Annotated in this window: 211 protein-coding genes and 1 riboswitch (2 of these 212 cut by a window edge); of the genes, 109 read left to right on the forward strand and 102 right to left on the reverse strand. The window is 70.4% G+C overall.

The genetic code is table 11. The features are described from left to right. The 3 genes in view from AC1HFH_RS11190 to AC1HFH_RS11200 are tightly spaced (at most 8 nt apart) and all read left to right on the forward strand, a layout consistent with a single transcriptional unit that may run on beyond the window. Positions 1-865, forward strand: partial view of a hypothetical protein gene (locus AC1HFH_RS11190; RefSeq protein WP_480247365.1) — the 3' portion only. 299 nt of this gene lie to the left of the window's left edge; 865 of the gene's 1,164 nt are visible here — the last part of the coding sequence; the start codon falls outside the window, past its left edge; it ends in the stop codon at positions 863-865. Beyond that, positions 865-1,641, forward strand: coding sequence for an SDR family oxidoreductase (locus AC1HFH_RS11195; RefSeq protein WP_480247366.1), 777 nt, complete (start codon positions 865-867; stop codon positions 1,639-1,641). Before AC1HFH_RS11190 ends, AC1HFH_RS11195 begins: the two co-directional genes overlap by 1 nt. An 8-nt stretch (positions 1,642-1,649) precedes the next feature. After that, positions 1,650-2,813, forward strand: a complete 1,164-nt coding sequence (locus AC1HFH_RS11200) for a sulfotransferase family protein (protein ID WP_480247367.1) — start codon at positions 1,650-1,652, stop codon at positions 2,811-2,813. An 18-nt stretch (positions 2,814-2,831) separates the two neighbouring features. Here AC1HFH_RS11200 and ku read toward each other — a convergent pair whose 3' ends face one another. Continuing rightward, on the reverse strand, positions 2,832-3,758 hold the full coding sequence (ku, locus tag AC1HFH_RS11205; RefSeq protein ID WP_480247368.1) for a non-homologous end joining protein Ku: 927 nt from the start codon (positions 3,756-3,758) through the stop codon (positions 2,832-2,834). Positions 3,759-3,979: 221 nt separating this feature from the next. Here ku and AC1HFH_RS11210 point away from each other — a divergent pair, with 221 nt between their 5' ends. The 4 genes from AC1HFH_RS11210 (at position 3,980) to AC1HFH_RS11225 (ending at position 9,056) form a co-directional block, all read left to right on the forward strand. Then, positions 3,980-4,207, forward strand: coding sequence for a hypothetical protein (locus AC1HFH_RS11210; RefSeq protein ID WP_480247369.1), 228 nt, complete (start codon positions 3,980-3,982; stop codon positions 4,205-4,207). Beyond that, a complete protein-coding gene (locus AC1HFH_RS11215) occupies positions 4,200-5,480 on the forward strand; it encodes a hypothetical protein (protein ID WP_480247370.1) in 1,281 nt (426 codons plus the stop codon). Before AC1HFH_RS11210 ends, AC1HFH_RS11215 begins: the two co-directional genes overlap by 8 nt. A gap of 86 nt (positions 5,481-5,566) precedes the next feature. Beyond that, positions 5,567-6,703, forward strand: a complete 1,137-nt coding sequence (locus AC1HFH_RS11220) for a lycopene cyclase family protein (protein WP_480247371.1) — start codon at positions 5,567-5,569, stop codon at positions 6,701-6,703. Positions 6,704-6,836: 133 nt separating this feature from the next. Further along, positions 6,837-9,056, forward strand: coding sequence for an MMPL family transporter (locus AC1HFH_RS11225; RefSeq protein ID WP_480247372.1), 2,220 nt, complete (start codon positions 6,837-6,839; stop codon positions 9,054-9,056). A 122-nt stretch (positions 9,057-9,178) separates the two neighbouring features. On the opposite strand, the gene AC1HFH_RS11230 is transcribed toward AC1HFH_RS11225, so the two are convergent. After that, a complete protein-coding gene (locus AC1HFH_RS11230; RefSeq protein WP_480247373.1) occupies positions 9,179-9,943 on the reverse strand; it encodes an SDR family oxidoreductase in 765 nt (254 codons plus the stop codon). A gap of 262 nt (positions 9,944-10,205) precedes the next feature. Here AC1HFH_RS11230 and AC1HFH_RS11235 point away from each other — a divergent pair, with 262 nt between their 5' ends. Then, positions 10,206-11,837, forward strand: a complete 1,632-nt coding sequence (locus AC1HFH_RS11235) for an ABC-F family ATP-binding cassette domain-containing protein (RefSeq protein ID WP_480247374.1) — start codon at positions 10,206-10,208, stop codon at positions 11,835-11,837. Between the two features lie 164 nt (positions 11,838-12,001). Then, entirely contained in the window at positions 12,002-12,280 is a 279-nt protein-coding gene (locus tag AC1HFH_RS11240; RefSeq protein ID WP_480247375.1) for a helix-turn-helix domain-containing protein, read from the forward strand. A 24-nt stretch (positions 12,281-12,304) separates the two neighbouring features. Here the strand turns inward: AC1HFH_RS11240 and AC1HFH_RS11245 are convergent, their stop codons facing one another. From AC1HFH_RS11245 to acnA, 6 genes are all read right to left on the reverse strand, one after another. Continuing rightward, positions 12,305-13,267, reverse strand: a complete 963-nt coding sequence (locus AC1HFH_RS11245) for an MvdC/MvdD family ATP grasp protein (protein ID WP_480247376.1) — start codon at positions 13,265-13,267, stop codon at positions 12,305-12,307. A gap of 11 nt (positions 13,268-13,278) precedes the next feature. Then, the gene (locus AC1HFH_RS11250; protein ID WP_480247377.1) at positions 13,279-13,533 is read right to left on the reverse strand and encodes a hypothetical protein; all 255 of its coding nucleotides are present in this window, start codon (positions 13,531-13,533) and stop codon (positions 13,279-13,281) included. 611 nt (positions 13,534-14,144) lie between these two features. Next, entirely contained in the window at positions 14,145-14,564 is a 420-nt protein-coding gene (locus tag AC1HFH_RS11255; protein ID WP_480247378.1) for an acyl-CoA thioesterase, read from the reverse strand. 76 nt (positions 14,565-14,640) lie between these two features. After that, positions 14,641-15,144, reverse strand: coding sequence for a cupin domain-containing protein (locus AC1HFH_RS11260; protein WP_480247379.1), 504 nt, complete (start codon positions 15,142-15,144; stop codon positions 14,641-14,643). Positions 15,145-15,257: 113 nt separating this feature from the next. Further along, a complete protein-coding gene (locus AC1HFH_RS11265) occupies positions 15,258-15,824 on the reverse strand; it encodes a TetR/AcrR family transcriptional regulator (protein WP_480247380.1) in 567 nt (188 codons plus the stop codon). A gap of 318 nt (positions 15,825-16,142) precedes the next feature. Then, positions 16,143-18,947, reverse strand: coding sequence for an aconitate hydratase AcnA (gene acnA, locus AC1HFH_RS11270; RefSeq protein ID WP_480247381.1), 2,805 nt, complete (start codon positions 18,945-18,947; stop codon positions 16,143-16,145). 269 nt (positions 18,948-19,216) lie between these two features. Between acnA and AC1HFH_RS11275 the strand changes: the two genes are divergently transcribed. The 8 genes from AC1HFH_RS11275 (at position 19,217) to AC1HFH_RS11310 (ending at position 27,539) form a co-directional block, all read left to right on the forward strand. Next, a complete protein-coding gene (locus AC1HFH_RS11275) occupies positions 19,217-19,750 on the forward strand; it encodes an Rv1476 family membrane protein (protein ID WP_480247382.1) in 534 nt (177 codons plus the stop codon). Positions 19,751-20,031: 281 nt separating this feature from the next. Then, the gene (locus AC1HFH_RS11280; protein WP_480247383.1) at positions 20,032-21,447 is read left to right on the forward strand and encodes an NlpC/P60 family protein; all 1,416 of its coding nucleotides are present in this window, start codon (positions 20,032-20,034) and stop codon (positions 21,445-21,447) included. Positions 21,448-21,622: 175 nt separating this feature from the next. After that, the gene (moxR1, locus tag AC1HFH_RS11285; protein ID WP_480247384.1) at positions 21,623-22,759 is read left to right on the forward strand and encodes a chaperone MoxR1; all 1,137 of its coding nucleotides are present in this window, start codon (positions 21,623-21,625) and stop codon (positions 22,757-22,759) included. Next, positions 22,756-23,742 carry a DUF58 domain-containing protein gene (locus AC1HFH_RS11290; protein WP_480247385.1) on the forward strand — a complete coding sequence of 329 codons (987 nt, stop codon included), beginning with the start codon at positions 22,756-22,758 and terminating at the stop codon, positions 23,740-23,742. The genes moxR1 and AC1HFH_RS11290 overlap by 4 nt, the downstream gene beginning before the upstream one ends. Further along, positions 23,739-24,743 (forward strand): VWA domain-containing protein, encoded by a 1,005-nt coding sequence (locus AC1HFH_RS11295; protein WP_480247386.1) that lies wholly within the window; start codon positions 23,739-23,741, stop codon positions 24,741-24,743. Before AC1HFH_RS11290 ends, AC1HFH_RS11295 begins: the two co-directional genes overlap by 4 nt. 83 nt (positions 24,744-24,826) lie before the next feature. Then, positions 24,827-25,543 carry a 3-oxoacyl-ACP reductase FabG1 gene (fabG1, locus tag AC1HFH_RS11300; RefSeq protein ID WP_480247387.1) on the forward strand — a complete coding sequence of 239 codons (717 nt, stop codon included), beginning with the start codon at positions 24,827-24,829 and terminating at the stop codon, positions 25,541-25,543. 48 nt (positions 25,544-25,591) lie between these two features. Continuing rightward, positions 25,592-26,431 carry an NADH-dependent enoyl-ACP reductase InhA gene (gene inhA / locus AC1HFH_RS11305; protein WP_480247388.1) on the forward strand — a complete coding sequence of 280 codons (840 nt, stop codon included), beginning with the start codon at positions 25,592-25,594 and terminating at the stop codon, positions 26,429-26,431. Positions 26,432-26,483: 52 nt separating this feature from the next. Continuing rightward, the gene (locus tag AC1HFH_RS11310) at positions 26,484-27,539 is read left to right on the forward strand and encodes a ferrochelatase (protein WP_480247389.1); all 1,056 of its coding nucleotides are present in this window, start codon (positions 26,484-26,486) and stop codon (positions 27,537-27,539) included. A 49-nt stretch (positions 27,540-27,588) separates the two neighbouring features. Here AC1HFH_RS11310 and AC1HFH_RS11315 read toward each other — a convergent pair whose 3' ends face one another. Then, positions 27,589-28,410, reverse strand: coding sequence for a hypothetical protein (locus tag AC1HFH_RS11315; protein WP_480247390.1), 822 nt, complete (start codon positions 28,408-28,410; stop codon positions 27,589-27,591). Between the two features lie 45 nt (positions 28,411-28,455). Continuing rightward, complete coding sequence (locus AC1HFH_RS11320) at positions 28,456-29,271, reverse strand: DUF3097 domain-containing protein (protein WP_480247822.1); 816 nt, start codon at positions 29,269-29,271, stop codon at positions 28,456-28,458. 157 nt (positions 29,272-29,428) lie between these two features. On the opposite strand from AC1HFH_RS11320, the gene AC1HFH_RS11325 reads away from it, so the two are divergent. Then, the gene (locus AC1HFH_RS11325) at positions 29,429-29,860 is read left to right on the forward strand and encodes an NfeD family protein (protein ID WP_480247391.1); all 432 of its coding nucleotides are present in this window, start codon (positions 29,429-29,431) and stop codon (positions 29,858-29,860) included. Then, positions 29,860-31,158 carry an SPFH domain-containing protein gene (locus AC1HFH_RS11330; RefSeq protein WP_480247392.1) on the forward strand — a complete coding sequence of 433 codons (1,299 nt, stop codon included), beginning with the start codon at positions 29,860-29,862 and terminating at the stop codon, positions 31,156-31,158. Before AC1HFH_RS11325 ends, AC1HFH_RS11330 begins: the two co-directional genes overlap by 1 nt. Positions 31,159-31,234: 76 nt before the next feature. On the opposite strand, the gene AC1HFH_RS11335 is transcribed toward AC1HFH_RS11330, so the two are convergent. Then, positions 31,235-32,083, reverse strand: a complete 849-nt coding sequence (locus AC1HFH_RS11335) for an SDR family NAD(P)-dependent oxidoreductase (protein WP_480247393.1) — start codon at positions 32,081-32,083, stop codon at positions 31,235-31,237. A gap of 98 nt (positions 32,084-32,181) precedes the next feature. On the opposite strand from AC1HFH_RS11335, the gene AC1HFH_RS11340 reads away from it, so the two are divergent. Further along, positions 32,182-32,766 carry a CGNR zinc finger domain-containing protein gene (locus tag AC1HFH_RS11340; RefSeq protein WP_480247394.1) on the forward strand — a complete coding sequence of 195 codons (585 nt, stop codon included), beginning with the start codon at positions 32,182-32,184 and terminating at the stop codon, positions 32,764-32,766. A 45-nt stretch (positions 32,767-32,811) separates the two neighbouring features. On the opposite strand, the gene AC1HFH_RS11345 is transcribed toward AC1HFH_RS11340, so the two are convergent. The 4 genes from AC1HFH_RS11345 to AC1HFH_RS11360 all read right to left on the reverse strand — a co-directional run bounded on the left by AC1HFH_RS11345 (position 32,812) and on the right by AC1HFH_RS11360 (position 36,609). Then, the gene (locus AC1HFH_RS11345; protein WP_480247395.1) at positions 32,812-34,020 is read right to left on the reverse strand and encodes a molybdopterin-binding protein; all 1,209 of its coding nucleotides are present in this window, start codon (positions 34,018-34,020) and stop codon (positions 32,812-32,814) included. 170 nt (positions 34,021-34,190) lie between these two features. Continuing rightward, a complete protein-coding gene (locus AC1HFH_RS11350; RefSeq protein WP_480247396.1) occupies positions 34,191-34,574 on the reverse strand; it encodes an NYN domain-containing protein in 384 nt (127 codons plus the stop codon). A 118-nt stretch (positions 34,575-34,692) separates the two neighbouring features. After that, complete coding sequence (locus AC1HFH_RS11355; protein ID WP_480247397.1) at positions 34,693-35,655, reverse strand: metallophosphoesterase family protein; 963 nt, start codon at positions 35,653-35,655, stop codon at positions 34,693-34,695. A 72-nt stretch (positions 35,656-35,727) separates the two neighbouring features. Continuing rightward, on the reverse strand, positions 35,728-36,609 hold the full coding sequence (locus AC1HFH_RS11360) for a 3-methyladenine DNA glycosylase (RefSeq protein ID WP_480247823.1): 882 nt from the start codon (positions 36,607-36,609) through the stop codon (positions 35,728-35,730). Between the two features lie 482 nt (positions 36,610-37,091). Between AC1HFH_RS11360 and AC1HFH_RS11365 the strand changes: the two genes are divergently transcribed. Continuing rightward, positions 37,092-37,382 carry a hypothetical protein gene (locus AC1HFH_RS11365; RefSeq protein ID WP_480247398.1) on the forward strand — a complete coding sequence of 97 codons (291 nt, stop codon included), beginning with the start codon at positions 37,092-37,094 and terminating at the stop codon, positions 37,380-37,382. 55 nt (positions 37,383-37,437) lie between these two features. On the opposite strand, the gene AC1HFH_RS11370 is transcribed toward AC1HFH_RS11365, so the two are convergent. The 9 genes from AC1HFH_RS11370 to AC1HFH_RS11410 form a co-directional block, all read right to left on the reverse strand. Next, a complete protein-coding gene (locus tag AC1HFH_RS11370; protein ID WP_480247399.1) occupies positions 37,438-38,502 on the reverse strand; it encodes a hemolysin family protein in 1,065 nt (354 codons plus the stop codon). Further along, the gene (locus AC1HFH_RS11375) at positions 38,495-39,883 is read right to left on the reverse strand and encodes a hemolysin family protein (protein ID WP_480247400.1); all 1,389 of its coding nucleotides are present in this window, start codon (positions 39,881-39,883) and stop codon (positions 38,495-38,497) included. Before AC1HFH_RS11375 ends, AC1HFH_RS11370 begins: the two co-directional genes overlap by 8 nt. A 249-nt stretch (positions 39,884-40,132) precedes the next feature. Next, complete coding sequence (locus tag AC1HFH_RS11380; protein ID WP_480247401.1) at positions 40,133-41,572, reverse strand: GuaB1 family IMP dehydrogenase-related protein; 1,440 nt, start codon at positions 41,570-41,572, stop codon at positions 40,133-40,135. Between the two features lie 379 nt (positions 41,573-41,951). After that, positions 41,952-43,619, reverse strand: a complete 1,668-nt coding sequence (locus AC1HFH_RS11385; protein ID WP_480247402.1) for a DEAD/DEAH box helicase — start codon at positions 43,617-43,619, stop codon at positions 41,952-41,954. A gap of 232 nt (positions 43,620-43,851) precedes the next feature. Next, complete coding sequence (locus tag AC1HFH_RS11390; protein ID WP_480247403.1) at positions 43,852-44,790, reverse strand: M56 family metallopeptidase; 939 nt, start codon at positions 44,788-44,790, stop codon at positions 43,852-43,854. A gap of 63 nt (positions 44,791-44,853) precedes the next feature. Further along, positions 44,854-45,231: a BlaI/MecI/CopY family transcriptional regulator gene (locus tag AC1HFH_RS11395; RefSeq protein ID WP_480247404.1), complete on the reverse strand. Its 378-nt coding sequence runs from the start codon at positions 45,229-45,231 to the stop codon at positions 44,854-44,856. 70 nt (positions 45,232-45,301) lie between these two features. Further along, positions 45,302-46,126 carry an ABC transporter ATP-binding protein gene (locus AC1HFH_RS11400; protein WP_480247405.1) on the reverse strand — a complete coding sequence of 275 codons (825 nt, stop codon included), beginning with the start codon at positions 46,124-46,126 and terminating at the stop codon, positions 45,302-45,304. Next, entirely contained in the window at positions 46,123-47,154 is a 1,032-nt protein-coding gene (locus AC1HFH_RS11405) for a FecCD family ABC transporter permease (protein ID WP_480247824.1), read from the reverse strand. Before AC1HFH_RS11405 ends, AC1HFH_RS11400 begins: the two co-directional genes overlap by 4 nt. Before the next feature lie 77 nt (positions 47,155-47,231). Beyond that, the gene (locus tag AC1HFH_RS11410; RefSeq protein WP_480247406.1) at positions 47,232-48,344 is read right to left on the reverse strand and encodes a FecCD family ABC transporter permease; all 1,113 of its coding nucleotides are present in this window, start codon (positions 48,342-48,344) and stop codon (positions 47,232-47,234) included. Positions 48,345-48,471: 127 nt separating this feature from the next. Between AC1HFH_RS11410 and AC1HFH_RS11415 the strand changes: the two genes are divergently transcribed. The 4 genes from AC1HFH_RS11415 to AC1HFH_RS11430 all read left to right on the forward strand — a co-directional run bounded on the left by AC1HFH_RS11415 (position 48,472) and on the right by AC1HFH_RS11430 (position 52,163). After that, positions 48,472-49,179 (forward strand): hypothetical protein, encoded by a 708-nt coding sequence (locus tag AC1HFH_RS11415; RefSeq protein WP_480247407.1) that lies wholly within the window; start codon positions 48,472-48,474, stop codon positions 49,177-49,179. Positions 49,180-49,461: 282 nt separating this feature from the next. Next, entirely contained in the window at positions 49,462-49,974 is a 513-nt protein-coding gene (gene grpE / locus AC1HFH_RS11420) for a nucleotide exchange factor GrpE (protein WP_480247408.1), read from the forward strand. Beyond that, complete coding sequence (locus AC1HFH_RS11425) at positions 49,971-50,444, forward strand: hypothetical protein (protein WP_480247409.1); 474 nt, start codon at positions 49,971-49,973, stop codon at positions 50,442-50,444. The genes grpE and AC1HFH_RS11425 overlap by 4 nt, the downstream gene beginning before the upstream one ends. Before the next feature lie 303 nt (positions 50,445-50,747). Continuing rightward, positions 50,748-52,163, forward strand: coding sequence for an AAA family ATPase (locus AC1HFH_RS11430; protein ID WP_480247410.1), 1,416 nt, complete (start codon positions 50,748-50,750; stop codon positions 52,161-52,163). Positions 52,164-52,457: 294 nt separating this feature from the next. On the opposite strand, the gene AC1HFH_RS11435 is transcribed toward AC1HFH_RS11430, so the two are convergent. Further along, entirely contained in the window at positions 52,458-52,946 is a 489-nt protein-coding gene (locus AC1HFH_RS11435; RefSeq protein WP_480247411.1) for a hypothetical protein, read from the reverse strand. Positions 52,947-53,258: 312 nt separating this feature from the next. Here AC1HFH_RS11435 and AC1HFH_RS11440 point away from each other — a divergent pair, with 312 nt between their 5' ends. The 8 genes from AC1HFH_RS11440 to AC1HFH_RS11475 all read left to right on the forward strand — a co-directional run bounded on the left by AC1HFH_RS11440 (position 53,259) and on the right by AC1HFH_RS11475 (position 61,359). Further along, positions 53,259-53,852: a hypothetical protein gene (locus AC1HFH_RS11440; RefSeq protein ID WP_480247412.1), complete on the forward strand. Its 594-nt coding sequence runs from the start codon at positions 53,259-53,261 to the stop codon at positions 53,850-53,852. Between the two features lie 246 nt (positions 53,853-54,098). Beyond that, the gene (locus AC1HFH_RS11445) at positions 54,099-56,894 is read left to right on the forward strand and encodes an ATP-binding protein (protein WP_480247413.1); all 2,796 of its coding nucleotides are present in this window, start codon (positions 54,099-54,101) and stop codon (positions 56,892-56,894) included. Between the two features lie 183 nt (positions 56,895-57,077). Further along, a complete protein-coding gene (locus AC1HFH_RS11450) occupies positions 57,078-57,482 on the forward strand; it encodes a PaaI family thioesterase (protein ID WP_480247825.1) in 405 nt (134 codons plus the stop codon). A gap of 99 nt (positions 57,483-57,581) precedes the next feature. After that, positions 57,582-57,884 carry an urease subunit gamma gene (locus tag AC1HFH_RS11455; RefSeq protein ID WP_480247414.1) on the forward strand — a complete coding sequence of 101 codons (303 nt, stop codon included), beginning with the start codon at positions 57,582-57,584 and terminating at the stop codon, positions 57,882-57,884. Between the two features lie 7 nt (positions 57,885-57,891). Then, positions 57,892-58,206, forward strand: a complete 315-nt coding sequence (locus tag AC1HFH_RS11460) for an urease subunit beta (protein WP_480247415.1) — start codon at positions 57,892-57,894, stop codon at positions 58,204-58,206. A gap of 51 nt (positions 58,207-58,257) precedes the next feature. Further along, entirely contained in the window at positions 58,258-59,979 is a 1,722-nt protein-coding gene (locus tag AC1HFH_RS11465) for an urease subunit alpha (RefSeq protein WP_480247416.1), read from the forward strand. Positions 59,980-60,088: 109 nt separating this feature from the next. After that, on the forward strand, positions 60,089-60,424 hold the full coding sequence (locus AC1HFH_RS11470; RefSeq protein ID WP_480247417.1) for a type VII secretion target: 336 nt from the start codon (positions 60,089-60,091) through the stop codon (positions 60,422-60,424). Continuing rightward, a complete protein-coding gene (locus AC1HFH_RS11475) occupies positions 60,424-61,359 on the forward strand; it encodes a hypothetical protein (RefSeq protein WP_480247418.1) in 936 nt (311 codons plus the stop codon). The genes AC1HFH_RS11470 and AC1HFH_RS11475 overlap by 1 nt, the downstream gene beginning before the upstream one ends. 482 nt (positions 61,360-61,841) lie before the next feature. Here the strand turns inward: AC1HFH_RS11475 and AC1HFH_RS11480 are convergent, their stop codons facing one another. Then, positions 61,842-62,828, reverse strand: coding sequence for a zinc-binding dehydrogenase (locus tag AC1HFH_RS11480; RefSeq protein ID WP_480247419.1), 987 nt, complete (start codon positions 62,826-62,828; stop codon positions 61,842-61,844). Between the two features lie 150 nt (positions 62,829-62,978). Here AC1HFH_RS11480 and AC1HFH_RS11485 point away from each other — a divergent pair, with 150 nt between their 5' ends. Beyond that, positions 62,979-63,638, forward strand: coding sequence for an O-methyltransferase (locus AC1HFH_RS11485; RefSeq protein WP_480247420.1), 660 nt, complete (start codon positions 62,979-62,981; stop codon positions 63,636-63,638). A gap of 7 nt (positions 63,639-63,645) precedes the next feature. Here the strand turns inward: AC1HFH_RS11485 and AC1HFH_RS11490 are convergent, their stop codons facing one another. From AC1HFH_RS11490 to AC1HFH_RS11535, 10 genes are read right to left on the reverse strand one after another with little or no spacing between them, the layout of a single operon-like run. Continuing rightward, positions 63,646-64,614 (reverse strand): ABC transporter substrate-binding protein, encoded by a 969-nt coding sequence (locus tag AC1HFH_RS11490; protein WP_480247421.1) that lies wholly within the window; start codon positions 64,612-64,614, stop codon positions 63,646-63,648. Between the two features lie 21 nt (positions 64,615-64,635). Next, positions 64,636-65,730 carry a FecCD family ABC transporter permease gene (locus tag AC1HFH_RS11495; RefSeq protein WP_480247422.1) on the reverse strand — a complete coding sequence of 365 codons (1,095 nt, stop codon included), beginning with the start codon at positions 65,728-65,730 and terminating at the stop codon, positions 64,636-64,638. Beyond that, positions 65,727-66,527, reverse strand: a complete 801-nt coding sequence (locus AC1HFH_RS11500) for an ABC transporter ATP-binding protein (RefSeq protein ID WP_480247423.1) — start codon at positions 66,525-66,527, stop codon at positions 65,727-65,729. The genes AC1HFH_RS11495 and AC1HFH_RS11500 overlap by 4 nt, the downstream gene beginning before the upstream one ends. Next, positions 66,524-67,624 (reverse strand): GHMP family kinase ATP-binding protein, encoded by a 1,101-nt coding sequence (locus AC1HFH_RS11505; RefSeq protein WP_480247424.1) that lies wholly within the window; start codon positions 67,622-67,624, stop codon positions 66,524-66,526. The genes AC1HFH_RS11500 and AC1HFH_RS11505 overlap by 4 nt, the downstream gene beginning before the upstream one ends. Then, positions 67,621-68,913: an MFS transporter gene (locus AC1HFH_RS11510; protein ID WP_480247425.1), complete on the reverse strand. Its 1,293-nt coding sequence runs from the start codon at positions 68,911-68,913 to the stop codon at positions 67,621-67,623. Before AC1HFH_RS11510 ends, AC1HFH_RS11505 begins: the two co-directional genes overlap by 4 nt. Next, complete coding sequence (locus tag AC1HFH_RS11515; protein WP_480247426.1) at positions 68,901-69,959, reverse strand: PLP-dependent cysteine synthase family protein; 1,059 nt, start codon at positions 69,957-69,959, stop codon at positions 68,901-68,903. Before AC1HFH_RS11515 ends, AC1HFH_RS11510 begins: the two co-directional genes overlap by 13 nt. Then, on the reverse strand, positions 69,956-70,861 hold the full coding sequence (locus AC1HFH_RS11520) for a Rossmann-like domain-containing protein (RefSeq protein WP_480247427.1): 906 nt from the start codon (positions 70,859-70,861) through the stop codon (positions 69,956-69,958). The genes AC1HFH_RS11515 and AC1HFH_RS11520 overlap by 4 nt, the downstream gene beginning before the upstream one ends. Continuing rightward, positions 70,858-72,117: an ATP-grasp domain-containing protein gene (locus tag AC1HFH_RS11525; protein ID WP_480247428.1), complete on the reverse strand. Its 1,260-nt coding sequence runs from the start codon at positions 72,115-72,117 to the stop codon at positions 70,858-70,860. The genes AC1HFH_RS11520 and AC1HFH_RS11525 overlap by 4 nt, the downstream gene beginning before the upstream one ends. 48 nt (positions 72,118-72,165) lie before the next feature. Beyond that, positions 72,166-72,813, reverse strand: a complete 648-nt coding sequence (locus AC1HFH_RS11530) for an MspA family porin (protein WP_480247429.1) — start codon at positions 72,811-72,813, stop codon at positions 72,166-72,168. A 53-nt stretch (positions 72,814-72,866) separates the two neighbouring features. After that, positions 72,867-73,523: an MspA family porin gene (locus AC1HFH_RS11535; RefSeq protein ID WP_480247430.1), complete on the reverse strand. Its 657-nt coding sequence runs from the start codon at positions 73,521-73,523 to the stop codon at positions 72,867-72,869. Positions 73,524-73,692: 169 nt separating this feature from the next. On the opposite strand from AC1HFH_RS11535, the gene AC1HFH_RS11540 reads away from it, so the two are divergent. Next, positions 73,693-74,262, forward strand: a complete 570-nt coding sequence (locus tag AC1HFH_RS11540; RefSeq protein WP_480247431.1) for a 3'-5' exonuclease — start codon at positions 73,693-73,695, stop codon at positions 74,260-74,262. A 47-nt stretch (positions 74,263-74,309) separates the two neighbouring features. Here the strand turns inward: AC1HFH_RS11540 and AC1HFH_RS11545 are convergent, their stop codons facing one another. Further along, the gene (locus AC1HFH_RS11545; RefSeq protein WP_480247432.1) at positions 74,310-74,999 is read right to left on the reverse strand and encodes a TetR/AcrR family transcriptional regulator; all 690 of its coding nucleotides are present in this window, start codon (positions 74,997-74,999) and stop codon (positions 74,310-74,312) included. A gap of 94 nt (positions 75,000-75,093) precedes the next feature. Between AC1HFH_RS11545 and AC1HFH_RS11550 the strand changes: the two genes are divergently transcribed. The 4 genes from AC1HFH_RS11550 to AC1HFH_RS11565 all read left to right on the forward strand — a co-directional run bounded on the left by AC1HFH_RS11550 (position 75,094) and on the right by AC1HFH_RS11565 (position 79,315). Beyond that, positions 75,094-76,614, forward strand: a complete 1,521-nt coding sequence (locus AC1HFH_RS11550) for an MFS transporter (protein ID WP_480247433.1) — start codon at positions 75,094-75,096, stop codon at positions 76,612-76,614. Positions 76,615-77,255: 641 nt separating this feature from the next. Next, positions 77,256-77,906 (forward strand): urease accessory protein UreF, encoded by a 651-nt coding sequence (locus AC1HFH_RS11555; protein WP_480247434.1) that lies wholly within the window; start codon positions 77,256-77,258, stop codon positions 77,904-77,906. 16 nt (positions 77,907-77,922) lie between these two features. Next, a complete protein-coding gene (ureG, locus tag AC1HFH_RS11560) occupies positions 77,923-78,648 on the forward strand; it encodes an urease accessory protein UreG (RefSeq protein WP_480247435.1) in 726 nt (241 codons plus the stop codon). Positions 78,649-78,658: 10 nt separating this feature from the next. Further along, positions 78,659-79,315 carry an urease accessory protein UreD gene (locus AC1HFH_RS11565; RefSeq protein ID WP_480247437.1) on the forward strand — a complete coding sequence of 219 codons (657 nt, stop codon included), beginning with the start codon at positions 78,659-78,661 and terminating at the stop codon, positions 79,313-79,315. A gap of 202 nt (positions 79,316-79,517) precedes the next feature. Here AC1HFH_RS11565 and AC1HFH_RS11570 read toward each other — a convergent pair whose 3' ends face one another. The 4 genes from AC1HFH_RS11570 to AC1HFH_RS11585 form a co-directional block, all read right to left on the reverse strand. After that, a complete protein-coding gene (locus AC1HFH_RS11570; protein WP_480247438.1) occupies positions 79,518-80,198 on the reverse strand; it encodes a hypothetical protein in 681 nt (226 codons plus the stop codon). Positions 80,199-80,326: 128 nt separating this feature from the next. After that, positions 80,327-81,751: an NAD(P)/FAD-dependent oxidoreductase gene (locus tag AC1HFH_RS11575; protein WP_480247439.1), complete on the reverse strand. Its 1,425-nt coding sequence runs from the start codon at positions 81,749-81,751 to the stop codon at positions 80,327-80,329. A 246-nt stretch (positions 81,752-81,997) separates the two neighbouring features. Then, on the reverse strand, positions 81,998-82,879 hold the full coding sequence (locus tag AC1HFH_RS11580) for a serine hydrolase (protein WP_480247440.1): 882 nt from the start codon (positions 82,877-82,879) through the stop codon (positions 81,998-82,000). A gap of 109 nt (positions 82,880-82,988) precedes the next feature. Then, positions 82,989-83,213: a hypothetical protein gene (locus AC1HFH_RS11585; protein WP_480247441.1), complete on the reverse strand. Its 225-nt coding sequence runs from the start codon at positions 83,211-83,213 to the stop codon at positions 82,989-82,991. 191 nt (positions 83,214-83,404) lie between these two features. Between AC1HFH_RS11585 and recC the strand changes: the two genes are divergently transcribed. From recC to AC1HFH_RS11605, 4 genes are all read left to right on the forward strand, one after another. Continuing rightward, positions 83,405-86,707 (forward strand): exodeoxyribonuclease V subunit gamma, encoded by a 3,303-nt coding sequence (recC, locus tag AC1HFH_RS11590; protein WP_480247442.1) that lies wholly within the window; start codon positions 83,405-83,407, stop codon positions 86,705-86,707. Continuing rightward, entirely contained in the window at positions 86,704-90,039 is a 3,336-nt protein-coding gene (locus tag AC1HFH_RS11595; protein WP_480247443.1) for a UvrD-helicase domain-containing protein, read from the forward strand. The genes recC and AC1HFH_RS11595 overlap by 4 nt, the downstream gene beginning before the upstream one ends. Next, positions 90,036-91,931 (forward strand): exodeoxyribonuclease V subunit alpha, encoded by a 1,896-nt coding sequence (recD, locus tag AC1HFH_RS11600; RefSeq protein WP_480247444.1) that lies wholly within the window; start codon positions 90,036-90,038, stop codon positions 91,929-91,931. Before AC1HFH_RS11595 ends, recD begins: the two co-directional genes overlap by 4 nt. A gap of 101 nt (positions 91,932-92,032) precedes the next feature. Beyond that, entirely contained in the window at positions 92,033-92,857 is an 825-nt protein-coding gene (locus tag AC1HFH_RS11605) for an Rv0361 family membrane protein (protein WP_480247445.1), read from the forward strand. Positions 92,858-92,900: 43 nt separating this feature from the next. Here the strand turns inward: AC1HFH_RS11605 and AC1HFH_RS11610 are convergent, their stop codons facing one another. After that, entirely contained in the window at positions 92,901-93,581 is a 681-nt protein-coding gene (locus AC1HFH_RS11610; RefSeq protein ID WP_480247446.1) for a TetR/AcrR family transcriptional regulator, read from the reverse strand. 177 nt (positions 93,582-93,758) lie between these two features. Here AC1HFH_RS11610 and AC1HFH_RS11615 point away from each other — a divergent pair, with 177 nt between their 5' ends. The 4 genes from AC1HFH_RS11615 (at position 93,759) to AC1HFH_RS11630 (ending at position 98,676) form a co-directional block, all read left to right on the forward strand. Then, complete coding sequence (locus tag AC1HFH_RS11615; RefSeq protein WP_480247447.1) at positions 93,759-95,333, forward strand: succinic semialdehyde dehydrogenase; 1,575 nt, start codon at positions 93,759-93,761, stop codon at positions 95,331-95,333. A 31-nt stretch (positions 95,334-95,364) separates the two neighbouring features. Next, positions 95,365-96,192, forward strand: a complete 828-nt coding sequence (locus AC1HFH_RS11620) for an SDR family NAD(P)-dependent oxidoreductase (RefSeq protein WP_480247448.1) — start codon at positions 95,365-95,367, stop codon at positions 96,190-96,192. A gap of 289 nt (positions 96,193-96,481) precedes the next feature. Beyond that, positions 96,482-97,234: a L,D-transpeptidase gene (locus AC1HFH_RS11625; protein WP_480247449.1), complete on the forward strand. Its 753-nt coding sequence runs from the start codon at positions 96,482-96,484 to the stop codon at positions 97,232-97,234. A gap of 620 nt (positions 97,235-97,854) precedes the next feature. Further along, complete coding sequence (locus tag AC1HFH_RS11630; protein ID WP_480247450.1) at positions 97,855-98,676, forward strand: DUF8176 domain-containing protein; 822 nt, start codon at positions 97,855-97,857, stop codon at positions 98,674-98,676. Between the two features lie 509 nt (positions 98,677-99,185). On the opposite strand, the gene AC1HFH_RS11635 is transcribed toward AC1HFH_RS11630, so the two are convergent. Further along, entirely contained in the window at positions 99,186-100,034 is an 849-nt protein-coding gene (locus tag AC1HFH_RS11635; protein ID WP_480247451.1) for a bifunctional 5,10-methylenetetrahydrofolate dehydrogenase/5,10-methenyltetrahydrofolate cyclohydrolase, read from the reverse strand. A gap of 163 nt (positions 100,035-100,197) precedes the next feature. On the opposite strand from AC1HFH_RS11635, the gene AC1HFH_RS11640 reads away from it, so the two are divergent. Together AC1HFH_RS11640 and AC1HFH_RS11645 are read left to right on the forward strand one after the other, a co-directional pair. Further along, the gene (locus tag AC1HFH_RS11640; protein ID WP_480247452.1) at positions 100,198-101,064 is read left to right on the forward strand and encodes an ElyC/SanA/YdcF family protein; all 867 of its coding nucleotides are present in this window, start codon (positions 100,198-100,200) and stop codon (positions 101,062-101,064) included. Positions 101,065-101,257: 193 nt separating this feature from the next. Then, positions 101,258-102,175 (forward strand): putative protein N(5)-glutamine methyltransferase, encoded by a 918-nt coding sequence (locus AC1HFH_RS11645; protein ID WP_480247453.1) that lies wholly within the window; start codon positions 101,258-101,260, stop codon positions 102,173-102,175. On the opposite strand, the gene AC1HFH_RS11650 is transcribed toward AC1HFH_RS11645, so the two are convergent. Then, on the reverse strand, positions 102,059-102,718 hold the full coding sequence (locus tag AC1HFH_RS11650) for a cyclodeaminase/cyclohydrolase family protein (RefSeq protein ID WP_480247454.1): 660 nt from the start codon (positions 102,716-102,718) through the stop codon (positions 102,059-102,061). The two genes, AC1HFH_RS11645 and AC1HFH_RS11650, sit on opposite strands and share 117 nt — an antisense overlap. A gap of 141 nt (positions 102,719-102,859) precedes the next feature. Here AC1HFH_RS11650 and AC1HFH_RS11655 point away from each other — a divergent pair, with 141 nt between their 5' ends. Next, positions 102,860-103,897 carry an LLM class F420-dependent oxidoreductase gene (locus AC1HFH_RS11655; RefSeq protein WP_480247455.1) on the forward strand — a complete coding sequence of 346 codons (1,038 nt, stop codon included), beginning with the start codon at positions 102,860-102,862 and terminating at the stop codon, positions 103,895-103,897. Between the two features lie 51 nt (positions 103,898-103,948). Here AC1HFH_RS11655 and AC1HFH_RS11660 read toward each other — a convergent pair whose 3' ends face one another. The 11 genes from AC1HFH_RS11660 to mftR all read right to left on the reverse strand — a co-directional run bounded on the left by AC1HFH_RS11660 (position 103,949) and on the right by mftR (position 115,197). Then, the gene (locus tag AC1HFH_RS11660; protein ID WP_480247826.1) at positions 103,949-104,287 is read right to left on the reverse strand and encodes an STAS domain-containing protein; all 339 of its coding nucleotides are present in this window, start codon (positions 104,285-104,287) and stop codon (positions 103,949-103,951) included. A gap of 281 nt (positions 104,288-104,568) precedes the next feature. Continuing rightward, positions 104,569-105,546: an SMP-30/gluconolactonase/LRE family protein gene (locus tag AC1HFH_RS11665; protein WP_480247456.1), complete on the reverse strand. Its 978-nt coding sequence runs from the start codon at positions 105,544-105,546 to the stop codon at positions 104,569-104,571. Positions 105,547-105,756: 210 nt separating this feature from the next. Next, positions 105,757-106,371: a YdcF family protein gene (locus AC1HFH_RS11670; protein ID WP_480247457.1), complete on the reverse strand. Its 615-nt coding sequence runs from the start codon at positions 106,369-106,371 to the stop codon at positions 105,757-105,759. A 245-nt stretch (positions 106,372-106,616) separates the two neighbouring features. Beyond that, positions 106,617-108,167 carry an ArnT family glycosyltransferase gene (locus tag AC1HFH_RS11675; protein ID WP_480247458.1) on the reverse strand — a complete coding sequence of 517 codons (1,551 nt, stop codon included), beginning with the start codon at positions 108,165-108,167 and terminating at the stop codon, positions 106,617-106,619. Between the two features lie 25 nt (positions 108,168-108,192). Continuing rightward, a complete protein-coding gene (locus AC1HFH_RS11680; protein WP_480247459.1) occupies positions 108,193-109,692 on the reverse strand; it encodes an ArnT family glycosyltransferase in 1,500 nt (499 codons plus the stop codon). Between the two features lie 196 nt (positions 109,693-109,888). Beyond that, positions 109,889-112,138 carry a SpoIIE family protein phosphatase gene (locus AC1HFH_RS11685; protein ID WP_480247460.1) on the reverse strand — a complete coding sequence of 750 codons (2,250 nt, stop codon included), beginning with the start codon at positions 112,136-112,138 and terminating at the stop codon, positions 109,889-109,891. Between the two features lie 2 nt (positions 112,139-112,140). Continuing rightward, positions 112,141-112,761, reverse strand: a complete 621-nt coding sequence (locus AC1HFH_RS11690; RefSeq protein ID WP_480247461.1) for a SpoIIE family protein phosphatase — start codon at positions 112,759-112,761, stop codon at positions 112,141-112,143. Then, positions 112,754-113,167: an ATP-binding protein gene (locus AC1HFH_RS11695; protein ID WP_480247462.1), complete on the reverse strand. Its 414-nt coding sequence runs from the start codon at positions 113,165-113,167 to the stop codon at positions 112,754-112,756. Before AC1HFH_RS11695 ends, AC1HFH_RS11690 begins: the two co-directional genes overlap by 8 nt. Continuing rightward, positions 113,157-113,555, reverse strand: a complete 399-nt coding sequence (locus AC1HFH_RS11700) for an STAS domain-containing protein (protein ID WP_480247463.1) — start codon at positions 113,553-113,555, stop codon at positions 113,157-113,159. The genes AC1HFH_RS11695 and AC1HFH_RS11700 overlap by 11 nt, the downstream gene beginning before the upstream one ends. A 13-nt stretch (positions 113,556-113,568) precedes the next feature. After that, a complete protein-coding gene (locus AC1HFH_RS11705; RefSeq protein WP_480247464.1) occupies positions 113,569-114,471 on the reverse strand; it encodes an STAS domain-containing protein in 903 nt (300 codons plus the stop codon). 84 nt (positions 114,472-114,555) lie between these two features. Continuing rightward, positions 114,556-115,197 (reverse strand): mycofactocin system transcriptional regulator, encoded by a 642-nt coding sequence (mftR, locus tag AC1HFH_RS11710; RefSeq protein ID WP_480247465.1) that lies wholly within the window; start codon positions 115,195-115,197, stop codon positions 114,556-114,558. A 103-nt stretch (positions 115,198-115,300) separates the two neighbouring features. On the opposite strand from mftR, the gene mftE reads away from it, so the two are divergent. Next, the gene (gene mftE, locus AC1HFH_RS11715; RefSeq protein ID WP_480247466.1) at positions 115,301-116,008 is read left to right on the forward strand and encodes a mycofactocin biosynthesis peptidyl-dipeptidase MftE; all 708 of its coding nucleotides are present in this window, start codon (positions 115,301-115,303) and stop codon (positions 116,006-116,008) included. Between the two features lie 178 nt (positions 116,009-116,186). Continuing rightward, the gene (mftD, locus tag AC1HFH_RS11720) at positions 116,187-117,401 is read left to right on the forward strand and encodes a pre-mycofactocin synthase MftD (RefSeq protein ID WP_480247467.1); all 1,215 of its coding nucleotides are present in this window, start codon (positions 116,187-116,189) and stop codon (positions 117,399-117,401) included. Between the two features lie 116 nt (positions 117,402-117,517). On the opposite strand, the gene AC1HFH_RS11725 is transcribed toward mftD, so the two are convergent. Next, on the reverse strand, positions 117,518-117,988 hold the full coding sequence (locus tag AC1HFH_RS11725; RefSeq protein ID WP_480247468.1) for a MarR family winged helix-turn-helix transcriptional regulator: 471 nt from the start codon (positions 117,986-117,988) through the stop codon (positions 117,518-117,520). A gap of 261 nt (positions 117,989-118,249) precedes the next feature. Between AC1HFH_RS11725 and AC1HFH_RS11730 the strand changes: the two genes are divergently transcribed. Together AC1HFH_RS11730 and AC1HFH_RS11735 are read left to right on the forward strand one after the other, a co-directional pair. Then, on the forward strand, positions 118,250-119,926 hold the full coding sequence (locus tag AC1HFH_RS11730) for a fumarate hydratase (RefSeq protein ID WP_480247469.1): 1,677 nt from the start codon (positions 118,250-118,252) through the stop codon (positions 119,924-119,926). Positions 119,927-120,195: 269 nt separating this feature from the next. Beyond that, positions 120,196-120,726: a M15 family metallopeptidase gene (locus AC1HFH_RS11735; RefSeq protein ID WP_480247470.1), complete on the forward strand. Its 531-nt coding sequence runs from the start codon at positions 120,196-120,198 to the stop codon at positions 120,724-120,726. A 336-nt stretch (positions 120,727-121,062) separates the two neighbouring features. On the opposite strand, the gene AC1HFH_RS11740 is transcribed toward AC1HFH_RS11735, so the two are convergent. From AC1HFH_RS11740 to AC1HFH_RS11755, 4 genes are all read right to left on the reverse strand, one after another. Further along, positions 121,063-121,746: a hypothetical protein gene (locus tag AC1HFH_RS11740; protein WP_480247471.1), complete on the reverse strand. Its 684-nt coding sequence runs from the start codon at positions 121,744-121,746 to the stop codon at positions 121,063-121,065. Positions 121,747-121,882: 136 nt separating this feature from the next. Further along, the gene (locus tag AC1HFH_RS11745; RefSeq protein ID WP_480247472.1) at positions 121,883-122,527 is read right to left on the reverse strand and encodes a GntR family transcriptional regulator; all 645 of its coding nucleotides are present in this window, start codon (positions 122,525-122,527) and stop codon (positions 121,883-121,885) included. Between the two features lie 67 nt (positions 122,528-122,594). Then, positions 122,595-123,365, reverse strand: coding sequence for an ABC transporter permease (locus AC1HFH_RS11750; RefSeq protein WP_480247827.1), 771 nt, complete (start codon positions 123,363-123,365; stop codon positions 122,595-122,597). A gap of 170 nt (positions 123,366-123,535) precedes the next feature. Continuing rightward, positions 123,536-124,318, reverse strand: coding sequence for an ABC transporter ATP-binding protein (locus tag AC1HFH_RS11755; RefSeq protein ID WP_480247473.1), 783 nt, complete (start codon positions 124,316-124,318; stop codon positions 123,536-123,538). Between the two features lie 281 nt (positions 124,319-124,599). Here AC1HFH_RS11755 and AC1HFH_RS11760 point away from each other — a divergent pair, with 281 nt between their 5' ends. The 5 genes from AC1HFH_RS11760 to AC1HFH_RS11780 all read left to right on the forward strand — a co-directional run bounded on the left by AC1HFH_RS11760 (position 124,600) and on the right by AC1HFH_RS11780 (position 129,655). Continuing rightward, positions 124,600-125,766, forward strand: coding sequence for a nitrate ABC transporter substrate-binding protein (locus AC1HFH_RS11760; RefSeq protein ID WP_480247474.1), 1,167 nt, complete (start codon positions 124,600-124,602; stop codon positions 125,764-125,766). Positions 125,767-125,801: 35 nt separating this feature from the next. Then, entirely contained in the window at positions 125,802-126,785 is a 984-nt protein-coding gene (locus AC1HFH_RS11765) for an isopenicillin N synthase family dioxygenase (RefSeq protein ID WP_480247475.1), read from the forward strand. A gap of 129 nt (positions 126,786-126,914) precedes the next feature. Beyond that, positions 126,915-128,243: an amidohydrolase family protein gene (locus tag AC1HFH_RS11770; RefSeq protein WP_480247476.1), complete on the forward strand. Its 1,329-nt coding sequence runs from the start codon at positions 126,915-126,917 to the stop codon at positions 128,241-128,243. Continuing rightward, positions 128,240-129,172, forward strand: a complete 933-nt coding sequence (gene pucL / locus AC1HFH_RS11775; RefSeq protein ID WP_480247477.1) for a factor-independent urate hydroxylase — start codon at positions 128,240-128,242, stop codon at positions 129,170-129,172. The genes AC1HFH_RS11770 and pucL overlap by 4 nt, the downstream gene beginning before the upstream one ends. A 63-nt stretch (positions 129,173-129,235) precedes the next feature. After that, positions 129,236-129,655, forward strand: coding sequence for a hypothetical protein (locus AC1HFH_RS11780; RefSeq protein WP_480247478.1), 420 nt, complete (start codon positions 129,236-129,238; stop codon positions 129,653-129,655). 98 nt (positions 129,656-129,753) lie between these two features. On the opposite strand, the gene AC1HFH_RS11785 is transcribed toward AC1HFH_RS11780, so the two are convergent. From AC1HFH_RS11785 to AC1HFH_RS11810, 6 genes are all read right to left on the reverse strand, one after another. Next, positions 129,754-130,167, reverse strand: a complete 414-nt coding sequence (locus AC1HFH_RS11785) for a PIN domain-containing protein (protein WP_480247479.1) — start codon at positions 130,165-130,167, stop codon at positions 129,754-129,756. Then, positions 130,160-130,411: a type II toxin-antitoxin system Phd/YefM family antitoxin gene (locus tag AC1HFH_RS11790; protein ID WP_480247480.1), complete on the reverse strand. Its 252-nt coding sequence runs from the start codon at positions 130,409-130,411 to the stop codon at positions 130,160-130,162. The genes AC1HFH_RS11785 and AC1HFH_RS11790 overlap by 8 nt, the downstream gene beginning before the upstream one ends. Before the next feature lie 72 nt (positions 130,412-130,483). Further along, positions 130,484-134,917, reverse strand: a complete 4,434-nt coding sequence (locus AC1HFH_RS11795; RefSeq protein ID WP_480247481.1) for an SbcC/MukB-like Walker B domain-containing protein — start codon at positions 134,915-134,917, stop codon at positions 130,484-130,486. A 5-nt stretch (positions 134,918-134,922) separates the two neighbouring features. Then, the gene (locus tag AC1HFH_RS11800; protein WP_480247482.1) at positions 134,923-136,341 is read right to left on the reverse strand and encodes a TIGR02678 family protein; all 1,419 of its coding nucleotides are present in this window, start codon (positions 136,339-136,341) and stop codon (positions 134,923-134,925) included. Next, positions 136,338-137,915: a TIGR02677 family protein gene (locus tag AC1HFH_RS11805; RefSeq protein WP_480247483.1), complete on the reverse strand. Its 1,578-nt coding sequence runs from the start codon at positions 137,913-137,915 to the stop codon at positions 136,338-136,340. Before AC1HFH_RS11805 ends, AC1HFH_RS11800 begins: the two co-directional genes overlap by 4 nt. A gap of 99 nt (positions 137,916-138,014) precedes the next feature. Continuing rightward, a complete protein-coding gene (locus AC1HFH_RS11810; RefSeq protein WP_480247484.1) occupies positions 138,015-139,154 on the reverse strand; it encodes an NsdA family TPR-like regulatory protein in 1,140 nt (379 codons plus the stop codon). Between the two features lie 302 nt (positions 139,155-139,456). On the opposite strand from AC1HFH_RS11810, the gene AC1HFH_RS11815 reads away from it, so the two are divergent. Continuing rightward, the gene (locus AC1HFH_RS11815) at positions 139,457-139,738 is read left to right on the forward strand and encodes a hypothetical protein (RefSeq protein ID WP_480247485.1); all 282 of its coding nucleotides are present in this window, start codon (positions 139,457-139,459) and stop codon (positions 139,736-139,738) included. Positions 139,739-139,806: 68 nt separating this feature from the next. Here the strand turns inward: AC1HFH_RS11815 and AC1HFH_RS11820 are convergent, their stop codons facing one another. After that, complete coding sequence (locus AC1HFH_RS11820; RefSeq protein WP_480247828.1) at positions 139,807-140,637, reverse strand: PAC2 family protein; 831 nt, start codon at positions 140,635-140,637, stop codon at positions 139,807-139,809. A gap of 274 nt (positions 140,638-140,911) precedes the next feature. Here AC1HFH_RS11820 and metH point away from each other — a divergent pair, with 274 nt between their 5' ends. The 8 genes from metH (at position 140,912) to AC1HFH_RS11860 (ending at position 152,255) form a co-directional block, all read left to right on the forward strand. Then, positions 140,912-144,508 carry a methionine synthase gene (metH, locus tag AC1HFH_RS11825; protein ID WP_480247486.1) on the forward strand — a complete coding sequence of 1,199 codons (3,597 nt, stop codon included), beginning with the start codon at positions 140,912-140,914 and terminating at the stop codon, positions 144,506-144,508. 493 nt (positions 144,509-145,001) lie between these two features. Next, positions 145,002-146,660, forward strand: a complete 1,659-nt coding sequence (locus AC1HFH_RS11830) for a serine/threonine-protein kinase (protein WP_480247487.1) — start codon at positions 145,002-145,004, stop codon at positions 146,658-146,660. A gap of 103 nt (positions 146,661-146,763) precedes the next feature. Next, positions 146,764-147,408 carry an HAD family hydrolase gene (locus AC1HFH_RS11835; RefSeq protein WP_480247829.1) on the forward strand — a complete coding sequence of 215 codons (645 nt, stop codon included), beginning with the start codon at positions 146,764-146,766 and terminating at the stop codon, positions 147,406-147,408. A 175-nt stretch (positions 147,409-147,583) separates the two neighbouring features. Next, the gene (locus tag AC1HFH_RS11840) at positions 147,584-148,447 is read left to right on the forward strand and encodes a HalD/BesD family halogenase (protein ID WP_480247488.1); all 864 of its coding nucleotides are present in this window, start codon (positions 147,584-147,586) and stop codon (positions 148,445-148,447) included. A gap of 114 nt (positions 148,448-148,561) precedes the next feature. Further along, positions 148,562-149,386, forward strand: coding sequence for a class I SAM-dependent methyltransferase (locus AC1HFH_RS11845; protein ID WP_480247489.1), 825 nt, complete (start codon positions 148,562-148,564; stop codon positions 149,384-149,386). Continuing rightward, positions 149,383-151,200, forward strand: a complete 1,818-nt coding sequence (locus AC1HFH_RS11850; RefSeq protein ID WP_480247490.1) for a choline/carnitine O-acyltransferase — start codon at positions 149,383-149,385, stop codon at positions 151,198-151,200. Before AC1HFH_RS11845 ends, AC1HFH_RS11850 begins: the two co-directional genes overlap by 4 nt. A gap of 159 nt (positions 151,201-151,359) precedes the next feature. Beyond that, positions 151,360-151,863, forward strand: a complete 504-nt coding sequence (locus tag AC1HFH_RS11855; protein WP_480247491.1) for a hypothetical protein — start codon at positions 151,360-151,362, stop codon at positions 151,861-151,863. Further along, positions 151,860-152,255, forward strand: a complete 396-nt coding sequence (locus AC1HFH_RS11860; protein ID WP_480247492.1) for a hypothetical protein — start codon at positions 151,860-151,862, stop codon at positions 152,253-152,255. The genes AC1HFH_RS11855 and AC1HFH_RS11860 overlap by 4 nt, the downstream gene beginning before the upstream one ends. A gap of 5 nt (positions 152,256-152,260) precedes the next feature. Here AC1HFH_RS11860 and AC1HFH_RS11865 read toward each other — a convergent pair whose 3' ends face one another. The 5 genes from AC1HFH_RS11865 to AC1HFH_RS11885 are packed head-to-tail and all read right to left on the reverse strand — an operon-like array spanning position 152,261 to position 155,316. Then, entirely contained in the window at positions 152,261-153,025 is a 765-nt protein-coding gene (locus tag AC1HFH_RS11865; RefSeq protein ID WP_480247493.1) for an ESX secretion-associated protein EspG, read from the reverse strand. A gap of 25 nt (positions 153,026-153,050) precedes the next feature. Next, on the reverse strand, positions 153,051-153,197 hold the full coding sequence (locus tag AC1HFH_RS11870) for a hypothetical protein (protein WP_480247494.1): 147 nt from the start codon (positions 153,195-153,197) through the stop codon (positions 153,051-153,053). Continuing rightward, positions 153,194-154,399, reverse strand: coding sequence for a hypothetical protein (locus tag AC1HFH_RS11875; protein ID WP_480247495.1), 1,206 nt, complete (start codon positions 154,397-154,399; stop codon positions 153,194-153,196). Before AC1HFH_RS11875 ends, AC1HFH_RS11870 begins: the two co-directional genes overlap by 4 nt. Positions 154,400-154,401: 2 nt before the next feature. Beyond that, complete coding sequence (locus AC1HFH_RS11880) at positions 154,402-154,776, reverse strand: hypothetical protein (protein ID WP_480247496.1); 375 nt, start codon at positions 154,774-154,776, stop codon at positions 154,402-154,404. 12 nt (positions 154,777-154,788) lie between these two features. After that, positions 154,789-155,316, reverse strand: a complete 528-nt coding sequence (locus tag AC1HFH_RS11885; RefSeq protein ID WP_480247497.1) for a DUF3558 domain-containing protein — start codon at positions 155,314-155,316, stop codon at positions 154,789-154,791. Positions 155,317-155,806: 490 nt separating this feature from the next. On the opposite strand from AC1HFH_RS11885, the gene AC1HFH_RS11890 reads away from it, so the two are divergent. After that, the gene (locus tag AC1HFH_RS11890; protein WP_480247498.1) at positions 155,807-156,490 is read left to right on the forward strand and encodes a hypothetical protein; all 684 of its coding nucleotides are present in this window, start codon (positions 155,807-155,809) and stop codon (positions 156,488-156,490) included. 331 nt (positions 156,491-156,821) lie between these two features. Here AC1HFH_RS11890 and AC1HFH_RS11895 read toward each other — a convergent pair whose 3' ends face one another. From AC1HFH_RS11895 to AC1HFH_RS11920, 6 genes are read right to left on the reverse strand one after another with little or no spacing between them, the layout of a single operon-like run. After that, positions 156,822-157,367: a hypothetical protein gene (locus AC1HFH_RS11895; RefSeq protein ID WP_480247499.1), complete on the reverse strand. Its 546-nt coding sequence runs from the start codon at positions 157,365-157,367 to the stop codon at positions 156,822-156,824. Then, the gene (locus tag AC1HFH_RS11900; protein WP_480247500.1) at positions 157,361-158,053 is read right to left on the reverse strand and encodes a chorismate--pyruvate lyase family protein; all 693 of its coding nucleotides are present in this window, start codon (positions 158,051-158,053) and stop codon (positions 157,361-157,363) included. The genes AC1HFH_RS11895 and AC1HFH_RS11900 overlap by 7 nt, the downstream gene beginning before the upstream one ends. Before the next feature lie 31 nt (positions 158,054-158,084). Continuing rightward, positions 158,085-159,290 carry an FAD-dependent monooxygenase gene (locus AC1HFH_RS11905; RefSeq protein ID WP_480247501.1) on the reverse strand — a complete coding sequence of 402 codons (1,206 nt, stop codon included), beginning with the start codon at positions 159,288-159,290 and terminating at the stop codon, positions 158,085-158,087. Then, on the reverse strand, positions 159,287-160,702 hold the full coding sequence (locus tag AC1HFH_RS11910) for a class I adenylate-forming enzyme family protein (RefSeq protein ID WP_480247502.1): 1,416 nt from the start codon (positions 160,700-160,702) through the stop codon (positions 159,287-159,289). Before AC1HFH_RS11910 ends, AC1HFH_RS11905 begins: the two co-directional genes overlap by 4 nt. A 46-nt stretch (positions 160,703-160,748) precedes the next feature. Continuing rightward, a complete protein-coding gene (locus AC1HFH_RS11915) occupies positions 160,749-162,017 on the reverse strand; it encodes a GNAT family N-acetyltransferase (protein WP_480247503.1) in 1,269 nt (422 codons plus the stop codon). Beyond that, complete coding sequence (locus AC1HFH_RS11920) at positions 162,014-163,204, reverse strand: type III PLP-dependent enzyme domain-containing protein (protein WP_480247504.1); 1,191 nt, start codon at positions 163,202-163,204, stop codon at positions 162,014-162,016. Before AC1HFH_RS11920 ends, AC1HFH_RS11915 begins: the two co-directional genes overlap by 4 nt. A gap of 536 nt (positions 163,205-163,740) precedes the next feature. Here AC1HFH_RS11920 and AC1HFH_RS11925 point away from each other — a divergent pair. The 3 genes from AC1HFH_RS11925 to hisG all read left to right on the forward strand — a co-directional run bounded on the left by AC1HFH_RS11925 (position 163,741) and on the right by hisG (position 165,420). Next, the gene (locus tag AC1HFH_RS11925) at positions 163,741-164,067 is read left to right on the forward strand and encodes a nuclear transport factor 2 family protein (protein ID WP_480247505.1); all 327 of its coding nucleotides are present in this window, start codon (positions 163,741-163,743) and stop codon (positions 164,065-164,067) included. Positions 164,068-164,254: 187 nt separating this feature from the next. Continuing rightward, on the forward strand, positions 164,255-164,518 hold the full coding sequence (locus AC1HFH_RS11930; RefSeq protein ID WP_480247506.1) for a phosphoribosyl-ATP diphosphatase: 264 nt from the start codon (positions 164,255-164,257) through the stop codon (positions 164,516-164,518). A gap of 50 nt (positions 164,519-164,568) precedes the next feature. Further along, positions 164,569-165,420, forward strand: coding sequence for an ATP phosphoribosyltransferase (gene hisG / locus AC1HFH_RS11935; RefSeq protein ID WP_480247507.1), 852 nt, complete (start codon positions 164,569-164,571; stop codon positions 165,418-165,420). Positions 165,421-165,974: 554 nt separating this feature from the next. Here hisG and eutC read toward each other — a convergent pair. From eutC to AC1HFH_RS11960, 5 genes are all read right to left on the reverse strand, one after another. Further along, on the reverse strand, positions 165,975-166,751 hold the full coding sequence (eutC, locus tag AC1HFH_RS11940) for an ethanolamine ammonia-lyase subunit EutC (protein WP_480247508.1): 777 nt from the start codon (positions 166,749-166,751) through the stop codon (positions 165,975-165,977). Then, positions 166,748-168,160, reverse strand: a complete 1,413-nt coding sequence (locus AC1HFH_RS11945; RefSeq protein ID WP_480247509.1) for an ethanolamine ammonia-lyase subunit EutB — start codon at positions 168,158-168,160, stop codon at positions 166,748-166,750. The genes eutC and AC1HFH_RS11945 overlap by 4 nt, the downstream gene beginning before the upstream one ends. Beyond that, positions 168,157-169,578 (reverse strand): ethanolamine permease, encoded by a 1,422-nt coding sequence (eat, locus tag AC1HFH_RS11950; protein WP_480247510.1) that lies wholly within the window; start codon positions 169,576-169,578, stop codon positions 168,157-168,159. The genes AC1HFH_RS11945 and eat overlap by 4 nt, the downstream gene beginning before the upstream one ends. Before the next feature lie 142 nt (positions 169,579-169,720). Next, positions 169,721-169,873 carry a type II toxin-antitoxin system antitoxin gene (locus AC1HFH_RS11955; RefSeq protein WP_480247511.1) on the reverse strand — a complete coding sequence of 51 codons (153 nt, stop codon included), beginning with the start codon at positions 169,871-169,873 and terminating at the stop codon, positions 169,721-169,723. Positions 169,874-169,885: 12 nt separating this feature from the next. Next, positions 169,886-170,770, reverse strand: a complete 885-nt coding sequence (locus AC1HFH_RS11960) for an SPFH domain-containing protein (RefSeq protein WP_480247512.1) — start codon at positions 170,768-170,770, stop codon at positions 169,886-169,888. A 152-nt stretch (positions 170,771-170,922) separates the two neighbouring features. Here AC1HFH_RS11960 and AC1HFH_RS11965 point away from each other — a divergent pair, with 152 nt between their 5' ends. Together AC1HFH_RS11965 and AC1HFH_RS11970 are read left to right on the forward strand one after the other, a co-directional pair. After that, positions 170,923-171,756 (forward strand): tRNA (adenine-N1)-methyltransferase, encoded by an 834-nt coding sequence (locus AC1HFH_RS11965; RefSeq protein ID WP_480247513.1) that lies wholly within the window; start codon positions 170,923-170,925, stop codon positions 171,754-171,756. A gap of 75 nt (positions 171,757-171,831) precedes the next feature. Further along, on the forward strand, positions 171,832-172,584 hold the full coding sequence (locus AC1HFH_RS11970; RefSeq protein WP_480247514.1) for a hypothetical protein: 753 nt from the start codon (positions 171,832-171,834) through the stop codon (positions 172,582-172,584). Positions 172,585-172,700: 116 nt separating this feature from the next. Here the strand turns inward: AC1HFH_RS11970 and AC1HFH_RS11975 are convergent, their stop codons facing one another. Next, positions 172,701-173,231, reverse strand: a complete 531-nt coding sequence (locus AC1HFH_RS11975) for a WKL family lipoprotein (RefSeq protein ID WP_480247515.1) — start codon at positions 173,229-173,231, stop codon at positions 172,701-172,703. A gap of 189 nt (positions 173,232-173,420) precedes the next feature. On the opposite strand from AC1HFH_RS11975, the gene arc reads away from it, so the two are divergent. From arc to AC1HFH_RS11990, 3 genes are all read left to right on the forward strand, one after another. Continuing rightward, positions 173,421-175,181: a proteasome ATPase gene (arc, locus tag AC1HFH_RS11980; protein WP_480247516.1), complete on the forward strand. Its 1,761-nt coding sequence runs from the start codon at positions 173,421-173,423 to the stop codon at positions 175,179-175,181. 368 nt (positions 175,182-175,549) lie between these two features. Beyond that, complete coding sequence (locus AC1HFH_RS11985; protein ID WP_480247517.1) at positions 175,550-175,915, forward strand: arsenate reductase family protein; 366 nt, start codon at positions 175,550-175,552, stop codon at positions 175,913-175,915. Positions 175,916-176,074: 159 nt separating this feature from the next. Beyond that, entirely contained in the window at positions 176,075-176,386 is a 312-nt protein-coding gene (locus tag AC1HFH_RS11990) for a hypothetical protein (protein ID WP_480247518.1), read from the forward strand. Here the strand turns inward: AC1HFH_RS11990 and AC1HFH_RS11995 are convergent. From AC1HFH_RS11995 to AC1HFH_RS12005, 3 genes are read right to left on the reverse strand one after another with little or no spacing between them, the layout of a single operon-like run. Beyond that, positions 176,380-176,913, reverse strand: a complete 534-nt coding sequence (locus AC1HFH_RS11995; protein ID WP_480247519.1) for an NUDIX hydrolase — start codon at positions 176,911-176,913, stop codon at positions 176,380-176,382. The genes AC1HFH_RS11990 and AC1HFH_RS11995 overlap by 7 nt on opposite strands. Beyond that, a complete protein-coding gene (locus AC1HFH_RS12000) occupies positions 176,910-177,959 on the reverse strand; it encodes a DUF4873 domain-containing protein (RefSeq protein ID WP_480247520.1) in 1,050 nt (349 codons plus the stop codon). The genes AC1HFH_RS11995 and AC1HFH_RS12000 overlap by 4 nt, the downstream gene beginning before the upstream one ends. Before the next feature lie 14 nt (positions 177,960-177,973). Next, the gene (locus AC1HFH_RS12005; RefSeq protein WP_480247521.1) at positions 177,974-178,867 is read right to left on the reverse strand and encodes an AurF N-oxygenase family protein; all 894 of its coding nucleotides are present in this window, start codon (positions 178,865-178,867) and stop codon (positions 177,974-177,976) included. Positions 178,868-178,961: 94 nt separating this feature from the next. Here AC1HFH_RS12005 and AC1HFH_RS12010 point away from each other — a divergent pair, with 94 nt between their 5' ends. The 6 genes from AC1HFH_RS12010 (at position 178,962) to pafA (ending at position 184,835) form a co-directional block, all read left to right on the forward strand. Further along, positions 178,962-179,723 carry a TetR/AcrR family transcriptional regulator gene (locus tag AC1HFH_RS12010; protein WP_480247522.1) on the forward strand — a complete coding sequence of 254 codons (762 nt, stop codon included), beginning with the start codon at positions 178,962-178,964 and terminating at the stop codon, positions 179,721-179,723. Positions 179,724-179,826: 103 nt separating this feature from the next. Continuing rightward, positions 179,827-181,326, forward strand: coding sequence for a depupylase/deamidase Dop (gene dop, locus AC1HFH_RS12015; protein WP_480247523.1), 1,500 nt, complete (start codon positions 179,827-179,829; stop codon positions 181,324-181,326). A gap of 125 nt (positions 181,327-181,451) precedes the next feature. Continuing rightward, entirely contained in the window at positions 181,452-181,646 is a 195-nt protein-coding gene (locus tag AC1HFH_RS12020; RefSeq protein WP_480247524.1) for a ubiquitin-like protein Pup, read from the forward strand. Next, the gene (prcB, locus tag AC1HFH_RS12025; RefSeq protein WP_480247525.1) at positions 181,643-182,488 is read left to right on the forward strand and encodes a proteasome subunit beta; all 846 of its coding nucleotides are present in this window, start codon (positions 181,643-181,645) and stop codon (positions 182,486-182,488) included. The genes AC1HFH_RS12020 and prcB overlap by 4 nt, the downstream gene beginning before the upstream one ends. Further along, positions 182,485-183,252 (forward strand): proteasome subunit alpha, encoded by a 768-nt coding sequence (gene prcA / locus AC1HFH_RS12030; protein ID WP_480247526.1) that lies wholly within the window; start codon positions 182,485-182,487, stop codon positions 183,250-183,252. The genes prcB and prcA overlap by 4 nt, the downstream gene beginning before the upstream one ends. A gap of 224 nt (positions 183,253-183,476) precedes the next feature. Continuing rightward, positions 183,477-184,835, forward strand: a complete 1,359-nt coding sequence (gene pafA / locus AC1HFH_RS12035) for a Pup--protein ligase (RefSeq protein WP_480247527.1) — start codon at positions 183,477-183,479, stop codon at positions 184,833-184,835. Positions 184,836-185,103: 268 nt separating this feature from the next. On the opposite strand, the gene AC1HFH_RS12040 is transcribed toward pafA, so the two are convergent. Continuing rightward, complete coding sequence (locus tag AC1HFH_RS12040) at positions 185,104-185,400, reverse strand: MTH1187 family thiamine-binding protein (RefSeq protein WP_480247528.1); 297 nt, start codon at positions 185,398-185,400, stop codon at positions 185,104-185,106. A 130-nt stretch (positions 185,401-185,530) separates the two neighbouring features. On the opposite strand from AC1HFH_RS12040, the gene AC1HFH_RS12045 reads away from it, so the two are divergent. The 7 genes from AC1HFH_RS12045 (at position 185,531) to AC1HFH_RS12075 (ending at position 193,502) form a co-directional block, all read left to right on the forward strand. Next, complete coding sequence (locus tag AC1HFH_RS12045) at positions 185,531-186,532, forward strand: helix-turn-helix transcriptional regulator (protein WP_480247529.1); 1,002 nt, start codon at positions 185,531-185,533, stop codon at positions 186,530-186,532. Beyond that, positions 186,529-187,485 (forward strand): helix-turn-helix transcriptional regulator, encoded by a 957-nt coding sequence (locus AC1HFH_RS12050; RefSeq protein ID WP_480247530.1) that lies wholly within the window; start codon positions 186,529-186,531, stop codon positions 187,483-187,485. Before AC1HFH_RS12045 ends, AC1HFH_RS12050 begins: the two co-directional genes overlap by 4 nt. Then, positions 187,482-188,540, forward strand: a complete 1,059-nt coding sequence (locus tag AC1HFH_RS12055) for a 2-dehydropantoate 2-reductase (RefSeq protein WP_480247531.1) — start codon at positions 187,482-187,484, stop codon at positions 188,538-188,540. Before AC1HFH_RS12050 ends, AC1HFH_RS12055 begins: the two co-directional genes overlap by 4 nt. 85 nt (positions 188,541-188,625) lie before the next feature. Beyond that, complete coding sequence (gene tatA, locus AC1HFH_RS12060) at positions 188,626-188,883, forward strand: Sec-independent protein translocase subunit TatA (protein ID WP_480247532.1); 258 nt, start codon at positions 188,626-188,628, stop codon at positions 188,881-188,883. Positions 188,884-188,974: 91 nt separating this feature from the next. Continuing rightward, the gene (gene tatC / locus AC1HFH_RS12065; protein WP_480247533.1) at positions 188,975-189,919 is read left to right on the forward strand and encodes a twin-arginine translocase subunit TatC; all 945 of its coding nucleotides are present in this window, start codon (positions 188,975-188,977) and stop codon (positions 189,917-189,919) included. A gap of 3 nt (positions 189,920-189,922) precedes the next feature. Next, on the forward strand, positions 189,923-192,628 hold the full coding sequence (locus AC1HFH_RS12070; protein WP_480247534.1) for a DEAD/DEAH box helicase: 2,706 nt from the start codon (positions 189,923-189,925) through the stop codon (positions 192,626-192,628). Between the two features lie 94 nt (positions 192,629-192,722). Then, complete coding sequence (locus AC1HFH_RS12075; RefSeq protein WP_480247535.1) at positions 192,723-193,502, forward strand: DUF4333 domain-containing protein; 780 nt, start codon at positions 192,723-192,725, stop codon at positions 193,500-193,502. Positions 193,503-193,621: 119 nt separating this feature from the next. On the opposite strand, the gene AC1HFH_RS12080 is transcribed toward AC1HFH_RS12075, so the two are convergent. Next, positions 193,622-194,629: a 5'-3' exonuclease gene (locus AC1HFH_RS12080; RefSeq protein WP_480247536.1), complete on the reverse strand. Its 1,008-nt coding sequence runs from the start codon at positions 194,627-194,629 to the stop codon at positions 193,622-193,624. 60 nt (positions 194,630-194,689) lie between these two features. Between AC1HFH_RS12080 and AC1HFH_RS12085 the strand changes: the two genes are divergently transcribed. Both AC1HFH_RS12085 and AC1HFH_RS12090 read left to right on the forward strand, forming a co-directional pair. Next, the gene (locus tag AC1HFH_RS12085) at positions 194,690-195,817 is read left to right on the forward strand and encodes a M24 family metallopeptidase (protein WP_480247537.1); all 1,128 of its coding nucleotides are present in this window, start codon (positions 194,690-194,692) and stop codon (positions 195,815-195,817) included. Between the two features lie 49 nt (positions 195,818-195,866). Then, a complete protein-coding gene (locus tag AC1HFH_RS12090; RefSeq protein ID WP_480247538.1) occupies positions 195,867-196,445 on the forward strand; it encodes an N-acetyltransferase family protein in 579 nt (192 codons plus the stop codon). Positions 196,446-196,466: 21 nt separating this feature from the next. Here AC1HFH_RS12090 and AC1HFH_RS12095 read toward each other — a convergent pair whose 3' ends face one another. Next, positions 196,467-196,850, reverse strand: coding sequence for a TIGR03618 family F420-dependent PPOX class oxidoreductase (locus AC1HFH_RS12095; RefSeq protein ID WP_480247830.1), 384 nt, complete (start codon positions 196,848-196,850; stop codon positions 196,467-196,469). Positions 196,851-196,946: 96 nt separating this feature from the next. Here AC1HFH_RS12095 and dprE2 point away from each other — a divergent pair, with 96 nt between their 5' ends. The 4 genes from dprE2 to AC1HFH_RS12115 all read left to right on the forward strand — a co-directional run bounded on the left by dprE2 (position 196,947) and on the right by AC1HFH_RS12115 (position 200,399). Then, entirely contained in the window at positions 196,947-197,702 is a 756-nt protein-coding gene (gene dprE2, locus AC1HFH_RS12100) for a decaprenylphospho-beta-D-erythro-pentofuranosid-2-ulose 2-reductase (RefSeq protein WP_480247539.1), read from the forward strand. Continuing rightward, the gene (cbiE, locus tag AC1HFH_RS12105; protein WP_480247540.1) at positions 197,699-198,958 is read left to right on the forward strand and encodes a precorrin-6y C5,15-methyltransferase (decarboxylating) subunit CbiE; all 1,260 of its coding nucleotides are present in this window, start codon (positions 197,699-197,701) and stop codon (positions 198,956-198,958) included. Before dprE2 ends, cbiE begins: the two co-directional genes overlap by 4 nt. A gap of 86 nt (positions 198,959-199,044) precedes the next feature. Continuing rightward, the gene (locus tag AC1HFH_RS12110; protein ID WP_480247541.1) at positions 199,045-199,647 is read left to right on the forward strand and encodes a DUF8020 domain-containing protein; all 603 of its coding nucleotides are present in this window, start codon (positions 199,045-199,047) and stop codon (positions 199,645-199,647) included. Further along, the gene (locus tag AC1HFH_RS12115; RefSeq protein WP_480247831.1) at positions 199,644-200,399 is read left to right on the forward strand and encodes a cobalt-precorrin-6A reductase; all 756 of its coding nucleotides are present in this window, start codon (positions 199,644-199,646) and stop codon (positions 200,397-200,399) included. Before AC1HFH_RS12110 ends, AC1HFH_RS12115 begins: the two co-directional genes overlap by 4 nt. On the opposite strand, the gene AC1HFH_RS12120 is transcribed toward AC1HFH_RS12115, so the two are convergent. The 4 genes from AC1HFH_RS12120 to cobG all read right to left on the reverse strand — a co-directional run bounded on the left by AC1HFH_RS12120 (position 200,387) and on the right by cobG (position 204,503). Next, complete coding sequence (locus AC1HFH_RS12120) at positions 200,387-200,917, reverse strand: PadR family transcriptional regulator (protein WP_480247542.1); 531 nt, start codon at positions 200,915-200,917, stop codon at positions 200,387-200,389. The two genes, AC1HFH_RS12115 and AC1HFH_RS12120, sit on opposite strands and share 13 nt — an antisense overlap. A gap of 59 nt (positions 200,918-200,976) precedes the next feature. Continuing rightward, positions 200,977-202,566: a precorrin-3B C(17)-methyltransferase gene (gene cobJ / locus AC1HFH_RS12125; protein WP_480247543.1), complete on the reverse strand. Its 1,590-nt coding sequence runs from the start codon at positions 202,564-202,566 to the stop codon at positions 200,977-200,979. Next, on the reverse strand, positions 202,563-203,195 hold the full coding sequence (locus AC1HFH_RS12130) for a precorrin-8X methylmutase (RefSeq protein ID WP_480247544.1): 633 nt from the start codon (positions 203,193-203,195) through the stop codon (positions 202,563-202,565). Before AC1HFH_RS12130 ends, cobJ begins: the two co-directional genes overlap by 4 nt. A gap of 63 nt (positions 203,196-203,258) precedes the next feature. Continuing rightward, positions 203,259-204,503, reverse strand: coding sequence for a precorrin-3B synthase (gene cobG / locus AC1HFH_RS12135; RefSeq protein WP_480247545.1), 1,245 nt, complete (start codon positions 204,501-204,503; stop codon positions 203,259-203,261). A 193-nt stretch (positions 204,504-204,696) separates the two neighbouring features. Here cobG and AC1HFH_RS12140 point away from each other — a divergent pair, with 193 nt between their 5' ends. From AC1HFH_RS12140 to AC1HFH_RS12150, 3 genes are all read left to right on the forward strand, one after another. Beyond that, the gene (locus AC1HFH_RS12140; RefSeq protein ID WP_480247546.1) at positions 204,697-205,371 is read left to right on the forward strand and encodes a hypothetical protein; all 675 of its coding nucleotides are present in this window, start codon (positions 204,697-204,699) and stop codon (positions 205,369-205,371) included. Positions 205,372-205,469: 98 nt separating this feature from the next. Then, a riboswitch (cobalamin riboswitch) is annotated at positions 205,470-205,592 on the forward strand. Positions 205,593-205,622: 30 nt separating this feature from the next. Beyond that, positions 205,623-209,306, forward strand: a complete 3,684-nt coding sequence (gene cobN / locus AC1HFH_RS12145; protein ID WP_480247547.1) for a cobaltochelatase subunit CobN — start codon at positions 205,623-205,625, stop codon at positions 209,304-209,306. 111 nt (positions 209,307-209,417) lie between these two features. Continuing rightward, the gene (locus AC1HFH_RS12150; protein WP_480247548.1) at positions 209,418-209,969 is read left to right on the forward strand and encodes a hypothetical protein; all 552 of its coding nucleotides are present in this window, start codon (positions 209,418-209,420) and stop codon (positions 209,967-209,969) included. Positions 209,970-210,118: 149 nt separating this feature from the next. On the opposite strand, the gene aztA is transcribed toward AC1HFH_RS12150, so the two are convergent. Then, positions 210,119-210,802, reverse strand: coding sequence for a zinc ABC transporter ATP-binding protein AztA (gene aztA, locus AC1HFH_RS12155; RefSeq protein ID WP_480247549.1), 684 nt, complete (start codon positions 210,800-210,802; stop codon positions 210,119-210,121). A gap of 51 nt (positions 210,803-210,853) precedes the next feature. Between aztA and aztB the strand changes: the two genes are divergently transcribed. The 4 genes from aztB (at position 210,854) to AC1HFH_RS12175 (ending at position 216,260) form a co-directional block, all read left to right on the forward strand. Next, positions 210,854-212,845, forward strand: coding sequence for a zinc ABC transporter permease AztB (aztB, locus tag AC1HFH_RS12160; RefSeq protein ID WP_480247550.1), 1,992 nt, complete (start codon positions 210,854-210,856; stop codon positions 212,843-212,845). After that, positions 212,842-213,747, forward strand: a complete 906-nt coding sequence (gene aztC, locus AC1HFH_RS12165) for a zinc ABC transporter substrate-binding protein AztC (RefSeq protein WP_480247551.1) — start codon at positions 212,842-212,844, stop codon at positions 213,745-213,747. The genes aztB and aztC overlap by 4 nt, the downstream gene beginning before the upstream one ends. A gap of 58 nt (positions 213,748-213,805) precedes the next feature. Further along, positions 213,806-214,963: a zinc metallochaperone AztD gene (gene aztD / locus AC1HFH_RS12170; protein ID WP_480247552.1), complete on the forward strand. Its 1,158-nt coding sequence runs from the start codon at positions 213,806-213,808 to the stop codon at positions 214,961-214,963. Between the two features lie 439 nt (positions 214,964-215,402). Further along, positions 215,403-216,260, forward strand: coding sequence for an NAD-dependent protein deacetylase (locus tag AC1HFH_RS12175; RefSeq protein ID WP_480247553.1), 858 nt, complete (start codon positions 215,403-215,405; stop codon positions 216,258-216,260). A gap of 132 nt (positions 216,261-216,392) precedes the next feature. Here the strand turns inward: AC1HFH_RS12175 and AC1HFH_RS12180 are convergent, their stop codons facing one another. From AC1HFH_RS12180 to AC1HFH_RS12190, 3 genes are all read right to left on the reverse strand, one after another. Then, entirely contained in the window at positions 216,393-216,695 is a 303-nt protein-coding gene (locus AC1HFH_RS12180) for a hypothetical protein (protein ID WP_480247554.1), read from the reverse strand. A gap of 84 nt (positions 216,696-216,779) precedes the next feature. Continuing rightward, a complete protein-coding gene (locus AC1HFH_RS12185) occupies positions 216,780-218,018 on the reverse strand; it encodes a TerD family protein (protein WP_480247832.1) in 1,239 nt (412 codons plus the stop codon). Between the two features lie 54 nt (positions 218,019-218,072). Then, positions 218,073-218,336: a helix-turn-helix domain-containing protein gene (locus AC1HFH_RS12190; RefSeq protein WP_480247555.1), complete on the reverse strand. Its 264-nt coding sequence runs from the start codon at positions 218,334-218,336 to the stop codon at positions 218,073-218,075. Positions 218,337-218,434: 98 nt separating this feature from the next. Here AC1HFH_RS12190 and map point away from each other — a divergent pair, with 98 nt between their 5' ends. Beyond that, complete coding sequence (gene map / locus AC1HFH_RS12195; RefSeq protein WP_480247556.1) at positions 218,435-219,256, forward strand: type I methionyl aminopeptidase; 822 nt, start codon at positions 218,435-218,437, stop codon at positions 219,254-219,256. 84 nt (positions 219,257-219,340) lie between these two features. Then, the gene (locus AC1HFH_RS12200; protein WP_480247557.1) at positions 219,341-219,859 is read left to right on the forward strand and encodes a DUF8020 domain-containing protein; all 519 of its coding nucleotides are present in this window, start codon (positions 219,341-219,343) and stop codon (positions 219,857-219,859) included. Positions 219,860-220,091: 232 nt separating this feature from the next. On the opposite strand, the gene AC1HFH_RS12205 is transcribed toward AC1HFH_RS12200, so the two are convergent. Further along, complete coding sequence (locus AC1HFH_RS12205; protein ID WP_480247558.1) at positions 220,092-222,326, reverse strand: ATP-binding cassette domain-containing protein; 2,235 nt, start codon at positions 222,324-222,326, stop codon at positions 220,092-220,094. Between the two features lie 61 nt (positions 222,327-222,387). Here AC1HFH_RS12205 and AC1HFH_RS12210 point away from each other — a divergent pair, with 61 nt between their 5' ends. Together AC1HFH_RS12210 and AC1HFH_RS12215 are read left to right on the forward strand one after the other, a co-directional pair. Continuing rightward, positions 222,388-223,359, forward strand: a complete 972-nt coding sequence (locus AC1HFH_RS12210; protein WP_480247559.1) for a helix-turn-helix transcriptional regulator — start codon at positions 222,388-222,390, stop codon at positions 223,357-223,359. After that, positions 223,356-223,739: a PPOX class F420-dependent oxidoreductase gene (locus AC1HFH_RS12215; protein WP_480247560.1), complete on the forward strand. Its 384-nt coding sequence runs from the start codon at positions 223,356-223,358 to the stop codon at positions 223,737-223,739. Before AC1HFH_RS12210 ends, AC1HFH_RS12215 begins: the two co-directional genes overlap by 4 nt. Positions 223,740-223,763: 24 nt before the next feature. On the opposite strand, the gene AC1HFH_RS12220 is transcribed toward AC1HFH_RS12215, so the two are convergent. Next, complete coding sequence (locus tag AC1HFH_RS12220) at positions 223,764-225,143, reverse strand: metallopeptidase TldD-related protein (RefSeq protein WP_480247833.1); 1,380 nt, start codon at positions 225,141-225,143, stop codon at positions 223,764-223,766. 11 nt (positions 225,144-225,154) lie between these two features. After that, a complete protein-coding gene (locus tag AC1HFH_RS12225) occupies positions 225,155-226,681 on the reverse strand; it encodes a TldD/PmbA family protein (RefSeq protein WP_480247561.1) in 1,527 nt (508 codons plus the stop codon). Between the two features lie 180 nt (positions 226,682-226,861). Here AC1HFH_RS12225 and AC1HFH_RS12230 point away from each other — a divergent pair, with 180 nt between their 5' ends. Continuing rightward, positions 226,862-227,500, forward strand: coding sequence for a TetR/AcrR family transcriptional regulator (locus tag AC1HFH_RS12230; protein ID WP_480247562.1), 639 nt, complete (start codon positions 226,862-226,864; stop codon positions 227,498-227,500). Positions 227,501-227,582: 82 nt separating this feature from the next. Here AC1HFH_RS12230 and AC1HFH_RS12235 read toward each other — a convergent pair whose 3' ends face one another. Continuing rightward, the gene (locus AC1HFH_RS12235) at positions 227,583-228,350 is read right to left on the reverse strand and encodes a TSUP family transporter (protein WP_480247563.1); all 768 of its coding nucleotides are present in this window, start codon (positions 228,348-228,350) and stop codon (positions 227,583-227,585) included. Positions 228,351-228,441: 91 nt separating this feature from the next. Between AC1HFH_RS12235 and AC1HFH_RS12240 the strand changes: the two genes are divergently transcribed. Further along, positions 228,442-229,165: the 5' portion of a sensor histidine kinase gene (locus AC1HFH_RS12240; RefSeq protein WP_480247564.1), read on the forward strand. It continues 440 nt past the right edge of the window; the window shows 724 of its 1,164 coding nt (coding positions 1-724); it begins with the start codon at positions 228,442-228,444; the stop codon falls past the right edge of the window.

Consider the following 229,165-nt stretch of genomic DNA (forward strand, 5'->3'; position numbering starts at 1 on the left):
TTTCCAGGTCCTCAATGGTGATTATTCGCCCGTCGATGTGCCGGACAGCCGCACCGCATTCGACGACCGGGCCATCGACATCGCCGCCGACGGGACGTTCGAGGTCCGGTTCGGTCCCGGACCGGCCGGCCCGGACTACATCACCCTGGCGCCCGATTCGGCGATGCTGGTGATCCGGGAAGTCTTCGGCGACTGGTCGGCCGAACAGCCCGGCACCCTGCGGATCCGCCGGGCCGACCGGGCCGGTGCGGCGCCACCGCGGCCGACGCTGGACCTGCTGACCAAGCGATACGGCGTGGCCGGAAAAATGCTGCTGTCCCGACTGCAGACCTTCCTGGCGTTTCCGCAGTGGTACTACCTGAACCTCCCGGTCAACACCATGACCGAACCGCGCAGCACCCCGGGTGGGCTCACCACCCAGTTCTCCTCGGCCGGTCACTACGAGCTCGCCGACGACCAGGCGATGATCATCACCGTGCCGAAGTCCGGCGCCCCCTACCAGGGTTTCCAGCTCGGCAGCATGTGGTACCTCTCGCTGGACTACGCCAATCATCAGACCAGCCTCACCGCCGATCAGGCACACGTCGATCCGGACGGGATGATCCGCCTGGTCGTCGCCGAACGGAACCCCGGGCTGGCCAACTGGATCGAATGCACCGGGCATGCACGCGGCTACCTGCAGTTCCGCTGGCAACGGCTCGACGGTGCGCTCACCGCCGCCGACGGGCCGGAGGTCGAGGTGGTGCCGTTCGCGGAGCTGCCGGACCGGCTGCCGTACCACGACGGCGCCACGGTGACCCCCGAACAATGGCGGGAGCGGATCGCCGCCCGGCAGGCGGCGACGGCGGAGAGGATGCTCGGCTGATGGTGTTGCAGGACAAGGTCGTTGTGGTGTCCGGGGTCGGTCCCGGCCTGGGCCGCAGCATTGCCGTGCAGTGCGCGAAGGCCGGGGCGGATCTGGTGCTGGCGGCCCGCACCGAACAGCGGCTGACCGAGGTGGCCGAGGAGATCACCGGGCTGGGCCGGCGCGCGGTCACGGTACCCACCGATATCGACGATCCGGAGGCGGCCGCGCACCTGGTCCGGCGGGCGCGCGACGAGTTCGGCCGGGTGGACACGCTGGTGCACAACGCCTTCGCGATCCCGCCGATCGTGGATCTGGCCGAGGTGGACCTCGATGCGGTGCGGGCCGGTTTCGAAACGAACGTCCTCGCGGCGCTGCGCCTGACCCGGCTGTTCGTTCCGGCGCTGGCCGAAACCGGCGGTTCGGTGGTGATGATCAATTCCGCGGTGCTGCACCACTCCCGGCGAACCTTCGGGCCGTACAAGATGGCCAAAGCGAGCCTGCTCGCGCTGGCGCAGAGCCTGGCCACCGAACTCGGCCCCCAGGGCATCCGGGTCAATTCGGTGGCGCCGGGCTATATCTGGGCGGACAACCTGAAGTGGTACTTCGGCTACCTCGCGAAACAACGCGGGGTCGAACCCGACGAGATCTACGCCGAGACCGCCGCCGGCATCGACCTGCGCCGGCTGCCCGAACCCGACGAGATCGCCGATGCGGTCGTGTTCTTCGCGTCCTCGCTGGCCCGGGCGATCACCGGGGCCTGCCTGGATGTCAACTGCGGCGAATACCACAACTGAGGAGAACGATGATCGGCAGAGACAGCGTCGGCACCGTCGACGACCTGCACAATTCGGCGACGAAGGTGGTCGGGCTCGACGACTTCGGCACCGACGAGTACCGGGAGGGTCTCGCGGTACTGCTCGACTCCTACGCCCGGGAAGCCGACCTCACCCCGTTCGGGAACAAGGTCAACCGGGCGTTCGTCCGCGGCGCGCTGATCGCCCGGTTGCTGAGCGAGGCGGCCTGGCGGCAGCATCCCGAATCCGCCGAGGTGCCGATCCGCCGGCCGATCTTCGTCACCGGACTGCCCCGGTCCGGGACCACGGCGGTACATCGGCTGCTGACCGCCGATCCCGCGCATCAGGGCCTCGAGATGTGGCTGACCGAGATGCCGCAGCCCCGCCCGCCCCGCGCGAGCTGGCCGGACAATCCGGTGTACCAGCGGATCCAGGCGGGCTTCGCCCAGCATCACATCGAACATCCGGAATTCATGGGCGTCCACCACATCTCGGCCGACCAGGTGGAGGAGTGCTGGCAGCTCACCCGGCAGTCGCTGATGTCGCATTCCTACGAATGCCTGGCCCACTTGCCGAGCTATTCCGCATGGCTGCGGAGCCGCGACTGGACACCGGCCTACCGGCGGCATCGCCGCAACCTGCAGTTGATCGGCCTGCCCGACGCCGATCGGCGCTGGGTGCTGAAGAACCCGAGCCATCTGTTCGGCCTGAACGCACTGCTCGAGGTGTATCCGGACGCCCTGGTGATCCAGATGCACCGGGCCCCGCGCACGGTCGTCGCCTCGGTGTGCAGCCTCAACGAGCAGGCCGCGGCCGGTTGGTCGGACACCTTCCGGGGGCCGGTACTGGGCCGAGCACAGCTGGACCTGTGGGCCCGTGGCGCCCAGCAGTTCCTGGACGACCGGGCCGGGCACGATCCGGCGCGGTTCTGCGATGTGCAGTACGACGACTTCGTCGCCGACCCGATCGGCACCGTCGAACAGATCTATCGCCGATTCGGCATCCCGCTCACCGAGGCCGCACGGGATGCGATGACCCGCCTGCACGGCGAATCGACCACGGGCGCGGCGCGGCCGGCGCACAAGTACACCCTCGACGACTTCGGCCTCACCGCCGCCGACGTCGACGCGCGTTTCGAGAACTACCTGCACGCGCACTTCCCGGCCGGATGAGCGGGCCCGGCCGGTCGCTCATGCGCCCTTGCGGCCGGCCGCCTTCTTCGCCGGGGATTTCTTCGCGGGCGCCTTCTTCGCAGCCGACTTCTTCCCGGCGGTCAACGCCTGGGCCGCCTTCTTCGGTTCCGGCTCGGCGTCCGGTTGTTCTCCGGTGCCCCGCCGGCCCCCGGCCGCCAGGCTGCGTTGCAGCGCGGCCACCAGATCGACCACATCGGCGTCGGGCTGTTCGACCGGTTCGGCGGCCCGGGCCTCGACCTTGCCGGTGCCGGCCGCGATCGCCTCGTCGAGCAGTTTGCGCAGTTCGATCTGGTATTCGTCGGTGTACTCGGCCGGATCGAAATCGCCCGACATCGAATCCACCAGGGTTTCGGCCATGGCCAGCTCCTGGGACCGCGGTGCGGCCGCATCGTCGAGCACCGGGAAATCGACGGTGCGTACCTCGTCCGGCCACAGCAGGGTCTGCAGCACCAGCACGCCGTCGTGCACCCGCAGCGCCGCCAGCCGGGTCTTCTGCCGCAGCGTGAAATGCACCAGCGCCACCTTGTCGATGCGCTCCAGGGTCGCCGCCAGCAGGACGTAGGCCTTCGGGGTCGTGGAATCCGGCTCCAGGTAGTAGCTGCGTTCGAACAGGAGCGGGTCGATCTGTTCGGCCGGTACGAACTCCAGGACCGGGATCTCGTGCTTCTCCGCCGCCGGCAGCCGTGCGAAATCCTCGTCGGTGAGCACCACCTGGTCACCGTCCGGGGAGATGTAGGCCTTGTCGATATCGGCGAACTGCACCGATTTGCCACAGACCTGGCAGACGCGGTCGTATTTGATCCGGCCACCGTCCACGCCGTGCACCTGGTGGAACCGGATGTCGTGGTCCTCGGTCGCGGTGTACACCTTGACCGGGACGTTCACCAGCCCGAATGCGATCGAGCCCTTCCAGATCGACCTCATGCGCCGAGGGTACTGTTCCGGCGTCCGTTCCGCTGGGAAGTATCCTCCGACCAGGGGTTCTGTGAGTGTCGGCAGCATGTCGCGGCCCGGATCCGTGCCGGTGTACCTGGAGGTCTGCACGAGCTGCGGCAGTGCCCGGTCGTCGCGCACCACAAAGATCGCCGGAACGCTGGACGGGCGGGGTGGGGTGCGCCAGGGTCGTGGTTTCGAAAGGAGGAGCCATGACGTCCCGTCGTGACCTGGTTCGCGAGCTCGGGGGACCGGTGGACGTCGTCGATCGGCTCACCGAGGCGGAGGCGCGGGATCTGCTGATGCTGTTCCGGGCCGTCCGGGTCCGGGAGGCCGCCACCCTGGACCGGTCGATCGACGTCACGCTCGGGGCCCTGCCGCGGCCGTTGCGCGCGGTGACACGCAAGATCATGTTCGGCGGCCGCGCCACCCATGGCTGAATCGGAGCTGATCACCCGTACCCAGCTGGTGGTGCTGGCCCGCACCCTGCAGGTGCCGCCCGCACAGCTGGAACCGCTCGCCCGGTTCGGCGCCGGTAGCCTGCGGCAGCTGCAGGACCGGATGACGCGGGTGCTGTTCGACCAGCACACCGAGACATTCCGCCGTGCCAGCATGCTGGTGCCGATCGTTCCGCTGAGCATCGGTATCCCCCTGGTCCAGCGGTTGATGCCGCCGATCGCCGCCGGGCGGCTGGCCGGTGCGCTGGGCGTGGATCATCCGGCGAAGGCGGCCGAAGCGCTGGCCATGCTCGATGTCCGCTACGCCGCCGATTGCGCGCCCTATCTCGACCCGGCCGTGATCGCGGAGCTGGCCGAGGTCGCCCCGCCCGAACCGCTGATGCGGATCCTGAACGAGATCTTGCGCCGCGGCGACCACGTCACCGCGGCCGGGTTCCTGTCCAGCGCCACCCCGGCGATGATCGAGGCCCTCGAACATCTCGTCTACGACGATGCGGGCCTGATCTTCACCGCCGCGTATGCCTATTCGGCCGACAAGCTCAGTGCCATCGTCCGGCAGTTGCTGGCCGGGCCCCGGCAGCGGGTGCCCCGGATGATGCAGACGGTGCTGGCGGGCTCACCGGCCCTGCAGCACGCCATGCTGGCCGTGTTCTGCCGATTCGAACCGGACATGGTGGAGGCGGTCGGTGACCTCTTCTTCGGGCACGGTCCGATGCCGGCGGTCGCCGGGTTCGTCGTCACCGCCGTCTCGGTGCAGGCGGTACCGGAACTACTGATCGTGCTCGGCCGGTTGTCGCCGTTCGCGCTGTGGGCGCTGGCCGGAAATCCGGTGTTCGCCGACCCCGGGATCCTGGCCGCACTCGTGCGGCCGCTGTCCGTTTCCGACGACCCGGACGCCTGGCGCGGCCTGTTCACCCTGTCCGTGCGGCTGACCGCGACCGCCCGGGCCGGGATCGCCCGAATGCTGGCCGATCTGCCCCGGAGTTCGGTGGCGTCGCTGCCCGCCTACGCCACCGACTCGGACTGCTGGCCCGCCCTGCTGCAGCTGATCGCCGAATCCGACGCCGAGATACAGGACCGGATCGCCGCCGTCTGGGCGGACCTGCCCCCCGAACGCCGCGCGGGCGTGCACCGCTACATCCACGGCCACCGCTACGACACCCGCCTGACCCGCCTCACCGAGGCCCTGGCCCCCGTCTCCCTGGAGGAAGTCTTCTACCGGCGCCGCCGCCACCAGCGCCACCGCGGCGAATGACCCGGCCGCCGCGGCGGGGTTGCACCGGAGATTGCGGCACGATTGCGCGACGATCGGTCGGCCCGTGCCCGGACCCGGGTCGCGGAATGCCGGGGTGGGTGGTGTCGGACGGGGGACGGGCCTGCTGGAATCGGTGGGTGGATGCCGATCTGATCGTATGCGGGCTGGGGCCGGCGGGGCGGGCGCTGGTGTGTCGGGCGCTGGCTCGGGGGCTGCGGGTCGCGGGGGTGGATCCGCGGCCGGATCGGCGGTGGGGCGCGACCTACGGGGGCTGGGCGGACGAGCTCCCCGACTGGCTGCCCGAGCGGGTGGTGGCGGCGACCGCCGACCGGCCGGCGGTGTGGGCGCTCACCCGGCACCGGATCGAACGGCGCTACCTGGTCTTCGACACCCCGGCGCTGCAGGAGACGCTGAGCCTGGACGGCGCTGTGGTGCACGCCGATCGGGTGCTGGCCATCGAGCATCGGGCCGGGCAGGTGCACTGCGCGTCCGGCCGGACCCTGTCGGCGCCGCGGATCGTCGATGCGCGCGGTGTGCCCCGGTCGTCCCGGTGGGCCGAACAGACCGCCTACGGTGTCGTCGTCGATCGCGAAGCCCTGGGCCCGGATCCGGAGACGCTGTTCATGGACTGGCGGCGTGACAACGGTGCCCCCACCGCGGCGCCCCCGTCGTTCCTGTACCGGATTCCGCTGGGGCCGGACACGATGCTGCTGGAGGAAACCTGTCTGGCCGGCCGACCGGCTCTCGGCCCGGATCTGCTGCGCACCCGACTCGAACACCGGTTGCGGGAACGCGGTATCGCATGCGCCGGCACCGAGCCGGTGGAGCGGGTCCGGTTCCCGGTCCAGGGCGGCCGCCCCGGCCGCCACCGGTTCGGCGCGGCAGCGGGTATGACCCATCCCGCCACCGGCTACAGCGTGGCAGCCGCACTGTCGGCTGCCGATGCCGCGGCGGCCGGTGACCGGACGGGGGCGGCGCGGGTGCGCGCCGTGCACGCGCTGCGGTCGGCCGGGCTGCGCACGCTGCTGGCGCTGCCACCGGAGCGGATACCGGAATTCTTCGAAGCCTTCTTCACCCTGCCGCCGGACCGGCAACGGGCCTACCTGTCCGGCCGATCCGATCCTGCGGGCACGGCCTTGGCCATGGCCGCAGTGTTCGCCGGACTGCCCGGGCGGTTACGTCCTGCGGTCGTCGCCGCCTCGGCCGGGATCGCCGGACGGTAGCCGGGGGATCGCCCGCTTCGCCGGGTACAGCGAAGCGGCCGCAATTGTTAGGATCGCCACGCGCCGGAGCCGGTGAAAATCGGTGCCGCGATGGATCATCCGGTGCGTTCGTGGTCGAGTGAGGGGAAAACTGGTGGTGGAATACACCAAGCGGCGCAGCCGCTGGGTGCTCGGGATCTTCGCGGTACTCACGCTGGCGTTCGCGGTGATGAGTTCCACGCTGTTCGACCGGGTCGACGGCGGCGGATACACCGATCCGGGCAGCGAATCGAGCCGGGCGATCGATGTGCTGCGGGAGGATTTCGGGCAGGCCCCGCCGAACCTGGTGCTGCTGGCCCGCACCGACGGATCGGTCGACGACGAGGACATCGTCACCGCGGGCACCGAACTCACCGAGGACCTCGCCGGCACCGACGGCGTCGCCGATGTGCAGTCCTACTGGACACACCAGCTGCCCGCGCTGCGCAGTGTCGACGGCAAGCAGGCGCTGATCATCGCCTCACTGCCGGGCAGCGAACGCGACGTCGACGAGCGGGTCGGCGAGATCTCCGAGGAGTTCGCCGGCACCCGCGGCCTCCTGGACATCCGGGTCGGCGGATACGCGATGCTGCTGCACGAAACCGTGGAACAGAGCGCGAAGGACGCGGTGCTGGGCGAATCCATCGCGTTCCCGATCACCCTGCTGGCGCTGCTGTTCGTCTTCGGCGGCCTGGTGGCGGCCAGCCTGCCGCTGGTGGTGGCGGCCTGCACCGTGCTGCTCACGATGGGCGTGCTGTGGCTGCTCACCCTGTTCGCGGATCTGGCGGCCACCGCCACGAACGTGGCCAGCCTGCTGGGTATCGGCCTGGCCATCGACTACAGCCTGCTGATCATCAACCGCTACCGCGATGAGCTGGTGGCCGGCTCGGCGCCCGCACGGGCGGTGGCGATCACCATGCAGACCGCCGGGCGCACCGTCGCGTTCTCCGCGGTCACGGTCGCCGTCGCGCTGTCGGGCCTGTTGTTCTTCCCGCTGCTCGCGGTTCGCTCGATGGGATATGCCGGACTCGCGGTCGCCGCGGTCGCCGCGCTGGTCTCGCTCACCGTGCTGCCGGCGACCTTGCTGCTGCTCGGCACCCGGATCGACAAGGGCAGGCTGGGCTGGTTCCTGCGGGCGCCCCGCCCGGCGCCCGGTGAAGGCTTCTGGCATCGGCTCGCCGTCGCGGTGATGCACCGGCCGGTGCCGATCGGCCTGGCCGTGACCGCCCTGCTGCTGGTCCTCGGCCTGCCGTTCCTCCGCCTGGAACTGGGTTTCCCGGATGAGCGGGCACTGCCGGAGTCGATGAACAACCGCCAGGTCACCGAGACCATCCAGCGCGACTTCGCGGACAGCGACCAGAACGTCCTGGTCGCGGTGCTGCCGGACAGCGCCTACAGCGCCGCCGCCCTGTCCGGCTACGCCCGCGATCTCTCCGATGTGCCGAATGTGCGGCGGGTGGACACGGCCACCGGCAGCTACGCGCAGGGCGGGCAAGTGTTGCCGGCGTCGCCGGCGCACGAGGGATTCCGCGCCACCGATGCCGCGTACCTGGCGATCGTTCCGGATACCGGGGATGCGGCCGCACTGGAACAGGTCGCCATGGATGTGCGGGCGGTACCGGCGCCGTCCGAGGTGCTCGTCGGCGGGGTCGCCGCGGCCAATGTCGATGCGATCGACGCGATCAGCGATGCACTGCCCTGGGCGCTGGGGTACGTGATCGTGGCCATGCTGGTGGTGCTGTTCCTGCTCACCGGCAGCGTGGTGCTGCCGTTGCTGGCGGTGGTCCTCAGTGCCCTGAGCCTGACCGCGACCTTCGGCGCCCTGGTGTGGATCTTCCAGGACGGCAACCTGTCCGGACTGCTCGGCTTCACCGTGACCGGCACCCTCCCGGCGACCGTTCCGGTGATGCTGTTCGGCGTCGCCTTCGGGCTCGCGATGGACTATCAGGTGTTCCTGCTGTCCCGGATCCGCGAGGAGTACGACCGGACCGGCAAGACCGAGACCGCGGTGGCGCTGGGCCTGGAGCGGATCGGCCGGATCGTCACCGCCGCCGCGGTGCTGATCTCGCTGGTGTTCCTCGGGTTCCTGGTGTCCGACATCAGCTTCATGAAGGCCTTCGGCATCGGCCTGCCGCTGGCCGTCCTGGTGGACGCCACCCTGGTCCGCGGCCTGCTGCTGCCGGCGGCGATGAAGGTGCTCGGCGACTGGAACTGGTACGCCCCCGAACCACTGCGCCGCCTGCACGACCGGTTCGGCCTCGACGAAGGCGGGTCGGGCGGCGGTGGTGTCGGCGCCGAACACGTCGAAGTACGAGACCCACTGGGCGTGCGTTAGATCCGACGGAGACCTGAACAGGGTCTACAGAGAACTGGCGAACCGGGGCCGCTCCGGGGATTTCTTCCCCGGAGAGGCCCCCTGGGGGCCGCGACTCGAGCAGCGGAGCTGCTCCATCCAACTCAGATCCCGCCGGTGGCGAGGAGGCCGCCGTCCACGCGGACGGTTTCGCCGGTGATCCAGGATGCCTGGTCGGATACCAGGAATCCGATCAGTGCTGCCACGTCCTCGGGGGTGCCGAGCCGCTTCATCGGGTAGGTGTTCGCGGTGGCCTCCTCGTCGGCGGAGTACAGCGCGTCGGCGAACTTGGTCTTCACCACGCCGGGGGCCACGGCGTTCACCCGGATGGCCGGGCCGAGCTGCCAGGCCAGTTCCTCGGTGAGCCGGATCAGCGCCGCTTTCGACGCACCGTATGCGGAGATCACCCCGGTGGACCGCAGTCCCGCGACGCTGGCCACGTTGACGATCGCGCCGCCGTGCTCGCGCATCCATACCCGGTGTGCCTGCTGTACGTAGCCGAGGGCGGCGACGACGTTGACGTCGAAGATCTTGCGTACGCCGTCGAGGTCGGCGTCCATCAGGGCCCCGAAGACCGGGTTGATTCCGGTGTTGTTGATCAGGATGTCGAGCGAACCGAATTCGGTGACGGCGCGTTCGGCGGCGGCCGAACGGGCGTCGGCGTCTCCGGCGTTGCCGGCCAGCGACCGCACCGTGCCGGGGTGTCCCAGGGCGTTGAGTTCCCGTTCCGCTTCGGCCAGCGGTTCCGGCTTCCGGGCGGTGATCAGGACGTTCGCGCCGTGGGCGGCCAGTTCCGCGGCGACGGCCTTGCCGATTCCCCGGCTGGCTCCGGTCACCAGCGCGGTCCGGCCCTTCAAATCGATGCTCATGTGACGAGGCTAACGGGACCGGGTGGTTTGTCGTGCAGAACCGGGAGGCCGGGGCGGGGCCGGAGTGAGTATGCCGGTCGGCGCGGCGGGCCCTGTGATGAGCACAACCGCTCCGATCTCCGCGCCCGGCGTCCGCCCGAGGGTGCCGGCCGGTAGACTGGGTGCTTCGTGCGCCCGCCCGGATCGGCCGCTGTCAGCGTGCCGTGGCGATGGCTTGCCGCGATCCGACGAACTCTAGCTGCCGAACTGCGAGGAGAGAGCTGTGATCACCGCGACCGACCTGGAGGTTCGGGCCGGAGTCCGCACCCTGCTGACCGCACCGGGTTCGGCGCTGCGGGTGCAGTCCGGCGACCGGATCGGCCTGGTCGGTCGCAACGGCGCCGGGAAGACCACCACGCTGCGCATCCTGGCCGGTGAGGGTGAGCCGTACGCGGGCAGGATCACCCGCTCGACCGAGATCGGCTATCTGCCGCAGGACCCGAAGGAAGGCGATCTGGATGTGATCGCCCGCGACCGGGTGCTGTCGGCGCGTGGCCTGGACACGTTGATCCGGGACATGGAGAAGCAGCAGGCGTTGATGGCGGAGGTCGCCGACGATGCCGAACGGGATCGTGCGGTCCGCAAGTACGGCCGGCTGGAGGATCGGTTCTCGGCCCTGGGCGGATATGTCGCCGAGAGTGAGGCGGCCCGGATCTGCCACAGCCTGGGGCTGCCGGACCGGGTGCTCGGTCAGTCGCTGCGCACCCTGTCGGGTGGCCAGCGCCGCCGGATCGAGCTGGCGCGGATTCTGTTCTCGGCGTCAGACGGCAGCGGTGGCCGTTCCGACCGGATCCTGCTGCTGGACGAACCGACGAACCACCTCGACGCCGATTCGATCACCTGGCTGCGTGGCTTCCTGCAGAACCACGACGGCGGCCTGATCGTGATCAGCCACGATGTCGAACTGCTGGACGCGGTGGTGAACAAGGTCTGGTTCCTGGACGCGGTCCGCGGTGAGGCCGACGTCTACAACATGGGCTGGACGAAGTATCTGGACGCCCGCGCTACCGATGAGCAGCGCCGCCGCCGGGAGCGCGCCAACGCCGAGAAGAAGGCGTCCGCCCTGCGTGCCCAGGCCGCGAAGCTCGGGGCGAAGGCCACCAAGGCGACTGCCGCACAGAACATGGCGAAGCGGGCCGACCGGTTGATGGCCGAACTCGACGAGGTGCGGGTGGCGGACAAGGCGGCCCGGATCAAGTTCCCGGAGCCCGCGCCGTGCGGCAAGACCCCGCTGATGGCGAAGAACCTCAGCAAGCTCTACGGCTCGCTGGAGATCTTCACCGGCGTGGATCTGGCCATCGACCGCGGCAGCCGGGTGGTGGTGCTCGGACTCAACGGTGCCGGTAAGACGACGCTGCTGCGGCTGCTGGCCGGAGCGGAACAGCCGACCGCTGGTGAGCTGGTGCCGGGGCACGGGCTGAAGGTCGGGTACTTCGCCCAGGAGCACGACACGCTCGACGACACCGCGAGTGTGTGGGAGAACATCCGGCATGCGGCGCCGGATGCCGGTGAGCAGGATCTGCGTGGGCTGCTCGGCGCGTTCATGTTCACCGGGCCGCAGCTGGAGCAGCCGGCGGGCACCCTGTCCGGTGGTGAGAAGACCCGGCTGGCGCTGGCGGGCCTGGTGTCCTCGGCGGCGAATGTGCTGCTGCTCGACGAGCCGACGAACAACCTGGATCCGGTGTCGCGGGAACAGGTTCTGGACGCGTTGCGCACCTATGCGGGTGCGGTGGTGCTGGTGACCCACGATCCGGGCGCGGCGGAGGCGCTGAACCCGGAACGGGTGATCCTGCTGCCCGACGGCACCGAGGATCATTGGTCGCAGGACTATCTGGATCTGATCCAGCTGGCTTGACGGGCTGATCGCTGCCGACGCGTTGATCACCGGGTGTGGAGTGTTTAGCCTGGAATGAGCTGCTCTCCCGACTCGGAGGACGCCATGAGCGAGCGAAGCGAGCGAACGATCGGCACAGTCGCCCCGGCGCACAGGCCGGAGCCGAGCGCCAGCGAGGTGCAGGCATGAGCGGACAGTCCAAGCAGGCCGGCAGGTCGGCCAAGGCCGCAGGCACGGCGGGGTCGGGAAAGACCACGCTGGGCAAGGGCACGCGGGTCACCGGAAAGACGCGGGACCGCCTGCAATCGCAGTTGAAGAAACAATACGAGGCCGGGGCCAGCATCCGTTCGCTGGCTCGTTCCACCGGCCGGTCCTACGGGTTCATCCACAACGTGCTGGTCGAGTCGCACGTCCAGTTACGCGGCCGTGGCGGCGCGAATCGCCGGAAGAATCCGGCGGACTGATCGGGTCCGCTGCCGGGGCCGTGCTCAATATCCGGGCACGGTTCCGTCGCCGTGGGCGAGCAGGTTACCCAGGCTGAGGAACAGCGGCAGTCCGGTCTTGATCTCCAGGTAGGCGAACTGGCCCTGTGGGTTGACTTCGAGGAAGTAGTACTCGCCGTCGCGCCCGAGCCGCAGGTCGATCACGCCGAACGCCAGGCCGAGTGCCCCCATCAGGGTGGTGAGCGCTTTGCTCACCGATGCGGGCAGCTGGTCGGCGGTGAAGTCGACCGAGGTGTCCAGCCGCGAATCGACCCGGCCGGCCCCGGCCTGCGAGTCGATCCGGACGGTCCACTCGACGCCGTTCACCCAGACCACCCGCAGATCGCATTCGGCGGACACGTAGTCCTGGAATGTGGTGGGCGCCGAACGGATCCCGGCCAGCTGAGGCAGCTCGGGCCGGGTGATGACCCGGGTCTCGGAGAATTCGGCGCGGCCGGTCCCGGTGCGTTTGTAGACGACCGGGCCGGTGCGCGATTCGATGAAGCTGCGCGCCTCGTCCGGGTCGTTGGTGATCAGGGTCTCCGGTACCGCGAATCCGGCCCGGAGCGCGGTGTCGAGCTGGACGATCTTGCGGGCGGCGGTGCGTTCGGCGGCCGGGTCGTTCACCCAGAACGCGGGAATCGACCAGAGCATCCCCTGTAGGAATCCGTCGCATTCGGCCTGCCGGAACTCGTCGTCGGCGGCCCGGACACCGGCGGGCACCCGGCAGGGATGCGGGCGGCGCCACCACACCGAGCCGACGTCGTCGAGGCCGTAGAGGTGGGACAGGGACCGGTTGGTACCACCGCGGTCGAGTCGGAAGCTGCCCGATTCGGTGGGGAAGTCCCGCAGGTCGAGGCGAATCGGGGTGAGCCCGTGCCATTCCCGCAGCGTGGCGGTCATCGCATCGCTGTGCAGATCGTCGGATTCGGAGATGATCAACACCGAACCGGTGGGCCCCGCCGTCATGGGTCCGCGGCTCAGTCGAGGCTGTCGCAGTTGATCCCGTCGTCGCTGCCGTTCAGCGACCGGGTGTGCGCGAAAGTGTAGGTGGCGCCGGTGGGGTTGTCCCGTTCGGCGATGCGCAGGCGTGCGGCCCAGGTCCGGGTCAGCTGCTGCAGCTGTTCGTCACCGAAGGCCGGCGACGGTGCGGCTGCCAGGGTGATCGGGCGGTCGACGAGATCGACGCGCAACCTCCGGGTGAAATCGGCGGTGGCGCCGGGCCGGATATCCACCAGCACTGTGTTGGATGGAGCAGTGTCGAATGGAGCAGCTCCGCTGCTCGAGTCGCGGCCCCCGGGGAGCCTCGATTCTTCACTCCGCCGCTCAGTCGCTGCGCTCCCTCGCTCTGTCGCTGCAGAATCGAGGCGGGGCCGCTCGGTGTCGGCTGGAGCACCTCCGCCGCTCGAGTCGGCATCGGTGACCCGCAGGACATCTCGGCGGTCGAAGGTCCACACGCCGTCGCCGACGCGCACCCGGATGGCTCGCTCGGATTCGGCGACGAGCTGGCCACGTAGGGCCGGACCGCGATCGTAGGTGGCCGCGGTGCCGGGGCGGTGGGTGGCATCGGTCATGGTGTTGCTGCCTCCGTCTCGTTTCGCTCGCAATTTGCCAGAACCCCCGAAACTGCAGAGGATCATAACGCGAATACGGCTGCTGCCGGTCCGGATCGGAAGATTTCCGGGCCGTCGGCAAACCACGGAGCGGGGCGGCAGCGTCCTCGCCGGTCGGTAATCGGCGGCCACCCGACGAGCAGGTATAGCAATCCATCAGCTAACTGCCGTCGGGTGGCCGGGCGGGCACTCGCGGCCGGATTGCCGGCCGGTACCTCGCGCGTGTCGCCGGATCAGAGGCCGAGTACCTCGGGGTTCTCGGCGAGGCCACGGAAGTGACCGGCGGGATCGGCGATCAGCTTGCGTTCGGTGAGGTCCATGGCACCCGCGGTCACCGAGATCTCGGCGGCGATCGTGCCGTCGAGTTTGACGATTCGATGGTGGAACCGGAATACCTTCGAGCCCTCCTCGAAGGACAACTCGCTGGTGACGGTCACCTCGTCGCCCCCACGCAGTTCTCGCTTGTACTTGATCGTGGACTCGAGGACGACGGCGCCGATACCACTGGCGAGGAACTTGTCCTGGCCGATTCCCGCTGCCCGCAGCAGCTCCCAGCGGGCATGCTCGCCGTACTGGTGGTACACGGCGTGGTTGAGATGGCCTTGGGTGTCGAGCTCGTATCCGCGGACGAGCACCGGAACGGAAAAGGTCATACAGCGTATAACCGCGGTGTCCGCCCACGATGTTCCCCGGCGGGATGCCAGATCGGCCACAGTCGCTGCCGGGCTGCTATGTCTCGGCCGGGGGTGTCGTTCGCTGGGCCTGCCGCTGCTGCCACCATTGCGGGGCGTCGACGAAATGGTTGTCGAATTCGTCCTGGCGGGCGGCGAGTTCGGCGAGATCGGCGGTGCCGTGGGCGAGCCGGTCCAGCAGCCGGAAGTATTCGAAGCGTTCGATGCCCGGCACCAGGGCGATGAACAGGCGTACGCCGGTATCGGGTCCGGCGCCGAAGGCGTGCGGCATCCGGCGGGGTATCACCACCGAGCCGCCCTGCGCGACGGTCCGGATCCGGTCGCCGGTGAGCACCTGCAGTTCTCCCTCGGCGATGTAGAACAGTTCCTCGGACCGGGTGTGATAGTGCGGTGCAGCGCCGTCTGCCCCAGCGGTGAGGGTGACCTCCAGGGTGCTCGCGGCCCCGGCGGTATCGCTCGCATCGGCGAGCAGCCGCACCGTGGCGGAGTCGGTGCCGAGGGTTTCGGCGGTGCGGGGGTCACGGATCAGGGCGCTGTCCATGGGCTGCCTCCTGGGGTTCACCGTTCGCCGGCCCGGGTAGCGCGCCGGACCGGGCACGCACACCCTGCTTGCAGCGTACGGTCCGGCCACCGGGTGTGCACCGGATTCGCGGCTCAGCCGGACGGCCGCACGGAGGATTCGACCAGGTCCAGGACGGCGGAGAGGTTGTCACCGGCGTGGCCGGACGCGATCCGGGCGATGAGCCCGTCCAACACCAGGTCCAGGTAGCCGAGAATGACATCGGTCGGCACATCGTCGCGCAGCGCCCCGGCGGCCTTACGTCGTTCCAGCCGCGCCAAGGTGGCGGCGGTGAGCTCGGCGGAACGCTGCGTCCAGCCGGCGCGGAAATCCGGGTCGGTCCGCAGCCGCCGGGCGATTTCGAGGCGGGTGCCGAGCCAGTTGAATTCGTCCGGGCGGGCGAGCATATCCCGCATCACCTGCACCAGACCCTGGGTGGCCGCGACATCGGCCATCCGCTCGGCGTCCTCCTGGGCGAGGGCGAGGAACAGGGCGTCCTTGTCCCGGAAGTGGTGGAAGATGGCGCCCCGGGACAGGCCGATGGCCTCCTCCAGGCGGCGCACGGTCGCGCCTTCGTAACCGTATTCGGCGAAGCACCGCCGCGCCCCGTCGAGGATCTGGCTGCGCCGGGCGGCGAGATGATCGTCGCTGACCTTGGGCATGTATTCCTCCACGGGGGAGATGAAAAGGGGAAGTTGTGGATAGGCCGAACCCGCCCCGGCCGAGGCCGGGGCGGGATATCCGGTGTGCGGACCCGAGGGACCGGGCCTCAGCCGTTCGGCTCACACCATGTAGCAGCCGCGGCCTCCGCGCCACCCGCAACCCCGCACGGAGCGAGTCTTACGAGCGACGACCGGGCCCGCCCCTCGAATCGGCCCTCGAAGCGCATGCGCCGCAGGCGCGAGTCTCGAGGGCCGATTCGAGGGGTTAATAGGGCCCGGTCCGCACGCCGACCGGAGGTCGGCCATCGGACACAGCCGTCAGGCCGAGATCATGTTGCGGAGGACGTACTGCAGGATGCCGCCGTTACGGTAGTAGTCCGCCTCACCGGGGGTGTCGATGCGGACGACCGCGTCGAAGGTGATCTTTTCGCCGTCTTCCTTGGTGGCGGTGACCTTCAGGGTCCGCGGGGTCACGCCCTCGTTGAGCTGCGTGATGCCCTCGATGTCGAAGGTCTCGGTGCCGGTCAGGCCCAGCGACTTCGCCGACTCGCCTTCGGGGAACTGCAGCGGGATGACGCCCATACCGATCAGGTTCGAGCGGTGGATGCGCTCGAAGGATTCGGTGATGACCGCCTTGACGCCGAGCAGGCGGGTGCCCTTGGCCGCCCAGTCACGCGAGGAGCCGGAGCCGTACTCCTTGCCGCCCAGCACGACCAGCGGGATGCCGGCCTTCTGGTAGTTCTGCGAGGCGTCGTAGATGAACGACTGCGGGCCGCCCTCCTGGGTGAAGTCGCGGGTGTAGCCGCCGGAGACGTCGTCGAGGAGCTGGTTGCGCAGGCGGATATTGGCGAAGGTGCCGCGGATCATCACCTCGTGGTTGCCGCGCCGCGACCCGAGCGAGTTGTAGTCCTTGCGGGCCACGCCGTGCGAGTCGAGGTACTGCGCGGCCGGGGTGCCGGGCTTGATCGGGCCGGCCGGGCTGATGTGGTCGGTGGTGACCGAATCGCCCAGCAGCGCCAGCACCCGGGCGCCCTTGATGTCCTCGACCGGGGCCGGCTCCATGGTCATGCCGTCGAAGTACGGGGCCTTGCGGACGTAGGTGGAGTTCTCGTCCCAGGCGAAGGTGTCACCCTCCGGGGTGTCCAGACCCTGCCAGCGCTCGTCGCCCTTGAAGACGTCGGCGTAGGACTTGCGGAACATGTCCTGGCTGATCGCGGACTTGATGGTGTCGTCGATCTCCTGGGGCGACGGCCAGATGTCGCGCAGGAACACGTCGTTGCCTTCGGTGTCCTGGCCGAGCGGGTCGGTCTCGAAGTCGAAGTCCATGGTGCCGGCCAGGGCGTAGGCGATCACCAGCGGCGGCGAGGCCAGGTAGTTCATCTTCACATCGGGGGAGATGCGGCCCTCGAAGTTACGGTTGCCGGAGAGCACCGCGGTGACGGTCAGGTCGTTGTCGTTGACCGCCTGGGAGATCTCCTCCGGCAGCGGACCGGTGTTGCCGATGCAGGTGGTGCAGCCGAAGCCACCCAGGTAGAACCCCAGCTTCTCCAGGTACGGCCACAGGCCGGCCTTCTCGTAGTAGTCGGAGACGACCTGCGAGCCGGGCGCCATGTTGGTCTTGACCCACGGCTTGGTGGACAGGCCCTTCTCGACGGCGTTGCGGGCGAGCAGGGCGGCGCCGAGCATCACGGACGGGTTGGAGGTGTTGGTGCAGGAGGTGATACCCGCCACCGCGACCGCACCGTGGTCGAGAATGAACTCGCCGCGCTCCTCGGAGACCACCTTGACCGGCTTGGACGGCCGGCCGTGGGCGCCGTTGGCGGCGGACTGGACCTCGACAGCACCGTCGTCGGCGAAGGACAGCTCGGCCGGATCGGAAGCCGGGAAGGACTCCTCGATCGCCTCGTCGAGCTGGGTGTGCGCCGTCGGCATCTGCTCTTCGACGTAGTTGTGGATGTCCTTGCGGAAGGCCACCTTCGACTCGCTGAGCAGGATGCGGTCCTGCGGGCGCTTCGGGCCGGCGATGGAGGGCACCACGGTGGACAGGTCCAGCTCGAGGTACTCGGAGTAGGCGGGCTCATGGGCCGGGTCGTGCCACATGCCCTGCTCCTTGGCGTACGCCTCGACTAGCGCGAGCTGCTCGTCGCTGCGGCCGGTGAGGCGCAGGTAGTTGATGGTCTCGCCGTCGATCGGGAAGATCGCGGCGGTGGAGCCGAACTCGGGGCTCATGTTGCCGAGGGTGGCGCGGTTGGCGAGCGGGACCTCGGCGACGCCGGCGCCGTAGAACTCGACGAACTTGCCGACCACACCGTGCTTGCGCAGCATGTCGGTGACGGTGAGCACGACGTCGGTGGCGGTGACGCCGGGCTGGATCTCACCGGTCAGCTTGAAGCCGACGACGCGCGGGATCAGCATGGAGACCGGCTGGCCCAGCATGGCGGCCTCCGCCTCGATACCGCCGACGCCCCAGCCCAGCACGCCCAGGCCGTTGACCATGGTGGTGTGCGAGTCGGTGCCGACGCAGGTGTCCGGGTAGGCCTGGCCGTTGCGGACCATCACGGTCGGGGCCAGGTACTCGATGTTGACCTGGTGCACGATGCCCATACCGGGCGGGACGACCTTGAAGTCGTCGAAGGCTCCCTGGCCCCAGCGCAGGAACTGGTAGCGCTCGCCGTTGCGCTGGTATTCGAGGTCGACGTTGCGCTCCAGGGCGTCGGCGCGGCCGAACACGTCGAGGATGACGGAGTGGTCGATGACCATATCGGCCGGCGACAGCGGGTTGACCTTGTTCGGGTCGCCGCCGAGGGTGGTGACGGCTTCGCGCATGGTGGCGAGGTCGACGACACAGGGCACACCGGTGAAGTCCTGCATGATCACGCGGGCCGGGGTGAACTGGATCTCCACGTTGGGCTGTGCGGAGGGATCCCAGTTCGCGATGGCGCGGATGTGGTCGGCGGTGATGTTGGCGCCGTCCTCGGTGCGGAGCAGGTTCTCCGCGAGGACCTTCAGTGCGTAGGGGAGTTTCTCGGTGCCGGGCACGGCCGAGAGCCGGAAGATCTCGTAGGAGTTGCTTCCGACGTCCAGGGTGCCCTTGGCGCCGAAGGTATCGATGCTTGTCGTCACGTCAGCTCCACTCGTCTGTGGTGGGTGGGCCGTCGGCGGGGCTGTGCCGGCGGCTCGAGTCTTCGGAGGGGCTCCGGTACCCTGCGGTACCGGCATCCTCGCCGCATGAGCCTAACAGTACGCTTGTCCTATGATAGGTGCGGGGCGGCGGCCGGATGATCGGCGTGCCGCCGCTGCCCACTGTGCCCGATCGTCGCGTACTGTGCCTGTCGAGCGTGTCGGGGTTCGTTGTGGCGCTCACCCAGCACAGTTGACTGCCCGGATGAAAGATGACTGGTTTGCTCTCTTTTGCGCCGATGGCCACCGAGTTGCCGCCGAATACCGATCTGGCCGGTATTCGCGCCGACCTCGCCGACAATCATGTCGCAGCGCCGGAGGGTGCGGACCAGTCCGAGCTGGCGGCGATCGTCGGGGAGGCGCGGTCGGAGGGAATTCCACTCGAAGTCGTCGTTGTTCCCGGCAACCCAGGCCATGAATCCAGCCTACGGGATCTGGCCACCGATCTCGGGAAACAATCGGGGGAGACCGTCGCCGTCCTCAGTGACGACTGGATCGGAACCTACAGTGACTCCATCAGTCGAGTGCACCTGGAGTGGGCCGAGGACGCTGCCAAATACCGGGGGAACCAGCCGGAGGTGGCGACGCAGGCGTTCGTCGATCGACTGGAACAGCCGGAGCCGTTTCCGTGGACGGCGATCGCGCTGGGGGTGCTGGTGTTGACGGTGGCGGTGATTGCCGGGCTGTACCTGGTGAAGGTGCGCCGGGGCTCGGAGGAGACGGCCACAGCGACCGCCGGCCGGTGATCGCGCGCACTGTGATCACACCGCGCCCCATGTAATCGAACGTTCGGTCTGTTTTGTTCGGTGGAAACCTGTCCGCTGATAGGCAAATGCTCGGCTATCGCCGAATTACCCGTATGTGATTCCGTGGCGGATGTTCCGTTGTGTGACTCATGTGTCGTACGGTTCCTGTGATCGCGTTCGGGGACAGCGGGGCGCAAGGGTCGTCTGTCGACCTCCGGTGCAGGTGTGGATGCGTCCGGCGCCGTGCGCGGCGACGAACGAATCGAGCCCGGGGAGGTGCGATGCGCGGGAACCGGATCGGACGCAGGGTGCGGTGGCTGCCGATCGCCACCGGTTTGCTGCTGTCGGCGGTGCTGGTGGCGGGGAGCGCCGGCGCCGTGCCGCCGCCACCGCCGAACCCGGACGACGCCGAGATCTCGCGTGCCGACGCGGAAGTCGATGCCCGAATCGGTGCCGTGGGCGCGCTGATCAACCGCATCGCCGAGGCCGACCAGCAGCTGCAGGTTCTCGACGGCGTCGTTGCGCGGAAACGTGAAGCGGTCAATCGAGCCCTGGTCGATCTTCAGGATGCCCGGGCCGCCGCCGATGCCGCCGCCGCGGCGGTCACCGGAACCGCGGAACAGCTGGCCGCGGCCGGCGAACAGGTGCGGCGGGCCCGGGACGATTCCGACTCGGTCGCCGTCCAGGCCTATGTGCAGCCGGTGACCAGTTCGGTGTTCACCTACCTGGCCTCCGGATCGCCCGGTCTCGCCCGGGACCGGGCGCAGGTGCTGACCATGGTGTCGAAACATCAGCGTGCCGTCCTCGACGAACTGCGACGGGCCCAGATCGAGCAGGCCAACCGGCACTCGGCCGCGCGGCAGGCCCGAGCCGAGGCCGAAGCCGCGGCGGAGGCGGCGCAACACCGCCGCGCGACCGCCGAGGAGGCGGTCAGGGCCGCCCGGGCCGCCTACGATGCCCAGGCCGGCGAGCGTGCGGCGCTGCACCGGGAACGGGCCGGCGCTCAGGCCGCGCTGGACGCCGCCCGGGCGAACGTCTCGGGGCTGGCCGGGCAGCGGGCCGCCTATATCGAATGGGAGCGCAGCGCCGAACGTGAGGCGCTGATCGCCGCGGCGCAGGCAGCGGCCGCCCGGGTCGCCGCCGACCAGGCCGCCCGCGACCGGGCCGCGGCGCTGGCCGAAGGGCAGCGCCCGCACACCCAGCTGGAGTCCGGGCCACGGTCGTCCCGGCCCCGGTCATCGCCGCCGCGCACGACGACTCCTCAGGTCACCGGCGCCGAGGCGATCGAGATCGTGGTGGACCGGGCGATGTCGCAGCTCGGTGTGGACTATGCCTGGGGCGGCGGCAACGAAGAGGGGCCGACCCTGGGGATCCGCGACGGCGGCGTCGCCGACCGGCACGGCGATTACGACAAGGTCGGCTACGACTGTTCCGGGCTGATGATGTACGCCTTCGCCGGCATCGGTGTCTCGCTGCCGCACTACAGCGGCTATCAGTACAACGCCGGAACCCGGGTGCCGGTCGCCGAGCGCCAGCGCGGCGACATGCTGTTCTGGGGCCCCGGCGGCAGTCAGCACGTGGCCCTCTACCTGGGCGACGGGACCATGATCGAGGCGCCGGAATCCGGTGATGTGGTGAAGGTTTCGCCGGTCCGGCTGGGTGGGATCATGCCCTATGCGGTCCGGATCGTCACCTGATCCGGCGCACCGCCCGCACCCGGTATCCGCCGGCCGCCGCCACGGGCCGGGATCGGCCACTACATTGGGCGACGAAGGCGATGATCGGCCGAGAAGGTCCCGGCCGGTTGCAGCGCGCCGGGCCGATACCTGGAATAGTTGTGGCCACACGCACAGGACCGAGGCGAAAGCGGGGATGTTGGTGACTTCGACGGACGGTGTGAGCGGGGCGGATCTGGCGAAGAACGCCGGACCTGCCGCGTCCGACACCCTGGAGCGAGACGTGCAGACCCTCGAGAAGGCGATCTACGAGGTCAAGCGGGTCATCGTCGGACAGGACCGGCTCGTCGAGCGGCTGCTGGTCGGAGTGCTCGCCAAGGGACACGTTCTGCTCGAAGGTGTGCCCGGCATCGCGAAGACCCTCGCGGTGGAGACCTTCGCCCAGGTGGTGGGCGGCTCGTTCTCTCGTGTCCAGTTCACCCCGGACCTGGTGCCGACCGACCTGATCGGTACCCGCATCTACCGGCAGGGCCGCGAAGAATTCGATACCGAACTGGGTCCCGTGGTCGCCAACTTCGTGCTCGCCGACGAGATCAACCGGGCGCCGGCCAAGGTCCAGTCCGCGCTGCTCGAGGTGATGGCCGAGCGGAAGGTGTCGATAGGCGGCAAGACCTATCCGATGCCCGATCCGTTCCTGGTGATGGCGACCCAGAACCCGATCGAGAGCGAAGGCGTGTACCCGTTGCCGGAGGCGCAGCGCGACCGCTTCCTGTTCAAGGTGGTCGTCGACTACCCGTCGGTGGAGGAGGAGCGCGAGATCATCTACCGGATGGGGGTCACCCCGCCGGAACCGAAACAGATCCTCGGCCCCGAGGACGTCATCCGGCTGCAGAAGCTGGCCGCGAACACCTTCGTGCACCATGCGCTCGTCGACTATGTCGTCCGGGTGATCGCCGCGACCCGGACGCCGCTGGAGTTCGGGATGAACGACGTCGCCGGCTGGATCTCCTATGGCGCATCGCCGCGCGCCAGCCTCGGCATCATCGCCGCCGCGCGCGCGGTCGCCCTGATCCGCGGCCGCGACTACGTGGTGCCCCAGGATGTGATCGAGGTGATGCCGGACGTGCTGCGGCACCGGCTGGTGCTGTCCTACGACGCACTCGCCGACGAGGTCACCCCCGAGGACGTGATCAAGCGGGTGCTGCAGACGGTCGGCATGCCGCAGGTCGCGCCGCAGGCGGTCGCCGCCGGTGGCCAGGCGCCGCCCCCGCCCGCGGCCCAGCCAGTGAACGGGCAGCAGTCCCAGCCCGCCGGCAACGTCGCACCCAAGTGAGCGGGCCCGCCGAACCGGCTGCCGGAACGCCCACCGCCCCGCACGCGCCGCCGTCGTTCCGGTCGGGCGACCTGTCCGATCCGCGGCTGGCGGCCGCGCTGAAGACCCTGGAACTGACCGTGCGCCGGCGGCTCGACGGTGTGCTGCACGGCGACCACCTGGGCCTGATTCCGGGCCCGGGGTCCGAACCCGGTGAGGCCCGGCTGTACCAGCCGGGTGACGACGTCCGGCAGATGGACTGGTCGGTCACCGCCCGCACCACTCACCCGCACGTGCGGCAGATGATCGCCGACCGGGAGCTGGAGACCTGGCTGGTGGTCGACCTGTCCGCCAGCCTGGACTTCGGCAGCGGCGGCTGCCGGAAACGCGATCTGGCGATCGCCGCGGCGGCCGCCATCACCCACCTGACCGCCGGCGGCGGCAACCGGATCGGCGCGGTCGTCGCCACCGGCCAGGATCTGATCCGGATTCCGGCCCGCAGCGGCCGTACCCACGCTCATGCGCTGTTGCGGGGTATCGCCACCACCCCGCATGCCCGCGACGGCGTCCGCGGCGACCTGCGCGCCGGAATCGAATCGCTGCGCCGCCCGCAGCGCAAACGCGGCCTGGCCGTCGTGATCAGCGACTTCCTCGGCGATATCGACTGGCAGCGTTCCCTGCGCGCGATCTCGGCGCGGCACGATCTGCTCGCCGTGGAGGTCCTCGACCCGCGCGACCTCACCCTGCCGGACGTCGGCGATGTGGTGCTGCACGATCCGGAGTCCGGCCGGACCCGGGAGTTCAGCGTGACCTCGACGCTGCGCAGCGACTATGCCGTCGCCGCACGGCAGCACCGGCAGGAAGTGGAGCAGGCGCTGCGCAGCTGCGGCGCGCCGGTGCTGAGCCTGCAGACCGACCGGGACTGGATCGCGGATGTGGTCCGGTTCGTGTCCACCCGGCGCCACAGCTTCGGCGCCCCGACCGGGCGGGTTCCTCGTCAGTGAGTATTTCGCATTTCACCGCAGCTGCCTGGCTCGCATTCCTGCTGGTCGTCGGCCTGATTCTGCTCGGATACATCCTGGTGCAGCGGGCCCGGCACCGGCAGATGCTGCGATTCAGCAATATGGCGGTGCTGGAGAAGGTGGCGCCGAGCGGGCCCCGTCCCACCCGGCACATCCCGATCGCCCTGATCCTGGTGGGTCTGGTGTTGCTCACCGTGGCGGCCGCCGGCCCGACCGCGGTGCAGAAGGTGCCGCGCAACCGGGCGACGGTGGTGCTGGTGATGGATGTGTCGCTGTCCATGGAGGCCACCGATGTGGCGCCGGGTCGGCTGCAGGTCGCGCAACAGGCCGGCAAGAACTTCGTCGACGGCCTCACGCCCGGGATCAACCTGGGTTTCGTGACCTTCGCGGGCACCGCGTCGGTGATGGTTTCGCCGACCACCAACCGGGAAGCGGTCAAGGCGGCGATCGGCAACATCCAGCTCGCCGAGCGCACCGCCACCGGTGAGGGCATCCTGACCGCACTGCAGTCCATCGAGACCCTGGGATCGGTACTCGGTGGCGGCGAGGCGCCGCCACCGGCGCGCATCGTGCTGATGTCGGACGGTAAGCAGACCGTTCCGGACGAGGACGACGTCGACAACCCCCGGCACGCCTACACCGCCGCCCGGCAGGCGAAGAACGAGGGCGTGCCGGTATCGACCATCTCGTTCGGTACCGACTGGGGCGCCGTCGAGATCGAGAATCCCGATACCGGCGAGAGCCAGCGGATTCCGGTGCCGGTGGACAACGAGTCGCTGCAGGAGATCGCCCGGCTCTCCGGTGGCGAGTTCTACACCGCGTCCTCGCTGGAGGAACTGACTCAGGTCTACGACACCCTCGAAGAGCAGATCGGCTACGAGACCACCCGTGGTGATGCCAGCCGGCCCTGGCTGCTGCTCGGCCTGCTGGCGGTGGCGGGCGGTGTGGTGGCGAGCCTGCTCTATCGTCAACGCCTGCCCTGACCCGCGGCCGCTGCCGGTCGACCCGTGCCCGGGGCGCGACCCCAGCGCACACGACCCGAATACGAACAGATAGGTTGAAACGTATGTCGAACATCACATCCCGGTCGGTTCTGGTGACCGGTGGTAACCGCGGTATCGGGCTCGCGGTCGCTCAGCGCCTGCTCGCGGACGGCCACAAGGTGGCGGTCACCCATCGCGGTTCGGGCGTGCCCGACGGCCTGTTCGGAGTGAAGTGCGATGTCACCGACAGCGAATCGGTGGACCGGGCCTTCAAAGAAGTCGAAGAGCACCAGGGGCCGGTCGAGGTGCTGGTCGCCAATGCCGGTATCACCGACGACACCCTGCTGATGCGGATGACCGAGGAGCAGTTCGAGCGGGTGCTCGATGCCAACCTCACCGGCGCGTTCCGATGCGCCAAGCGTGCGAATCGGGCGATGCTGCGCGCCCGCTGGGGCCGGATGATCTTCCTCGGCTCGGTGGTCGGCCTCGGGGGCGGACCGGGCCAGATCAACTACGCCGCATCCAAGGCCGGGGTGATCGGCATGGCTCGCTCCATCACCCGCGAGCTCGGCTCCCGTTCGATCACCGCCAACGTGGTGGCGCCCGGTTTCATCGAGACCGATATGACCGCCGAACTGCCCGAGGACATGCGCGACACCGCCAAGAAGTTCATCCCGCTGCAGCGGCTCGGCGCCCCGGAAGAGGTTGCCGCCGTGGTCAGTTTCCTCGCCTCCGAAGATTCCCGGTATGTTTCCGGCGCGGTCATCCCCGTCGACGGCGGCATGGGTATGGGGCACTGAGCCGCACCGGCTCGTCACGCGACTAGACATCAGGAGAACCGAGTACTCATGGGCGGACTGCTCGAAGGCAAGACCATTCTGGTCACCGGCATCATCACCGATGCGTCGATCGCGTTCAGCGCGGCCGCGGTCGCGCAGGAGCAGGGCGCGAAGGTGATCATCACCGGGATTCCGCAGCGACTGCGGCTGATCGACCGCATCGCCAAGCGGCTGCCGCAGGAGGTGCCGCCGGCCATCGGCCTCGACATCACCGACGAGGACGATCTGGGCGCCCTCGCCGACAAGATCCGGGAACTGGCTCCCGAGGGCGTCGACGGCGTGGTGCATTCGATCGCGTATGCGCCGCCGACCCTGATGGGCCCCGAGGCCAAGCCGTTCCTGGAGGGCCCGGGCGCGGACGCGTCGAAGGCGTTCGAGATCTCGGCGTGGAGCTACGCCGCGCTGGCGCGCGCCGTGCTGCCCGTGATGAACGAGGGCGGTTCGATCGTCGGGATGGACTTCGATCCGCGCACCGCGATGCCCTACTACAACTGGATGGGCGTCGCGAAGGCCGCACTCGAATCGGTGAATCGGTTCGTGGCCCGGGAAGCGGGCGAGGCCAAGAAGGTGCGGTCCAACCTGGTGGCGGCCGGTCCGATCAAGACCCTCGCCGCCAAGGCGATCGCCGGCACTGCCACCGACGATGCGAAGAAGCTCAACCAGCTCAACGAGTACTGGGACGGCGCGTCGCCGATCGGCTGGGACGTCGACAACCCGCGCGCGGTCGGCATGACCGTGGCGGCGGTGCTGTCCGACTTCCTGCCCGCCACCACCGGTTCGATCATCTACGCCGACGGCGGTGCCAGCCACAACATGTGGTTCCCGGAGAACTTCGCCGCGGTCGACTGACCCGGGTTACCGCTGTGCTGCAGCCGATTCCGTGACGAAGGAGGCATCCGCCGTGCCCGGTGGGACCGATGCGCTGTTGCTGCTGTCCTTCGGCGGCCCCGAAGGCCCCGACGACGTGCTCCCGTTTCTGGAGAACGTCACTCGGGGCCGCGGGGTGCCCCGGGAACGGCTGGCCGAGGTGGCGCAGCACTATCTGCATTTCGGCGGGGTCTCACCGATCAACGCGCTGAACCGGAAACTGATCGGCGCCATCGAAGCCGACCTGGCCGATGCCGGCCTCGACCTGCCGGTCTATTTCGGCAACCGGAACTGGCATCCGATGGTCGAGGACACCGTCGCCGGGATGGCCGCCGACGGGGTCCGGTCGGCGCTGGTGTTCCCCACCTCGGCCTGGGGCGGCTACTCCGGGTGCCGCCAATACGACGAGGACATCGCCCGCGCCCGGGCGGCAGTCGACGGAGCCCCGGAACTGACCAAACTGCGCCAGTACTTCGATCACCCGCTGCTGATCGAATCGTTCGCCGACGCGATCCGCGCCGCGCTGGCCCAGCTGCCCGCCGACCGGCGGGATCGGGCCCGCCTCGTCTGCACCGCGCATTCGATCCCGCTGGCCGCGGACACTGCCGCCGGCCCGCCCGCCGACGGTGGCCGGCTGTACAGCCGGCAGGTCGCCGAAGCGGCCCGATTGTGCGCCGCCGCCACCGGATTCACCGACTACGACGTGGTGTGGCAGTCTCGCTCCGGCCCGCCACAAGTGCCGTGGCTGGAGCCGGACATCGTCGACCATCTCGACGCGCTGGCCGAGGCCGGAACCGATGCGGTGGTGGTCTGCCCGGTCGGGTTCGTCTCCGACCACCTCGAGGTGATCTGGGATCTCGACAACGAGGCCCGGGCCCGCGCCGACGAACTCGGTATGGCCTTCGCCCGTGCCGCCACCCCCGGCACCGACCCCCGATTCGCGCGGATGGTGGTGGAACTGGTGCAGGAGCAGATCGGCGGCGGCCCGGTTCGTGAACTCGGCGAGGTGCCGGGCTACGGCTGCACCGTCGACGGTGCGATCTGCGCGCCGGAATGCTGTGCCCCGGCCCGGCGGCCCGCCCGCAGCTGAAACCTGATTCTCGGCGCACCGCGCCGGTCGGCCGACATCGGCACTGCCGTCAGCGGTCGTAGCTCGGCTGCGCGGCGGCGTGTATCGCGACGAGGCGGGCGGACCGGATGGCGTTCCACAGCGGGCGCAGCAGGGCTTCGTGGGCGCCCGCCGCCGAGGCCGAGGTGGGTGCGGCGGCCGGTTCGTGTTCGGCGACCGTGAGGATGGCCGCGACATGGTCGGCGGTGTCGAGGATTCGCTTGGCGCGCAACGGAGTCGACTCCGGGTACGCATGCCGGGAATACGCTGCCAGCTGGGCCTCGATCTGCTCCCGCGGATCGGAATCGGTCGCGCCCAGAGTGCTGGTGTGCAACTGCATCAGCGCGTCCGCGGCATCCCGGACCGCTTCGCGCATCGCGTATTCCGCCTCGCCGAGCGGCATATCGTCGGTGACCGGCACCGGGACGATCGTGCTGTAGACGGTCCACTGCAATGTCTCGTCGTCGGCCCACTGCGGGATCAGGCCGGTGCCCTCGGCGCCCGGTACCCCGATCAGCAACCCCTCCTCGGCGTCCACGGCATCGGCCGCGAAGGCGGTCCCGGTCGGCAGCCCTCGCACATCACCCGGCACCGGCAGTACCAGGCGCAACTGTGCTCCCTCGGGGGCCATCGCCTCCCGGATCAGCTTGAGCAACGGCATCACGCCGGTGCCCGGTTCCGGGGTGCGTGACGACCACGGCAGATCGGTGCGGGCGCCCGCCGCCGGATCACCCGCGGCGATGGTGTGCCGCGGCGCCCAGGCGTGCAAGGCCTCCAGCACGTCGTCGGGCGCGCTGGACCCGGTGAGCCAGGAGCCGGCCCACACCGTCAACGTGGCACTGGGGGAGCACATAATTACCAACTGTAAAGGCTGCACGGAGTTTGCGGGCAGCGGTTGCTACCCCTCGGGCTCGGTGACGAAATCGATCAGCCGTTCCACGGCGCCGATGAGCGGCGCCTCCAGATCGCGGAAACTGGTCACCGCCTCGTACACCCGGCGCCACCCGTCCTGCGGGGTGCCCCAGCCGAGCCGGCGGCAGATACCGGTTTTCCAGTCCTCGCCGCGCGGCACCTCCGGCCAGGCGTCGATCCCGACCGCGGCGGGGCGTACCGCCTGCCACACGTCGATATACGGGTGACCGGTGACGAGGACATGCTGCCCCAGCCCGGTGGTGAGCCGGTCCTCCTTCGACCCGGTGACGAGATGATCGACCAGCACCCCGACCCGGGCGCCCGGCCCGGGACCGAATTCGGTGAGCCGGGCCGCGAGATTGTCCAGGCCCTCCAGATGCTCCACCACCACACCCTCGACCCGAAGATCGTGCCCCCAGACCCGCTCCACCAGGGCGGCATCGTGGACGCCTTCGACCCAGATGCGGCTACTGCGCGCCACCCGGGCCCGCAGCCCCGCCACCCGGGTGGACCCGGAAGCAGATCGGACGGGGCGTTTCGCGGCCGGAGCCGCCGGGCGGGTGAGGGTGACCGGGCGGCCGTCGATGAGGAATGCGGCCTCCCGCATCGCGAACAAGCGCACCGCGCCGCGCGCATCCTCCAGCTTCACGAAGTCGCCGTCGTAACTACGGTCGAAACCCACGACCGCACCGCAGAACCCGCTCGCGGCGTCCTCGACGACCAGATCGCGGTCGGCGCTCACCCGGGGAACGGCCTTGCGCTGTTTCCGGGTGTGGCCGGAGAAGATGTCACCGCCGTACATGTCACGCGCACTCACCCGTGCGAGCATATCGGCGAGCACCGGCGTCGCGGGTGGGCGGCGCACCGCGCGTCGGACCCGGAATCGGTTCGTCCACGGCCTGCCTCGCCGAATTCCCGTGGTCCCGCGCGACCGGCCGGGGCCGACTAGAGTGGACGTCGTGGCCGCAATACTCTGGCTCGTCGCGGGTATCCTGCTCGCGGCCGCCGAAATGCTCGTCGGAGACCTCACGCTGCTGATGCTGGGGGCAGCGGCACTCGGCACGGCCGGGGTCAGCGCGTTGACCGACCTGTCGATCGCGGGGGATGCCATCGTGTTCGGGTTGATCTCGGTGGTGCTGCTGCTCGGGGTTCGGCCGGTGCTGCGCCGCCGCTTCGGCACGCCGCCCGCGGTCGCGACGAATGTCGATGCACTGCCGGGGAAATCGGCCCTGGTGCTGGAGCCGGTGTCCGAGCACGCCGGCCAGGTCAAGCTCGACGGTGAGGTCTGGACCGCACGCCCGCTGGACCCGACCGAGGTGTACGAACCGGGCGTCACCGTGTACGTGATGAAGATCGACGGCGCGACCGTCGTCGTATGGAAAGGACCCTGATGATCGCAGGGATCGTGGCCGCAGTTCTGATACTGCTGGTCGTGGTGGTGATGTTCAAATCCGTCGCCCTGATACCGCAGGCCGAGGCCGCGGTGATCGAGCGGCTCGGCCGCTATCAGCGGACGGTGTCGGGCCAGCTGACCTTCCTGGTGCCGTTCGCCGACACCATCCGGGCGAAGGTGGACCTGCGTGAGCGGGTGGTGTCCTTCCCGCCGCAGCCGGTGATCACCCAGGACAACCTGACGCTGCAGATCGACTCCGTGGTGTACTTCCAGGTCACCAACCCACAGGCGGCGGTGTACGAGATCAGCAACTACATCGCCGCGGTGGAGCAGCTCACCGTCACCACGCTGCGCAATGTGGTCGGCGGGATGACCCTGGAGGACACCCTCACCTCCCGGGACCAGATCAACAGCCAGCTGCGCGGCGTACTCGACGAGGCCACCGGCCGGTGGGGCCTGCGCGTGGCCCGCGTCGAGCTCAAGGCGATCGATCCGCCGCCGTCGATCCAGGAATCGATGGAGAAGCAGATGAAGGCCGACCGTGAGAAGCGGGCGATGATCCTCACGGCCGAGGGCAACCGCGAATCGCAGATCAAGACGGCCGAGGGTGCGAAGCAGTCGCAGATCCTGGCCGCCGAGGGTGGTAAGCAGTCGGCGATTCTGTCCGCAGAAGGTGAGCGGCAGAGCCGCATCCTGCGGGCGCAGGGTGAGCGGGCCGCCTCCTATCTGCAGGCGCAGGGCCAGGCGAAGGCGATCGAAAAGGTCTTCGCCGCAATCAAGTCCGGCAAGCCCACGCCGGAACTGCTGGCGTACCAGTACATGCAGACGCTGCCGATGGTGGCCCGTGGCGATGCCAACAAGGTGTGGCTGGTGCCCAGTGATTTCGGTAAGGCCCTCGAGGGGTTCGCGAAGAATTTCGGCACCCAGGGCGAGGACGGTGTGTTCCGGTACGAGCCGTCGACGGAGGACACCCCGCCGGCCGATGTGACCGACGATTCCGATGTCGCCGACTGGTTCGAGACGTCCTCGGACCCGGCGATCCAGGAGGCGGTCGCGGCCGCCGAGGCGACTGCCCGGAAACCGGTGGACAGCCCGCTGTCGGCTCCGAAGCCCGCGGCCGCACCCGAGCCCGCGGAGCAGCCGGCCGCGCCACCCGCCCCGCCGGCTCCGCAACCGCCGATGCCGCCGCAGCAGCTGTCGGCCCGTCCGCCGGTTCAGCCGCAGCACCCCGGGATGCCGCAGCAGCAGCCCGACCCGTACGGCCAGAACCCCTGGCAGCCGCCCGCCCGCGGCTGATCCGCCACCTCGACCGGCCCGGTACCCGTGTGGGTGCCGGGCCGTTCGCTGTTTTCGGGCGTGCCCGCGGTCGGGTTCAGGCGTCCACGCTCACGGTCACCTCCGCCCATCGGTCCAGGTCCTGCAGCCGGTCCGTCAGTGCGGCACGCAGCTCGGTCTCGGCTTGTTTGCCCAGTGCCAGGCGGCGCGGCGGAGTTGCCGAATCGACGGCGGTCAGGATTGCCCGCGCCGCGCGGGCCGGGTCACAGAACGCGTCCGCAGGAAGTTCACCCAGCGAATTCTGCACGGCCCGCACCGTGCCGTCGTAGTCCTCGGCCGGCTCGGCGAATTCGAGGTTGGCGAGGAATCGGGTGGCGGTGAAGCCGGGCTCGATGACGGTGACCGCGATGCCCAGCGGGGCGAGCTCCGCGAACAGTGCCTCGGACATTCCTTCGACGGCGTGCTTGGTGGCGGCCAGCAGCCCGACGCCCGGGACCGCGAGCTGTCCGTAGATGGATGAGCCCTGCAGGATGTGGCCGGACCCCTGTTTGCGCAGCACCGGCAGCGTGGCGCGCAGCACGTTGAGCACACCGAAGACGTTCGTATCGAAGACGGCCCGGGCCTGAGCGTCGGTGGCCTCTTCCACCGCGCCGAACAGTCCGTAGCCAGCGTTGTTGGCGACGATATCGATTCCGCCGAATCGGGCGACGGTCCGGTCGACCGCGGCGTTCACGGTGTCCGGGTCGCGGACGTCGACGGATAGGGCGAGGAGGTGGTCGGGGTATCGGTCGTGCAGATCGGCGAGATCGTCCATGCGCCGGGCGGTGACCGCGACGCGATCTCCGCGGCCGAGTGCGGCGAGCGTCACCTCGCGTCCGATGCCCGAGGATCCACCGGTGACGAACCAGGTGCGGGAGGTTTCAGGGGTAGTGCGACTCTCTGTCATGGTTGTGAGCGTAAACGGTTAGCACGCAACCTACAACTCAAATCAGCCTGTTCAGTTGTTGGCAAAAGGTGATTGCAAGGTGACGTACCGTATCTGGTATGGGTGTGACCACTGGCAGGGCATCGCGCAGTCCGCTCGACCCCACGCCGAGCGCGGAACTACTGCTCGACTTCGTCAACACGCGCCCGATCGACGGACGCCCGGAACGCCTCGCCGACCCACCCGCCATGGCCGGTTGGTTGACCGAGCGCGGCCTGGCCCCGGCCGGGACACCGATCACCGAGGCCGACGTGGCGAATTCCCGCGAGCTCAGGGACGCGCTGGTGACTGTGCTGCTCGCGCATGCGGGAGGTGTGCCGAATTCGGCTGATTCGGTCGCCGCGGCGGAACGGTCGCTCCGACGAGCCGGCGCGATCCATCCGCTGATCCCGGTGATCACCACGGCGGGCAGCAGTCTCGTCGCGACCCAGGACGGTGTCGCGGGTGTGCTGGGAACGCTGCTGGCGGCGGCGGACGAACTGGCTCGGCAGGACGGCTGGGCGCGGCTCAAAGCTTGCCGAAACCCGCCCTGCCACTTGGGTTTCTACGACCACACCCGAAACTCGTCGGCGGCCTACTGCAGTCCCGGCTGCGGTTCGCAGGTGTCCATGCGTGCCTACCGCAGTCGACAGAAGGCGCGTTGAGCGCAACAAGGGGTGCGATGCCGGTCCGGGTGACCGGCGGTGACGTCAGTGGGGGAGCGGGAGGATCTCGACCAGGGTGCCGCGCCCGGTGCCGGGCGGGAGTACCGCGAGGGCCTGGGCGCCGACGAGGGCGGCCAGATGCGGAGTGTGGGCGGGTCCGGTGCTGCGCCAGACCCCGCCGGGCAGTTGCCGGACCGGGATGATCCGGGTGGCCTCGGCGTCGAACGCCGCGGCGTCGGAGATGCGGCCCCAGAGGGTGTCCGCCGGGGTGCGGTCGGTGAGGGCGTCGACGACGGCGGGGCCCAGGGCCAGCAGAGCGGCGACCGCGGCGAACGGGTTGCCCGGCAGTCCGAGCAGGACCCGGCCGTCGCGGAGCCGGGCAACCAGGGTGGAACCGCCCGGGCGCAGGCTGGTGCGGTCGACGATGGTCTCCGCGTGCAACTCGGCGAGCAGAGTGCGCAGGTGGTCGGCCGCGCCCTTTCCGGTGGCGCCCACCATCACCACCAGTTCGGCCCGGGACTTCAGTTCGAGCCAGGAACGCATCAGATCGTGCCCGTCGTCCAGATGCCACACCCCGGCGCAGCGGATATCGCAGGACCGCAGGAACTCGCCCAGGACCGGGCCCAGCGAATCACGGGTCTCGCCGGCCCGCAGCGGGCCCACCGCCCGGATCTCGGTGCCGGTCATGACCACATCTGCCGACAGCGGTCCGCGCACCGCGATGGTTTCGGCCTCGGCGCTCATCGCCGCCGACAGCACCGCCGCCGACACCCGGGAACCGGCCGCGGCGAGTACGGCGCCGTCCGACCAGTGCTCCCCCCGGCGCCGGGTGTCGTCCCGGACCGGTGCACCGGCGGTGCGGGTCACCGTGGTGCGGCCGGAGACCAGCGCGGTGGTGACGTATTCGTCGCGCACCGTGGCCGTGGTGCCGGGCGGTACCGCGGCACCGGTGGTGATTCGCACCGCCTCTCCGGCCGCCAGCGCCGGAACGCTCCCGGAACCGGCCCGGTGCACCCTGGGATGCACCGTCCACCAGGGCCCGGGCCCGGCGACGGCATAGCCGTCCATGGCGGCGGTGTCCACCCGCGGCAGCGGCGTCCGGGTGGTGAGCGGTTCGGCCAGCGTGGCACCCAGCGCCTCGGTCGCGGCGCGTTCCGCCACCGGGAGCGGGTCCAGTCCGGCCCGGATCGCGGTGCGCGCGACTCCCATACCGCATGCCGCTCGCCCAGTCACCACGCCCGCTGCTGCGTTCACGCCATATCCCGTCCGTCACCGCTCACCGACAATCCGGTCCATCATGGGCAGCTCCGATTGCCCCGGATTTTCTGCCCAATTGCGCCGCGATCACGTTGTGCTCACCTGGTGTGCGCAACCCCGGTGCGGGAGTCGCAACAAAGTTCCATCGGTGCGCTGCCGGTGGTGTCTCAGCGGAGCAGCTGCCAGAGGTGGCCGGGACCGACGGAATCGGCGCCGAGTGCGGCGACCCTGGTCCGCAGCTCCCGGTCGGCGGTCACCACCGTCACGTCGTTCGCGTCGGTCTCGGCCGCCACCACGGCAACGATCGCATCATCACCGGAGCGTGGCGCCTCGACCACCCGGAGCCGATCTACCACGGCCGCTGCATCGCCGATCCGCATGGCGCCCTCGAGCACGACGATGACGGTGGTTCCGGGGAGCCGCGCGGGCAGCACCGTCAGTTCACCGAGCAACCGGCGCGCCGCACCGGCGCGGTCGCGCCACCAGCCGTCGGGACGGGACCCGATCACATTGGCCGCATCCACCACCAGCACCCGGTCCGAAACGTCCATGCAGTCAGTGTGCAGCAGCGAGCGTCCGGTGCCTGCTCCGAGCGCGGTGGGGCTGTCGCCGGCTCGAGCAGGGCGCCTGGTGGCCGTCGCCGCCACCGTGGCCTGGCCGACCTGCGGTTCAGTCGTTCGCAGCCGGTCCGGCGACGGCGAATCCGGGATAGGCGCGGGCGGCGTCGCGGGCGGCGGGCAGCAGGTCCGGTGGGCCGTCCAGCTGCCAGACGACCGTGCGGGCGGTGGTGCGGCATGCGGCGAAGCGGTCGGCGATCGTGGTGATGTCGTCGGCCCGGAGCGTCTCCCGGATCACCGGTGCCGTGTCGACCGGACGCACAGATATCGGGATGGAGAGGTCGAATTCCAGGTAGCCACGCGGTCCGATCTCGTCGATCCGGGCCGGATGCGGGCTGCCCGGATAGGCAGCTCGCACCTGCGGTAGCACCAGGCGGCGATGCACGTGCCCGAGCGCCCAGAAGTCGTAATCCCGGGCGGCCAGGGTGGCGTCGGTGGTGGGCGCGCAGGCGCGGCGGCTGTATCGGCCGGTGCCGCTGGTGTGTGCCATGCCGATGTTGACCGCACCGGCCACCGGCGGCGGATACCCGGCGATCAGGTCGGACCGTTCGTCCGGATCGCTGATGGATTGTGCGTGGATCGCCAATCCCGGCCACGGGGTCCAGGTCGTCGCGGCCTCGGGTGGCGCGACGAGCACGCTGCCCGGCAGGCGTAGCCGTCCGGGCAGCGGGGACTGCACGTCGTGGTTGCCCCACAGCAGGGCAACCCGGGTCCCCGCCGCGTGCAGCGCATCGAAGGCGTGTTGTGCGGACCGCCGGGCCCGCTCGGTGGGCACTTCGCGGTCGAACAGATCCCCGGCCAGGAGTACGAGGTCGTAGCGAGCGGCCAGCAGACGCGCACGCAAAGCCTCGAATGCCGCATACGCGGCCTCCGAGGCGTCTATCCGCGGACCGCCGGGATACTCCGGCAGCCCCTGTATCGGTGCCCCGAGATGAACATCGGCGACCAGCGCACAACGCATCACGCGTCCACCCACCGCGGCCCGCCCGCCGGCGTCGACGCGCGGGGAGTGCATCCGAATGCGCGGTAGTGCATCACCGGCGGTGCACTACCGCGCATCCAGATGCACTGTCGTATTCGGAACATGTCACCGGGCCCGTCCGGTACGGTGCGTTGCCAGCAGTGACCGACAGGCCAGCTGCAGAGCGGCCCGCAGTTCGGCGGCCCGGTCGGCCAGCTCGGCCTGCGCGCGTACATAGTCGGCACGGCCGGCCGGGGTTTCGATCGGTATCGGAAGGTACCCGTAATCCGCCAGGTCGTACGGACTGGCCCGCATATCGAGTTCACGCGCTGCAGTGGCGAGTTCGAAACAGTCCAGCAGCAACGTCGAGGACACCAGCGGGGACAGCTTGAACGCCCACTTGTACAAATCCATGTTGGCGTGCAGGCAGCCGGGCTGTTCACGGCGCATCTGATCGGCCCGGGTGAGCGGTTCGGCGTTGCGGCCGACGGCGTCCGGAGTGAAGAACCGAAAGGCGTCGAAGTGGGTGCAGCGCAGCGACATCGACTCCACCACCGCATCGGTGCCGGCACCGCCGAGCCGCAGCGGCACCTGTCGGTGCCGGACCTCGTCCGTGCGGTACACCATCGCCCATTCGTGCAGGCCGAAACAGGACAGCTGCGCCGGGCGGGCGGCGGTGGCGGCCAGCAGATCGGCCACGAAAGACAGGGTGTCGGCTCGCTTCGCCAGATACGCCGGATCCGCCGTGCACACCTCGTCATCGCCGGGCAGGCGCAGATAGCCGCGGGCTTCGGTGTACTCCCGTGCCCCGCGGAGTCCGATCCCGAACCCGGGATGCCACCGGCGTAGTTGCGCGGGCTTGTGGCCGTAGTAGGTGAACAGGAAGTCCACGACCGGATGCGTGGCCCCGGCCCGCCGCCGCGCCAGATACGGGCCGATCGATTCGTCGACCCGGTCGCGATGAGCCGCCGCCGCGGCCCGCCACTCGTCCTGCGGGAGTATCCGCAGGTCGATGGCATTGTCGAGGTCGTCTTGCGCGGGCACGGGGCCATTGTCCCGCACCCACGTTACGTCCTCGATCCTCCCCCGAACATCGTTCATGGCGAAAACGGTATCCGTCCCGGCCGGGCAGCGGCTTCCGGTCGTGTTGTCTACTCTCACCGCTGGACCGAGCGTTGGGGAGGTTGCACGGCGGGTGAAAGGTGTCCGAGTAGTCGGTCGGGAACTCGGAAACCGGGATGTTCGCGACGACAGCGGTTCGGCCTACCACGCAACTTCCGCTGTCACGGTGTGCCCACGCGCGCGAGGGACGGCCGAGTGCCTGAAGGCGCCACATCCGCCGAGTCGCACCCGAGTCGGGCGGTGGTTCAGTGTGCTGATCTGCGTAAAGGTGGGATACGCCACCGCAATTGATTGACCGGTGGGTGGTGGGTGCCGATTCTGAGACAACGGCTGATGACAGCCGGTATTCCGCCATCGGGAGGTTTTTCATGTTCGGGAAGAAGGCCCTGGCTACCGGATTGCTCTCCACTGTTGTTCTCGCGGGAGGTGCCGCGCTGGGGGCGGGAACCGCTGCGGCGGCATTCGTGCAGGGTTATCCCACTCAATCGCAATGCCACCACTACGGCTACAACTTCAACAGTTACTGGCCGCAGTATCGCGCCAACACATACAAATGCGTGTGGAATCCCAGGACCCGCCTGTGGGACCTGCATGTCTGGTACCGGTCGAACAACCCCTCACCCGGCCGGCCGTCGACCGGTTCGGCGGGGTCGTCGTAGGGACCGAAGTCGATTCCGGCCGGAATGACCCCAGTGCACCGTGCGGTGTCTCGGGTCATTCCGCGATCCGATGAGTTCCGTCGCGCACGGTCCCGACGAACTCTTCCACCAGGTCCTCGAGCGCGACGATCCCCACGGTGTTGCCGCGGTTGTCGACCACCCGGCCGAGATGGCTGCTGGTGCGGCGGAGCCGGGCGAGGGCCTCGTAGAGGGTGGTCCGGGTGCCGACGGTCGGCAGCGGGCGGATATCGGTGCGCGGGATGGGGGTGGCCGGGCCGGCCGTTTCGTCGGCGACCTTGTCCAGGACGTCCTTGACGTGCAGATATCCGACCAGGGAGCCGTCGTGGGCCCGGACCGGGTACCGGGAGTAGCCGGTCTCGGTCACGGCGGATTCGATATCGCCGAGGGTGGTGCCGTCCCCGCGCAGCGGCACCGATCGGGTGGCCGACAGCGGCACCATCACATCGGCGACGCTGCGTTCCGAGGTGCCCAGCGCCTGGGTGAGCCGGCGGTGTTCCTCCGCGTCGAGGAGGCCTTCGGAACGGGATTCGCCGATCATCTCGGCCAATTCCACCGTCGACACGGTGGCGTCGAGTTCGTCCTTGGGCTCGATCCGCAGCATCCGCAGGGTCAGGTTCGCGAGGGCGTTGTAGATCGCGATGAGCGGCCGGGCCATCCGCAGCCACACCAGATGCAGTGGCACCAACAGCAGCGCGGACCGTTCCGGGCCGGCCAGGGCGATGTTCTTCGGGACCATCTCGCCGAGCAGGATGTGCAGGATCACCACGATGGTCAGGGCGAGGGTGAAGGAGACCGGATGTAGTAGCTGCTCCGGCATCCCGACCTGCTCGAACGGCTTCTCCAGCAGATGCGCGATCGCGGGTTCACCGACCCGGCCGAGCAGAATCGAGCAGATCGTGATGCCGAGCTGGGCCGCCGCCAGCATCATCGACAGGTTCTCGCCGGCCCGGATCACGGTGTGCGCCTGCCGCTTGCCCTGTGCGGCGAGGGCCTCCAGGCGGTCGCGGCGGGCCGAGATCAACGCGAACTCGGCGCCGACGAAGAAGGCGTTACCGGCGAGCAGTGCGACGGTCAGCACGACCGCGAACAGATCACCCATGGTCGTGCTCCTTCTCGGCGCCGAGGTGCGCGGCCAGGACGTCGGGTTCCACCGGAACGAGGCGTACCCGGTCGATGCGGCGGCCGTCCATGCGTTCGATCCGGGCCAGCCAGCCGCCGGTGTGCTCACCGTGCGGCTGGAGGCCGCGCGAATCGGGCAGCACCACGGTCTCACCGGCCTGCGGGATCCGGCCGAGCCGGTTCAGCACCAGGCCGCCGAGCGTTTCGTACTCGCCTTCGGGTGCGTCGTAGCCGGTCGCCTGCGACACCTCGTCGATCCGCAGCAGTCCGGAGCAGTCCCAGCCGTCGGCGACGCGGCGGACGTCGCGTTCCTCCTCGTCGTGCTCGTCACGCACATCGCCGAGGATCTCCTCGATCAGGTCCTCCATGGAGAGCATGCCGGCGGTGCCGCCGTACTCGTCGACGACCAAGGCCACCTGCATGCCGTGTGCGCGGACTCGTTCGAGGACCTCGTCGCCGTCGAGGCTGGCGGGTACGATCGGGACCGGCCGGGCCAGCATGCTCAGCGGGGTCCGGCCACGGAACTGGGCCGGATGGGTGAAGGCCTGTTTGACGTGGACGACACCGAGGGCGTTGTCCAGATCGCCGTCCACCACCGGGAACCGGGAGTAGCCGGTGCGGGCGGCGGCGTCCAGCAGGTCGGTGATGGTGTCGTTCTTGTCCAGGGATTCGATGGTAACCCGCGGGGTCATCAGATCCTCGGCGCTGCGTTCACCGAAGCGCAGCGACCGGTCCATCACCTGGGCGGTCGGCTGATCCAGGGCGCCGCGCTGGGCGGAGGTGCGTACCAGCGAACCGAGCTCTTGCGGGGACCGGGCCGAACGCAGCTCCTCGGCGGGTTCGATTCCGAACCGGCGCACCAGCCAGTTGGCGGAGCCGTTGAGGAACCGGATCAGCCAGCGGAAGATTGCGGAGAAGGCCACCATCGGTCCTGCGGTGGCGCGGGCGGTGGCCATCGGGGTGGCGATGGCGATATTCTTCGGCACCAGCTCGCCGTAGACCATCGACAGTGAGGTGGCGAGTACCAGGGCCATCGCGAGCGACAGCCAGCGCGCGGCGCTGTCGCCGAGACCGACCGCCGAGAACAGCGGATCGAGCAGCCGGGCCAGCACCGGTTCGGCAATGAAACCGGTGATCAGCGTGGTGATGGTGATGCCCAACTGGGCGCCGGACAGCTGGAAGGACAGGGTTCGATGCGCCTGGCGAACCATGCGCGAACGCCGGTCACCGTCGCGGGCCTGCGCCTCGACGGTGCTGCGTTCGAGTGCGGTCAGGGAGAACTCGGCGGCGACGAACAGTGCGGTACCAGCGGTCAGCGCAACGAATCCGATCAGGCTGAGCACGGTGAACAGTACCGACATCGTCAGCACCACCTGCACAGAGCGGCAGCCGGGCCCGCGGAACAGCGGAACGGGGGCGATGGGGAGCGGCCGGGTCGATCACCCGGCTGAATAGAGGAGCCCTCCTGAACGGCGCCCTCGGACGCGGGTGACAACTGGATCCTTTCGCGGGGGAAAAATGCTGCCGACCGGGTCGGCGAACTTCATGCTACCCGAGCCCCCGCCGCACCGCGCCCGCCACGCCTGGGCGCGGTGCCGCTGGTCACAACGTCACCAGCCGCTGGGCAGCGGCCGCCCTTCGGCGAAGCCGGCCGCCGACTGCACGCCCAGAACGGCGTCGTCGTGGAACTGCGGCAGGGTGCGGGCGCCGGCATAGGTGCAGGCACTGCGCACCCCGGAGCAGATGTGGTCGATGAGGTCCTCGACACCGGGCCGCTCCGGATCCAGGCGCATCCGCGAGCTGGAGATCCCCTCCTCGAACAGGGCCTTGCGTGCCCGGTCGAAGCCGCGGTCGGCGGCGGTGCGCGCGGCGACTGCCCGCTTGGAGGCCATGCCGAAGCTCTCCTTGTATGCGTTGCCGTCGCGGTCGACGCGCAGATCACCCGGTGATTCGTAGGTGCCGGCGAACCAGGAACCGATCATCACGTTCGATGCACCGGCCGCCAGGGCCAGCGCCACGTCGCGGGGATGCCGCACCCCGCCGTCGGCCCATACATGGACACCGAGTTCCCGCGCGGCCGCGGCGCATTCGGCGACGGCGGAGAACTGCGGCCGACCGACTCCGGTCATCATCCGGGTGGTGCACATGGCGCCGGGGCCGACACCGACCTTGACGATGGTGGCACCGGCATCGACCAGGTCCCGGGTACCGGCGGCGGAGACGACGTTGCCGGCGGCCAGGGGTACTCCGAGGCCGAGGTCGGCGACGGCCCGCAGCGCCTCGAGCATCTTGGCCTGGTGTCCGTGCGCGGTGTCGATCACCAGGACGTCGGCGCCGGCGTCGGCGAGGGATTTCGCCTTGGCGGCCACATCACCGTTGATGCCGACGGCGGCGGCGACCCGGAGCCGGCCGGCGGTGTCGACGGCGGGGGAGTAGATACCGGCCCGGACGGCGCCGGTGCGGGTCATCACCCCGGCCAGACTGCCGTCGGGTGCGGTGAGCACGGCGAGCCCGGCATGCCGGCTCTCCAGCAGGTCGAATACCTCCCGCGGCGAGGTGTCCACCGGTGCCTGGACGAAGTCCTGGTCGGCGACATCCCGGACCCGGGCGAAGCGGTCCACATCGGCGCAGGCGGTTTCGGTCACCAGCCCGGCCGGCCGACCGGCGTCGTCGATCATCACCACGGCGCCGTGGGCGCGTTTGTGGATCAGCGCGAGGGCCTCCGACACCGACCGCTCCGGTGCCAGGGTGACCGGAGTGTCGGCTGTCAGGGATCGGCTCTTGACGAAGGAGATGGTCTCGGCCGCCGCATCGAGGGGCAGATCCTGCGGCAGCACCACGATCCCGCCGCGCCGCGCGACCGTTTCGGCCATCCGGCGGCCGGCCACCGCGGTCATGTTCGCCACCACGATCGGGATGGTGGTCCCGGAGCCGTCGACGGTGGACAGGTCCACGTCGAAACGGGAGGCGACATCGGTGTGGTTCGGGACCAGGAAGATGTCGTCGTAGGTGAGGTCGTAGGGCGGCTGATGTCCGGGAAGAAATCGCACTCCGGCCATGGTAGCGGCGCGGGCCCGGCTGTGCTGGAAGTCGCGGCCGATCCTGCGGGTGGGGCGGTCGGCGCCGCCGGCGTCCACGCGTGGGCCGGGGGCCGGCTGTCGCCGGGAGCGGTGCGCCGCCGGTCTCCTGCGGTGTGGGTGCCGGTAGCACGGGGCGGGTGCAGGGTGGTGCCGGTCACCGAGGGCCCATTCTCCCTGATGAGATCCGGCAGGTAGGCCCGTTCGCCGTTTCTCGGGCGGGCAGACCGCTCCGACCGGCGGCGTGCCGGTGTGCCGGCGCGCGGGTGGGTGCCGGTGGTGCGGGCGATGCCGGCGGCCGGCCAGGCGGAGGTTCGGTGTTCCCGTCCCGCCCGGCCGGATCCGGCCGGCGTCAGTTTGCCGAGCGGTTGCGTCGCTGTACGGGACCGGCCGGACGGCCCGATCTCCGTCGGAAATTCTTCGGTGTGTCGTGCGATGTACCGGCGTGTCGGGCTCGATTGGAGCCGGTGGTCGGCGTGCGGCCGCCGGTTTCGGCGGTGCGCGTCACCGGATCCGTGCCGTTCCGGCCGCCGTCGGAGCGGGCAGCGGACCGCGCCCCACCGTTGGTCCGGTCGGCGGTGGACTTGCGGCCGGACCGTCCCGCCGTCTGGCGGGTGCCCCCGGCTGCCGGCCTTCCTGTGCTACCGGCCCGGTCGTCGGCGCGGGTGGCCTGCCGCGACCGGCCACCGGTGCGCGTGCTGCCGCCGTCCCGGCTCGTCCCGGCGCCCCGGTTGCGTCCGCGGCCGGGGCCCTCCGAGGTGCGGCCGGCTCCGCTCGTCCGCCCCGTCGCGGTGGCCGGCTCCGGTGCACCCGGTGTCGGCACCGGTACGCCACTGGGCCGGCGGGCGCCGGTGATCTCGATCAGCCGGCGGTCACCCGGCCGCACCTCGATGCCGTCGGTACGGACACCCGCCTTGCGGGTCATCGCGGCGACATCCTTGCGCTCCTCCGCGGTGACCATCGTGACGACCACACCGTCCTCACCGGCGCGCGCGGTCCGGCCCGCCCGGTGCAGGTACGCCTTGTGCTCGGCCGGTGGATCCACGTGCACCACCAGGGAGATCCCGTCGACGTGGATGCCCCGCGCGGCGACGTCGGTGGTGACGAGCACCGGCACCGAACCGTCGGCGAAGGCTGCGAGGGTGCGGGTGCGGTTGTTCTGGGCTTTGCCGCCGTGCAGCGCGCCCGCGGCGACACCGGCCTTACGCAGTTGTTTGGCCAGCCGGTCCGCGCCGTGCTTGGTGCGCACGAACAGGATGGTCAGCCCGTCCCGAGCGGCGATCTCGGTGACCACGGCACGTTTGGCCGGTTTGTCCGGCACGTACAGCAGGTGGTGTGACATCGTGCTGACCGCGGCGGCCGGGGGTGCGGTGGAATGGGTCACCGGGTTGCGCAGGTAGCGCTTGACCAGCTTGTCGACCTCGCCGTCGAGGGTCGCGGAGAACAGCAGGCGCTGCCCGTCGGCGGGAGTCCGGTCGAGGAGCCGGGTGACCTGCGGAAGGAAGCCCATATCGGCCATGTGGTCGGCCTCGTCGAGGGCGGTGATCTGCACATCGGACAGGTCGGCCGAACCCTGCGCGATCAGGTCGTCGAGGCGGCCGGGGGTGGCGATGAGCAGGTCGACGCCGCGCTGCAGCCGGTCGGCCTGCCGTTTGATCGGGGCGCCGCCGACCACCGAGGCGATGCGCAGCCCGAGCGAGAGGGCGGGTTCGTCGAGGGCGCGTTCGATCTGGGCGGCCAGTTCCCGGGTCGGCACCAGGACCAGGCCGCGTGGCCGGCGCGGGGCCGAGGGGGCGCCGGCGAGCCGGGCCAGCATCGGCAGGCCGAATGCCAGGGTCTTGCCGGAACCGGTGGGGCCGCGGCCCAGTACATCGCGGCCGGCCAGTGCGTCGGGCACGGTGGCGGCCTGGATCGGGAACGGGCTGGCGATACCCTGCCGGTGCAGCGTCTGCACCATCGGGGTCGGCAGGCCGAGATCGGCGAAGCCGGGCGCAGCCGGGGATTCGGTGGAGGTGGACACGGGGGCCTTTCGTCGGAGCCGCGGATCGTGCGCCGTCACCGTGCCGGTGGAGACGTCGATCGCGAGAGTTCGCGGGCTGTGCAGCCGCGATGTGCTCTCCTCGCGGGCCGCGAGATGCCGGTCGCGAGCTGGAAAATCTGGTGCGGCCCCTGGGAGCCGGGCCGATGCTCCAGGATACGCGTCGTTGGTGACAGACGGGAATCGCCCTGCTCGCGGCCGGGTGCCACCGAGGTCAGCTGCGCAGCAACCGCTCCAGTTCGACCAGCCACGGGACGGCGACCGCCAGGGTCGGGACCACCAGGATCGCGGCGGAACCGAGGTAGGCGGCGGCCGCGATCCGCATATCGCCGCTCGGTCCGGCCAGGCGCTGGATCCGGATCAGCGTGGTCGGACCACCGGCCGCGAGGGCGCCCTGCGGCGCAGTGGATTTGGCGCAGGCCACCAGGGCCCGGCCGAGCGGAGCCGGTCCGGTGACCTTGACCGCGGAATCGTCGGCGAGCAGCTCGATGAGCAGCTTCACCGAACCCAGTGCGGCCTTGCTGCGCACCACCCGCGGAAAGGCTTCGTGCACCGCGGTGAACGCCTCGAGGACCAGGTCGTGCCGCGCACGCAGATGGGAACGTTCATGGCTGACGATCGCGGTGATCTCGGCGTCGGCGAGATTGGTGAGGGTGCCTTCGCTGAGCACCACCCGCTGGCGCAGGCCGGGCAGGCAATAGGCGATCGGCTCGGCGGCGGCCAGCACCCGGATATCGGCGGCCCGCCGTTCGGGGCCGCTCTGATCGAGCAGGTCGACCAGCATGCGGTGCCGGGCCCGGCGGCGGCGGGTGTGCACACCGACCCGAACGATCGAGAACATCAGCCGGGCGCCGATGAGCAGGGTGAGGGCGAACACCGTGACGTAGACCAGCCACAGCGGCAGGCCCAGGACATCGATCTCATCGGTGGGTGAGGTGGTGGGGCGTCCGTCGGGGCCGGGGACCAGCAGCAGGCTCGCGATGGCCAGGCCGGAACCGAAGGCGCTCAGGACGGCGGCGAGGGCGATCGCCTGCCACAGCACCAGGGCCGCGCGGGGGGTGCGGTACACCCACTTGGCACGGCTGAGCAGCGCGGGAACAGGTCCCGCGAGTAACAAGGCGAGACCGGCGAATACCGCTGCGGTTGCGTTCATCGACTCTGCTCACTGCGTTGACGGTTCGGGACAGGCACGGCACTGTGCGCCCGGTCGCCGAGTCTAACTGTCCTCGGTCGCCTCGAGCTTGGCGAGGGCCTCTCGCAGGGCATCGGCTTCGTCCTTGCCGACCTGTTCCACGAAGTGCACGAGCGCGGCGGCCCGGCTACCCGCCGCATCCGCCTGCTGCAGAGCGTCGACCATCAGGCTGGCGACGAGTTCGTCGCGGCTGTGCACCGGGACGTACCGGTGTGCACGGTCGTCGCGGCGCTGGACCACCAGGTTCTTCTTCGCCAGCCGCTGCAGCACGGTCATGACGGTGGTGTAGGCGAGCTCGCGCCGGGCGGCGAGGGCCTCGTGGACCTGCCGCACCGTCTGTGGTTCGCCGGCCGACCACAACTGGTCCATGACCGCTTTTTCGAGTTCGCCGAGTCCTGCCATTCCCCGATTTTACGGGTTCAACGACGCGGATGCGTACTACAGGTCGTCGTAACTGGGTGATAGCTGTGTGTCATTCGTCATATCCGGCCGCGCCGCGGACATGCCGGGTGCCGATCGGCACGATCATCGGCCGGTCGGACACCGGGTCGGTCAGGACCGACGCTTCCAGGCCGAACACCTCGCGCAACAGGTCCGCGGTGACGATGTCGGCGGGCCGGCCGCGCGCCACGATCCGGCCGGCGGACATGACGATCAGCTCATCGCTGTAGCGGATCGCGAGGTTCAGATCGTGCAGAACCATCACGACGGTGCGGCCGAATTCGGCGTGCAGCCGGTCCACCAGGTCCAGCACTTCGAGGGAGTGCGCCAGGTCCAGGTACGTGGTCGGTTCGTCCAGGAGCAGGATGTCGGTGCCCTGGGCCAGGGCCATCGAGATCCACGCGCGCTGCCGCTGGCCGCCGGACAGTTCGTCGAGGGTGCGGTCGGCGAGGTCGCCGATCCCGGTCTGCGCGAGTGCGGCCGCCACCTCCGCCTCGTCGTCGCCGGACCACTGGTTCAGCCAGGACTGATGTGGATGCCGCCCACGGGCCACCAGATCGGCGACGGTCAGCCCTTCCGGGGCCACCGGAGTCTGCGGCAGCATGCCGATCACCCGGGCCACCTCTTTGGTCTTCATGGTGGCGATGGCCTTGCCGTCCAGCACCACCCGGCCGTTCCGGGGGCGCAGCAGCCGGCCGAGCGACCGCAGCAGCGTCGACTTGCCGCAGCCGTTGGGGCCGATGACGGTGGTGACGACACCGGGCGCGATATCGATGCTGAGATCGTCGACGATCACCCGCTCGCCGTAGCCGAGCGTGACGTTCTCGGCGGCGAGCCGATGGGTGGGGCCGGTCATGAGACGGTCGCCTTCCGGTTGATGCGCACGAGCAGATAGAGCAGGAACGGTCCGCCGAAGGCGGCGGTGACCAGGCCGACCGGCAGGTCGACCGGGAGCACGGTGCGGGCCACCACATCGGCGCCGACCACCAGGGCCGCGCCGACGAGCGCCGACCCGATCAGCGGTTCGCCCGCCGAACGCAGCAGCATCCGCGCGATCTGGGGTGCTGCCAGCCCGACGAAGGCGATCGGGCCGACGGCGGCCGTGGCGATCGAGGCCGCGACCACCGAGGCGCCGATCAGCAGCGCCTGCTGGGTCTGGATCCGGACCCCCAGCACCCGGGTCGACTCCTCGCCCAGGCGCAGCGCGGCCAGGGTGCGTGCCGAGACCAGCGCGATCACCGCCACCGCGGCCAGTGCCAGCAGTACCGGGAACAGTCGGGCCGGGTCCGCGGAATCGAGCGAGCCGCTGAGCCACAGTTGCGCCCGGGCCGCGTCGTCGAGGCTGGCCCGGGCCAGCTGCCAGGTGGTCAGGGCGACCAGGACCGCATTCAGGCCGATGCCGATCAACACCAGCCGCAGGCCGGTGACCCCGCGTTCCCCGGCCGAGCCGCGGCCCCAGGCCAGCAGATAGATCGCGGCGGCCGTCAGCAGACCGCCCGCCAGCGCGGCGAGCGGTGTCCCGACGGTCGCGAGCCAGCCGGTGGTGGCGCCACCGGTACCGACCAGCACGGTGACCGCGCCGAGGCCCGCACCGGTGGTCACACCGATCACGTCCGGGCTGGCCAGCGGATTGTGCAGTATCGACTGCATGAGCGCCCCGGCCAGACCGAGGGCGGCGCCGACCACCACCGCGGTCTGCGCCCGGGGCAGCCGGGAATCGAGGACGATGAAGCGCTGCGCGCGGCTGCCGCCGCCACCGAGCACATCGAGCACCCGCCCGATCGGGATATGTACCTCGCCGACTGCGATGTCCAGGCAGAACAGCCCGAAGACCGCCGCGGCCAGGGCGAGGACGATCGCCGCCATGGCGGGGCGCAGCACCATCGAGACCGGGCCCAGGCGCACGGCCCGCCGATGCCGGCGCAGGACCGTGCGGGCGTCGGTGGTGGTTCCGGTTGTCGTCACAGGTTCACCAGCCTCTTGCGCCGGACCAGCGCGATGAAGAACGGGGCGCCGATCGCCGCGAGCACCACCCCGACCTGGAGTTCCCCGGGCCGGGCGACGACCCGGCCGAGGACGTCCGCGGTGACCAGCAGGATCGCGCCGAGCAGTCCGGAATAGGGAATCAGCCACCGATGGTCGGGCCCGGTGATCACCCGGGCGATATGCGGCACGATCAGGCCGAGAAAGGCGACCGGACCGATCGCGGCGGTCGCCGCTCCGCACAGCAGGACCACCGCGGCCAGGCCGAGGACCCGCGCGCGCACCACATCGACCCCCAGTCCGCGGGCCACCTGATCACCGAGGCTCAGCAGATTCAGCGACGGCGCGGCCGCCACGGCGAGCCCGATCCCGGCCAGTAGGAACGGCAGCACCTGCCAGAACACCTCGGCGTCGCGGCCCGCGACAGTGCCGACCACCCAGAATCGGTAGGTGTCCAAGGCCGTCGCATCCAGCAGCACGATCGCATTGGTCAACGCAGTGAGGAACGCGGTCACCGCCGCCCCGGCGAGGACCAGGCTCAACGGTCCCGCCTTGCCGCCGCCGACCGAGGACGCCCCGAACACCACGAGCGCGGCGAGGGTCGCGCCGGCGAACGCGAACCAGATGTACTGATTCGGCGCGCTGAGCGAGAACAGATAGGCGCCGAGGGCCGCGCAGAACGCCGCACCGGCATTCAGCCCGAGCAGGCCCGCATCGGCGAGCGGGTTGCGGGTGTAGCCCTGAATCAGGGCGCCGGCCATCGCCAGGGCCGCGCCGGTCAGCACGGCCAGCGCGGTGCGGGGGAGGCGCAGTTCCCGCACGATCTCCTCGTCGGTGGATGCCGCCGAACACTGGAACGGTCCGTTCGCGCAGGTGAGCGCGTGTTCGAGCGCACCGAAGATGGTGCCGGGCGATATCGAGCGCGCGCCGACCGCGATCCCGGCGATCACGGTGACCGCGAGAACGGCGAGCAGCAGGAGCAACCCGAGCCGTCGGCGGCGGGTCACCCCGGACGGACCCGGGGTGCGGACGCGGACTGCGGGGCCCGCGGAATTCGGGTGGCGGGGCCCGCCGGTGCCTGGGTGGGTCACGACGCTGAACTTCTCCTGCTGGATATCCGGACACCTGTGTATACCCGAACCCGACTTGTCAGGTCTGGTAAGGCTAACCTATCTTTCGTAGGACCCGGTACCGGGAACCCACTGTCCAGGAGGTCCGATGTCCGAGCCAGTCGTCGCCGTGTCCCGCAACGCCGCGGGGATATTCGACCGGAGCTGCGCCCGCCTGCGGGCCCTGCAGCCCGAACATCCCCGCGTCTACGCTGTCGCCGCGATGGCCGAGCAGGGCAAACGCCGCTGGTGGCAATTGCCGCAGGGGCTGCGCGAGGGCCGGGTCGAAATCATGTACCGCCGGCACGCCGAGGAGATGATCCGCGACGACATCGCCGCGGAAGTGGTCGCCACGGCGCTGATCCACGCCGTCGTCGGCCGCGTGACGGCACTGTTCGTCGCCGACGCCCGCGCCTGGGACCCCGGACCCGGCAATCTGTGGGTGCACCACGACAACGACGGCGGTATCGACTGGGCCGGGCTCACCGACACCACCATCCGCGTCGTCGCCGGTGATGCCGCGGCCGGTGCCTCCGGTGTCGCGGTGCTGCCCGGTGAACAAGCGATGGCGGTGTGGCTCGCGCATCGGTGCATCGAAGCCCTGGTTCCGGTGCAGGGCATTCTCGGCCGCTGCGCCGGGCTGACGCCGCGGCGCTTCTGGGCGCTCGTCGGCGAATCCGTGGTCGGCGCGGCCACCTACGTCCCGGAATTGGCCCGGACCGACCGGGACGCGGGAGAGCGGCGTGGCCAGCTGCTGCTGGCCGGTTTCGAGGAGCGGGGGCTGTCGGTCCGGCGCAAGACCTGCGTGGTGGGGTAGCGGCGCCGGCGAACACACCGCCGCCCGAGTCCCGACTCGGTGCCGACTCGGGGTCGAAATCGGCACGGGAAGTGCAGGTCGGGCGCAATCCTCCGGTGCGCCGATCCGGTATCGCACCGATCCGCGCGGGCACAGTAGGGGCAGCACCCGGACCTCGGGTGGAACGCAGCCCCTGCAGTGAACCTTCCCGGGTGGCACGGCGCACCCGCTGCCGCCGTCCCGCCGACGGCGGCCGGATCGCAGGCCATCCGGGAGGGCTCAGTGAGCGAAAGAAGTGCTCCTATGGCCGATCCCGTAGCCGCCCACTCCGCCCCGCCCGGCGACCTCTCCGCCCTGACCCACGAGGTCGGTGAGCTGCGCTCGCTGTTCCGGGCGCAGCTGATGTACAACCGTGCGACCCGGCGGATCCACGCCGAACTGTGTGACCAGCTCGCCTTCGCCCGCACCGACCTGGCCGACCAGTTCCTGGCGCCGCTCGTCCGCGAACTCCTCGAACTGGTCGACCGCATCGACGTGCAGCTCGAGAACCGCACCGGGCAGCCGCACGCCGACCTCGACAAGGTCGCCTTCGAGATCATCCGCATCCTCGGCCGCTACGGCGTCCAGGAGATGCGCACCCTCTCCGAGACCTTCGACCCGAACCGGCACGACATCATCGACCGCCTCGCCGTCACCACCTCCCAGCACCACGACCGGGTCCTCGAACAGCATCGGCCCGGATACTTCCTGCACGACCGCCCCGTCCGCCGCGCTCAGGTCGTCGTCGGCGAGTTCGGCCGGGCGGCCGGGGAATGACCCCGGCCCCGAACCGGTGGGAGGCGATGGGCGGCCGATGGACCGCCCTCTGGGTCGTCGAACCCTGGGGTGACCCGCTGCATCACGACATCAAATACGCCGACGGCTCCTTCGCCACCTTCGACGAGGCGCGCGATTGCGATCTCGTCTTCTGGTGCATGAACCGCCCCGAAGCCCACACCGGCGACCCCAACGCCTATCACCTGCTCCGGCGCAGCCGCCCCGACGACCTGCTGCTGTGCTTCGGCGAACGCAAGGAAGTCGTGATCATCTGCCGCGTCCCACCCGGCGACGACCACCGCACCGCCGGGTACGGCTTCTTCGCCAACTGGCTGCGGGCGGATCGGCCCCAGCTGGCCCACATCATCGACGGCTTCCCGGGGCCGTTCCTCTGGCACGGGGTGCGGCCCGCATTGCGCGACCCCCGGGCGAAGTTCTGGGTGGAGCGGTATCGGCCGGTAGGCGAATAACTCGGTCGAGCGGTGCGGCTCGTACGTTCGGTTTCGGGCGCCGCCGAGCGGGTCTGTCAGGGCCGACGGAATGGGCCGGCGAACTCCGGTCTCCGGCTGTGGGCCTGGGGTGTCGTTCGATGTCTTCCCGTGTCCGGTCACCCGCGTCGTAGCCTCGGGCCGTCAACCGGTCTGCAGCGGTGGATAGCTGTCCCCTGAACACACCATGGCGGCAGGTGGTTTCGCCTGCCACACTGTGGTTCACGCAAGCATAGCGGCCTTGCAGATGTGCTTGCAGATGCATACTCGTTCGGGGAGGCGATCATGATCGAGGATTGCCGGGTCTCGAGGGCCCGGGCCGAATACGTCCGCATGCTGCGGGAGCTCTACGTTGCGGCGGGAACACCTTCGCCCGATCGGGTCAGTGCCGAGTTGCCCGGTGTGGCCGCGGGAACGGTGCACGGCTGGCTTCCTGCTGCGGGTGATACGGATGTCCGGGTTCCTCGTTCGGCCGCCGCGTTCGATCGGTTGATTCGGTACTTGATCCACCGTGCGCGACGTCGCGGCCGGGGACAGGTCGATGCGCTGGCCCGGCTGGACTGGGGAGCCCTGCGGACGAGGGCACGGGCGGATGTACAGCCGATCCCGCACGGGCGGTCGCTGCGATCGGCCGATACGGCGATGCGGCCGCCGGTACAGCGCGACACCTGGCCGTTCGTCGAACGTCACCCGCTGCTCGACCTGGCGGAGCGTGCCCTGGACGGTGCGGCGGTGGTCTTGACCGGTGCGCCCGGGTCGGGGCGGACCCGGATGGCGCGCGCGTTGGCCGATCGGGCCCAGTGCGCCGGAACTGCGGTTCGCTGGATCAGTGCCGGCCCCGGCGGGCAGCAGATTCCGCTCGGCGTACTGGCCGGCATGCGCTCTGCGAGCTCGGCAGCGCGAGCACACCGTCTCCGCGAAGCAATGGACCTGCTCGGTGCCTCGGGAGGTTCCGGCCGGCCACTGCTGGTCGTCGACGATGCGCACTTGCTTGATTCGTCCAGCGCATACGTGGTGCAGCAACTGGCTTCGCTGCGGCGAGCGGCAGTGGTAGTGACCGTGCCGAGCGGGGAACTGCTGCCGGAGGCGCTGCGGGGCGGGGCCACCCGGATCGAGCTTCCAGCACTCACCCGGCCCGGCACCGAAGCAGTCGCTGCGGAAGCGCTCAGGCGGCACCTCGAACCAGCCGAGGCCCAGCGGATCTGGGGCCTTTCGCGTGGCAACCCGGCCTTCGTGCGCCACCTGGTCGAAGCGGTGCCTCCGAACCCGGGCGATGTGCCTGCGGTACCCGCGGTCCTGCTCGACCTGGTTGCCGAACAGATGGGCGTGCTGGACGAATCGGTATCGGACACCGTAGATCTCGTGACGTTGGCCGAGCCGCTGGAGCTCGGTGTGCTCCAGGGCATTGTCGGAGCACGCTCGGTGGAGGCGGCCGAAAAGGCCGGGTTGATCCGAGCTGCCCGGCTGGGGGAAGAGCTCCGGATCCTCCTGACGCACCCACTGTTCGGTGAGGTACGGCGGGCGAGGATGGGAATCGTACGGAGATACCGCCTGCGTGGTGAGCTGGTCGCCGCACTGGACAGCGCCGGAGCACCGGCCACGGCAGGCGGCGTCCGCGTCGCGCTGGGGCTGGGGTGGTGCCGATGGGCAGCGGATCCGCTCGATGATCCGGGCACTCGGGTCGAATCCGTCCGCCTGTGAGCGACATCCCGGCGCACGCAGCCTTCGGTGAACGGGTGGTCGTGGTCGGTACGCCGGGGCGACTACACCGGAGTGTCGATCGGTCGCATCCGCGTGGGTCGGCCGCGCCCGGCGAATCGCGGTGCCCGCTGCGGCGGGTCTCGGAACCCGGAGACCACCGCACTCGTCGCGGCCGGCCGACCATCCGGCATGGCGCCGAGGACAGGCGAGCTGTCCGCCTTGCCGATGACGGGCGCCGCGCCTGTCGGACCGGTCGGTGTCCTGCCCGGCCCGACGAGCACGGCTCGGGGACCGTCAGAAGGCCGGTGCGTCGCTCGTACTGGCGTTTCCGCCGATGGACGGCCGCAGGGTGATCTCCCAGGCGGAATTGTCGTCGAACGATTCGTCGAACTTCTGGTAACTCTCGTCCCGGGTGAACCCGAGTGTCGCGCTGTCCCAGTCCGTCCCGGTCTTCATGTAGACGTAGTACGTGCCACTGATGCCGGACAGGGTGGCCTGCGAATTTCCGCGCACATAGATCGTCGCCTGCGGCGACTGCGGATCACCGTTGGTCACCATCACCGCGTAGTCGGCGTCGTTGCCGTTGTCGATATCGAGCGTCCCGTTGCCGACCAGGCCGCTCTGCTGCACGATCTCGCCGTTCTCGGCGCGCCGGTTCTGCAGCGGCGCCGGCGGCGGGGGCGGCACCGACGGCGCGCTCGAGGCGATGGTCGGGCTCGGCTGTGCGGAATCGTTCGTACCCTCTTCGCCATCACAGCCACCGACCAGAGCGATTGCAGCCACAGCGGCCACGGCAATAGTGCTTCGTTTCAACATCTTTCCCCTACATGACATGCCAGGGGTATCGGATCCACCCCCGCGGGCCAGCATGGCACACCGTGCCGTCGATGTCAGCCGGTGGTGCCGACACCGGGCTACCCGCAGGGGTCGCCGGACACCCGAGTCGGACCCGAGTCGGGGTCGATGGCTGAACGAAGCCCCAGGTTCCGGCCCGTAGCGGGATCCGGTGATGGCGCGGCAGTTCGCCCCACCGGCACAGTGGGAAAGCGTTGTCGGGCCACCCCGGGTGGTGGTCCGATCGGAAGGTGGTGAACCATGACCGCACACCCCGATGCGGTGTCCCGGCCGGAGCGGCGACGAAGGCCCGTTCGTACGGTGAACATCTTCTCGATGGATTTCGGGTCGGCGAAGTACGACGTACTGTCGCCGGTGACGAAAGAATGGGCAGCCGCCTACGGAATCCCGACCGAAGCGATCTACGGGCGGCTGCGCAGGCCGATAGCCGAATGCGGCGCCGGATACCGGATCGTCCCGGACGATCTCATCGAGAACGGCCGGTTCGTCGACATGATGCACCGGGTGATCGCCGGCGAGATCCACACCGATCCGCGCGCGCAGCGCGCCGCAGCCGGACAGCAGGGTTGGCTGTACATCGTCGACGGCCGCACCCAGGCACCGCCCGACCGGGTGCCACCCGAGGACATCATCGGCGCAGTGGAACTCGACGCCGGCGCAATGGTGCCCGGCAGCTACCGGCGCAACGATGCCCACCGGCTGCTCACCGATCGGGGATTCTTCGTCCTGTCGGAGAACCTGGAGCGGGCCGTGGCAGCCGAGATGCGTGGTGCGGCGACCCGCCGGGCGGGTAGCGATGCGCCTTTCGACATGCCGGACGACCCGCTCGAGTGAGCCGCGAACTCGTATGGCGATGGTGTTCCGGGCGCTCGGCGAGCACACTGTGGCGGGGGATGGACGCTGCCGTCCGGGACGGACTGGTGACCATCGATGAACTGTGAGTCCGGCGTCGCCCGTGGGCGCCTGTCGTAAAATGGTGGCAGGTGGGTCGAAGACGGTTCGGCCGGTGGGCGGGGTCGTGTCGGTACACCGGGTCTCGGTGCGGGGCAGGGTGTTGCCGCGTCGAGGGGGAGGAAGATGATGAGCGACGAGGGTCGCGAGCCGGGGGCCCGTGCGGAATACGTCCGGGAATTCCGTCGGTTGTACGAGGCGGCCGGGGCGCCGTCGGCGGGGCGGATCTGTACCGAGGTGCCGGGGCTGGCCGCAGAGACGGTGCGGGGGTGGCTGCCGGTCCGCGAGGTGGAGTTGGTGCGGGTGCCGAAGTCCGCGGCGAGCTTCCGGCGGCTGGTGGACCATCTGATCACCCGGGCCCGGCGGCGGGCGAGCGGCGCCGGACCGTCCTATACCGGTCCGGATCGCCAGATGCTGGAGGCATTGCGTAAGCGGGCGATGGGGGAGCCACCGGCGACCCGGACGCCACCGGCGCCGAAGGCGTCGGCGGGGCGGGTGAGCACCGATTCGCAGCTACCGCCGGCGCCGCGCGTGCCGTGGCCCTTCGTCGGCCGGGAGCAGCTGTTGCGCAGCTGCGCCGCCGCGGTCGAGGCAGGCGGTGTGGTGTTGAAAGGGCCGGCCGGCATGGGGAAGACCCGGCTGGCCCGCGCCCTGGCGGAACGGGCGTATGCAGCGGGCACCCGGGTGTGCTGGATCGGCGGCTCACCGGGCGGCCGGCAGATTCCGTTCGGCGCGCTGGTCGCGGTGATGCCGGAGGTGGGCGGGGATGTCGCGCAGGTGGTCCGGGCGGCGCTGGATGTGCTGGGCGCACCCGGTCCGGCCGGTCGGCCGCTGCTGATCGTCGACGATGCGCACCTGCTGGACACGTTGAGCGCCTTCGTGGTTCATCAGCTGGTGGCCCGTGGCCGGGTCGATGCGGTGTTCACGATGCGTACCGGCGAGCGGGCGCCGGACGGGGTGGGCATGTCGATCCGAGCCGGTGCGCTGCACCTGGTCGAGGTCCCGGCCTTGACCGACGCCGATATCGGACAGGTGATCGCCGCGACCACGAATCGGGCGGCCGAACCCGGGTTCGTGAACCGGATCCGGTCCTGTTCCCACGGCAATCCGATGCTGCTGCGGCACGTGCTGGAAAGCGAAGCAGCCGGTTTCCCCGATCTCCGAGTCGCGGAGTTGCGGACGCTGGTCGCCGAGCAACTCGGTACCCGTGTCGAGCGGGAGGCCGATATCGTCGACCTGCTGGCGCTGTGTGAGCCGATCGATCTGCGGGTGCTGTGCCGGGTGGTCGGGTCCAGGACGGTCGAGGCTGCCGAGGCCGCGGGCCTCATCGAGGTTTCGGAACGGTCCGCCCGCACCTGGATCACGCTGGCCCATCCACTGTTCGGTGAGGTCCGGCGCGCGCAGCTGGGGGCGGTGCGCGCCCGCTCGCTGCGCGGGCAACTCGCCGAGGCGGCCGGTGTGCTCGCCGGGCACGAATCCGGGGAGGAGCTGATCCGGCGGGCGGTGCTGCATCTGGAGTCGGACCTGCCGCCGGACCCCGAACTGTTCGTGGAAGCGGCCCGCCGAGCCGGCCGGCGTTTCGATATGCGGCTGGCCGAACGGCTGGCCGGGGCGGTCGCGGGATTCGGCAGCGATGCCCGGCTGGTGCAGGTGATCGCCCTCGGCCTGCAGGGTCGCGGCGCGGACGCCGACCGGGTGATCGGTGCTGCACTGAAGGACGCCGGGCACGAGGTGGAGCGCGCCCAGCTCGCGATCGTGCGGGCATCGGTCAACCTGTGGGAACTCGCGGATCCGGTACAGGCGGCCGCGGTCGTCGCGGCGGCGCGCGACCGGGTCGGTCCCGCCCAGCACGCCGCGCTCGACGCCTGGTACAGCATCTATCTGGCGGGGCGTGGCTCTCCGGCCCGGGGCGCCGAGGTGGCCGAGCAGGCGCTGGCCACCGCGGACCTGCCGGATCTACCGGCGCTCATGGCTACCTGGGGTCTGCTGCTCGGCCGATCCCTGACCGGCGAGGCCGACTCCGTTCTCGATCTGGCCGAGGCCGGCTGCCGCCGACTGCACCGGTCCTTCGAAGCTGCTTTCCTCGTCTTCGAATCGGTGCACTATCTGCTGTGCGCGCTGCGGTGGGCGGGCTATCTGTCCCGGGCGGCGGCACTGGTCGACAAGATGGTGGGCGCCTGCGCGGAAGCACCGCCGTCCGAACGGTCGGTGGCGCTGCTGTCGGTGATTCGCGGGCACCTCGAGGTCGGAGCCGGTGACCTCGACGCGGCTGTTTCGGAGCTGGCTGCCGGACTGACCGCGATGGCGGACGAACACGGCCGCGGCGGGTGGCGGGCGATCGGTCTGCAGGAGTTGGTCACCGCCTCGGCGCTGGTCGGCCGCCCGGTGGAGCCTGGCGTCTGCGCGGAGCTGGAGCGGATCCGGCACCCCGGCTTCCTGTTCCTCGAACCGGAACGGCTGTTGAGCGAGGCATGGACCGCCGCCGCCCGTGGGGACCACGACAGCGCGATGGCCCTCGTCGATCGCGCGACCGAAGCCGCAGGTGCGCTGGATCAACCGGCTGTGGAAGTGGTGACCCGGCACGCGGCGGTCCGGCTGGGCGTGGTCGATGGTGCGGTGCGACTCCGCGAGCTCGCGGTATGCGTGGACGGCCCCAGGCCGGAGGCGGTGGCGGCGCATGCCGAGGCATGGGCGGCCCGGGACGGTGCCGGAGTGGTGGCGGCCGCGCATCGGTTCGAGGCCTTCGGCGATCGGCTGTCCGCTGCGGACGCCCTGGCCCAGGCCGCCCTGGTGTTCGGGAGCCTGGGCGAGGATCGGGCGGCGGATCGGGCCGGGCGGCGAGCGCTGGAACTCGGTGGCTGCGCGGCGACCCCGGCTCTGCAGCGGCTCCGGGCCCTCCGCGAACACGAACCCACCGAACCTTGACAGCTTAGGTAAGCCTGACCTATTCTGACTGCGGCGTTCGGATCGGGACGAGGTCCTGAGGGCTGCAGTCGACCCCTCGATCCCATGCCGCGGCGGGCTCCACCTCCGGGTGGGGCCCGCCGCCTCGTCCGGGTGGTGGTGTAGACCGGACCCATGAGCGAATCGACGCTGTCCCTGGCAGACATGACCCCCGAGCTGATGACCGAGGCCAGCAAGGGCACCTTCACCGATCTGATCGGGCTGCGCTACACCGAGGTCGGCCCGGACCGGGTCCGCGGAGAGTGGGAAGTGCGGCCGCAGCTGTTCCAGCCCGCCGGGATCCAGAACGGCGGCGTGTACTGCACCGTCATCGAAACCCTGGCCAGTGTGGGCGGCGGCATCTGGTTCGGCGAGCGCGGCGCCGTGGTCGGTGTCAACAACAACACCGATTTCCTGCGCGCAGTCAGCGACGGCGTACTGACCGGGGAGGCCACCCCGATCCATCGCGGCGGCACCCAGCAGCTGTGGCAGGTGGTGATCACCGATGCGCAGGGCCGTACCGTCGCCCGCGGACAGGTGCGGCTACAGAATCTACGGCCGCGGAGCTGAGGCGTCCGGCAGCGGGAGCCGCCCCGCCGGCGGGCGCAGGTGGGGCGATCGTGCCAGAATGTTCGCCTGATCGTCCGTTGTCCGTCATCGAGGAGCCACATGCGCCTGTCGCCGCACGAGCAGGAACGGCTGATGCTGAGTTATGCGGCCGAGCTGGCCCGCCGCCGGCAGGCCCGCGGCCTGAAACTCAACCATCCGGAGGCGGTGGCCGTCATCACCGACCACGTCCTGGAAGGAGCGCGGGACGGGCGGACGGTGGCCGAGCTGATGGCGTCCGGCCGCACCGTACTCGGTCGTGACGATGTCCTGGACGGCATCCCCGAGATGATCCACGACGTCCAGGTGGAGGCCACCTTCCCGGACGGCACCAAGCTCGTCACCGTGCACCACCCGATCGGATAGGACCGTCGTGATTCCCGGGGAAATCCTGTGTGCCGAAGGCACCATCGAATTGAACGCCGGTGCGGAGCGGATCGAACTCGACGTCGTGAACACCGGTGACCGGCCCGTGCAGGTGGGCAGCCACGTGCATTTTCCACAGGCGAACGCCGCCCTGGAATTCGACCGGGCCGCCGCGCACGGGCATCGCCTGGACGTGCCGGCGGGCACGGCGGTCCGATTCGAACCGGGGCTGCCGCAGCGGGTCGGACTGGTCCCGCTGGGCGGTGCCCGCGCGGTCTACGGCATCGGCCGCACACCGCCCGGCCTGCTCGATGAGCACTAGCCCGATGCGGCCGATATTCCGCCTGCCCGCCGCCCGCGCCGAGAGGACATCGTGAGCGAACTATCCCGTGCCCGTTATGCCGAGCTGTTCGGGCCCACCACCGGTGACCGCATCCGGCTGGCCGACACCGACCTGCTGATCGAGATCACCGAGGACCGCAGCGGTGGCCCCGGCCGGGCCGGTGACGAGGCGGTGTTCGGCGGCGGCAAGGTACTGCGCGAATCCATGGGCCAGTCGCGGGCCTCCCGCGCCGACGGCACCCCGGACACCGTGATCACCGGCGTGGTGATCGTCGACCACTGGGGCATCATCAAGGCCGATGTCGGGATCCGGGACGGCCGGATCTGCGCGATCGGCAAGGCCGGCAACCCCGACACGATGTCCGGTGTCCATCCGGATCTGGTGGTCGGCCCGGGCACCGAGATCATCGCCGGTAACGGGCGGATCCTCACCGCCGGCGCCATCGACTGCCACGTCCACTTCATCTGCCCGCAGCTGCTGGACGAAGCGATCGGCAGCGGCATCACCACGCTGATCGGCGGCGGCACCGGCCCGGCCGAGGGCAGCAAGGCGACCACGGTGACCCCGGGACCGTGGCATCTGGCCCGCACCCTGGAGGCCCTGGACCACTGGCCGATGAACATCGTGCTGCTCGGGAAGGGCAACACGGTCGGCGCCGACGCCATGTGGGAGCAGCTGCGCGGCGGCGCGGCCGGGCTCAAGCTGCACGAGGACTGGGGCTCGACCCCGGCGGCGATCGACGCCTGCCTCACTGTCGCCGACGCCTCGGGCGCCCAGGTCGCGCTGCATTCGGACACCCTCAACGAGGCGGGATTCGTCGAGGACACCCTGGCCGCCATCGCCGGCCGCGGCATCCACGCCTACCACACCGAAGGCGCCGGTGGCGGGCATGCGCCCGACATCATCACGGTGGCCTCGTACCCGAATGTGCTGCCGAGTTCCACGAACCCGACCCGGCCGCACACCGTGAACACCCTCGACGAGCACCTCGACATGCTCATGGTCTGCCATCACCTGAGCCCGTCGATCCCCGAGGATCTGGCCTTCGCCGAATCCCGCATCCGCCCGTCCACCATCGCCGCCGAAGACCTGCTGCACGATCTGGGCGCCATCTCGATGATCGGCAGCGATTCCCAGGCGATGGGCCGCATCGGTGAGGTGGTGATGCGTACCTGGCAGACGGCGCACATGATGAAACGCCGCCGTGGCGCACTGCCCGGCGACGGCGCCGCCGACAATGCTCGCGTACAGCGCTACATCGCGAAGTACACGATCTGTCCGGCGGTGGCGCACGGCCTGGACGCCGAGGTCGGCTCGGTGGAGGTCGGCAAACTGGCCGATCTGGTGCTGTGGGATCCGGCGTTCTTCGGGGTCCGCCCGCATGCCGTGCTCAAGGGCGGCATGATCGCCTGGGCCGCGATGGGGGACGCCAACGCCTCGATTCCCACCCCGCAGCCGGTGCTGCCCCGGCCCATGTTCGGAGCCGCAGCGCCCGCCGCGGCCGCGACCTCCGTGCACTTCGTCTCCGAACACGCGATCGCCGACGGTCTCGCCGACCGCCTCGACGTGCGCCGGAAACTGGTGCCGGCGAAGAACGTGCGCCGCATCGGCAAGGCCGATATGCCGCACAACGACGCCATGCCGCAGATCGAAGTGGACCCGGACACCTTCACCGTCCGGATCGACGGCGAGGTCTGGGCGGAGGACCCGGCGACGGAACTGCCGATGGCGCAGCGCTACTTCCTGTTCTGAGCAGGTCGCCCGGATCCGATGGAACCGGACGGCGCTGCGGTGCGTCAGTTCTTACGAGGGCGCGGCGATCGGCCGCGGGCATCCGGCACGATGGGAAGGGCACAGGCGCATGGGGAATCCCGACACGGTGAACGTCGATCCCGAGCAGGTGGCGGCACACGCCACCGCGGTGGCGAAGGCACTCGAGGACCTGGCGGACGCGACGGAGGCGGCCGCCTACCTCGCGGGGGCCGACGACGGCTACGGCACCATCGTGCGCCCCTACGCGAATGCCACCCTCGGTGACCTGCACGACCGGATCACCGCCGATCTGACGTCGCTGTCCGCCATCACCGAACCGCTGCCCGGCAACCTGCGGAAGGTGGCGGCGGCCTTCGCCGATCGCGATACCGGCTGGGCCGGCGCGATCCGGGACCGGGTCGCCGATGTGGACGGGGTGGCGTGATGGCCTTCGACGATGCCGCCCGGCCCGAAGGCAACGACCTGCTCGAGGACGGGGTCGACCACCGCGACGAGTACTACACCGAGGACGGTATCCCGTTCCTGCGCAATGTGGGCGTGCCGTCCGGCGGCGACGAGAAGAACGACCCCGATGCCGGAATCCTGAAGGGCACCCTCGCCGGCGACGGCTACGAGGCCGCGATGGGGCTGGGCAAGGCCTTCGGCGGGGACGGTTCGATGCAGGACCGGTACAGCGCGGTGAAGGACGCGTGGTCGGCCGGTTCGGCGGTGGTCGACGCCGGGAAGATGGGGCTGGCGATCGCCAAGGGCGTGCCGCTGGCCAAGTTCGATCCGTTCAATCTCCTCGGCAGCCAGCTGATGTCGTGGATGCTCGAACACGTCGAACCGCTGCGCAAGACCCTCGACTCGTTGACCGGCAACCCGGATATGGTCAAAGCCTACTCGGACTCCTGGACCAAGATCTCCGAGGCGCTGGACGACTGCGCGAAGGCGTGGCGCGACGCGGTGTACAGCGAGACGGCCGACTGGCTCGGCGCGACCGCCTCGGCCTACCGAGGGCGCGCCGACGAATTGATAGGCCAGGTCACCGAACAGGCCGGGCTCGCCGATGTGCTCAGCAAGGTGAACGAGGGGCTCGCGGGCATCGTCGAATCGGTGCGCACGGTGGTCACCGACATCCTCACCAATCTCGCGGGCATCCTTGCCGAGATAACGGCCCTGTTGATCGCCTCCGCGGGCACCGCCACACCCGCGCTGATCGCCCGGGCGGTGTTCGGCATCTCGACTGCCACCATGTCGGTCTCACAGACCCTGATGGAGATGGCCGATCAGATTGTCGGCCTGCAGGCCCTGATGAAGCAAGCGATGTCGGTGATCGGCAAGGCCACCGAGATCGAAACAACGGTGGCGACCGCCTGAGCCGCGCACTGGGTCAGGCAGGCGGACCGACGTATCAGCCGGGCCGCCTGGACCGCCGCGGTGGAGCTGAGCGTGCGGGCACCCGTACTGGTGGCCGCGGCATTCGGGGCGCCGACCGACGCCGTCCGTCGACGAAAGCCACTAGGGTGCAGCCGAGCTGCGGGCGGTCACGCCCGCGCGGTGGCGGAGGGTGGTGCTGCGCGGTGGCGGAGGGTGGTGCTGCGCGGTGGCGGAGGGTGGTGCTGCGCGGTGGCGGAGGGTGGTGCTGCGCGGTGGCGGAGGGTGGTGCTGCGCGGTGGCGGAGGGTGGTGCTGCGCGGTGGCGGAGGGTGGTGCTGCGCGGTGGCGGAGGGTGGTGCTGCGCGGTGGCGGAGGGTGGTGCTGCGCGGTGGCGGAGGGTGGTGCTGCGCGGTGGCGGAGGGTGGTGCTGCGCGGTGGCGGAGGGTGGTGCTGCGCGGTGGCGGAGGGTGGCGCTGCCAGGGTTCAGCGGGCGCCCGCCGTGATGAGGACTTTTCCGGTCCGACCGGATGTTTCGGCGGCCGTCACAGCCTCGGCGATCCGGTCGAACGGATATTCGGCGGCGACTGCGGGGCGCAGGGTGCCGTCGGCGGCCAGGCCGACCAGTTCGGTGATGAGCGCACGCCGGGTGTTCGCATCGAGTTCGGCGGCGTGCTGCTGGCCCCAGAAGCCACGGACGACGGCCTGTTTGAAAATGACGGCGCCGCTGTCGAGCCGCAGTGGCGCACCGGACATCGCGCCGAAGCTGATCAGCTGGCCGCGCGGGGCGAGCAGGCGCAGCAGATCACCGGCGGCGCTGCCGGCGACCTGGTCGACCGCCCGCACGATCGGCGCGCCGCCGGTGGCTTCGGCGGCCCGGTCCGGCCAGTCCTCGGCCGAGGTGTCCAGCACCGGGCCGAACCCCAGATCATGGAGCGCACGAACGGAATCGGCCCGGCGGACCAGGCTGAGCACTTGGACGCCGCGCCGCGCCGCGAACAGGTTCAGCAGGCGGCCCACCGCACCGTCGGCGGCGTTCACCACGATCCACTCGCCGCGGCCCACTCCGAGTTCGTCCAGCAGCATGAGCGTGGACAGTGGCATCGCGAGCAGCTGGCAGGCCACCTCGTCCGGCACCGTCGCCGGGATCGGCACCACTTGATCGGCGCGGGCGAGAAAGCTGTCGGCCCAGGTACTGCGGGCGCCCGACACCGCGACGCGATCGCCGACGGCGACCCCGGTGACTCCGGCCCCGACGGCATCGATCGTCCCCGACGCCTCGGTGCCCGGCACCGCAGGCAGCTCCGGACGGAACCCGTACACGCCGCGCACGATCGCCAGATCGTGATTGTGGATCGGCGACAACGCCGTAGCGATCCGCACCTCGCCCGGACCCGGCTCGGGGACCGGTCGCTCGCCCGGCCGGAGCACCTCCGCCGGTTCACCGAAACGTTCCATCACCACTGCCCGCATCGTGGCCTCCTGACCTGGTGGGACCTCGTCGATGTCGCCGGCACCCGCGGTACCGCGGCGTCAGTGTCGCATCGGCCGCGGCCCGGTGGTGGGACAACCCGCCGGGCGACGGCACACTCACCGGGGCGGGTGCGGTGGCACACTGCAGACATGACGAGCGACGAGTGGGCCGAGGTCGACCACTATCTGGTGGACACCCTGATCGGTTCGGAAGGTGCCGACGCGCTGGCCGCCAATACGGCGGCCGGGCTGCCTGCGATCGACGTGTCTGCACCTCAGGGCAAGTTTCTCAACCTCCTGGCCCGGACGGCCGGCGCCCGCCGGGTACTGGAGATCGGCACCCTCGGCGGGTACAGCACCGAATGGCTGGCCCGGGCGGTGGGCCCGGCCGGCCGGGTGGTGACCCTGGAATTCGAACCTCGGCATGCGCAGGTGGCCCGGGCCAATCTGGACCGGGCCGGTGTGGGGGACCGGGTCGAGATCCGGGTCGGTGCGGCGCTGGACACCCTGCCGCAGGTCGCCGAGGACGCAGGCGAACCGTTCGACCTGGTGTTCATCGACGCCGACAAGGTGAACAACAGCCACTACGTGCAGTGGGCGCTGCGCCTGACCCGCCCGGGCTCGGTGATCATCGTCGACAACGTGGTGCGTGCCGGCGCCCTCGCCGACGAACGGACCGACGACCCGGCCGCCCGCGCGGGCCGCGACCTCGTCGAGATGCTCGCCGCCGAACCGGCCCTGGACGCCACGGTCGTCCAGACCGTGGGTGCCAAGGGCTGGGACGGCTTCGCCTACGCGGTGGTGAACTGACCGGCGGTCATCGGGGCAATCCGGTCAGTTCTTCCTGCAGCAACTCCAGGCCCTCGACGGCGACCGGACTCGGTCCGGCGTAGCCGAACGGGACGGCGATGACACGTTCGTCCGCGATCGCGGACACCTCGGCCAGACCGGGCCGCCGCGCCAGGGCCTTGGTGGTTTCCTCGGGGGTCTGTTCCCGTTGCAGCAGCAGGACGATCACCTCCGGATCGCGGGCGATCAGTTCCTCGGCGTTGATTTCCAGCAACCGCTGTTCCTGGTCGCCGAAAACGTTGTCCAGGCCGAGTGCCTGTAGTTGGTGGTGGGCGGTGCTTGCGGTGCCGTAGGCCTTCAGGGTGCTGCCGTCCGGGGAAAGGATCAGGGTGGCGGCGCGCCGCCGGACACCGGCGGCCTCGCCTACGGCGGTGACCCGTTCCCGGAGCGACTGCACCTCGACGCGGGCGGCGTCCGCGGTGCCGAACAGCCGTCCGTAGAGTTCGACGTCGGCGAACACGTCCTCGAAGCTGCCCTGGGCGTCGGGGCAGTAGCCGCGGGTAACCAGCTGCTGGATCCCGACGGCGGCCAGGTCGGCGTGGTCGACGGTGGTCGAGGCGAAGGTGACGACCACGTCCGGACTGCGGGCGATGATCTCCTCCCGGTTCAGTTCCGCAGTGGGCGAGACCTGTTCGGCGCCGGCCAGGTCGTCGCCGTACTCACCCGGGAACGGGGAGGCCTCGTAGCTGCGGGTGACCACCCGGTCACCGGCACCGGCGGCGGCGATGATCGGCGCAGCCACCGAACCGGCGGTGAGCGCGCGCTGCGGTGGTTCGGTGAAGGTCACCGAACGGCCGCAGCTGTCGACCGTCAACGGAAAGCCCGGTGCGGCCGCAGCGGTGTCGGCGTCGGAATCGGCGGTGCCGCAGGCCGTCAGCGCGCCGGCCGCCAGCGCGGTCACGGGCAGGACGAACAGCCGGGAGAATCGGATGGACATGGGTTCCTCTCATCGATGGAGCTATTCGGCGCCGCTGCGGTAGCGGCGCACGAGGACGAGCAGCAGGGGAGCGCCCACCGCGGCGGTGACGATCCCCAGCGGCAGGTCGGTGGGGGCGAACACGGTGCGGGCGAAGGCATCCGCGACGACCAGGAAGATCGCGCCGAGCAGCGCCGCGACGGGCAACAGCCGCCGATGCCCGGTGCCGACGGCGAGCCGGGCCACATGCGGCACCACCAGGCCGACGAAGCCGATCGCCCCGGCCACCGAGATCACCGTCCCGACCACGAGAGCGACCAGCACCAGCGCGACCAGGCGCACCCGCCCCGGTGCGAAACCGAGTGTGCGGGCCGTATCGTCGCCGGCGGCGAGGGTGTCGAACCGGGTCGCCATCGCCAGCAGCGCGATCAGGCACACCAGAACCACGACCGCGGTGGTGGCGACCGCGCTCCAACGCGCCGCACCCAGCGACCCCAGCAGCCAGAACATCACGGCGCGGGCACCTTCGGGCGAATCGGAGGCGAAGACCAGGAAGCTGGTCGCCGCCGAGAACACGTACCCGACGGTCACCCCGGCCAGCAGCATCCGCAGTGCGGTCATCCGACCGTTGATCCGGGCGACGGCGAACAGCAACGCGGTGGCGGCGGCCGCTCCGAGGAAGGCCGACACCGTGAGTGCGGCCGCCGACGCGGCGGTGGTGACGGCGAACAGCAGATAGGCGGCGGCGCCGGTGGAGGCTCCGGAGGTGACGCCGAGAATGTGCGGATCGGCCAGGACATTGCGGATCACGGTCTGCAGCACCGCGCCGGCGACGGCCAGCGCCGCGCCGGTGAGCGCACCGAGCAGCACCCGGGGCGCCCGGACCTGCCAGACGATGGCGTCCTGCGCAGTCGTCCAGTCACCCACCGCAGGCAGCCCCGTCGTGTGGTGGGCGACGATGCGGGCCACCGTACCGGGCGGCACCCCGACCGGCCCGATCCCGGCGGCGACCACGACGACCAGGAGCGTGCCGGCGGTCAGCGCTGCGGTCCAGTACAAGCCGGTTCGGCGGTGCCGGTCGCGGTCCAGATCGTCGGGTGCGGCTGCAGCGCTGCCGTTGGGGATGTCGAGTGTCATGCGTAGGTTTCCGTTTCATCGGACCGGTCGCCGGTGCGGTCCGATTGCGGCCCGAACAGCAACTGGGTGGCGCCGAAGACGGTGGCGCGCTGCACGCGCACCCGATAGACGGGTTCGAGGATCTCGGGAGTGAGCACTTCAGCGACCGGTCCGGCCGCGGCGACGCGGCCGCCGTGCAGCAGCACCAAGCGGTCGCAGTACCGGGCGGCGAGGTTCAGCTCGTGCAGAACGACCACCGTGGTGACGGTGAGTTCCCGTACCAGCCCCAGGAGTTCGTGCTGATAGTGCACGTCCAGATGGTTGGTGGGTTCGTCCAGCAGCAGATGGTCGGCCTGCTGGGTGAGCGCCCGGGCGATCAGCACCCGCTGCCGCTCACCGCCGGACAGCGAGGCGAAATCGCGGTCGGCCAGGTCCCGGGCGCCGACCCGGTGCAGTGCGGCGGCCGCGAGCATCCGGTCGGTGCGCGAATACCCTTGGAATGCACCGGCCCAGGGCGCGCGGCCGAGCAGCACCATATCGGTGACCGTGATCGGGGTGTCGGCGGGAGTTTCCTGGGTGACCACTGCGAGCCGGGCGGCGCGCTGCCGGCCGCGCAGCGCCGACACCGGGGTGCCGTCGATCGACACCGACCCGGTGACCGGGGTGAGTGCCCGATGGATCACCCGCAGCAGTGTCGACTTCCCGGATCCGTTCGGGCCGATCAGTCCGAGAGTTTCACCCGCCCGCACGGTCAGGCCGATCCCGGACAGCACCAGCTCGCCCCCGTATCCGACGGAGACGTCGTCGACGGCAATCATCGGCGGACCTCCGGCGGTGGTGCGGCGTCGGCGGCAGCCGGAGCGCCGGTGACCGCAGGCAGTCCCGGCGGTCCCGATGCGGTTCGGGGAGTTCCGGCCGGGTCGGCGTCCCGACGGGTCGGCGTGGGGCGGTCGGCCGCCGTCGTCCGGCGTTCCTCCCGGCGAGCGGCGAGTGCGGCCGGTGCGCGGACACCGGATCGAACGGATCCACCGGCGGGCCGCGCCGGGCCGGGACGCGGACCCGCACCTGCGGTGGTCCGGGTGCGCAGGACACTGACCGACTGGGCGAAGGTCGCGACGGCGGCATGGGCCGCGGCGAGTTTGGCGGAGTATTCCGGATCCCGGTCGTCCAGCAGGATGCCCGTGGTGGTGCCGCTGTGCGCGACCAGCACACCTGCTGCGCCGAGTTCGTTCACTGCGGCACGCACCGCCGGTAGATGCGGTCGTGGCCGCAGTACCGAGTTCAGTTCCGCGCTGCGGGTGGCCACCGCACCGATCCCGGCGCTGTCGCCCAGTGCGATCGCGGTCCGCAGCCGGTCCAGCAGCCGAGCGTACTCGACGCGATCCACAGCGTCGAAGGGCTTGTGCAGCCGGTTGAAATCGACCGTGTCGACGCTGCCGCCCTCGTCGCCCAGCACGATCGTCATCGGCGGGAGGGAGCCGAGCCGGTCCAGCAACCGCACCTCGCGATGGCAGAACGCCACCGCATCCGGGTACATGACGCCATCGGACGGCTCGATCCGGCGCAGTTCGTCCTCGATCTCCGCGGCGGTGATCGGGCGGCCCGCCGCGTCGGCGACGGCCCGCGCGGTGGCCACCAGGTCCGCGGTGGAACTGGCGAGGCCTTTTCCCTCGGCCAATTCGCTGTGGACGGTCAGCAGGCCCCCGCACGCCCCGTCGAGCATGGCTTCGGCCAGGCGCCGCGCCTTGGTCTTGTGCGCCGGGATCACCCGGATCCGGTGGCCCGGCCCGGGATCGAACACCACGGTGGCGCCGTGCCGGATGGGGCAGGTGACGAGGAAGTCCCGCCGGTCGGGCAGTACGCCCTGCAGGAGTTCTCCGCAGCTGCCGAAGGCGGTGCCGAGTCCCGTTCTCATGGCTGTCTCCGTCCGCGTGCGGCCGGTGCGGCCCGGTCCTCGGTATCGGCCGGGCCCGGCAGGAGGCCGCGCCGGTGCAGGACCGCGACCGCACCCGCCGCAGCGAAACCGACCGCGGCGCACAGCAGCGCCGGTGCCCAGGACAGCCGCCCGGTGTGATCGACGATCGCGCCGGCTGCCACGGTGAGCCCGACCGTGGTGAGCCCGGCGACGAGATAGAAACCGCCGTAGTAGGTGCCGGTGAGGTGCGGTCCGCCGAACCGTGGCACGGCCTCGTTGACGAACGGCTGCGCCGTCATCGTCCCGATCGCCAGCACCACCGTGGCGGCGAGGACCGGCAGCACCCGGATCGCGGTCGCGGCAGGTGAACCGGGATCCGCGAGCGTCGCCAGCGGTGCGGTGAGCGGTGGAATCAGGAAGGCGGCACCTGCCAGCGCCGGCCCGAGGATCAGTGCCGGACCACGATCGGTGCGGCGGCTCGCGACTGCGGTGATGCGGACCTGCAGGAGTAGGAAGCCGATCGTCTCGGTGACGAACATGGCCGCCACCGCCGCCGCGCCGTACCCACCGGCGAGCTGCTGGATCTGCAAGGTGAACAGGAAGTAGAGCTGCATCTGCAGGGCGAGCAGCGGCGCCAGCGCCAGGACGAAGGCGTGGAATCGCCGGTCGCGCACCAGCCGCGCGATATCGGTGCCCACTCCGGCCCCGGTGCGGGTCACTTCGCGGGCCGGAAGCAGCAGGAACTGGATCAGTGCGAGCCCGGCGAAGATCGCCGCCGCCACCACCGCGGTCATCCGGAACCCGATGGCCACCAGCACGGTGCCGAGGATCGGACCCAGCGCGGACCCCAGGTTCGCGGCGACGTTGAACAGGGCGAACGCCTCGGCGGTCCGGGGCGCGGCGGCGTGCGCGAGATAGGCCCGCACCGCCGGATTGAACAGTGCCCCGGCGAATCCAGTGAGCGCGGCTGCGGCCAGCACCACCGGGACCGAATCGCCGAGGGCGAACAAGGCGAACCCGGCGGCCCGCACGGCCAGCCCGACGACGATCACGCCGCGTGCCCCGAGCCGGTCGGCGAGTACCCCGCCGACCAGGAACAGCCCTTGCTGGCCGAGATTGCGGATGCTGAGCACCACGCCCACCACCGCGGCGGTGAGCCCGATATCGGTCAGCAGATAGTCGGCCAGGAACGGAATCAGCAGGTAGAACCCGACGCCGCCGGCGAAATGGTTGATCAGCAGCAGGCGAACCGGCAGTGGGAAGCTGCGGAACGAGGCTACGGTGCGCATACCGGGCCCTCTCGTCGGGCAGGATCACGGACGACGGTGCAGCGCGCCCAGCCGTGCACCTCACGGCCTTCGGGGTCGTCGAGCAGTTGTGGTTCGCGTGCCGGTGCGGTGAGCAGTCCGCGATCGTGGCACCAGGTGTCGTCGAATACGGTGCGTAGATAGCGATGCGGCCCATCCGGGAACACGGTGAGCACCTGCGCGTCCGGTTCGCGGGTGGCCGCCCAGCCGGCAACGAGGGCGGCGGCGCCGGTGCTCCACCCGCCGGTGGGCGCGGCGGCCGCGGCGAGCCGGCGGCAGGCCGCGACCGCTTCGGCCGCACCCACCCAATGCACCTCGTCGTAGTCGGCGTAGACCACGTTGCGCGGCAGGATGCTGCTGCCGAGTCCGCGCATCAGCCGGGGCCGGTCGGGCTGCCCAAAGATCCGGGAGCCCACCGCGTCCACCCCGATCACCCGCAGTTGCGGCCACTGGCGCCGCAACACCCGGGCCAGCCCCGCGCAGTGTCCGCCGGAACCGACGCTGGCGACGAGGATGTCGACCCGGGACAGCCGGTTCAGGATCTCCGCCGCCATCCCCGCATACCCTGCGGCGTTGTCCGGATTGTCGTACTGACGTGGCCAGTAGGCGCCGGGTGTGCCGGCGAGCAGCGTGGACAGGCGGTCGAGCCGGGCGCGTTGCCAGCCGCCGACCGGATCCGGATGTTCGACGACCTCGAGACGTGCCCCGTAGGCGCAGAGCAGGGTGCGCATCTCGGGTTCGAGTTCGTCGTCTACGACGAGGATCACCGGATGCCCGAGCGCTCGAGCAGTGATGGTCAAACCCAGTCCCAAAGTACCGCTGGTGGATTCGATCACGGGTGCGCCCGGGGCGAGGTCGCCGCGCGCCGCGGCGGCGGTGAGCATCCCGGCGGCGGCGCGAGCCTTCATACCACCGAACCCACTCGCCTCGATCTTGGCCCAGTACCCGGCGTCGCCGACGCTGATCCGGGCCAGCGGAGTGTTGCCGATGAGGTCGCCGATCGGTGCCGGCGCCGTCCGGGGCGTCATATCTCCTCCCGGGGTGCTCGATAGTGGTACAGCGTGCTCGACTCGCCGTGCAGGGAGAAGAACGGATACGGCTCGGCGGATACCGCGGTGAGTCCGGCTCGGCCGAGTAGCCAGGGCAGGACTGCGCTGCCGGTCTGGGCGAACGCCACCGCCGGAATTCTCCGGTCGCGGGCGGTGGCCAGCAGTCCGTCGAAACTGCCGTTGCCCAGCGTCATTCCGGTCACCAGCAGGGCATCACAGTCGGCGAGCGCGGCCTGGGCATCGGTGTGCACCGGCTCCTGCCACCGGGTCACACCGCCGAGCAGATCGCAGGGCAGGTAGCCGGTGCCACGATCACGGAGCGCGGCCAGCAGCGAATCGACCACCCCGACCACCGCGACCCGGTGCACCGGGGCCGGTAGCAGGGCCACGACCGACCGGGCGCGCTGCCGGGATTTCGCCCCCGAATCACCGCCGGTCAGCCGGACCGGGGTGGCGCGATGGCCGCCCGCCGCCGGATGCGGTGCCTGCTGCATCAGGTAGGCGTCCAGTGCGGCGATCCGCACCGCGCCACGTGGGTGCCCGAGCAGGTCGGCCACCGTGGCGCCGACACATTCGTCGATGATATCGGCGAAGGCGTCGGCTTCGGCCGGTTCGATCGCACAGGATCCGACGGCCGCTCCCACGCGGATACCGAGCACGAGATTGCGGTAGCCGGTGCGCTGTCCGTGGTGCCGCGTCCCGTAGGCGGTGAGGAAGGCGTTCGAGACCTTCATCCTGTCCGGGGCGGGGCCGAGTGCCCCGGCTGCGGCACGTTCGGCCAGGTCGGCCGAATCGGCCGGGCGAATCGGATCGGCTCCGACGCAATGTTGTGTCCCGGCACCGGAAGTCCTGTCCGGTGCCGAGGGGAGCGCCGGCCTCATGCGGCTTCCTCGTCAGAGACCTGGAACCGCAGCCCGGCGATCAGGTCGGCGGCGAGGTCCCCGGCGGCGCCGGGTTCGGGATGGGTGACGAGAACGTGCCCCAGGTAGGAGTTGTTGTTCCGGGCCGGTTGCAGCACCCGGCCGGGGGACGGTAAATCGTAGTCGGCGATCCGGGGATCGTCGGACCAGCGTTGCGCACCCGTCACACCGGTGAGCACCCCGTCGCGGTCCGGCACCGCGAAAGCGACGGCAGCGCTGCCGACTCCGGTCTCGGCGCGGGCCGGCACCGGGGCGCGGCCGAGCGCGAGGTCGACGGCGGTGCCCGGCAGGTCGATGCCGGTGACCCGGCGAACGAGTTCGGTGATCCGGTTCCCGCCGGGTCGTGGGTTCACTTCGATCAGCCGTGGCCCGTCGGCGGTGAGCATGATCTCGGTATGGGTGACCACTTCGTCGAGTCCGAGCGCGGTGATCGCGGCGACCGCGACCTCGGTGAGCGAGGCCGTGGACCGGGCGTCCAGGGCGGCCGGGAACATGTGCCCGGCCTCGATGAAGTGCGTTTCGCCGATCACCCGCTTGTCGGTGCAGCCGACGACGGTGGTCCGGCCGCCGGTGGTCACCGCTTCGACACTGAATTCCGTGCCCTGCAAACACTCCTCCACGAGGACCTCGGGTCGGCGCCGCTGCCCACGGGCATTGACCGGGAACTCGGCGATGTCACGCAATGCTGCCCGGAGTTGCTGGGCATCCGCGGCCCGGCGCACGAACATGCCGCCGCACAGGTCCACCGGTTTGACCACCACCGGATAGCCGATCCGGGCGGCGTGCGCGAGCGCTTCGGTGGCGCCGGCCGCCAAGCCGAACCGGGGCTGCGGTACGCCGGCTGCGGCGGCGGCCTGCCTGGTGCGGGCCTTGTCGCAGGTCGTCCGGATCGGGTCACGGCCGGGACCGGGCAGGTCGAGGTCGGCGGCGATCGTTGCGACCGCCGGCAGGTAGTAGTCGCAGGAGGAGATCACCCCGTCGAAACCGAAGGCGGCGTGCAGCTTCCGGACGATCGGCAGCAGTTCCGGTTCGTCGTTGGTTTCGGCGGTGACGATATTCGTCGCGGCGAGCAGCGGATGCGTGCTGCCGCCGGACCGCAGATAGTGGGTGAGATCCCTGGTGACGAGGGTGAATCGAGCACCCCGGGCGGCGATCGCCCGGGGCAGCAGGGTGCTCATCGAGCCGACCCAGCTCTCGAGCATGAGCAGGTGTGCCACACGACCTCCTGGCCGATAGGTTGGGGGAAGGGCAGTGCCGTCGGGCGGTCAGCCGATGCTGAACGGCTGTCCCCAGAGGGTGACCTTGCCGGTCACGGTGTCGGTGCTGACCTTGACGGTGACGAAGGCACGGGCCTGCGCGTAGCCGGCGCAGCCGGACAGGCCGATGGTGCTGTCGGCCCAGGTCACCGAGCCGCTGGTGCCCTCGAACGAGTTGGCTTTCTTGTGCGACTCGGCGCCGTAGCCGTCGGGCTTCTCCAAGTCCAGGAGATGGAACGAAGTGGCCTGCCCCGGGCCGAGACTCAGATTCGCGCCGCCGTCTGCGGCGGCCGTACCGCTGTTCTGGCCGGCTTTGCCCGACAGACCGCCGGACATGCCGCCGCCGCTGATGTTCACCTGGCAGCCGACGATGTAGCCGGGTGTGATGGAGCCGCCGTCGGCGCCGGGGCCGGTGAGGCGGACCCGGGCGCTGCCGGAGACCCAGGCATTGCGGTGCACGGGGGTGGCGCCCATCGATGGGCTGATGGTGGCCGATTCGCCGGTCAGTTCGACAGTGACGACCGTGCCGTCGGCCAGGGTCTCGGTGATCGACCCGCCCGGCAGCGGGACGACGGTGTCGGCGTGCGCGATGCCGGCGGGGGCCAGGGTGAGTGCGGCGGCGACGGCCAGGCAGGGCACGGTGACGGGGTGGTTCATGTTCGGTACCTCACGGGGTCGGACGGAATGCACAGCGGGGGAGGGTGACCGGTTCAGCCGATGCTGAACGGCATCCCGTAGAGGGAGGTCTTGGAGTAGTGGTCGCCGACGATCTCGACGACGGTGTAGGAGCGGGCCTGGGCGTACCCGGCGCACCCCTGGACCTGCAGTTCGATGTCGCGGTACTGGACCGTGTACGTGCCTGGTTCGGTGATGTTGCGACCGCCGATGCCGACGAACTTCACTTCGCCCGGCCCGAGCCGCACGCCGACGGCACTGCCCGCGGACGCACCGCTGGTGCTCACCCCGACGTCGACGCCCGCCGAGAAGGCATCGTCGGCGAGCGATACCTGGCAGCCGACCAGGTATCCGGTGTTGATCCGGGACCGGCCGGCCGTGGACGAGTTGTTGGTGCCCGGGTCCCCGGTTGCGCCGCTCTGTGGCCGCGATTCACCGGCCGGGGTGGCGAGGACCTCGGCGGTCGCCCGGCCGGAGACCCAGGCCACGCGTCCGGTGCCGTTCGCCGCCAGGGAGGGCGAGATGAGCGCGCTACCGCCGGTGTGGGTGATCGTCACCCCGGGGCCGTGCCGCTGGCCGTCCGGGAGGGGTACGGCGGTATCCGCGTGCACCGGTCCGGCGGTGACCATGCCCAGCGCGGCGGTGGCAAGGACGGCGGCGCCGAGGTTTCGGCGGCCTGGGAACGACATCATCTCTCACACCCTCATCGAAGTGAACAGTGCGCCGCGGCAAGCGAATTGCCGGGCAGATGGCCGTCGGACCCACAGTCCGAATCGACCGGATTCCACCTTAATGGAAATGAATGTCATTAGTAAAATGCCGGTTGTGGCAGGGCGGAGCGGATCGCCGTAGCTTCGGGCTATGACCGAACCGTCCGGACTGCTCAATGTGGTCGATATCGAGGCGACCTGCTGGCGCGGTGAACCGCCACCGGGTCAGGTGAGTGAGATCATCGAGATCGGGCTGACCGTCGTCGATCTCGAGGCGCGGACCCGGCTGGGCCGGCACGGCATCCTGGTCCGCCCGGCTCGTTCCGCGGTCGGTGAGTTCTGCACCGAACTGACCGGGCTCACGCCGGAACAGGTCGAGACCGGCGTCGATTTCGCCACGGCCTGCCGGTGGCTGGTCGCCGAGCAGGACGCCGTCGGGCGGCCGTGGGCGAGCTGGGGTGATTACGACCGCAAGCAGTTCCGCGCCCAGTGCCGGGCAACCGGTGTCGGCTACCCGTTCGGCGGAGCGCACACCAATGCCAAACGTCTGTTCGCGGAGGCGTACCGGCTGCGCCGGCCGCAGGGGATGGCCGGTGCACTCCAGATCGCCGAGCTACCGCTGGAGGGGCGGCATCACCGAGGTGTCGACGATGCCTGGAACATCGCCGCACTGGTGCTGAACCTCGTCGGTCTCGGCGCCTGGCGGGCCGATACCGACTGAACCGGCTGTCGCCGCCGGCGCGGGGCCCGTGCCGGGCCGGTTGTCCGCTACAGCCCGGCGCGGGCGGCGAAACCGTCGCACAGGGCGTCGATCCCCTGGAACAGCAGTTCTTCGGAGGTGAGGCCGGTGGTGCCGGCGCCGTCGAGTTCGGTGAGCGCCGGCGGGACGGGGTGCTGCCACCGTCCGTCCAGAATGTCGCGCAGGCCGTTGGTGTCGTCGGCCGGGGAGTGGCCGAGCAGTGCGCCGCTGACATCGGGGAGGGTGGCGCCGGAGATGTGATTCCATACGGTGAAGGCCATGGCGGTGGCCTCCCGGGTGGTCACCCCGAGTTCCCGTAAGCCTTCGACGAGCCAGGCCAGGCAGGCGATGCTCTGCGGGCCGAAGCTGTAGCGCGGGGTGGCAAAGGCGAACAGCACCCACGGGTGCTGCCGATACAGGTGCCAGTCGATCTCGGCGGCGATGCGCACCCGATCGCGCCAGGTCCACCCCCGGCCGGTCGGGTCCGGGTAGGGGTAGCGCCCGGCCACCTCGTCGGTCATCGCCGCGATCAGCTCGTCCTTGCCGGCGACGTGCCGGTACAGCGACATTGCACCGACGCCGAGCCGGTCGGCGATCCGCCGCATCGACAGGGCGCCGAGCCCGTCGGCATCGGCGATCACGATGGCGGCGTCGATGATCGCCGCTCGTGTCAGTTTTTCCGGCTTGTCCACGGCTGCGGTGGCCTTCGTCTCAGTCATCCTATGACTCGCTTCCCGTTCGGAGACCGATTGCGTACACTGTACCCATCGTCCGATGCGTACGGTGTACGCATTCATGTCTGGAGAGGGAACAATGACGAACCTCGGGTCGGTCACCCCGGCGACGAGCAACCGCGCCTGGTGGGGCCTCGGCGTGCTGGTGCTGCCGGTCCTGCTGGTGTCGATGGACATCTCGGTGCTGTTCCTCGCGATGCCGAGGCTCACCGCGGACCTGGACCCATCCGCCGCCCAGCAGCTCTGGATCCTCGACATCTACGGGTTCATGCTCGCCGGCCTGCTCATCACCATGGGCAACCTCGGTGACCGGATCGGCCGCCGGCGCATCCTGCTGATCGGGGCCACCGTATTCGGCATCGCCTCGGTGCTGGCCGCGTTCGCGCCGAGCTCCGCGGTGCTGATCGCCGCCCGTGCGCTGATGGGTATCGGTGGCGCGACGCTGCTGCCGTCCAGTCTGGCGCTACTGTCGGCCCTGTTCCCGGACATGCGCAAACGAGGCGTGGCCATCGGCATCTGGACCGCGTTCTTCGCCGGCGGTGCCGCGCTCGGCCCGATCATCGGCGGCATACTGCTGCACCACTTCTGGTGGGGTGCGGTGTTCCTGATCAACATCCCGGTACTGCTGGTGCTGTTGCTCGCCGCGCCGGTGCTGGTCCCCGAACACCGCTCCGCCGAACTCGGGCCCCTGGACCTGGTCAGCGTACTCCTGTCGATCGGCGGCATCCTGCCGGTGATCTACGGCATCCAGCACTTCGCGGCCGACGGCTACGACCCGCTCACCGCGGGCATCACGCTGCTCGGTGTGCTCGGCCTGGTGCTGTTCGTCCGACGGCAGCGGCAGCTGAGCACGCCGCTGATGGATCTGAGCCTGTTCGCCCGGCCGATGTTCCGCACTGCGATCGGGGCGAGTACCGCCGGGAGCATGTCCCTGGCCGCGGTGGGCTATCTGACCAGTATCTATCTGCAGACCGTCACCGGTCGTGATGCGCTGCAGGCCGCGTTCCTCGGTATTCCGATGGCTGCGACGTTGTTCGCTTCCTCCATCGGCGGGGCCCGATTCGGTGCGGCACTCGGTGTCCGGCGGGCCTTCGCCCTGGCTCTGGCGCTGTCGGGTGTCGGCAACCTGATGCTGCTCGGGCTCGGCGTCGACGGTGGACTGGCCTGGTACCTGACCGGTTCGGCGCTGGCCGGCGTCGGCTACGGCATCTCGTTCACCCTGGTGTCCGAAGTCGCCGTCGCATCGGTGCCCGCGGAACGCGCCGGATCGGCCGCGGGCATCTCGGAGACGAGCTTCGAACTCGGCAACGCCCTCGGCCTGGCCCTGCTCGGTTCGCTCGCGACCCTGGTGTTCCGCACCGGTGGCGACTACGGCGCCACCCTCGGCGAAACCGTCGCGCACGCCGGTACCGATACCGAACTGATCGCGGCAGCTCAGGGCTCCTTCGTCACCGGAATGCATGTCGCCATGGCGGTCGGCGGCCTCATCCTGCTGGCCGTGGCCGCCCTCGCCTGGTTCGCACCGCGCGGTGGCGACCACCGGGACCCGGTTCCCGGGGCACCGGTCGACCCGATCCGCGAGCCGGTCGACACCCGGTAGCGGCTCCTGGCCGGGAGCTGGGCCGGGGGAGGAGGCCCCGGCTGGGACCCGGACCCGGGGAGGTGAGCCGGCCGGAACCCGGACCCGAGGAGGCGGCCCGGCCGGGGCCTGGGCGTGGGAGGCGACCCGTCCCGGGGGACGGGCAGTGGGAGGGCCTGGCCGGGACCCGCGCACCGGGCGGCCACCCGGCCGCGACCTGGACAGCAGGAGGCGAACCCGGCCGGTGGGCACTGCCCGGCGGCCGGACCCGGACGCTGGGCCGGTCCGGCCCGGTATTGCTTCCGGTTCGGTGGCTGTGCCGTGCCGAGGTCTGGGCTGTTCGCACAGAAGCGACGCGAGACCGCCGATCCTGGGTGTATCTCTGCCGATTCTGTGCGAACAGCGCAGGTCGGGATCGAGGCCGAGCAAAGTCGCCGCCGAGGGGTGCTCGCCGGCTGATGTCGTCCGGTGGTGCACCGGCTTCGGTTGCCGGCCGTGTTGCGGCGGGCCCACCCTGGCGCTGCCGCCCGGCTCGTTCCCGGTCGGCCGGTCTGTGAAGTCGGCGACCGCCCGGTGGTTCGGCCGCAGGTCGACGGCGGTCGGAGGTTGTCCGCACCCGGGTGCGCTGTGCGTCGGTGCGGGCCGCCCCATAGGATCGTCGGATGCAGTATCGGAAGCCGGCGGGCCTGGCCACCTTGCTGGCGCTCGCCGATTCGCGGCTGCCGATCGGCGGGCATGTGCACTCCGGCGGGATGGAAGAAGCGATCAGCTCCGGCCTGGTCTCCGACGTTGTCGGCGTGGAGTCCTACCTGCGGCGCCGGATCGCCACCACCGGACTGGTGACGGCCTCCCTCGCGGCAGCTGTATGCGCGGGCGAGCTCACCGTCGCGGCGGCCGAGGACGAAGCCGACGCCCGGACCCCGGCACCGGCCGCCCGCACCGCATCCCGGCAGCAGGGGCGCGGTCTGCTTCGACTCGCCAAACACCTGTGGCCCGGGCAGGACTGGCGCTCACTCGGGCGGCGGCCGCATCTGTCCACGATCTTCGGTGCGGTCGGCGCGCACTGCGGGACCGATCCCGAAGACCTCGCGGGTGTGGTCGTCTACACCACGCTGACGGGTGCTGCGACCGCGGCACAACGCCTGCTCGCCCTCGACCCGGCCGCCGTGGCCGAGGTGACGCTGCGCCTGGCCGAACTGTGCGACGACACGGCCGCCACCGCGACCCGCGAGCTCGCGGCGCTGTCCGACCCGCTGCAGGACGTGCTGGCCGAACGCCATCTCGACCGCGACATGCCCCTGTTCGTCTCCTGAACCGAAAGGATCCCCCTTGCCCCCGCATCTCATCGACGGTGAACCGCACGACCACAGCCACGACCGGCCGAAGCGGCAGCGCACCCCCGGCGAACCGCTGCGCATCGGCATCGGCGGCCCCGTCGGCTCGGGCAAGACGGCCCTGGTGGCGGCGCTGTGCCGGCAGCTGCGCGACGAGCTGTCCCTGGCAGTGCTCACCAACGACATCTACACCACCGAGGATGCCGACTTCCTACGCCGGCACGCGGTGCTCCCGGACCAGCGGATCGCCGCGGTGCAGACCGGCGGCTGCCCGCACACTGCCATCCGGGACGACATCACCGCGAACCTGGACGCCATCGACGACCTGATCGAGGCGAATCCGCCGCTGGATCTGATCCTGGTGGAATCCGGCGGCGACAATCTGACCGCCACCTTCTCCTCCGGCCTCATCGACGTCCAGATCTTCGTCGTCGACGTGGCCGGCGGCGACAAGGTGCCGCGCAAGGGCGGTCCCGGTGTCACCTTCTCGGACCTGCTGGTGGTCAACAAGACCGATCTGGCGCCGCTGGTGGGCGCCGACCTGTCGGTGATGGAGGGCGATGCGGCCCGGGTCCGTGCGGGGCGGCCCACCGCCCTGGTGTCGCTCACCGACGACCCGGCCGCCACCCCGGTCCTGGCGTGGGTGCGGGAACAGTTGCAGCAGGTCGCATCGGACGATGCGGCGGCCGCCGGCGCACAGCCGCATTCGGCCGCCCACTGACGTCCGTAGGATGCATACCGAACTGAAGATCGTCGCGGAACCGGGCGCAGTGGCGCATATCGAAGCGGCCGGTGGACTGGCCGCCCGGCACACCGGTGCGGAGACGGTGCACCTGATCGGCACCGCCGCGACGCCCCTCGGTGGCGACCATCTCGACATCCATGTACTGGTCCGGCCCGGTGCGCGGCTGGTGGTGCGGTCCGTGGCCGCGACGATCGCCCTGCCCGGTCCGGCCACCGCGCAGTCCACCGCCCGCTGGGTTTTCGAGGTGGGTGCCGGTGCCGAACTGGTGGTCGATCCCGAACCCACCGTGGTGGCCGGGGGAGCCGACCATCACGTCGTCACCGAGGTGCGGCTGGCGGCGGACGCCCGCCTGCAGTTGCGGGAACGAGTCCAGATCGGCCGGACCGGCGAGGACCACGGGCGCTGGCGCGGAACACTTATCGCCGATGCGGGTTCCCGCCCGCTGCTGCGGCACCGCCTCGACCTCGGTGCCGGTACCGCCGGCGACGACCGGCTGGCGGCGCCCCGCGCACTGGAGAGCGTACTGCGTTACCCCGATGATCGGGAGGTACAGACCGTCGGCCTGTCGACCGCTCGGCTGCCACTGGCCGCCGGAGGTTCGCTGACGACTCGGACGGGGAGCAGGTTGTCGGGAACCGGATGACGCACAGATCGCGCATGAGCCGCTGCGTGGCGGCCGATGCGGTTACGCCGTTACCTGCCGGTTCCGACCACGTCCGGGGCACCGGAAGGAGGCGGTCCGGGATGGCCCGACGTTCCGATGGCCCGCCGGGGCAACGTCGCTACTGCCCGGCCCAGCCGTGGCCGGGCGTCTCCGACTTCCCGGCCACGGCAGCGCCATCGGATCAGACAGTCGCCGGTGTGGCCAGGCCGACCCCGGCGCCGACGGCGGCACCGACTCCGGCGCCCACAGCGATCGCGGGGACTGCGACGGCCGTGTAGGCCACCGTCGCACCCAGGATCGGGCCGACGACCAGTCCGGCGGGCAGAGTCGGGATACCCATACCGAGCCCGACGACACCGCCGATCAGGCCGGCCCAGGAAGCCAGTGGTGCCGCGGCGACGCTGCCGACCGCCGCGCCGACGGCCGCACCGCCCATGGTGCTGGCGGCCACCCGGTCGGAGCGGGTGCGCTCCATGCCCACCGAATCGAGGAAGGTGGCGATCTGCGCTTCGGCGTTCGCGGACGCATCGTTGATCGGCTCGGACACCTCGTTCGGCAGCCACTCCGGGATCGGCTGGGTGACATCGCCGAATCGGAACTGTCCCGGCGGCGGGGCGATCGGTGCCACCGGATCGACCGGGGTGGGGGCGTGCAGCTCACCGACGGGAGCCAGCGGTGCCGGGCCCGGGATCGGCCGATTCCACTCCGGTGCGGGCTCCGGCGCCGCCTCCGGCAGCTCCGGCTGGGTCACCGCGGCGCGTTCCGGCGCCGCCTGCGCCGTTCCGGTCCCGACCAGGGCGAGGACCAGTGGGAGCGCGCCCACCGCGACCGCCGAACCGACTTTCTGCCGCTGTGGGCTCACGGCTCTGTGCTTACCCGTCGCCATTGATCACCTTTCCTGCGGTTGGTCACACTGATGACGATCAGCATTCGCAACCGGGCAGGGGTGCGGATGGGTGGTGCGCTGCGCCGGTTCGCACCGGCGCCGGATCAGCCGGCCTGCCGGGTGGTGTTGTCGCTGCGGCCGTTGTCGGCGGGCGGTGCACCGACGGCGGCGGCCAGTTCGTCGGCGTCCTCCCGGTCGGAGTTGACCGCCTCCATCGCCAGCCGCGCGAACACCCACTGCTCGGTGGCCGCCATCTGGCCCCGGTTGCGGCCGAGGAAGGATACGAACCAGCCGATCACCGTCACGATCCGGCTGCGGTAGCCGACCAGGTAGTACAGGTGCAGGCCCAGCCAGGCCAGCCAGGCGATGAAACCGCTGAACTCCAGTTTGCCGACCTGGCAGACGGCGTCGAACCGGGAGATGGTCGCCATACTGCCCTTGTTGAAGTACTTGAAGGGCTTGCGGTCGGCGGGCTGCTCCCCGTGCAGGCCGGACTTGATGGCCTTGGCCGCATAGGTCGCGCCCTGGATGGCGCCCTGCGCCTGCCCCGGCACGCCCGGTACCGACATCAGGTCGCCGACCACGAAGACGTTCGGATGTCCCTTGACGGTGAGGTCCGGTTCGACGATCACCCGGCCGGCCCGGTCCACCTCGGTGCCGTCCGAACCGTCGGCGATGATCTTGCCCAGCGGGCTGGCCTGCACACCGGCCGACCACACCTTGCAGCTGGACTCGATCCGGCGGGTGCTGCCGTCGGCATCCTTCACGGTCACCCCGTGCGCGTCGACGTCGGTCACCATCGCGTTGAGTTGTACCTCGACGCCCATCGTGGTGAGCCGCTTGTGTGCCTTGCCGCCCAGCTTGGGCCCCATCGGCCCGAGCACCGCGCCGGCGCCCTCCAGCAGGATGACCCGGGCGTCGCGCGGATCGATGGTCCGGAAGGTGCCCTCCAGGGTGCGGTCGGCCAGTTCGGCGATCTGGCCGGCCAGCTCGACGCCGGTCGGGCCGGCGCCGACGACCACGAAGGTCAGCAGCCGGTCGCGTTCCTCCTGGGTGGTGGCCAGTTCGGCCTGTTCGAAGGCGCCCAGGATCCGCGCGCGCAGTTCGAGGGCGTCGTCGATGGTCTTCATGCCCGGCGCGAAGGTGGCGAAGTGGTCGTTACCGAAGTACGACTGCTGGGCGCCGGTCGCGACGATCAGGCTGTCGTAGGGCGTGACGGTGTCCTGGTTCAGCAACCGGGAGGTGACCGTCTGCGCCGCCATATCGATGTCGACGACCTCGCCCATCAGCACCTGGGCATTCTTCTGCTTGCGTAGTACCAGGCGGGTGGCGGGGGCGATCTCGCCGGTGGACAGGATGCCGGTGGCGACCTGGTACAGCAGCGGCTGGAACAGGTGGGTGGAGGTCTTGGAGATCAGGGTGACGTCGACGTCGGCCCGGCGCAGGTGCTTGGTTCCGAACAGGCCGCCGAATCCCGAGCCGATCACCACCACACGGTGACGACGATTCGCGGTAGCTTGGGTGTTCATCGTCGGTGCTCCTCGACAGACCTGGGGTGGACCCCCGCATGTTCGTGACACGGTTACGGTAGTCGGCCCCGACGGGCAGGTCGCCACGAGATCCCGCTTCCGGGCGTGCGGCGCCGTGCATGCTCACCGCGGCGGGCGTCGGCGGGTGAGTCGTGCCACCGGGGCTCGGCGGACGGATACCCGACTCACCATACGCGACGTGGCGGCCGCGGCCCCGGCGCGCCACGGGCGTGCCGGGGCCGGGGGTCAGCGGTCGGCCAGCAGGATCTCGGCCAGCCGGGTGTCGGTCGCCGAGCCTTCCGGGTAGCCGCCCTCACCGCCCATGGCCGTCATGATCGACAGTGTGTAGCGCTCCCCGGGCCCGGCGAAGCCGACCGAGTTCACCGCCCAGCCGTCCGCCTCCGCGGACCAGCCGTTCTTCAGGCCGGGATGCTGCTCGGGTCCGGCTCCCCAGACACCCCAGTGCTGGTTGAAGTCCACCGCCCGCATCCGGTCCACCAGGTAGGCGCGATCGTCCGAGTGCAGCCCGTCGAGCACCGTGTTCATCAGCCGGTCCAGGTCGGCGACGGTGCACTTCTGGAACGACCAGTCCGGAAACAGTGCCGTATCGGTCGGCTGGGGGATCAGGGTGTGCATCCCCAGGCCACGGAAGGCGTTGTTGAACGCCCAGCGATCCCAGCCGGCGTATTTGTTCCACAGCATGTAGGTGGCGGCATCGTTGGACCGGGTGAGCATGGCGTCCATATCGGACCGGTCGCCGGGGGACAGCGCGATGGCGCCGACCCGGGCCCGGTTCAGCAGATCGGCGGCGATGGCGACCTTGATCGTCGACGCGGTCCAGAACTGGTCCTCGGCGTGCGCATTGGCGTACCGGCCGCCGGTGGTCCGATCGCGCAGGACATAGCCGGTGATACCGGGCCGGTCGGCGAGGTAGGCGTCGGCGCGGGCGATCCGGGCGCTCATATCGCAGTCGAAGCCGGGTAGACAGGCCTGGGTCGCCACCGGGGGCCGGGCCTCCGCGACACCGGTGCTGCCGAGAGCCGGAACGAGGACCGCCGCAGCGGCCAGAGCACAGACGGACGCGGCCACCCGGGTCGAGGTTCCGGGGGCAGCCAGACGAGAACGCACGAGGGAAGACAATCTCACAGCGGCGGGCCCGATGCACTACTTGATCTCGGTTCCGGATCGTGCTAGGCGATGCCGGTCCGGCGTTGTGCGGCAGTGGATTCCGCGGCGGTCAGCGGGACGCGGTGCGGCGCATCCGGACGGGCGGACGGCCACGACCCGTGGTGCTGTTGAGCCGGTGGCAATGGACGAAGGCTTCGGCGTGCCGGTCCAGCGGCCAGACATGCAGGACGGTCTCCCGGCCGTAGTGCCGCGAGTTGATCAACTCCCACCGGTTGCCGGCCCGGCGCACCACGAAACCGTCCCGCGGTAACAGTGGTAGAACCTGTGCGGCCATGAACGCGATCCAGCCTTTCGCCTGCAGCCCGTCGTTCCCCTTCGGCCAGTGCACTGTGGCATATCGCGCCCCGCGCCGCCAGGTGACCGGGCCGGGTATCCCGTTCCGGTGTGGCGTATTTCACTCCCGGCGGCTGCGGCGGTGGTGGGGCGGTCCGGTAGCCGGTCGGTCGCCGGGCGTATAAACGACGGATGCCCCTGCACCTCCATCGGGCCGAACGCGCCGAAGTGCTCGCCGATTCCCTGGCGGCCCTGCTGCGCACCCCGGGGCCGGACCCGTTCGTTCCGGAGGTGGTGGCCGTTCCGGCGAAGGGGGTGGAACGCTGGCTCGCGCAGCGGCTCGCGGGCCCGCTCGGCGCCGGTGCTGCCGGTGCCGACGGAGTTGCCGCAAATATCGCCTTCCCGATCCCGTCCGCACTGGTCGCCGAGGTGCTCACGGCCGCAGGCCCGATCCCGGCCGATACCGATCCGTGGGCGCCGGAGCGTCTCGTCTGGACGGTGCTCCAGGTCATCGACGACACCGCGGGCCGGCCCTGGCGCACCGTTCTGGACCGGCATCTGGGCGTGTCCGATGCGGCGGGCGACCGAGCGGGACGCCGGTACGCCACGGCCGCACAGCTCACCGCACTGTTCGAGGGATACGGCACACAGCGGCCCGCCATGCTCACGCAGTGGGCCGCGGGCGAGGACACCGACGGCGCCGGTGCGCCGGTACCGGACGACCTGCGCTGGCAGCCCGAGTTGTGGCGGGCGGTGCGGGCCGCCGCCGGGGTACCCGCTCCCGCCGAACGGCTCGGTGCGACCTGCGCGCGGCTCCGGGCCGAACCGGGGTGCGTCGATCTACCGCCGCGGGTCTCCCTGTTCGGGATCGACCGGCTGCCCGCCGACCACGCGGCGGTCCTGGCCGCCCTGGCCGCGCACCGCGACGTGCACATCTGGTTACCGCACCCGGGCCCGCACCTGTGGGACACGGTGGGTTCGGCCCCGCCCGCGGCCCGCGGTCGAGACGCCACGCAGACCACTGTGGGCCATCCCCTCACCGCCGCCCTGGGCCGGGACATCGTGGAGCTGCAGCAGCGGCTGCAGCCGCTGCTCGACACCGATACCCACCATCGGGCGCCGGAGCCGTCCGGACCCGGGTCGCTGCTGACGCATCTGCAAGCCGGCATCCGTGCCGACCGGGCGCCCGCGCCGGTGCCCGGGCTGATGCCGGACGGCACGGTCCGGATCCACGCCTGCCACGGCCCGACCCGGCAGGTCGAGGTGCTACGGGAACTACTGGTCGGTCTGTTCGCGGACGACCCGGACCTGCAACCCCGGGATGTGCTGATCATGTGCCCGGACACCGAGACCTTCGCACCGCTCGTCCGTGCCGCCTTCGGCCCCGTGACCGCCGAAGACCAGCCGCTCGCCGGCACCGAGCACCCCGGCCGCCGACTCCGGGTCCGCCCCGCCGACCGCGGGCGGACCGTGACCAATCCGCTGCTCGGCGTGATCGCGACCCTGCTGGAGCTGGCCGACGGCCGGGTGACGGTGACCGAAGTACTGGACCTGGCGGCCGCCGAGACCGTCCGCCGCCGGTGCGGATTCGACGACGACGATATCGAGCGGCTCCGGGAATGGGCCGCCGAAGCCGGTGCCCGGTGGGGGATCGGGCAGCGGCAGCGGCAGGCGTTCGGGCTCGCCGATTTCGCGCAGAACACGCTCAACAGTGCGGTGGACCGGATCCTGCTGGGCGTGGCGGCCGGCGAATCCGGCGACGACTGGCTGGATCTGGCCCTGCCACTGGACGATGTGGATTCCGGTGACATCGATCTGGCCGGCCGGTTCGCCGAGTACATCGACCGGCTCGCGGTCTGCCTGCGCGATCTGCGCGGTCCGCACCCGGCCCGGCACTGGGCGACCGTGCTGGCCCGCGCCCTCGACCTGCTCACGGAGGTCCCGGCCGCCGACGAATGGCAGCGCACCGAGGTGCGCCGGGAAGTCGTGGCGGCCACCGAGCACGGCGGGGACCTGCCGTTGCAGCTCACCGATATCGCTGCACTGCTGGACCGGCGGCTCGCGGCCCGTTCGGCCCGGGCCAACTACCGCACCGGCGAACTCACCGTGTGCACCCTGGCGCCGCTGCGGTCGGTACCGCATCGGGTGGTGGTGTTGCTGGGGATCGACGACGACGTGTTCCCCCGGCCGGCGCCCGCCCGCGGCGACGATCTGACCGCCCGCACACCGTTACCGGGCGAACGGGATCCACGCAGCGCCGACCGTGGCCTGCTGCTCGATGCGATCCTGGCGGCGCGGCAGCGGCTGCTGATCCTGCACACCGGCGCGGACCCGGTCACCGGTGCCCGGCGGCCACCGGCCGTCCCGGTCGCCGAACTGCGCGACGCCCTGTGCGGATATCTGGACGGCCCGGGTGACGAACTGGTGATCCACCATCCGCTGCAGCCGTTCGATCCGCGCAATTTCGCCCCGGACGGGCTGCGCAGTTTCGATACCGTCGCGCTCGCCGGAGCCCGGGCCGCCGCCGGTGCCGCCGCGCCGCGGCCGGTGTTCCTGCCCGGCCCGCTGCCCACCGTGCCGCCTGCCGATCTCGCCCTGGCCGACCTGATCGCCTTTGCCGAACACCCGGTCCGCGCCTTCCTGTGGCAGCGGCTCGGCATCCGGATCCCCGAGACCGAGGAGGACCTGGCCGATCGGCTGCCCATCGAACTGGACGGCCTGGCCAAATGGGATCTGGGCGAGCGGATGCTCACCGCCCGGCTCACCGGCGCCGACCCGGCCTCGTTGCGGGCAGCCGAATGGCGCCGGGGCACGCTGCCGCCGTTCGGTTTCGGTGCCGCGGCCCTCGACGAGGTGGAGCGCACCGTGGACACCCTGGTCCGGGCGGCGCAGTCGGAATACCTCGTACCGGCCCGGGCGGTGGACATCACCGTGGATCTGGGCGGTGGCCGGCGACTGACCGGCACGGTGCCCGAGGTCCGCGGCGATACCGCGGTACGCGCCACCTACTCCCGGCTCGCCCCGAAACATCGGATGGCGGCGTGGGTTTCGCTGCTGGCCCTGGCCGCCGACCAGGATCGGCCGTGGCGGTCCGTCACGATCGGCCGGGCTCGCTTCGGCGGCCGGGTCCGGCGCAGCGACCTCACCGCACCGGATGCCGGGCAGGCCCGCGAACTGCTCCGCGATCTGGCGCGCCTCCGGGACGAAGGGCTGCAGGAACCACTGCCGGTGACCACCGATGCCGGGCTCGCCTACGCCGAGCACCGGGCGCGGGGCACTGTCGAGGCAGCGACCGAGGCCGCCGAATCGGCGTTCTGGGACGGATACGAGGGCCGCGACCGGTACCTGCGCCACGTCTGGGGGCCGAACCTGCAGCTCCGGCAGCTCCTCGAGATTCCCGCGCCGCCCGGGCAGATCGAACACAGCCGCTTCGGGGCACTGGCCCGGCGGCTGTGGACTCCGTTGCTGGCCGCCGAAGAACAGGGACAGCCGTGAAACCGACCGCAATACTGGACGCCCCCGCCGCCTTCGATCCGGCCGGACCGCTGCCGACCGGGACCACGGTGCTCGAGGCCAGCGCGGGTACCGGGAAGACCCATGCGATCGTCGGGCTGGCGGTGCGCTACCTGGCCGAGGACCGGGTGGGCATCCGGGACCTGCTGCTGGTGACCTTCAGCCGGGCGGCAACCCAGGAACTGCGCGAACGCACCCGGGAACGCCTGGTCCGGGTCGCCGCGGCGCTGGCCGATCCGGCGGCGGCCGCGACCGACCCCGACGATGTGGTCCGGTTGCTGTCCGGCGCCGATGCGGCGGTGCACCGGCGCCGGCTGCTGTCCGCGCTGGCCGAATTCGATGCCGGCACCATCGCCACAACCCACGGATTCTGCCAGCGGATGCTCGACGAACTCGGGTTGGCCGGTGATCTCGATCCGCGGGCCCGGGTGACCGAATCGGTGGCGGACCTGGTGGCCACCGTGGTGGACGATCTGTACCTGTACCGGTACTCCCGCTCCGGTGCCCCGTTCTCGCTGCGGACCGCGCACACACTGGGACTCGCCGCGGTGGGTGACCGGCGGTCCCGCCTCGTCCCGGCCGAGGCGGGACCGGACGGTGAGCGCGCCGCCTTCGCGGCGGCGGTCCGCACCGAGACCGAGCGCCGCAAACGCCGTGCCGGACTACGCGATTTCGACGACCTGCCGGCGCTGCTGCACGAGATCCTCGCCGATCCGGAGCACGGACCCGCGGCCTGCGCCCGGATCCGGGACCGCTACCGGGTGGCGCTGGTGGACGAGTTCCAGGACACCGACCCGGTGCAATGGGACATCCTGCGCCGCGCTTTCCACGGCACCGCCACCATGGTCCTGGTCGGTGATCCGAAACAAGCGATCTATGCCTTCCGCGGTGCCGAGGTGCTGAGCTACCTGGACGCGGTCGGGCAGGCCGACCGGCGCCGGGAGCTGACCCGGAACCGGCGCAGCGATGCGGGCCTGCTGCACGCGCTGCACCACCTGCAGGGCGGTGCCGAACTGGGGCATCGGGACATCCGCGTGTACCCGGTGGAACCGGTGCACCCCGGTCCCGGGGTGAGCGGTGACCCGGAACGATCCGCGCCGCTGCGGATCCGCGTGCTGCCCGCCGCGGGGGCCCGCCGGTACAACCCGCGTGGCCTGCCGTCGCCCGGGGCACAGCGGGACCGGGTGGCGGCCGATCTGGCCGCCGATATCGTCGGCCTGCTCGGCTCGTCGGCCACCCTGCCCGGGACCGGCGGCGCGGCCGGCCGATCGGTCGGGCCCGGTGACATCGCGGTGCTGGTACGCACCCGGACCCAGCTCGACGTGGTCCGCCGGGCACTGGAACGAGCCGGGGTCGCCGTGGTGCTGGCCGGCGGCACCAATGTCTTCGCCACCACGGCCGCCGCCGATTGGCTGCACCTGTTGCGGGCTCTGGAACAGCCGCACCGGAGCGACCGGGTACGGCTGGCGGCCGGGACCGCCCTGCTCGGTTTCGGTGCCGCCGAGCTGGATGCGGGCGGCCCCGACCTGGTCGGGAGGCTGTCCACCGAATTGCGGGAGGCCGCCCGCCTGTTCGCCCGGGCCGGGTTCGCGGCGGTCTTCGATCGCCTCGCCGCGGAGTACCGTCCTGCCCCCCGGCTGCTGGGCCTGGCCGACGGGGAACGCGTGCTGACCGACCTGCGGCACATCGCCCAGCTCCTGGACCGGGTGGCGCGCACCGAGGGGCTCGGGCTCACCGCACTCACCCGCTGGCTCGGTGACCGGATCCGGGATCCGGAGTCCGGTGCGGTCCGCGATCGCAACTGCCGGCTCGATCGCGATGCGGCCGCGGTGCAGCTGGCCACCGTGCACGCCAGCAAGGGGCTGGAATTCCCGATCGTGTACCTGCCGTTCGCCTGGGACAGTGCCCGGAACCCGAAACCCGCCACCCTGCTCTACCACGACGAAGCCGGTGCGCGAGTCCTCGACGTCGGTGGCCCGGACGCGCCCGGCTACCGCGACCGGCGGCGTCGCAGCGACACCGAGACCGCCGGTGAGGAACTGCGACTGCTCTACGTCGCCCTGACCCGCGCCCGCTGCCGGGTGGTGGCCTGGTGGGCGCCGTCGACGAGCACCGCGGCGGCGCCGCTGCACCGGATGATGCTGGGCCGCGACCCGGGCGGGGCGACGGTGCCACCGCATGCGCCGGTGCCCGAGGACGCGGCCGCCCTGGCCCGGCTCACGGCCTGGGCCGCACCGGCATCCGATGTGGTCGCGGTGGAACCGGTCGAACCGGGTGCCACCGGCACGGTTCGCCGGGAGCGGGTGCCGGCTCCGGCCGTGGCTCTCGCGGCCGCGACCTTCGACCGCGAGATCGACCACAGCTGGCGGCGCACCTCCTATTCGGCGCTCACCGCCACCGCGCACGACGCCGCCGGCCACACACCGGACGCCGAGCCGCCGGACGACGTGGCCGCCCGCGACGAGCCCACGGAACCTGCGCCCGCCACCGAATCCGGCGCGGCGCCCGGCGCGGCGCCCTCGCTGATGAACGAGCTGCCCTACGGTGCCGAATTCGGCACGCTGGTGCACGCCGTGCTCGAACAGGTCGACACGGAGGCACCCGATCTCGCGGCAGAGGTGCGGGCCCGGTGCACCGCCGCGCTCGAGGAACACCCGGTGGCCGCGGATCCCGAACAGCTGGCTGCGGCCCTGCTCGCGGTGCTGCGCACGCCGGCCGGGTTCGGCACCCCGGCACAGATCGCCACCCGGGACCGGCTCTGCGAGCTCGAGTTCGAACTGCCCCTCGCCGGTGGTGACCGGCCGGGTGCGGTGGCCGCGAGCCTGCACCGGATCGCGGACCTGCTGCGCCGGCACCTGACCGGCGACCCCGAACTCGTCGGGTACCCGGACCGGTTGGCTGCCCTGCCCGACACCGTGCTGCGCGGTTATCTCACCGGCAGTATCGACGCGGTGCTGCGCGTACCGGGCGCCGGGGACGAGCCGCAGTACGTCATCGTCGACTACAAGACCAACCGGCTCGGCATCGGCGAGCTGACGGTGGCCGACTACGGTCGCGAGGCCATGGCCGCCGAGATGATCCGGTCCCACTATCTGCTCCAGGCGTTGCTGTACTCGGTGGCCCTGCACCGGTATCTGCGCTGGCGGCTGCCGGGCTACGACCCGCACCGGCATCTCGGCGGGACGAGCTATCTGTTCGTGCGCGGCATGATCGGACCGGACACTCCGGCCGGACACGGTGTATTCGATTGGCGGCCGCCGGCCGCGCTGGTCACCGAACTGTCCGATCTGCTGGCGGGGGAGGGAATCCGGTGACATCGATCCAGGTCGCACAGCGTGGTACCGGCTTGTTGCGCTCGTTCAACGAGGCCGGGGTGCTCTCCGCCGCGGACGTGCATGTGGCGCTGCGGATCGGCCGGCTCGGCGGCGAATCCGGGGACATGGTGCTGTTCGCCGCCGCGCTGGCGGTCCGGGCGGTCCGGTCCGGTTCGGTGTGCCTGGAACTGGACCGGATGTCGGAGATCGGGGTCGATGTCGACGAGACCTGGGACACCGGGACGGCAACCGACCCCGCCACGCTGCCCTGGCCGGATCCGGAGGCCGTGTGCACCGAACTGGAACGCAGCCCGTTGGTCCGGGGCAGCGCGGCCGGACCGCTGCGGCCGCTGCGGCTGGTGCCGGCGGCAGGGGGCCTCGGGCCGTTGCTCTACCTGGACCGGTACTACCGGCAGGAACAGACCATCCGGCAGGTGCTGACCGAACGGGGCGGCGGACATCCGGTCGTCGACGCCGAGCGGATCGGTGCCGAGCTGGATCGGTTGTTCGGCCCGGCCGGCCCGGAGCCGGACCGGCAGCGCCTGGCCGCGGCACTGGCCGCGACCCACTGGACGACGGTGGTCGCCGGCGGGCCGGGCACCGGTAAGACCCATACCATCGCCCGGATCCTGGCCCTGCTCACCGCGGATCGGCGGGCCACCCCGAAACTGCCCGCGCTGCGCATCGCGCTGGCCGCGCCGACCGGTAAAGCCGCCGCCCGCCTGCAGGAAGCGGTGCGGGAACAAGCCGGTGAGCTGGCGTTGCCCGAGCTGACCGCGGCCACCCTGCACCGGCTGCTCGGCTGGCAGCGCGGCCGCGGCACCCGGTTCCGCTACCACGAGCACAACCGGCTGCCCTACGACGTGGTGGTGGTCGACGAGACGTCGATGGTGTCGTTGACGATGATGAGCCGGCTGCTGGCCGCGCTGCGCCCGGACACCCGGCTGGTGCTGGTCGGCGATCCCGACCAGCTGGCCTCCGTGGACGCGGGTGCCGTACTCGCCGATCTGGTCGCGGCGCCGATGGCCGCGCACCCGAACCCGGTGTTGCCGCGGCTGACCGGGGTGGCGGCGGAACCGGAACCGGCGTCGGCGGCGAGTGCCGGCGAACAGTTGTCGGGGCCGGAGCGGGCGCGGCTGCGCGGCGGCATCATCCGACTCACCCGGGGCCGGCGATTCGGCGGCCGGATCGCCGAGCTGGCCGTGGCGGTCCGGGGCGGCGATGCCGAGACCGCCATCGACCTGCTGCGGGCCGGCGATTCCGCACTGTCACTGTGCGATCCCGACGACGTCTCCGGGGTGCGTGACGATGTCGTGCACGCGGCACAGGCGGTCTCGACGGCGGCCGCGGACGGTGCGGCCGCCGCGGCCCTGACCGCGCTCGAATCGCACCGGTTGCTCTGTGCGCACCGGCAGGGCCCCTACGGCGTGGAACGCTGGGACCGGATGGCGGCCGACTGGGCGGCCGCGGCCGGTGCCGGGCCGGAACCCGGTGCCGGGCCCTGGTATCCGGGGCAGCCATTGCTCGTCACCGCCAACGATCACGAAGCCCGGATCTACAACGGCGACACCGGGGTGATCGTGCGTGGGCCGGACGGCACGTTGCGGGCGGCGCTGCAGCGCGGCAGCGAACCGTACCTGGTGCACCCGACCCAGTTTCCCGCGGTGGTGACCGTGTTCGCGATGACCGTCCACCGCAGCCAGGGCAGCCAGTACGGCACCGTGTCGATCGTGCTGCCCGACCCCGAGTCCTCCCTGCTCACCCGGGAGTTGCTGTACACCGCCATCACCCGGGCCCGCACCCGGGTGCGCATCATCGGCAGCGAGGAGTCGATCCGCGCCGCCGTGGGCCGCCGGGTGCTGCGCGCCAGTGGCCTGTCCCGGCGCGCATAGCGGCGTGCTCCGTGGGCCCGCCGGCGCGACCGGCGGCACCGTCGGCGGCCCGGCCGGGTAGCGTGTCGTCCGACAGAGGTGGGGACAACGACAGGATTGTGATGACATATCCGCCCGGCTCCGGGCCGTACGGGCAGCCGCAGTATCCGAATCAGCCACCGGGGGAGCAGCCACAACCTGGCTACGGATCCGTACCCCAGCACCCGCAACCGGGTTTCGGCCCCGCCGGTGCGCCGGCACCGCAGCCGGGTTTCGCCCCGGGCGGGCCGCCACCGCAGCCGGGGCACGCCTCGTCGCCAGGGCAGCCGCAGCCCGGATTCCCGCCGGCCGGCGCAGGCGGCCCCGGATTCGGTCCGGCCGGCGGCCCGCCGCCACCCGGATACCCGCCGCAGCCCGGCTACGGTGTACCGGGCGGGCCGCCGCCGGGTACTCCGCAGCAACCGTACTACGGTGCGCCGCCCCCGCCGAAGAAGAGCCGGACGGGGCTCATCGTCGGCATGATCGCGATCGTCGTCCTGGTGATCGGGGCCGGTGTCACGGCGGTGGTGCTGACCCAGCAGGGTTCCGGTCCGCTCGCGAGCGACGAAGACCGGATCGAGGCGGCGGCCCGGGACTTCTACGCGATCATGGATGCCGACGGGATCGCCGCGGCGGTCCCGTCGGCATGCCGCACCATGCGCACCGACTGGGACGAGATGGACGACCTGACCCGGGGCATGATGGAGGACGCGGACTGGCAGATCACCGTCGACTCGGTGACCGATATCGAGATCACCGGCGACAACGCCACTGCCAAGCTCACCGGCTCGTTCGGTGCCACCGCCGCCACCGGTGAGGAGATGGACCCGGACTCCGAGTCCACCGAGTACTTCGTGAAGGAAGACGGCGACTGGAAGATCTGCACCGACCCGGAACTCGACGAATAGGTCGCCGGGGAGTCACCCCGTCCGGCATCGTCGCCGGGCGGGGTCAGCTGTCCGGGAAGATGCCCGGCAGCTCCATCGCGTACGCGAGGTCGTCGCGGGTACCGAGGGTGACCAGCAGGATCCGGATCATCGTCAGCCGCGCCTCGGTGACCAGGGCCGGTTCCGGCGTGCGCTCCGGATCCGCCGCGGTGACCCGGTACACCGCGTACTCGCAGACGTGCAGTGCCGCATCCAGATCGAGCGCATTCGGCACCCGGCGGCCCAATTCGGCGAACGTGGTGCGGACCAGCGCCCGGATATCGTCCAGGGCCCGTTCCCGGTAGGCCGACACCGGGGAAGCGGGATCGTGCAGTTCGGCGAACAGCGGACCCAGCATGGCGCCGTGCCCGCGGGCCCAATCGATATAGGCGTCGATCAGCCGGATCCCGAGCTGGACCGGCTCCTCGGTGCCCGCCAGTGCGCTGCCGATCGCGCCGACCAGGCGGTCGTTCGATTCGGTGAGCAGGGCGTGCAGCGGTTCGCCGGCATTGCCGAAGTAGCGGTAGAAGGTCGGCCTGGCCAGACCGGCCTCCTCGATGATCTGCGCGACGCTGAGGCCGCGGGAACCGGTGCGGGCGAAGACCCGGGCGGTGGCCGCGACAATCCGGGCGCGGACCTCGTCGGCCTGTTCCCGGGTCTGGGGTGGGCGGCCGCGGCGCACCGCGGTGGTTTCCCTCGACGACATCGGCACCTCCTCACATCGGCACGACCTCGTCGGCGAGGTCCGCGCCGCCGGCGGAAAGCTTGACACACCACCGGGCGCAACCATTAATCTAACACTAGTGTTCAGCAAATAGCCGAACCCGTGCGAGGGCTTGCTGCCTCTGCGTGCCGTGCATCCAGTCCACAGAGAGGGCCGACAATGACGACCGCCCGTGACCTGACCGCCGAACCCACCGCCCTGCCCAGCTCCCTGGTGCAGCCGCTGTTCGACCGCGCTGTGGCCGGCGGGGCCGAATCGGTCGCGGTGTTCGCCCCGGCCACCGGCCACAAGATCGGTGACCTGCCGCAGTCCTCGCTCGACGACATCGACCGGGCCTTCGCTGTCGCCCGGCATGCGCAGCGCGACTGGGCCGCCACCCCGATGGCGGAACGGGTGGCCATCCTGCGCCGGTTCCACGACATCGTTCTCGCCGAGCAGGACACCATCCTCGACATCGTGCAGACCGAGACCGGCAAATCCCGGCCGCATGCCTTCGACGAGGTGGCCGACGTGGCGCTCAACGCGCGTTACTACGCCGCGGTCGCGCCGAAACTGCTCGCCGACCGCAAGGCGCGCGGCGTGCTGCCGGTGCTGACGTCGGTGGAGGTGCACAACCGCCCCAAGGGTGTCGTCGCGGTGATCTCGCCGTGGAACTACCCCCTCGCGCTCGCCGCCTCCGATGCGTTGCCCGCACTGATCGCCGGCAATGCCGTGATCGCCCGGCCGGACAACCAGACCGCACTGACCGCACTGTGGGCGATCGACGCCGCCGAACGCGCCGGCCTGCCGCGCGGAGTGTGGCAGGCGGTGCTCGGCCGCGGCCGCGAGATCGGCGGTGACGTCATCGCCCGGGCCGACTACGTCGACTACACCGGTTCCAGCGCCACCGGGCGCACCATCGCCCGGCAGGCCGGTGAGCGGCTGATCGGCTACTCCCTGGAACTGGGTGGCAAGAATCCACTGCTGGTTCTCGACGACGCCGACGTCACCAAGGCGGCCAAGGGCGCGGTGCGCGCCTGCTTCGCCTCCGGCGGCCAGCTGTGCGAGTCGATGGAACGGATCTACGTCGACGAGAAGATCTACGACCGGTTCGTCGCCGAATTCGTCGGCAATGTCAAGAACATGTCGCTCGGCGGTGAACTGGACTACAGCCGGGACATGGGTTCGCTGACCTTCCCCCGGCAGCTGGACGCGGTGCGCGCACACGTCGACGACGCCGTGGCCAAGGGGGCGAAGGTACTGGCCGGTGGCCGGGCCCGGCCGGACCTGGGACCGTACTTCTACGAGCCCACTGTGCTGACCGAGGTCCGGCCCGGTATGTCGGTCTACCGTGAGGAAACCTTCGGCCCGGTGGTCTCGGTGTACAAGGTCAGCGGTGACGAGGATGCGATCGAACAGGCCAACGACACCGAATACGGCCTCAATGCGAGCGTGTGGACCGGGGACCAGGCCCGCGGTCGTGCCGTTGCGGCCCGGATCAACGCCGGATCGGTCAATGTCAACGAGGGCTACAGTGCCGCCTGGGGCAGCACCGACGCCCCGTCCGGTGGCCTGGGGATCTCGGGCCAGGGCCGCCGGCACGGTCCCGAGGGGCTGTTGAAGTACGTCGACACCCAGACCGTCGCGGTTCAGCGGGTGCTGCCGATCGCCCCGCTGCCCGGGATGTCCGAGCAGATGTGGGCCAAGACCATGACACTGGTGCTGGGCGCGATGAAAACGTTGCGTCAGAAGTAGAAGTCCGAACAAGAGCAGGGATTGGTACGGAATGAAACTGGAAACGGTCGCGGGTAAGCGGGTGCTCGTCACCGGCGCCGCGATGGGCCTGGGCAAGCTGTTCGCCGAGCGTGCGGTGCGGGAGGGTGCCGACGCCGTCGTGCTGTGGGACGTCAACGAACTGGCCCTGCGGGAGACCGCGGCGGAGCTGGGCGCCCTGGGCGGCAAGGTGTACCCGTACGTCGTCGACGTCTCCGCGCCGGACAAGATCAGCGATGCCGCTGCCGCGGTCCGCAAGGACGTCGGCGGGATCGACATCCTGGTCAACAATGCGGGCATCGTGCGCGGCAACAGCTACTTCTGGGAAACCGAGAACCGCGGCGACATCGACAAGACGATGGCGATCAACTCCCTCGCCCCGATGTACGTCACCCTCGAGTTCCTGCCGGCCATGGTGGCCGGCGCTGCCGAGGCCCGGGTCCTGAACATCGCCTCCTCGGCCGGTCTGGTGTCCAATCCGCGGATGAGCGTGTACGCGGCCTCCAAGTGGGCTGCGCTGGGCTGGTCGGACTCGGTGCGCATCGAGCTGGAACAGGCCGGTCACGAGCACGTCAAGATCACCACCGTGTGCCCGACCTACATCGACACCGGCATGTTCGACGGGGCGAAGGGTTTCCTGTTCACGCCGATCCTGAAGCAGGACGAGGTCGTCGAGACCTCCTGGAAGGAAATGAAGAACGGCGGTCCACTCGTGGTGCTGCCGTGGACCTCGCGGCTCAACAAGGCCCTCTCCGGCCTGCTCCCGATCAAGGTCCGGGACCTGTTCCTGAACACGGTCGGCGTCTACCACTCGATGGACGATTTCATCGGCCGCAAGTAGCCCGGCTGCGGAATCTCCGGTCGGCCGTTCGGGCGGCGACCGGGGATTCTCGGTATCCAGGGGGTCCCGGAACGCACCGGGAGTGCGGTCCGGCGGCGGCTGTCACTGCCCGGGGCATGCCTCGGCGGGGGTGGGCCGGAAAGGCCGTGCGTCCGGGATGTCCGTGTCGGAGATGCAAGCCGACACTCGGGAATTCGCGAAGGCCGTTATCGCTTCGATAGGTGGAGATGATCATGAAGTCCTAGAATGAGGATTCGCCTGTCATCCACTCTCGAGGGGGTGCCGCCTCATGAGAAGCGCACTTCGTTACCTCTTCCTCGCGACCCTGGTCGCGGCGCTCGCCGCGGTCGGATCCGGGGTAGCCGCGGCGGCCTCGATCGTCCGCGGGCCCGCGATTTCGGTGGCGGCCGTCGCGCCGGCACCCGGGGAACTGGTCGGCATCGCCGCACCGGTCACCTTCACCTTCACCGCACCGGTCACCGACCGTGTCGCAGCGGAGAACGCCGTGGCGATCCGTGCCGGCGAACGGCTGGCCGGTACCTTCGCCTGGCTCGACGACCGGACCCTGCGCTGGCAGCCGGTCGAGACGCTGCCGACCGATTCGGTCGTCTCGGTGGGCTTCGCGAACCAGCGCACCGAATTCCGCACCAACTCCGGTGTCTACGCCGAGGCCAATCTGTCCGCACACACATTCACCGTGAGCATGGGCGGCCAGGTGGTGCGGACGATGCCGGCCTCCATGGGCAAACCGGGCTGGGAGACTCCCGCCGGAACCTTCCCGGTGCTGGAGAAGGCGCGGTACATGGTCTTCGATTCGCGAACCATCGGCGTTCCGCTCGACTCGCCCGAGGGTTACCTCATCGACGGCGAATACGCGGTCCGGCTCACCTGGGGCGGAGTGTTCGTCCACTCGGCGCCGTGGTCGGTGCAGTACCAGGGCAATTCCAACGTGAGCCACGGGTGCATCAACCTGGCGCCGGGTGATGCCGCGTGGTACTTCAACAACGTCGGCTACGGCGACCAGGTCTACATCCACTGGTGAGTATCCACGGCTGCGGCCGGTAAACCTGTTTCCTCCTCGTGGCATTCGCCGTTCGGTGAGCCAGGGCAGTAAGGTTCAGCGCAGAGCCGAAACGACCCTGGGCACGGACCCGACGGTGCGGGCCTGATGAAGGTGGGGAGATGGAGCGACCGGACGTGCAGTACGGCAGGCGAGCGCACCCTCCGGCGGTGCGCCCGCCGGTCCGCAATGCCGTCCGTCCCCGCCCGCCGATCGACCACTCGGCACCGGACTCCGGCTACACCACACCCGCCGGCATCCCGATCCTCCCGGCCCCGGCCCCGGCCGCCGAACCCGCCCGGCCCGCCTCCGCCGCACCGCCGCCGCACGTCTCCGCCTGGTTCGAGCCCCCCGCGCCGAGCTACCCGAGGAGCGACGATATCGCTCAGTTCGACCCCGAGCGGCCCCCCAGGGGCCGCGACTCGAGCAGCGGAGCTGCTCGATCCAACACGGAGCGGCCCCGCCTCGATTTTGGACTGACGGAGCGAGGGAGCGAAGCGACTGAGCGGAGGAGGGAAAAATCGAGGCCCCCCAGGGGCCGCGACTCGAGCAGCGGAGCTGCTCAATCCAACACAGCTCAATTCAACACCGACCGTTTGCCGGTGGTGGGTGGTCCCTTCGATCCCTGGGCGGCCCCCGCGTTCGGGGATGCCCCGTTCCGGGTGGACGAACCCGAGTCCCCGCTCGATGCCCCGGCGGTCGACGACGGTCCGGTGACGGACCGGTTACCGATCGTGCGGTTCCCGTCGGCGCCACCGGAACCGGAGCCCATACCCGTTGCGCCCGGTGTCGAGACCACCGCAGTTCACCCGGACCCGGGGTGTCCGGCACCGGACTATCTCGGGGACGACGAGGTCTTTGCCCGGATGATCGACCGGACGCCACGCCGCCGCACCCGGCGCTGGCTGATGCCGCTCGCGGCCTCCGTCGCGGCGGCCGCACTGGTCACCGGTGCATATACCCAGTTCCGCGGCGGTCCGGCGCCGCAGTCGACCTCCCTGGGCCGACCCGTGCCTTCAGCAACGCCGGCGCCACTGGCCCCGCCGGCGTCCTGCCCGGACGTCCAGGACGGTCTCCGAGTTCAGGGCCGCGGCCCCGGCGGAACCCGGTCCGGCGTCGACGCCATCCTGGCCTTCCAGCACGCCTACTACGTCGCCCGCTCCGGCGACCAGGCGCACACCCTCACCGCCCCGGGCGCCGCCGTGCCGACCGGCGCCGAGATCCAGCGCGGAATCGACAGCATCCCCGCCGGAACCACCCACTGCGTGACGATCACCCCGGCCGCTTTCGCCGGACAGTACCGGGTGGTGATCTCCGAATACCGTCCCGACCGGGCGCCCCGCATCTACAACCCGCAACTCGTCGGCACCACCAAGGTCGGCGCCGAAACCCTGATCACCTCCATCCGAGCTGTGTTGAATTGAGCTGTGTTGGATTGAGCAGCACTGTGTTGGATGGAGCAGCTCCGCTGCTCGAGTCGCGGCCCCTGGAGAGCCTCGATTTTTCCCTCCTCCGCTCAGTCGCTTCGCTCCCTCGCTCCGTCAGTCCAAAATCGAGGCGGGGCCGCTTCATGTCGAACTGAGCGACTCCGTCGCTCCAGTCGCGGCCCCTTCGGGTGCCTCCTTTTCCTTCCTGCGCTCAGTCGCTTCGCTTCTTCGCTCCGAAATCGAGGCGGGGCCGCTCAGTGTGGGATGGAGCGACTCCGTCGCTCGGGACGCCGTCTCGGGGCCGTCGTTTTCTCCTGTGCGCGTCGCTGCGCGCAGTGCGTCGTCGGTCCGTAGTCCGAAATCGAGGTGGGCTGCTCGGGAGCGGGCATACCTCGGGAGTCGTAGGTTCGGCATGCGCTGCGGAGTGCGGTCGCCGCCGAGCCGCGGGGCTCGGCGACGATTCGGCACCAGGAGTGGCGGGCGCGACCCCGCCACTGGGGCGACCGTCAGCGGGCGTTCTCTGCGGCGGTGACGACGTGCTGCATGAGCAGTGCGGTGGTGACCGGGCCGATGCCACCGGGCACCGGGCTCAGGGCTTCGGCGCGGCCGGTGACGCTCTCGGCGTCGACATCGCCGGTGATGCCGCCGCCGGGGGCCTCGTTGGTGCCCACATCGATCACCACGGCGCCTTCGCGGACATGAGCACCGGTGATCAGGCCGATCCGGCCGGCGGCGGCCACGACCACATCGGCGGCCGTGGTGACGGCCGCCAGATCCGCGGTCCGGGAATGGGCGACGGTCACCGTGGCATTCTCGGCGAGCAGCAGCTGTGCGAGGGGTTTACCGACCACATTGGAGCGGCCGACGACCGCGACGTGCCGGCCGGTCAACGGGATCCGGTGCTGCTTCAGCAGTTCCACCACGGCCTCCGAGGTGGCCGGGACGAAGCCGTCCAGGCCGGCCGCCAGCAGGCCCAGCGACAACGGGCTGACCCCGTCGACATCCTTGGTTGCGGCGATCGACGAGCTCACATCGTCGAGGGTGACCCCGGCCGGTAGCGGTGTCTGCAACATGATCGCGTCGGTGCCCGCATCGGCGCTGCGGGCCTCGAGTTCGGCGCGAATCGCCGCTGCGCTCGCATCGGCACCGAGGTCGACCTTCTCACAGTCGATCCCGAGCTTCGTTGCCGCCTTGCGCAGCGAGTTCACGTACCAGGCGCTGGCGGGATCGTCGGTGGCCACGACCAGTGCCAGGGTCGGGGCGCCACCCCGCTCGGCGAGCGCGGCGGCGCGCTGGGCGGTGTCGGCGTTGATGGCGGCGGCGAGTTCCTTGCCGGGCAGCGTTGCGGTTTCCACGGTGTGTCAGCTTATCGGCCGGTCCGGTCCGGCCCGGGAAGCGGTCCGCTCCGCGTCGCGCGGCACGCCCGGGACAGTGAAAAACCCGGGTCACGGCGCCGATCGATCGTATCGTTGGGGCCGCTACACGCTCCCGTCATCTACCGAAAGGTGCCGAGCAGTCGTGAAGATCACCGGAATCGGTCGGCGATTTCTCGCCGCCGCGGCCTGCGCCGCGGCCCTGACCGGGATGACCGCTGGGCCCGCGTACAGCGCACCCGATACGGCCGCACTGTACGACTCCGCCCAGCAGCATTTCGTCGACGGCGACACCGAAGCCGGTCGGGCCGCATTGCGGGAACTCGTCGACGCCGACCCCGACGATGCCGAAGCGCTTGCCCTGCAGGCCATCTGGTCGCACTACGCCGGCGACGCGACGGCCGTCCGGGCGGCCATGGACCGGCTGGCGGTGCTCGACCCCGGCCGCGCCGCCGGAACTGCCGGAGTCCTGGACGCCGTGACAGCGGCCGCCGCCACCCTGCCCAACCCGCTGCCCGCCCTGGTCGGTCCGGAGACCGGCATCGTCGTGCTCGGCTACGGCCTGCTACCCGACGGTTCGCTGCGGCCGGAACTGGTGAACCGGCTGACCGCGGCCTGGATCCAGGCCGTCGCCGCACCCTTCTCCCCGGTCGTCGTGACCGGCGGGAACCCACAGGCCGGGATCACCGAAGCCCGGGCCATGCGGGACTGGCTGGTCGCCCGCGGCCTGCCGGCCGACCGGGTCCATCTGGAAGAACGCGCCGGCTCCACCGTGCAGAACGCGATCAACAGCACCGCACTGCTGCAGGACCTGGGCGCGACCAGCGCAGTAGTGGTCACCTCCCCGAACCACATCCGGCGGGCCGTCGCCGACTTCCTGGTCGCCGGCACCCACGTCGTCGGCGCCATGACCTCGCTCGACCGACTGGTGTCCGAACTCCCGCCGCCGAACCGCGCCGACCGACGCGGCATCTACCTGGACGCCACCCGCACCTTTGCTGTGTCGGATTGAGCAGCTCCGCTGCTCGAGTCGCGGCCCCTGGGGGGCCTCGATTTTTCCCTCCTCCGCTCAGTCGCTTCGCTCCCTCGCTCCGTCAGTCCAAAATCGAGGCGGGGCCGCTCCGTGTGAGATCGAGCGACTCCGTCGCTCGAGGGGGTCGGTCGTGCGCGAAACTCGGTTGCGTGCGCCGGGAGAATCGGTCGGTATGACATGCGATTGGCCGGACCCGGCGCAGCTCATCGCGCAGTTGCGCGCGGTCGGCTGTGTATTCGCCGAGGACGAGGCGCAGCTGCTGCTCGCGACCGCGGACGATCCGGCGCATCTCGAGATGCTGCTGGCGCGGCGCCTCGCCGGTGAACCGCTCGAGCATGTGATCGGCCGGGTGGAGTTCCGGGGACTGTCGGTCGCGGTCGGGGCCGGGGTGTTCGTGCCCCGGCGGCGCAGCGCGTACCTCGTCGAGCAGGCTTTGCTCGACACCGACACCGACATCAACACCGGCAGCCCGGTCCGGGCGGTGGATCTGTGCTGCGGGTGCGGTGCGCTCGGGTTGGCGCTGGCGACCGAACTGCGGGCCCGGTCCGTTGCGGTGGCATTGACCGCGGCCGATATCGATCCCGTGGCCACCGGGTGTGCCACCGACAACCTGGCGTCGGTGCCGGCGCGGGTCGTCACCGGTGACCTGTTCGATCCGCTCCCGGCCGACCTGCGTGGCCGCGTCGACATTCTGCTGGCGAACGTTCCCTACGTCCCGACCCGCCGGATCGCCGATATGCCGCCGGAAGCACGCGACCACGAGCCGCGGGCCGCGCTGGACGGCGGCGCCGACGGTCTCGCGATCCTGCGCCGCGTCGCGGCCGGGGCGCCGGAATGGCTCGCACCGGGCGGCCGCCTCTACATCGAAACCGGGACCGATCAGCTCCCGGCGGCCGTCGCGGCGTTCGCCGGCAGCGGCCTGCACACCCGGGTGGCGCGCTCGGCCGAGGCGAACGCCACGGTGATCATCGGCTCACTCGCCGCGCACCACGCGGAGGACGTCGGCATGCAGGGCGTCGGCGCGGGCGGCGAGGGCCTCGACCCGGATCAGGGCCTGCGCGAATCCGTCGCCGAGGGCGGCGGGCAATGAGGCGACGTTGATCTCGATATTGAGCTGCGAGCTGAGCGCGGCGGCGCGGGCGGCGTCGGCGGCGGCGCCGATATCGGTGACCACATTCGGGTTGCCGATCGGCAGCAGCTCGGCGGCCAGGGAGAGGATCTCGTCGGCCTCGTCCACCACCGCAGCCGGCACCCGGGCCGCCTCGACCAGGGCCGCCTCGATCGCCTCGGCGCGGGCGGCCTGCTCGCTGTCGGTGGCCTTGGGCAGCTTGTAGGCGGCGCCGACCGCGGTGAAAGCGGCGGCATCGGCATCGGCCAGGGCCAGCGAACGCTCCCGGGCGGTATCGGCTGCGGCGATGATCCGGTCCACCACCGGCCGGTTGTCGGCGTCCTTGGCGCGGGTGGTGTAGCGGGCCACCATCGCCACCAGTGCCGCGGCCTGGGCCGCATGCAGCGCCGCCACGGCGCCCCCACCCGGCGCCGGCACCTTCGCGGCCAGCTCGGACAGGTACTGCTCCAGCGGGACCGATCCGAACGATCCGGTCTCCTGGGACGAGGTGGTGGGCTGCGACACGACTGCGGGCCTTTCGGTACGTGGCGGAACGTGCGGTCGCCGTTCACCGTACCGCGCACCTGCGCCGCTGCCGGGCGCCACCGCGACGCGGCGCCGGGGCGGCATCCCGGAGACCCGGCCTGCGGGTCTATGTTGTGAACCATGCGGATCGGATTGGGCATCAACTATTCGGGCGGTTTCAAGGAGGTGGCGGCCGAGGTCGCCGACCTGGAGCGGGCCGGACTCGACATCGTCTTCGTCCCCGAGGCCTACTCGTTCGACGCGGTGAGCGCCCTCGGGTTCCTGGCGGCCCGGACCGAACGGGTGCAGCTCGCCTCCGGCATCCTGCAGCTCTACACCCGCACCCCGAGTTTGACGGCGATGACCGCCGCCGGTCTGGACTTCGTCTCCGACGGCCGGTTCGTGCTCGGCATCGGCGCATCCGGCCCACAGGTGATCGAGGGATTTCACGGTGTTCCCTACGATGCGCCGATCGGGCGCACCCGGGAGCTGGTGGAGATCTGCCGTCGGGTGTGGCGCCGGGAGAAACTCAACTACCAGGGCAAGTACTACCGGATTCCGCTGCCCGCCGACCAGGGCACCGGCCTGGGCAAGGAACTCAAGCTGATCAACCATCCCGTTCGGGAACGCATCCCGGTGCTGCTCGCGGCGCTGGGGCCGAAGAATGTGCAACTGGCCGCGGAGATCGCGGAAGGATGGCAGCCGATCTTCTTCCTGCCGGAGAAGGCCGGAGACGTCTGGGGCGAGCCCCTCGCCGCCGGTACCGCGAAGCGGGACCCCGCCCTGGGCTCGCTGGACATCTATGCCGGTCCGGCGCTCGCGATCGGTGAGAACACCACGCCGCTGCTGGAGTTCGTGAAACCGCATCTGGCGCTCTACATCGGCGGGATGGGCGCCAAGGGCAAGAACTTCTACCACGCGCTGGCGACGAAGTACGGCTACGGCGCCGAAGCCGACCGCATCCAGGAGCTGTACCTGTCCGGCGACAAGCAGGCCGCCGCCCGGGCCGTCCCGGACGACCTGGTGCGTAATGTTTCGCTGATCGGCCCGGAGAACTTCGTCAAGGAGCGCATCGCCGCTTTCGCCGAGGCCGGGGTGACCGTCCTGAACGTGACGCCGATCGCGGAGAACGCCGCGGGCCGGATCGCGCAGATCGAGAAGCTGCGCGCCCTGGTGTGAACGCCGAGGTGCCGCCGCCCCCGGGGCGGGGACGGCGGCACCTCGGGCGGATCAGGACGTGCGGATATCGCTCAGCGCGGCATCCAGGGTCGGGAACATCGAGAACACCTGATCGAGGCTGGTCATCTTGAGCTGCCGGCTGGTGGCCGGCCCGTCGGCGACGATCGCGATCGCGGTGCGGTCGGCCGCGCGCTGGTGTGCTGCGACGAGTGTCGCCATCCCGGCCGAGGCGAGGAAACCGACCGCGGTCAGATCGATCACCAGATGCGCGGGACCGCCGTCCAGGGTCGATTCGATCGCGGTTTCCAGCGCCGGTGCGGTGGCGAGATCGACCTCACCGGTCACCGTCAGCACCGTCACGCCATCGGTGACGGTGACCGAGGTGGTCATCGCGTCCGTGAGGGGGTACGAGTCTCCGGAAGAGTTGGTGGTCACAACCCTCCAATCTGCCATGGTTCGCCGGTGGATGTCGCCTCCACGGTAGTGCCGGGCGCCCGGTTCGGTAGCGGCGGCCGGTGTGCTGTGTTGATTGAGCAGCTCGGCGTTGGATGGAGCAGCTCCGCTGCTCGAGTCGCGGCCCCCTGGGGTGCCTCGATTTTTCCCTCCTCCGCTCAGTCGCTTCGCTCCTTCGCTTCGTCGGTCCGAAATCGAGGCGGGGCCGCTCCGGTCGTTCAGGCCGGTACGAGATCGATGCCGGCAGGGGGACGCAGCCGCAGCAGTGCACCGGCCGATGTGGTGACGTAGAGGGCGGGATCGTCCCGGTCCGGCGCGATCCGGACCGAGGTCGGCCCGGGCGGGTAGTGCAGCGTCAGCAGACCGGTGGCCAGGGTGCAGCGGGCGCCGGTGCCGGGGTCGAGTGCGTGGACCGCGCCGGAGAAGTCGGCCGCGAGGTAGATCGTCCCGTCGGCGGCGGCGTGCAGATCGTCGGGTGCCGAGACGATCGGATCGAAAGCGCCGGGTAGCGTCGTCCACTCGCGCGGCGCCGACAAGGGCACCCGGTAGAGCTCGCCGGTCAGCGAATCGTCGGTGTAGACGGCGGTGCGGCCGGGTGCGAACGACAGCCCGTTGGCGCTGGGCACCGGAGCCCAGTTCGGTTCCAGTGTCCCGGTGGCCGCCCGGTAGCGGGTGATCCCGGTCGGGGGTCCGAACAGGGCGACCCGGCCGATCAACAGGTCTCCGTCGGGCAGGAGCAGCAGGCCGTTCGGGGCGATGAGCCCGTCCGCGAGCCGATCCACCGCGCCGGTGTCGAGATCGAGGCGGTACAGGGCTCCGGTCGGTGTCTGCAGGGCATTGGCAGCCACACTGTCGCCGGTGACGAAGTACAGCGTGGACCCGGACAGCTGCAGCCCGGCGGGGGCGTCGAGGCCGGACAGTACGGTGCTGACCCGGCCGTCCGCATCGACATGGAAGATGGCGCCCGCATCCAGTCCGGACAGATAGAAGCCGCCCCGGTCGTCGGATACGAGGTTCTCCAGCATACCGAGCCCGGTGACGACCTCGGTGACCGTCCAGTCCACATCGCAACCCGGTGCCGCCGAGGCGGTCGGCTGAGCGGTGACAGCGGTCGGGGTCACCGCCGGCAGCACGACCGCTGCGGCCGTACAGCAGATCGTCCGCACCACGCGATCCCGATTCGCAATGACGTTCATGATCGTAGTCAAGGCCGAATTTCTCCGGGAATGTCCGGCACTGTGAATTACTGGGCGCTTTCCCTGTCGGGCCGTATTTTCGCGGTGCCGGAGAACAGTCGGATATTTCGCGCGATGTGCTCGTCGAAACGGCATCGTGGAGTGCCGTTCGATATTCGACGGAATGCGGCTCTGCCGGTAGACGGCCCGGATCCGGTGATGTGCCACCGGTTACGGACCGAAGGTGAGCGCGAGCGGTGGCAGGCTGTCCGGCGTCACCGCCGAGACGACGTGCACCCCCGCGCCGGTGAAGGTCGCGACGGCGCGATCGACGTGATCGGCGGAGGTGACCAGAATGGCGTGCGCAGTGCGGATATCACGCATGAGGGCCGCCGAATGGACCGCATTGCCGTAAGTCGAGCCGGCCTGCGGTTCGACATGGATGCGCGGCCCGTCGATACCGTGTGTGCTGAGCCAGGCCGCCATGGCCGCGGCCTCGGTGATGCCGTTGCGCGGGTTTCCGCCGGTCACGATGATCGGCGAGGCCGGGGCGAACATGGCCTGTACCCGTCCCGCCTGCAGGCGTTCGATCAGTTCCGGCCGCATGCTGCCGTCCGGGCGCAGCCCGTAGCCGAGGATCACGATCGCTGTGTCCGGGCTGAACGGATGGACGACGGGTCCCCGTTCGATGTGCACGGTTTCCTGATAGGGCGGTGAACTCCACGGCAGCCCCGAGGCGACCGGGCCGTTCCCGGCGAACACCGCTGCGGCGCCGACGAACAGCAGAATGAGTCCGGTCAGCGGCGTTACCGCACGGACGATCGGGCGGACGAAGGTATCGAACATGGGTGCTCCGAGGGTGGGGCCCGGGCAATTCGCAGCCGGGCCGGATATCTCGGTCCATGGTGCCGCCGCAATCCCGGAAACGATCCGCGTGCAGCCGATATCTGGAGATAGTCATCGGTACCCGCCGACCCCGTTGTTTTCCGGTACCGAATTCCGTTCCGGGCGAAACATGATCGAGTTGTGCAACATCCCTGTGTCGATCCGGAATTAGTTGTGAAGGTGCCGATCATCACGGGTGCCGCTGATCAGCGGACGGTTCCGTCGACGATATCGAGCGTGCGGAGCTGCTCCCACACGGTCGACCACGGTTGTGTTGGTGACCGGCACAACCACACCGACACATGCCGGTTCACGCCCGGGAACCCGAGCGGATCGTCGACGACGGCCAGCCGGATCCGGTCGGCGAAACCGATCGGCAGGGCCGTATCCGGGTGGTCCACACCGACATAGAGCACCAGATCGGCGGAGTCGGGTGGCGGTGCGAAGAACCCGTACCCGCGATTCGGGCTGTGCACCGGAGGGAGGTCGTCACCGAAGTGATCGAGGGCGCCCGCCTGCCAATAGTTCTGGGTGATGATCACCGTGCGGCCCGGTGCTGCGGGCGGCAGATCCCGGTGCACGGTGTCGACGGTGGTCACCAGGTCGGTCCAGCCGGGCCGGTCGTAGAGCCGGGTACGCCAGTGGATCTGGGCATATCGGTCGGTCGGTTCGGTGAGCAGGCCGGCGGAGAGCGGGAGAACCAGCACGGCGGTCAGGGTGACGGCCGCTGCCGCGGCGACCGAACCGGTGAGTGCGATGCGCATCCCGCGCCCCGGGAGCCGGGCGCCGACCCAGACCGCGCCGGCAGCGAACAAACCCGGGAACGCGCCTGCCGCATAGTAGGGACGCAGGCCCGCGAACAGAATTCCGGCCAGCCCGGCGGCGACGACGGGCACGACGAACCGGTACGGCCGCAGCGCCGGATCGGTCAGGCCTGCCCACAGCCCGGCCAGCATCAGCAGCCCCATCGGCCCGACGGTGAGCACCAGCTGCCCGGGTGCCTCGAACAGCGAGGCGGTCGCGAGCTGCTCCGCGCGCACCACCCCGCCCATCGACAGCTGCGGCCACCCGTGCCGGTGCTGCCAGACCAGCTGGGGGACGGCGGCGAGCAGGAACACCGCGGCCCCGCCCCAGAGGGCGGGCCGGCGCAACATCTCTCGCGGGCCGAACAACGCGATACCGGCGATCAGGCCCGCGCAGACAGCCGGAATCAGCCATTTCACCTGGAAATCGACGGCGGCCACCAGGCTTGCGCCGAACAGCAGCCGGTCCTGCCGGGTGCGGATCCAGCGGATCAGCAGCCAGCTGATCAACGCCGTGCAGGTGGCGTCGAAGGCGTAGGTGCTGAGCATCGCCGATTGCAGCAGCGCGGCCGGTGTGAGCAGATAGCCCGCCGCGGCGAGGGTCTGCGCGAACCGGCGGCCGCCGAACTCCCGGGCGATCGCGGCGGCGAGCGCACCGCCGGCCGCGCACAACAGCACCGCCGGCAACCGGAGCAGCAGCACCGAGCCCGGTGCGATCCGGTCGGCCGCGGCGGCCAGCCACGGCACCAGCGGGCCCTGGTCTGCGTACCCCGGGGCCGGATGGTGGCCGGCGGCGATGAAGTACAGCTCGTCACCGCCGAGGTCGTATCGGCCGATGCGTGCGACGAACAGCGCGGTGATGATCCCGACGACGAGCAGTACCGGGCGCCGATGGAACCGCGGCGGTTCGGGTCCGACATCGCCGGGCGCGGGGGAGGAGACCTGGTCGTGCATACCGATTCCTGGGGTGCGCGGCGGCTCAGGCGCCGTGGTCGATGGTCAGGGACATCAGCTGCGGCCACAGCCGGGACCACGGCCGGACCGGATCGGTGCAGTACCACACCGTCATTCCGTGGTTCACACCCTGGAATCCGCCGGGATCGTTGAGCCGGGCCACCGGCACCGCGGTGCCGAAGTGCTCGGAGACCGTGGCGGTGAGGCTGTCCCCGCCCACGTAGAGCACCCGATCGGCGGTATCGGAAGGGGGGCCGAAATAGCCGTACCCGCGGCTGGGGCTGTAGACGGGCGGTAGCTCGTCGGTCGATACCGCGAGAGCACTCGCCTGCCAGTAGTTCTGGGTCACGATCACCACCCCGGAGCGGTCCGGGGCCGGTAGCGTCGCGACGACGTCGCTCACCGTGGCGACCAGTTCCGGCCAGCCGGACAGCCCGAAGAATTGGGCGCGGATGGCCATATCGCCGTTGCGGACGGCGGGGCCACGCCACCACGACTGTGGTAGCGGCAGCAGCGACACCGCGGCGACAACCACCGCCAGCCCCACCGCGAAATACGCCGTGAGCAGCTTCCGGACCCGGGCGGCCCCGGCAGCAGCGAGCACGACTGCGGCGGTGGCGAAGAACACGGCGAACCCGTTGCCGAGGTAGTAGGGCCGCAGCCCCGCCACCGGCACCACGAGCAGCGGGAGCAGGCCGAGCGGCAGCAGGAACCGGTAGTCGCGCAGCTGTGGCGCCCTCGCCACCGCCCAGATGCCGAGAAGCAACCCGAGTCCGCCCGGTCCGGTGGTGAGCATCAGCTCCCGGAGCGCGGAAGTGATCCGGTCGCCGGTCATGGTGGTCTGCTCCGCCCGGATCACCGCCCCCATGCCCAGCTGCGGCCAGCCGTGACCGGCCTGCCAGGACAACGCGGGCACCGCCGACAGCAGCAGCAGGGCCGTGCCCAGCCACAGCGCCGGGCGGCGCAACACCTCCCGGGGGCCGAAGAGCAGGACCCCCAGTCCCAGCAGCGCCCACACCGCTACGATCAGCCACTTCACCTGGAAGTCCACTGCCGCGACCAGACCGGCCGCGATCAGCAGGACATCCCGCCGGGTGCGTACCCAGCGCACCACCAGCCAGCACACCACGGCGGTGAGCGCGGCATCGTAGGAGAAGGTACTGATCGCTGCCGTCTGCTGCACCGCGAACGGGGTACAGGCGTAGCCGAGCGCGGCGATCAGCTGCGCGGCCCGGCCGCCACCGAGTTCCCGGGCGATGAGCGCCGCCAGCAGCATCGTGCCCACGCCGAGCGCAACCGCCGGTAGCCGCAACGCCACCGCCGAACCGGGTGCGATCAGGTCCGAGAGGTGGGCCTGCAGCGGCACCAGTGGCCCTTGGTCGGCGTAACTCCAGGCCGGGTGGCGCCCGGCGGGCACGAGATACAGCTCGTCGCCCCACAGCGGATACCGTTCCAGGCGGAGGGTGAACAGGACTGCCAGCGCCCCGGCCAGCAGTGTCAGTTCCCGGCCGCACAGCGGCGGCACGGGTCCGGCTGCGCCGGCCGGAGCTCGGACGGTGTCGGCTGCCGCGTCGATCTCGAACCCCCGGACTGCCTCGGCTGAACGGTCTGCGGCGCCCCGGCCGCGGTGTAGGAACACCGTATGCCGCCGAGCGGTGGGAGCCGGTTACCGAATGTCACAGAGATTCGGCGCCGGAACGGGTGATCTGCCGGCGTTGTGGTCAGCGCTGGGTGCCGCGGATCGGATTCGCCGTCGGGAAGGTGATGGCCGGCAGGGTCACCCACATCCGTACCCGGGTGCCCTCGTCGTCGTGGTCGATGCCCAGGTCCTCGGTGAGTGCCCGCATCATCGCCAGGCCACGGCCCCGGTTGCCGGGGTCCGGCGGCGGCGGGCGCCATCGTCCGGTGTCGGTCACCTCGATCACCACCCGCTCGGTATCGCAGGTGGCGCGCAGCCGGACCCGGCCCGGCGCCCCGGTGGTGTAGGCGTGTTCCACGCTGTTGCTGCAGGCCTCGTTGGCGGCGGCGACCAGATCGGCGGCCAGATCGTGCGGGACCGCGGCCGCGGCGAACCAGGCGCGCAGCGCCCGCCGCAGTTCGGCCAGATGCGGTGGGGTGGCAGGCAGGTCCAGCTCCAGCGGGGCCGGCGGCTGCCGATAGACGACCATGGCGACGTCGTCGTCGTACCCGGCGTCCGGCCGCAACCGGGACAGCACCGCATCGGCGACCTCGCGGGGCAGCGCCGCACCGGTCTCGGTGAGCACCTCGGCGATCTTGGCGAAGCCCTCTTCGATGTCGACACCGCGCTGCTCGACGAGGCCGTCGGTGAACAACACCAGCGTGGCGCCGGGAGCCAGGGGCGTGGTGGCCTCGGGCCGGCGGGGTACCGCGAAGGTGGCCAGCGGTACCGACCGGCCACCCTCCAGGATCCGCCCGGGACCCGTGCCGGCCGACAGAATCGGCGGCATATGCCCGGCGTTGGAGTAGCGGACCAGCCCGCGCACCGGATCCAGCACCGCGGCGCACACCGTGGTGCACATGGCACCCGGGATTCGGGTGGCGACGGTGTCGAGTTCGGCCAGCAGCTGGGCCGGACCCGCACCGCGCAGCAACAGTGCCCGGGCGGCGGTGCGTAGCTGCCCCATCACCACCGCGGCCGACAGGCCCCGGCCGACACAGTCGCCGACGACCACCCCGATGGTGCCGTCGGCGAGCGGCACCACGTCGTACCAGTCACCGCCGATCTCCAGCGGGGGCAGCGCCGGTTCGTAATGCACCGAGAACCGCGGCGGCAACTCGATCGGGCCGAGCATGGCGCGCTGCAGGGTGAGCGAGGTGGCCCGCGCCTGATCGAAGTTACGGGCCCGCTGCACCGCGACGCTGAGGTGGCCGACCAGCAGCGAGAACAGGGTCCAGTCGGCCGGGGTGATCACCCGCGGTGAGGCGAAGCGCAACAGCAGTGCGGCGTCGCCGGTTTCGCCCAGCGGCGCCAGCAGGCCGGTGGCCCCGCGACCGGTGTCGTCGATGGCGAACAGCGAACGAGGTGCCTGCCGCCGGGCGCGGTTGAGCAGCCGGGCGAGCTCCGGGTCCACCGGTTCGGCCGGCCCGCCGGCGGTATCCGGCCCGGAGCCGTAGACATCCGGTTCCGGAGTATGGCCCGGCCAGACGGCCACCACGGCGCTCTCCGCTTCGACGGTGCGGCGCAGTTCGCCCAGCCCGACGGTGAGCACCTCGACCAGACCGGTGGCCGCGCCGACGGCGGTGGCCAGCCGAGAAGCGGCCTGATCGCGGGCCTGCGCATCGTGTTCGGCGGTGACATCGCGGGCGGTGCCGACCAGGATGCGGGCCCCGTCCTCTGGCCGGACCAGCGAATTGGTGCTGACCTCCAGCCACAGTTTGCGGCCGTCGCGGTGCCGGACCGGAACGACGAACCGGGCCGGTTCGGCACCGATCTCCGGGTAGCGGGTGGCCGGGTCGGTGCCGCCGGGGATCGACCACGGATGCGGCAGCGGATAGGGCAGGTCGGCGGCGCCGTACCCGGTCAGGGCGCCGAACGCGGAGTTCACCTCGACCACGGCGCCGTCGGAATCGGCGACGAAGAAACCGTCCTGCAGTGATTCCATCAGGGCGGTGCGGAAGGCGTCGCGGCCGGCCAGATCGTCGGCGCGGGAGCGCTGCTGCTCATAGCGCCGGGTGCCGTCCAGGTAGCCGCGGGTGGCGATATCGAGGGCGGCCATGGTCTGCAGCAGGAATTCCAGTGCGGCCTCGGACCGGGCCGGATCGGCGCCCTCGGTGCTGGCGGCCACGGTGCGGTAGTGGTGTTCGGTGAGATCGAGCAGGCTGATGCCCTCCACCAGGGCGCGGCGGCCCAGCTCGTAGCCCTCGCCGAGGCCGTCCTGGCCGGGCCGGTCGAGATGGCGGCGCAGGGCTGCGGCGTAGTCGTCGAGGAACGCCGACAACACGGTGCCCACGCTCAGCCACCACCTCGGTGCCGGGCCGCCAGGACCAGTGCGTCATCGGTCTCCTTGGCATCCCGTTGGAGGATGTCCGCGGCGATCGTCCCGGCGGAGGCGGACAGGTCGACGCCGCCGGGGCCGCGGGCCACGATGCCGTCGGTGGCCATGATCAGCAGGTCACCGGGCCGGATCGCGAGCTCCTGCGGCTGCAGCTGGCCGGGCAGGCGGTAGCCCACGATGCCGCCGGTCATCAGCATGGTGGCGCGGGTCTCGGTGCCGGCCGGTCCCTTCGCCAGCACCCGGGCCTCGACATTGCCGACACCCAGCCAGCGCAGCCATTCCCCGTCGTCGAGCAGGGCGAGCGACACCGCGGCCCCGCGGGTACTGCTCATCGCCCGGTGGCACAGCACCATCAGCACGTCGAGGGGTTCGGCGCGGTTGTCGGTCAGGACCGTGATGGCGCGTGCGGCCGCATCGGCCGCCGACGGTCCGTGCCCGAGTCCGTCCAGGACGGCGAACAGCGCGCTGCCGTCGCCGACGTCGAGGGCGACGGCCCGGTCGCCGGAGACGTTCTGGCCGGGTAGCGGGCGGCCGGCCGTAGACCATTCGGTCCGGCCGATGAACCCGTCCTCATGCACCGTCGGGCACCCACTTCCACATCTCCACCAGGGTGCCGCGGCCCGGTTCCGACTGGACGGTGAGCCGATCCATCAACCGGCGGGCCCCCGGCAGGCCGAGTCCGAGGCCGCGTCCGGTGGAGTAGCCGTCCTCCAGGGCACGCGGAATGTCCCGGATACCGGGGCCTTCGTCCTGCGCCTGCACGATCAGCGCCTGCCGGCCGTCGCGCTGGTCCACCAGCAACCGGATCTCCCCGTTGCCGGCGTAACTGGTGATGTTGCGGGCGATCTCGGAGATGGCCGTGGAGATCATGGTGCGGTCGGTGAGGGTGAAGCCGAGCCCGGCGGCGAGATCGTGCCCGGCTTGCCGGGCGGTGACGATGTCACCGGAGGCCCGCACAACGATCGTGACCTGCTCAGCGTCCACTTTCACGACCGTCCCGGCGGCGGGTGCTGTCCCGGCGCGTCGAGTGCCGGTTCAGCCAGGCGAGCCCTTCCTCGAGGTCCAGTGCGGTGTGCATGTCCTCGAAGGTGAGCCCGAGTTGCACCATGGCGAAGGCGACCTCGGGCTGGATGCCCACGATCACCGTGTCCGCGCCGCGCAGCTGGGTCATATGCGCGATGGTGCGTAGCGAGCGCGCGGCGAAGGAGTCCATCACGTCGATTGCGGTGACATCGACGATGATCCCGGTGGCTCGGTACCGGCTGACCTGGCGCATCAGGTCGTCCTGCAGCCGCTCGGTGTCGGCATCGGTCAGCGCGGACTGCACCGATGCGATGAGGTAGGTGCCTTGTTTGAGAATGGGTACGGGCATGGGGCGGGTCCGGTCAGCGTCCGTCGCGTTCGGAACGCTCGCCGACCCGGGACACCTCGTAGCCGAGCAGCCGCTCGGCCTCCTCGATGCCCCCCTGCAGGTCGCCGACCGCGTTCATCTTGGACAGGTCCAAACCGATGGCGACCAGGGTCAGGGCGATCTCCGAGGACAGTCCGGTGATGATCACGTTGGCGCCCATCAGGCCGGACGCGTCGACCGTCTGCACCAGGTGGTTGGCCACCGTGGAATCGATCGCCGGCACACCGGTGATGTCGATGACCACCACTTTCGTGCGGTTGGCGCGGATGGCGCTGAGTAGCTGTTCGGTCAGCTGGCGGGCCCGTTGCGAATCGAGCACACCGATGATCGGCAGAATCAGCAGCTGTTCGCGGACCTGCAGCACCGGGGTGGACAGCTCCCGGATGGCCTCCTGCTGCTGCCGGATGACGCGCTCGCGCTCCTGGACGAACGAGACGCCCACGGTGTTGGCGATCCGGTTGGCGGCCGGCTCGTAGGCGTCCAGCACGGCGTTGAGCAGTTCGAAGTTCGTCTGGTACTTCTCGAACAGGGATCGGGCCAGCACGTCACGCAGCAGCAGCACGATGCCGAGCACCTCGTCGGTCTCGACGCCCCGGGGGATGATGCGTTCGGACAGGTCGCGGGCGTAGGCCTGCAGGGCCTCGACGCTGCCGGTCTCGAGTACCTCGACGTAGTTGTCGTAGATCGACGTCGCCTCGGAGAAGATCTCCTCGGGGGTCATCGCGGTGAGCAGCTGGGCGTCGGTGATGCGCCGGGCCCACTCCTCGCGTAGTGCGGTGCGGTTCTGCCGCAGATGCTCGACCAGCTGCGGAAGTAGATTGTCGACCGGTCCCGTAGGCAGCGAATCCGCCGAAAGGCTCATGGACACCTCGGACATGGAAACTCCTGCCCCTTTCGAATGTGGTCGGTGCGTGCGTGCGGCCGGTGGCTCGGTGTCGAGCCTACCCATCCCGCTGCCTACTCATACCCGATCGGGGGCACTGTTCAAACGTGGTGGGCCGGGATCGTCGGCCGGCTCCGGGGCGAAGCCGCGTTCCAGCGCGCCCAGGGCGCGGTCCAGATAGGTCTGCAGATCGGCGTCGGCGCGGTCCAGCCAGGCGTCGAACGCGGCCCGGGCGGCGGCGAGCGCGGTCCGGCCGATCGCCATCGGCAGCAGGTCGTCCGCCTCGGTACCGAGCCGCTGGGCCGCGAAATCACCGATCGCGCGCTCCCAGGCGTCGTAGTGCGCGCCCGCGCCTGCCGACAGTGCCGGTACGGTGCCGATCAACCGCATCCGGGTGCGCAGTTCCGGTACGTCCTCGGCCCGGTAGTGATTGACGCCGACCACCACCCGGCGCACCGCGGTCATCAGCGGCACGCTGTCGGGTACCGCATCGAAGGCGGCGCGCAGTTCGGCCACCTCGTCGTCGAACTGGTGCCAGAGCACCTCGCCCTTGCTGGGGAAGTAGCGGAAGAAGCTGCGCTCGCTGATCCCGGCCTCGGTGGCGATATCGGTGACCGTGGTGTTGTCGAAGCCGCGTTCGGTGAACAGGCGCAGCGCGATCAGTTCCAGGGCGCGCCGGCTGGTACCGGGTGGGCGGCCGCGGCGGGAGGACCGGTTCATGGGCATTGATTATGCGGTCCGGGCGCCGATCGTGACGGTGGAGCCATGATCCGATTTCCGCGATCCATTGAGTTTTGACACCGACTGACGTTAATCTCGTCACATGTTGGCGGATCTCACCTGGCCGGAAGCCGGCGAGCGGGCGGCGGCCGGTACCGTGCTGGCCGTCCCACTCGGCGCGACCGAGCAGCACGGGCCGCATCTGCCGCTGTCCACCGATACCGATATCGCGGTCGCACTGGCCGCCGGGCTGGCGGCGCGGCGCCCGGAGGTGCTGGCCGCCCCGGCCGTTCCGTACGGCTCCAGCGGCGAGCACGCCGGATTCCCGGGAACCCTGTCCATCGGTGCCGCGGCCTTGGAGCTGCTGGTCGTCGAGCTGTGCCGCTCGGCGACCGACACCTTCGACCGGATCGTGCTGGTCAACGGGCACGGCGGCAATGTCGTCGCGCTGCGCCGGGCCGTCGAGTTGCTGCGCGCCGAATCCCGCGACGTCCGGCTGTACCTGCCGCGCTATGCCGGTGATGCGCATGCGGGGCGGTCCGAGACCGAACTGCAGCTGGCCCTCGACCCCGCCCGCGTGCACCTGGACCGGGCGGCACCGGGGGACCGGCGGCCGCTCGCGGAGGTGCTGCCCTTGCTGCGCTCCGGAGGCGTCCGCGCCGTGAGCGCCAACGGCGTGCTCGGCGACCCGGCGGGTGCCTGCCCAGATGCGGGCCGCGCGCTGCTGGCCCGACTGGTGGCCGACCTGACCGAGCAGACATTCCGCTGGTGGCCGGACGCCGTTTCATCGGTCGACACCCGAGGTCCCTGAGAGGCCGCGACCCGAGCGACGAAGTCGCTCGATCCAACACGGAGCGGCCCCGCCTCGATTTTGGACTGACGGAGCGAAGGAGCGAAGCGACTGAGCGGAGGAGGGAAAAATCGAGGCCCCCCAGGGGCCGCGACTCGAGCAGCGGAGCTGCTCCATCCAACACAGATAGGACACCTGAATGAACCCCTGGTTCGAGACCGTTGCCGAAGCCCAGCGGCGTGCGAAGAAGCGCCTGCCGAAGTCGGTGTACGGCGCGCTGATCGCCGGATCCGAGCGCGGCCAGACCATCGATGAGAACCAGGCCGCGTTCACCGAACTCGGTTTTGCGCCGCATGCTGCCGGGCCGATCGGCGAGCGGGACCAGTCGACCACCGTGCTCGGGCAGCAGGTCGGCATGCCGGTGCTGATCTCGCCGACCGGGGTGCAGGCGGTGCATCCGGAGGGGGAGGTGGCCGTGGCGCGGGCGGCCGCGGCGCGCGGCATCGCGATGGGCCTGTCGTCGTTCGCGAGCAAGCCGATCGAGGAGGTCGTCGCGGCCAATCCGGCGACGCTGTTCCAGCTGTACTGGTGCGGCAGCAAGGACGATATGGCCGAGCGGATGAGCCGAGCGAAGGCTGCCGGGGCGGTCGGGCTGATCCTGACCCTGGATTGGTCGTTCTCGCACGGCCGGGATTGGGGCAGCCCGGAAATCCCGCAGCAGCTGGATCTGCGCACCATGCTGAAGTTCGCACCGCAGACCCTTGCCCGGCCGCGCTGGCTGGCCACCTATGTCCGCTCGGGGAAGCTGCCCGATCTGACCGTGCCGAACATGGTGGTCGGCGGCGGTGCGGCCCCCGGATTCTTCGGCGCGTACGGCGAGTGGATGGGCACCCCGGCGCCCGACTGGGACGATGTGCGCTGGATCTGCGAGCAGTGGGACGGCCCGGTCATGTTGAAGGGTGTCATCCGGGTCGACGACGCCCGCCGCGCCGTCGACGCCGGAGTCGCCGCGATCTCGGTGTCCAACCACGGCGGCAACAACCTCGACGGCACCCCCGCCGCGATCCGCGCGCTGCCGGTGCTCGCCGACGCCGTCGGCGACGAGATCGAGGTGCTCCTGGACGGCGGTATCCGCCGCGGCAGCGATGTGGTCAAGGCGGTGGCGCTGGGCGCCCGGGCGGTCATGATCGGCCGCGCCTACCTGTGGGGTCTGGCCGCCAACGGCCAGGCGGGCGTGGAGAACGTCCTCGACGTGCTGCGTGGCGGCATCGACTCGGCGCTGCTCGGCCTGCGCAAGACCTCGATCACCGACCTGGAGCGTGGTGACATCGTGGTACCGGCCGGGTTCGAGCGTGCCCTGGGCGTGCCGGCGCCCGACCGGGGTGGAGCGACCACTCCCGCCTCAGCGGGGTAGTGCCTCCAGGGCTGCCCCGAGGCCGCGGACGGTGACCGGGTCGGTCAGGGTCCGGTCGGTCGGGGTTCGAATGCTCCGATCCGTCCGGGGCGGACGGCTGCTGGTTCGGCCGGAGGTCAGCGCCCGGCCGGGTCGCCGCGGTGGTGTCGAACCAGGACGTCGTAGATATCGGCGAGGGCGGCGAGCTGGTTGCGATCCAGCACGTCGATCATGTGCCTGCGGACGCTGCGCACGTGCGCGGGTGCGGCGGTGGTGAGCAGTTCGGCCCCGGCCGGGGTGATCCGGGCGGCGGTGCGGCGGGCGTCGTTCGGGATCGGTTCCCGGTGCACCAGGCCGCGCTTCTGCATCCGGGTGATCTGGTGCGACAGTCGGCTCTGCGACCATTCGAGCAGTTCGGCCAGTTCGGCGAACGTCAGGCGCTGGCCCGGGGCATCGGCCAGCGAGGTCAGTACCGAGTATTCGACGTAGCTGAGGTCGGCGGCGCGGGTCGAATCGCGGCCGATGGCGGCGGCGATGAGGTCGCGGGTTCGCACGTAGCCCAGCCAGGCACGCATTTCGACATCGTCGAGCCACTGTGGATCGTTCACGATCGCGCTCCAGATTCTCCGGTGTCCGCTTGTGTATCGCCTTGGTGTCGCCCTGAACGCTGAATTTGCCCCGCACAGGCCTAGCACCGTTGAGTTGAACGTGCAACCTGCGCTCACCTCCAAGGGTGGCATAGGGTTGCCTTACCAAGGGGTGTCGGGGGCGGGCGGATAGGCTCGGACCGCTTTGTGACCAGCCCAGGCCGGTGCTGGGACGAGACGACCGTGTCCGTGGCCCCGGCCGCGCCCGAAGGAGTGCGATCCGTGACCGCGCCGGAATTCGACTATTCCGATCTGCTGCCGATCGGTGCCGACGAGACGCCGTACCGGCTGCTCACCACCGAAGGGGTCAGCACCTTCGAACACGACGGCCGCACCTTCCTGAAGGTCGAGCCCGAGACGCTGCGGCTGCTCACCGAGACAGCGATCCACGACATCAGCCACTATCTGCGCCCCGCCCACCTGCGGCAGCTGCGCAAGATCATCGATGACCCCGAGGCCTCCGGCAACGACCGTTTCGTCGCGCTGGACCTGCTGAAGAACCTGAACATCTCCGCCGGCGGCGTGCTGCCGATGTGTCAGGACACCGGCACCGCCATCGTGATGGGCAAGAAGAGCGAAGGGGTGCTCACCGGCGCCGACGACGCCGAATGGATCAGCCGCGGCGTATTCGACGCCTACCGCAACCTGAACCTGCGGTACTCCCAGCTGGCCCCGCTGACCATGTGGGAGGAGAAGAACACCGGCTCCAACCTGCCGGCGCAGATCGAGCTGTACTCGACGCCCGCGGACACCGGTAAGCCCGAGTACAAGTTCCTCTTCATGGCCAAGGGCGGTGGCTCGGCCAACAAGTCCTTCCTGTACCAGGAGACCAAGGCGGTCCTGAATCCGAAGCGGATGCTGGAGTTCCTGGACGAGAAGATCCGCTCGCTCGGCACCGCCGCCTGCCCGCCCTACCACCTGGCCGTGGTGGTGGGCGGCACCAGCGCCGAATTCGCCTTGAAGACGGCGAAGTACGCCTCCGCGCACTATCTGGACAATCTGCCCACCGAGGGGTCGGCCACCGGCCACGCCTTCCGGGATCTGGAGCTCGAGGAAGAGGTCTTCCAGCTCACCCGGGAGTTCGGAATCGGTGCCCAGTTCGGCGGCAAGTACTTCTGCCACGACGTGCGGGTGGTGCGGTTGCCGCGGCACGGTGCGAGCTGTCCGGTCGCCATCGCGGTGTCCTGTTCGGCGGACCGGCAGGCCCTGGCGAAGATCACCCCGGAGGGCGTGTTCCTGGAGCAGCTGGAAACCGAACCGGCCCAGTACATGCCGGAACAGACCGACGAGATCCTCGGCGGCGACGTGGTGCAGATCGACCTGAACCGGCCGATGGACGAGATTCGTGCCGAACTGTCGAAATACCCGGTGAAGACCCGGCTCTCGCTGACCGGCTCGCTCGTGGTGGCCCGCGACATCGCGCATGCGAAGATCAAGGAACGCCTGGACGCCGGGGAACCGATGCCGGAGTACCTGCGCGATATGGCCGTCTACTACGCCGGTCCCGCCAAGACGCCCGACGGCTACGCCTCGGGTTCGTTCGGTCCGACCACCGCGGGCCGGATGGACTCCTACGTGGAACAGTTCCAGGCCGCGGGGGGCTCGTTCGTGATGCTGGCCAAGGGCAACCGGTCCGCACAGGTCACCAAGGCGTGCAAGGAATACGGCGGTTTCTACCTCGGCTCCATCGGCGGCCCGGCGGCCCGGCTGGCCCTGGACTGCATCAAGAACGTCGAGGTTCTGGAGTATCCGGAGCTGGGCATGGAGGCGGTCTGGAAGATCGACGTAGAGGACTTCCCGGCCTTCATCGTGGTCGACGACAAGGGCAACGACTTCTTCGCCGAGACACAGAAGCCGATCGCCCTGCGGGTCCGTACCCGTTCGAAAGAACGGGTCTGACACAGACTTCCGCCTGTCGCGGCCCCGGTCCTCGTGTGCGCGAGACCGGGGCCGTCGGCGTCTGCGCGGGTGCTCGGAGTGGGCTGTTCCACAGCCCTGGGACAACTATGTGAACAATCACATTTCCGATAGCTTCGGCGCTTCCGCCCCCGGGTGCAACGATTCTCGTTGCCGGGCAGCGATATCGCCGCCGGCTGCTGATGTGCGTTGTGTATCAGTGGTCCCGCCACTGGTAGATGCCTGTACGGCGGCGATTAGACTGCTTGCCCATGACGATTGTGCGCGGCCGGGCGGCCGATCGAATCCGTGCCGTGGCCGCGGTGGCAGTCTTCGGCATCGCCGGGATGGCGGGGGCGGCCACCGCAGTCGCGGATCCGGGCGTCGTGCCGGTCGAACAGCGTGAACAGCTGCCGATGGCGGTCGGCACCGAGGGCCTGGATCCCGCCCTGGCCCTCGCCTACACCCTCGCCGAACAGCAGGCCCGAGCCGAGGGCGTCCAGCTGGCGATCACCTCCGGATACCGCGACCCGGCCGAGCAGCAGATGCTCTGGAACCACGGCCTGGCCACCTACGGCAGCCCCGATATCGCTCGCCGCTGGGTGCTCCCGCCCGAGGAGTCCACCCACGTCTCCGGTCGCGCCGTCGACGTCGGCCCCCGCGAGGGCGCGGCCTGGCTGGAAACCAACGGCAGCCGGTGGGGTCTGTGCCGGGTGTTCGAGAACGAGTGGTGGCACTTTGCCCTACAAACTCGGCCCGGTCAGCCGTGTCCACCGATGCTGCCGGATGCCAGCCATCAGTGATCGGAGGGTTTGAAGGGTGTGTCCACCTTGACAACGAGTGGTGGCACTTTGCCCTACAAACTCGGCCCGGTCAGCCGTGTCCACCGATGCTGCCGGATGCCAGCCATCAGTGATCGGAGGGTTTGAAGGGTGTGTCCACCTTGACAACGAGTGGTGGCATTTCGAGTTGCTCACCCTGCCCGGTACCCCCTGCCCGCCGATGGTGGCCGACGCGAGCGTGCGCTGACCCGGTGTCATCTCGGCCGGTGCGGGGTCGCCGCACGGCAGGTCCGGACCGGCCCGGCCGCCCCGGGCGCGGCGGGTGAGCCGTGATTCGGGCGATGCGTAGCGTGCCCGTTACGACGGCTGCTCGCAGTGCAGCCATTCGCCGTTCTCCCTGAGGTAGGAATCGGTCTCGGTGTTGGTCTCCGACTCCGCGCCGCTATTGGTCCGCGTATAGGTGAGATCGGCGGTTGCGGTGTCCCCGGTCACCTCGATGTTGTCGACCTTGTCGACGGTGAACGTGGTGGTTTCACGCAGGATGGCCAGGTTTGCGGCCTTGTAGGCCGTTTCGTCGTAACGGATGACCGCATCGATCATGTTGTCGATGCTCTCCTCGGAGGCGGCCGGGTATTCCGCCTTCAATGCGAGGGCCATCTGATCGGCCGGCTTGGCGGCGAACTCCTCGGCCGTTCCTGCTGAACTGAGCGGCGCGAACATGGTGTCCGGCATGTTTCTGACCGCCGCGCGGTACTCGGTGCAGGTGATGTCGGCCAGCCGGTCGAAATCGAAGGTGGCCATCGCATTCTCCTGCTCGGTGATCAGGTCGCGGATCTGTTGCGCGTCGTCGCCCCCGGTTGCTGCCGGGGCCGACGCGGCCGGTGAAGCGCCTGCGTTCGTGGACTCCTCCGAGCCGCAGCCCGTCGCCGCTACTGCAACGACAGCCAGACCGATGGCAAGTGTGCGCTTCATGAAAGTTCCTTCTGGTGAATCTATGACGGCAGCCGGACCGGCCCTCGCGATGAAGGACTGCTCCGGCACCGTCGGCAGGGACAGCGAATGCTAACGCAGGAATCGGATTCCCACAGTCTCGGTGCGCCCCGGAATGGTTGCGGGCTACCTTCCGGCAAGCTGCCCGGGCGGGTGGCCCGCGGGCCGGCGCTGACGAACCGGACAGTCAGCGCCGCCGGGTCCGCACCAGCAGTCCCGCGACATGGGCGGCGGCCGCCGCCCGGGCGGCTTCGGCATCGCCACGCCGGAGCGCGGTGAGGATCCGCTCGTGCTCGTCCACGGCGATCCGCCGGTTGCCGGTGTCGATCCACAGGTCGGAGCGGTACAGGTGGGCCTGGCCGTCCAGCCGGAACAAGGCCTCGCTGAGCGGCCGGTTGCCGGCGATCTCCCGGATTGCGGTGTGGAATGCCAGGTCCAGGCCCGCATCGCGGCGCTGATCGGGCGGGTCGGCGAGCCGGCTGCGTTGTTCGGCCACCATCTCGGCGAGTCGTTCCAGGTCCTTGTTGGTGGCCCGGGATGTCGCCCGATGTGCGGCCAGGCCGTCGAGAACTTCCCGGACCTCGAACACTGCGCGGATGGTGTCGTCGTCCACGGAGCCGACCTTGGCGCCGGCATTGCGGGTGTGTACGGCGATCCCGTCGTTGATCAACTGCTGGACCGCCTCCCGCACCGGCGTGCGGCTCACCTGCAGTGCGGTCGCCAGCGCCGGCACGCTCAGCGGCGTGCCGGGGGCGAGTTCGCCGGCGAAGATCTGTTCCCGCAGGGTGGCGTGCACCGATTCGGCCAGCAGGGCCCGCTCGGTCGTCGTCATCGATTCTTCTCCGCTGCTCCGGGCCACACCCCACGGTAGCGCGGGCCGGTGGCGGGACTCGGGACGGTCATCGTGCCCGCCCACCGGCGTGCCAGGATCCGACCAGCCACCGGGACAGGGCGTTGAACGCGACGAACACGGCGACACCGAAAGCCGCGGTGAGCACGATCGCGGCGAACAGGTCCGCCGACTGCAGTCGGCTGCGGTACACGTCGAGGAGGGTGCCGATACCGGGCTGTCCTTTGGCGAAGAACATATCGCCGATGACGGCGCCGACCACCACCAGTCCGGCGGAGGTGCGCAGCCCGGTGAGGATGGCGGGCAATGCGGCCGGCAGTTCCAGCTTCACCAGTCGCTGCCACGCCGCCGCGCGCCCCAGCGTGAACAGTTCGTGCAGGCCGCGATCCACGGACTGCAGGCCGAACAGCGTATTGGTGATGATCGGGAAGGCCGCGATGATCACGCACACCAGGGTTCGGGCGAACATGCCGTAGCCGAACCACAGCCCGATCAGCGGAACCAGCGCGAGAATCGGAATCACCTGTAGCACAACCGCATACGGATATATCGCTCGTTCCAGCCAGCGCGCCCGGCTCATCAGGGTGCCGATGGCGATCCCGGCAGCGGCGGCCACGGCGAACCCGGTGGCGGCGACCTGGGCGGTCACGGCGAGTGCGGTGAGCATCGGCGTCAGATGTGCCGGATCCAGCAGTGATTCGGACAGCACCCGGTGCGGCGCCGGCAGCAGGAACCGCCGTTCCGGACTGAGGACGAGGTAGGTGATCGCATACCAGACGCCGATTGCCACGGCGAAGGACGTCGCGGGCAGTCCGACCATCGCAGCGGCCCGGCGCGGCAGTCGGTACCGCTTGCGGGCGGCCGTTTCGTCTGCCGGCACCGGATCCTCGGCGGGTGGTGCGTTATCGGGGACAGCGCCGGTCGACCGGGGCGGGGCGGCGCCCGTGCGGCGCGAGATGGTCCGGACGGCCGGAGTCAGGGTGGTGTCGGTCATCGGGTGCCTCCGTGCAGGGATGTGGAGATCCGGGCGACGTATTCGGTGAAGGCCGCCTCGTAGCGCAGTTCCGGGCGGCGGGGATAGCCGAAATCGATGTCGACGATCTCGGCGATCCGGCCGGGGCGGGCGGACATCACCACCACCTGGTCGGCCAGGAACACCGCCTCGGCCACCGAGTGGGTGATGAACAACGCGGTGAATCGGGTGTCGGTGTAGAGCCGCTGCAGTTCCACCTGCATCTCCAGGCGGGTCATCTCGTCCAGCGCCCCGAACGGTTCGTCGAGCAGCAGTACTTCCGGTGCCCGGGCGAGGGCCCGGGCCAGCGAGACCCGCATCTTCATTCCGCCGGACAGGGTGCGGGGCAGCTGATCGGCGAATTCGTCGAGCCCGACCGCCGTGAGGGCGGCCGCCGCTCGCCGATGCCGCTCGGCCCGGCCGGCCCGGCGGAACTCCAGGGCGAGCTCCACGTTGCGGCGTACCGACCGCCACGGCAGCAGGGTGGGTTCCTGGAAGATGAACCCGACCGAGTCGGTACCGATGGCCACCGACCCGCTGCTCGGGTGTTCCAGTCCGGCCGCCATTCGCAGCAGGGTCGACTTGCCGCAGCCGGACGGGCCGACGACCGCGGTGCAGCCACCTCGCCGGATCCGCAGGTTGATGCCGTCCAGGGCCACGGTGCCGGTGGGGAAGGTCTTGGTCACCCGGTCGAAGGTCACCTCGATGCCTTTGGTGAGTGTCCGCGCGTCCGCATCGCGCAGGGTATTCGTGAGGCCCATTTCGTCCCTCCGGGTCATATGCATGCAACTGCGCTGGCACCAGCGCCTTCTTGATGCTTGATTACATGTATGACATGCGAGTTGCGGGATGTTACGTGCCGATCATTTATCGGCTAACAAGGTGGGAAAACTGCGGAGCGTCGGGATCGTTTACCAGTCCGAAATGAATCAGACATTGCATGTAATCGAGTCGAGGCGATAGTGGTGGCGTGCGGTGCTGATCTCCGCCGAGTCGTCCCTTGCCGACTCGTTCCCACCTCCGAACCGTTCCGAGGAGACCGATGACCGGATTCGAACCCCGCAGGACCGCTGTGGTCGCTGCCGCCGCACTCGCTGCCTTGACCGTTGCCGGCTGCGGCGCCACCGATCCGGATTCGAGCGCCGCCCCGCTCGAACCGGCGACCGGCGACCGGTACCTGGCCGACGTATGTCCCGCTGAAGTCGACATCCAGCTGCAATGGCAGCCGCAGTCCGATATGGGTGCGCTGTTCCAGATGCTCGGTCCCGGCTACCGCGTCGACACCGAGAACCGTTCGGTCACCGGACCACTGGTCGCCGACGGCCGGGACACCGGCGTCGACCTGACGCTGCGTGCCGGCGGCCCGGCGATCGGCTTCCAGTCCGTGTCCTCGCAGCTCTACCTCGACGACGATGTGGAGCTCGGCATCGTGCACGGGGACCAGCTGGTGGCGGCCGCCGCCGATCAGCGTGTCGTCGGCGTCACGCCGCTGCTCAAATACAGCCCGGCGATTCTGATGTGGGACCCGCAGACCCACCCCGACTGGTCGGAGATTTCCGACATCGGCCGATCCGATGCCACGGTCGTCGTCTCCAAGGAGCAGATCTTCCCGCAGTGGCTGGTCGCCGAGGGCCTGCTCCGCGCCGATCAACTGGACACCACCTACGACGGCGCACCCGCCCGTTTCGTCGGCGATCCGGCCATCGCCCAGCAGGGTTTCGCCAACTCCGAGCCCTACTCTTACGAGCACGACACCCCGGCTTGGAACAAGCCGGTCGCCTACGACCTGGTCAAGGACGCCGGCTACGACATCTACGCCTCCAATGTGTCGGTGCGCGCCGACCGGGTGGACGAACTGTCCGGCTGTCTGGAACGACTCGTACCGATCATCCAGAAGTCCGGCGTGGACTACATCGGTGCACCCGAGTCCGCCAACGCGACCATCGTCGACGTCATCGCCGCCGATGTCGCGTACGCGCCCTATACGGCCGGGGAGGCGGCCGCCGGCGCCGAACTGCTGGCCGCCGAAGGTCTCGTCGCGAACGAGTCGGACGGCTCGCTGGGCACCTACGACCCGGAACGCATTCGGCGCACCGTGGCGCAGCTGGCCGGCGTGCTCGCCGCCGGTGGCGCGTCGTTACCCGCGGATCTGACCGGCGAGCAGCTGTTCACCTCCCGATTCACCGATCCGGGCATCGGTATCCGATGACCGGACCGACCCGTCACCGAGCAGAGGAGCTCCCCATGACCCTGACCGAGCTGCAGCGCGAATCCCGGATGGGTGCACCCGGCACCGAGACCACCGACCGGGAGATCCGCCGGATCAGCCTGGCCGACTTCGAATCCCGGCGCGCACAGATCACCGACGAACTGTGGTCGGCAGCGACCGACATCGGCTTCTTCCAGGTGGTCGACCACGGCATCGAACTCGACCGGGTACGGGAAGCTTTCGCCGTCGCGGAAGCGTACTTCGCGCTGCCGGAGGCAGTGAAGGGAAAATACCCCCTGAAACAGGGCTCCAACTCCGGGTGGGAGTCGATGACCCAGGTGCGGCCGTCCATCGGCACCCCGGACCAGAAGGAATCGTTCCAGGTGACCCGTCCGCATATGGCGGGTCTGTGGCCCACCGACGACGAACTGCCCGGATTCCGGGACACCGTACTGGCTTTCGAAGCGGCCTGCCGGGACCTGGCGATGCGGCTGCTGTCCTGTTTCGCCGACCGGCTCGGATTCGCGCGGGACTTCTTCGCCACCGCACACGATCCGGCGGTACCGACCTACCAGAGCACACTGCGGCTGCTGCACTACTTCGCGCTTCCGGAGGACGCCGTCTTCGGCGCCGACACCTGGCGGGCGGGCGCGCACACCGATTTCGACTGCCTCACCCTGCTGTTCCAGCGCAGCGGGCAGGGCGGGCTGCAGGTGTGCCCGGGCGCGGAGATGGACACTCAACGCTGGACGCCGATCGAGCCGGCCGACGACGTCATCACCTGCAATATCGGCGACATGCTGATGCGCTGGAGCGACGACCGGCTGCCCTCGAACTTCCACCGGGTCAAGACCCCGGGCCCGGACGAATTCCGCGGGTCCCGGTACAGCATCGCCTTCTTCGCCCAGGCCAACCGAGATGTGCTGATCGAGGGTCCGGCCGGCAAGTATCCGCCGATCACCGCCGAGGACTACCTGTATCAGCGGGTGAACGCCAACTTCGCGGGGGAACGGGAATGAGCGGGCTGCGGGTGTGGGTGACGATCCGCCGATTCCTGGGGGCGGGCGGCGGCCTGCACGTCGAGCTGCCGTACCACCCGGCCTGCTGATCGGCGGACACCGGCCGCAGGCCGGAGGATGGGAGACTTCATGAGGACCGTGGTCACCGATGTGACCGTCTACACCGGCGGCCGGTGGCTGCCGGGCCGGGACGTCGTCTTCGATGGCGGCCGGGTGGTGTCGATCGGCGGATCCGGCGACCGCGCCGGCGCGGTACCGGTCGACGGCACCGGCGGCTATCTGATTCCCGGGTTCGTCAACACCCACACGCATCTGCAGCAGGCGTTGATGCGCGGGATCGCCGAGGGCACACCGCTGCTCGACTGGCTCCTCGCCGTAGGCGCCGAGTCGATCTCGATCACCCCCGAACGGGCCTATCTGGCGACCGTCGCCGCTGCACTGGAGGCGCTGCGCAGCGGCACCACCACGGTGGTCGAGCACATGTGGCCGCATCCGTCGGCCGAGGTGCACGCGGCGGTGATCCGCGGCCTGCGGGACAGCGGTATCCGCGCCGTCCTGGGCCGCGGCATCGCCGACCGCCCCGATCCGACCCGGAAGTGGGGCTTCGAGCCGCGCCTGATGCAGCCGCTGGCCGAGGTACTCGAGCATGCCGGTCAGCTCGCCCGCGACACCGCCGCGACGACCATCGATATCGCCCTGGCAGTGCCGAATCCACGGTCGCTGACCCCGGACGGAATGGCCGCGATCCGCGACTATGCCGTCCGGACCGCGACGACAGTATCGATCCACCTGCTCGAGACCAGCACCGACGACTTGATGTGCGCCGCGCACACCGGTCTCGGCGCGGTCGGCTACCTGCGGGAACACGACTTCCTGTGGGACCGGCTGCTGGCGGTGCACTGCGTCGAACTCGACGAAGCCGGGCGGCGCACCCTGGCCGAACACGGGGTGTCGGTGTCCTACAACCCGGTGAGCAACATGCGGCTCGGCAGCGGTGTCGCGCCGGTACCGGAACTGCTCGACGCCGGGGTTGCGGTGGGGCTCGGTGTCGACGGTGCCGCCAGCAACGACACCCAGGACATGTTCGAATCGCTGCGCTACGGCGCCTATATCCAGCGGGCCGTGCACCGACGCGCCGACCTGCTCGGCATCGGGATGATGCTGGACATGGCCGCCGGTGGCGCGAATACGGCACTCGGCCGGGCGCCACGCACCGGCGGGATCGCCGTCGGAGACCCGGCCGATGCGACATTGCTGCGCTTCGAGCGCGATTTCGCCACCCTGCCGGTGCGTGATCCGGGCGCCTCGCTGCTGACCACCGGCACCTCCCGCATCGTCGACAGTGTGTTCGTAGCCGGGGAACCGGTGGTGTGGGACGGTCGCAGCACCCGCGTGGACGAAGCGGAACTGACCCGGCAGCTGCTCGGGACGTCACGAGGAAAGGAAACGCACCGATGACGGCACTGACCGGAGATATCGTGCTCGGACCGCACAGGTACGGCAAAGCCGAGAACCGCGTGGTGCGGATATTCCGCGGCGCCACCCGCCACGAGATCCGGGATCTGAACGTATCGACCTGCCTGCGCGGTGATTTCGCGGCCGCGCATCTCGACGGTGATCAATCGGCGGTGCTGCCCACCGACAGCCAGAAGAACACCGCGTTCGCCTTCGCGAAGCAGGCGCCCGAACCCGAGATCGCCGCCTGCCTGCCGCCCGAGGCGTACGCCTTGCGTTTGGCCACGCATTTCGTCGACACGGTGGAGCCGGTGCGCAGCGCCCGGATCGATGTCGAAGAGTATGCATGGCAGCGGGTCCGAGCCCGGGGTACCGAGCACGACCACACCTGGGTGCGGCAGGGGCAGGAGGTGCGCACAGCCGCGGTGACCGTCGAGGGGACGGGGGAGCGGCAGCGGTGCTGGGTGCTCGCCGGCCTCACCGGCTGCACCCTGCTCAAATCGACCGGATCGTCGTTCGAGGGGTTCCTCGTCGACGAATACACCACCCTTGCGCCGGCCTCGGACCGGATCCTGGCGACCACCCTCACCGCCGAATGGCGCTACACCGGCACCGATATCGCCTGGGACGACACCTATGCAGGCATCCGGGCCGTGCTGTTCGAGCAGTTCGCGGAACTGGACTCCAAGGCCCTGCAGCAGACGCTCTACGCCATGGGCCGGGCAGTCCTGCAGCGCTACCCGGGGATCGCGGAGATCCGCCTCACCGCGCCGAACAAACATCATTTCGATTACGACCTGTCCCCATTCGGCCTCGACAATCCGAACGAGGTGTTCCATGCCGCCGACCGCCCATACGGATTGATCGAGGCGTGTGTACAGCGCGCCGACGCGCCCGCGGCCGGGCCGGCCTGGGTGCGTGGTGCCTGCTGACCCCCGGTACACCGCGCTACCGTGGACAGATCCGGTCGGGATACGACGAGGCAGGAGTTCGCTATGAACATCACTCGAGGTCTCGGGGCGCTTGCCGGCGCGGTGTCGGCACTCGTCGCTGCAGGTGCCGCCGCCGCGGCGCCGATATCGGTGCCGTTCCAGATCGACCCGGCACCGTTCGGCAACCCGAACGGCAGCTTGGACGTCCCGCCGATCCGGTGCGTCGCAGTGACCGGCGAGCAACCGGGCACCGTCCGGATCACCGGCGGTAAACAGGGCGGCTGGGGCTGCCTGGTGTCGGCGCATGTGCGCTGGATCAACCTGAACACCGGCGCCACCGGCTACGCGCGGACCTCACCCGGCCTGCACGGGCATCCGCCCGAAGCCCTCCTGCGGACCGGGCCGGGGCAGATCGCGTTGGTCCTGCAGCCGGCGACAGGTGGCACCGTCACACCGGGAGCGGCGACCCTTTCGGTGCCGTGACGCACGGTTGGGCGTTGCACCACGTTGCCCGGTCGCAGGGGTCGATGAAGCGTCGGGATGCCATGGCGTCTCGGATGGCAGAGTGCGCCGGACCGAGGCTAGACCGCAACCAGGTTCAGTAGTGGTGCGAGGCCTTTGAAGTCATCGGGGTTGCGGGTGTAGAGCGGTAGTGCATGCTGCACGGCCGACGCAGCGATCTGTAGGTCTGCGACTCGGTCGCGGGGTTTCCTGCCGATCTGCTCGACCAGGAGCGCGAGCGAGCCGTAAACATGCGCGGTCTCGCCGTCGAAGACGAGGGGGTCGAATGTTCTGACCACCCACTGGAACTGGAGCTGGCGCTGCGCCTGCTGCATCGGGTCCTTCGTCGAGTGGATTCCGGCGGCGAGTTCCGCGAGACTGACCGCACTGATAGCCGCCTCGGCCTCGGCGGGCAGGCTGGTATGGATCTCCGCGTAGTCGATGAGCACCGACGTATCCAGCAGGATGTGGCGCGGCTCGACGTCTTCACTCACGGTCGGGCAGTTCCGGATCGATCATGGCGTCCAGATCGGCTCGCCAGCGGCGGTAGTCGATTCGCGGTAGGGCGGCGCTGCTCTGTGCGAGTTCGGCGACCGGCACGAACGTGCGCCGAACCAACGGCTCGAGCTTGGCCACCGGCTTTCCGTTGCGCGTGATGGTGAAGCTCTCGCCGGCCTCGACAGCGGCGAGTACCTTGCCGCTGTCGTTTCGTAGGTCCCGCTGCTGGATCTGCCTCATGACTGCCAGTGTACCCCCAGTGCTACGAGGTGTGCATAATGCTACGCCGGGCGTGTGGGAGTCCCCGCGTAGTCAGGCGCCGCCCGGCATCCCGTCCAATGCCAACCCCCCTTCGATCCCGACCGGCACCCGGCGCCGGTCGGGGGAGCCGAGGGCGGTGGTCAGGTCGGAACCGTCGTGTTCGGCGAGCAGTTCGCTCGCGTCCCACACCAGCAGGGTGGCGCTGACGGTGTGTTCGGCGGTCGAATGGGCCAGGTCGTAGTGGGCGCAGCCGGGCACGTGCGGATAGGTGATCCACAGGTCGTAGCCCGTCATGAACAGGTCCAGGTCGAACTGGACGGACAGGCTCAGCAGTTCGCTGCGGCCGTTGTCGTCGACGCCGGCGAACGCTTCGTCCAGGGCCAGTAGCCGCGGTGCCTGTGGGTCGGCGGAGTCCAGCATGACGTGGGCGGCCGCGAACAGCGGCAGATGCAGTGATACCGACTGTTCACCGCCGGAGAGGGCGCTGTGCCGGGCCACGGTGAGCTTGTCCTCGGTGCCGTCCCCGGAGATCAGGGTGAACGAGAACACCCGCCAGGTGCGGTAGTCGAGGGTGGTGGCGAGGATTTCGGGATAGGAGCGTTCCGGGTGCGCGGCCCGGGCCGCCCGGATCTCGGTGGCGAAATGGGCGCGGATGGCGGCGAGGTCGTCGGCGGTGAGCGCGGCCGAATCGCGGTCCAGGAGTTTGCAGGTGGCGCGGGCGGAGTCGGACAGTCCGTCGGCCAGTACCCAGTGCACACCGATGGTGTTGCCCGACGACATCCGCCGTTGCTTCATCTCCGTCCCCATCCGGGTGATGAGTTCGCGGGCGTCGCCGGTGCGTTCGTGGATCTGCTGGGCCAGCCCGGTCAGCAGCGCGTCCTCGAGGATGTGCCGTTCGGATTCGGTGAGCAGCAGCTCCTGATCGCGGCGGGCGGTGTCGATGCGGTCGGCGAAATCGGCGAGCGCGGTCGGGCCGTGTTCGTCGTGCACCTGCACGACGGTGAGGCCGTCCGCGGCGTCCCACTGCACCCGGTAGTCGCGTCCGGAAGCGGCCAGGGCGGCATCGAACTCCTGCAGTGCCGCCGTGACGGCCGAACGGGTCGATTTGCGTGCGGAGTCACCGGCCCGCACCGCGCCGGTGGCCCCCGACAGCGCCCGGAACAGCGCCGACACCTCGTCGGGCAGCACCTCGGGTGACTGCTCCGGGCCGGCCGCTTCGATCCGGTACAGCAGTTGCTCGGCGCTCGACCAGGCGGCATCGCTGCTGGGCCAGCGGTATTCGGTGCCGGCGCCGAGCAGGGACAGCAGGTCCGGCCGCGCGTACGGGGCGAGCGCGGCCACCTCGGCCAGCACCTCGGTGAGCGCGGTGCTCAGCGATTCGTGGGCGGTCCGGTAGGCGGCCTCGGCGTCGCCGACCGCTTCGATGGCGGCATTGGCGGCCTTACGGGCGGCCCGCTGTTCGGCCTTCGCCGCTTCGATGCGTTCGCGGGCGGCGGCGAGCTCCCGGTTGATGTCGTCCGCCCCGGCACCGAGCGCCTCGCGCAGCGTCTCCAGGCGCCGGGACTGTTCGGTGTAGTCGCGCTGGGCGGCTTCGGCCTCCTCGGCGAACGCCTCGGCCAGGTCCCGGGCCTCGGCGAGCCGGTCACCGGCTTCCCTGGCACGTTCGGCTTCTCGCTCCCGGTCGCTGCGCACCCGCAGCAATGCGGTACCGCTGTTCTCGAAATGCCGGACGGCGGCGGCGAGCGCGTCCAGACCGGCCGGTTCCCGTGGTGCGCGGTGGTCGCGCGCCGCGGCCCGGACCTGTTTGTCGGCCGTGGTCGCGGCGGCGATCGCCTGATCGAGCTCGCCGTCGGCGTGGGTTGCGGCCTCGGTCCGGGACCGGATCAGGCCCGCGGTCTCGGCGACACCGCGCAGGGCGGCCCGCACGGCCCGCGGCCGGGGGAGTTCCCGGGCGGCGGTGGCGATCCGGTCCAGCCGGTCCCGGCCCGCCGCGGCCTCGGCTTCGGCTTCGGCCAGTTCCTGTTCGGCGGCAGTGCGTTCGACGGCGAGGTCGGCCAGCCGGGCGGTCCGCCGGCGGGCCCGGGCGGTGGCGCCGATGAACTCGGCCTCCGGTTTCCGGTGCGCACCCACCACCACGCCGAGCCGATAGCCGCCGTCCGCCGCCACGACCGGGACCGCCGGGTCGGCGAGACCGCTGCCCAGGGCGTCGACCACGGCGATCGACGCGAGGACTGCGGTGACGTGTTCCGATGTCACCGTCGGTTCCGGTGTTCCCGCCGTGGGGTCGGGCATGTCCGCGTCCCAGGTGTCCGCGGGCCTGTGGTCCGAGCCCGGGACCGTCGGCAGCTCGGACACCGAATCCGCATGAGGCACGGTGCCGGAGGCGGCGTGGACAGTGCCGGAGGCGGCGTGGACACCGTCGTCCGGGACCGGTTCGGCGACCAGCATATCGGCCAGGGTCGGTCCGGCCGGGCGGGATTCGGGCGGCAGCGGCTGCAGGAACTGTCCCGGGGTGCCCGGTGCCGGCGGCGTGCCGGTGATCCGGCCGTCCAGCAGCCCGGCGGCCTGCACGGCGGCTTCGAGGGCGGCGGCCCGGTCCGGGGTGGTGTCGTCGGCGAAACGCACCGCCCGCCACAGCGGTACACCGGGGGCGTCGTCCGGCTCGGCGAACCCGGGGAGCCGGGGCGGCGGCGCGTCGTCGCGTTCGGCGCTGATATCGGCATGTTCGGTGCTGAGTCGCTGCAGCCGCGCCCGGGCGGCCTCCGCGCGGGCGGTCGCCGCCCGGACGCGCTCACGCAGCCGGTCACGGACGGGTTCGACGTGCGTTGCGAACACTTCCGCGGCCGGTAGCGCCTCCTCGGTGTCGGGGGAGGTGAGCGCGGCCGTCAGGTCGTCGAGCAGCCCGCCGGACGCCGCGTGGCCGTCGGGGTGGTCGGCTCCCGGGCGGATCTCGTCGGGGCGGCCCGGATCGAGGGCCGCACGGTGCCGGTCCCACCAGTCCCGGAGCTGCCGGGCGACCGTCGACCGGGCCTGCTCGACGGCCGCCTCGGCATGTGCGACCTCGGCCGCGGCGGCATCACGCAGTTCGGCGGCCCGCTCGGCGCGGCGCTGGGCTCTGGTGCGTTCCGCATCGGCGGTCTCGGCGCGGCCGAGTACCCGCCGCACCGCCCGCACATCGGCATCCCGCTGTTCGGCCAGGGACCGGACGGTTGCGGCGAAATCGTCGGGCCGGTCGGAGCCGCCCGGTTCCCAGTCGATTCCGGCCTCGGTGGCGGCATCGCGCAGGGTGTCGGAGCCCCGGGCCAGCGTCGCCTCGGCGGTGTGTACCGCCGCCTCGGCCCGCTCGGCCTCCTGGGTGCGCTGATCGAGGGTCTGCTGCGCCTTCAACGCCTTGTCGCGGTGCGCGGTTGCGGAGATCTCCAGCCGCCGGACCGCGTCGGCCAGGTCGTCGAGCTGTTGTTTGCCCTCGTAGGCGGCCGAACGCTGCAGGTTCTCCCGGTCGGCCAGGGCTGTCTCGTAGGCGGTGTCGGCGTCGTCGGCGCGGGCGTCGGCGGTATTGCGTTCGGCTTCGCGCCGCTGCCGCAACGCGGTCGCCGCGAACAGGGCGGTGGCGCTGTGCTGCACCGCCTCCAGGCGGCCCCGCACCTGTTCGACATCGGTTTTCGCCTGGACCGCCAGGTATTTGCGATAGACCTCGACGAAGCGGCGGGTCGCGGTGTCGGCCTGCACCAGGCCCTCCAGGGTGCGGCCCACCTCCTCCATATCGCTGAACGACCGGGCCGCATCGAGGATCAGCTGCTCGTCCAGGGGCCGGAGTCCGTCGGTGAGCGCCTGGGACAGACCGCGGGGGTCCAGATTCTTGGCCAGCTGCGGCCGGCGCAGCGTGAGGATCAGGTTGATCAGCTGCTCGTAGCGTTGCGCTCCGAGCCCGAACATCCGGGCATCGATGGCGGCCCGGTATTCCAGCGGGCGATCCACGATGGCGTCGCTGCCGATCTGCTCGGCCAGCTGTTTACGGGTCAGCGGCCGATCGTCCGGGTCGATGAGCGAGAAATCCACTCCGGCGCGGCCGTCGGCGACGAAATACCAGCGGGTCACCTTGTCCGAGGAGCGGGTGGCGCGCATCCCGATCCCGACCGTCACCACCTCGGGATCGTCCCAGCGGCCGCGCGCGAACTCCATCCAGACATACGAATGCGCCGAATCCTGCTTGCGATAGAGCAGATTCGACTTCATGGTGCGTTCCTCGCCGGCAAACGGATTGAGCCGGCGCGGCTCGATCCGCCCGTCCAGCACGAACGGGAACAGCACCTCCAGGGCCTTGGTCTTGCCCGACCCGTTGGGGCCGCGCAGCACGAGACGCCCGTCCGCGAAACAGAATTCCTGATCCCGGTAGTCCCAGAGGTTGATGATCCCGGCGCGGGTCGGCACGAACCGCACGCCGCCGTGGATCTGCGGCGCCGAAGTCGTCGAATCGGTCGACATGCTGGTCAGTTCCTTCCGTGTCGCATCGCGGTGGGCCCTTCACTGCCGGAGTCGGCGCCGGGATCAGCAGTGTCGGCGGCGGTCACGAAGAGTTCCGCGGCACGTTTGGTGCGGACCGTGACGACCGCGCCCCGGTACCGGGCCAGCGCGGGCAGCGCCAGGATCCCGCCGGGGACCGGGCGGATCAGCCGCAACCGGTCCAGCAGGGTACACACCGCGGCGGTCAGACCGTCGACATCGGCCTGCCACTGTGCGGCGAACGTGTTGCCGTACCGGTCGGTGAGTGCTTGCACGGTGTCCCGGAGCCAGGTGGCGTCGAGAAACGGATACTCGGGTTCGGCTGCCGGGTCGGGTTCGGCCGGGATGTCGGCGTTCCCGGCGGGGGAGGGGTCGCCGGGTTCCGGATCCGGGTCGGCCAGTGGCCGGAATACCCCGGATTCCGGCAGCGCCGCATCGATCTCGTCCGGGAGAGGATCTGCGGTCAGGTTCGTTTCCCGGTGCGGCAGTGGATGATCGGTGTCCAGTACGGCATCGGCGATCTCACCGGCCAGCAGCAGGCCGACCTGCGCGATGGTGCCGGTGCCGGGGAACCGGGTGTCGGTCATCCGCCCGGAGGTATCGATCAACGCCACCCCCTCGGCGCGCCGCTCGGCCTGCAGCCCGGTGAACCGCTCGACCTCGGCGACGAGCTTCTCCCGCTCCAGCAGCGCGCGTTCCGGTGCCGCGAAATCGGCGGCATACACGACCGGCCGCTCCACCAGGGCGCGCCGCACCCGCTGCGCCTGGGCGGTGCGGTCCGGCCCCGGTTCCGGGGCCAGCAGGCCCCGGACGCTGTGCAGATGCTGCAACGCACGCGGCGGCCGGAACAGGGCGACGACGACGGCCCGGTCGATGTCGTAGAGGGCCTCACCGGCCGCCGGATCGCTGGCCCAGCCGCCGGCGTCACCGTCGGCCAGCCGCAGCGCGCCCCTGGCCGTCAGCCAGCCCGCGGCGTCGACGAACGCATCCCGGTCGGCTGCCCGTTCGGTATCGAGATCCAGGCCGTCGACCAGGCCGGCATGCGCGGCGACCTGGTCGGCCAGCTCCGACAGGGTGATCTGGTCGCCGGCGCGGCCCAGGACCGCCAGGGCCAGCGCGAGGTAGGCGTATCGGCGGCGATCGAACACCCGGTCGGCCGGGCTGCGCGCCGCGCGGCCGGTGTCCAGCCGGTCCAGCACCGGGAACAGCCGCGCCGTGGTTTCGGTGACCTCCAGCCGGTAGCCGAACAACTCGGCGAGGTCGTCGCGCAGTTCGGTGGCCCAGCGCCGGACCAGCGGCAGTGCGATCCGGTCCGGGTACTGCCGGGTGATGAGATGGTTGGCGAGCACCACCCGGGCCGCCCGCTGGTAGCTGTCCAGGCTGAGCGGGTCGATGCGGCGGCTCATCGGCGTCCACTCCGGGTCTCGGTGACCTCGAGCCGGCGGTTGTTCAGATGCAGCAGCCCGTGCGCCGTCCGCACCACCGTGGCGCCCGGATGCGGCCGGACGGTGAGTGTCACGCCCGCATCGGTTCCGGTGCTGGACCCGGCCCGGCCGCTGACCGGAACCCAGGCGGTCGAGGCGGCATCGAGCAGCCGGAGCAGCACTTCGGTCTCACCGGCATCGAGCACCCGCTGGTGTACATCGGCGCGGGCGAGCGAGGCGGCGGCCGCGGCGCGGGCCTGCTGGCGGGCCAGTTGCTGTTCGCGCAGCCGGCGCACCCCCGCATCGTTGCGCTGGATCCGGGCCGGCGCACCGGCGGCGGGCGGGCGGCCCGTCTCCGCCAGGGTCCGGGAGATCTCCAGCGGCGGCGCCTCCCACCAGGCCCGGTGTGCCGGAACGAGATCGGCGTCGGGGTGGGCCAGGCCGAGGTGCCGGGGCCGGCCCAGTCCGAACACGGCATCGAACAGCGCATGCGCCGCCTCGGTGGACGGCGCCGCGGCGAACCAGCCCGCCAGGTGCCGCAGGGCGGACTCCCGGCTGACGCCGCTGCTGCGCGTCTCGGTGACCCGGCGGAGCAGCGCCAGCACGGCCGCGATGGCGCTCATCGTCGCCTCCCGCAGCCGGTCGGCCTCCGAATGCGTCACGGCACCCGGCGTATCGCCCAGATCGGCGACGAACCAGGTGCGTAGGCCGTCCCACCGGGACCGCCAGTCGGCGGCCCGCTCGCCGGGGCTCAGCAACACCCGTTCGTCACAGGCAGCGGCCCGCGTGATCAGCTCGTCGATCCCAGTGTCCTCGATCTCGGCGATCGCGGCGGCCAACCGGGGCGCGAACCGGGCCAGATCCATGCTGAATTCGCGCATATGGGCCAGCAGCGCGTCCTTGTGCCCGAGGAAGGCCTGCGGGGTGATCTCGGTGGCGCGCATCAGATCACCGAGGGTGAGATAGAAGTGCGAGGCGCGGGTGGCCATCTCGGTGAGCGTGGCATCCAGCCGCCGCAGCGTGGTGTAGACGCGTTCGGCGTCGCCGGCCCGGTTCGCGGTGGCGAGCGCGCCGAGATCGTCGAGGAGTTCCGGCAGCACCAGCCGGGACAGCGCCGCATCGTCGGTGCGGGCCGCGAGTACCCCGGCTACCGCCCGGTAGGCGGCGAATCCGGCCTGGGAGAACTGGTACACGTAGTGCCGGTTGCGATATTCGGCCAGGGTCGCGGCCCGGGTGCCGTCGTAGCTGCGTTCCAGCACGCCCCAGCGGTGCAACTGTTCCAGGAGCGGGCCGATCTCGGCCCCGGTCAGCGGCAGCCCGGCCGCGGCCGGACCGACCGGGTCGGCGGCCGCCGGCCGCGCCTCGTCGCGGGCGATCCAGTCGGCCACCTCGTCGGCGTGCAGCAGCACCACATAGGCCGCCCGGGCGCCGTCGAAGGCGCGCAGCACCCGCAGGTAGTCGGCGCGCCGTTCGGCGGAGGTGAACGAGAACAGCCGTAGCCGCTCATCCCACAGTGCGGGGACGGCACTGGGCAACCCATCGACGGTGTCGGTCACCGGGCCCAGCCTAGCGGTCGGCAGTAGCCGGTCGGTTGCGGGTGACCGGGCACGCCGCGGCGTGTTGCCTGCCTGCGGGCGCGGCGGCGGACGGTGCGTTCACCCCTCGCTCGCGGCCCGCAGCTCGTCCAGGAAGGCCTGGGTCCGCGGATCACCCGGATACTGCTCGATCAGTTCGCGGGCCACCTCGCCGGCGATCCACAGCAGCGAGGGCAGCGACCGCCGGGAGCTGCCGAACGCCTGCAGCCCGTGGTCGACCGCCTGTTCCAGTTCGCGTTCCCGGACCGCGACGACGGCGAGGGTGAGCTGTGCTTCCGACACCCGCATCGGATTGCGGACGGTGCCGTCGGGGTGGGTCGCGTCCCGGATCACCTGTTCGGCGTAGCTGCGGGCGAGCCGGTCCCGGCCGGCGACCCGGCAGCAGTCCATCGCGTAGAAGTCGAACTTCTGCGGGTCGACGACGAAATGGTTGTCCAGATCGGCCGGATGGGTGAGGCCGTCGAGGATGGTGCGGCCCTCGTCGAGGGCGGCCTCCACCTGCCGCTGGTCGCCCAGCCGCGCCCAGGCCTTCGCCTGCTGCGCGGCGAGCTGCACGCCGACGCCGTACTGCAGGGTGCTCGACCGGGCGGGTTCGGCGGCCTCCAGTGCCCCGCGATAGTTGCCCTGGGTGAGGGCGAACCAGGCGGCCATCTCCGCCGCCCAGCCGCAGATCTCCGGGTTACCGGACTCGGTGCCGAGGGTCAGCGCGGCGCGGCGGGTCGCCTCGGCCGCCGATCGCCGGCCCAGATCGTAGTCGACGCAACCGACCAGCAACGCCACCCAGCCGGCCAGTTCCAGGATCTCGCGATGCTGTGCCAGAGTCAGTCTGCCGTCCAGTAGTGAGGTGATCCGGCGCAGCCAGGCCGAGCCCTCGGCGTGCAGTTCGACCGGATCGGCGTGCGGATACTCGCAGCAGAGCCGCTCCGCGGTGATCCGCACCGCGTCCAGGGTCGCCGCGGAGACATCCGACATGCGCAGCCGCCCGATGAATTCGAGGGTGTCCATACCGGTCGCGGAAAGCAGCTCATCGTCCCGGTTGGGCCGCGATTTCGGGAAGAAGGCCGCGGTCACCGTGTCGAACGCGGCCGCGATGATGGGGGCGTAGAACTCGTCGGGCCGCGACTCGCCCGATTCCCAGCGTCGCCAGTTGCGCAACAGGGTACTGTCGGTCGGCAGGTTGTGTGATGACTTGGTGCGCATCGCACGGACGGCGTCGACTTGCGACCAGCCTCGTGCATCACGCTCCGAGCGCATCCGGACAGCCCAGACGGGTCGATCACCAGCGTCGGTCACGTCTGTAGTATGTCACCAGTTAACGTTCGGCATACAGCATTTGCGCCAGTTAACGTTCGGCGTACCGAAGAGGGCATCCAGATGTCATCGTCTTGACAGCTGCTGTCCGCCCCTCCGGTTCGCCATGCTGGTAACACGGGGATCCACACAAGAGAACAGCGATTTCGAATCCAACGGAGGTTCGGGTGGAAGCGTTGATCTATGGATACTTGCGTGACGACTTGGCCGAGGGCAACGGCGAAGAACTGGAGGACGAACTACGCCGTTTCGCCGATCGGCAGGGCTTGTGCTTCGCCGCCACTTTCCATGAATCGACCGAGGGTGACGGGGCGGCGTTCGCCGAGCTCACCCATGAACTGGAGCGAGCAGATGCCCACCATGTCGTGGTGCCCTCGCTGGAGCACTTCGCCGGCAACACCATCCCGCGCGACCTGCTGATCGCCAAGCTGGCGCAGGATGCGGCCGCCAAGGTGCTCACGCTGGCGAAATGAGCGGCGGGATGGCCGGCGACGCCGAACCACCATCCCGCCGGCGGCCCGGCCGGGCCGCCGGCGGCTGATCAGGGGCCCCAGTTCCCGGGGCCGCGACGACGCAGGTACTTCTCGAACTCGGCCGCGATCGCATCGCCATCGATCTTGGACATGGTCTCGGTGAGATCGTCGGCCGCGTCGCCGCGTTCCTCGAGCGACCGGACGTACTCGCTGATCTCCTCGTCGCCCTCGGTCATCTCGTTGACCGCGGACTCCCACTCCTCGGCCTGGGCGGGCAGTTCGCCCAGCGGCACCTCGACGTCGAGGGCCTCCTCGACCCGATGCAGCAGCGCGATCGTCGCCTTGGGGTTGGGCGGTTGGGAGACATAGTGCGGGACGGCGGCCCAGAACGACACCGCCGGGATGCCGGCCTTCACACACTGGTCCTGGAGCACTCCGGTGATTCCGGTGGGGCCTTCGTAGCGGGTCTGTTCCAGACCGAAGTGTTCGGCCGCTTCGGCGCTGTAGGCCGAACCGGTCACCGGGACCGGCCGGGTATGCGGCGTGTCGGCGAGCAGCGCGCCGAGGATCACCACGGTGCGGATCTGCAGTTGCTCGACGAATTCCAGCAGATCCGAGCAGAAGCTGCGCCAGCGCATATTCGGTTCGACCCCGCGCAGTAACACGACATCGCGTTCACTGCCCGGCGGGGAGCACACCGACAGCTGGGTGGAGGGCCACTGGAGCTCCCGGGTCACGCCTTCGATCTGCCGCACCATCGGCCGGTTGACCTGGTAGTCGTAGTAGTCCTCGGAATCGAGTTCGGCCAGCGGCTCGGCGTCCCAGGTCAGCTCCAGGTGCTCCACCGCGCCACTGGCGGCATCGCCGGCGTCGTTCCAGCCTTCGAAGGCAGCCACCATGATGGGATTGCGCAGCGTGGGCAGGTCCGCGTCGGAGGTATCACCGGTATTCACCCGGTCAGCCTACGGCGTGCCCGAGGCGAACCGCAGTATTTGACGCCGCCGCCCCGGGCCGGCGGGCGCCGCCCCGGACCCCGGGCCCGGCGCGCCGCCCCGGACCGTATTGCCGGCCGGTTGCCCATCCGGTGCGCGGTGTTGTGGCGTGGCCCACGACCGGCGCCGGCTTCGCGATACCGATGGTTCGGCACGGTCGGAGACCTCTAGGCTGGTACCCATGTCTGTGTCCAAATCCCCCGGGTTCGATACCACCCTCCTCGACACTGTGAGCCGTCGTGTCGTCATCGGGGACGGCGGCATGGGCACGATGCTGCAGGCCGCGGAACTCACCCTGGACGACTTCCGTGGCCTGGAGGGCTGCAACGAGATCCTCAACGAGACCCGGCCGGAGGTGCTGCGGCACATCCATCGCGCCTATTTCGAAGCCGGCGCCGACGCCGTGGAGACCAACACCTTCGGCTGCAACCTGCCCAACCTGGCCGACTACGACATCGCCGACCGGATCCGTGACCTGTCCGAACGCGGCACCCGGCTGGCCCGCGAGGTCGCCGACGAGATGGGCCCCGGTGCCGACGGTACGCCCCGCTACGTGCTGGGTTCGATGGGCCCGGGCACCAAGCTGCCCACTCTCGGTCACGCCCCGTTCGCGGCGCTGCGCGACGCCTACACCGAGGCCGCGCTGGGCATGCTGGACGGCGGCGCCGATGCGATCCTGGTCGAGACCTGTCAGGACCTGCTGCAGGTGAAGGCGGCCGTCACCGGCAGCCAGGCCGCGATGCGGCAGGCCGGCCGCCGGATTCCGATCATCACCCACGTGACCGTGGAGACCACCGGCACCATGCTGGTCGGCAGCGAGATCGGTGCCGCGCTGACCGCGATCGAACCGCTCGGCGTCGACATGATCGGGCTGAACTGCGCGACCGGCCCGGACGAGATGAGCGAACATCTGCGCTATCTGTCCAAGCATGCCGAGCTGCCGGTGTCGGTGATGCCGAACGCGGGCCTGCCGGTGCTCGGCGCCAACGGTGCGGAGTACCCGCTGACTCCGGAGGAACTGGCGGTCGCGCTGCGCGGATTCGTCAGCGAATTCGGGCTGGCCCTGGTCGGTGGCTGCTGTGGCACCACCCCCGAGCACATCCGGCAGGTGGCCGAGGCGGTGCGCGAGGTGGAACCCACGCTGCCCGCCGTCGCGGCGCGCCGCACCCCCGAACACGAGCCCGCGGTGTCGAGCATGTACACGGCGGTGCCGTTCGACCAGGACGCCTCGATCATGATGATCGGCGAGCGCACCAACGCGAACGGGTCGAAGGCGTTCCGGGAGGCGATGCTGGCGCAAGACTGGCAACGCTGCCTGGAGATCGCGAAGGACCAGACCCGCGACGGCGCGCACATGCTCGACCTGTGTGTCGACTACGTCGGCCGGGACGGCACCGCCGACATGTCGGAACTGGCCTCTCGCCTGGCGACCGCGTCGACGCTGCCGATCATGCTGGACTCGACCGAACCGCCGGTGCTGCAGGCCGGTCTGGAACACCTGGGCGGCCGCTGCGCGGTGAACTCGGTGAACTACGAGGACGGCGCCGGCCCGGACTCGCGGTTCCAGCAGATCATGCGCCTGGTCGCCGAGCACGGCGCCGCGGTCGTGGCGCTCACCATCGACGAGGAGGGACAGGCCCGGACCGCCGAGAAGAAGGTGGAGATCGCCGAGCGGCTGATCGACGACATCACCGGCAACTGGGGGCTGGCCGAATCCGACATCATCATCGACACCCTCACCTTCACCCTCGGCACCGGGCAGGAGGAGTCGCGCCGCGACGGTATCGAGACGATCGAGGCGATCCGCGAGCTCAAACGCCGCCGTCCGCAGGTGCAGACCACCCTCGGCCTGTCGAACATCTCCTTCGGCCTGAATCCGGCTGCCCGGCAGGTGGTGAACTCGGTGTTCATGCACGAATGCGTGCAGGCCGGGCTGGACAGCGCGATCGTGCACGCGTCGAAGATCCTGCCGATCAGCCGGATTCCGGAGGAACAGCGCGAGACCGCGATGGATCTGGTCTACGACCGGCGCCGGGACGGCTACGACCCGCTGCAGAAGCTGATGTCGCTGTTCGAAGGCGTGTCGGCGTCCTCGTCGAAGGCGTCCCGGGCGGAGGAACTGGCCGCGCTGCCGTTGTTCGAGCGCTTGGAGCGGCGCATCGTCGACGGCGAGAAGGCCGGGATGGAGGCCGATCTCGACGAGGCGATGACCGAGGTCCCGCCGCTGAAGATCATCAACGAGACCTTGCTGGCGGGGATGAAGACGGTCGGCGAGCTGTTCGGCTCCGGGCAGATGCAGCTGCCGTTCGTGCTGCAGTCCGCCGAGGTGATGAAATCCGCGGTGGCCCACCTGGAACCGCATATGGAGGCGACCGACGACAGCGGTAAGGGCCGCATCGTGCTGGCCACCGTCAAGGGCGATGTGCACGACATCGGCAAGAACCTGGTCGACATCATCCTGTCCAACAACGGCTACGAGGTGGTCAATCTCGGCATCAAACAGCCGATTTCGAACATCCTCGAGGCCGCGATGGACAAGAAAGCCGATGTGATCGGCATGTCCGGGTTGCTGGTCAAGTCCACGGTGGTGATGAAGGAGAATCTGGAGGAGCTCAATTCCAAGGGAGTGTCCGAGCAGTTCCCGGTGTTGCTCGGCGGCGCGGCGCTGACCCGCTCCTACGTCGAGAACGACCTCACCGAGGTCTACACCGGTGACGTGCACTATGCGCGGGACGCCTTCGAGGGCCTGCGGCTGATGGACGAGATCATGACCGTCAAACGGGGCGGCGGACCGGATCCGGACAGCCCGGAGGCCATCGCCGCCCGGGAGAAGGCCGCCGAACGCAAGGCCCGCCACGAACGGTCCAAGCGGATCGCGGCCGAACGCAAGGCCGCCGAGACGCCGGTCGAGGTCCCGGAACGGTCCGATGTCGCCGCCGATGTGCCGGTGCCGGTGCCGCCGTTCTGGGGCACCCGGGTGGTGAAGGGTCTGCCGGTGCAGGAGTATTCGGGGCTGCTCGACGAGCGGGCGCTGTTCCTGGGGCAGTGGGGGCTGCGCGGCCAGCGCGGCGGCGACGGCCCCACCTACGAAGAACTCGTCGAGACCGAAGGCCGGCCGCGGCTGCGTGCTTGGCTGGATCGGCTCGCCACCGAGGGCGTGCTGCAGCACGCTGCAGTCGTGTACGGGTACTTCCCGGCGGTGTCCGAGGGCGACGACGTGATCGTGCTGTCCGCGCCCGACCCGGACGCTGCGCAGCGGTACCGGTTCACCTTCCCGCGGCAGCAGCGCGACCGGTTCCTGTGCATCGCCGATTTCATCCGCTCCCGGGAGCTGGCCCGCACCACCGGCCAGGTCGATGTACTGCCGTTCCAGCTGGTGACCATGGGTCAGCCGATCGCGGACTTCGCCAACGAACTGTTCGCCGCCGACAACTACCGGGACTACCTGGAGATCCACGGCATCGGCGTCCAGCTCACCGAGGCGCTCGCCGAGTACTGGCACCGCCGCATCCGCGAGGAACTCACCCTCGACGGCCATGCCGTCGCCGACTCCGACCCCGACGACGTCCAGGAGTATTTCAAGCTCGGCTACCGCGGCGCCCGCTACTCCTTCGGTTACGGCGCCTGCCCCGACCTGGAGGACCGCGCCAAACTGGTCGACCTCCTCGACGCCGGCCGCCTCGGCGTGGTGCTCTCCGAGGAACTGCAGCTGCATCCGGAACAGTCCACCGACGCCTTCGTGCTGCTGCATCCGGAGGCGAAGTACTTCAACGCCTGACGGGATGCTCCGGGTAATTCGGCGCCGTCGGCATCGTGCCGGTGGCGCCGAATCATGTCCGGGTGATCGACGATCCGGCGGGCGCAGCGTTTCACGCCGTTCGGTTCGGGGCATCGTGTCGGCCGGCGGCCGTTGTGTCCGGGGTCATATCGAATGAGCCGGGTGAATGGATGTCGCATCCTGTGAATCCGCTCACCGGCTGACTGCCGGTTTCCGTGTCCGCCGCCGACGACCCCGGCCGAGCGGACCGCGTTTCCGATTCCGCCGGTCGATGAGGACGAGTCCCGTAGGGCCGCTCTACGTGGGCGAACAAGGGGACCGGGGTGCCCCGGACCGTGGTGCCGGGGGAGCAGCGCCACTCGTGGTCCCGGAGCTCACGGGAACCGGATGACCGGCCGGTGGTCCGGGCCACCTCCGTTGAACACGTAGGATTTTCGGAAGTTTCCCCGCCGATGTCCGACGACCGGCGGGATGGCAGGAGGGGTTGCGCAGCATGACATCGGACCGGTTGATCGCGGGGCGCTATCGGCTCGTCGACCCGATCGGGACCGGGGCCATGGGGGTGGTGTGGCGCGCCACCGATGTGCGGTTGCGGCGGACGGTCGCCGTCAAACAGGTGCTGCTCGCACCGGGACTCACGAAAGAGCAGTCCCTCGAGGCGAAACTGCGGGCACTCCGGGAGGGACGCATCGCCGCCCGGCTGCACCACCCGAACGCGATCACGGTGTTCGACGTGGTGGACGAAGACGGACAGCCGTGGCTGGTGATGGAGTACCTGAACGCGCCGAGCCTGGCCGCCGAACTGGCCGGTGGCCGCACCCTGCCGGTGCCTACGGTGGCGAGCATCGGCGCCCAGGCCGCGGCCGCCCTGCAGGCCGCCCACGAGGCCGGGATCATGCACCGGGACGTGAAACCCGCCAACCTGCTGGTGGCCGACGACGGCACCGTGAAGCTCACCGACTTCGGAATCTCCCGCGCCACCGGCGATGTCACTGTCACCGCCACCGGATTCCTGGCCGGCACCCCGGCCTATCTGGCGCCGGAGATCGCCCGCGGCGAAGACCCCGAGCCCGCCTCGGACGTCTTCGCGCTGGGATCGACGTTGTACGCGGCCGTCGAGGGCGCCCCGCCGTTCGGCGAAGGCGACAACGCCCTGGCCGTATTGCATGCAGTGGCGGGCGGTTCGGTGCCCGAGCCGCGTCGGGCCGGTGCCCTCGGACCGGTGCTGACCTGGCTGCTGGCTCCCGCGGTGGCCGACCGGCCGACCATGGCGCAGGCCGCTACGGCGCTGGCCGATATCGCCGCCGGGCGGACACCGGACGTGCCCGGTGCAGCGGCGCCTGCACGCACCGTGCTGCTGGAGAAGGCCGACCGTCCCGCACCCGCGCAGCGCGCGACATCGGCCCCCGGAACCGCGCGGCAACCGGGTCCCGGGGCCGAGCGCAACCACCGGTCGTGGCTCGTGGCCGCCGTGGCGGCATTCCTGGTCGGGCTGGCCGTGCTGGCGGTCAACCGGGACCGTGGCGCCGAACCTCCTGCCGTGGCGGAACCTCCCGCCGGTACCGCCCGGGATTTGCCGGGCTCCGGCCCGTCGGCGACGTCGTCCGGTGCTGCCGGCGACCCGCCGCGCGATCCGGACCCGACCTCCGTGCGGTCCGTCGGTGATGTCACCACGATCGCCGATCCCGGCGATCCGGTACCGGACGACTCCGCGCCGACGACGCCGTCGCGGACGACCGCGCCCTCCCGGACCGGCGAGCCGTCCGGGATGGCGACCGCGTCCGCGACAGCCCCCCGGACCACGACGTCGGCGACCACGACCCGGGCAACCACCTCCACCCGCGAAGCCACCCGGGCCGACGTGGCCGATTTCGTCGCGAGCTACTACGGACTGCTGCCCGGTGACACCGCGACGGCCTGGTCGATGCTTTCCCCCGGGTACCGGGAGCGCACCGGCGGCCTCGACCGGTACCGGGCGTTCTGGGCGACCGTCCGGTCCGTAGAGGTGGGTTCGATCACGCCGAGCGGGCCCGGCCGGGCGACGGTCGCACTGACCTACTACCTGGTCGACGGCACGGTGACCTCGGAAAACCGCTGGATCCAGGTGTCCACTACGGACGGTGCGACGGTGATCGTCGGCTCGGGGGTGTAGCGATCGTCCCGCTACCCTGGGGCCCGGCCCGGCAGCCGCCGGGGCGCGGAATCGGCAGAACGGGGCAGCGGTGGGCACGCAAGCAGCGGCGGTGCTGTGGGATATGGACGGCACGCTGCTCGACTCGGAGAAGCTGTGGGATATCGGGGTGCGCGAGCTCGCCCGCCGCCACGATCGCGAACTGACCGACCGCACCCGGCACGCGCTGATCGGCGCGGCGGGGCCGAATGCGCTGCGCATCCTGTTCGACGGGATCGGCGTTCCCGCGACCGACGCGCACCTGGCCGATGCGGCCGCATTCCTGGAGCAGCGGGTCACCGAACTGATGGCCGGTCCGATTCCGTGGCGGCCCGGCGCGAAGGACGCACTGGGTATGGTGCGCGATGCGGGCCTGCCCAGCGCGCTGGTGACCAATACGCAGCGCTCGCTGGCGGAACTGGCCCTGGACACGCTGGGCCGGGAGTACTTCGACGCCTCGGTGTGCGGCGACGAGGTGCCCGAGGGCAAGCCGGACCCTGCCATCTATCGCCGCGCCGCCGAATTGATCGGCGTCGACCCCGCGCACTGTGTCGCCGTCGAGGATTCGCCGACCGGTGCGCTCGCGGCGCAGGCCGCCGGCTGCGCACTGATCGTGGTGCCGTGCGAGATCGCCGTGCCCGCCGCGCCCGGCCGGACGTTCCGGGACTCCCTGGTCGGCTTGACCACCGGTGATCTGTCCGCCGCGCTACGGCTGCGGGGCGCACAATAACGTCGATCATGGTGAGACGGGTGTATCACTTTACCTGCTCCGGTTGCGTCGAAGTGGAGAACGCCGAAAACTGTTGTTGCGCACACAGTTTGGTTTATCAGCGGAAATCGGACGGGTTACCGGCGATTTGGCGAATCCCCGGGCGTGTCGTTGATCACTGCACCAGAATGGCGCCATGGAAGGGATTCGGGGGCTCGACGAAATCATCGACGTCGCACGGTATCCGCTGACGGAGCCGGGCAGTCCGGGCCGGCAGGCCGCGGTCGCCGCCGCGCGTGCCGAACTCGCCGAGGACGGCTGCAGTGTCCTGCGGGAATTCATCCGGCCGGAGTTGCTGGACCGGCTGCGCACCGAGGGTGAGCAGATGGCGCCGCACGCGCACTACGAGCGCGAACAGGTCAATGCCTACAACATCCCCCTCGATGCCGATCTGCCCGCCGGTCATCCGGGACGGATCGTCCTGGAACGCGGCAACGCGTTCGTGCCGCGAGATCGCATTCCCGCCGAGTCGCTGATCCATCGCCTCTACCTGGACCCGGTGTTCCAGCGCTTCGTCGCCGACTGCTTCGAACTCGGCGAACTGCACGAATTCGCCGACCCGCTGGCCGGTCTGTGTCTCAATGTCGTCGCCCCGGGCATGTCGCATCCCTGGCATTTCGACACCAACGAATTCACCGTCAGCATGCTCACCCGGCTGCCCGAAGCGGGCGGCGTCTTCGAATACTGCCCCGCCATCCGGACCCCGGAAGCGGAGAACCTGGACGATGTGCACGCCGTGCTCACCGGCACCGGGGACCGATTCGTCCGCCGCCTGGAGCTGCGTCCGGGCGATCTGCAACTGTTCCAGGGCCGGTTCTCGCTGCACCGCGTCTCGCCGGTCGCCGGCGCGGGCCAGCGGCACACCGCCATCTTCGCCTACACCGAACGACCGGGCGTGATCGGCACCGTCGAACGCACCCGGCAGCTCTTCGGCCGCGTACTGCCCGACCACCTGGCCGCCGCGGCCGACAGCAACCGGGGAGATCGACTGCTCGACTGACCCCCGTGCCGCCGGGACACCGACCGGCTCATCCGGGCCTCGGGCCCGGTCCGGACAGCGTTGTCCGATCCGGACTCCGGCATGCTCGTCCAGCTCGACCGAAAGGAACCACCCGTGTCCGTTCCGTTGCACACCACCGGGAAAGCCTCCTTCGACGACATCTACGAGCGGCCCGATCCGCGCGCCTACTACGCGCGGATGTCCGATCTGGACTACCGGATCCCGGAACTGGCCAAACCGGCGTTCGAACAGCAGCTGGCGCAGTGGCGGGCCGCGCACCCCGATCGGATCCCCACCGTGCTCGACCTGGGCTGTTCCTACGGGGTCAACGCGGCCCTGCTGCGGCTGGACACCACGGTGGCCGACCTGGCCCAGCGCTACCGCGACAGCGATGCCGATCGGGCCGGCCTGCTCGCCGCGGACCGGGACTGGTTGCGCGGGGACCGGCTGCCCGACGTACGCTTCATCGGGATGGACGCCGCCAGCCCGGCGCTGACCTACGCGCAAGCCGCCGGATTCCTGCACGACACCGTGCACGCCGACCTCGAGGCCACCGAGCCGACCGAGGCGCAGCGCCGCGTGCTGGCGTCGGCCGACCTGGTCATCTCCACCGGCTGCGTCGGCTACATCACCGAGAAGACCCTGTCCAGGGTGGTGCAGGCCGATCCCGGCCGGCGGCCCTGGATGGCCCATTTCGTGCTCCGGATGTTCGATTTCGCCCCGATCGCGGCCGAACTGGCGGCGCTCGGTTACCGCAGCGAGCAGCGGCCCGGCCTGTTCCAGCAGCGCCGGTTCGCCTCCGACGACGAACGGGACCGGGTGCTGAACACCCTGGCGGCGAAGGGGATCGACACCACCGACCACGAAGCCGAAGGCTGGCTCTACGCCAACCTGTTCGTTTCCCGTCCGCATTCCACCGACACCGAGGATCTGGATTGAGCCCATCGACGTTCGCCGCCGAAGACCAGCTGCCGCGGGTGCCGCTGCCCACGCTCGAGGACAGCTGCGCCCGTTTCCTGCAGTGGTGTGCGCCGCTGCTGGATGCCGGTCAGTACGCCGACACCGAGGCCGCCGTGGCCGACCTGCTGCGGCCCGGTGGTCCCGGGCGTACCCTGCACGCCGCGCTGGCCGAGTACGACGCCACGCCCGGCGTCGGCAGCTGGCTCGACCGGTTCTGGCCCTCCCGCTATCTGGGCCGCCGCGACCGGATCGCGTTGAACGCCAACTTCATCTTCCTGTTCCGGGACGACACCCCGCTCGCCCGGTCGACCGAGGCCGGTCAGGCCGAGCGGGCCGCCGCCCTCGTCACGGCCGCCGTCGCCTACAAGCGGGCCCTGGATGCCGAGGAGATCCCGCCGGTCACCCAGCGCGGCAACCCGCTGTCCATGTGGCAGAACAAGTACCTGTTCTCCGAGACCCGGATCCCCGGCGAGGAGCAGGACACCGTCCGCAAGCCCTACAGCGACGAATGGCCCGGCCCCTCCGATGCCCGGCACATCCTGGTGCTCCACCGCGGCGGCATGTACCGGATGGATGTGATCGGCGCCGACGGTGCGCCCTACGCCTTCGGCGATCTGGTCGACGGTCTGCGTGCCGTGCTCAAGGCCGGTGGTAAGGATGCCGCTGATACCGGCGTCGGGCACCTCACCACCAAGGCGCGTGCCGAATGGGCCCGCAGCCGGGCCGCGCTGCGCGTCGAGCCGGTGAACGTGGCCGCCCTCGACACGATCGAGACCGCCCTGTTCACCGTCTGCCTGGAGGACCTGGCGCCGGCCGATCAGCTGCAGGCCTGCGATCAGCTGCTGCACGGCGACAGCGCCAACCGCTGGTTCGACAAGTCGGTGTCGTTCATCGTCTTCGCCGACGGCCAGGCCGGGATCAATATCGAGCATTGCGGGCTGGACGGCACCACCGTCCTGTCGTTCGTCGACACCCTGCTGGAACGCACCGCCGCCGAGCACGGCGAGGCATCGGACGCCCGGCCGCAGGGGCTGCCCGCGGTGGAACCGATCGAGTTCGTGCTCGACGAGGCCATGCGCGCCGATATCGCCGCAGCCGGGCAGGATTTCGCCGAGTACGCCGCGGCCACCGCCACCGCGACGGTGTCCTTCGACGATTTCGGCACCTCCGCGGCCAAGGCGCTGGGCATCTCGCCGGACGCCTTCGCGCAGCTGAGCTACCAGCTGGCGCATCGGCGCAGCAAGGGCTTCACCGGCGCCACCTACGAATCCATTGCCACCCGCCAGTACCGCAACGGCCGCACCGAGGCGATGCGGGTGATCACCCCCGAGATGGTCGCCTTCGTCGACGCCATGACCGATCCGGCCACCGACCGCGCCACCCGGCTGGCCGCCGCCCGCACCGCGGCGTCCGCCCATGTCGCCCGCGCCAAGCAGTGCCAGGCCGGGGAAGCGCCCGAACAGCACCTGTGGGAGCTGGAGTGGATCCAGCGCCGCCAGGGCGCCGAACTGGGCGTGGCCGACGAGCAGATCCCGCTCTACACCAGCCCCGGCTGGACGATCATGCGCGACGACTACCTCAGCACCAGCTCGGCCCCGTCGAAGAACATCGACTTCTTCGGTTTCGGCTCCACCAGCCCCCGCTGCATCGGCGTCGCCTACGTCCTGCTCCCGGACCGTTGGAACCTCTACCTGGCGACCCCGAAAACCGTTGCCGACCAGATGTACGCCTTCGCCGACGAACTGCGCACCGCGGTAGCGGAACTGCGCGAGCTGCTCGCCGACGGGGAGTAGAGCGGCGGTGCTCCGCGGCCGTTCCGTCCGCGGAGCACCGTGCGCGGACCCGGACACCGGCAAGTCCAGGTGCAGCGCTGATCGGCGGACCGGGCACGGCTCCTTCGCTCCGAGTCCGAAAGTCTTCCACAGGGTCCGGTACGCAACTAGGATCGGTGCGTGAAAGCGTCACGTAGTCCATGGGTCAACAGATTGTTGAAGGCGCTCGGCTGGCTCGCCATTGCGCTGGGAGCCTTGACGATTCTGGGAGCTGCGACCACCGCCGAACCGATCTGGGTGATTCTTCCGATGGCCTCGGTGTTCCTGGCGCCCGGCGGGTTCCTGGTGGTGCGGCTGCACCGGGAACCGTCCGCGGGCATCGCCGGGTTGCTCGCCGCGGCAGCTGCGCTGTTCTGGCTGTTCCTGGGATTCGGGATCCTCGCGCTGGGAATCCACGAGGGCGGCGAGGAAGCCGCGGACTGGCCACTGGTGGTCGGAGTGTGGATTCTCCCCGCAGTTGCTGCGCTCGCCTATCTGCGGGTCCGGCAGGTCCGGCGGGCAAGGGCAGACCGCGCACGCGAGATCGCGGCGATCGCCCGGCGGGCCGACGCACAGAACGAAGCAGCAATGCGCGGGGAGGACTGGGGCGTGTTCGGTGATGCGGGAGGTCGTACCGCACCATGACTGACCAGAGCGAGGCACTGGTGCCCGGCACCGAGGCACACCGGATCGCGTACTGGGGCGACTTCCAAGTCGACCTCGCCGACGCAACACCGCCACCGGAAGGCCCCGGCTACGACACCCGGATGATCGGCCGAGGCCGCTGGTGTGAACTGATCCGAGACGGTGTCCACCACGGCATCGCCTGGACCGACGACGGCGACCGCATGGCTATCGCAGACGGCTACGGAATCGATGGTGACGCCCGCCGCGCCGTAGTCAAGCAAGTCCGTGAGATGCATGCGGGTGGGGTGCCGGCGCGTGAAGCGTTCGACGACCTGGTCGCCGAGTTCCGGGTCGCCGAGATCCACTACGGCCGCCTGGAAGACCTCTACACTGCGCTGCTGCCAAGGTAGCCCGGTCAGCGGGCCGGGTGCACTCCGTTGCGGACGTCGGTGGCGACGCCGGACAAGATGGAACGGAGGGTGGCGGTGATGCGGTCGTCGGTGGTGGGTTTGGCGATGACGGTGCGGGTCCCGTGGACCACGTAGCGGCCGTCGCCGGTGACGTCGCGGAGTTCGAAATCGTCCCGGCCGTCGGTGTGCCGGTTGTCCGGGCTGCCGGACGCGTATACGCCGACGTGGGTGACGGCGTCGGTGGGGCGGGCCAGGAAGGTTTCGAACTGTTCCCGTGGCGTCGGGTTCCAGGCGTCCCGGACATGCGGGCGTGGTGCATCGAAGGCGGTGACCGGTACCCGCACCTCGTCGCCGCGACCGGGCGCACACGACGGGACCGCGGCGACGGCGGCCGCCGCCACCTCCTCGGCGTCGAGCAGGCCGAGTTCGACGGCGCCGTTCTCGTCGTCCGCCGTCACGTCCTGGGCCGCGAAGGCGCCGTAGCGGCCGAACACCCCGCCGTGTGCCCGCACGGTGGGGGTGCGGCCGGCATACCCGGCGATCTCGACCCGCGCCTGCGGGGTCAGCAGGATGCCGACGGCGAGATCGAGGTGTTCGTCGAGCCGGGCCTGGATCTCGGTCGCCGCCGCCCGCATCAGCCGGATACTGTCGGCCCGGTATTCGGTGGTGAACCGGTGCCGCAGCGGGTACGGCAGCACGTCCCGGCCGGCCACCTCCCACAGGGTCCGGAATTCGAGCGCGCTGAAGCGCCAGGTCCGAAACGGACGCATGGATGAATCCTTCTCTCGCGTCGAACTATTCGCCGATTACCGGGGGTACGGTCCGGGGCAGGTCGGCGAGGCCGGTCAGTTCCTCCCCGTGTTCCTGCGTGACCAGGTAGTCGGGAACGCCCTTCTCCCGGTCCTCCTCACCCTGCCCGCGGCCCGCGCCGGGCGGCATCATGCCCATCCCCCCGCGGCCCATCCCGGTGCCGGTGCCGGTTGCCCGGGCAGCAGCCGGAACCACCGCGCCCGGACCGGCCGGCTACCCGGAAGCGACCGGCCGGCGAGCGGAACACCCGGCGCACCGGACCCCGGCCCGCCCGGAGTGCCGGGCCCACCCGGTGTACCGGAACTCGGCCCGCCGAGGCCCGGAGTGCCCGGTGAACCCAGGCCGGGTGGGGTCGGTGTGCCTGCCGGGGTGGTGGCGGCCGGATCGGCCGATTGCGGTTCGGTCGACGTTTCGGAGTCGTCGGTTGCCGAGTCGTCCCACAGCGAGTCGTCGGCCGAGGTATCGGTGTCCTCGCCGGCGCCGGGCTCCTCGGATGCGGGGTCACCCGTGCCGGGTTCGGGGGTACCGGTGCCGGTGTCGTTCGGGCCGGTGCTCCCGGTGGGGCCGACGCCCGGGGTGGGGCCGCCCGAACCGTCGTCGTTGCTGTCGCCGGAATCGGCCATCATCTTCGGGGTCGGGATCACCGGGACCTGGACGTCGGCATCGGTGACGGCAGGAGAGTAGATGTCACGGAGCACCCGCAGGGCCTCCGCCTTGGCATTCGCCTGCGCGACATCGTCGTTGCGCCAGCCGTCGCCGCTGAGAACGCTCACGACGTTGTCCATGCCGGAGCGGTGTTCGGGTTCGGAGGGCACCAGTTGTTTCGTCGCGTCCAAGCCGGCTTTCAGCTCTTCCAGCTTGCCCTTGGTCAGTGTCGCTGCGACCGACACACTGCTCCCGGTCGTCTGGTAATCGGCGACCGTTGCCGCTGCGGCGTCACGCGCAGCGCCACGCCAGACATCCGGCGACATGCCCTTCTCGAGCTCGAGCCGGAACTCGTCGAGCGAGGTGTTGTTCCGCTCCGCGATATCGTTCCAGTTGGCGATGAGATCGCCGAGTGCCGTCAGGTCGATACTGTCGACCTTCGTCCGGAGCGTCGCGACATCGTGGTTGTCGAATTCGTCGACTCCGGTGACCTCTGTCGGCCAGAACTCCCCGTCGAACGGGTAGCAGGGCGAAGTGTTCCGAATATTCTCCAAGTTGTTCCGGTACCGGTCCTCGATCGACGACGAATCGATCTGATCATCCGGTTCCTGTGCGAACCACTCGACGATATTCGTGCCGAGGTCGGCGTACGGGAGATTCGCCAGGCCGGCGAACGGATTACCGACCATGTCTAGACCTGCTCCGCCTGGTAGTCGAGTGCATTGGCGTTCTCGATATCCTGACCGGTCACTCGCTTGAACGAGATCGAGCAAACTTCACGCAGTTGCTGGACCGATTCGATGTCTTTCTGCAGGACGCGATCGATAGAACTCTCGTCGCCTGTCGCCTGGCGGAGGTACTTCTGCTGCAGTTCACCCGACATCTTGAAATCGCCGAAGTTCCCGACGTTTCGGGTAAGCCATGCAACAGTCAGCATGCCTTCGAGGTCCGAAAGACGTTTGTCACACGCTTTGTGCATATGATATGCAGCCGCGTCGTCATTCAGGTACACTTCGCCGGATCGCACTTGGTCAAGAAGGCGCCCGTATGCGGTTTGATCGGCCATTTCCCCTCCTGGTTACGCTGGGAACGTTGGGACAATCACTTCGCCCGCGCGGACCAAGTAACTGCAAGGGTCATCGAGATTGTCGAGGGTCGGCCTGTTCATGATCCCCAGCTGAACAACTCCCTGCTCGACCGGGAAAACTACATCGCAGAGCAAGTCATACGACGCGCCCTCAACCCTGAATTGATGCCCCTCCCGTCCTGCGATAGTTACTTCTTCGAAGTCGACATTCCCGGGCTTGTCTTCGAAGTACCGCAAGTCCTTGGCGGTCGAGTAGACAACCACCGAGTACTCACTGCCCCGCCAGGTGCACATCTCCCACCCAGACTGTGGGCGGCCACTGATTCCGGATTCTTCGGTCGCCGGATCTGCTCCCGCCGATCGGATCGTACCGTCCGGGATCTCAGTGCATGGATCCCAAAGCTGGGCCTGCTCCGCAGTGGTGCTCTCCGCGACCGGACTTCCTTCGGAATTCTCGTTGCAGCCGCCTACCAGTACCCCGGTAACGGCAAGCGCCAGTGCGACACCGATCCGTTTCATCCCCACCCTTCCGGCCGTCGAAAGCTCGCACGCTGGACTCTATCATCGGGGGCCTGATGCCCGGCTGGGTGGACCGGCCCGGGCCCGGTGCCATCCGAACCGGGCGAAGCCGCAATATCCGCAGCTGAGACCTGCCGTTCCGGCCCCGCCAGTGCATCGCGGTGTGCGGTCGTGCATCTCCGGCCGTGCAATATCGCACATTTCGATGCACGGGTGTTACGGATGGCGCGGTACCCGCTGCCCGTGGTCCGGCCCGACCGGACCTGTCGGGATCTCCCGGCCGTGCGGTGGTCGGTGGGTTCCGGGTCGGTGCGCGGGTCGGGTGGGCACGAGCGGACAGGATGTCGGGGCGGACCTGCGGTTGTGCAGGCCGTCCGGATGCCGGTCGGTCCTGCGCAGGGGGTCCGTTCAGCTCTGCCTACGAGGTGCACTCAGGCCGTACCGGGTGCAGGTCTTGGCCGACCTGCACTCGGTACGGAATGCTGAGCGCATGAGCATGATTCGAGGGGAATACGTCCGGCGGTTCGCTGCCGGTGTGGCCGGTGCCGTGCTGCTGGTGGGCTGCGGATCCGACCTGCCGGCGCAGGAGGACATGCTGCTGAGGGCGGACGAGTTCCCAGCCGGCACCGCCATGCAGGAGGTCGACGCGGAGTATTTCGCCGAGGCGGTCGAGAAGACCCTGGCCGAAACCGCCGGGCTGGCGGTGACTCCGGCGGACTGCACTCCGGGGCAGGGGTGGAGCGAGGAGTTCGAGCGACTGCTGGTCGACGGGTCGGTGGCGATGGCCACCGACGATGCCGACGAGATCGTGTACGTGGAACTGGTTTCCGGAGTCGAAGCCGATACCGCGGCCCTGGAAGCCGAGAACGAACGCTGCGGTGAGATCACCGCGACCACGGCCGCCGGCGACCAGGAGATGACGGTGACGGTCGTGGTCACGCCGTTGCCGGTGCCGGACGGGCTGGCCGCCGACCGAGCGGTCGTGCACCGCTCTGATTCGACGGCGACCCTCGACGACGGCACCGAGAACACCTCGGTGCAGCTGTCCGGCATGGCGGTTGTGCACGGCACGACCGTGATGGCGCAGGCGAAGTCGTTCGGTGATGCCGTCGACCCGGAAACCTTCGAGGCATTCTTCGTCGATGCCGTTCGCAAGGTCGCCGACGCGTACTGATCAGGCGCAACTGCGGTGCTGCAGCCTGGTCGGGAGAACCAGTTGGGGCCGAAGTGGTCACCGAGATGGTCCGGTCGTCGGCCGCCGAACGAGTCGACCGTGCCCCGGGCCGAGAAGGGGGCCTCTCGTCCACCGCGCGGTGGGACAGCCGACCGCGCCCAGGCGGAGGCCCGGCACATCTCGTTCGACACCTGCGCCGGAGGGCGGCCGGGTAAGGCAGGCCGGAGACAGGCGGCCGATATCGTCCGCAGAGCGGGCCGGCCTACTCCACGGACCATCTGGGTGTCGGCCAGCCTTCCGGGCGCGCCCGTCCGCGCCCGGAGAGGCCCGGTCAGCGTCGGAAGGTGACCGAATACAGCACGACACCCGGCTGCTGATCGCCCCCGCAGCCCGGCTCCGGATCGGTGCCGACGACGGTGACCGCGGCCCCGGCGAATCGGGTGCTGTCCGCCGTCACCCGACCGGTGGCCGTGTAGGTGAAGTCTGCGGCGTCGATGGTTCCGGTGGTCTGGGTGACGGTGTGGGTGCCGTCATCCCAGCGGGTGGTGATCGTGGTGGCACTGTCCGAGCAGGGCGTTCCGTCGCTGGTGATCGTCAACTCGGAGCTGCCCGAGACCAGCGGAACTCCGTTCCCGTCGGTGCACGTGATGGTGTCCTGGGCGGTGGCGATGTCGAGACCGGCGAGTTCGGGCAGCACCGTCATCTGGGCAACACACATCGCCTCGACGTCGGCACCCGGTAGCGGGACGGCGGCGGCCGGGGCGAACGACCCCGCGAGGGCCGGCAGCGCGAGGGCCGCGCCGACGCCGAGGCGGGCGGTGGGACGAGACAGAGCAGTGAGCGAGGCAGCAACGTTGTCGAGCACACGGGTCACCACGGTTCGTTCCTTTCGTCGTATTCGATGCCGGCCGGGGATACCGGGCCTGCTGGTTCGACCTCACCACAGCCACCGCACGGTGCCGCGCTGCCGCGCCGATCCGGCACAACGGTTTCCGCAGGTCGTAGCGGGAACAGGTCCGGGTTGTAGGTCTCGGTCAGATGCAATGCGGGGCGGCCGCCGATATCGATGCGGTAGGACTTGCCTGCGGCGGCCCGGACCTCGGCGGCGAGCGGCCAGCGATGGTGTCCGGTGGACAGGACGGTGCGGCGCTGCTCGATTCCGGCGGCCTGCAGGGCTGGGCCGAGCGGCTCGGTTCCCAACGGCACCGGCAGCACGTCGCCCGGTGCCGCCACCACCCGGTTGCAGGAGACCGGTGCTCCGGTGGGGGAGGTGAGCACCGAATATCGAACCAGCACGCGCTGCCGCGGGCGCAGCCGCAGCGCCCGGCGGACCTCGGCGGACAGGGCACCCGCCCACCGGACGCGCTGATCCCACACCAGCACGCCGAGCGGACCTCCGAGCACCGCCTCCAGCAGCGCGGTGGTGGTGCCGTCGTTCGCCAACAGCATCCGGGTGATCGGATCCGCGAACTCCGCGACCGGAATCGGGGCGGCGACGTGATTGGCCGGGCACGGCTCGGCGCAGGTCCGGCCGGGACCCGGCCGCCGAGTTCGGGGGGTCACGGCAAACGCCTCCTCCGGGTCGGCGGTCGGGTCAGTAGATGCTGCCGGGGATACGGGCGTTCGGCGGTCCGTAGGGAATGCGGTCCAGCCAGGCGCCGGCCGGTCGCCAATATCGCGCTGCCGCGGCAGCTGTGCGCTGCCGGGCCCGGGTGCCCGTCCCGGCGGCCAGGAGATGGTGCAGTGCCGCGCCGGTGGCGGCCCGGTTACGCAGCGCGGCACCGCGGCGGGTGCGGTCGTAATCGGCCAGGGCGTGGCCGTGGTCCGATGTTCCGGCCCGGACCCCGGCGATCGTGTCCGCGGCGGCGGCCGCATCGGCGATCCCGGAGTTGAGGCCCCGCGCGCCGAACGGCGCGAACAGATGGGCGGCATCGCCGGCCAGCAACACGCGGCGGTCGGCATCGATGAAAGTGTCGGCGACCAGCTGATGGAACCGGTAGTGCGAGATCCAGTCGATACTCGGCTCCATCGCGGTCCCGGCCGGGAGCAGCGGCGGCAGCCAGGTGGCCGGGTGCGTCGTCCAGGCGTCGATGTCGTCGTCGGGGCGGCACTGCACGTCGACGCGCAGCCCACCTCGGAACGGCACTGTCAGCACATTGCGTCCACCGGCCGCGGGATGCCGGAAATGGAAGACCCGTTCGGCAGGGAACGGACGGTGCGGGTGATCGGCGAGATCGACCACGATGAACGATGCCTCGGTGCGTGCGCCCTGCAGTTCGGCACCGATGGCGGAGCGCACCCGGGAGCGGGGACCGTCGGCGCCGATCAGGAAAGGCGCCCGGAACCCCGGTTCGACGGCGACGACACCTTCATGGACCGCTGCGTTGCCGACCGGGGTGTCCCAGACCAGGCGCACACCGGCTTCCCGGCAGGCCCGGCGCAGTTCGTCCTCCAGCCGATGCTGCGGCAGGCAGGCGAAGGGACGTGCATGCGCCGGCGCCGGTGCGTAGGTCTTGCGGAAAACGGACCGGCCCGCCCAGAGCGTATGCCTGCTGCGCCAGGTCGATCCGGCGGCGGCGATGCGGGCGGCCAGTGCGGGATCGGCACCGGCCAGGATGTGCAGGGCGGCGCCGTGCAGGAAGATCGCGCGGCTGCCGGCCCGCACTGCGGTGGCCGGAAGGGCTTCCAGGACGGTGACATCGAGGCCGCGCCCGGCGCACAGCAGCGCGGCCGTCAACCCGACCGGTCCGGCTCCGGCGACCAGGACATCCGCCGCCGAGCCGGTGGACCGGCCGGTCATGCCGGTGCCGCCGACGTGATCGGGTACCGCTCGGCGAGTTCGCGCCGCGCGATCTTTCCGGTGCCGGTCAACGGCAGTTCCGGCACCAGCGCGATACGACGCGGCACCTTGTGGGGCGCAAGATACGGGCGGCAGTAGGCCGTGATCCGGTCGTGGGTGGGCTGCGCGCCGGGCCGCGGCACGATCCACGCGCAGACGATCTCGCCCCGGACCGGGTCGGGAACTCCGGCCACGGCGACCTCCCGGACCTCCGGGTGGCGGGCCAGCACCCGCTCCACCTCGGCTGGATACACGGTGAAACCGCCGCTGAGCACGACCTCCTTGGCGCGGCCGACGATCCGCACCCGGCTCGCGTCGTCGATCGTCCCGAGATCCCCGGTGGGCAGCCACCCGTCCGGCGCACCGGATCCGGTGGCGGCCCCGAGATATCCCGGCGTCACCGACGGCCCGGCGACCTGGAGCTCACCGATGCCGGCGGCCGGGTCGGCGAGCGGCCCACCGGTGTCCACCCGCAGCCGCACCTGCGGCACCGCCGTGCCTGCCGTGCCGTGCCTGCCGACCAGTTCCGGCGCCGCCAGGGTGGCGAAGCCGGCCAGCTCGGTCATCCCCCAGCCCTCGACGAAGGCGCCACCCACCACCTGCTCCCAGGATCGAGCGAGGTCCGCGCCCGCCGCCTGGCCGGCCGACACGGCGCATCGGATGCCCGCGGCCGCACCGATATCCGGATGCGCCAGCAGGCGGCGATACATGGCGGGCACTCCGGCGAGCACCGTGACCCGCTCACGGCGGACCGCCTGCAGTAGCCGTGTTTCGTCGAACCGGCGCAGCAGCACCAGTGTCGCACCGGCCGTGCGGGCCGCGTTGAGCACATTCGTGCCGTAGGAATGGGCCGCCGGCAAAGCCGTCGCCAGCACATCCGCGGGCCCCAGGCCGAGTCGTTCCGCGAGGGCACGGCCACCTGCCTCGACAGCGGTCCGGGTCTGCACGGTCCCTTTCGGTCGCCCGGTCGTGCCCGACGTGTAGGCGATCGTCGCGGCCCGATCGGGGGCGGATCGGGCGGTGCCCGGCGCGGCCCGTCCGCCGGTTGGGTGGCCGTCCGGCCAGATCAGCAGTCCGGGGAAGCGGCGGGCCAGCGGTCCGCTGCCGGGCTCGGGCAGGAGCGCCAGCCGGGCGCCGCAGTCGGTCAGCACATGCGCGACCTCCTCGACCGCGGACGCCGCATTCAGCGGAACGCTCACCGCGCCGATCCGGGCGAGCGCCAGGTAGACGGCGACCCAGCGCGCCTCGTTGGGGTGGCACAGCACGACCGGTTCACCAGGGCCGACGCCGGCGGCCATCAGCTCGCGTGCCGCCCGGTCGATCAGGTGGTCCAGGGCCGGTCCGTCCCACCGGCCCGCCTCGGTCACCAGCATGCAGTACCTCCTCCGATCGACGGCTCCGGCCGGTACGGCCCGCAGGTCAGAGCACGTAGGACAGGAACGGGGCACGATCCGGCGTGGCCATGGCATCCCAGCGCAGCACGTGCTGCGGATCGTGGGCGATGATCCGACCGGCGCGGTGCAGGCCGGTCGCCGAGGTGCCGCCGAGCACGATCGCCCCCAGTGCGGACACATCCAGTTCCAGATCCGGTTCGGCGTCCGTGCGCCGGCAGTGACCGGCGCCGTTGTCGGCCTCGAGCCGGTAGGTCCCGGCCGCCCATTCGTGCGCATCGTGCACGCGCAACGTCAGCGAACCGTCGGCCGACCACTGCCGCGCCGACAGCGTGGCCGCCACATCGAGCAGCCGCAGCCACAACCCGTCCGTGCGGTGACAGCTCATCCGGCGGGCGTCGGTCACCCACCAGCGCAGCGGATCGTCGACCGGCAGGCGCGGCACCCGGATCTCGCCGACCATGTCGATCGAGAACAGATACCGCCACAGCGCCCCCGCCGCCTCCTGATCCGCGGCGAGAAAATCGACGATCTCCAGTACGCCGTCCGGGGCCTTCGCCGTGGTCCAGCGGGGCAGGATCCGGTAGGAAACGAAGCCGCGCCCGTCGATGGCGGCACACTGCCGTGGACCGCCGCGGTAGTCGTGCAACGTGCACAGCGTATCCAGCGCCGGATTCGCCGGGTCCATCGCCAGCCGGTCCCAGAAGCCTTCGGGCGGAACGATTTCGCCGGGGGAGGCGGGCGCCTTGGCGGCGAACACCCGGCCGGCCACCTTCTGGGCCTCCACGCCCCGGACCCGCTGGGGCCGCAGGCCCGCTCCGGGAGTGTCGTCTCGCAGCCCGGCCCGGTGCTTGTCGATGCGGACACTGTCGTGCCAGGCGGCCGGACCGTGTCCGAACCGCTGGTAGATCGGCCATTCCGAAGGCCAGTCCGCGATCAGCGCCTTCCCTTCCTCGACCGCGCGCCGATCCAGGCGTTCCAGCAGCACTCGGGTGAGGCCGCGGCGGGTCCGGGTCGGATGGCAGAAGCCGGCGGTGCCCACCGCCGCCGGAACCGTATTGCCGCCGGGCAACACCAGGTCCGCGTCGAGGGTGGTGTTCGTGGCGACGTATCCGTGCTCGTCGCGGACGGCGAGGCCGCGGTCGGGCGGGTAGGTCCGGCGGTAGAAGTCGAGTTCGGCGGGGTCGGCTCCCAGGGGTTCGGCGAGGGCGGTGAGCCAGCAGTCCAGCCACTCCAGGTACCGGTCGTCGGGGATGCCCTCGACGAGGGTGAATTCCGCCGGCAGGGTCCGCGTCATCGGCATACCTCGGTTTCTCGGGTGCGAGCTGGGGTGTGCGGGTCCTCGGCCGGCACGGTGAAATGCCGTGGCGGGGGATAGCCGCAGAAGTCGGCGGTCACCATCGACGAGCAGTACGCTCCCGTCGATTCGATCAGCAACCGGTCACCGGGTGTGAGTGCGGTCGGCAGCCGATAGGGTCGCCCGGACCGGATCTCATCGAGGGAATCGCAGGTCGGGCCGCACAACACCACCTCGCGATGCGGTGCATCCGGAGCGTGGTCCAGCGCTCGCACGGGATAGTCGATCGCACTGCACAATGCTTCGACCAGCCCGGCATTCCACACGCCGGCATCGACGATCACATAGATGCGGTCCCCGCGTTCGACCACAGCCTTGACCGAGGTGACCGTGATGCCCGCTGCCGCAACGAGACTGCGTCCCGGTTCGATCACCACCGTGGCAGGACGTCGTTCGAAGTGCCGGGTGATCGCGGTACAGATCGTGGCCGCGCACTCGTCGAGGGACCACGACGTCGTGCGATAGGTGGCGGGCAGGCCACCGCCGGTGTTCAGAATCCGGAAGTTTCGGATTCCGTTACGGTGCACGATGTTCCAGACGTCTGCCGCCCGGGCGATCGCCGCGTCCCACTGGGTCCGGTCCTGCTGCTGGCTTCCGACATGCCAGGTGAGACCCGCCGGGTCCAGGCCGATCCGGACGGCGTGCCCGGCCAGCTCCACGGCCTGCGCCCCGGTACATCCGAAGCGGCGGCTCATCGGCAGCCGTGCCCCGGCCGCGGGACAGGACAGGCGGATCAGTACCGCGGCACCGGGGGCATGGCGGCCGAGCCGGTCCAGCTCGGCCGGGGAATCGGCGCAGAACATCCGCACGCCCTGTGCGTACGCATCGGCGATCTCGGTCTCGGTGCGGAAGACATTGCTGTGTGACATCCGTTCCGGCGGGCATCCGGCCGCTGCCGCCAGCCGGATTTCCGCCGCGGACGCGACATCGAACCATGCGCCGCGGCGCGACAGCATCGCCAGCAACTCCGGATCCGGCCGCGCCTTGACAGCGAACTGCACTCGCACCTGCCCCGCCAGCGCGGCCACATGCCGGTCGTAGGCCTGCGCTGCTGCATCGATATCGAATGCGGTGTACGGCGTTTCGTGTCGAACCCGGGCGAACCGACGCAGCCGGTCACTCGGCATCCGAGATCTCCTTTCCGGTCCCGCGGATGTGCCTGGATAGGGAAACGAGGCGTCGCGTGGGATTCGGGACACCACAGGTGGTCCGGCGTTCCCGCGCCGGCCGACAGTACTCCAGGTGGGCTTCGGAATCGGGGTGACACACAGGAGTACCGGGTACGGCATCTGTCCCTGCGGTTTCGCCATCAACAGGGCCTGCTGCGCGCCACTGGCATCGTGCTCGGCTTTCTGCGGGCGCTGTGGAGGCTTTCACAGCGGCCATCCCCGCGCATCCGGGGTGCTGCCGCGGTCACCGGCATCGCGGTCCTGCCGTCGGCCGGCCCCGCGAAGGCCTGGTTCGCAGGCCGCCCTCACGGCGGACCACTCCGGACCACCGACCGGTTCTCCGGGTTTCCTGCTCACGCGCCGGATGTCCGGGACCGGAATTCGCCGAATCGGACCGGCGACGCGCCCTACGCAGGTCGGAGGGCGGGCAGTGTGGGTCGTTACGCTGGTCCGGTATCGGTGAATCTGCACCTCGTCCGATCGGAAGGGACGCCATGGACATCGAGATCCCGGCACCGGTTCGTGCGGTGGTCGAGGCGATCAATGCTGCCGACACCGACGGGTTCGTCGCGGCATTCGCGCCGGACGGTGCCGTCGACGACTGGGGCCGGGTACTGCGCGGCCACGACGGAGTGCGCAGCTGGGCGGCCTCGGACGCGATCGGCGCCGGAGCCCGGATGACCGTCACCGCAGCAGAAACCGACGGCGACACCACCCACATCCGGTTCGACTGGTCGAGCCGAGTGTTCAACGGGTCATCGGAGGCCTACGTGACCGTCGCCGACGGCAAGGTCACGGAATTCCGCATTCCGCCGAGCTGAGCACGCGCGCACGTGCGGTGTCAGGCGAAGTGGTTCGACCGTTCCGGTGGCATGGGTGGTGAAAACTAGGCCCCGGTCCGGGTGGGTAACGAATCGGACACGGACTGATCGGTCGACTTCGGCGGGGCTTCCGGGGGCAGGAGGGCGCGAGTCCGTGCGGATCGGGCGCGTGAAACAATGCCTCATCGTGAAGAACTTCGAATCCCTGTTCGCCGAGCTGCAGGATCGTGCCACCACCCGCCCCGAGGGGTCCGGCACCGTGGCCGCGCTGGATGCCGGTGTCCATTTCCAGGGAAAGAAGGTCCTGGAGGAGGCCGGGGAGATCTGGCTGGCAGCCGAGCACGAGACCGACGACGAGCTCGCCGAGGAGATCTCCCAGCTGCTGTACTGGGTGCAGGTGCTGATGGTGGGGCGCGGGCTGAAGCTCGAGGACGTGTACCGACATCTGTGACGGATGCCGAATCCACGTTCCCTGAACTCACCCTTCCGAAAGGCTCCAGCATGCTGCGCGTCGCAGTGCCCAACAAGGGCGCCCTGTCCGAATCCGCCACCTCGATTCTGTCCGAGGCCGGCTACCGCAAACGCACCGACTCCCGGGAACTGACCGTTCTCGACCCGGCCAACCAGGTGGAGTTCTTCTTCCTCCGGCCCAAGGACATCGCCATCTACGTCGGCTCCGGTGAGCTCGACCTCGGCATCACCGGCCGGGACCTGGCCCTGGACTCGGGCGCCCCGGTCGCCGAACGGCTGGCGCTCGGCTTCGGCCGGTCCACCTTCCGCTATGCGGCACCCGCGGGGGAGCCGTGGCAGGTCGAGGACCTGGCCGGGAAGCGGATCGCCACCTCCTACCCGAATCTGGTGCGCGCCGATCTGGCCCGCCGTGGCATCGAAGCCGAGGTGATCCGCCTGGACGGCGCCGTGGAGATCTCCATCCAGCTGGGGGTCGCCGACGCCATCGCCGATGTGGTCGGTTCCGGCCGCACCCTGCGTCAGCACAACCTGGTCGCGTTCGGCGACACCCTCTGCGACTCCGAGGGCGTGCTGATCGAACGTGACGGCGCGCCGGCCGACAACCGGACCCGCAACCAGCTGATCGCCCGGGTGCAGGGTGTGGTCTTCGCCCAGCAGTACCTGATGCTGGATTACGACTGCCCGAAGTCGCTGCTGGACGAGGTCGCGGCCATCACCCCCGGTCTGGAATCGCCCACCGTGTCGCCGCTGGCCGACCCGAACTGGGTCGCCGTCCGCGCCCTGGTCCCGCGCAAACAGGGCAACGAGCTGATGGACCGCCTCGCCGAACTGGGCGCCAAGGCGATCCTGGCCACCGATATTCGTTCCTGCCGCGCCTTCTGAGTTGACCGGCTCCGGCGGCACAGCGTCGCCGGAGCCGGAGGGCGGTCCTGGCCCCTCGGCCCCTGAATCGCCCGGTGTACCCCAGCTATTCTCGCCCGGATGTCGAACCGGCCTGCCTCCGATCGGCTGGGGGATGGCGCGCGCCGGACGCGCCGATATCGCGGCCCTGCTGCCAGGGGCCTGTTCGTCCGGGTCAACCGGATCGGCGTCGACGAACTCGCCGACCTCGACCACGGCGACCTGCCGGCTCGATTCCACCGAGACATCCGCCGCCCACTGGGGCTGCGCCCAGCGTTCTGCCCGAACGGCTCGACTACATTCTGCGGGCTGTACCCCGCAATCCCCGGCTCGGCGCTGTCGGCGGATCCGCGGGCTCCGGCTCGCCGCCACCGACCTGGACTGGGCCTCCGGTACCGGCCCCGTCGTGCACGGTCCCGCCGAATCCTTGCTGATGGTGATGAGCGGGCGGCACGGGATCGTCGGCGAACCGGCCGGTCCGGTGTGCCGATCCTGGCGCGCCGCCTCGGCGAACAACCGTCACCGGCCTGACCGGGTCAGTGGAGCTCGGTGCGGCCACCGGTCGAGAGCCCGCCGGTCCCGCTGAGGTCCTTGAGATCCACACCGGAGCGGCCGAGACGGCGGGCGCCGGCGACCAGGCCGGCCACCACCCGGGCGGCAGCGGTGTAGCCGAGGCCGTCCGGCGGGTGGATGTTGGAGATGCAGTTGCGTTCGGAATCGGCTCGGCCGGGGCGTGGCCGGTGAGTGAGGTAGATGCCCAGGCTGGACGCCACCGACAGCCCGGGACGCTCGCCGATGAGCACCAGCACGGTACCGACGCCGAGGGCGTGCCCGATATGGTCGCCGAGGGCCACCCGGGCTTGGGCGGCGATCACCGGTGCCGCGAGGGTGTAGTGCGGTGTGAGGGTGTCGGCGAGCGCCGCGACCAGGGCGGCTCCGTGGTCGGTGAGGGCCCGCGGTGACAACCCGTCGGCGAGGACCACACCGATATCTGCGCCGGTACGGGGGAGCGCGGTGTCGCCGGCCGGTTCGCGGCCGAGGTCCGGGCGGCGCAGGAATTCGGATCGGTTCCCGGCGCGGCTGCGTACCGACTGCGGCGCACCCAGGCCCAGCGCCGCGACATCGGCGGCCAGCCGGGTGGTGTCGGCCGGTTCGTGCACTGCGTCCCGTGCCGCAGCATGTGCGGCGCGGAATTCGAGCAGCCGGGTGGTCGGCAGCGCGTCACCCGCCCGGCCCAGCCCGATCCGCGCCCGGGTGGTGTCGCGCAGCCGATTCCAGAAGTCGCTGCTGGGTGCCCGATCGGCGTCGGTCATCGCAGCACCCCCAGCTCACGCAGCGGCGAGGCCGCCGGTTCCAGTTCCCGGATCCGGCCGTCCGGGGCCAGCATGCCCAGGCTGTCGAGCCAGGCGGCGAACTCCGGTGCAGGCCGCAGCCCCAGGATGCGGCGAGCGGCGAGGACGTCGTGGCAGGACAGGCTCTGGTAGCCGAGCATCACGTCGTCGGCGCCGGGCACCGCGATCACGAACGCGGTGCCGGCCGCGCCCAACAACATCAGCAGGGTATCCATATCGTCGGAGTCCGCCTCGGCGTGATTGGTGTAGCAGACGTCGACGCCCATCGGCAGTCCGAGCAGCTTGCCGCAGAAATGGTCCTCCAGACCGGCCCGGACGATCTGTTTGCCGTCGAACAGGTATTCCGGGCCGATGAACCCCACCACCGTGTTCACCAGCAGCGGATCGAGGTCCCGGGCGACGGCGTAGGCGCGGGCCTCCAGCGTCTGCTGGTCGACCGGCCGCCCGCCGGCGCCCAGATGGGCGCCCGCCGACAGCGCCGACCCCTGGCCGGTCTCCAGATACATCACGTTGTCGCCGACTGTGCCGCGGCGCAGTGACCGGCCGGCCTCGTTCGCTTCCCGTAACAGCGAGAGGTTCACGCCGAAACCGGAATTGGCGCCCTCGGTGCCCGCGACGGACTGGAACACCAGGTCGACCGGAGCTCCCGATTCGATCAACCCGAGCGTGGTGGTCACATGGGAGAGCACGCAGGACTGGGCGGGGATCGCGAACCGCTGCCGGATCTCGTCGAGCAGGACCAACAGGTCGGCGGTGGCCTGCGGCGAATCGGTGGCCGGATTGATCCCGATCACCGCGTCCCCGCAGCCCAACAGCAAACCGTCCAGCAACGCCGCGGCGATACCGCGGGGATCGTCGGTCGGATGGTTGGGTTGCAGTCGGCTGGCCAGCGTGCCCGGTGCGCCCAGGGTGGTCCGGAACGCCGAATGCACCCGGGCCGCCCGGGCCACCGCGATCAGGTCCTGATTGCGCATCAGCTTGCTGACCGCAGCCACCATCTCGGGCGTGAGCCCGGGCGCCAGGGCCGTGAGGGTGTCCGCCGCGTCCGGAGCGACGGCGACGTCGAGGAGACGGTCGCGTAGATCGCCGACGGTGAGATGCGCGACCGGTGCGAAGGCCACCGAGTCGTGGGTGTCGGTGATGAGCCGGGTCACCTCGTCGGTGTCGTGGGGCACCACCGGATCGTTCAGCAGTGTGGTCAACGGCAGTTCGGCCAGGGCCCATTGGGCGGCCGCACGTTCGGCATCCGAGGCGGCGGCGCAGCCGGCCAGCTCGTCGCCGCTGCGCAGCGGGGTCGCCTTCGCCAGTAGATCCACTGTTCCGTCGAACCGGTATGTGGTGCCGCGCAGCGTCTGCCGGTACACGGTCATCCGAGCTCCGTTTCGGCACGGGCCAGCGCGGCGAATTCCTCGTCGGGGGAGGCGGCGACCAGCCGGTGCCGGCTGTACGCGCCGAAATAGCCGAGGAACGCGGCGAACACTGCCAGGGTGCAGGCGGCGGCGACCGGATCGACGAGGAAGGTGGCGATCACCGCGATCACGGCCACGATCAGCGCGAAACCGGTGGTCACCACGCCGCCCGGGGTTCGGTAGGGTCGCCGCATCCCGGGTTCGCGCACCCGCAGCACGATGTGGCTGGTCATCATCAGAACGTAGCTCACCGCCGCCCCGCACACCGCCATGTTCAACAGCATGGCGCCCGCACCGGTCAGCGACAGCGCGAAGCCGACCACGCCCGGCACCACCAGCGCGAGCACCGGTGCCTTGCGCCGGTTGGTGATCGACAGTGCCGTCGGCAGGTACCCCGCTCGTGACAGGGCGAAGGTCTGCCGCGAGTAGGCGAACACGATGGAGAAGAAGCTGGCGACCAGCCCCGCCAGCCCGATGTAATTCACCGCGGTCGCCACCGCACCGTTGCCGAGGGCTTCGACCAGCGGATTACCCGATTCCGACAACCCCGCCGCGCCGAGGGCACCGGTGGCCAGCAGCAGGACCGCACCGGCGGTCACCAACAGCACCAGCATGGCGGCGAGGATGCCGCGGGGCACGTTCTTCTCCGGATCGCGCGCCTCCTCGGCCGCCAGCGGGACGCCTTCGACGGCGAGGAAGAACCAGATCGCGAACGGCACCGCGGCCCAGACGCCGAGCACACCGAACGGCAGGAACTCGGAGCTGCCGGCTGCGTCGGGGTCCACGGCCATATCGGTGAGGTTGCCGGCATCGAACTTCGGCCAGGCCGCGACGGCGAAGACCAGCAGACCGAGCAGTGCGATCCCGGTGACCACCAGCATCGCTTTGAGTGCCTCACCGACACCGGCCAGATGGATGCCGATGAACAGTGCGTAGACAGCCAGGTAGATCCACCAGCCGTCGGTGATGCCGAACAGTCCGAGGGATTCCACGTAGGCGCCGATGAACGTGGCGATGGCGGCCGGCGCGATCGTGTACTCGATGAGCACCGCGACGCCGGTGGCGAATCCGCCCCAGGGGCCGAGCGCCCGCCGGGCGAAGGTGTAGCCGCCGCCGGCGGCGGGCAGTGCGGCCGACAGTTCCGCCATGCCGAGCACCATCGCCAGATACATTCCGGCGATCAGGACGACCGCGATCAGCAGCCCGCCGAAGCCGCCCTCGGCGAGCCCGAAGTTCCAGCCCGAATAGTCGCCGGAGATCACATAGCTGACGCCGAGACCGGCCAGCAGTACCCAGCCGGCCGAGCCGGTCCGTAACGTGCGCCTGGCCAGATACGCGTCGGTTTCCCCGCTGTTCGCCGGGGGGCGGGTCACTGTCATGACGGCTCACACTTCTCTCGCACAATCCTGGACGTTCGCCCAGATGTAGGTCGGGAACGAGTGTGCGAAGTGAATGTTGCCGGGTTGTCACCGGCGGTTTCCTGCCCGATGACGGGCGGTTACGGCCGGCGGGGTCGTTGCGTCATTTCGGTCTGCGACCGGCCTGTTCCAGCGCCAGCCGGAGGGCGTATTCGATCTGGGCGTTGATGCTGCGCAGATCGTCGGCCGCCCACTTCGCGATCGCGGAGTGGACGGCCGGGTCCAGGCGCAGCAACACCTTCTTGCGCTCGGCCATCCGGCGGACTCCTCAGGAGTAGAGCGATCCGGCGTTGACCACCGGGGTGGTCGGGCGGTCACCACAGAGGACGACCAGCAGGTTGGACACCATGGTGGCTTTGCGTTCCTCGTCCAGTTCCACCATCCCTTCCCGGGTGAGCCGGTCCAGCGCCAGTCCGACCATGCCGACCGCACCTTCCACGATCCGGGCCCGGGCCGCGACCATCTGGTCGGCCTGCTGCCGCACCAGCATCGCCTGGGCGATCTCCGGTGCGTAGGCGAGATGGGTGATCCGCGCCTCGATGACCTCGATGCCTGCGGATTCGGTGCGTTCGCGCAGCTCCACCGTCAGTTCTTCGGCGATGTCGGCGCCGTCGCGCAGGCTGGTGCGATCGTCGTCGTGTGCGTCGTAGGGGTGCGTGGTCGCCAGATGCCGGACCGCGGCCTCGGACTGGGTGGCGACGTACTCCTCGTAGTCGTCCACGGCGAAGGCGGCCTTGAAGCTGTCCACCACCCGGTAGACCACGACCGAGGCGATCTCCACCGGGTTGCCGTCGGCATCGTTGACCTTCAGCTTCTGGGTCTCGAAATTGCGCACCCGCAGAGAGATCGACTGCCGGTCGGTGAGTGGAGTCACGAAGAAGAAGCCGGGATCGGAGACCGAGCCGATATAGCGGCCGAAGAACTGCACCACCTTGGCCTCGTTCGGATCCACCACGGTCAGGCCGGTTGCCAGGGTGAGCAGCGCCACCACGACGATGCTCGCCACGACTCCGCCGGCGAGGGCGGCCACATTCCCGTCCTGTACGCCGAACACGAATCCGGCGGCCGCCGCGCCACCGAAGCCGAGTACCAGCAGGACCAGTCCGGCCAGGATCGGAAAACCGTTCGTGCGGAAAGCGGACCGGAGCTCCATGACATCCTCCCAATATCTAAGTGATATCACCAAGATAGCATGTCGACAGCGAGTGCGGCGGGCCGGATGTGCGCCCGGCGGCGGGGGCCTGGCAGTCTGGACGATGTTTGCCGTGGCCACGGCCGACGACGAGAGCAGGAGAACGGAGACAGATGACCGCCAGGCGGACCGGACCCTTCCAGGTCGGAGACCGGGTTCAGTTGTCCGATGCGAAGGGACGGCTGCACACGGTCGTCCTGGATCCGGGTAAGGAATTCCACACGCATCGGGGGGCGATCCGGCACGACGACCTCATCGGGGCCGCCGAGGGCAGCCTGGTCACCTCGACCAACGGCACGCCCTATCTGGCCCTGCGGCCGCTGCTGGTCGACTACGTGCTGTCGATGCCCCGGGGTGCGGCGGTGATCTACCCCAAGGACGCCGCGCAGATCGTGCACGAAGGCGATGTCTTCCCCGGTGCCCGGGTGCTGGAGGCCGGGGCCGGCTCCGGGGCGCTGACCTGCTCACTGCTCCGCGCCGTGGGATCGGCCGGGCAGGTGCTCTCCTACGAGATCCGCGAGGATCACGCCGAGCACGCCGTCCGCAATGTGCAGACCTTTTTCGGTGAGCGACCGGACAACTGGGAGCTCACCGTCGGTGACGTGGCCGAATACACCGGCCCGCAGGTGGATCGGGTGATCCTCGACATGCTCGCGCCGTGGGACGCACTGCCGGCGATCAGTCGGGCGCTGGTGCCCGGCGGGGTGCTGATCGTCTACGTGGCGACGGTGACCCAGCTGTCGAAGGTGGTCGAGGCGCTGCGGGAGCAGGAGTGCTGGACCGAGCCGCGGTCCTGGGAATCGATGGTGCGGGGCTGGCATGTGGTGGGCCTGGCGGTGCGCCCCGAACATCGGATGCAGGGCCACACTGCATTTCTCGTGAGCGCCCGCCGGTTGGCCGACGGGGTGACCCCGCCGAAACCACAGCGTCGTCCCTCCAAGGGCTGACGCCGTCGGGGCCGGCGGCGTCTGCGGATCGGTGAACCGGAGATGTCCGGTGGTGAGTGTGATTACGGTCGCATCGTGCCGGATCCCGTCGGCCGATCCGGCATGCTCGTGCGCGTGATCACTTTACGGAGAACGGGTTTTCGGTGGGCGGCCGGCATCGCAGGCGGTGCGCTGCTGCTGACCGGATGCGGTGGGGGATCCGAGGCGGCGGGCTGGGACGGCCCGGCGCCGAGTACACCTCGCGAGGAATTGGTACTGACCGAAGCCGAGTTCCCGGGTCCGGCCACTGCCGTCGAGATGACTGCCGAGCAGTTGCAGGCCGGTGCGGCTCAGATGACCGAGGTGCTCGCCAACGGGGTCTTCACCCCCGCCGAGTGCGGTGATTCGCAACGGGACCTGCAACAGGTGATGCGGGACACGATGGCCGAATCGGCGGTCGCCGCGGCGGCCGACGGTGACCTGATGTTCGTCGAGATGGTGTCGGGCCATCGGACCGATACCGAGCAGGTCGCCGCAGAGAACCGCCGCTGTGATGAGTTGACCCTGGTCACCCGGGACAGTGGTCAGGAAGTCACCGCCGATCTACAGGTGGAGGTGCTCGACGCACCGGCGGCGCTGGCCGGTGCCGATGCGATCGTGCTCCGGTCCCGCAGCACCGCCACGGCGGACGGTACGGGCCCGGTGGAGTCGGTGGAGATGCAGGGCATCGCCGTGGTGCGGCAGTCGACCGTCTCGGCTCAGATCAAGACGTACGGCACCGAGCTGGACGAGCAGATCTTCGAGGAATTCTTCGTCGCGGCCGTGCAGAAAGTGGTCGACGCCGACTGAATCGGCCGGAGGTGTCGTACCCCGCCCGTACAGTGCTGGGCATGAACCGGCGAGTGTGCTCCGGCGCGATTCCGGTGCCCGCGACGGATCGCGGGTACCGGAACGCCGTGCCCGAATCAGGCGGGTACGCAGGGTGCCTGGGCGAAGCCCAGCACCAGGCAGCCGCTCTCGTCGGAGAGCAGCCACGCCCCGTCCACGTTCTCCCAGGTCATCGCCAGCGGGGCGGGTGCGGTGCCGTGCATCGTGGTGACCGTCACCTGGGCGGTGGCGGTGGATTCGTCGCCGGTGACGTCGGCCAGTTCCCACTCGATGGCGCCGTAGCCGCCGAGCTGGCTGTTGAGCTGCTCGATATTGGCGCGGCGCTGGTCGCCGTCGACGATCAGCTGCGTCTTGTCGTCGGTGGAGACCTCCGGGTCCGACAGCCGGTTCAGCACCTCTTCCAGGGTCTCCGCGCTCGGTGCACCGGCGGCCGGCGCCGGTGCCGATGTTGCCGATTCCGCGGACGTCGCCACAGCGGTGCTGGTACTGGTGGTGGCCTCTGTTGCGGAGTCGTCGTCGGAGGTGCAGCCGGCCAGTGCCGCGGTGACCGCGGCCAGGGCGGCTACCGAGGCCACGGCGGAGCGGACGGTGCGGGAGGTGAGGTGCATGCTGGCAACCTTTCGGCCGTGTCGATGCGCGCCCCCGGTGGGGCGGCAGCGGTATGTGTTAGGGCAGGCTAACACGGCAGGCTTCCGGCTGATCGCCGCACAGATGTGATCACCGCGAAACCATGTCGGAAAGCGAGATCGGATTGCGCCCGGTAGCGTTGAAAGACCGGGACTGGGAGGAGCAGCATCATGAGCCCCATCGAGAATTCGGATTCGGCGGCCTGGCGAGAGCTCGAGGCGGTACGCGCCGAGGCGGCTGCACTCCGCAGGCAACTCGCCGACTCGCCGGACCGCACGCGCGAATTGGAAGCCCGAATCGATTCGCTCACCATCCGTAACACCAAGCTGATGGACACGCTCAAGGAAGCCCGTCAGCAGCTGGTGGCCTTGCGGGAGGAAGTGGATCGGCTGGGACAGCCGCCCAGTGGCTACGGCGTACTGCTCGGGGTCTACGAGGACCAGACGGTGGACGTCTTCACCTCGGGTCGCAAGATGCGCCTGACCTGCTCGCCCAATATCGACACCGAGGTGCTCGAGTACGGCCAGACGGTGCGGTTGAACGAGGCCCTCACGGTCGTCGAGGCCGCCGGATACGACGCCATCGGTGAGATCGGCACGCTGCGCGAGGTGCTCGACGGTGGCCGCCGGGCCCTGGTGGTCGGGCACGCCGACGAAGAGCGCGTCGTCTGGCTGGCCGGGCCGCTGGCCAAGGTGGCCGAGGTCGACGACCTGGACGACCCGGAGTCTCCGATACGCAAACTGCGCCCGGGTGATTCGCTGCTGGTGGACACCAAGGCCGGGTTCGCCTTCGAACGGATCCCCAAGGCCGAGGTCGAAGACCTTGTGCTGGAGGAGGTTCCGGATGTCGACTACACCGACATCGGTGGCCTGGGCCGGCAGATCGAGCAGATCCGCGACGCCGTCGAACTGCCCTTCCTGCACAAGGATCTGTTCCGCGAGTACGCGCTGCGGCCGCCGAAGGGTGTGCTGCTGTACGGTCCGCCCGGCTGCGGTAAGACGCTGATCGCCAAGGCGGTGGCGAACTCGCTCGCGAAGAAGATCGCCGAGGCGCGGGGTGAGGACGCCAAGGAGGCCAAGTCCTTCTTCCTCAACATCAAGGGCCCCGAGCTGCTGAACAAGTTCGTCGGTGAAACCGAGCGGCATATCCGGATCATCTTCCAGCGGGCCCGGGAGAAGGCCTCCGAGGGGACCCCGGTGATCGTGTTCTTCGACGAGATGGACTCGATCTTCCGGACCCGTGGTTCGGGCGTGTCCTCGGACGTGGAGACCACCGTGGTGCCGCAGCTGCTGTCGGAGATCGACGGCGTGGAAGGCCTGGAGAACGTCATCGTGATCGGCGCCTCCAACCGTGAGGACATGATCGACCCCGCCATCCTGCGGCCGGGCCGGCTCGACGTGAAGATCAAGATCGAGCGGCCCGACGCCGAATCGGCGCAGGACATCTTCTCGAAGTACCTCACCGAGGAGCTGCCGCTGCACGAGGACGATCTGCGCGAGTTCGACGGCGACAAGGCCGCGTGCGCGCAGGCGATGATCGAGAAGGTCGTCGACCGGATGTACGCCGAGAGCGACGACAACCGCTTCCTGGAGGTCACCTACGCGAACGGGGACAAGGAGGTGCTGTACTTCAAGGACTTCAACTCCGGTGCCATGATCGAGAACATCGTGGACCGGTCCAAGAAGTACGCGATCAAGTCGGTCCTCGACACCGGCAACCCCGGGTTGCGGATACAGCACCTGTTCGATTCGATCGTGGACGAGTTCTCCGAGAACGAGGACCTGCCCAACACCACGAACCCGGACGACTGGGCACGGATCTCCGGTAAGAAGGGCGAGCGCATCGTCTACATCCGGACCCTGGTCACGGGCAAGAACGCGAGTGCCAGCCGGGCGATCGATACGGAGTCGAATACGGGCCAGTACCTGTAGCACGCCGACCGTGGGGCCGCAGCCGATCCGGGTGCGGCCCCACGTCTGTGCTCGGTCACCGAAGAATCCGCCGGGGATTTCGGCGAATCACCGGACACGGCAAGGGTGAATAGGGCACGCTTCACATGCCCGATCGTTACACCCGGTGGGGTTGCGTAAACCGAGGAGAATGCCATGACCGGATCCGCTGCCGATTTTCTGGCCGAAGTCATCGTCAAGACCATCGAGAACCTGTTCTCCGGGAGCGCCGGCTGAGCCGGTATCGCGAATCACCGCGGGCCGCGGTCACCTCCGGGTGGCCGCGGCCTCTCGCTGTCCGGGGCCGAGACGCCGACGGTGCGGCATCCTCGGACCGCTACGCTGAGCGGATGAGCGCAGCTACCGAGATCTGGCACAACCCGCGGTGCAGCAAGAGCCGGGCCGCCGAGGCGCAGCTGGCCGCTGCCGGGGTGGACTACGCCGTGCGGCGCTACCTCGACGAGCCGCCCACCGAGGCGGAGCTCCGCGCCGTCCTGGCCCGCCTCGGGGCCGAACCGTGGGACATCACCCGCACCGGCGAACAGATCGCCAAGGACCTCGGCATGGCCGAATGGGGTCGCACGCCCGCCGATCGGGACCGATGGCTCACTGCCCTGGCCGAACATCCCAAGCTGATCCAGCGGCCGATCGTGCTGACCGCCGACGGTGGGGCCGTGGTCGCCCGCGACGCCGAGGCGCTGCGCCGGCTCGGTTGACGGGTCACGGGTTGCCGATCGATTGCCGACTGTAACGTCACACTGTGCGATCATGATGTAGATCACGTCAGCGGGGTTACGGGCCCCGGTTCGGATCGGATCCGAACGTGGACCTCATCAGTGAGTCGGGGCCGGGCTCCACGTCGGTGGGAGGTTGTCATGAAGTCGATCAAGCGTTGGGTGGTCGGGGCGTCGGCTGCCGGTCTGATTGCGGCATCCACCGTGCTGGGTGCGGCACCCGCACAGGCCCAGCCCGCCGGGTTCTGCTCGGTGAATCCCGTGGCTGCCACGGGTGCGTACTCACAGTGCGGCGGCGAAGTGTGGCACCAGGTACGGATCACCTGCTGGGCCTGGTGGAACTGGTTCAGCAGCTACGAGCGCTGGGGGCAGCCGGCGTTCGGCGCCTACCACTCGGAGACCGCCTGCGATCTGCCCTTCTCCATGCAGACCTGGCAGGTGATCGTCTACTGAGCCAGCAGATCCGGTAGCAGTACGCGGGTGTCCGGTACGAACGGCCACGCCGGATCGTCGAGGCGTTCCCGCAGTTCCGCATCGGTCCACCACCAGCCGTCCGCGATCTCCGACGGCTGGTGGTGCAGCGGGCCGTCGTAGCCGATCTCGTAGGCGAACAGATGGCATCGCATCGGCCGGCCCGCCCAGCTGCCGTCCCAGGCGGCCCGGGCTCGCAGCGGTAGCTCCGTATCCGCCGGGACTTCGACGCCGAGCTCCTCGGCCAGTTCCCGGCGCGCCGTCTTCGCCGGTGACTCGCCGGCCCCGACCACCCCGCCGGCCAGGCAATCGTGCAGGCCGGCGAACACCAGTTTGCTGTCGGTGCGCCGATGCACGTATATGCGGTTCCCGTCGCGGGAACGGACCAGCACGCCGGCGCTGGCGTGCCACAGTCCGTCCCGGTAGACGGTGCCGCGCTCCGCCGCACCACACACCGCCCCCGCGGCGTCGTATACGGCGATGAGTTCGGTTTCCGGGGCAGCAGTCACTCGCCGAGGGTACCGACGGCGGAGACGGCGCGGTCCGGTCCCGCCGGGCGCGGATAGGGCGGCGGGCCGGTTCCGGTGATCCGGAGATCGCCCCACGGGTCCCGTTCGGTGAGGCGCCCGGCGGCGGCCGGACCGCCCGGTAGCGACAGGTACACGGTGGCGCGAGCGGGCTCCGGGAGTTCGGTACCGGGCGACCGGGCCCGGATCCGGCCGTACCAGTGGTAGCGGCCGTCGAGTGGATCCAGGTGCCCGGCCAGGGTGACCGTGACCGGATATTCGGCGCCCGGAGCGTCGAGCAGTGCCGGGCCGGAATATTCGTACGGCGCCACTCGGTCGGCGGCGACGGAGACATCGAAATGCCGGGCCGGGCTGTGCGACAGCAGTCTCCGGTAGTGACCGGACGCCAGGTGCGGCCGGCCGAACCGGCGGTGGTACTCGTGCTGGCTGCTCGCCCGGACCTCGATCCGGGTGGCACCGGCGGTCCGGAGCAGGTCGATCGTCCGGCAGACGTAGTCGGTCTGGGCTCGCCGTACCGTGGACGACTGCGGGTCGGCCGCGCCGGAACCCGGACCGCCGAGCAGGAAGAGATTCGGGAAGCCGCGGACCGCTACCCCGCGGAAGGTCGGCCGGTCCGGGCCGGTGCGCAGGACGCGGCCGTTGCGGCCCCGGACGACGAGATCGCCGGTCCCGGGGTCCGCGGCCAGGATCACGATGCGCGCGCGGCGGTCGGCGCCGGATGCGGTTCGGGCCCGCCATTCGTCCGCCTCGTCGTCGAACGCCAGATCGGCCACTCGATCGACGAAAAGGGCGCCGGGATTCGGTGCCGTCGGCCGGCGGACCAGACGCGGACGGCGGGGTCGTTGCCCGGTGGCGGGGGAATGGCGTTCGGCCATGTGGGTGATCTCCCCGTACCCGGCGGCGGCGAGTGCCCGGGCGGCCGACTGCCCGGGTGCGCCGCCCACAATGAGGACGGTGACGCCACCACCCGGCGTCGGCGTGCTGCGTCCGGCGGCACTGCCGGTGGGGACGCGATGTATCGGTGGCACACTGCCGGGCTCGTTCACAACAGCCCGCTCCGTCGCCACAGCCGCTTGCCGAGTGATCCGATGAGACCGTTGCGGTCCAGGAATCCGGCGAGGTCTGCGGCACCCAGCGTGCGTGCCGCCCGTGCGCTGGGGTTGCGCAGCGCGATGCGGCGAGCGGAGCGTCCGTCGAGACCCGCCCGGTCGTACATGTGCCGGTTGGTGATCAGTCCGGCGAACAGCGGGCCGGCGACCGCCACGCACAATCGGATATAGGCGCGTTCGGTGGCCGAAATCGCCGGAATCCGCCGGGCCAGGGCATCGCGGGCGAAACCGATGTGCCGGGCTTCCTCGGTGACGTGGATCTGCATCACCCGCGCCACGATCGGCTGCAGCTCCGGATCGTCGAGAATGCGCCGCTGCAGGGCGTCGAAGATCTCCTCGCCGAGGAGGGCGGCCACCCACACCATATTGCCGCGCAGCACCAGCGGCAGTCCCGCCACCAGCAGCCGAGCCGGTGGCCGGGGCCAGTACGGGCGTGCTTCGACATGCTCGATCAAGCGGCCGAACATCACCATGTGCCGGCATTCGTCGCCCATTTCGGTCAGGGCGTAGTGCGAGGTGGCGGCGGTGGGGTCGGCGCGCAGCAGTTCGCGCAGCAGCAGCCGATTCAGCAGATTCTCGAACCAGATACCCACCGACAGCACGTTCGCCAGTTCCTGCCGGGACAGCTCGCGCCGCTGCGCGGCCGTCAGGGCGTGCCACAGCGGGCTGTCGTACAGCGAGACGACCCGAGCCGGGAGGAACAACTTCGCCGGATCGAGCGGCGCCTCCCAGTCGATGTCGACCGCGGGTTCGTAGGACCGGCGGACCGAGCCCACGAGCAGTCGCCGCGCGAAGGCGTCGCGCGGCGTGGTGGCAGCATGTCCCATGACACCCACTCCCTTGTAGGTGATACATAATGTAACATCTAGATTAGTGAGACGGTGTGTATCAGTCAATGGGTGGGCGCGTATCGTTGGCTCTGTGAGCGCAGTTTCCGCCAAGGCATCCCAGCCCGTCGAGGACGGCCGCGCAACCCGATGGCACGGCCACAAGGCCCGTCGGCGCAGCGAGATGATCGACGCCGCGATCGCGGTCATCGAGGACCACGGGGTCGAGATCTCCGTCCAGCTGATCGCCGAACGCCTCGACCTGCCGCGGCCGGTGGTCTACCGGCATGTCGGCGGCCGTGCCGAACTCGACGCCCTGGTCCGGCAGCGCATCCTGGAGATGCTGCTCGCCGAACTGCTGCCGGCCCTGCAGCCCGACGGCACCCTCAAGGATGCGGTGCGCGGTGCGATCGGCACCTATCTGCGCTGGATCGAAGCCCACCCCGACCTGCACCGGTTCCTCAGCGAGGCGCCGCAGGACAGCACCGGCGCCACCCTCGGCGGTGCCGGTGAGCGGGTCGGCGGGCAGCTCGCGGACATGTTCGCCGCCACGCTGGCCCGGTTCGGGATCGAGTCGGCGCGGGCCCGGCCGATGGCGTTCGGCATGGTCGGCCTGGTCGACGGGGTGGTGGCCAGCTGGCGGGCCGAGCGCGAGCCCGAGCTCACCGTCGACCAGGTCCAGGGCATCCTGACCGAATCGGTGCTCTCGCTGTTCGAAGGCAACGCGCGCAGCCTGGGCGTCCCCCTCGAACGCGATTCCCTCGTCGCCGATCTGATCGTCGCTCCCGATGCCGCACCGCCGCCCGCGGACCGGCCCCCGCTGGCCGGTCGATCCGGTACCGGCGCCGCCGGGTGACCGCAGATCCGGCGGGCGACGGTGACCCGGAACACCCGGCCCGTCCGGGCCCGGCACGGCGAGATCGCGGTGCGCCCGCGGCCCACCGTCTAGGCTCGACGGCATGCAGCGCATCATCGGAATCGAGGTCGAATACGGCATTTCGACCCCCACGGAGCCGACGGCCAACCCGATCCTGACCTCCACGCAGGCGGTTCTGGCCTATGCGGCGGCCGAGGGCGTGCCCCGGGCCAAGCGCACCCGCTGGGACTACGAGGTGGAATCGCCGCTGCGCGACGCCCGTGGGTTCGACCTCAGCAAGATGAACGGACCGGCGCCGGTCGTCGATGCCGACGAGGTCGGTGCCGCGAACATGATCCTGACCAACGGCGCCCGGCTCTACGTCGACCACGCCCACCCCGAGTACTCCGCCCCCGAGGTCACCGACCCGATGGACGCGGTGATCTGGGACAAGGCCGGTGAGCGGGTGATGGAGGCGGCCGCCCGGCACGCCTCGAGTGTTCCCGGCGCCCCGCGGCTGCAGCTCTACAAGAACAACGTGGACGGCAAGGGCGCCTCCTACGGCACCCACGAGAACTACCTGATGAACCGCGACACGCCGTTCAGCCAGGTGATCGCCGGGCTGACGCCGTTCTTCGTCTCCCGGCAGGTGATCTGCGGGTCCGGCCGGGTCGGCATCGGCCAGTCCGGTGACCAGGCCGGATTCCAGTTGTCCCAGCGCTCCGACTACATCGAGGTCGAAGTCGGCCTGGAGACCACGCTCAAGCGCGGCATCATCAACACCCGCGACGAACCGCACGCCGACGCCGACAAATACCGCCGGCTGCACGTGATCATCGGCGATGCCAACCTGGCCGAGATGTCGACCTATCTCAAGGTCGGCACCACCGCACTGGTGCTGGACCTGATCGAAGCCGGGGAGGACCTGTCCGAGCTGCAGCTGGCCCGGCCGGTCACGGCCGTGCACCAGATCAGCCACGATCCGACCCTGCGGGCCACCGTCGCCCTCGCCGACGGCCGGGAGCTCACCGGGCTCGCACTGCAACGGCTCTACCACGAACGGGTGGCGAAGTTCGTCGACCGGGAGGGCACCGAATCGCCGCGTACCCGCGATGTGCTGGAGAACTGGGCGATGGTGCTGGACCTGCTGGAGCGCGATCCGTTCGAATGCGCGCATCTGCTGGACTGGCCGGCGAAACTGCGTCTGCTGGAAGGCATGCGCAACCGGGAAGGCCTGGGCTGGTCGGCGCCGAAACTGCACCTGATGGACCTGCAGTACTCCGATGTGCGGCTGGACAAAGGCCTGTACAACCGCCTGGTCGCCCGCGGGTCGATGAAGCGGCTGGTCAGTGAGCAGCAGGTGCTGGATGCAATGACCAACCCGCCCACCGACACCCGGGCCTACTTCCGCGGTGAGTGCCTGCGCCGGTTCGGTGCCGACATCGCGGCCGCCAGCTGGGATTCGGTGATCTTCGACCTGGGCGGCGACTCGCTGGTGCGGATTCCCACGCTGGAACCGCGGCGCGGCACCAAATCGCATGTCGGCGAGCTGCTGGACGGCGCGAACACCGCCGCCGAGCTGGTCGACCAGCTGACGCACTGAGGAAATCGACCACCTTGTCCGACCCGCTCGGTAGGGTTGAAGGACGAGCACGAACATCGCTCACGGCCGGGACCGGTGCTCACCAGAGGGCCCCGGTCGTGTTGAGGAAGAGGAGGTCGGCTGCCATGGCACAAGAGCAGACCAAACGCGCCGGGGGCGGCGACGAGGACGAGGGCGCCGGCGGAGCCGATGCCGCGGGCCAGGAGCGCCGCGAGAAGCTGGCGGAGGACACCGACGACCTGCTCGACGAGATCGACGACGTGCTCGAGGAGAACGCGGAGGACTTCGTCCGGGCCTACGTGCAGAAAGGCGGCCAGTGACTGCAGGGGATCCGCTGCGGCTCCACGCGGGGCAAGCATTGTCCTCGTTCACCGAACAACTTCGCATCTGTGCACCGGAACTCCTGCCGGCCAACTCCTTCGCCGCGGTGGATGCCGCCGCGGCGAAGGAGCTGGCTCCGCATGGCACCACCATCGTCGCGGTCAGCTACCGCGGTGGGGTGCTGATCGCCGGTGACCGGCGCGCGACCCAGGGCAACCTGCTCGCCAGCCGGGACATGGAGAAGGTGTACATCACCGACACCTACTCGGCCGCCGGAATCGCGGGCACCGCGGGGATGGCGGTCGAGATGGTGCGGCTGTTCGCGGTGGAGCTCGAGCACTACGAGAAAATCGAAGGGGAGTCGCTGACCTTCGACGGCAAGTCCAACAAGCTGTCGAAGATGGTCCGCGACAACCTGCCCGCCGCCCTGCAGGGGCTCGCGGTGGTACCGGTCCTGGTCGGCTACGACAACCAGGCCACCGATCCGGATCGCGCCGGCCGGATCGTGTCCTACGACGTGGTCGGGGGCCGCAGTGAGGAGCGATTCGGCTATGCCGCGGTCGGTTCCGGATCGATGTTCGCCAAGTCCTCGTTGAAGAAACGGTACGAGAAGGGCATCGACGGTGATCGGGCGCTGCACATCGCGGTGGAATCGCTGTTCGACGCCGCCGACGACGATACGGCCACCGGCGGCCCCGATCTGCTGCGCGGGATCTACCCGACCGCGGTGATGATCGATGCCGACGGTGCCGAAGACGTCGGAGAGGACCGGCTCGCCGAGGTAGCCCGGGCCGTATTCGCCGATCGTGAGGCCGCCGAGGAAGGGGGTGCTGTGCTGTGACGCTGCCGTACTATGCCTCGGCCGAGCAGATCATGCGCGACAAGACCGAGCTGGCCCGTAAGGGCATCGCCCGGGGGCGCAGTGTGATCGTGCTGGTCTACGACAAGGGCGTGCTGTTCGTCGCCGAGAACCCGTCGGCGACGTTGCACAAGGTCAGCGAGCTCTACGACCGGGTCGGATTCGCCGCGGTCGGCAAGTACAACGAGTTCGAGGCGCTGCGCCGCGGCGGCATCCTGCAGGCGGACCTGAAAGGATACCAGTACGACCGCCGCGACGTCACCGGCCGTGGCCTGGCCAACCTGTACGCGCAGACCCTCGGTTCGATCTTCACCGATCAGCTCAAGCCCTACGAGGTGGAGATCTGTGTCGCCGAAGTCGGCTACCCGGAGCTGGACCCGGATGCCGTCCTCTACCGCATCAACTTCGACGGTTCCATCGTCGACGAACGCGAGTACGTCGTGATGGGCGGCACCACCGAACCGATCGTCACCGAGCTGAAGAACACCTATCAGCCGGACCTGGAACTCGGGGCCGCCGTGCAGGTCGCGGTCGGTGCGCTGCAGGCGGCGGTGCCGGAAGCGGAGCGGGACAAGCGCACGGTCGCGGTGTCGTCGCTGGAGGTGGCCACCCTGGAGCAGGCCCGGCCGCGCCGGGCCTTCCGCCGGCTCCCGTCGGCCACCCTGGCGGAGCTGCTGGCCGACCGCGCCCCGGCGGACGGCAAGGTGACCGACGTCGAGCTGCCCGACGAGCCGGACGCGAAGTAGGTTCCCGGACGAAGTGGCGACCTCGGGCCCGCCGACCACCCGGTCGGCGGGCCCGAGTCATGTGCTGCCGTGCCGGATGGGCAGCGAACGCGTTCTGCACATGGAATCGGGCGGATCGGATGCTTCCGCGGATCGGTTGCGGCGTCGAATCGTTGCCAACCCGTATGCATACCGGAGGTCCGGAGCGCCCCGCGGGCCCACGACATGGCTGTAATGTCGAAGATGTGCAGCGACGAATCATGGGGATCGAGACCGAGTTCGGTGTGACATGCACCTTCCACGGTCACCGTCGGCTGTCCCCCGACGAGGTGGCCCGGTACCTGTTCCGCCGGGTGGTGTCCTGGGGCCGCAGTTCCAACGTGTTCCTCCGCAACGGAGCCCGGTTGTACCTCGACGTGGGGTCCCATCCGGAATACGCGACCGCCGAGTGCGACAGCCTCGCCCAGCTGGTCGCGCACGACCGGGCCGGGGAGCGGGTTCTGGAGGATCTGCTGGTCGACGCCGAACAGCGGCTCGGTGAGGAAGGTATCGGCGGCGACATCTTCCTGTTCAAGAACAACACCGATTCGGCCGGCAACTCCTACGGCTGCCACGAGAACTTCCTGGTGGTCCGGGCCGGTGAGTTCTCCCGGATCTCCGATGTGCTGCTGCCCTTCCTGGTCACCCGCCAGCTGATCTGCGGCGCCGGCAAGGTCCTGCAGACCCCCAAGGCCGCGACCTTCTGCTTGTCCCAGCGAGCCGAGCACATCTGGGAAGGCGTGTCCTCGGCGACCACCCGCTCGAGGCCCATCATCAACACCCGCGACGAGCCGCACGCCGATGCCGAGAAGTACCGGCGACTGCACGTCATCGTCGGCGACTCGAACATGTCCGAGACCACCACCATGCTCAAGGTGGGCACCGCCGCCCTGGTGCTGGAGATGATCGAGGCCGGCGTCTCGTTCCGCGATTTCGCGCTCGACAACCCGATCCGGGCGATCCGCGAGGTCAGTCACGACCTCACCGGGCGCCGCCCGGTCCGGCTGGCCGGCGGCCGGCAGGCCAGCGCCCTGGAGATCCAGCGTGAATACTATGCGCGGGCGGTCGAGCATCTGCGCAACCGGGAACGCGATCCGCAGATCGACGCCGTCGTCGATCTGTGGGGCCGCACCCTCGATGCGGTCGAGGCGCAGGACTTCGCGAAGGTCGACACCGAGATCGACTGGGTGATCAAGCGCAAGCTGTTCCAGCGTTACCAGGATCGCTACGACATGGAGTTGTCCGACCCCAAGATCGCCCAGCTCGACCTCGCCTACCACGACATCAAACGCGGCCGCGGCGTCTTCGACCTGTTGCAGCGCAAGGGGCTGGCCAAACGGGTCACCGAGGACGAAACCATCGACGCCGCGGTGGACACCCCCCCGCAGACCACCCGCGCCAAGCTGCGCGGCGACTTCATCGCCGCCGCCCAGGAGGCCGGCCGCGACTTCACCGTCGACTGGGTCCACCTCAAGCTCAACGACCAGGCCCAGCGCACCGTGCTGTGCAAGGATCCGTTCCGTTCCGTGGATGAGCGAGTGGATCGTCTGATCGCGTCGATGTGACCGTGGGGTTGTGTGCCGTGTTGTGCAAGCGGTGCCGGTTGCGCTCCGTGGGTGAGCGTGTGGATCGTCTGATCGCGTCGATGTGACGGGTTGCGTCGGGTGCACAGTGCAAGCGGTGTCGATTGCGCTCGGTCGACGGGCGCGTGGATCGCCTGATCCCGTCGACATGACGGGCTGTGCGCCGTGCTGTGCAAGCGGTGCCGGTCGCGCTCCGTGGATGAGCGTGCGGATCGTCCGATCGCGTCGATGTGGCCGCGGGCGCCCAGGTTCAGTCCTCGGCCAGGTAGCGCTCCACGGTGTCGACCTTGTCGGTGAGTGCACCGGTGACGCCGGGTCGCAGGTCGCCCTTCAACACCAGGCTGCAGCGCGGTGCCACGGCCAGCACCGCGTCCGCGGCGGCCTTGACGACCGCCATCACCTCGTCCCACTCGCCCTCGACCGTGGTGAACATGGCGTCCGTGCGATTCGGCAACCCGCTGTTCCGGATGACCCGGACGGCCTCGGCAACGGCCCGGCCGACGCCGACGCCGGTGCCGAGCGGGGTGACGGAAAAGGCGACGAGCATGAGCGACCTCCTGGGATCGGCCGGCGAACGGGTCACGATGCGGTCGCTGCCGATCCTCCCCGCCGTGCGGGCGGCAGACAACCCCGCTCCGGGGCGCGAGCCCGGCGGTTCGCCCATTACCCTTGATCGGGTGGCGATATCGAAGGTCGAGCGGCTGATGAATCTGGTCATCGCATTGCTGTCGACCCGGCAGTTCCTGACCGCGGAACGGATCCGCGCCAGCGTGGCCGGATACGAGGATTCCGCGAGCGATGAAGCCTTCGGCCGGATGTTCGAGCGCGACAAGAACGAGCTCCGCGACCTGGGCATCCCGCTGGAGGTCGGTCCCGTCGGCCGGTTCTCCACCGCCGAGGGCTACCGCATCAACCGGGATGTGTACGAGCTGGCCGATATCGACCTGACCAGTGCGGAAGCCGCTGCCGTCGCGGTCGCGGTACAGATGTGGGAATCACCCGAGCTGGCCGCCGCGGCCGAGGGTGCGCTGCTGAAGCTGCGCGCGGCGGGTGTGACCGTGGAAACCGATGCGGTGGTGGCGTCGGTGCCCGCGGTACCCGCCCGCACCCGCGGTGCGGAACCGGTGCTGCGGGAACTGCTGGCCGCGATCGATGCCGGCCGCGCGGTGCGGTTCGGCCACCGCAGCGCGGTCACCGATCCCTACCGGGAGCGCGACGTCGAACCCTGGGGCGTGGTGACCCGGCACGGCCGGTGGTACCTGGTCGGGCACGATCGGCAGCGCGACGACGTGCGCACGTTCCGGCTGTCCCGGATCGGCGGCGAGGTCGCCGCCTACGGGCCCGCGAACGCGGTGCGCAAACCCGACGGCGTGGATCTGCGGGAAATCGTCGACCGGGTCACCGGCGTCGCCCCGGTGACCGGCTCGGCCACCCTGTGGGTGGCCAAGGGACGGGGCCGGGAGTTGCGCCGGATCGGCCGGGAACTGGAAGACCGGGAGATCGGTGGCCGGCCCGGCTCGGTGGTGACCGTCCCGGTGCGTTCCCGTGGCTGGCTGGCGCGCTCGATCACCGGCCACGGACCGGACGTCCTGGTACTCGAGCCCGCCGAACTGCGGGCCGAGGTGATGGCCCGGCTGCGATCGGTCGTCGACCGGGCGGATGCGGAGGTGCTGCGGTGAGCTCGCGGCTGTCGGTGCGATTGTCCCGGCTGTTGAACATGGTCCCGTACTTCATGGCCCACCCCGGGATCAGCGCTGCGGAAGCGGCGGCCGACCTCGGGGTGAGCACGAAGCAGCTGATGAGTGATCTCAACCAGCTGTGGATGTGCGGACTACCCGGATACGGTCCGGGTGATCTGATCGACCTGTCCTTCTCCGAGGAGAGCATCGAAGTCACCTTCTCCGCCGGGATCGAACGGCCGCTGCGGCTCACCTCCACTGAGGCGACCGCACTGCTGGTCGCGTTGCGTTCGATCGTGGAGATGCCCGGCATGGTCGACCCCAGCGCCGCTCACGCCGCGATCGCCAAGATCGAGGCCGCGATCTCTCCGTCGCCGGCGGCGCCTGCCGAGGCTCCGCCGGAGGAACCCGCGGTCGCCGAAGTCCGGGCCGCGGTCGCCGGGCAGCGGGCGCTGCGGCTGGTGTACTACTCGGCCGCCCGTGACGAGGTGTCCGAACGGACGGTCGACCCGATCCGCATCCTGCTGGTGGACAACAACAGCTACCTGCAGGCCTGGTGCCGCCAGGCCGAAGGGGTCCGGATGTTCCGGTTCGACCGCATCGAAGCCGCCTCCGCGCTGACCGAACCGGCCCGCCCGCCCAGCCACGCCGAAACCGAGGCCGCCGCCGCTCTCGACCTGTTCCAGGACGACCCGGCCGTCCCGCTGGCCGAACTGCGGATCCGGGCCGACCACAGCTGGGTACTGGATCAGTATCCGATGCATCGGGTCGAAGCCCAGCCGGACGGCAGCCTCACCGCCACCATGCGGTTCGCCTCGGTCGACTGGCTGGCCCGGCTGCTGCTCGGCTTCGGATCGGGCGTGACCGTTCTCGGCCCGCCCGACCTGGTCGCCGCGGTGCGGGACCGGTCCGACGCCGCTCTCGCCGCCTATGCCGCGGCCGGTCTGGCGTGACCTCGGAACCGCCGGTCCGGGAGCCGGCCGCGGAGCGGGTGCTGGTCCTGGGGGCCGGCAGTATCGGTGCCTATGTGGGCGGACGGCTGGCCGCCGCGGGTGCCGACGTCACCTTCGTCGGTCGTCGGCGGATGCTCGACGAACTCGCCGAGAACGGGCTCACCCTCACCGATCTGACCGGGGCGACGCTGACGGTGCCGCCGGAGCGGTTCGGTCTCGCCCTCGACGCGGGCTACGCCGAACCGCCGGACCTCGTCCTGGTGGCGGTGAAATCGGCCGACACCGCGGCGATACTACGGTCGGCGGCCGGCCTGTTGCCGGCCGGGACACCGGTGCTGAGCCTGCAGAACGGCATCGGCAACGACACCGTGATCCGGGACTGTGCGCCCACGGTGGTGGCACTGCCGGCGATGGTGATGTTCAACGTGGTGCATCGTGGCTCCGGCCGGTTCCACCAGGGCAGCGCCGGGATGCTGGCCGCCCAGGACGATCCGGCCCTGACACCGTGGCTGCCGCGGTTCGCGACGGCGGGGCTGCCGCTGCGCCGATTCCGGGATCTGCGTCCGGTGCAGTGGGGGAAACTGCTGCTCAATCTCAACAACCCGATCAACGCGCTGTCCGGATTGCCGCTGGCCGACCAGCTCGCCCGCCGCGACTTCCGCCGGGCGCTCGCGCTCGCGCAGGGTGAAGCTCTCGCCGTGATGAACACTGCACGAATTCACCCGGCGCGGCTGACGCCACTGCCACCCGCGGTGATGGTGCGGTTGCTGGGTGTGCCGGATCCGGTGTTCCGCCGGGTGTTCGGGCGGGTCCTCGCCGTGGACCCGCATGCCAGGTCGTCGATGGCCGATGATCTGGACCGCGGCCGCCGAACCGAAATTGCCTGGTTGTCGGGTGAAATCGTGCGGCTCGGGGAATTGGCCGGCCGGGCTGCGCCGGTGAACGGGCGCCTCGTCGAGCTGATCACGACGGCCGAAGCGGGCGGTCGCCGGCACTTCACCGGACCCGAGCTGCTGACCGCACTGCGGGCCGTCGGCCCGGCGTCGATCGGTTAACACCGGGCGAACCGGTCGGCGCATGCAGTGTGCGGGTTGCCGCGGCAGGTAGCATCGAATGGACCACGGTTTTGGGAGGTAAAGGATGGGAACGTTCAGCTGGTCACACCTGCTGATCATCGCGGTGCTGTTCGTGCTGTTCTTCGGCGCCAAGCGGCTGCCGGACGCGGCCCGCGGGCTCGGGCGTTCGCTGCGGATCTTCAAGAGTGAAGTCAACCAGATGCAGTCCGAGTCCGAGACGGCCAAGCCGCAGCAGCCGGAATCGGCCGCGCCGCAGCAGCTGCCCGCTGCGAATGTCTCGGCGCAGGCCGCCGAGGTGCCGCTGGACAAGAAGACGGTCTGAACCGTCTTCACCTCGCCGGAGTGGGAGCAGCCCGCTCCGGCGTGTAGTGCTGTAGTCCACGCGAATACTCCCAGGGCCAGGACAAACCACCATGCGCATCCCGTTCGATCCGCGGCGCAGTAAGCGGCGCACCAATCCCGACGGCACCATGTCGTTGGTCGAGCATCTGCAGGAGTTGCGCACTCGGCTGCTGCTTGCGCTCGCTGCGATCGCGGTGACGACGATCCTGGGTTTCGTCTGGTACGCCCAGTCGATCCTCGGTATCGAGAGCCTCGGCGAGATCCTGCGCGGACCGTACTGTGCCCTGCCGGACTCCACTCGCGCCGCCATCTCCCCGGACGGATCGTGCCGGTTGTTGGCCACCGGACCGTTCGAGCAGTTCATGCTCCGGCTGAAGGTGGGCTTCACCGCCGGTGTGGTGCTGGCGGCCCCGTTCTGGCTCTATCAGCTGTGGGCGTTCATCACTCCCGGCCTGTACCAGAAGGAGCGCCGGTACGCCTACAGCTTCGTGGGTGCCGGGTCGGTGCTGTTCGTCCTCGGCGCCGTGCTCGCCTACGTGGTCGTCGCGCACGCCCTGTCGTTCCTGCTCAGCATCGGCGACAACGTGCAGATCACCGCGCTGAGCGGGTCGGAGTACTTCGGGTTCATCATCCAGCTGCTGATCATCTTCGGCGTCAGCTTCGAGACGCCGCTGGTGATCGTCGGACTGAACCAGGTGGGTGTGCTGCCGTACGACAAGCTGAAGCGGTGGCGGCGGGGCATCATCTTCGCGCTGTTCTGCTTCGCCGCGGTGGTCACTCCGCAGGACCCGTTTTCGATGCTGGCGCTGGCCTGTGCCCTGACGGTGCTGTTCGAGGTGGCGGTGCAGATCGCCCGGATCAGCGACCGGCGCAAGGCCCGCCGTGCCGCCGACGGCGCCTGGGCCGACGACGAGGCCTCCGACCTCGCTGCACCCGAACCGGTGGGTCGCGCCGAGCCGATCGCCGGCGACGAGAAAACCGGGCGGCCGGTGTCGGACTACTCCGATACGCTCTGACGAGTGACCGATTCCCCCGCGCGGATCAGTGAGCTGACGCATTTCGCCGCCGAGCTCGACTTCGATCTCGACCCGTTCCAGCGCACCGCCTGCACCGCCCTCGAAGACGGCCACAGCGTGCTGGTGTGCGCGCCCACCGGGGCGGGGAAGACCGTGGTCGGTGAGTTCGCGGTGCACATGGCGCTGGCCTCCGGCGGCAAATGCTTCTACACCGCGCCGATCAAGGCGCTGTCGAACCAGAAGTTCGCGGACCTGACCGAGCGGTACGGCCGGGACCGGGTCGGGCTGCTCACCGGCGATCAGTCGATCAATCCGGAAGCGCCGGTCGTCGTGATGACCACCGAGGTGTTGCGCAATATGCTCTACGCCTCCTCGGACGCCTTGCGCGGCCTGTCCTATGTGGTGATGGACGAGGTGCATTTCCTGGCCGACCGGTTCCGCGGCGCCGTCTGGGAGGAAGTGATCCTGCATCTGCCGCCCGATGTGCGGCTGGTGAGCCTGTCGGCGACGGTGTCCAACGCCGAGGAATTCGGTGCCTGGATGGAGACGGTGCGCGGCGACACCGCCGTCGTGGTGGACGAGACCCGGCCGGTGCCGCTGTGGCAGCACGTCATGGTCGGCAAGCGGATGTTCGACCTGTTCGACACCAAATCGTCGCAGCAGAAGGTGGTTGTCGACGAGGACCTGGTCCGGTTCATCCGGCAGCGCGAGGCCGCCGACCGGATGCACGGCTACGGGGGGCCGCGCGGCCGCGGCGGCCGGGGTGGCCGCAGCGGTTTCCGGCCGCTGCCCCGGCCGGAGGTGCTCGCCCGGCTGGACTCCGAGGGCCTGCTGCCGGCGATCACCTTCATCTTTAGCCGTGCCGGGTGCGACGGCGCCCTGGCCCAGTGCGTGCGGTCCCGGCTGGATCTGGGCCGGCCCGAGGACGCCGCCGAGGTCGACGCGATCATCGACCGGCACACCGGTGATCTGCCCCGCGGCGATCTGGAGGTGCTCGGCTACTGGGAGTGGCGGGAGGCCCTGCACCGCGGCCTGGCTGCGCACCATGCCGGCATGTTGCCCGCGTTCCGGCACACCGTCGAGGAACTCTTCGTCCGGGGTCTGGTGCGCGCGGTCTTCGCCACCGAGACCCTCGCGCTGGGCATCAACATGCCGGCCCGGACGGTGGTGCTGGAACGGCTGGTGAAGTTCAACGGCGAATCGCACGCCGAGCTGACGCCGGGCGAGTACACCCAGCTGACCGGCCGGGCCGGCCGCCGGGGCATCGACGTGGAAGGCCACGCGGTGGTGCTCTGGCAACCCGAGGTGGACACCAGTGCGGTGGCCGGGCTCGCCTCCACCCGGACCTTCCCGCTGCGCAGCTCGTTCCGGCCCGGGTACAACATGTCGATCAACCTGATCGACCGGATGGGCGCCGCCGAGGCCCGGGAACTGCTGGAACGATCGTTCGCGCAGTTCCAGGCGGACCGCTCGGTGGTGGGCCTGGTACGGGGTATCGAACGCAACGAGGCAGCCCTGCGCAAGCTGGAGAGCCGGCTCGGCGGCGCCGGCAGCGAATTCCTGGAGTACCTGTCCCTGCGCGACCGGATCAAACAGCGGGAACGCAAACTGCAGCAGCAGGGCCGGGCCGACCGCCGGGGCGCGGCCGTGCAATCGCTGACCGCACTGCGGCGCGGTGACGTGGTGGCTATTCCGTCCGGCCGCCGCGCCGGGTTGGCGGTGATCCTGGAACCGGACGCCACGCCGGGCGACCCCCGGCCGCTGGTGCTCACCGAAGACAAGTGGGCCGGCCGGGTGTCGGCGGCGGACTTCCCCGTGCCCGCGGAGTCGCTGGGCCGGATGCGGCTGCCCAAACGCGTCGACCACCGCACCGCCCGCACCCGCCGGGATCTGGCCTCGGCGCTGCGCAGCACCGGTATCGCGGCGCCCGGCCGCCGGCATCGCAACGACCGGGTCCGCGGCGGCGAGGACCACGAACTCGCCGCGCTGCGCCGCACGCTGCGCAATCATCCGGCCCATACCCGGCCGGACCGGGAACAGCTCAGCCGGATCGGGGAGCGGTATCAGCGGTTGCAGCGGGACACCGAGTCGATGCGCCACAAGGTTGCCGCCACCACCAACTCCCTCGCCCGCACCTTCGACCGGATCGTGGGCCTGCTGGCCGAACGCGGATTCGTCGACGACGGCGAGGTGACCGCGGACGGGCGCCGGCTGGCCCGGATCTACGCCGAAAGCGATCTGGTGGTGGCCGAATGCCTCCGGCAGGGACTGTGGCGCGGACTCGGCCCCGCCGAACTGGCCGCCGTGGTGTCGACACTGGTCTACGAGTCCCGGCAGGACACCTCGTTCGTCGGGGTCACCGGTCCGACGCCGCCGATCCGGCGCGCGCTCGCCGCAACCCTCGGCGTATGGTCGACGCTGCGCGAGGACGAGGCTCGGCACCGTCTGCCGCCGACCCGGGAACCCGACCCCGGGTTCGTGGACGCGGTGTACAAATGGGCCCGCGGTGACGGGTTGGCCGAGTCGTTGCTGGCCGGTGGTGAGCACGGTGCGCCGCTACCTGCGGGCGACTTCGTCCGGTGGTGCCGGCAGGTGATCGACCTGCTGGACCAGGTACACGGCACCGCGGACGACCCCGAGGTGGCCGAAGCGGCGGCCAAGGCGGTCCGGGCCGTACGCCGGGGTGTCGTCGCGGTCGACGCTGCCTGACGTCGGGCAGGTGTGATTTGATTTCCTTCGCGTACCGACCGTGCCTGGCGCGGGGGGCTACCGTGTGAACGACAATGCGAGTGGAGGCAACTGGATGAGCGGCCCGTACGGACCGAACGGCCCCGGGGAGGGAAACAACGATCCCACCCAGCACTGGGGCAATCCGCCCGCGCCCGGTGGCGCGGACGCGACCCAGCACTGGGGTGGCCAGGTGCCGCAGCCGCCGCAGCCTGCCCAGCCGACCCAGCAGTGGGGTGAACAGCAGGTCCCGCAGCCGCCGCAGCAGCAGTGGGGCCAGCCGCAGCCGACCGGCCCGCAGCAGCAGTGGGGTCAGCAGCCGCCCGCCGCGCCGCAGCCGACCGCGCCCCACCAGCAGTGGGGGCAGACCCAGCCGCCGCCCCAGGACTGGAACGCCCAGGCGGCGCAGGCCCAGCAGCAGTGGGGCCAGCAGCCCGGCCAGGGTCAGCCGCAGCAGTGGGGTCAGCAGCCGCAGCAGCCCGGTCAGCCGCAGCAGCAGTGGGGTGAGGTGCCGGCCCTCGGTCAGCAGCCCGCCGGGGGCGCCAAGAAGGGCAAGGGCCTGCTGATCGGGCTGATCGCGGTCGGCGTCGTCGTGGTCGCCGGCGTGGTCGCGCTGATCCTGTTCCTGACCACATCCGACGAACTGGATGCCGGTGCGGTGCAGCAGGGTGTGCAGCAGGTGCTGCAGGACTCCTACGGCATCGAGGACGTCGCCGACGTGTCCTGCCCGTCCGGCCAGCAGGTCGAGGTGGACCACACCTTCACCTGTGACCTGTTGGTCAGCGGCGAGGAGAAGCAGGTCACCATCAAGGTCACCAAGGACGACGGTACCTACGAGGTCGGCCGCCCCAGCTGATCGCACTCCGGTAGCCCCGCGGCCGCGCCCCGAATCGAAAACCGGGGCGCGGCCAGGGAGGGCTCGAAGCGCGTCCGCCACCGTCGGGCGGTCTCGGCGGTGTGCCCGTCGGCGCGATATCAGTCACTGCGGGGTGCTGCCAGCGCCTTGGTGAGCCGGGTGACCGGGCTTTCGGCGTTGTACTGCTCGGCGAGCGCAGCGAGCCGGTCGGGGTCGGCCGGGGACTCCGGCAGCAGATCCGGCCGGGACAGCTGCACATCTGCGTCGCGGACCACCTGCACGACGGGTGCCGCCGCGGTCAGGTAGTCGCGGGCGGCCGCCAGCTTCGCGCGCACTCCCTTGGCGAGGTCGGCTGCCGGGTCGTCGACGGCGGCCATCAGTGCGGTGAGGGAACCGAACCGGGAGATCAGCTGGGCGGCGGACTTGTCGCCGATCCCGGCCACGCCGGGCAGCCCGTCCGACGCGTCCCCGCGCAGCGTCGCCATATCGGCGTACGCCGGTCCCGCGGCCACCACCGGCACCCCGTACTTCGCCGCGACCTCTGCCGGACCGAACAGCTCCGCCTTGGCCAGGCCCCGGCCGGCGTACAACACCCGTACCGGTGGCGCGGGATCGTCGCGGACCAGCTGCAGCAGGTCGCGGTCGCCGCTCACCACGATGGTCTCGTCGATGCGTTCGGTGCTCGCCAGGGTGCCCAGCACATCGTCGGCCTCCAGGCCGTCGGCGCCACCGGTGGCGATTCCGGCCGCGTCGAGGACCTCGAGGATCATCGGCACCTGCGGGGTGAGGGTATCGGGCACCTGTTCGCTGCCGGGCGCGGCGCCCGCCGCGGTATCCAGCCGGTGTTGTTTGTAGGAGGGAACCAGGTCGACGCGGAACTGCGGCCGCCAGTTCAGGTCCAGGGCGACCACCAGCCGATCCGGCCCGAAGCGGGTGATCAGCGAGGCCACCATATCGGTGAAGCCGCGCACCGCATTGACCGAGCGGCCGTCCGGCGCGCGCAGTTTGTCGGGGATGGCGTAGTAGGCCCGGAACCAGAGACTCGCACCGTCGAGCAACAGCAGTGGCCGGTGCCCGGTTCCGGTGCGAACGGTCCGTCCGGCTGCCTCCGTGGTTCGCTCGTTCATGCGGCGAATCCTCCCACGCCTGCCGGTGCCGCGCCGCAACGACCGGTACGCTCGCGAACTATGAGCGCGCACACGGAATCCAGGTTCGCGGCGAACGTGTACGGTGACCGGCTCGAGCGGGCGGTGGAGCTGTTGCGTGCCGCGCATCTCGACGCACTGCTGATCACCCCGGGCCCGGATCTGCGTTTTCTGATCGGTTCGGCGGCACAATCGTTCGAGCGGCTGACCTGCCTGATCGTCCCGGCGGACGGTGCCACACCGTCGGTGGTGATCCCCAAACTGGAGCTCGCCGCGCTGGCCGATTCCGCGGTATCCGAACTCGGCCTGGAGGTCGTGGACTGGGTCGACGGTGTCGACCCGTACGGTCTGGTCACCGCCCGGCTGCACGCCGGTTCCCGGGTGGCTGTCGCGGATGCCATGCCCGCACTGCACCTGCTGCCGCTGGCGAGTTCGTTCGGCGCACTGCCGGTATCTGCGACCCCGGTGCTGCGGCGGCTCCGGATGGTCAAGGACGAGGCCGAGATCGCGGCGCTGCGCCGGGCGGGCGCTGCCATCGACCGGGTGCACGCCCGGATGGGCGAATGGCTGCGCCCCGGCCGCACCGAGGCCGAGGTGCACGCCGACATCTCCGCTGCGATCGTCGAGGAAGGCCACACCGAGGCCGCATTCGTCATCGTCGGCAGCGGTCCGCACGGCGCCGACCCGCATCACGAATTCTCCGACCGGGTGCTGGAGCAGGGCGATGTGGTGGTGATCGATATCGGTGGGCCGGTGGCGCCGGGCTACTACTCCGACTGCACCCGGACCTATGTACTCGGTGCCCCGGCCCGGCAGGTGACCGACCGTTTCGCGGTGCTGGAGGCCGCACAGGCAGCGGCCGTCGCCGCGGTGCGTCCGGGTGCCACCGCCGCGGATATCGACGCGGCGGCGCGCACGCCGCTGGCGGAGGCCGGCCTCGGCGAGGCCTTCGTACATCGCACCGGACACGGTATCGGGCTGTCCGTCCACGAGGAGCCCTACATCATGGCGGGCAACGATCTGCCCCTGGAAGCCGGAATGGCCTTCAGCGTGGAACCGGGCATCTACTTCCCCGGGCAGTGGGGTGCCAGGATCGAGGACATCGTCGTGGTGACCGAGGACGGCGCCGAAGCGATGAACAAGCGCCCGCACGGGCTGACCGTGTTGTGACACGGGTGCCGGGCGGACACAGCGGCACCGCGGTGGCATGCTGGGGAGCATGGCGATCGTAGTGCGCCCGGCCACGGTGTTCGACGATGTCGCGGCCGTGGTGGGGCCGAAGAATCCCGGCTCGAATGTCTGCTTCTGCCTGACCTACCGGCTCACCTCGTCGAAGGAGAACCAGGCTCTGCGCGGTCCGGAGCGCGGTGCGCGGATGCGGGAATGGTGTGCCGCCGACCCGCCGCCGGGTGTGCTGGCCTATCGGGACGACGGTGTGGTCGTGGGCTGGGCCGCCGTGCATCCGCGGGCCGACACCTCCTTCGCCGGCAACCGCCGGATCCCGCACGTCGACGACGCGGCGGTGTGGTCGGTGTGGTGCCTGCGGGTGCGGCCCGGGCACCGCAAACAGGGCATCGCGCACCAGTTGCTGGCCGGTGCGGTCGACTTCGCTCGCTCCTGCGGTGCCCCAGCGATCGAGGGATATCCGGTGGACAACCGGGGTGCGAAGGTCGATCTCACCATGGCCTATGTGGGGACCCGCGGACTCTTCGAAGCGGCCGGATTCCGGAAGGCCGCCGACACCACCTCCGTGCTGAACGGCTTTCCCCGGATCCTGATGCGTCGGCAGTTACTCTGACGACCGATCCGGTCGGCCCGGCTACTTCAGCGCCCGGCCGGACAGCACCCGGTGGACCCGGATCGCCACGACGACACGGGTGGGGTTCGCCCGGGGCGTCCGGTACCGCAGCGCATAACGGCGTTCGGCGTCGGCCACCTCGGCAGGATCGTCCAGCACCGTCGCGGCGCCTTCGAGGGTGATCCAGCGGGCGCCGTCGACCTGGCCGACCGCCCCGTAGCCGCGGCGCCGCGCATTGCGGGCCTTGGCCGAGGCGCCGTCGGTGATGATCCGCACGAGGCCGGCGTCCGGGTCCCAGGTGAACCCGACCGGCACCACATGCGCGGTGCCGTCCGCCCGCAGGGTGGTCAGCGTAGCCAGGTGGCGTTCGGCGACGAACTCGGCGGCCGCTGCGGACAACGTCATGACGGGTGCGGCATTCCCGGCGGCGGACTCGGTGGTGGCAGGCACGGTACCGACGGTAGCCGATGGCCGTTCCCGGCCGGGTGCAAGACTGTGGCCATGGGAAAGCGTGGGATCCCGCCGGGGCCGGTCCTGGTGCTCGGCGGGCGTAGTGAGATCGGTCTGGAAGTGGCCTGCCGGCTGGCCCCGGGCCGGGAGGTGATCCTCGCGGCCCGGCGCAGCGAGGCATTGACCGAGGAAGCCCGCCGGGTCGGTGCCGCGGGCGCGACCGCCGTGCACCCGGTCGAGTTCGATGCCGACGATCTGGACAGCCACCAGCGGCTGCTGGAGAAGATCGTGGCCGAGCACGGGCCGCTCGGAGTGGCCGTCCTCGCCTTCGGCGTCCTGGGTGATCAGGCACGTGCCGAACGGGACCCGGCCCATGCGGTGGCGGTGGTGCACACCGACTACGTCGCTCAGCTGAGCGTGCTGACCACGCTGGCGAACCTGATGCGCGCGCACGGTTCCGGGCAGCTCGTGGTGTTCGGCTCGGTGGCCGGTGTCCGCGTCCGCCGCGCCAATTACGTGTACGGCTCCGCCAAGGCCGGGTTGGACGGTTTCGCGAGCGGCCTCGGTGACGCCCTGCACGGCAGCGGTGTGGGGTTGCTGCTGGTGCGACCCGGGTTCGTGATCGGCCGGATGACCGAAGGGATGAACCCGGCACCCATGTCGAGTACCCCGGGGCAGGTCGCCGACGCGGTGGTCCACGCCCTGCGTCGTGGCGCGTCCCGGGTGTGGGTGCCGCGCCGGCTGCGGCCGGTGTTCTTCGTCCTGCGCCTGCTGCCGCAGCCGATCTGGCGGCGGATGCCGCGATGAGCGGAACACCGGCCGACCACGCAGGCGGGACTGCGCTGCGGCCCGGGTACCCGGTGTCGGTGGTGGGGATCGGGGCGGACGGGTGGACCGGACTGGGTGCGGCGGCGCAGCAGGCGGTCACCGAGGCCGAGGTGCTGTTCGGCTCGGCCCGGCAGCTCGCCCTGGTGCCGGATTCGCCCGCGCGGCGGGTCCCCTGGCCGACCCCGCTGCTGCCGGCACTGCCGGACCTGCTCGGGCAGTGGTCCGATCGGCGGATCACGGTGCTGGCCAGCGGTGATCCGATGTTCTACGGAATCGGGGTGACCCTGGCGAACCTGCTGGGCGCCGCCGCGCTGCGGGTCCTCCCGCAGCCGTCCTCGGCATCCCTGGCCTGCGCCCGGCTCGGGTGGCCGCTGGCGCAGACCCCGGTGATCAGTGTGGTGGGCCGCGATCCCGTCACGGTGCTCGCCGAACTCACCGAAGGCCGGCGGCTCCTGGTCCTCAGCGCCGATCAGGACACGCCCGCGGCGATCGCCGAACTGCTGACCGGCGCCGGCTTCGGCGACTCCGGGATGACCGTGCTGGAACAACTCGGCGGACCGCGCGAACACCTGAGCACCGGTACCGCGCGCAGCTGGGACCGGGCTCCCGGTGACCGGCTCAACCTGGTCGCCGTCGAATGCGTCGCGGACGCGGACCACCCCCGGACGACGCGGCTGCCGGGCCTTGCCGACGAGCTGTACGGCGGCGACGGACAGTTGACCAAGCGGGAGGTGCGGGCGCTCACCGTGGCGGCGCTGGCCCCGGCACCGGGGGAGCAGCTGTGGGATGTCGGCGGCGGCTCCGGCAGTATCGCCATCGAATGGTGCCGGACCGATCCGGCCTGCACCGCAACCACCTTCGAACGGGTGCCGGCTCGCCGCGAGCAGATCGCCCGGAATGCGGCGGCGCTCGGCGTACCCGGGATCCGGGTCCGCGGCGAGGTGCTGACCGAACTCGGGCGTCCGGACCACGGCCTGCGCCGGCCGGACGCGGTGTTCATCGGCGGCGGCCTGACCCGGGCCGGGCTGCTGGACGAATGCCTGCGGCAGCTGCGGCCCGGCGGGCGGCTGGTGGCCAACGCCGTCACCGCCGAATCGGAGGCCCTGCTGACCTCGGCGGCCGCCGAACACGGCGGCGCCCTGCGCAAATTCCAGATCTATCGCGGCGAACCACTGGGCGGATTCACCACCTGGCGGCCGCAGCTCCCGGTGGCGCAGTGGTCGATTCGTTGCTGAACCGTGATTTCGGCAGCCCGGCCGAGTAGGGTCGGGCCCGATCGCGGGCGAATGCCGGCGTATCGCACGTTTCGATGGAGAGTTTCATGAAGTACGCGAAGATCGGCGCCACGGCGCTGCTGGCCGTCGCCGCCACCGGGATCACCGCGGGCACGGTCACCGCCGCACCGGCGGTGGAACCGGCGCCCGTCACCGCCGAGCAGGCACCCCGGACCGTCGAAGGCACCGACCGCGGCGTGTCCTATGTGGCCGGGCTCGCCGACGACGGTCGTTCGGTGCTGACCACCGTGACCGGCGGCAGCTTCCGGCTGGACGCCGGCGAGCGGGCCGTCACGCTGCGCAACGACGCCGGCACCGCCCTCGCACAGATTCCGCTGACCGGCACCGTGGCGGGTGCGGCCACGCCGATCGCCGCCGAGATCGGCGCCGACGGCACCACGCTGAAGCTGACCCCGGCGGCCGGGGAGATCGCCGCCCAGGACATCAGTGCCCAGCAGTGGTTCATGGCGGAACTGCAGCGCGCGTCCACCGGGGCACTGGTGGGTGCGATCATCGGGGCCCTGCTGGGCGCCATCGGTGTCGTGACCATCATTCCGGGCGCCATCATCGGTGGTGTGATCGGTCTGCTGGTCGCCGGTGGCCCCTCGCTGCTGGACGCCGGTGCCGCCTATTTCGGCGGGCAGCCCTGAGGATCCTGATCCTGGGCGGCACCGCCGAGGCCCGGGCCCTGGCCGCGGCGGCGGGCGAGCAGCCCGATCTCGAGGTGGTCTCCTCGCTGGCCGGCCGGGTCCGGGCCCCGCAGTTGCCGCCCGGAGCGGTCCGGACCGGCGGCTTCGGTGGTGCCGACGGCCTGCGCACCTGGCTGCAGGACCATGCCGTCGACGCCGTCGTCGACGCCACCCATCCGTTCGCGGCCACGATCAGTGCGAATGCCGCGCAGGCCTGTGCCGCCGTCGGCACCGAACTGCTGCAGTTACGCCGCCCGGGCTGGCAGCCACAGCCGGGTGACGACTGGGTGCGGGTGCCCGACCTGGCGGCCGCGGCGGCCGAGGTCGCCGACCGGGGCACCCGGGTGTTCCTCACCATCGGCCGTCAGGGCGTGGGTGCCTTCGCGGCCTGCGCCGCGCAGTGGTTCCTGATCCGGGCCATCGATGCGCCGACCGGCCCGCTGCCGCCGCATCGGGAGATCCTGCTGGCCCGCGGGCCGTTCGGCTTCGACGACGAACTGGTGCTGCTGGCGCAGGAACGCATCGACCTGCTGGTCACCAAGGACAGCGGCGGGGCACTCACCGAAGCCAAACTGCACGCCGCCCGCACCGCCGGGGTGCCGGTGGTGATGGTGGATCGGCCGGCACCACCGGCCGGGGTGGCGTCCGCCGCCGGCGTCGATGCGGCGCTGGCCTGGTTGCGGACCCGCGGCGGCGTTCGTCAGCCCCGGTAGATCGCGGGGAGCCGGTCGAACCAGTCCAGCACGGCGCGTTCGTAGGTGATGCCGAACTCCAGGGTGGCGCGCTGATGCGGGGAGAGCGCGTCGATATCGATGTCCTGGTACCGGTCCAGCCGGTCCTGGTGCACATCCCGGTTGACTGCGATCAGCTGGTTGCGCTGGGACGGTTCGAGATGGTCGCCGAACGACAGGGTGAGCAGCAACGGCATCCGGATGGTCTCCGGGCCGGGATCGCGTGCCAGCCACTCCGCGAACGCCGTCCGGCCGGCCTCGGTGATCCGGTACGGGGTGCGCTCCCGCGCGCCCCGCTCACCCTTCTCGACCAGGCCCGCCTGATCCATCGTGGTCAGTTCCCGATAGACCTGGCTCTGGGTGATCGTCCAGAAGTCCCCGATCCGATGCTGGGCGGTGGTCGCCAGGTCCCAGCCGGACATCGGCCCTTCGTGCAGGAAACCCAGCAGCGAGGCTGCCGTGGAGTTCAGCGGGCGGCGTCGGGTCGAGGTTTCGGTCAACTCCACTCCCTTCGAACGAGCTTCCAAATTGGAATGTTACCGGGTGTGGCCCGAACCGGTCACCGGCGCGCCGCGTCGTATCGGCGGGCGGTGAACACGCGGGTCCCCCCGGCGGTGTCGAACACCGTGGTGGTCGAGGCGCCGACGATCAGCAGGGTGCGCATATCCACCTCGGCGGGGTCGAGATCGGCGAGCGTGGTGACCCGTACCGATTCGGTGGGACCACCCACGTCACGGCCCAGCACCACCGGGGTCGCCGGGGAACGGTGCTCGAGCAGGACCTCGCGCATCGCCCCCACCTGCCAGCGTCGCTGCGAGGACGCCGGATTGTAGATCGCGATGGCCATATCGGCGGCTGCGGCCGCGGAAAGGCGTTGTGCGACAACATCCCACGGCTTCAGTCGGTCCGACAGCGAGATCATCGCATAGTCGTGTCCGAGCGGTGCACCCACCCGGCTGGCCACGGCATTGGCCGCGGTGAGGCCGGGCAGGATCCGCACCGGCACCTCGCGCCAGCGCGGTTCGGCAGCCACCTCGAGCACCGCGGCGGCCATGGCGAAAACACCCGGATCGCCGGACGAGACCACCGCCACCCGCGCCCCCCGGGCGGCGAGATCCAGGGCCATCGTCGCCCGTTCGGCTTCCACCCGGTTGTCACTGGCATGCCGGCGCTGGCCGGGCCGCACCGGGACGCGATCGATATAGGTGGTGTAGCCGACCACGTCGGTGGCGTGGTCCAGGGCCGCGCGCACCTCGGGGGTGGTCCACTCCGCAGCACCCGGCCCCAGCCCCACGACGACGACCTCGCCCGGAGCGTCGGCTGCACCGGAGGTGAGGTGGGTGGTCCCGTTGGGTGCCGGTACGGCGGGTGCCGCGGTTCGACCGCCCCGGCCGGGCAGCGGCGTGGTCGGCCGGGGCCCGGGTACCACCACGATGGAGAAGTACGGGACGTCGGCGTCGTCGACCTCGGCGGCCGCGCACACCCGTTCCCGGCCGGTGCTGGCGCGCTCCACGTAGTAGGCGTCGTCGAGCCGGCCGGAATCGGTGAGCGCCTGCCGCACCCCGGGGTAGGTGCGGCCCAGCTTCATGATCGCTGCCGCCTCGCTGGTGCGCAGCCGGTCGGCCAGTTCGTCCGCGGGCCTGGTGCCCGGCAGTACGGTCAGCACCTGCTCACCCTCCACCAGCGGGGTGCCCAAGGCCGCCGAGGCCGCGCTGACCGAGGTGATGCCGGGAACGATCTCGGCCTCGAACCGGTCGGCGAGGCGCCGGTGCATGTGCATATAGGAGCTGTAGAACAGCGGGTCCCCTGCGGCCAGCAGGGCCACGGTACGCCCGGCCGCCAGATGTCCGGCCAGCCGTTCGGCGGCCTGCTCGTAGAACTCGTCGATGGCGCCCTGATAGCCGCCGGGATGGTCGGTGGTCTCGGTGGTGACCGGGTAGATCAGGTGCTCCTCGAGCTGCCCGGGCCGCATGTACGGCGCGGCGATGCCCCGGGAGATGCTGCGACCGTGCCGGGCGCTGTGGAAGGCGATCACATCCGCCTCGCCGATGAGGCGCGCGGCTTTGACGGTCACCAGTTCCGGGTCGCCGGGGCCGAGCCCGATGCCCCACAGTTTTCCGGTGGTCCGGGCGGGTTCGGTGCCGGTCATTCCTGTTCGCTCGCAATCGCATTCAGTGCGGAGGCGGTGATGGCGCTGCCGCCGCGCCGGCCCCGGACGGTCAGGTACTCGATATCGCCGTACTCGATCAGGGCTTCCTTGGACTCCACGGCGCCGACGAAGCCGACCGGGATCCCGAGGATCGCCGCGGGGCGCGGCGCACCGCGATCGAGCATGTCGAGCAGATGGAACAGGGCGGTGGGTGCATTGCCGATCGCCACCACCGCACCGTCGAGCCGGTCGCGCAGCAGTTCCAGGGCGGCCGCCGACCGGGTGGTGCCCAGCTCCTGCGCCAGCCCCGGAACCCGGGGGTCGGTCAACAGGCAGCGGACGTCGTTGTCGGCGGGCAGCCGCTTGCGGGTGACACCGGCCGCCACCATGTTCGCATCGCACAGGATGGGGCGGCCCGCCTGCAGGGCCGCGCGCGCGGCCCGCACCACGCCGGGCGAATAGGCGATATCGCCGGCCAGATCGACCTGTCCGGAGCCGTGGATCATCCGCACCGCGACCCGCTCCAGATCGGGTGGGAACCCGGCCAGGTCCGCTTCCGCGCGGATCGTGGCGAAGGAGTTCCGATAGATCTCGGCCCCATCGGTGAGATAGCTGGTGCGTGCGGACATGCGGACAACCCTAGAACCCGGTCGTCGGCACCTCCGCCGCCGGGTTGGCCCGGACCGGACGGCTCATCCCCGGTCGTGCTCTTCGATGCGGTATCCGTGTTCGGTGGCGATCACATCGATCACCGCGCCGCGAGGACGCCCGCAACGCCGATCGCAGCCGGACCAGTGCTGCCGGCCGGCGCGGGTGATCTCCTCGGCGGCATGGGTGTCCGCGTCGGCGACGAGCTCGGGATCCGACCCGGTCGCACCGTCCGGATCGATGTCCGGGCCGGTGCCCGGCAGCACGCGGCCGGATTCGACGGCGGCGGTGAGGTCGGCCCGGACGTCGGTGTGGGATTTCGCGCATCCGGGCAGCCCGGCACAGGCGCTGACCTGCAGCCACGGTGAGGCCGCGTCGAAGATCAGGCCGAGCGGGGCGAGGACCCGTACGACGGTTTCGGCCGGACCCTCGTCGAGGTCGGTGATCACCAGGCTGCGCCACGGGGTGAGGTGGATCGGCCGCTCGATGGCGGCCAGGAACTCGGCCGTGGTAGCGGGAAGGGTGCCGAGGCGGACACCGGCGCCGAGGCTCACCCGGCCGTCGTCCTGGGTGAGCCAGCCGATCGGCAGTTCGTGCCGGGTGCCCGGCGTCAGGGGTGCGGCCGTGGGGGACAGGTCGAGGATCTCGGTGACCCGTTCCGCCCCGCCGTCGATCTCGTGCAGCCGCCACTGTCCGGTGGCGTCCTCGCCCCGGACATCGAGGAATCCGTGCGCGGCGGCGAGCATCACGTCGACCGCCCGATCGGCGGCCACCCGGATTCCGGTGTCCGTCCCGGCGAGCAGCAGAGCGAATTCGTCCGGCCCGACCGCCTGGATACCGATATCGCCGCGCAGCGTGCTCACATCGCCGCGGCCGTCGTCCAGGGTGAACAGTACCCGGCCCGGTAGCTCGGCGAGCCGGGGTTCCCGTTGCAGCCGCAGGTCCAGTTCGGCCGCCGGCACGTGCACGTCCGTCCAGCCGCCCACCCGGCCGGACAGCGGCGACGCGACGATATTGCGGACCCGCTCGTGGGTACGGCTCGGCAGCAGCCCGGCTGCGGCGAGCCGGCGTTCCAGTTCCGCGGCGTCCCGCACCTGCCGCAGCTGGACATTGCCCCGGGAGGTCAGCTCGAGGTTCCCGTCCGCGAGATCGCGAGTGGCCTCGGCCAGCGCCTGCATCGCCTCGGCACCGAGGCGCCCACCGGGGACCCGGACGCGGGCGAGGGGGCCGTCGGCCGCCTGATGCAACCGCAGGATGCCGGGGCAGGAGTCGGGGGCGCTTCTGGTCATGATCTGTCCAGCCTACGACCGGTGCCCGCCGGCCGAGAGAGCGGCGGCACCACCGGCCTGCGCGGTCCGGCAGTTGCAGCGCCGGGCCCTCGCGACGTGTGTTCTGCCGGGCCGTCGTGCCACCGCGCGTCGTCGCGACTCGGCCGGAGGTCCCCGTTAGGCTGGGTGCCGCCCGCTCGGCCGGAGGTTGCGCATGCTGCGAAAAATGTTCGACAAGGGTTTCGTGACGGTCCTGGACAAGGCTGCCGAGGCGCAGCTGCCGTTGGCCGGTCGGTATGTGACCTGGCTGGCGGACCGCCACCCGGAGGACTCCGCGCAGCAGATCGTGGCGCGGCTGCAACGCCGGTACCGGCTCGTGGTCACCGCGAGCGGGGTGACGGTCGGTCTCACCGCGGCAGTGCCCGGGGTCGGCACCCTGCTCGGGATCGCCGCCTCGACCGCCGACACCGCCCTGTTCCTGGAGGCCTCGGCCCTGTTCGGTGGCGGCGCCGCGACCGCCTACCGGGTGGCCGACGACGACCCGATCCGGCAGCAGCTGGTCTCCCGGGTGATTCTCGGCTCGGCCGGTACCGCCACCCTGGAACAGACCGCCGGGCACACGTCGAAGGGCTGGCTCGCCGTGGTCGTCGACCACGTCCCGGTCCTGTCCCGGATGCCGGACTCACCCGCCAAACGCTTCGTGGTGAACTACCTGGTCCGGCGCACTCTGCTGCTCTTCGGCTCGGTGATTCCGGCCGGTATCGGCGCCGTCATCGGCGGCACCGGCAACTATGCCCTCGCCGATTCGGTGATCGACAACGTCCACCGCGCCCTGGCGACCGGTTCCCCCGAACGAACAGCGATCGGGACCGAGCCGGTCCGCCCCTGATCCGGGGTGTTCTCGGCCGCCGGTGCCGGGAGCGGGCCGGTCCCCGGCCGCTCGCCGGGCCCTGTGCCCGGCCGACCCGGCTCGGGTGATGCCCAGTACGATCGGCCGTGCTCGGTGGACCTCCGCCGAGCAGGCTCGCGGGCGACGAGGAAACCGGTGCGATTCCGGTGCGGTCGCGCCACTGTCCACAGCCAGACCCTCTCCGGCGAGCACCGATCCCCGATGGGCGCGTCACCCGAGGAAGGTTCCCTGTGATCCTGCTGCTGTCCACTTCCGATACCGATCTGCTCAGCGCCCGTGCCAGCGGCGCCGATTACCGGTGGGCCAATCCCGCCCGGCTGCTCGTCGGGAGCCCGGTGGTGCCCGGCGAAGGTGCGAAGGACGCGCCGGACGAGCTGTCGGCCCTGCTCGACGGTGTGGACCTGGTGATCGTGCGGATCCTCGGGGGCAAACGGGCCTGGGAGGACGGTCTGGCCGCGGTCCGCGACAGCGGGGTGCCGATGGTGGCGCTCGGCGGCGAGATCGCCCCGGACGCCGAACTGATGGAATGCTCGACCGTCCCGGTCGGCGTCGCGGCCGACGCACACAACTACCTCGCGGCCGGCGGCCCGGAGAACCTCCGGCAGCTGTATCACTTCCTGTCCGACACCGTGCTGCTCACCGGCCTCGGGTTCGAACCGCCCGTGCAGCTGCCCAGCTGGGGTGTGCTCGACCGGGAGCCCCGTGAGACCGCCGCGGCCGCACCCACCGTCGCGGTGGTGTACTACCGGGCCCAGCAGCTGGCCGGGAACACCGCCTACGTCGAGGCGCTGTGCCGTGCCGTCGAGGACGCGGGGGCCCGGGCCCTGCCGGTGTACTGCGCCTCGCTGCGCACCGCCGAACCCGAACTCCTGGACACCCTCCGGCAGGCCGACGCCCTGATCGTCACCGTCCTCGCCGCCGGCGGCAGCAAACCCGCCACCGCCGCAGCCGGCGGTGACGACGAGGCCTGGGACGTCGCCGCGCTCGCCGCCCTGGATGTGCCGATCCTGCAGGGCCTGTGCCTGACCACCGGCCGGGCGCAATGGGAGGCCAACGACGACGGGCTGTCCCCGATGGATGTCGCCACCCAGGTGGCGGTCCCCGAATTCGACGGCCGCATCATCACGGTGCCGTTCTCGTTCAAGGAGTTCGACGAGGACGGTCTGGCCACCTACGTCCCGGATGCGGAACGCGCCGGCCGGGTCGCGGGCATCGCCACCCGGTACGCCCGCCTGCGGCACCTGCCGGCGGCCGACAAGCGGCTGGCCGTCATGCTGTCGGCCTACCCGACCAAACACGCTCGGATCGGCAACGCCGTCGGCCTGGACACTCCGGCCAGCGCCATCGCGCTGCTGTCCGCCCTGCGCGAGGCGGGCTACGACCTCGGCGCCGCGGGGGAGATCCCGGGCCTGGACACCGGCGACGGTGACGCGCTGATCCACGCCCTGATCGCCGCGGGCGGCCAGGACCCCGACTGGCTGTCGGCAGAACAGCTGGAGGGCAACCCGATCCGGATCGGTGCGGCCACCTACACGGCATGGTTCGACACCCTGCCCGAGGATCTGCGCACCGCCGTCGTCGAGGCCTGGGGTCCGCCGCCGGGAGAACTGTACGTGGACCGGTCCGCCGACCCGGCCGGTGAGATCGTCATCGCGGCACTGCGATTCGGCAATATCGTGCTGATGGTGCAGCCGCCGCGCGGTTTCGGTGAGAACCCGGTCGCGATCTACCACGATCCGGATCTGCCGCCCAGCCACCACTACCTGGCCGCCTACCGATGGCTGTCGGCCCCGGACGGCTTCGCCGCCGACGCCATGGTGCATCTGGGTAAGCACGGAAACCTGGAATGGCTGCCCGGCAAAACGCTCGGCATGTCCGCCTCCTGCGGCACCGACGCCGCCCTGGGTGACCTGCCGCTGATCTACCCGTTCCTGGTCAACGACCCGGGTGAGGGCACCCAGGCGAAGCGCCGCGCGCACGCCACCCTGGTCGATCACCTGATCCCGCCGATGGCGCGCGCCGAAACCTACGGCGATATCGCCCGCCTCGAACAGCTGCTCGACGAGCACGCCAACATCTCCGCCCTGGATCCGGCGAAACTGCCCGCCATCCGGCAGCAGATCTGGACCCTCATGCGGGCCGCGAAAATGGACCACGACCTCGGCCTGACCGAACGGCCGGACGAAGAGGTCTTCGACGATATGCTGCTGCACGTCGACGGCTGGCTGTGCGAGATCAAGGATGTGCAGATCCGCGACGGACTGCACGTGCTCGGCCAGGCCCCCGCCGGCGACGTCGAACTCGATCTGGTGCTGGCGATGCTGCGGGCCCGCCAGCTGTGGGGCGGCGAACAGCACGTTCCCGGCCTGCGGGAAGCGCTGGGGCTCAGCGAATCCGGCGACGAATCCCGGGAACGCGTCGACGTCGTGGAGAGCCGGGCCCGGGAACTGCTCGGTGCACTGCAGGCGCAGGACTGGTCGGCGGCAGCCGTCGACCGGCTCGTCGACGACTACGCGACCGCCGTGCTCGACGGTGCGGCCGAGGTCACCGGTGACGAGCGCGCGGCCAGCCTGGCTGCGGTGCGGGCGGTGCTGCGGTTCGCGGCGACCGAGGTGGTGCCGCGACTGCGGGAGACCCGCGTCGAGATCGACCGGGTGCTGCACGCGCTGAACGGCGGTTTCGTGCCGGCCGGGCCGAGCGGGTCCCCGCTGCGCGGCCTGATCAACGTGCTGCCCACCGGACGGAACTTCTACGCCGTCGACCCGAAGGCGGTGCCGTCCCGGCTGGCCTGGGAAACCGGCAGCGCCATGGCCGATTCGTTGCTGGACCGGTATCGCGCCGACCACGGTGACTACCCGACGTCGGTGGGCCTGTCGATCTGGGGCACCTCGGCAATGCGCACCTCCGGCGACGATATCGCCGAGGTCCTCGCGCTGCTCGGCGTCCGGCCGGTCTGGGACGAGGCCAGCCGCCGCGTCACCCGCCTGGAAGTGATCGACACCGCCGAACTCGGCCGGCCCCGCATCGACGTCACGGTCCGGATCAGCGGCTTCTTCCGCGACGCCTTCCCGCACGTCCTGGCGCTGCTCGACGACGCCGTCCGGATGGTCGCCGAACTGGACGAGCCCGCCGAGGTGAACTATGTGCGCGCCCACGCGCAGGCCGACCTCGCCGAGCACGGCGACGCCCGCCGCGCCACCACCCGCATCTTCGGTTCCAAACCCGGCACCTACGGTGCCGGACTGCTGCAGCTGATCGACTCCAAGAACTGGCGCACCGACGCCGACCTCGCCGAGGTGTACACCGCCTGGGGCGGTTACGCCTACGGCCGCGATCTCGACGGCGCCCCCGCCGCCGACGACATGCGCACCGCCTACCGGCGGATCGCGGTGGCCGCAAAGAACACCGACACCCGCGAACACGATATCGCCGACTCCGACGACTACTTCCAGTACCACGGCGGCATGGTCGCCACGGTGCGCGCCCTGACCGGCCGCAACCCGGACGCCTACATCGGCGACTCCACCCGACCCGACGCCGTGCGCACCCGCACCCTCTCCGAGGAGACCACTCGCGTCTTCCGGGCCCGCGTGGTGAACCCGCGCTGGCTGGAGGCGATGCGCCGGCACGGCTACAAGGGCGCCTTCGAGATGGCGGCCACGGTGGACTACCTGTTCGGCTACGACGCCACCACCAACGTGGTCGCCGACTGGATGTACGAAAAGCTCACCGACAGCTACGTCTTCGACGAGACCAACCGCAAGTTCATGGAGCAGTCGAACCCGTGGGCCCTGCACGGCATTGCCGAACGCCTCCTGGAGGCCGCCGAACGCGGCATGTGGGAGAAACCCGACCAGCAGACCCTGGACCGGCTGCGGCAGGTCTATCTGGAGGCCGAGGGCGAACTGGAGTGACCCCGGTGCCGGGGCGGTGGTTAACGGCCACCACCCCGCACCACGATCTTGTTTCGTCGATCCGCCCGCCCGGGCCGCGGCAGGGCAGCGAACAGAGAGTGAGGTCGTGACATGCGAAACTCGATGGTCCGGTCGGCCGGAATCGCCATCGGCGCCCTGGTCGTCGCGGTAACGGTGGGTTGCACGGAATCCGAGCAGAGTGACGGACCGGCCCCGACGACCGTCACCGCCCCGGAGTCCGCGACCGACCCCACCCGACCCGGCGACACCACCGACGTACCGGCACCGGGCGCCCCCGATCCGGATCGGACCGAACCGCAGCCCGCTCCGGAATCCGAGCAGCCCACATCCGCACCGGAGCAGCCGGAGCCCGAACCGGCATCGGACCCGACACCGTGCGGAACCGGCCACAACGGTCTGGCTGTCTTCACCTACCAGCCTGCGGCCACCGACCCGTGCAGCACCGCCACCGAGGTCCTCGACGCCTACCTCCCGCTGCACGAAGCAGCCGGAACCGACAGCTGGTCCACCGAGACGGTCACCCTCGCCGACGGCAGCTCCTGGAACTGCGCGGAACACCGCTCCGAGATCGGCGGCGGCGGATACATCCCGTTCCTGCAATGCACCGGCCCCGCCGGCACCTGGGTCCGGCTGAGCTCCTGAACCGGCGCTGCCGACCCCGGACGATGCTGCGGTCGGTCTTCGCCCGTACCGGTTCCCGCGGCCGCGACGCAGGCGAACCGCTGCCCGCCCTGCTGCCCGAATCGATCGACCGCCTCGGAGTCGGCCGGGTGGGGCGGCGCAGGGGCCGGTCAGCGGGCGAATTCGGCGGCGAGAACGTCGTCCGGCGCTCCGGCGGCGACGAGACGGCCGTCCGACAGCAGCAGGCAGTGGTCGGCGCGCCGGGCTTCGGTGCGGTCGTGGGTGGCCTGGACGACGGTGACGCCACCGGCGGCGATCTCGGCGATCAGCCGGGAGATCTCCTGCTGGGCGGCGGCATCGAGGCCGGTGGCGGGTTCGTCGAGCAGAAGTAGCCCGGACTCCTGGGCGAGGGCCTGGGCCAGCAGCGTGCGCTGACGCTGACCGCCGGACAGGGTGGCGAGCGGTCGCCGGGCGAGATGGTCGATTCCCATGCGCTGCATACAGTCCCGGACCGTGGCCCGGTCCGTGCGGGTGAGGCGGCGCCAGGGACCGCGGTGGGCCCAGCGGCCCATCGCGACCGTCTCACGCACGGTGATCGGCAGGGTCGGGGCGACAGCGGAACGCTGGACGACCAGGGCAGGGCGGTGGCCGTTGCGATCGACCCGGCCGTGTGTCACCGGACGGATACCGGCGAGCACCCCCAGCAGGGTGGATTTCCCGGATCCGTTGGGGCCGGACAGTGCCGTGACCGACCCGGCCGGGATGGTCGCCGAGATGTGCTGCAGCACCGTCCGCTGGGGGTAGCCGGCACAGACATTGTCGATGCGAACGGCCGGCTCGGGGAGGGTGTGCATTATCTCACCTAACTTGGTATGAAAATCATTTTCATAATAGCGTGTCGCCTCATGGATTGGTTGCTCGCCCCGCTGGAGGTGTCGTTCATCCAGCGAGCGCTGTACGGCGGGCTGCTGGTCTCGCTGATCTGTGCCCTTGCCGGAACCTGGATCGTGGTGCGCGGCATGGCCTTTCTCGGCGACGCCATGGCGCACGGCATGCTGCCCGGGGTGGCGGTGGCCTCGTTGCTGGGCGTCGAGCTGATGCTGGGAGCGGCGGTGAGCGCCGCGGCGATGGCCTTCGGTGTCACCGCGCTCGGCCGCAATCCCCGGTTCTCCCCGGACATCGGGATCGGCCTGCTGTTCGTGGGCATGCTGGCGCTCGGAGTGATCGTCGTATCGCGCTCGCAATCGTTCGCCGTCGATGTGACGGGGTTCCTGTTCGGCGACGTCCTGGCGATCCGGGACCGCGACCTGGTCACCCTGGCCGTCGCACTCGTGCTCGCCATCGTGGTCGCCGTCCTGGGGCATCGGGCGTTCGTCGCGCTGGCTTTCGATCCGCGCAAGGCGCTCACCCTGGGGTTGCGGCCCCGGATTGCGCATGCCGCGCTGCTCGGCCTGGTCACCCTCGCCATCGTGGCCACCTTCCAAGTGGTCGGCACCCTGCTGGTGTTCGGGCTGCTGATCGCGCCGCCGGCGGCAGCCACCTACTGGGCCGACCGGATTCCCGCGATCATGGCACTGTCCGCGCTGATCGGTGCCTGCGCGACCGTCACCGGACTGCTCGTCTCCTGGTATGCGGGGACCGCGGCGGGCGCCACCATCGCCGGTGTCGCCGTCGGTGCGTTCTTCGTCTCGGCGCTGGCGGCCGGGCTCCGGGACAGGATCCGCCGATCGGGCGCGAACGCGTACGTCTTCGCGTGGCTTCCGCTGCTCGCCGCGCTCACCCTCGTCGCCGGATGCGGCACCGGCGGCACCGAATCCGGCCCGGCGAGTACCGAACAGCCGCACGGGTTCGTCGCCGGTGCCGAGGAGACCACCGAACCACAGACCCGCCTGGTCGTCGCGGACGCGGAAACCGGCGCGGTCCGGGTGATCGACCTGATCACCGAGCAGATCACCGGAGTCGACGAGATCCCGGCGCCGCACGCGATCCACGACGACGGCCGGTTCGCTTTCCTGAGCACGGCCGACGGGGTGCACATCGTGGACAGCGGCGGCTGGACCGTCGACCACGGTGACCATGCGCACTACTACCGGGCGCCGATCCGCACCGCCGGTGCCGTCGAGCACGCGGAACTGCAGGCCGTGCACAGCGATTCCGAGCTGACGGCGCTGATCTCGACGGACGCCACCCTGCTGCTGGACCGTGCCGCCCTCACCGACGGGCGGATAGCCGAACGGGGCACCGTCACCGGACTCGCGGTGCCGTTCGCCGGTCACCTGGTGGTCGCCGGTCGCGACGGCTCGGTCACGGTACGAACCCGCGACGGCGACCCGGTGCCGGAGATCGCCGCCGAATGCCCGGACCCGCACAGTCCGGCGCGGACCCGCCGCGGCGTGGTCTTCGCCTGCACCGGCGGTGCAGTCCTGGTCGGCGAGACGGCGGGGCGGTTCGAGGCGGCGCCGATCCCGTACCCGGAACCGGTGGCGGAACAGCCGATCCGATTCGAATTCCGGACCGGAGGCACCACGCTGGCCGCCGTCGCCGGTGACCGCGAGGTGCGGGTCCTGGACGTGACCGCCCGGACCTGGGCTTTCCTGGACGCCGACGCAGCGATCACCGCCACGGGAACAGGCCCGGAGGTCCTGGTCCTGACCGGTGACGGTGTGCTGCGCTCCCTGGACCCCGGAACCGGTGCGGAGACCGCCCGCAACGCAGTACTCGCCGGACCGGTACCGGCCGGCCCGCCGCCGACGATCCGCGCCGACACCGAACGCGCCTACCTGAACGACCCTGCCGCCGGCGTCGTTTCCGAAATCGACTACGCCGACGACCTGCGCACCGCCCGGACCTTCCGGCTCGACGTGGCGCCTTCGCTGATCACGGAGACCGGCCGATGAAGACCCTGCTCCGCAGCTGCCTCGCCGCCCTGGTACTGCTCACCTCCGCTGCCTGCGCGGCCGGGGACGAACCCGCCGATATCGTCGTCACCACCAATATCCTGGGCGATATCACCCGCCGCATCGTCGGTGACGCCGCCCGGGTGACGGTGCTGATGCCGCCGAACGCCGACCCGCACCAGTTCGCGCTGTCGGCTCGGCAGGCCGCCGAACTGGACCGCGCAGCGCTGATCGTGTCGAACGGACTCGGACTCGAAGAGGGCATGCAGCGACATGTCGATGCGGCCGTCGCCGCCGGTACCGCCGCGCTGGCCGTGGCACCGGAGATCGATCCGATCGAGTTCCGAGCCGGCGGAACCGGCCCGGACCCGCACTTCTGGACCGATCCGGTCCGGATGCGCAGGGCCGTCGAGCGCATCAGCCGTTCGGTGCTCGACCACGTCGACGGTGTCGATACCACCCGCGTCGAGCAGAACACCACCGCCTACCTGGCCGAACTGGACGAGTTGCACACCTGGATGGGTGACCGGTTCACCTCCCTCACCCCGGAGCAGCGGCGGCTGGTCACCGACCACCATGTCTTCGGGTACCTGGCACACCGGTACGACTTCACCGTGCTCGGCGCGGTGATCCCCAGCGGCACCACCCTTGCCTCACCGAGCGCCGCCGATCTGGCCGACCTCGCCGCCACCATCCGGTCCGCAGGCGTCACCGCGATCTTCACCGATGCCGCGCGCCCCGACCGGCTGGCCGGTGCCCTCGCCGAACAGGCCGGGCTGCAGGTGCGGGTCGTCGGGCTGCACACCGAATCGCTGACCGAACCCGGCGGGGGCGCTTCCACCTACCTGGAGATGATGCGCGCGAACACCGACGCCATCGTCCGCGGCCTGTCACCCCGGTGACCCCCGAGAACCCGGTGCCCCCGAGAACCCGTAGACCTCACGAGAAATGGAGACACAGATGCAGTTGCGTTCCCGGACCGGCCGGACCACGGCGATCACCGGACTGGCTGCGCTGGCCGTGACCCTCGGTGCCTGCGGCACCGAGGGCACCGGCGATGCCGCCGATATCGCGAACCCGGTGGTGATCGCCTACGAAGGCGGCCTGGCCGTGCTGGACGGCACCACCTTGGCCACCGGCGCCGAACTCGACCTCCCCGGATTCAACCGGATCAACCCCGCGGGGGACGACCGGCACGTGATGGTGTCGACATCCGACGGATTCCGGGTCCTGGATGCGACCCGGGGCGAATTCACCGGCCTGGAGTTCCCGGGTGCGAAGCCCGGGCACGTGGTGCGGCACGCCGGCCGGACCGTGCTGTTCACCGACAGCACCGGCGAGGTCCGCAGCTTCGACCCGGACCGGCTGGCCTCCGGTGACCCGGAGGTCGACGAGTACCGCACCCCGGACCCGCATCACGGCGTCGCCGTCGAACTCGGCAACGGCGAACTGGTGGTCAGCGTCGGCACCGAGGAGGAGCGCACCGGCATCGCGGTCCTCGGGCCGGATCGCAGCGAGCTCGCCCGGAACGAGGACTGCCCGGGCGTGCACGGTGAGGCCACCGCCGAAGGGGAAGCGGTCGTCGTGGGCTGCCAGGACGGGGTGCTGGTTTACCGGAACGGCGAGATCACCAAGATCACCAGCCCCACCCCGTACGGCCGGATCGGCAATCAGGCCGGCAGCGCGTCGTCGCCGATCGTGCTCGGTGACTACAAGCAGGACGAGGACGCCGAACTTGAACGGCCCGAACAGGTGTCGCTCATCGACACCCGGACCGGCGCGCTGCAGCTGGTCGACCTGGGCACCAGCTACACCTTCCGGTCGCTCGACCGTGGCCCGGCCGGCTCCGCACTGGTGCTCGGCACCGATGGAAAGCTGCACGAGGTCGACCCGGTGGCGGGCACCGTCACCCGCAGCATTCCCGTGCTCGACCCCTGGGAGGAGCCCCTCGACTGGCAGCAGCCCCGCCCGGCGCTGTTCGTCCGCGGCGCGGACGCCTACATCAGCGACCCCGCCACCGACACCGTGCACCGCATCGACCTGACCACCGGCGAGATCGCGGCCACCGGCGAACTCCCGGGCACGCCCAACGAACTCGGGGGCGTTTCCGGGGCCTGACCGGACCGGAGTGTTCGCCGGGAGGCTCGCGGGCCGGCTGCGCTGTTCGCACACAATCGGCCGGAATCTGCGAATGCGAAATCGACGACGGTAGCGTGCGAACAGCGCAGGTCCCGGCCGCTGGGCCGTCGGCTCCGACATCTCACACTGCCCGGCAGGAGCACCGGGGTCGTGGAGTGGGCGCAGGGCGAGTCGGGCCGGGGGCCACACCCGGACCGGGAGGTTGGCCGATGATCGAGTCCGCAGGCCGCATCCCCTGGGCGTACCTGGAAGGGATGCCGGTGCCGAGGAGCGTGACCGCAGGTCGCTGCTCGATGCCCGGTGTCCGTAGCGCTGCGATTCCGGCCCGGCCGGGTTCTGTCGATCGGCGAGCAGCGAACTCCAGGGGCCCCTGCGGAGGTCGGTATGTTCCGAAGAGCGGCCGCCGTAGGCTGGGCGCATGTCCGGGGACCGGTCGATATCCGCAACCGCACTCGATCGTGCCGCAGACCTGCTGGCTGCGGGGCGGGTCGCGGTGCTCACCGGGGCGGGGTTGTCCACCGACAGCGGGATCCCCGACTATCGGGGGCCGGACTCGCCGGCCCGCACTCCGATGACCTACCAGCAGTTCGTGGGCGATTCGGAGTTCCGGCAGCGGTACTGGGCGCGCAACCACGTCGGCTGGCGGCGGATGGATGCGGCCCGGCCCAACGGCGGGCACCGGGCCCTGGCCCGGTTGGAACGGGCCGGGGTGATCTCCGGTCTGATCACCCAGAACGTGGACCTGCTCCACCTGAAAGCCGGTAGCCGGCGCGTCATCGACCTGCACGGTACCTACGCGCGGGTCCGCTGCCTGCGCTGTGCCACCGCCGTCTCCCGAATGACGCTGGCCGACCGCCTGGAGGCGGTCAACCCGGGTTTCGCGGAGGCGGCGTCGGCAACAGGTATCGAGGTAGCACCCGATGCCGATGCCGTCGTCACCGATACTGCCCGCTTCCGGATGGTCGACTGCACCCGCTGCGGCGGCCTGCTCAAACCGGACATCGTGTACTTCGGTGAGAATGTGCCCCGGGAGCGGGTCGCCGCCGCCTGCGACCTGGTGGACGGCGCCGCGGCGCTGCTGGTGGCCGGATCGTCGCTCACCGTGATGTCGGGGTTGCGGTTCGTCCGGCGGGCGGCCCGCAACGGCACACCCGTGGTGATCGTCAACCGCGGCCGCACCCGTGGCGACGATCTGGCCACCGTGATCGTCGACGGTGGCTGCACCCCCGTACTGGGTGCGCTGGCGGACCGGCTCACGCTCCACCGGCGCCGGTAGCAGTGCCGTGACCGGTCCCGATCCGGACGTCGCGCACACCGGCCGGCGTGCGGGTGGTATCGACGGGCCGAACGACCGGAAGTGAGCAGTCGGCCGTGATGGTCCTCGCAGCGGCTGGACGCGTGCCGGCGATCACGGGCCGGCCGGTTCGTCGTCGACCAGCACGACGGCACACGATTCGGCGATGGCTCGCGGCACCCCACCACCCAGATGCTGCAGCGACGGCACGAAAACTGTGGCGGCGCCGGTGGACCGGACCACATTGAGCAACCGCTGCACCGGATCGTCGACGCGCGGGCCGAAGACGACGATCTTGAGCAGCCGGGCACCCTGCCGGCGGGCCGTACTCCGGATCCGGGTCTCGTCCCACGGCTGCCGGGTACCGGAGACACTCTTGTCGATATAGCCCAGGGCGGGCGGTCGCGTCACGGACATGCCGCTCCTCCTCGATTCGTCCGGTCACATCTCATGACGGCTGCGAAGGCGAAACGGTTCCCGCTGCTGCGAAATTCGCCGGAGCTACTTCCCGCGCCCGGCCCGGAATTCGAATGCCCACCGGTAGCGGCGGGCGATCTCGAGGATTCCGGCGCCCGGCTGTCCGGCCGGTGGCCGGATGAAGGTGGCCTCGCGGTGGACCACGAGCTCCCCGCCGGTGTTCTCGATGACGGCGAGTACCGCGTCGCGGGAGTCGTCGGTGCAGCCGTCGAGGGTCATCTCGATCGGCGGTGAGTTCACCGGATGCATCGTGACCGTGGCATGCACTCCGCGGAAATCGGGCGCACCGTCGTAGACGGAGCAGAACACCAGGATCCGGCGCAGGAATCGGGTGTGGTCCAGGTTGATGGACAGATTCTCGCCGGTGGCCACCGCGCCGGTGCGGTCGTCACCGTCGAGATGGATGAACGGTGCCTCGTACAGTGCGCCGAACCGCCGGTCCAGGGCGCGCACCGAACCGATACTGCCGTCGGACAGTTCGTAGAAGCAGCACAGGTCCAGGTCGACGTTCTTCCCGCGCAGCTTGCCGAACAGACCGGGCCGGGCCGCCATACTGGTCCAGTTGAGGTTGACCCGCATGACGCCGCCGGTGGCGCCGTGCTTGGTCAGCGAAACCGACGGGGCCTCCTTGGTCAGCGAGACCTTGCCGGCCGGGGCCGCAATCGGCGGCGGGCCGGCGGCGGGCTGCGGTGCCGCCGCCGGTACCGGTGGTGTGACCGGCGCGGCCGATGGCGCCGCCGGGGCCGGGGCGTCGTCCACGGTGATCCCGAAGTCGGTGGCCAGGCCGGCGAGGCCGGTGTCGTACCCCTGCCCGACGGCCCGGAACTTCCAGGCACCGGCTCGCCGGTACAGTTCGCCGAGGACGAAGGCGGTCTCGGTGGTGGCTCCGGTGCTGTCGAACCGGGCGATCTCGGTGCCGTCGGCCGCATCGACGACGCGGATGTAGAGGCCGTCGAACCGGCCGAAGGTGCCCCCGTCGGCGGACGCGGCCAGCACCACCTTCTCGATTTGCGGTTCGACGTCGGCGAGTCGCACCGTCAGGACGTCGACGACGTTCGGCCCCTGCTGTTTACCTTCGTGACGCACGGCCTCCGACGGGTGTATCGGCTGGTTGTAGAAGACGAAGTCGTCGTCGGAGCGGACCCGGCCGTCCGCCAGGAGCAGCGCGGACGCGTCGGCGTCCGGCATCCCGGGGCCCGACCTCCAGCCCAGCTCGACTCGGACAGCGGTGGCGGCCACCGCGGTATTGGCGCCCTTGGTCATCGACACGCTACCGACTGTATCGGGCGGCGGCCGGCCGGTGGGCGCAGATGCGGATCAGGCGGATTCGGCGACCGGCGCGCTGCGGTAGGTGTCCGCGAGTTCCGGCAGCGGGATCGCCAGGGCGTCGGCGAGTGCGACGACGATGCCGAACGAGGGAGTGGGCAGCCGGCCCGCCTCGATCTTGCGCAGGGTCTCGGGGGAGATACCGGCGGCGGTGGCGACGTCGGTGAGATCACGGGAGCCACGCGCCTCCCGGAGCCGGCGGCCGAGCCGGCGTCCGGCATCGACCTGAGCGGGGGTGAGTGGCAGGCGAACCATGTGCGCAGCATAGGCCCGGTATAGAAATACCGCAACTGGCTGGTACTTTTATACCACCACCGGCTACCTTGGTATGAAAATACCGAGAGGAGTCGACAATGGTGGAACTGAAGTCCGCGGACGAGATCGCGCGGATGCAGGTGACGGGGGAGTTCGTGGCGTCCGTCCTGGCCGGGCTGCGGGACCGGGCGGCCGTGGGGGTGAACCTGCTGGACCTGGAACTGTATGTGCGGGATCGGATCCGGGAACGGGGTGCAGTGTCGTGCTACTGGGACTACGCGCCGTCGTTCGGCCGCGGCCCGTTTCGGAACACTGTCTGCCTGTCGGTGAACGACGCGGTTCTGCACGGCCTGCCGCACGACTACCTGCTCGCCGACGGTGACGTGCTCACCGCCGATCTGGCGGTATCGATCGACGGTTGGGTAGCCGATGCTGCGACCACGGTGATCGTCGGCACCCCGGATCCGGCCGACGCCCGCCTGGTCCGGGCCACCGAGGAGGCCCTCGCCGCGGCCATCGACGCGGCACGGCCCGGGCAGCGGATCGGCGACCTCTCGGCCGCCGTCGAATCCGTGGCGACGGCCTACGGCTACGCCGTCAACGCCGAGTTCGGCGGGCACGGTCTGGGGCGCACCATGCACGAGGATCCGCATGTCGCGAATGCCGGTCGGGCCGGTCGGGGGTTCCCGCTGCGTCCCGGGCTGACGATCGCGGTCGAACCGTGGTTCACCCGGGGGTCGGCGCAGATCGTGACCGACCCGGACGGCTGGACGATCCGCTCCGCCGACGGATCTCGCACCGCACACAGTGAACATACGATCGCAATCACCTCCGAAGGTCCCCGGATCTTGACCGCCCCCGCCGCATGGTCATCCAAAAATCCGACTGCACAGTGTGTTTCGGATTCCGGAAAACAATAGTATAGATTACGTTACGGAGTCACCATGGGTAGGCAGGGCCGTTCCCCGGGGCAGGCGGGAGCGGCGTGACGAACGGGGAAACTCATGAAGCTCCAGAAGATGCTGACCGTCGGTGTGCTGACCGCCGCAGCCACCGGGATCACCGCAGCCACCGCATACGGTGCACCCACGGCCCCTTCGGTCACCGGCGCCGACGGCCCGGTCGCCTATACGGCATCGGTGACACCCGACCGGTCCGCTGTGACCGTGCAGCTCGCAGCCGGAACCTTCCGGCTGTCACCCGGTTCCGGCGTGGCGGTGCTGGCACCGGACGGTAGCCGGGTCGGCACCGTGCCGACATCCGTTCCGGCAGTGGGTGGCCCGGCGGTCGCGGTCACCCCGCAGCTCGATGCCACCGCAACGACCCTCACCCTGACCCCGGTGACGGCACCCGCACCGGGCCCGACCGTGCAGCACATTGATCGCACCGGCAACATCGTGGCCGGTGCGGCGATCGGCTGTGTGATCGGTGCCCTGATCGGTGCCATCTTCCTGATCCTGCCCGCCATCCCGGGCTGTGTGATCGGCGCCGTGATCGGCGGCATCATCGGGTCCAACCAGTAGCCGGCCCCACCGGGTGGCCGGACCCGGGGCGGCAGTCCCGGCCGGTTCGGCGCTGCGGTCCTCGGGTCTCGGTCGCCCTCGTCGGTACGTCCGGTATCGCCGGGCGAGATCCTGGCCCGGCGATACCGCCGCCTCGTCCGAGCCGGCGGTTGCCATCGCCACCGTCGGGTGGCGGGCCGGTGGTCGGTGAAACCGCAGAGCGGAGGAGCGCCCGCACGGCCGCGCGGTTCGGTCAGTCGGCCGCGTGGACGGCTGCGGCCGTGGCGGTACCGGTCAGGGCGGCGACCGGGCCTTCGAACAGGACCTGTCCGCCGTACCGGCCCGGTCCGGGGCCGAGGTCGATGATCCAGTCGGCGTGCCGGATCACGTCGACGTTGTGTTCGATGACCACGACCGTATGACCGGCGTCGACGAGGCGGTCCAGGACGTCCAGCAGGACGCCGGTATCCCGCAGGTGCAGACCGGTGGTGGGCTCGTCCAGTACGTAGCGGGTCGGCTCGCTCGCATCACGCAGTTCGCGGGCGATCTTCACGCGCTGGCACTCACCGCCCGACAGGGTGCTCAATGGCTGCCCCAGTCGCAGGTAGCCGAGTCCGACCCGGTCCAGGTGGTGCAGTGCGGCATCGATCCGGGCATCGGGTAGGCGATGCCGGGCCTCGGTGATCGTGAGCTCGTCGATATCGGCAATGCTCAGTCCGGCCACCCGGTGCTGCAACACCTCCTCCCGGAACCGGCGGCCCCGGCACACCGGGCATACGGTCTCCTGGCCGTCGAGGAACGCCAGATCGGTGTACAGCACGCCCAGGCCGCGGCATTCCGGGCACCCACCTGCGGAGTTGGCGCTGAACATCTTCGCCGGCAGTCCGCTGTGCGCCGCGAACAGTGCGCGCAGCGGCGTCGCGATTCCGGTGTAGGTGATCGGCGTCGAACGGCGATTCGCGCCGACCGGCCGCTGGTCGATCACGACGCCTGCCTGCTGCTGCACCAATTCCGCCGCGAGGCTGGACTTCCCGGACCCGGCCACCCCCGTCAGGCAGGTCAGCACCCCGGCCGGGATCGTCACGGTGAGATGGTCGAGATTGTTCCGGCAGGCGTCGGCCACGGTGATCGTGCCGCGCGGCGTCCGGGGTGTGTCGTTGAGCGGGCGCCGCTCGGCGAGTGCCAGGGCGGTGGCGGTGCCGGCGGCGCGCAGCCGGTCGGGATCGCCCTGGAACACCAGCCGCCCGCCCCCGGTGCCGGCCTCGGGGCCGATCTCGACGATGTGATCGGCCACGGCCAGTACGGCCGGATCGTGCTCGACGACCAGCACCGAGTTCCCTTTGTCCCGCAGTTCCTGCAGTAGCCCGACCATGGCGGACACGTCGGCGGGATGCAGCCCGACGGTCGGTTCGTCGAAGATGTAGAGCATCTCGACCAGGCTGCTGCCCAGATGTTTCACCGTTTTGATCCGCTGCGATTCGCCGCCGGACAGGGTGGCCGTGGGCCGGCCGAGATGCAGGTGACCGAGGCCGATCCGGACCATCGCCTGCAATCGCTCGGTCAATGCGCCCACAACGGGAGCCAGGGCCGGGGTGGCGAAACCGGGTATCAGTTCGGCGAGCTCGGCCACCTCCAGCCGGGCCAACCGGCCGAGGGTGTACCCGCCGACGGTGGCCGACCGCGCGGGCGCGGCGAGCCGGTCACCCGCACACTCCGGGCAGGTCTCGGACCGGGTGAACCGGTCGATCGTCGCCCGTTTCCGGTCCGACAGCTCCGCACCGGTGTGCAGATGGATCCGTTCGAACCGGGTCACCACCCCCTCGTAGTCGGACGGCGGGCGGGTGCCCAGGGCGGCGGCCGCCGCACCGCCGTACAACAGCGCCCGGCGCTGCTCCTGCGTCCACTCCCGCAGCGGGGTGTCCGCATCGAAACTGCCGATATCGGCGTACTTGCCGTACCAGTAGCCGCCCGCCCCGAAACCCGGCAGCAGAATCGCGCCCTCCGCGAGTGACCGGTCCGGGTCCAGGAACCGGTCAACCGCACTGACCACGACCTCACCGAGCCCGGAACAGGTCGGGCACATTCCGGCCGGATCGTTGAAGGAGAAGTGGTTCGACTCGCCGACATACGGCGTACTCGCCCGCGAGAACAGCATCCGCAGATACGTCCACGCATCGGTGACGGTCCCCACGGTGGACCGGGCGTTCCCGCCGAGCCGCCGCTGATCGATCACCACCACCGCGGACAGCCCGCCGATCGAGGTGACCTCCGGCCGGGTCCATTTCGGCATCCGGTTGCGGGCGAACGGCGGGAACGTCTCGGCGAGCTGGTGCCCGGCCTCGGCGGCGATCGTATCGAACACCAGGGACGACTTCCCCGAACCGGACACCCCGGCGAACACGACGAGCTGCCCCCGGGGGATATCCAGATCGAGGGCGGCGAGGTTGTGGGTCCGGGCACCCCGGACGGTGATCTGCGAGGTCGGCATGGTCGGGACGCTACGACGAGATGTGGCCGAAATCTGTCCGCGATTCGGTGATACTGGAGGCGTGGCCGACAGCACCGAACGAATCCTCGCCCTGCTGGCAGCGTTGCAGACCGGGCGCGCGTTCCCGGCCGCCGAACTGGCCGCCCGGCTGGCCGTCAGTACCCGGACCCTGCGCCGGGACATCGACCGGCTGCGTGGCTATGGGTATCCGGTGCGCACCCGCCCCGGCCCGGGCGGCCACTACCGCCTGGCGGCCGGGTCGGCGCTGCCGCCGCTGGTGTTCGACGACGACGAGGCGGTCGCGACCCTGCTGGGGCTGGCCACCGTATCCGGCGCCGATGGTGCCACCGAGGGCAGCGTCGCCGATGCGGCCACCCGCGCCTACGGCAAGATCGATCAGCTGCTGCCGAAACGGCTCCGGCACCGGCTGACCCCGCTGCGCGCCGGCCTGGAGATCGGCTCGACGCGGGCGCCCGGCCCGGGAGCCGCCGATCTCGCCGCCCTGGGGGAGTCGATCGCGCAGCGGCACACCGTGACATTCGACTATCCGGCGCGGGACGGCAGCGTTCGGCCGCGCCGTGTCGAACCGCACCGGCAGATCCACCACTTGTTGCGCTGGTACCTGCTCGGCTGGGACACCGGCCGGGCGGACTGGCGGGTGTTCCGGATCGACCGGATCACCCGGTTGCACGTGACGACCTTCCGGTTCACCCCGCGCCCGCTGCCCGCCGCCTCCGGCCTCGACTACCTGCGCAGCGGGTTCCATCGCGACCGTCGCCGTGTGGTGCTCACCCTGGCGGCCCCGGTGCCGGTGGCCGCCGATGCAGTCCGGTTCGAGGACGCCGAATTCACCGCACTGCCGGGCGAACGCACCCGGGCGACGGTGTGGCTGGACAGCTGGCGGTGGCTCGTCCCGCTGCTGGCCTTCACCGATCTGTCCGTCACGGTCGACGAACCCGCCGAATTCAGGGATGCCTGCCGTGCTTTCGCCGATCGGCTGTACAGCGCGACGGACGCTACGCTGCAGACATGACGAACCTGCCCGCGGACCTGGCCGCCGCGAACTACGTCCTGCTCACCACCTTCCGCAAGGACGGCACCCCGGTCGGCACGCCGGTGTGGGCGGTGGCCCGGGACGGCAAACTGTATGTCTGGACCGTCACCGACAGCTGGAAGGTCAAACGCATCCGCCGCAACCCCGAGGTCACCGTGCAACCGTGCAGCGCGCGGGGCGCCGCACGCGGCGAGGTGACCCGGGGCACTGCGACGATCCTCGACGCCGCCGGCACCGAACGGGTCCGTTCCGGGCTGCGCCGCAAATACTGGTTGACCGCCCCGCTGCTGATCCTGGGATCCAACCTGCGCCGCGGCAAGGACGGCACCATCGGTATCGAGATCACCCCGGCCGGCTGACCGCCGCCGGAACCGGCCGCCCGGCTACGTCGCCCGGCTCACCGACGACATGTGGAAGTCCGGGATCCGCAGCGGCGGCATGGCGGTGCGGGTGAACCAGTCCTTCCATTCGCGGGGGAGCGTGATCTCGGTCCGGCCGGCCTCGGCGATCCGGCGCAGCATATCGAGGGGGCTCTCGTTGAAGCGGAAGTTGTTCACGGCGGCGCGGACCTGCCCGTCCTCGACCAGATAGACACCGTCCCGGGTGAGCCCGGTCAGCAGCAGCGTGGCCGGGTCGACCTCGCGGATGTACCACAGGCAGGTCAGCAGCAGACCGCGTTCGGTGGCGGCGATCATCTCGTCCAGGGACGCTCCGGTGCCACCGTCCAGAGTCAGGTTCTCGCCGGGCGCCGTGGGTGAGGCGCCGAATTCGGCCGCAGTGGCCCGCGGATAGACGAGCGATTCGACGACTCCGGACGAAAGCCAATCGACCCGGCCCGCGGACAGGCCGTTGTCGAACACCGACAGGGACTCCGAGGACGCGGGGGTCGCGACGAACGGGCGGTACTCCATACCTCGGGCCGCCGGGTCGGAGAACAGAGTGAGCGGCAGGCCGGTGAGCTTCTCGCCGATCCGGGTGCCGCCGGCGCGGGCGAAGGCATTGTGGCCCTCGTGCGCATCGCGGCCGGTCATGCTCCACACCATCGGGATCATCAGGTCGGCGACCGCGGAAGGCGGCAGCAGCGTCTCGTACCGCCCGGCGGGCAGCTCGACCCGGCGCGCCGACCAGTCCAGCCGCCGGCCCAATTCGGCCAGCAGGCCGGGCGTATCGACATCGGAGAAATCGGCCGTACCCGTGCCGACCCAGGCGCTGGCGAGGTCGGCGCCGGACCCGCGTTTGCCGTTGATCTCGACCGAACCGGTCGGTTGCACATGGCGCTTCCGCAGGCCGCTCGAGGTGCCGAGCCAGGTGGTGTGCTGCTGATGGTGCGCGAACCCGTACAGCTGGTCCGCACCGTCGAATCCGGTATCGAGGTCACGGGCGAGCTCGGCGAACACGCCGATCTCGGTTCCGGCCGGCGGCTCGCCCCAGTCCGCGGGCACGGGTCCGTCCGGCTCGACGAGCGGCATCGCATCCCGGGCGGGAGCAGCGTCCCGGGCCGCCTGTTCGCTCGCCCGCACCACGGCCTCGATATCGGCCGGATCGACCCCCGTCGAGGACACACTGCCGGCCCGCGCCTGCCGGGGTCCGTCACGGAACACCGAGATCACCGACCACTCCCGGGCCACCGAGGAACCGTTGGTGGTCATCGAGTTCCCGGCCCACCGCAGCGACGCCTCGGCGACATCGGTGACGATCACCATCGCCTCGTCCGCCTGCGAGGCGCGCAACGCCCGCTCCACGACCTCCCCGGCCGGCATCACGCTCCGCTCGTTCACTGGCCCGCCTCCGCTCGGGTATTGAGTACGTTCACTCCGCGCACCAGGATCGACGGGCACCCGTGGCTCACCGCCGCGACCTGCCCCGGCTGCGCCTTACCGCAGTTGAAGGCGCCGCCCAGCTGCCAGGTCGAGGGCCCGCCGACCGCTTCCATCGCACCCCAGAACTCGGTGGTGCTGGCCTGGTAGGCGACATCGCGGAGTTGACCGGCCAGCTCTCCATTGCGGATCCGGAAGAAGCGCTGGCCGGTGAACTGGAAGTTGTACCGCTGCATATCGATCGACCAGCTCTTGTCGCCGACGATGTAGATGCCGTCCTCGACCCGGGCGATCAGATCGGCGGTGCTGGTGTCGTGCACCGGGTCCGGTTGCAGCGACACATTGGCCATCCGCTGGATCGGCACATGGTGGGCCGAATCGGCGTAGGAACACCCGTTGGAGCGGTCCAAGCCCAGTCGCGGCGCGAACGCCCGATCCAGCTGGTAGCCGACGAGGATGCCGTCGCGCACCAGATCCCAGCGTTGTCCGGCCACGCCCTCGTCGTCGTAGCCGACCGTGGCCAGCCCGTGCGGTTCGGTGCGATCGCCGGTGACGTGCATGATCGGCGTGCCGTACGGCAGGGTGCCCAGCAGGTCCGGGGTGGCGAAGGAGGTCCCGGCGTAGGCCGACTCGTAGCCGATCGCTCGGTCGTATTCGGTGGCGTGCCCGATCGATTCGTGGATGGTCAGCCACAGGTTGGTGGGATCGATGACCAGGTCGGCCGGGCCCGCGGTCACCGAGGGGGCCCGGACCTTCTCGGCGAGCCACCCCGGCAGCCGGGCGAGCTCACCCGCCCAGTCCCAGACGCCGTCGTCGCCGGTGACGTACTCCCAGCCGCGGCCGGCCGGTGCGGCCAGGGTGCGCATCGTCTCGAAGACCCCGGTGCCGCTGTCGACGGTGACCGCCTCGAGTTGCGGATGCAACCGGACCCGCTGCTGGGTGATCGAGGAGCCGAAGCTGTCGGCGTAGTACGTCTGTTCCTTGACCTGCAATACCCCCGCCGTGACGTGGTCCACGCCTGTGGCACCGGCGAGCCGGTCCGAATAGTCCTGTAGCAGGCCGACCTTCTCCGCGGTCGGCACCTCGAACGGATCGACGCCGTACCCGGACACCCACTGCACATCGGGATACCGTGGTTCGGCGGCAAGTTCGATCCGTTCCCGGTTGAGCTGCCGCAAGGTGGTCGCCACCGCCACTGCCCGGCGCGCCACCTCGGCGGCGGATTCGGTGCTCAGCGCAGCATGGGAGGCGAACCCCCAGGTGCCGTCCACCAGTACCCGCACGGCCAGGCCGAGTTCGTCGCTGTCGGCGATGGATTCGACCCGGCCGTCGCGCAATCGGATCGATTGGGTCCGGATCCGGTGCAGGCGCAGGTCCGCGTACTCCGCCCCGGCGGCCCGGGCCGCGGTCAGCGCCGCATCGGCCAGTGCGGTGCGCGGTAGCGCCAGGAAGTCGGCGTCCACATCCCTCGACGTCGTGTCCACCCCGAACACGGTAGCCGGTCGCCGACCGGATGGCAGCGAGCTGCGGCACGTCGATGATGCAGTCGCTGCCGGTATGCATGGGCGGCAAATATGCATCGGGTGCAAAAACATGCCGCGTCATCTGACAGCGCGCCGCGGCACCTCCCGCGCGCCACGCCGCCGATGCCGTACTGTGCCCGCGTGCCGCCCTCCGCTCTCCGCGACCGCAAACGAGAACGTACCCGCCGTGCGATCCTCACCGCCGCCGCCGACCTGTTCGAGTCCCGCGGCTACGACGAGACCACCGTCGCCGATATCGCCGCCGCCGCCGAAGTCGGTACACGCACGTTCTTCAACTACTTCGCCAGCAAGGAAGAACTGCTCTTCCCGGAACCGGACGATCGGGTGCGCGCCGCCGTCGCTGCCATCGCGAGCCGCCGCCCGGACGAACGCCCGGTCGAAGTGCTGCTGCGGGCGCTGCGGGCGGCCGGCGACAATCCCGGCGAACACCTCATGGACGACCTCGGCAGCCGCATCGCCGCCCTGCGGGCCCAGGTGTCGCGGACTGTACCGGCGGTGAGCGGCCGGGCCGCCCACGCCCAGCTGATCGCCCAGCGCGAGATCGCTGCTCGGCTGCACGAGGCGTTCCCGGACGAGCTCGACGAGGTCCGGGCCGCGGCACTGGTCGGCGCGGTCGTCGGTGCGGTGTCCGGGGCGCTCACGGTGCTGTTCCAGCAGCCGCAACTCGGAATCGAGGACGGCGAGCACCTGCAGCGCAAGATCCACGAGACCACCTCCCAGGTGCTGCGGCCGTGGCTGGCGGACGCCCGGGAACGCTGAGATCAGGCGGTGTCTGCTGGCCTGACCCCCGAGGGTTCGGGACGCCGGCAGGCCCTCCGCTGCCTCCTCCGGCCCGCCGGGATCAGGCGAACTGCTGCCAGCCCAGCGCCAGCACCATCGCCACGACCACGACCAGCAGCACCACCCGGACGAACCCCGCGCCGCGGGCCAGCGCCATCCGGGAACCGACCAGCGCACCGGCCACGTTCGCCACCGCCATCGCCGCACCGAGGCCCCACAGGACATGCCCGGTGGCGCCGAGGAGCAGTAGCGACCCCAGGTTGGAACCGCAGTTGATCACCTTCGCCATCGCCGCCGCCCGGACGAATTCGGTACCCAGCAGCGTCGCGAACGCAATGATCAGGAAGGTGCCGGTCCCCGGACCGAGCAGCCCGTCGTAGGTGCCGATCAGCCCGGCCGCCAGCAGCACCACCAGGATCGTCCGGCGCCGGGTCGGGGGATGGGTGGCCATCGTGATGCCGATCGACGGGCGGGCGGTCACGAACACCGCGACGCCCACCAGCACCACCATCACGATCGGAATGAACAGCTCCCGGTCGATCAGGGCCACCGCCGCCGACCCCGCGGCCGCCGCCCCGGCCGCGACCAGTCCGGCCGGCACCAGAATCGCCCATTGCATCGGCACCTTGCGGGAGAACGTGGCCACCGCAGCCGCTGTACCCGAGAACGCGGCCAGCTTGTTGGTGCCCAGCGCGGTCTGCGGGGCGATGCCGGGCAGCACCAGGAACAGCGTGGGCAGGATGATCAGGCCACCGCCGCCGACGACGGCATCCACCCAGCCGGCCGCCGCCGCGGCCGCCAGCAGGGTCGCCCAGTCGCCGAGGTTCATCCGACCAGGCAAGCAGGCCGGATGGCCGGATACCAACCCACGCCGTCGGCATGTGCGCAACGACACCACCGCAGCTCCCTAAGCTGGGCGGATGCGCCGGTTCAGCCTGTGGCTCCGTGAGAAGCCCGTCGTCTTCGACTCGATGCTGGCGGTCCTGCTGTTCGTACTGGACCTGACGCTGGTCAGCGGAGTGCAGGACGTCGTCGTGTTCGTCGGCTTCGCCGTCGCCCTGACCCTGCCGCTGTGCGCCCGGCGCGCGTACCCGCGCGCGGTGGCTGCCACCATCCTGGCGGTCTCACTGCTGCTCACCGCCACGGCGTACCGGACCGGCAGCGACGAACCGATCCATATCGCGCTGATCGGGCTCGGCGTCATGCTGTACACACTGGTCGCCTATGTCGGCCGCCGGGACGGGCTGATCTTCCTGCTCGGCCTGGTGGTCGACACCGCAGCGGACGCCTTCCTGGTCCGGGGCCCGGTCACCGCCGATCTGGTCACCATCGCCGCCGTCTACGCGTTGTGCTGGACGCTCGCCGAATTCGCCGGTGCCCGGCACGCCTACGACAACGAGGTCGCCGCCCGGCTCGCCGTCGCCGACTACGACAAGGAACGTCGTGCGCACGAAGCGGTGGCGGCCGAACGCACCCGGATCGCGCGGGAGTTGCACGACGTCGTCGCGCATGCGGTGAGCGTGATCATCGTGCAGGCCGACGGTGCCCGGTACGCTCTGCGCAGCGATCCGGCGACCGCCGAACAGGCCCTCGACACCATTGCCCGGACCGGCCGCGACGCCCTGCGGGAACTGCGCCGCACCG

Source organism: Nocardia sp. KT25-26 (assembly GCF_056627695.1).

Coding starts and splice junctions, on each gene's coding strand:
- AC1HFH_RS11195 (WP_480247366.1), top strand. CDS start 865: ATGGTGTTGCAGGACAAGGTCGTTGTGGTGTCCGGGGTCGGTCCCGGC.
- AC1HFH_RS11200 (WP_480247367.1), top strand. CDS start 1,650: ATGATCGGCAGAGACAGCGTCGGCACCGTCGACGACCTGCACAATTCG.
- ku (WP_480247368.1), bottom strand. CDS start 3,758: ATGAGGTCGATCTGGAAGGGCTCGATCGCATTCGGGCTGGTGAACGTC.
- AC1HFH_RS11210 (WP_480247369.1), top strand. CDS start 3,980: ATGACGTCCCGTCGTGACCTGGTTCGCGAGCTCGGGGGACCGGTGGAC.
- AC1HFH_RS11215 (WP_480247370.1), top strand. CDS start 4,200: ATGGCTGAATCGGAGCTGATCACCCGTACCCAGCTGGTGGTGCTGGCC.
- AC1HFH_RS11220 (WP_480247371.1), top strand. CDS start 5,567: ATGCCGGGGTGGGTGGTGTCGGACGGGGGACGGGCCTGCTGGAATCGG.
- AC1HFH_RS11230 (WP_480247373.1), bottom strand. CDS start 9,943: ATGAGCATCGATTTGAAGGGCCGGACCGCGCTGGTGACCGGAGCCAGC.
- AC1HFH_RS11240 (WP_480247375.1), top strand. CDS start 12,002: ATGAGCGGACAGTCCAAGCAGGCCGGCAGGTCGGCCAAGGCCGCAGGC.
- AC1HFH_RS11245 (WP_480247376.1), bottom strand. CDS start 13,267: ATGACGGCGGGGCCCACCGGTTCGGTGTTGATCATCTCCGAATCCGAC.
- AC1HFH_RS11255 (WP_480247378.1), bottom strand. CDS start 14,564: ATGACCTTTTCCGTTCCGGTGCTCGTCCGCGGATACGAGCTCGACACC.
- AC1HFH_RS11260 (WP_480247379.1), bottom strand. CDS start 15,144: ATGGACAGCGCCCTGATCCGTGACCCCCGCACCGCCGAAACCCTCGGC.
- AC1HFH_RS11265 (WP_480247380.1), bottom strand. CDS start 15,824: ATGCCCAAGGTCAGCGACGATCATCTCGCCGCCCGGCGCAGCCAGATC.
- AC1HFH_RS11275 (WP_480247382.1), top strand. CDS start 19,217: ATGACTGGTTTGCTCTCTTTTGCGCCGATGGCCACCGAGTTGCCGCCG.
- AC1HFH_RS11280 (WP_480247383.1), top strand. CDS start 20,032: ATGCGCGGGAACCGGATCGGACGCAGGGTGCGGTGGCTGCCGATCGCC.
- moxR1 (WP_480247384.1), top strand. CDS start 21,623: ATGTTGGTGACTTCGACGGACGGTGTGAGCGGGGCGGATCTGGCGAAG.
- fabG1 (WP_480247387.1), top strand. CDS start 24,827: ATGTCGAACATCACATCCCGGTCGGTTCTGGTGACCGGTGGTAACCGC.
- inhA (WP_480247388.1), top strand. CDS start 25,592: ATGGGCGGACTGCTCGAAGGCAAGACCATTCTGGTCACCGGCATCATC.
- AC1HFH_RS11315 (WP_480247390.1), bottom strand. CDS start 28,410: ATGTGCTCCCCCAGTGCCACGTTGACGGTGTGGGCCGGCTCCTGGCTC.
- AC1HFH_RS11320 (WP_480247822.1), bottom strand. CDS start 29,271: ATGTACGGCGGTGACATCTTCTCCGGCCACACCCGGAAACAGCGCAAG.
- AC1HFH_RS11330 (WP_480247392.1), top strand. CDS start 29,860: ATGATCGCAGGGATCGTGGCCGCAGTTCTGATACTGCTGGTCGTGGTG.
- AC1HFH_RS11335 (WP_480247393.1), bottom strand. CDS start 32,083: ATGACAGAGAGTCGCACTACCCCTGAAACCTCCCGCACCTGGTTCGTC.
- AC1HFH_RS11340 (WP_480247394.1), top strand. CDS start 32,182: ATGGGTGTGACCACTGGCAGGGCATCGCGCAGTCCGCTCGACCCCACG.
- AC1HFH_RS11350 (WP_480247396.1), bottom strand. CDS start 34,574: ATGGACGTTTCGGACCGGGTGCTGGTGGTGGATGCGGCCAATGTGATC.
- AC1HFH_RS11355 (WP_480247397.1), bottom strand. CDS start 35,655: ATGCACTCCCCGCGCGTCGACGCCGGCGGGCGGGCCGCGGTGGGTGGA.
- AC1HFH_RS11365 (WP_480247398.1), top strand. CDS start 37,092: ATGTTCGGGAAGAAGGCCCTGGCTACCGGATTGCTCTCCACTGTTGTT.
- AC1HFH_RS11370 (WP_480247399.1), bottom strand. CDS start 38,502: ATGGGTGATCTGTTCGCGGTCGTGCTGACCGTCGCACTGCTCGCCGGT.
- AC1HFH_RS11375 (WP_480247400.1), bottom strand. CDS start 39,883: ATGTCGGTACTGTTCACCGTGCTCAGCCTGATCGGATTCGTTGCGCTG.
- AC1HFH_RS11390 (WP_480247403.1), bottom strand. CDS start 44,790: ATGAACGCAACCGCAGCGGTATTCGCCGGTCTCGCCTTGTTACTCGCG.
- AC1HFH_RS11395 (WP_480247404.1), bottom strand. CDS start 45,231: ATGGCAGGACTCGGCGAACTCGAAAAAGCGGTCATGGACCAGTTGTGG.
- AC1HFH_RS11400 (WP_480247405.1), bottom strand. CDS start 46,126: ATGACCGGCCCCACCCATCGGCTCGCCGCCGAGAACGTCACGCTCGGC.
- AC1HFH_RS11405 (WP_480247824.1), bottom strand. CDS start 47,154: ATGGTGCTGCGCCCCGCCATGGCGGCGATCGTCCTCGCCCTGGCCGCG.
- AC1HFH_RS11415 (WP_480247407.1), top strand. CDS start 48,472: ATGTCCGAGCCAGTCGTCGCCGTGTCCCGCAACGCCGCGGGGATATTC.
- grpE (WP_480247408.1), top strand. CDS start 49,462: ATGGCCGATCCCGTAGCCGCCCACTCCGCCCCGCCCGGCGACCTCTCC.
- AC1HFH_RS11425 (WP_480247409.1), top strand. CDS start 49,971: ATGACCCCGGCCCCGAACCGGTGGGAGGCGATGGGCGGCCGATGGACC.
- AC1HFH_RS11430 (WP_480247410.1), top strand. CDS start 50,748: ATGATCGAGGATTGCCGGGTCTCGAGGGCCCGGGCCGAATACGTCCGC.
- AC1HFH_RS11440 (WP_480247412.1), top strand. CDS start 53,259: ATGACCGCACACCCCGATGCGGTGTCCCGGCCGGAGCGGCGACGAAGG.
- AC1HFH_RS11445 (WP_480247413.1), top strand. CDS start 54,099: ATGAGCGACGAGGGTCGCGAGCCGGGGGCCCGTGCGGAATACGTCCGG.
- AC1HFH_RS11450 (WP_480247825.1), top strand. CDS start 57,078: ATGACCCCCGAGCTGATGACCGAGGCCAGCAAGGGCACCTTCACCGAT.
- AC1HFH_RS11455 (WP_480247414.1), top strand. CDS start 57,582: ATGCGCCTGTCGCCGCACGAGCAGGAACGGCTGATGCTGAGTTATGCG.
- AC1HFH_RS11470 (WP_480247417.1), top strand. CDS start 60,089: ATGGGGAATCCCGACACGGTGAACGTCGATCCCGAGCAGGTGGCGGCA.
- AC1HFH_RS11475 (WP_480247418.1), top strand. CDS start 60,424: ATGGCCTTCGACGATGCCGCCCGGCCCGAAGGCAACGACCTGCTCGAG.
- AC1HFH_RS11480 (WP_480247419.1), bottom strand. CDS start 62,828: ATGCGGGCAGTGGTGATGGAACGTTTCGGTGAACCGGCGGAGGTGCTC.
- AC1HFH_RS11485 (WP_480247420.1), top strand. CDS start 62,979: ATGACGAGCGACGAGTGGGCCGAGGTCGACCACTATCTGGTGGACACC.
- AC1HFH_RS11490 (WP_480247421.1), bottom strand. CDS start 64,614: ATGTCCATCCGATTCTCCCGGCTGTTCGTCCTGCCCGTGACCGCGCTG.
- AC1HFH_RS11495 (WP_480247422.1), bottom strand. CDS start 65,730: ATGACACTCGACATCCCCAACGGCAGCGCTGCAGCCGCACCCGACGAT.
- AC1HFH_RS11500 (WP_480247423.1), bottom strand. CDS start 66,527: ATGATTGCCGTCGACGACGTCTCCGTCGGATACGGGGGCGAGCTGGTG.
- AC1HFH_RS11505 (WP_480247424.1), bottom strand. CDS start 67,624: ATGAGAACGGGACTCGGCACCGCCTTCGGCAGCTGCGGAGAACTCCTG.
- AC1HFH_RS11510 (WP_480247425.1), bottom strand. CDS start 68,913: ATGCGCACCGTAGCCTCGTTCCGCAGCTTCCCACTGCCGGTTCGCCTG.
- AC1HFH_RS11515 (WP_480247426.1), bottom strand. CDS start 69,959: ATGACGCCCCGGACGGCGCCGGCACCGATCGGCGACCTCATCGGCAAC.
- AC1HFH_RS11520 (WP_480247427.1), bottom strand. CDS start 70,861: ATGAGGCCGGCGCTCCCCTCGGCACCGGACAGGACTTCCGGTGCCGGG.
- AC1HFH_RS11530 (WP_480247429.1), bottom strand. CDS start 72,813: ATGAACCACCCCGTCACCGTGCCCTGCCTGGCCGTCGCCGCCGCACTC.
- AC1HFH_RS11535 (WP_480247430.1), bottom strand. CDS start 73,523: ATGATGTCGTTCCCAGGCCGCCGAAACCTCGGCGCCGCCGTCCTTGCC.
- AC1HFH_RS11540 (WP_480247431.1), top strand. CDS start 73,693: ATGACCGAACCGTCCGGACTGCTCAATGTGGTCGATATCGAGGCGACC.
- AC1HFH_RS11545 (WP_480247432.1), bottom strand. CDS start 74,999: ATGACTGAGACGAAGGCCACCGCAGCCGTGGACAAGCCGGAAAAACTG.
- AC1HFH_RS11550 (WP_480247433.1), top strand. CDS start 75,094: ATGACGAACCTCGGGTCGGTCACCCCGGCGACGAGCAACCGCGCCTGG.
- AC1HFH_RS11555 (WP_480247434.1), top strand. CDS start 77,256: ATGCAGTATCGGAAGCCGGCGGGCCTGGCCACCTTGCTGGCGCTCGCC.
- AC1HFH_RS11565 (WP_480247437.1), top strand. CDS start 78,659: ATGCATACCGAACTGAAGATCGTCGCGGAACCGGGCGCAGTGGCGCAT.
- AC1HFH_RS11575 (WP_480247439.1), bottom strand. CDS start 81,751: ATGAACACCCAAGCTACCGCGAATCGTCGTCACCGTGTGGTGGTGATC.
- AC1HFH_RS11585 (WP_480247441.1), bottom strand. CDS start 83,213: ATGGCCGCACAGGTTCTACCACTGTTACCGCGGGACGGTTTCGTGGTG.
- recC (WP_480247442.1), top strand. CDS start 83,405: ATGCCCCTGCACCTCCATCGGGCCGAACGCGCCGAAGTGCTCGCCGAT.
- AC1HFH_RS11605 (WP_480247445.1), top strand. CDS start 92,033: ATGACATATCCGCCCGGCTCCGGGCCGTACGGGCAGCCGCAGTATCCG.
- AC1HFH_RS11610 (WP_480247446.1), bottom strand. CDS start 93,581: ATGTCGTCGAGGGAAACCACCGCGGTGCGCCGCGGCCGCCCACCCCAG.
- AC1HFH_RS11615 (WP_480247447.1), top strand. CDS start 93,759: ATGACGACCGCCCGTGACCTGACCGCCGAACCCACCGCCCTGCCCAGC.
- AC1HFH_RS11620 (WP_480247448.1), top strand. CDS start 95,365: ATGAAACTGGAAACGGTCGCGGGTAAGCGGGTGCTCGTCACCGGCGCC.
- AC1HFH_RS11625 (WP_480247449.1), top strand. CDS start 96,482: ATGAGAAGCGCACTTCGTTACCTCTTCCTCGCGACCCTGGTCGCGGCG.
- AC1HFH_RS11645 (WP_480247453.1), top strand. CDS start 101,258: ATGACATGCGATTGGCCGGACCCGGCGCAGCTCATCGCGCAGTTGCGC.
- AC1HFH_RS11655 (WP_480247455.1), top strand. CDS start 102,860: ATGCGGATCGGATTGGGCATCAACTATTCGGGCGGTTTCAAGGAGGTG.
- AC1HFH_RS11660 (WP_480247826.1), bottom strand. CDS start 104,287: ATGACCACCTCGGTCACCGTCACCGATGGCGTGACGGTGCTGACGGTG.
- AC1HFH_RS11665 (WP_480247456.1), bottom strand. CDS start 105,546: ATGAACGTCATTGCGAATCGGGATCGCGTGGTGCGGACGATCTGCTGT.
- AC1HFH_RS11670 (WP_480247457.1), bottom strand. CDS start 106,371: ATGTTCGATACCTTCGTCCGCCCGATCGTCCGTGCGGTAACGCCGCTG.
- AC1HFH_RS11675 (WP_480247458.1), bottom strand. CDS start 108,167: ATGCACGACCAGGTCTCCTCCCCCGCGCCCGGCGATGTCGGACCCGAA.
- AC1HFH_RS11700 (WP_480247463.1), bottom strand. CDS start 113,555: ATGCCCGTACCCATTCTCAAACAAGGCACCTACCTCATCGCATCGGTG.
- AC1HFH_RS11705 (WP_480247464.1), bottom strand. CDS start 114,471: ATGTCCGAGGTGTCCATGAGCCTTTCGGCGGATTCGCTGCCTACGGGA.
- mftR (WP_480247465.1), bottom strand. CDS start 115,197: ATGAACCGGTCCTCCCGCCGCGGCCGCCCACCCGGTACCAGCCGGCGC.
- mftE (WP_480247466.1), top strand. CDS start 115,301: ATGTTGGCGGATCTCACCTGGCCGGAAGCCGGCGAGCGGGCGGCGGCC.
- mftD (WP_480247467.1), top strand. CDS start 116,187: ATGAACCCCTGGTTCGAGACCGTTGCCGAAGCCCAGCGGCGTGCGAAG.
- AC1HFH_RS11735 (WP_480247470.1), top strand. CDS start 120,196: ATGACGATTGTGCGCGGCCGGGCGGCCGATCGAATCCGTGCCGTGGCC.
- AC1HFH_RS11745 (WP_480247472.1), bottom strand. CDS start 122,527: ATGACGACGACCGAGCGGGCCCTGCTGGCCGAATCGGTGCACGCCACC.
- AC1HFH_RS11750 (WP_480247827.1), bottom strand. CDS start 123,365: ATGGTCGGACTGCCCGCGACGTCCTTCGCCGTGGCAATCGGCGTCTGG.
- AC1HFH_RS11755 (WP_480247473.1), bottom strand. CDS start 124,318: ATGGGCCTCACGAATACCCTGCGCGATGCGGACGCGCGGACACTCACC.
- AC1HFH_RS11760 (WP_480247474.1), top strand. CDS start 124,600: ATGACCGGATTCGAACCCCGCAGGACCGCTGTGGTCGCTGCCGCCGCA.
- AC1HFH_RS11765 (WP_480247475.1), top strand. CDS start 125,802: ATGACCCTGACCGAGCTGCAGCGCGAATCCCGGATGGGTGCACCCGGC.
- AC1HFH_RS11770 (WP_480247476.1), top strand. CDS start 126,915: ATGAGGACCGTGGTCACCGATGTGACCGTCTACACCGGCGGCCGGTGG.
- pucL (WP_480247477.1), top strand. CDS start 128,240: ATGACGGCACTGACCGGAGATATCGTGCTCGGACCGCACAGGTACGGC.
- AC1HFH_RS11780 (WP_480247478.1), top strand. CDS start 129,236: ATGAACATCACTCGAGGTCTCGGGGCGCTTGCCGGCGCGGTGTCGGCA.
- AC1HFH_RS11790 (WP_480247480.1), bottom strand. CDS start 130,411: ATGAGGCAGATCCAGCAGCGGGACCTACGAAACGACAGCGGCAAGGTA.
- AC1HFH_RS11795 (WP_480247481.1), bottom strand. CDS start 134,917: ATGTCGACCGATTCGACGACTTCGGCGCCGCAGATCCACGGCGGCGTG.
- AC1HFH_RS11800 (WP_480247482.1), bottom strand. CDS start 136,341: ATGAGCCGCCGCATCGACCCGCTCAGCCTGGACAGCTACCAGCGGGCG.
- AC1HFH_RS11810 (WP_480247484.1), bottom strand. CDS start 139,154: ATGCGCACCAAGTCATCACACAACCTGCCGACCGACAGTACCCTGTTG.
- AC1HFH_RS11820 (WP_480247828.1), bottom strand. CDS start 140,637: ATGGTGGCTGCCTTCGAAGGCTGGAACGACGCCGGCGATGCCGCCAGT.
- metH (WP_480247486.1), top strand. CDS start 140,912: ATGTCTGTGTCCAAATCCCCCGGGTTCGATACCACCCTCCTCGACACT.
- AC1HFH_RS11830 (WP_480247487.1), top strand. CDS start 145,002: ATGACATCGGACCGGTTGATCGCGGGGCGCTATCGGCTCGTCGACCCG.
- AC1HFH_RS11835 (WP_480247829.1), top strand. CDS start 146,764: ATGGACGGCACGCTGCTCGACTCGGAGAAGCTGTGGGATATCGGGGTG.
- AC1HFH_RS11840 (WP_480247488.1), top strand. CDS start 147,584: ATGGAAGGGATTCGGGGGCTCGACGAAATCATCGACGTCGCACGGTAT.
- AC1HFH_RS11860 (WP_480247492.1), top strand. CDS start 151,860: ATGACTGACCAGAGCGAGGCACTGGTGCCCGGCACCGAGGCACACCGG.
- AC1HFH_RS11865 (WP_480247493.1), bottom strand. CDS start 153,025: ATGCGTCCGTTTCGGACCTGGCGCTTCAGCGCGCTCGAATTCCGGACC.
- AC1HFH_RS11870 (WP_480247494.1), bottom strand. CDS start 153,197: ATGATGCCGCCCGGCGCGGGCCGCGGGCAGGGTGAGGAGGACCGGGAG.
- AC1HFH_RS11875 (WP_480247495.1), bottom strand. CDS start 154,399: ATGGTCGGTAATCCGTTCGCCGGCCTGGCGAATCTCCCGTACGCCGAC.
- AC1HFH_RS11880 (WP_480247496.1), bottom strand. CDS start 154,776: ATGGCCGATCAAACCGCATACGGGCGCCTTCTTGACCAAGTGCGATCC.
- AC1HFH_RS11885 (WP_480247497.1), bottom strand. CDS start 155,316: ATGAAACGGATCGGTGTCGCACTGGCGCTTGCCGTTACCGGGGTACTG.
- AC1HFH_RS11890 (WP_480247498.1), top strand. CDS start 155,807: ATGAGCATGATTCGAGGGGAATACGTCCGGCGGTTCGCTGCCGGTGTG.
- AC1HFH_RS11905 (WP_480247501.1), bottom strand. CDS start 159,290: ATGACCGGCCGGTCCACCGGCTCGGCGGCGGATGTCCTGGTCGCCGGA.
- AC1HFH_RS11910 (WP_480247502.1), bottom strand. CDS start 160,702: ATGCTGGTGACCGAGGCGGGCCGGTGGGACGGACCGGCCCTGGACCAC.
- AC1HFH_RS11915 (WP_480247503.1), bottom strand. CDS start 162,017: ATGACGCGGACCCTGCCGGCGGAATTCACCCTCGTCGAGGGCATCCCC.
- AC1HFH_RS11920 (WP_480247504.1), bottom strand. CDS start 163,204: ATGCCGAGTGACCGGCTGCGTCGGTTCGCCCGGGTTCGACACGAAACG.
- AC1HFH_RS11925 (WP_480247505.1), top strand. CDS start 163,741: ATGGACATCGAGATCCCGGCACCGGTTCGTGCGGTGGTCGAGGCGATC.
- hisG (WP_480247507.1), top strand. CDS start 164,569: ATGCTGCGCGTCGCAGTGCCCAACAAGGGCGCCCTGTCCGAATCCGCC.
- eutC (WP_480247508.1), bottom strand. CDS start 166,751: ATGACCGACGCCGATCGGGCACCCAGCAGCGACTTCTGGAATCGGCTG.
- AC1HFH_RS11945 (WP_480247509.1), bottom strand. CDS start 168,160: ATGACCGTGTACCGGCAGACGCTGCGCGGCACCACATACCGGTTCGAC.
- eat (WP_480247510.1), bottom strand. CDS start 169,578: ATGACAGTGACCCGCCCCCCGGCGAACAGCGGGGAAACCGACGCGTAT.
- AC1HFH_RS11955 (WP_480247511.1), bottom strand. CDS start 169,873: ATGGCCGAGCGCAAGAAGGTGTTGCTGCGCCTGGACCCGGCCGTCCAC.
- AC1HFH_RS11960 (WP_480247512.1), bottom strand. CDS start 170,770: ATGGAGCTCCGGTCCGCTTTCCGCACGAACGGTTTTCCGATCCTGGCC.
- AC1HFH_RS11965 (WP_480247513.1), top strand. CDS start 170,923: ATGACCGCCAGGCGGACCGGACCCTTCCAGGTCGGAGACCGGGTTCAG.
- AC1HFH_RS11975 (WP_480247515.1), bottom strand. CDS start 173,231: ATGCACCTCACCTCCCGCACCGTCCGCTCCGCCGTGGCCTCGGTAGCC.
- arc (WP_480247516.1), top strand. CDS start 173,421: ATGAGCCCCATCGAGAATTCGGATTCGGCGGCCTGGCGAGAGCTCGAG.
- AC1HFH_RS11985 (WP_480247517.1), top strand. CDS start 175,550: ATGAGCGCAGCTACCGAGATCTGGCACAACCCGCGGTGCAGCAAGAGC.
- AC1HFH_RS11990 (WP_480247518.1), top strand. CDS start 176,075: ATGAAGTCGATCAAGCGTTGGGTGGTCGGGGCGTCGGCTGCCGGTCTG.
- AC1HFH_RS12005 (WP_480247521.1), bottom strand. CDS start 178,867: ATGGGACATGCTGCCACCACGCCGCGCGACGCCTTCGCGCGGCGACTG.
- dop (WP_480247523.1), top strand. CDS start 179,827: ATGCAGCGCATCATCGGAATCGAGGTCGAATACGGCATTTCGACCCCC.
- AC1HFH_RS12020 (WP_480247524.1), top strand. CDS start 181,452: ATGGCACAAGAGCAGACCAAACGCGCCGGGGGCGGCGACGAGGACGAG.
- AC1HFH_RS12040 (WP_480247528.1), bottom strand. CDS start 185,400: ATGCTCGTCGCCTTTTCCGTCACCCCGCTCGGCACCGGCGTCGGCGTC.
- tatA (WP_480247532.1), top strand. CDS start 188,626: ATGGGAACGTTCAGCTGGTCACACCTGCTGATCATCGCGGTGCTGTTC.
- tatC (WP_480247533.1), top strand. CDS start 188,975: ATGCGCATCCCGTTCGATCCGCGGCGCAGTAAGCGGCGCACCAATCCC.
- AC1HFH_RS12075 (WP_480247535.1), top strand. CDS start 192,723: ATGAGCGGCCCGTACGGACCGAACGGCCCCGGGGAGGGAAACAACGAT.
- AC1HFH_RS12080 (WP_480247536.1), bottom strand. CDS start 194,629: ATGAACGAGCGAACCACGGAGGCAGCCGGACGGACCGTTCGCACCGGA.
- AC1HFH_RS12085 (WP_480247537.1), top strand. CDS start 194,690: ATGAGCGCGCACACGGAATCCAGGTTCGCGGCGAACGTGTACGGTGAC.
- AC1HFH_RS12090 (WP_480247538.1), top strand. CDS start 195,867: ATGGCGATCGTAGTGCGCCCGGCCACGGTGTTCGACGATGTCGCGGCC.
- AC1HFH_RS12095 (WP_480247830.1), bottom strand. CDS start 196,850: ATGACGTTGTCCGCAGCGGCCGCCGAGTTCGTCGCCGAACGCCACCTG.
- dprE2 (WP_480247539.1), top strand. CDS start 196,947: ATGGGAAAGCGTGGGATCCCGCCGGGGCCGGTCCTGGTGCTCGGCGGG.
- cbiE (WP_480247540.1), top strand. CDS start 197,699: ATGAGCGGAACACCGGCCGACCACGCAGGCGGGACTGCGCTGCGGCCC.
- AC1HFH_RS12110 (WP_480247541.1), top strand. CDS start 199,045: ATGAAGTACGCGAAGATCGGCGCCACGGCGCTGCTGGCCGTCGCCGCC.
- cobJ (WP_480247543.1), bottom strand. CDS start 202,566: ATGACCGGCACCGAACCCGCCCGGACCACCGGAAAACTGTGGGGCATC.
- AC1HFH_RS12130 (WP_480247544.1), bottom strand. CDS start 203,195: ATGTCCGCACGCACCAGCTATCTCACCGATGGGGCCGAGATCTATCGG.
- cobG (WP_480247545.1), bottom strand. CDS start 204,503: ATGACCAGAAGCGCCCCCGACTCCTGCCCCGGCATCCTGCGGTTGCAT.
- AC1HFH_RS12140 (WP_480247546.1), top strand. CDS start 204,697: ATGCTGCGAAAAATGTTCGACAAGGGTTTCGTGACGGTCCTGGACAAG.
- AC1HFH_RS12150 (WP_480247548.1), top strand. CDS start 209,418: ATGCGAAACTCGATGGTCCGGTCGGCCGGAATCGCCATCGGCGCCCTG.
- aztA (WP_480247549.1), bottom strand. CDS start 210,802: ATGCACACCCTCCCCGAGCCGGCCGTTCGCATCGACAATGTCTGTGCC.
- aztB (WP_480247550.1), top strand. CDS start 210,854: ATGGATTGGTTGCTCGCCCCGCTGGAGGTGTCGTTCATCCAGCGAGCG.
- aztC (WP_480247551.1), top strand. CDS start 212,842: ATGAAGACCCTGCTCCGCAGCTGCCTCGCCGCCCTGGTACTGCTCACC.
- aztD (WP_480247552.1), top strand. CDS start 213,806: ATGCAGTTGCGTTCCCGGACCGGCCGGACCACGGCGATCACCGGACTG.
- AC1HFH_RS12175 (WP_480247553.1), top strand. CDS start 215,403: ATGTCCGGGGACCGGTCGATATCCGCAACCGCACTCGATCGTGCCGCA.
- AC1HFH_RS12180 (WP_480247554.1), bottom strand. CDS start 216,695: ATGTCCGTGACGCGACCGCCCGCCCTGGGCTATATCGACAAGAGTGTC.
- AC1HFH_RS12185 (WP_480247832.1), bottom strand. CDS start 218,018: ATGACCAAGGGCGCCAATACCGCGGTGGCCGCCACCGCTGTCCGAGTC.
- AC1HFH_RS12190 (WP_480247555.1), bottom strand. CDS start 218,336: ATGGTTCGCCTGCCACTCACCCCCGCTCAGGTCGATGCCGGACGCCGG.
- map (WP_480247556.1), top strand. CDS start 218,435: ATGGTGGAACTGAAGTCCGCGGACGAGATCGCGCGGATGCAGGTGACG.
- AC1HFH_RS12200 (WP_480247557.1), top strand. CDS start 219,341: ATGAAGCTCCAGAAGATGCTGACCGTCGGTGTGCTGACCGCCGCAGCC.
- AC1HFH_RS12205 (WP_480247558.1), bottom strand. CDS start 222,326: ATGCCGACCTCGCAGATCACCGTCCGGGGTGCCCGGACCCACAACCTC.
- AC1HFH_RS12215 (WP_480247560.1), top strand. CDS start 223,356: ATGACGAACCTGCCCGCGGACCTGGCCGCCGCGAACTACGTCCTGCTC.
- AC1HFH_RS12235 (WP_480247563.1), bottom strand. CDS start 228,350: ATGAACCTCGGCGACTGGGCGACCCTGCTGGCGGCCGCGGCGGCGGCC.